195 protein-coding genes, 2 tRNA genes, 2 pseudogenes and 1 riboswitch (2 of these 200 running past the window's edge) are annotated in these 226,917 nt (G+C 62.9%); of the genes and pseudogenes, 104 read left to right on the top strand and 95 right to left on the bottom strand.

Translation table 11 applies throughout. The features are described 5' to 3' along the window. The 3 genes from PQT43_RS15135 to PQT43_RS15125 form a co-directional block, all read right to left on the bottom strand. On the bottom strand, positions 1-659 hold the beginning of the coding sequence (locus tag PQT43_RS15135; RefSeq protein ID WP_123391403.1) for a potassium/proton antiporter. Its footprint begins 1,084 nt before the window's first position; 659 of the gene's 1,743 nt are visible here — the first part of the coding sequence; the start codon lies at positions 657-659; the stop codon falls past the left edge of the window. Positions 660-835: 176 nt separating this feature from the next. Further along, a complete protein-coding gene (locus PQT43_RS15130) occupies positions 836-2,461 on the bottom strand; it encodes a methyl-accepting chemotaxis protein (RefSeq protein ID WP_272754223.1) in 1,626 nt (541 codons plus the stop codon). Positions 2,462-2,653: 192 nt separating this feature from the next. Beyond that, on the bottom strand, positions 2,654-4,279 hold the full coding sequence (locus tag PQT43_RS15125) for a methyl-accepting chemotaxis protein (RefSeq protein ID WP_253084261.1): 1,626 nt from the start codon (positions 4,277-4,279) through the stop codon (positions 2,654-2,656). Positions 4,280-4,590: 311 nt separating this feature from the next. On the opposite strand from PQT43_RS15125, the gene PQT43_RS15120 reads away from it, so the two are divergent. The 4 genes and pseudogenes from PQT43_RS15120 (at position 4,591) to PQT43_RS31440 (ending at position 7,176) form a co-directional block, all read left to right on the top strand. Continuing rightward, positions 4,591-4,821 (top strand): hypothetical protein, encoded by a 231-nt coding sequence (locus PQT43_RS15120; protein ID WP_102862842.1) that lies wholly within the window; start codon positions 4,591-4,593, stop codon positions 4,819-4,821. After that, complete coding sequence (locus PQT43_RS15115) at positions 4,818-5,120, top strand: cell division protein ZapA (protein ID WP_102862843.1); 303 nt, start codon at positions 4,818-4,820, stop codon at positions 5,118-5,120. The genes PQT43_RS15120 and PQT43_RS15115 overlap by 4 nt, the downstream gene beginning before the upstream one ends. Before the next feature lie 25 nt (positions 5,121-5,145). Next, a pseudogene (locus PQT43_RS31445) lies at positions 5,146-6,309 on the top strand (HAMP domain-containing protein); the annotation flags it as partial. A gap of 21 nt (positions 6,310-6,330) precedes the next feature. After that, positions 6,331-7,176 (top strand): methyl-accepting chemotaxis protein, encoded by an 846-nt coding sequence (locus tag PQT43_RS31440; RefSeq protein WP_372852570.1) that lies wholly within the window; start codon positions 6,331-6,333, stop codon positions 7,174-7,176. Positions 7,177-7,335: 159 nt separating this feature from the next. Here PQT43_RS31440 and PQT43_RS15105 read toward each other — a convergent pair whose 3' ends face one another. Together PQT43_RS15105 and putA are read right to left on the bottom strand one after the other, a co-directional pair. Further along, positions 7,336-9,138, bottom strand: a complete 1,803-nt coding sequence (locus PQT43_RS15105) for an acyl-CoA dehydrogenase (RefSeq protein ID WP_102882052.1) — start codon at positions 9,136-9,138, stop codon at positions 7,336-7,338. 170 nt (positions 9,139-9,308) lie between these two features. Further along, positions 9,309-13,262 carry a trifunctional transcriptional regulator/proline dehydrogenase/L-glutamate gamma-semialdehyde dehydrogenase gene (gene putA, locus PQT43_RS15100; protein WP_123391373.1) on the bottom strand — a complete coding sequence of 1,318 codons (3,954 nt, stop codon included), beginning with the start codon at positions 13,260-13,262 and terminating at the stop codon, positions 9,309-9,311. A gap of 466 nt (positions 13,263-13,728) precedes the next feature. Between putA and putP the strand changes: the two genes are divergently transcribed. Beyond that, positions 13,729-15,213 (top strand): sodium/proline symporter PutP, encoded by a 1,485-nt coding sequence (putP, locus tag PQT43_RS15095; RefSeq protein ID WP_253084259.1) that lies wholly within the window; start codon positions 13,729-13,731, stop codon positions 15,211-15,213. 74 nt (positions 15,214-15,287) lie between these two features. On the opposite strand, the gene PQT43_RS15090 is transcribed toward putP, so the two are convergent. The 6 genes from PQT43_RS15090 to PQT43_RS15065 all read right to left on the bottom strand — a co-directional run bounded on the left by PQT43_RS15090 (position 15,288) and on the right by PQT43_RS15065 (position 22,398). Continuing rightward, positions 15,288-15,782 (bottom strand): DUF2165 family protein, encoded by a 495-nt coding sequence (locus PQT43_RS15090; protein ID WP_213664623.1) that lies wholly within the window; start codon positions 15,780-15,782, stop codon positions 15,288-15,290. Positions 15,783-15,904: 122 nt separating this feature from the next. After that, on the bottom strand, positions 15,905-17,176 hold the full coding sequence (locus PQT43_RS15085; protein ID WP_110595417.1) for an O-acetylhomoserine aminocarboxypropyltransferase/cysteine synthase family protein: 1,272 nt from the start codon (positions 17,174-17,176) through the stop codon (positions 15,905-15,907). 221 nt (positions 17,177-17,397) lie between these two features. Next, positions 17,398-18,822, bottom strand: coding sequence for a glycerol kinase (locus PQT43_RS15080; RefSeq protein WP_170004071.1), 1,425 nt, complete (start codon positions 18,820-18,822; stop codon positions 17,398-17,400). A 27-nt stretch (positions 18,823-18,849) separates the two neighbouring features. After that, on the bottom strand, positions 18,850-20,082 hold the full coding sequence (locus PQT43_RS15075; protein ID WP_213664624.1) for an NAD(P)/FAD-dependent oxidoreductase: 1,233 nt from the start codon (positions 20,080-20,082) through the stop codon (positions 18,850-18,852). After that, entirely contained in the window at positions 20,069-21,475 is a 1,407-nt protein-coding gene (locus PQT43_RS15070; protein ID WP_102882048.1) for an NAD(P)/FAD-dependent oxidoreductase, read from the bottom strand. The genes PQT43_RS15075 and PQT43_RS15070 overlap by 14 nt, the downstream gene beginning before the upstream one ends. Before the next feature lie 158 nt (positions 21,476-21,633). Beyond that, complete coding sequence (locus PQT43_RS15065; RefSeq protein ID WP_102862853.1) at positions 21,634-22,398, bottom strand: DeoR/GlpR family DNA-binding transcription regulator; 765 nt, start codon at positions 22,396-22,398, stop codon at positions 21,634-21,636. Positions 22,399-22,778: 380 nt separating this feature from the next. Between PQT43_RS15065 and eutH the strand changes: the two genes are divergently transcribed. The 3 genes from eutH to PQT43_RS15050 all read left to right on the top strand — a co-directional run bounded on the left by eutH (position 22,779) and on the right by PQT43_RS15050 (position 25,347). After that, positions 22,779-24,014: an ethanolamine utilization protein EutH gene (eutH, locus tag PQT43_RS15060; RefSeq protein ID WP_102862854.1), complete on the top strand. Its 1,236-nt coding sequence runs from the start codon at positions 22,779-22,781 to the stop codon at positions 24,012-24,014. A gap of 36 nt (positions 24,015-24,050) precedes the next feature. Further along, on the top strand, positions 24,051-24,407 hold the full coding sequence (locus tag PQT43_RS15055) for a DUF1937 family protein (protein ID WP_207166976.1): 357 nt from the start codon (positions 24,051-24,053) through the stop codon (positions 24,405-24,407). A 103-nt stretch (positions 24,408-24,510) separates the two neighbouring features. After that, the gene (locus PQT43_RS15050; RefSeq protein WP_102862856.1) at positions 24,511-25,347 is read left to right on the top strand and encodes a 23S rRNA (adenine(2030)-N(6))-methyltransferase RlmJ; all 837 of its coding nucleotides are present in this window, start codon (positions 24,511-24,513) and stop codon (positions 25,345-25,347) included. Positions 25,348-25,446: 99 nt separating this feature from the next. Here PQT43_RS15050 and msrA read toward each other — a convergent pair whose 3' ends face one another. The 4 genes from msrA to aceE all read right to left on the bottom strand — a co-directional run bounded on the left by msrA (position 25,447) and on the right by aceE (position 33,772). Further along, positions 25,447-26,094 (bottom strand): peptide-methionine (S)-S-oxide reductase MsrA, encoded by a 648-nt coding sequence (gene msrA / locus PQT43_RS15045; protein ID WP_102882046.1) that lies wholly within the window; start codon positions 26,092-26,094, stop codon positions 25,447-25,449. 74 nt (positions 26,095-26,168) lie between these two features. Then, on the bottom strand, positions 26,169-28,862 hold the full coding sequence (locus tag PQT43_RS15040) for a putative bifunctional diguanylate cyclase/phosphodiesterase (RefSeq protein WP_267269277.1): 2,694 nt from the start codon (positions 28,860-28,862) through the stop codon (positions 26,169-26,171). Positions 28,863-29,174: 312 nt separating this feature from the next. Further along, positions 29,175-31,115: a dihydrolipoyllysine-residue acetyltransferase gene (aceF, locus tag PQT43_RS15035; protein WP_272754221.1), complete on the bottom strand. Its 1,941-nt coding sequence runs from the start codon at positions 31,113-31,115 to the stop codon at positions 29,175-29,177. Between the two features lie 11 nt (positions 31,116-31,126). Beyond that, positions 31,127-33,772, bottom strand: coding sequence for a pyruvate dehydrogenase (acetyl-transferring), homodimeric type (aceE, locus tag PQT43_RS15030; protein ID WP_110595419.1), 2,646 nt, complete (start codon positions 33,770-33,772; stop codon positions 31,127-31,129). Positions 33,773-34,155: 383 nt separating this feature from the next. Between aceE and glnE the strand changes: the two genes are divergently transcribed. The 16 genes from glnE to PQT43_RS14950 all read left to right on the top strand — a co-directional run bounded on the left by glnE (position 34,156) and on the right by PQT43_RS14950 (position 53,187). Continuing rightward, the gene (gene glnE, locus PQT43_RS15025) at positions 34,156-37,095 is read left to right on the top strand and encodes a bifunctional [glutamate--ammonia ligase]-adenylyl-L-tyrosine phosphorylase/[glutamate--ammonia-ligase] adenylyltransferase (protein WP_272754220.1); all 2,940 of its coding nucleotides are present in this window, start codon (positions 34,156-34,158) and stop codon (positions 37,093-37,095) included. A 133-nt stretch (positions 37,096-37,228) separates the two neighbouring features. Then, positions 37,229-38,263, top strand: a complete 1,035-nt coding sequence (waaF, locus tag PQT43_RS15020; protein WP_102882041.1) for a lipopolysaccharide heptosyltransferase II — start codon at positions 37,229-37,231, stop codon at positions 38,261-38,263. Between the two features lies 1 nt (position 38,264). After that, positions 38,265-39,326: a lipopolysaccharide heptosyltransferase I gene (waaC, locus tag PQT43_RS15015; RefSeq protein WP_102862862.1), complete on the top strand. Its 1,062-nt coding sequence runs from the start codon at positions 38,265-38,267 to the stop codon at positions 39,324-39,326. After that, positions 39,326-40,450 (top strand): glycosyltransferase family 4 protein, encoded by a 1,125-nt coding sequence (locus PQT43_RS15010; protein ID WP_102862863.1) that lies wholly within the window; start codon positions 39,326-39,328, stop codon positions 40,448-40,450. The genes waaC and PQT43_RS15010 overlap by 1 nt, the downstream gene beginning before the upstream one ends. Beyond that, positions 40,447-41,253: a lipopolysaccharide core heptose(I) kinase RfaP gene (gene rfaP / locus PQT43_RS15005; protein WP_110595420.1), complete on the top strand. Its 807-nt coding sequence runs from the start codon at positions 40,447-40,449 to the stop codon at positions 41,251-41,253. The genes PQT43_RS15010 and rfaP overlap by 4 nt, the downstream gene beginning before the upstream one ends. Beyond that, positions 41,253-41,987, top strand: a complete 735-nt coding sequence (locus tag PQT43_RS15000; RefSeq protein ID WP_102862865.1) for a lipopolysaccharide kinase InaA family protein — start codon at positions 41,253-41,255, stop codon at positions 41,985-41,987. The genes rfaP and PQT43_RS15000 overlap by 1 nt, the downstream gene beginning before the upstream one ends. After that, positions 41,984-42,736 (top strand): lipopolysaccharide kinase InaA family protein, encoded by a 753-nt coding sequence (locus PQT43_RS14995; RefSeq protein ID WP_213664629.1) that lies wholly within the window; start codon positions 41,984-41,986, stop codon positions 42,734-42,736. The genes PQT43_RS15000 and PQT43_RS14995 overlap by 4 nt, the downstream gene beginning before the upstream one ends. Continuing rightward, positions 42,736-44,190: a lipopolysaccharide kinase InaA family protein gene (locus tag PQT43_RS14990; RefSeq protein WP_267269280.1), complete on the top strand. Its 1,455-nt coding sequence runs from the start codon at positions 42,736-42,738 to the stop codon at positions 44,188-44,190. The genes PQT43_RS14995 and PQT43_RS14990 overlap by 1 nt, the downstream gene beginning before the upstream one ends. A gap of 202 nt (positions 44,191-44,392) precedes the next feature. Beyond that, complete coding sequence (locus PQT43_RS14985; protein ID WP_102862868.1) at positions 44,393-46,150, top strand: carbamoyltransferase family protein; 1,758 nt, start codon at positions 44,393-44,395, stop codon at positions 46,148-46,150. Continuing rightward, positions 46,134-47,264, top strand: coding sequence for a glycosyltransferase (locus tag PQT43_RS14980; protein ID WP_102862869.1), 1,131 nt, complete (start codon positions 46,134-46,136; stop codon positions 47,262-47,264). The genes PQT43_RS14985 and PQT43_RS14980 overlap by 17 nt, the downstream gene beginning before the upstream one ends. Next, positions 47,264-48,160 carry an antimicrobial resistance protein Mig-14 gene (locus PQT43_RS14975; protein WP_250329936.1) on the top strand — a complete coding sequence of 299 codons (897 nt, stop codon included), beginning with the start codon at positions 47,264-47,266 and terminating at the stop codon, positions 48,158-48,160. Before PQT43_RS14980 ends, PQT43_RS14975 begins: the two co-directional genes overlap by 1 nt. An 8-nt stretch (positions 48,161-48,168) precedes the next feature. After that, positions 48,169-49,581 (top strand): PIG-L deacetylase family protein, encoded by a 1,413-nt coding sequence (locus PQT43_RS14970; RefSeq protein ID WP_253084251.1) that lies wholly within the window; start codon positions 48,169-48,171, stop codon positions 49,579-49,581. 54 nt (positions 49,582-49,635) lie between these two features. Beyond that, entirely contained in the window at positions 49,636-50,520 is an 885-nt protein-coding gene (locus tag PQT43_RS14965; protein WP_253084250.1) for a DUF6625 family protein, read from the top strand. Beyond that, positions 50,517-51,671, top strand: a complete 1,155-nt coding sequence (locus PQT43_RS14960) for a glycosyltransferase (protein WP_102882035.1) — start codon at positions 50,517-50,519, stop codon at positions 51,669-51,671. The genes PQT43_RS14965 and PQT43_RS14960 overlap by 4 nt, the downstream gene beginning before the upstream one ends. Continuing rightward, the gene (locus tag PQT43_RS14955) at positions 51,668-52,552 is read left to right on the top strand and encodes a glycosyltransferase (RefSeq protein WP_102882034.1); all 885 of its coding nucleotides are present in this window, start codon (positions 51,668-51,670) and stop codon (positions 52,550-52,552) included. The genes PQT43_RS14960 and PQT43_RS14955 overlap by 4 nt, the downstream gene beginning before the upstream one ends. Before the next feature lie 14 nt (positions 52,553-52,566). Further along, positions 52,567-53,187, top strand: coding sequence for a CatB-related O-acetyltransferase (locus tag PQT43_RS14950; RefSeq protein WP_102862875.1), 621 nt, complete (start codon positions 52,567-52,569; stop codon positions 53,185-53,187). Between the two features lie 81 nt (positions 53,188-53,268). Here the strand turns inward: PQT43_RS14950 and PQT43_RS14945 are convergent, their stop codons facing one another. Continuing rightward, positions 53,269-55,131, bottom strand: coding sequence for an O-antigen ligase family protein (locus tag PQT43_RS14945; protein ID WP_253084246.1), 1,863 nt, complete (start codon positions 55,129-55,131; stop codon positions 53,269-53,271). Positions 55,132-55,287: 156 nt separating this feature from the next. Between PQT43_RS14945 and msbA the strand changes: the two genes are divergently transcribed. The 4 genes from msbA (at position 55,288) to hldE (ending at position 60,128) form a co-directional block, all read left to right on the top strand. After that, on the top strand, positions 55,288-57,093 hold the full coding sequence (gene msbA, locus PQT43_RS14940) for a lipid A export permease/ATP-binding protein MsbA (RefSeq protein ID WP_253084245.1): 1,806 nt from the start codon (positions 55,288-55,290) through the stop codon (positions 57,091-57,093). A gap of 190 nt (positions 57,094-57,283) precedes the next feature. Further along, the gene (locus tag PQT43_RS14935; protein WP_102862878.1) at positions 57,284-57,988 is read left to right on the top strand and encodes a sulfotransferase family 2 domain-containing protein; all 705 of its coding nucleotides are present in this window, start codon (positions 57,284-57,286) and stop codon (positions 57,986-57,988) included. Next, positions 57,981-58,592 carry an adenylyl-sulfate kinase gene (gene cysC, locus PQT43_RS14930; RefSeq protein ID WP_110650965.1) on the top strand — a complete coding sequence of 204 codons (612 nt, stop codon included), beginning with the start codon at positions 57,981-57,983 and terminating at the stop codon, positions 58,590-58,592. Before PQT43_RS14935 ends, cysC begins: the two co-directional genes overlap by 8 nt. A gap of 102 nt (positions 58,593-58,694) precedes the next feature. Continuing rightward, the gene (hldE, locus tag PQT43_RS14925; RefSeq protein WP_102863061.1) at positions 58,695-60,128 is read left to right on the top strand and encodes a bifunctional D-glycero-beta-D-manno-heptose-7-phosphate kinase/D-glycero-beta-D-manno-heptose 1-phosphate adenylyltransferase HldE; all 1,434 of its coding nucleotides are present in this window, start codon (positions 58,695-58,697) and stop codon (positions 60,126-60,128) included. Between the two features lie 51 nt (positions 60,129-60,179). On the opposite strand, the gene PQT43_RS14920 is transcribed toward hldE, so the two are convergent. The 4 genes from PQT43_RS14920 to PQT43_RS14905 all read right to left on the bottom strand — a co-directional run bounded on the left by PQT43_RS14920 (position 60,180) and on the right by PQT43_RS14905 (position 63,647). After that, the gene (locus PQT43_RS14920; RefSeq protein WP_102862880.1) at positions 60,180-61,151 is read right to left on the bottom strand and encodes a metal ABC transporter ATPase; all 972 of its coding nucleotides are present in this window, start codon (positions 61,149-61,151) and stop codon (positions 60,180-60,182) included. A gap of 41 nt (positions 61,152-61,192) precedes the next feature. Beyond that, on the bottom strand, positions 61,193-62,005 hold the full coding sequence (locus tag PQT43_RS14915; protein ID WP_110650959.1) for an aldo/keto reductase: 813 nt from the start codon (positions 62,003-62,005) through the stop codon (positions 61,193-61,195). Beyond that, a complete protein-coding gene (locus PQT43_RS14910; RefSeq protein WP_123391313.1) occupies positions 62,002-63,177 on the bottom strand; it encodes an NAD(P)/FAD-dependent oxidoreductase in 1,176 nt (391 codons plus the stop codon). The genes PQT43_RS14915 and PQT43_RS14910 overlap by 4 nt, the downstream gene beginning before the upstream one ends. A 137-nt stretch (positions 63,178-63,314) precedes the next feature. Continuing rightward, positions 63,315-63,647, bottom strand: coding sequence for a DMT family transporter (locus PQT43_RS14905; RefSeq protein WP_011058907.1), 333 nt, complete (start codon positions 63,645-63,647; stop codon positions 63,315-63,317). Between the two features lie 111 nt (positions 63,648-63,758). Here PQT43_RS14905 and PQT43_RS14900 point away from each other — a divergent pair, with 111 nt between their 5' ends. Both PQT43_RS14900 and waaA read left to right on the top strand, forming a co-directional pair. Then, complete coding sequence (locus PQT43_RS14900) at positions 63,759-64,643, top strand: LysR family transcriptional regulator (protein WP_162884166.1); 885 nt, start codon at positions 63,759-63,761, stop codon at positions 64,641-64,643. Between the two features lie 22 nt (positions 64,644-64,665). Further along, positions 64,666-65,946: a lipid IV(A) 3-deoxy-D-manno-octulosonic acid transferase gene (gene waaA, locus PQT43_RS14895; protein ID WP_272754216.1), complete on the top strand. Its 1,281-nt coding sequence runs from the start codon at positions 64,666-64,668 to the stop codon at positions 65,944-65,946. A 76-nt stretch (positions 65,947-66,022) separates the two neighbouring features. On the opposite strand, the gene PQT43_RS14890 is transcribed toward waaA, so the two are convergent. Continuing rightward, complete coding sequence (locus PQT43_RS14890; protein ID WP_110650955.1) at positions 66,023-67,453, bottom strand: TolC family outer membrane protein; 1,431 nt, start codon at positions 67,451-67,453, stop codon at positions 66,023-66,025. A gap of 196 nt (positions 67,454-67,649) precedes the next feature. Beyond that, positions 67,650-67,754, top strand: a riboswitch (TPP riboswitch). A gap of 163 nt (positions 67,755-67,917) precedes the next feature. Between PQT43_RS14890 and thiC the strand changes: the two genes are divergently transcribed. Together thiC and PQT43_RS14880 are read left to right on the top strand one after the other, a co-directional pair. Then, positions 67,918-69,807 carry a phosphomethylpyrimidine synthase ThiC gene (thiC, locus tag PQT43_RS14885; RefSeq protein WP_102862886.1) on the top strand — a complete coding sequence of 630 codons (1,890 nt, stop codon included), beginning with the start codon at positions 67,918-67,920 and terminating at the stop codon, positions 69,805-69,807. Positions 69,808-69,973: 166 nt separating this feature from the next. Then, a pseudogene (locus PQT43_RS14880) lies at positions 69,974-70,276 on the top strand (putative hydroxymethylpyrimidine transporter CytX); the annotation flags it as partial. Here PQT43_RS14880 and PQT43_RS14875 read toward each other — a convergent pair. Next, positions 70,248-70,991, bottom strand: coding sequence for an RsiV family protein (locus PQT43_RS14875; RefSeq protein WP_102882025.1), 744 nt, complete (start codon positions 70,989-70,991; stop codon positions 70,248-70,250). The pseudogene PQT43_RS14880 and the gene PQT43_RS14875 overlap by 29 nt on opposite strands. Before the next feature lie 225 nt (positions 70,992-71,216). Here PQT43_RS14875 and PQT43_RS14870 point away from each other — a divergent pair, with 225 nt between their 5' ends. The 9 genes from PQT43_RS14870 (at position 71,217) to PQT43_RS14830 (ending at position 80,473) form a co-directional block, all read left to right on the top strand. After that, on the top strand, positions 71,217-71,834 hold the full coding sequence (locus PQT43_RS14870; RefSeq protein WP_102862888.1) for an NUDIX domain-containing protein: 618 nt from the start codon (positions 71,217-71,219) through the stop codon (positions 71,832-71,834). Beyond that, positions 71,825-72,277, top strand: coding sequence for a DUF1249 domain-containing protein (locus tag PQT43_RS14865; RefSeq protein ID WP_011058915.1), 453 nt, complete (start codon positions 71,825-71,827; stop codon positions 72,275-72,277). The genes PQT43_RS14870 and PQT43_RS14865 overlap by 10 nt, the downstream gene beginning before the upstream one ends. 99 nt (positions 72,278-72,376) lie before the next feature. Beyond that, positions 72,377-73,192 carry a 3',5'-cyclic-AMP phosphodiesterase gene (cpdA, locus tag PQT43_RS14860; RefSeq protein WP_272754215.1) on the top strand — a complete coding sequence of 272 codons (816 nt, stop codon included), beginning with the start codon at positions 72,377-72,379 and terminating at the stop codon, positions 73,190-73,192. A gap of 67 nt (positions 73,193-73,259) precedes the next feature. Next, the gene (locus tag PQT43_RS14855) at positions 73,260-73,868 is read left to right on the top strand and encodes a YqiA/YcfP family alpha/beta fold hydrolase (RefSeq protein ID WP_272754214.1); all 609 of its coding nucleotides are present in this window, start codon (positions 73,260-73,262) and stop codon (positions 73,866-73,868) included. Between the two features lie 43 nt (positions 73,869-73,911). After that, positions 73,912-75,816, top strand: coding sequence for a DNA topoisomerase IV subunit B (parE, locus tag PQT43_RS14850; protein WP_102882023.1), 1,905 nt, complete (start codon positions 73,912-73,914; stop codon positions 75,814-75,816). After that, entirely contained in the window at positions 75,816-76,799 is a 984-nt protein-coding gene (locus PQT43_RS14845; protein WP_272754213.1) for an esterase-like activity of phytase family protein, read from the top strand. The genes parE and PQT43_RS14845 overlap by 1 nt, the downstream gene beginning before the upstream one ends. Beyond that, the gene (locus PQT43_RS14840; protein WP_102862893.1) at positions 76,796-77,317 is read left to right on the top strand and encodes a retropepsin-like aspartic protease family protein; all 522 of its coding nucleotides are present in this window, start codon (positions 76,796-76,798) and stop codon (positions 77,315-77,317) included. The genes PQT43_RS14845 and PQT43_RS14840 overlap by 4 nt, the downstream gene beginning before the upstream one ends. Before the next feature lie 7 nt (positions 77,318-77,324). Next, on the top strand, positions 77,325-79,583 hold the full coding sequence (parC, locus tag PQT43_RS14835; RefSeq protein WP_102882021.1) for a DNA topoisomerase IV subunit A: 2,259 nt from the start codon (positions 77,325-77,327) through the stop codon (positions 79,581-79,583). Between the two features lie 179 nt (positions 79,584-79,762). Continuing rightward, positions 79,763-80,473 (top strand): PqiC family protein, encoded by a 711-nt coding sequence (locus PQT43_RS14830; protein ID WP_102882020.1) that lies wholly within the window; start codon positions 79,763-79,765, stop codon positions 80,471-80,473. A 224-nt stretch (positions 80,474-80,697) separates the two neighbouring features. Here PQT43_RS14830 and PQT43_RS14825 read toward each other — a convergent pair whose 3' ends face one another. Then, positions 80,698-82,212, bottom strand: a complete 1,515-nt coding sequence (locus tag PQT43_RS14825; protein ID WP_272754212.1) for an AhpA/YtjB family protein — start codon at positions 82,210-82,212, stop codon at positions 80,698-80,700. Between the two features lie 133 nt (positions 82,213-82,345). Between PQT43_RS14825 and serB the strand changes: the two genes are divergently transcribed. Continuing rightward, positions 82,346-83,560 (top strand): phosphoserine phosphatase SerB, encoded by a 1,215-nt coding sequence (gene serB / locus PQT43_RS14820; RefSeq protein ID WP_102862897.1) that lies wholly within the window; start codon positions 82,346-82,348, stop codon positions 83,558-83,560. Between the two features lie 72 nt (positions 83,561-83,632). Here serB and asd read toward each other — a convergent pair whose 3' ends face one another. The 3 genes from asd to PQT43_RS14805 are packed head-to-tail and all read right to left on the bottom strand — an operon-like array spanning position 83,633 to position 86,909. Further along, on the bottom strand, positions 83,633-84,493 hold the full coding sequence (asd, locus tag PQT43_RS14815; protein ID WP_102862898.1) for an archaetidylserine decarboxylase: 861 nt from the start codon (positions 84,491-84,493) through the stop codon (positions 83,633-83,635). 18 nt (positions 84,494-84,511) lie between these two features. Beyond that, on the bottom strand, positions 84,512-85,327 hold the full coding sequence (rhdA, locus tag PQT43_RS14810) for a thiosulfate sulfurtransferase (RefSeq protein WP_272754211.1): 816 nt from the start codon (positions 85,325-85,327) through the stop codon (positions 84,512-84,514). Positions 85,328-85,370: 43 nt separating this feature from the next. Continuing rightward, positions 85,371-86,909, bottom strand: coding sequence for an HDOD domain-containing protein (locus tag PQT43_RS14805; RefSeq protein ID WP_272754210.1), 1,539 nt, complete (start codon positions 86,907-86,909; stop codon positions 85,371-85,373). Positions 86,910-87,075: 166 nt separating this feature from the next. Between PQT43_RS14805 and motA the strand changes: the two genes are divergently transcribed. After that, positions 87,076-87,927 (top strand): flagellar motor stator protein MotA, encoded by an 852-nt coding sequence (motA, locus tag PQT43_RS14800; protein ID WP_253084240.1) that lies wholly within the window; start codon positions 87,076-87,078, stop codon positions 87,925-87,927. 3 nt (positions 87,928-87,930) lie between these two features. Then, positions 87,931-88,995 (top strand): flagellar motor protein MotB, encoded by a 1,065-nt coding sequence (gene motB / locus PQT43_RS14795; protein WP_267269286.1) that lies wholly within the window; start codon positions 87,931-87,933, stop codon positions 88,993-88,995. Positions 88,996-89,047: 52 nt separating this feature from the next. Here motB and rsgA read toward each other — a convergent pair whose 3' ends face one another. Beyond that, positions 89,048-90,079 (bottom strand): small ribosomal subunit biogenesis GTPase RsgA, encoded by a 1,032-nt coding sequence (gene rsgA / locus PQT43_RS14790; RefSeq protein WP_110595440.1) that lies wholly within the window; start codon positions 90,077-90,079, stop codon positions 89,048-89,050. 111 nt (positions 90,080-90,190) lie between these two features. Between rsgA and orn the strand changes: the two genes are divergently transcribed. Both orn and PQT43_RS14780 read left to right on the top strand, forming a co-directional pair. Beyond that, a complete protein-coding gene (gene orn, locus PQT43_RS14785) occupies positions 90,191-90,733 on the top strand; it encodes an oligoribonuclease (protein ID WP_011058931.1) in 543 nt (180 codons plus the stop codon). 116 nt (positions 90,734-90,849) lie between these two features. Further along, positions 90,850-91,464 (top strand): trimeric intracellular cation channel family protein, encoded by a 615-nt coding sequence (locus tag PQT43_RS14780; RefSeq protein ID WP_169893104.1) that lies wholly within the window; start codon positions 90,850-90,852, stop codon positions 91,462-91,464. Here PQT43_RS14780 and queG read toward each other — a convergent pair. Beyond that, positions 91,446-92,525, bottom strand: a complete 1,080-nt coding sequence (queG, locus tag PQT43_RS14775; RefSeq protein WP_102882014.1) for a tRNA epoxyqueuosine(34) reductase QueG — start codon at positions 92,523-92,525, stop codon at positions 91,446-91,448. The genes PQT43_RS14780 and queG overlap by 19 nt on opposite strands. A 63-nt stretch (positions 92,526-92,588) precedes the next feature. Between queG and PQT43_RS14770 the strand changes: the two genes are divergently transcribed. From PQT43_RS14770 to PQT43_RS14715, 12 genes are all read left to right on the top strand, one after another. After that, complete coding sequence (locus PQT43_RS14770; RefSeq protein WP_272754209.1) at positions 92,589-93,449, top strand: NAD(P)H-hydrate dehydratase; 861 nt, start codon at positions 92,589-92,591, stop codon at positions 93,447-93,449. Then, positions 93,437-93,907: a tRNA (adenosine(37)-N6)-threonylcarbamoyltransferase complex ATPase subunit type 1 TsaE gene (tsaE, locus tag PQT43_RS14765; protein WP_102862906.1), complete on the top strand. Its 471-nt coding sequence runs from the start codon at positions 93,437-93,439 to the stop codon at positions 93,905-93,907. The genes PQT43_RS14770 and tsaE overlap by 13 nt, the downstream gene beginning before the upstream one ends. 3 nt (positions 93,908-93,910) lie before the next feature. Next, positions 93,911-95,338 carry an N-acetylmuramoyl-L-alanine amidase gene (locus tag PQT43_RS14760; RefSeq protein ID WP_268561970.1) on the top strand — a complete coding sequence of 476 codons (1,428 nt, stop codon included), beginning with the start codon at positions 93,911-93,913 and terminating at the stop codon, positions 95,336-95,338. Further along, positions 95,335-97,245: a DNA mismatch repair endonuclease MutL gene (mutL, locus tag PQT43_RS14755; protein WP_102882012.1), complete on the top strand. Its 1,911-nt coding sequence runs from the start codon at positions 95,335-95,337 to the stop codon at positions 97,243-97,245. The genes PQT43_RS14760 and mutL overlap by 4 nt, the downstream gene beginning before the upstream one ends. Next, on the top strand, positions 97,245-98,216 hold the full coding sequence (gene miaA / locus PQT43_RS14750) for a tRNA (adenosine(37)-N6)-dimethylallyltransferase MiaA (protein WP_102862909.1): 972 nt from the start codon (positions 97,245-97,247) through the stop codon (positions 98,214-98,216). Before mutL ends, miaA begins: the two co-directional genes overlap by 1 nt. A gap of 92 nt (positions 98,217-98,308) precedes the next feature. After that, complete coding sequence (hfq, locus tag PQT43_RS14745) at positions 98,309-98,569, top strand: RNA chaperone Hfq (RefSeq protein ID WP_007921378.1); 261 nt, start codon at positions 98,309-98,311, stop codon at positions 98,567-98,569. Between the two features lie 12 nt (positions 98,570-98,581). Then, positions 98,582-99,883 carry a ribosome rescue GTPase HflX gene (gene hflX / locus PQT43_RS14740; protein WP_102862910.1) on the top strand — a complete coding sequence of 434 codons (1,302 nt, stop codon included), beginning with the start codon at positions 98,582-98,584 and terminating at the stop codon, positions 99,881-99,883. A gap of 96 nt (positions 99,884-99,979) precedes the next feature. Further along, positions 99,980-101,158 carry an FtsH protease activity modulator HflK gene (gene hflK / locus PQT43_RS14735; RefSeq protein WP_267269289.1) on the top strand — a complete coding sequence of 393 codons (1,179 nt, stop codon included), beginning with the start codon at positions 99,980-99,982 and terminating at the stop codon, positions 101,156-101,158. Further along, complete coding sequence (gene hflC, locus PQT43_RS14730; protein WP_102862912.1) at positions 101,158-102,027, top strand: protease modulator HflC; 870 nt, start codon at positions 101,158-101,160, stop codon at positions 102,025-102,027. Before hflK ends, hflC begins: the two co-directional genes overlap by 1 nt. Before the next feature lie 292 nt (positions 102,028-102,319). Continuing rightward, positions 102,320-103,507, top strand: a complete 1,188-nt coding sequence (locus PQT43_RS14725) for an ATP phosphoribosyltransferase regulatory subunit (RefSeq protein ID WP_102862913.1) — start codon at positions 102,320-102,322, stop codon at positions 103,505-103,507. Between the two features lie 54 nt (positions 103,508-103,561). Then, on the top strand, positions 103,562-104,854 hold the full coding sequence (locus PQT43_RS14720; protein ID WP_170001580.1) for an adenylosuccinate synthase: 1,293 nt from the start codon (positions 103,562-103,564) through the stop codon (positions 104,852-104,854). 139 nt (positions 104,855-104,993) lie between these two features. Further along, the gene (locus tag PQT43_RS14715) at positions 104,994-106,928 is read left to right on the top strand and encodes a methyl-accepting chemotaxis protein (RefSeq protein WP_102862914.1); all 1,935 of its coding nucleotides are present in this window, start codon (positions 104,994-104,996) and stop codon (positions 106,926-106,928) included. A gap of 64 nt (positions 106,929-106,992) precedes the next feature. Here PQT43_RS14715 and PQT43_RS14710 read toward each other — a convergent pair whose 3' ends face one another. The 4 genes from PQT43_RS14710 to PQT43_RS14695 all read right to left on the bottom strand — a co-directional run bounded on the left by PQT43_RS14710 (position 106,993) and on the right by PQT43_RS14695 (position 110,107). Next, the gene (locus PQT43_RS14710) at positions 106,993-108,558 is read right to left on the bottom strand and encodes an ABC transporter permease (RefSeq protein WP_267269290.1); all 1,566 of its coding nucleotides are present in this window, start codon (positions 108,556-108,558) and stop codon (positions 106,993-106,995) included. Continuing rightward, positions 108,558-109,583 carry an iron ABC transporter substrate-binding protein gene (locus PQT43_RS14705; protein ID WP_267269291.1) on the bottom strand — a complete coding sequence of 342 codons (1,026 nt, stop codon included), beginning with the start codon at positions 109,581-109,583 and terminating at the stop codon, positions 108,558-108,560. The genes PQT43_RS14710 and PQT43_RS14705 overlap by 1 nt, the downstream gene beginning before the upstream one ends. Before the next feature lie 185 nt (positions 109,584-109,768). After that, a tRNA-Leu gene (locus tag PQT43_RS14700) sits at positions 109,769-109,855 on the bottom strand. A 165-nt stretch (positions 109,856-110,020) separates the two neighbouring features. Further along, positions 110,021-110,107 (bottom strand) — tRNA-Leu (locus PQT43_RS14695). 226 nt (positions 110,108-110,333) lie between these two features. On the opposite strand from PQT43_RS14695, the gene rnr reads away from it, so the two are divergent. The 11 genes from rnr to PQT43_RS14640 all read left to right on the top strand — a co-directional run bounded on the left by rnr (position 110,334) and on the right by PQT43_RS14640 (position 127,107). Next, the gene (gene rnr / locus PQT43_RS14690; RefSeq protein ID WP_110595444.1) at positions 110,334-112,961 is read left to right on the top strand and encodes a ribonuclease R; all 2,628 of its coding nucleotides are present in this window, start codon (positions 110,334-110,336) and stop codon (positions 112,959-112,961) included. Continuing rightward, a complete protein-coding gene (rlmB, locus tag PQT43_RS14685) occupies positions 112,958-113,725 on the top strand; it encodes a 23S rRNA (guanosine(2251)-2'-O)-methyltransferase RlmB (protein WP_016964328.1) in 768 nt (255 codons plus the stop codon). Before rnr ends, rlmB begins: the two co-directional genes overlap by 4 nt. Positions 113,726-113,974: 249 nt before the next feature. Next, positions 113,975-114,400 carry a 30S ribosomal protein S6 gene (rpsF, locus tag PQT43_RS14680; RefSeq protein ID WP_011058949.1) on the top strand — a complete coding sequence of 142 codons (426 nt, stop codon included), beginning with the start codon at positions 113,975-113,977 and terminating at the stop codon, positions 114,398-114,400. A 28-nt stretch (positions 114,401-114,428) separates the two neighbouring features. After that, positions 114,429-114,659, top strand: coding sequence for a 30S ribosomal protein S18 (rpsR, locus tag PQT43_RS14675; RefSeq protein WP_002551829.1), 231 nt, complete (start codon positions 114,429-114,431; stop codon positions 114,657-114,659). Positions 114,660-114,695: 36 nt separating this feature from the next. Beyond that, positions 114,696-115,589: a hypothetical protein gene (locus PQT43_RS14670; RefSeq protein WP_267269292.1), complete on the top strand. Its 894-nt coding sequence runs from the start codon at positions 114,696-114,698 to the stop codon at positions 115,587-115,589. Positions 115,590-115,608: 19 nt separating this feature from the next. After that, on the top strand, positions 115,609-116,055 hold the full coding sequence (gene rplI / locus PQT43_RS14665) for a 50S ribosomal protein L9 (protein ID WP_020299422.1): 447 nt from the start codon (positions 115,609-115,611) through the stop codon (positions 116,053-116,055). A gap of 123 nt (positions 116,056-116,178) precedes the next feature. Next, complete coding sequence (gene dnaB / locus PQT43_RS14660) at positions 116,179-117,576, top strand: replicative DNA helicase (RefSeq protein ID WP_007921486.1); 1,398 nt, start codon at positions 116,179-116,181, stop codon at positions 117,574-117,576. 185 nt (positions 117,577-117,761) lie between these two features. Beyond that, positions 117,762-120,059, top strand: a complete 2,298-nt coding sequence (locus PQT43_RS14655) for a YgiQ family radical SAM protein (protein WP_102862919.1) — start codon at positions 117,762-117,764, stop codon at positions 120,057-120,059. Positions 120,060-120,367: 308 nt separating this feature from the next. Continuing rightward, entirely contained in the window at positions 120,368-123,643 is a 3,276-nt protein-coding gene (locus tag PQT43_RS14650) for a transglutaminase family protein (RefSeq protein ID WP_272754205.1), read from the top strand. Positions 123,644-123,730: 87 nt separating this feature from the next. Continuing rightward, complete coding sequence (locus tag PQT43_RS14645; RefSeq protein WP_272754204.1) at positions 123,731-126,217, top strand: circularly permuted type 2 ATP-grasp protein; 2,487 nt, start codon at positions 123,731-123,733, stop codon at positions 126,215-126,217. After that, the gene (locus PQT43_RS14640; protein ID WP_272754203.1) at positions 126,217-127,107 is read left to right on the top strand and encodes a transglutaminase family protein; all 891 of its coding nucleotides are present in this window, start codon (positions 126,217-126,219) and stop codon (positions 127,105-127,107) included. The genes PQT43_RS14645 and PQT43_RS14640 overlap by 1 nt, the downstream gene beginning before the upstream one ends. A gap of 92 nt (positions 127,108-127,199) precedes the next feature. Here the strand turns inward: PQT43_RS14640 and PQT43_RS14635 are convergent, their stop codons facing one another. After that, positions 127,200-127,376: a hypothetical protein gene (locus PQT43_RS14635; protein ID WP_267269294.1), complete on the bottom strand. Its 177-nt coding sequence runs from the start codon at positions 127,374-127,376 to the stop codon at positions 127,200-127,202. Positions 127,377-127,444: 68 nt separating this feature from the next. Further along, the gene (locus PQT43_RS14630; RefSeq protein ID WP_102882002.1) at positions 127,445-128,032 is read right to left on the bottom strand and encodes a TIGR00730 family Rossman fold protein; all 588 of its coding nucleotides are present in this window, start codon (positions 128,030-128,032) and stop codon (positions 127,445-127,447) included. A 352-nt stretch (positions 128,033-128,384) separates the two neighbouring features. Between PQT43_RS14630 and azu the strand changes: the two genes are divergently transcribed. Then, on the top strand, positions 128,385-128,831 hold the full coding sequence (azu, locus tag PQT43_RS14625) for an azurin (RefSeq protein ID WP_102862924.1): 447 nt from the start codon (positions 128,385-128,387) through the stop codon (positions 128,829-128,831). 166 nt (positions 128,832-128,997) lie between these two features. Here the strand turns inward: azu and nadE are convergent, their stop codons facing one another. The 3 genes from nadE to PQT43_RS14610 all read right to left on the bottom strand — a co-directional run bounded on the left by nadE (position 128,998) and on the right by PQT43_RS14610 (position 132,138). Then, positions 128,998-129,825: an ammonia-dependent NAD(+) synthetase gene (gene nadE, locus PQT43_RS14620; protein ID WP_102862925.1), complete on the bottom strand. Its 828-nt coding sequence runs from the start codon at positions 129,823-129,825 to the stop codon at positions 128,998-129,000. Positions 129,826-129,828: 3 nt separating this feature from the next. Then, positions 129,829-131,043: a nicotinate phosphoribosyltransferase gene (gene pncB, locus PQT43_RS14615; protein ID WP_102882000.1), complete on the bottom strand. Its 1,215-nt coding sequence runs from the start codon at positions 131,041-131,043 to the stop codon at positions 129,829-129,831. A gap of 192 nt (positions 131,044-131,235) precedes the next feature. Beyond that, entirely contained in the window at positions 131,236-132,138 is a 903-nt protein-coding gene (locus tag PQT43_RS14610) for a LysR family transcriptional regulator (RefSeq protein WP_102862927.1), read from the bottom strand. A 171-nt stretch (positions 132,139-132,309) separates the two neighbouring features. Here PQT43_RS14610 and amaB point away from each other — a divergent pair, with 171 nt between their 5' ends. The 9 genes from amaB (at position 132,310) to PQT43_RS14565 (ending at position 143,453) form a co-directional block, all read left to right on the top strand. Then, positions 132,310-133,800: an L-piperidine-6-carboxylate dehydrogenase gene (amaB, locus tag PQT43_RS14605; RefSeq protein WP_253084231.1), complete on the top strand. Its 1,491-nt coding sequence runs from the start codon at positions 132,310-132,312 to the stop codon at positions 133,798-133,800. A gap of 113 nt (positions 133,801-133,913) precedes the next feature. Next, positions 133,914-135,197 carry an L-pipecolate oxidase gene (gene amaA, locus PQT43_RS14600; RefSeq protein ID WP_102862929.1) on the top strand — a complete coding sequence of 428 codons (1,284 nt, stop codon included), beginning with the start codon at positions 133,914-133,916 and terminating at the stop codon, positions 135,195-135,197. 364 nt (positions 135,198-135,561) lie between these two features. Next, positions 135,562-136,698 carry a branched-chain amino acid ABC transporter substrate-binding protein gene (locus tag PQT43_RS14595; protein ID WP_102881998.1) on the top strand — a complete coding sequence of 379 codons (1,137 nt, stop codon included), beginning with the start codon at positions 135,562-135,564 and terminating at the stop codon, positions 136,696-136,698. Between the two features lie 161 nt (positions 136,699-136,859). After that, on the top strand, positions 136,860-137,774 hold the full coding sequence (locus PQT43_RS14590; protein ID WP_102862931.1) for an ABC transporter permease subunit: 915 nt from the start codon (positions 136,860-136,862) through the stop codon (positions 137,772-137,774). Between the two features lie 2 nt (positions 137,775-137,776). Further along, positions 137,777-139,072, top strand: a complete 1,296-nt coding sequence (livM, locus tag PQT43_RS14585; RefSeq protein WP_102862932.1) for a high-affinity branched-chain amino acid ABC transporter permease LivM — start codon at positions 137,777-137,779, stop codon at positions 139,070-139,072. Further along, on the top strand, positions 139,069-139,941 hold the full coding sequence (locus PQT43_RS14580; protein ID WP_102881997.1) for an ATP-binding cassette domain-containing protein: 873 nt from the start codon (positions 139,069-139,071) through the stop codon (positions 139,939-139,941). Before livM ends, PQT43_RS14580 begins: the two co-directional genes overlap by 4 nt. Beyond that, positions 139,938-140,654, top strand: a complete 717-nt coding sequence (locus tag PQT43_RS14575) for an ABC transporter ATP-binding protein (RefSeq protein WP_092319125.1) — start codon at positions 139,938-139,940, stop codon at positions 140,652-140,654. Before PQT43_RS14580 ends, PQT43_RS14575 begins: the two co-directional genes overlap by 4 nt. An 895-nt stretch (positions 140,655-141,549) precedes the next feature. Then, on the top strand, positions 141,550-142,311 hold the full coding sequence (locus PQT43_RS14570) for an SDR family oxidoreductase (RefSeq protein ID WP_123391289.1): 762 nt from the start codon (positions 141,550-141,552) through the stop codon (positions 142,309-142,311). 236 nt (positions 142,312-142,547) lie between these two features. After that, on the top strand, positions 142,548-143,453 hold the full coding sequence (locus tag PQT43_RS14565) for a cation diffusion facilitator family transporter (protein ID WP_102862935.1): 906 nt from the start codon (positions 142,548-142,550) through the stop codon (positions 143,451-143,453). A 73-nt stretch (positions 143,454-143,526) separates the two neighbouring features. Here PQT43_RS14565 and PQT43_RS14560 read toward each other — a convergent pair whose 3' ends face one another. The 7 genes from PQT43_RS14560 to PQT43_RS14530 form a co-directional block, all read right to left on the bottom strand. Next, a complete protein-coding gene (locus PQT43_RS14560) occupies positions 143,527-144,666 on the bottom strand; it encodes an AGE family epimerase/isomerase (protein WP_272754199.1) in 1,140 nt (379 codons plus the stop codon). Positions 144,667-144,884: 218 nt separating this feature from the next. Beyond that, positions 144,885-145,457: a HupE/UreJ family protein gene (locus tag PQT43_RS14555; protein WP_108545967.1), complete on the bottom strand. Its 573-nt coding sequence runs from the start codon at positions 145,455-145,457 to the stop codon at positions 144,885-144,887. A 36-nt stretch (positions 145,458-145,493) separates the two neighbouring features. Then, complete coding sequence (gene ureG, locus PQT43_RS14550) at positions 145,494-146,108, bottom strand: urease accessory protein UreG (RefSeq protein WP_047301379.1); 615 nt, start codon at positions 146,106-146,108, stop codon at positions 145,494-145,496. 9 nt (positions 146,109-146,117) lie between these two features. Further along, on the bottom strand, positions 146,118-146,792 hold the full coding sequence (locus PQT43_RS14545) for an urease accessory protein UreF (RefSeq protein WP_272754198.1): 675 nt from the start codon (positions 146,790-146,792) through the stop codon (positions 146,118-146,120). Beyond that, entirely contained in the window at positions 146,789-147,289 is a 501-nt protein-coding gene (gene ureE, locus PQT43_RS14540) for an urease accessory protein UreE (RefSeq protein ID WP_272754197.1), read from the bottom strand. Before ureE ends, PQT43_RS14545 begins: the two co-directional genes overlap by 4 nt. A 282-nt stretch (positions 147,290-147,571) precedes the next feature. Continuing rightward, on the bottom strand, positions 147,572-148,204 hold the full coding sequence (locus PQT43_RS14535; RefSeq protein WP_102862940.1) for a TetR family transcriptional regulator: 633 nt from the start codon (positions 148,202-148,204) through the stop codon (positions 147,572-147,574). A 168-nt stretch (positions 148,205-148,372) separates the two neighbouring features. After that, positions 148,373-148,840 carry a hypothetical protein gene (locus tag PQT43_RS14530; protein ID WP_102881991.1) on the bottom strand — a complete coding sequence of 156 codons (468 nt, stop codon included), beginning with the start codon at positions 148,838-148,840 and terminating at the stop codon, positions 148,373-148,375. A gap of 384 nt (positions 148,841-149,224) precedes the next feature. On the opposite strand from PQT43_RS14530, the gene PQT43_RS14525 reads away from it, so the two are divergent. Next, positions 149,225-151,300: an AsmA family protein gene (locus PQT43_RS14525; RefSeq protein ID WP_272754196.1), complete on the top strand. Its 2,076-nt coding sequence runs from the start codon at positions 149,225-149,227 to the stop codon at positions 151,298-151,300. A gap of 66 nt (positions 151,301-151,366) precedes the next feature. Here the strand turns inward: PQT43_RS14525 and PQT43_RS14520 are convergent, their stop codons facing one another. Together PQT43_RS14520 and PQT43_RS14515 are read right to left on the bottom strand one after the other, a co-directional pair. Further along, positions 151,367-151,897, bottom strand: coding sequence for a ferritin-like domain-containing protein (locus tag PQT43_RS14520; RefSeq protein ID WP_102881989.1), 531 nt, complete (start codon positions 151,895-151,897; stop codon positions 151,367-151,369). A gap of 121 nt (positions 151,898-152,018) precedes the next feature. Continuing rightward, the gene (locus PQT43_RS14515; protein WP_185021119.1) at positions 152,019-152,942 is read right to left on the bottom strand and encodes a LysR substrate-binding domain-containing protein; all 924 of its coding nucleotides are present in this window, start codon (positions 152,940-152,942) and stop codon (positions 152,019-152,021) included. A gap of 125 nt (positions 152,943-153,067) precedes the next feature. Between PQT43_RS14515 and PQT43_RS14510 the strand changes: the two genes are divergently transcribed. The 3 genes from PQT43_RS14510 to PQT43_RS14500 all read left to right on the top strand — a co-directional run bounded on the left by PQT43_RS14510 (position 153,068) and on the right by PQT43_RS14500 (position 155,033). After that, entirely contained in the window at positions 153,068-153,706 is a 639-nt protein-coding gene (locus PQT43_RS14510; RefSeq protein WP_272754195.1) for an FMN-dependent NADH-azoreductase, read from the top strand. A gap of 12 nt (positions 153,707-153,718) precedes the next feature. Then, positions 153,719-154,024, top strand: a complete 306-nt coding sequence (locus tag PQT43_RS14505) for a DMT family transporter (RefSeq protein ID WP_110595455.1) — start codon at positions 153,719-153,721, stop codon at positions 154,022-154,024. 118 nt (positions 154,025-154,142) lie between these two features. After that, the gene (locus PQT43_RS14500; protein ID WP_102881985.1) at positions 154,143-155,033 is read left to right on the top strand and encodes an esterase/lipase family protein; all 891 of its coding nucleotides are present in this window, start codon (positions 154,143-154,145) and stop codon (positions 155,031-155,033) included. 3 nt (positions 155,034-155,036) lie between these two features. Here the strand turns inward: PQT43_RS14500 and PQT43_RS14495 are convergent, their stop codons facing one another. Continuing rightward, positions 155,037-155,942, bottom strand: a complete 906-nt coding sequence (locus PQT43_RS14495; RefSeq protein WP_253084227.1) for a DMT family transporter — start codon at positions 155,940-155,942, stop codon at positions 155,037-155,039. Positions 155,943-156,038: 96 nt separating this feature from the next. Between PQT43_RS14495 and PQT43_RS14490 the strand changes: the two genes are divergently transcribed. The 3 genes from PQT43_RS14490 to PQT43_RS14480 all read left to right on the top strand — a co-directional run bounded on the left by PQT43_RS14490 (position 156,039) and on the right by PQT43_RS14480 (position 158,546). Then, a complete protein-coding gene (locus tag PQT43_RS14490) occupies positions 156,039-156,827 on the top strand; it encodes an AraC family transcriptional regulator (RefSeq protein ID WP_102862949.1) in 789 nt (262 codons plus the stop codon). A gap of 71 nt (positions 156,828-156,898) precedes the next feature. Further along, positions 156,899-157,198 carry a PsiF family protein gene (locus tag PQT43_RS14485; protein WP_047335542.1) on the top strand — a complete coding sequence of 100 codons (300 nt, stop codon included), beginning with the start codon at positions 156,899-156,901 and terminating at the stop codon, positions 157,196-157,198. Between the two features lie 337 nt (positions 157,199-157,535). Further along, positions 157,536-158,546 (top strand): AI-2E family transporter, encoded by a 1,011-nt coding sequence (locus PQT43_RS14480; protein WP_102881980.1) that lies wholly within the window; start codon positions 157,536-157,538, stop codon positions 158,544-158,546. A 66-nt stretch (positions 158,547-158,612) separates the two neighbouring features. Here the strand turns inward: PQT43_RS14480 and PQT43_RS14475 are convergent, their stop codons facing one another. After that, a complete protein-coding gene (locus PQT43_RS14475; protein WP_102862955.1) occupies positions 158,613-159,878 on the bottom strand; it encodes an Hsp70 family protein in 1,266 nt (421 codons plus the stop codon). Positions 159,879-160,175: 297 nt separating this feature from the next. Between PQT43_RS14475 and PQT43_RS14470 the strand changes: the two genes are divergently transcribed. Together PQT43_RS14470 and PQT43_RS14465 are read left to right on the top strand one after the other, a co-directional pair. Beyond that, positions 160,176-161,114: a DnaJ C-terminal domain-containing protein gene (locus tag PQT43_RS14470; RefSeq protein WP_102882200.1), complete on the top strand. Its 939-nt coding sequence runs from the start codon at positions 160,176-160,178 to the stop codon at positions 161,112-161,114. A 23-nt stretch (positions 161,115-161,137) separates the two neighbouring features. After that, positions 161,138-161,440: a chaperone modulator CbpM gene (locus PQT43_RS14465; protein ID WP_102862956.1), complete on the top strand. Its 303-nt coding sequence runs from the start codon at positions 161,138-161,140 to the stop codon at positions 161,438-161,440. A 174-nt stretch (positions 161,441-161,614) separates the two neighbouring features. Here the strand turns inward: PQT43_RS14465 and PQT43_RS14460 are convergent, their stop codons facing one another. The 27 genes from PQT43_RS14460 to cbiE all read right to left on the bottom strand — a co-directional run bounded on the left by PQT43_RS14460 (position 161,615) and on the right by cbiE (position 187,883). Continuing rightward, positions 161,615-162,742, bottom strand: coding sequence for a sensor histidine kinase (locus tag PQT43_RS14460; protein ID WP_102862957.1), 1,128 nt, complete (start codon positions 162,740-162,742; stop codon positions 161,615-161,617). A 99-nt stretch (positions 162,743-162,841) separates the two neighbouring features. Then, positions 162,842-164,542, bottom strand: a complete 1,701-nt coding sequence (ureC, locus tag PQT43_RS14455; protein WP_102881977.1) for an urease subunit alpha — start codon at positions 164,540-164,542, stop codon at positions 162,842-162,844. Positions 164,543-164,650: 108 nt separating this feature from the next. Continuing rightward, entirely contained in the window at positions 164,651-164,956 is a 306-nt protein-coding gene (locus PQT43_RS14450) for an urease subunit beta (RefSeq protein ID WP_102862959.1), read from the bottom strand. Next, positions 164,953-165,486 (bottom strand): GNAT family N-acetyltransferase, encoded by a 534-nt coding sequence (locus PQT43_RS14445; protein WP_272754194.1) that lies wholly within the window; start codon positions 165,484-165,486, stop codon positions 164,953-164,955. Before PQT43_RS14445 ends, PQT43_RS14450 begins: the two co-directional genes overlap by 4 nt. 7 nt (positions 165,487-165,493) lie before the next feature. Then, a complete protein-coding gene (locus PQT43_RS14440; RefSeq protein ID WP_102881975.1) occupies positions 165,494-166,027 on the bottom strand; it encodes a GNAT family N-acetyltransferase in 534 nt (177 codons plus the stop codon). 9 nt (positions 166,028-166,036) lie between these two features. After that, positions 166,037-166,339, bottom strand: coding sequence for an urease subunit gamma (locus PQT43_RS14435; protein ID WP_102881974.1), 303 nt, complete (start codon positions 166,337-166,339; stop codon positions 166,037-166,039). Between the two features lie 42 nt (positions 166,340-166,381). Next, positions 166,382-167,221: an urease accessory protein UreD gene (locus tag PQT43_RS14430; protein WP_102881973.1), complete on the bottom strand. Its 840-nt coding sequence runs from the start codon at positions 167,219-167,221 to the stop codon at positions 166,382-166,384. A 30-nt stretch (positions 167,222-167,251) separates the two neighbouring features. Beyond that, the gene (gene urtE, locus PQT43_RS14425) at positions 167,252-167,950 is read right to left on the bottom strand and encodes an urea ABC transporter ATP-binding subunit UrtE (protein WP_102862963.1); all 699 of its coding nucleotides are present in this window, start codon (positions 167,948-167,950) and stop codon (positions 167,252-167,254) included. A gap of 139 nt (positions 167,951-168,089) precedes the next feature. Then, complete coding sequence (gene urtD / locus PQT43_RS14420; RefSeq protein ID WP_102881972.1) at positions 168,090-168,950, bottom strand: urea ABC transporter ATP-binding protein UrtD; 861 nt, start codon at positions 168,948-168,950, stop codon at positions 168,090-168,092. Further along, on the bottom strand, positions 168,947-170,026 hold the full coding sequence (gene urtC / locus PQT43_RS14415; protein WP_102881971.1) for an urea ABC transporter permease subunit UrtC: 1,080 nt from the start codon (positions 170,024-170,026) through the stop codon (positions 168,947-168,949). The genes urtD and urtC overlap by 4 nt, the downstream gene beginning before the upstream one ends. Continuing rightward, complete coding sequence (urtB, locus tag PQT43_RS14410) at positions 170,026-171,528, bottom strand: urea ABC transporter permease subunit UrtB (protein WP_272754192.1); 1,503 nt, start codon at positions 171,526-171,528, stop codon at positions 170,026-170,028. Before urtB ends, urtC begins: the two co-directional genes overlap by 1 nt. Before the next feature lie 170 nt (positions 171,529-171,698). Further along, a complete protein-coding gene (urtA, locus tag PQT43_RS14405; protein ID WP_102862967.1) occupies positions 171,699-172,964 on the bottom strand; it encodes an urea ABC transporter substrate-binding protein in 1,266 nt (421 codons plus the stop codon). A 268-nt stretch (positions 172,965-173,232) separates the two neighbouring features. Continuing rightward, positions 173,233-173,532 carry a hypothetical protein gene (locus PQT43_RS14400; protein ID WP_102862968.1) on the bottom strand — a complete coding sequence of 100 codons (300 nt, stop codon included), beginning with the start codon at positions 173,530-173,532 and terminating at the stop codon, positions 173,233-173,235. A gap of 148 nt (positions 173,533-173,680) precedes the next feature. After that, positions 173,681-174,691 carry a FecCD family ABC transporter permease gene (locus PQT43_RS14395; RefSeq protein WP_272754191.1) on the bottom strand — a complete coding sequence of 337 codons (1,011 nt, stop codon included), beginning with the start codon at positions 174,689-174,691 and terminating at the stop codon, positions 173,681-173,683. Further along, positions 174,688-175,647 carry an ABC transporter substrate-binding protein gene (locus tag PQT43_RS14390; protein WP_123391274.1) on the bottom strand — a complete coding sequence of 320 codons (960 nt, stop codon included), beginning with the start codon at positions 175,645-175,647 and terminating at the stop codon, positions 174,688-174,690. Before PQT43_RS14390 ends, PQT43_RS14395 begins: the two co-directional genes overlap by 4 nt. After that, a complete protein-coding gene (locus tag PQT43_RS14385) occupies positions 175,644-176,432 on the bottom strand; it encodes an ABC transporter ATP-binding protein (RefSeq protein ID WP_102881966.1) in 789 nt (262 codons plus the stop codon). Before PQT43_RS14385 ends, PQT43_RS14390 begins: the two co-directional genes overlap by 4 nt. A gap of 41 nt (positions 176,433-176,473) precedes the next feature. Then, positions 176,474-178,609, bottom strand: coding sequence for a TonB-dependent receptor (locus PQT43_RS14380; protein ID WP_272754190.1), 2,136 nt, complete (start codon positions 178,607-178,609; stop codon positions 176,474-176,476). Between the two features lie 154 nt (positions 178,610-178,763). Continuing rightward, positions 178,764-180,146, bottom strand: coding sequence for a PepSY-associated TM helix domain-containing protein (locus PQT43_RS14375; RefSeq protein WP_272754189.1), 1,383 nt, complete (start codon positions 180,144-180,146; stop codon positions 178,764-178,766). 99 nt (positions 180,147-180,245) lie between these two features. Beyond that, a complete protein-coding gene (locus PQT43_RS14370; protein ID WP_267269305.1) occupies positions 180,246-182,378 on the bottom strand; it encodes a TonB-dependent copper receptor in 2,133 nt (710 codons plus the stop codon). A gap of 88 nt (positions 182,379-182,466) precedes the next feature. After that, positions 182,467-182,913 (bottom strand): DUF2946 domain-containing protein, encoded by a 447-nt coding sequence (locus tag PQT43_RS14365; protein ID WP_272754188.1) that lies wholly within the window; start codon positions 182,911-182,913, stop codon positions 182,467-182,469. 18 nt (positions 182,914-182,931) lie between these two features. Next, positions 182,932-183,426: a copper chaperone PCu(A)C gene (locus tag PQT43_RS14360; RefSeq protein ID WP_102881961.1), complete on the bottom strand. Its 495-nt coding sequence runs from the start codon at positions 183,424-183,426 to the stop codon at positions 182,932-182,934. Positions 183,427-183,475: 49 nt separating this feature from the next. Then, positions 183,476-183,874, bottom strand: a complete 399-nt coding sequence (locus PQT43_RS14355; protein ID WP_267269307.1) for a DUF2946 domain-containing protein — start codon at positions 183,872-183,874, stop codon at positions 183,476-183,478. A gap of 99 nt (positions 183,875-183,973) precedes the next feature. Then, positions 183,974-184,264 carry an addiction module antidote protein gene (locus PQT43_RS14350; protein ID WP_102881959.1) on the bottom strand — a complete coding sequence of 97 codons (291 nt, stop codon included), beginning with the start codon at positions 184,262-184,264 and terminating at the stop codon, positions 183,974-183,976. Between the two features lie 3 nt (positions 184,265-184,267). After that, positions 184,268-184,570 (bottom strand): type II toxin-antitoxin system RelE/ParE family toxin, encoded by a 303-nt coding sequence (locus tag PQT43_RS14345; protein ID WP_267269308.1) that lies wholly within the window; start codon positions 184,568-184,570, stop codon positions 184,268-184,270. Between the two features lie 182 nt (positions 184,571-184,752). Then, positions 184,753-185,481 (bottom strand): cobalt-precorrin-6A reductase, encoded by a 729-nt coding sequence (locus PQT43_RS14340; protein ID WP_272754186.1) that lies wholly within the window; start codon positions 185,479-185,481, stop codon positions 184,753-184,755. Continuing rightward, positions 185,478-186,575: a cobalt-precorrin-5B (C(1))-methyltransferase gene (locus tag PQT43_RS14335; protein WP_102862980.1), complete on the bottom strand. Its 1,098-nt coding sequence runs from the start codon at positions 186,573-186,575 to the stop codon at positions 185,478-185,480. The genes PQT43_RS14340 and PQT43_RS14335 overlap by 4 nt, the downstream gene beginning before the upstream one ends. A 93-nt stretch (positions 186,576-186,668) precedes the next feature. After that, positions 186,669-187,883 (bottom strand): precorrin-6y C5,15-methyltransferase (decarboxylating) subunit CbiE, encoded by a 1,215-nt coding sequence (gene cbiE / locus PQT43_RS14330; protein ID WP_272754184.1) that lies wholly within the window; start codon positions 187,881-187,883, stop codon positions 186,669-186,671. A 131-nt stretch (positions 187,884-188,014) separates the two neighbouring features. Between cbiE and cobG the strand changes: the two genes are divergently transcribed. The 4 genes from cobG to cobJ are packed head-to-tail and all read left to right on the top strand — an operon-like array spanning position 188,015 to position 192,399. Then, the gene (gene cobG / locus PQT43_RS14325) at positions 188,015-189,328 is read left to right on the top strand and encodes a precorrin-3B synthase (protein WP_110650885.1); all 1,314 of its coding nucleotides are present in this window, start codon (positions 188,015-188,017) and stop codon (positions 189,326-189,328) included. Further along, entirely contained in the window at positions 189,321-189,947 is a 627-nt protein-coding gene (locus tag PQT43_RS14320) for a precorrin-8X methylmutase (protein ID WP_102862983.1), read from the top strand. Before cobG ends, PQT43_RS14320 begins: the two co-directional genes overlap by 8 nt. Continuing rightward, positions 189,947-190,678 (top strand): precorrin-2 C(20)-methyltransferase, encoded by a 732-nt coding sequence (locus tag PQT43_RS14315; protein ID WP_102862984.1) that lies wholly within the window; start codon positions 189,947-189,949, stop codon positions 190,676-190,678. Before PQT43_RS14320 ends, PQT43_RS14315 begins: the two co-directional genes overlap by 1 nt. Then, a complete protein-coding gene (cobJ, locus tag PQT43_RS14310; RefSeq protein ID WP_272754183.1) occupies positions 190,678-192,399 on the top strand; it encodes a precorrin-3B C(17)-methyltransferase in 1,722 nt (573 codons plus the stop codon). Before PQT43_RS14315 ends, cobJ begins: the two co-directional genes overlap by 1 nt. Positions 192,400-192,453: 54 nt before the next feature. On the opposite strand, the gene PQT43_RS14305 is transcribed toward cobJ, so the two are convergent. The 16 genes from PQT43_RS14305 to PQT43_RS14230 all read right to left on the bottom strand — a co-directional run bounded on the left by PQT43_RS14305 (position 192,454) and on the right by PQT43_RS14230 (position 210,947). Next, entirely contained in the window at positions 192,454-192,927 is a 474-nt protein-coding gene (locus PQT43_RS14305; protein ID WP_253084211.1) for an SMI1/KNR4 family protein, read from the bottom strand. Further along, positions 192,924-193,469, bottom strand: a complete 546-nt coding sequence (locus tag PQT43_RS14300; protein WP_170001557.1) for a CPCC family cysteine-rich protein — start codon at positions 193,467-193,469, stop codon at positions 192,924-192,926. The genes PQT43_RS14305 and PQT43_RS14300 overlap by 4 nt, the downstream gene beginning before the upstream one ends. Before the next feature lie 23 nt (positions 193,470-193,492). Further along, positions 193,493-193,945 (bottom strand): hypothetical protein, encoded by a 453-nt coding sequence (locus PQT43_RS14295; protein ID WP_272754182.1) that lies wholly within the window; start codon positions 193,943-193,945, stop codon positions 193,493-193,495. Positions 193,946-194,001: 56 nt separating this feature from the next. After that, positions 194,002-194,598 carry a MarC family protein gene (locus tag PQT43_RS14290; protein ID WP_003171467.1) on the bottom strand — a complete coding sequence of 199 codons (597 nt, stop codon included), beginning with the start codon at positions 194,596-194,598 and terminating at the stop codon, positions 194,002-194,004. A gap of 63 nt (positions 194,599-194,661) precedes the next feature. After that, positions 194,662-197,448 carry a hybrid sensor histidine kinase/response regulator gene (locus PQT43_RS14285; RefSeq protein WP_102881949.1) on the bottom strand — a complete coding sequence of 929 codons (2,787 nt, stop codon included), beginning with the start codon at positions 197,446-197,448 and terminating at the stop codon, positions 194,662-194,664. A gap of 100 nt (positions 197,449-197,548) precedes the next feature. Continuing rightward, positions 197,549-198,838, bottom strand: a complete 1,290-nt coding sequence (purD, locus tag PQT43_RS14280; RefSeq protein ID WP_102862990.1) for a phosphoribosylamine--glycine ligase — start codon at positions 198,836-198,838, stop codon at positions 197,549-197,551. Between the two features lie 189 nt (positions 198,839-199,027). Continuing rightward, the gene (gene purH / locus PQT43_RS14275) at positions 199,028-200,635 is read right to left on the bottom strand and encodes a bifunctional phosphoribosylaminoimidazolecarboxamide formyltransferase/IMP cyclohydrolase (RefSeq protein WP_102862991.1); all 1,608 of its coding nucleotides are present in this window, start codon (positions 200,633-200,635) and stop codon (positions 199,028-199,030) included. A gap of 82 nt (positions 200,636-200,717) precedes the next feature. Next, complete coding sequence (gene fis, locus PQT43_RS14270) at positions 200,718-201,038, bottom strand: DNA-binding transcriptional regulator Fis (protein ID WP_007921650.1); 321 nt, start codon at positions 201,036-201,038, stop codon at positions 200,718-200,720. Then, the gene (gene dusB / locus PQT43_RS14265; RefSeq protein ID WP_016968220.1) at positions 201,035-202,048 is read right to left on the bottom strand and encodes a tRNA dihydrouridine synthase DusB; all 1,014 of its coding nucleotides are present in this window, start codon (positions 202,046-202,048) and stop codon (positions 201,035-201,037) included. Before dusB ends, fis begins: the two co-directional genes overlap by 4 nt. Positions 202,049-202,244: 196 nt before the next feature. Beyond that, the gene (locus PQT43_RS14260) at positions 202,245-203,546 is read right to left on the bottom strand and encodes a DUF3426 domain-containing protein (protein WP_272754179.1); all 1,302 of its coding nucleotides are present in this window, start codon (positions 203,544-203,546) and stop codon (positions 202,245-202,247) included. A gap of 30 nt (positions 203,547-203,576) precedes the next feature. Beyond that, entirely contained in the window at positions 203,577-204,455 is an 879-nt protein-coding gene (gene prmA / locus PQT43_RS14255; RefSeq protein ID WP_102862993.1) for a 50S ribosomal protein L11 methyltransferase, read from the bottom strand. Positions 204,456-204,705: 250 nt separating this feature from the next. Further along, entirely contained in the window at positions 204,706-206,067 is a 1,362-nt protein-coding gene (gene accC, locus PQT43_RS14250) for an acetyl-CoA carboxylase biotin carboxylase subunit (protein WP_015633996.1), read from the bottom strand. A 17-nt stretch (positions 206,068-206,084) separates the two neighbouring features. Then, on the bottom strand, positions 206,085-206,546 hold the full coding sequence (gene accB / locus PQT43_RS14245) for an acetyl-CoA carboxylase biotin carboxyl carrier protein (RefSeq protein WP_015633997.1): 462 nt from the start codon (positions 206,544-206,546) through the stop codon (positions 206,085-206,087). A 24-nt stretch (positions 206,547-206,570) separates the two neighbouring features. Next, the gene (gene aroQ, locus PQT43_RS14240) at positions 206,571-207,026 is read right to left on the bottom strand and encodes a type II 3-dehydroquinate dehydratase (protein WP_025130565.1); all 456 of its coding nucleotides are present in this window, start codon (positions 207,024-207,026) and stop codon (positions 206,571-206,573) included. 235 nt (positions 207,027-207,261) lie between these two features. Then, on the bottom strand, positions 207,262-208,305 hold the full coding sequence (locus tag PQT43_RS31435; RefSeq protein WP_442962470.1) for a methyl-accepting chemotaxis protein: 1,044 nt from the start codon (positions 208,303-208,305) through the stop codon (positions 207,262-207,264). Between the two features lie 971 nt (positions 208,306-209,276). Then, on the bottom strand, positions 209,277-210,947 hold the full coding sequence (locus PQT43_RS14230; RefSeq protein WP_102862995.1) for a response regulator: 1,671 nt from the start codon (positions 210,945-210,947) through the stop codon (positions 209,277-209,279). Between the two features lie 289 nt (positions 210,948-211,236). Here PQT43_RS14230 and PQT43_RS14225 point away from each other — a divergent pair, with 289 nt between their 5' ends. The 5 genes from PQT43_RS14225 (at position 211,237) to PQT43_RS14205 (ending at position 216,603) form a co-directional block, all read left to right on the top strand. Next, complete coding sequence (locus tag PQT43_RS14225; RefSeq protein ID WP_102862996.1) at positions 211,237-212,304, top strand: DUF2333 family protein; 1,068 nt, start codon at positions 211,237-211,239, stop codon at positions 212,302-212,304. A 3-nt stretch (positions 212,305-212,307) separates the two neighbouring features. Next, positions 212,308-212,844, top strand: a complete 537-nt coding sequence (locus PQT43_RS14220) for an NUDIX hydrolase (protein WP_092319250.1) — start codon at positions 212,308-212,310, stop codon at positions 212,842-212,844. A 201-nt stretch (positions 212,845-213,045) separates the two neighbouring features. Further along, positions 213,046-213,417, top strand: a complete 372-nt coding sequence (locus tag PQT43_RS14215; protein WP_015634001.1) for a translation initiation factor Sui1 — start codon at positions 213,046-213,048, stop codon at positions 213,415-213,417. Positions 213,418-213,639: 222 nt separating this feature from the next. Beyond that, the gene (gene speA / locus PQT43_RS14210; protein WP_102862997.1) at positions 213,640-215,553 is read left to right on the top strand and encodes an arginine decarboxylase; all 1,914 of its coding nucleotides are present in this window, start codon (positions 213,640-213,642) and stop codon (positions 215,551-215,553) included. Between the two features lie 174 nt (positions 215,554-215,727). Next, a complete protein-coding gene (locus PQT43_RS14205) occupies positions 215,728-216,603 on the top strand; it encodes an alpha/beta hydrolase (RefSeq protein WP_102881945.1) in 876 nt (291 codons plus the stop codon). Here PQT43_RS14205 and PQT43_RS14200 read toward each other — a convergent pair. Both PQT43_RS14200 and PQT43_RS14195 read right to left on the bottom strand, forming a co-directional pair. Continuing rightward, positions 216,597-217,943, bottom strand: a complete 1,347-nt coding sequence (locus PQT43_RS14200; RefSeq protein WP_110595482.1) for an MATE family efflux transporter — start codon at positions 217,941-217,943, stop codon at positions 216,597-216,599. The two genes, PQT43_RS14205 and PQT43_RS14200, sit on opposite strands and share 7 nt — an antisense overlap. Positions 217,944-218,010: 67 nt before the next feature. Next, on the bottom strand, positions 218,011-218,304 hold the full coding sequence (locus PQT43_RS14195; RefSeq protein ID WP_102863000.1) for a hypothetical protein: 294 nt from the start codon (positions 218,302-218,304) through the stop codon (positions 218,011-218,013). 189 nt (positions 218,305-218,493) lie between these two features. Between PQT43_RS14195 and PQT43_RS14190 the strand changes: the two genes are divergently transcribed. The 5 genes from PQT43_RS14190 to PQT43_RS14170 all read left to right on the top strand — a co-directional run bounded on the left by PQT43_RS14190 (position 218,494) and on the right by PQT43_RS14170 (position 222,960). Further along, a complete protein-coding gene (locus PQT43_RS14190; RefSeq protein ID WP_102863001.1) occupies positions 218,494-218,799 on the top strand; it encodes a MazG-like family protein in 306 nt (101 codons plus the stop codon). After that, positions 218,796-219,545 carry a methyltransferase gene (locus PQT43_RS14185; RefSeq protein ID WP_102863002.1) on the top strand — a complete coding sequence of 250 codons (750 nt, stop codon included), beginning with the start codon at positions 218,796-218,798 and terminating at the stop codon, positions 219,543-219,545. The genes PQT43_RS14190 and PQT43_RS14185 overlap by 4 nt, the downstream gene beginning before the upstream one ends. 11 nt (positions 219,546-219,556) lie before the next feature. Continuing rightward, on the top strand, positions 219,557-220,165 hold the full coding sequence (locus PQT43_RS14180; protein ID WP_102863003.1) for a DUF4136 domain-containing protein: 609 nt from the start codon (positions 219,557-219,559) through the stop codon (positions 220,163-220,165). Positions 220,166-220,206: 41 nt separating this feature from the next. After that, positions 220,207-220,764 (top strand): DUF4136 domain-containing protein, encoded by a 558-nt coding sequence (locus PQT43_RS14175; RefSeq protein ID WP_102881942.1) that lies wholly within the window; start codon positions 220,207-220,209, stop codon positions 220,762-220,764. Positions 220,765-220,941: 177 nt separating this feature from the next. After that, complete coding sequence (locus PQT43_RS14170; RefSeq protein WP_272754176.1) at positions 220,942-222,960, top strand: pilus assembly protein TadG-related protein; 2,019 nt, start codon at positions 220,942-220,944, stop codon at positions 222,958-222,960. Here the strand turns inward: PQT43_RS14170 and PQT43_RS14165 are convergent. Both PQT43_RS14165 and PQT43_RS14160 read right to left on the bottom strand, forming a co-directional pair. Then, on the bottom strand, positions 222,945-225,707 hold the full coding sequence (locus PQT43_RS14165; protein WP_272754175.1) for a PAS domain-containing sensor histidine kinase: 2,763 nt from the start codon (positions 225,705-225,707) through the stop codon (positions 222,945-222,947). The two genes, PQT43_RS14170 and PQT43_RS14165, sit on opposite strands and share 16 nt — an antisense overlap. Next, positions 225,704-226,141 (bottom strand): TadE/TadG family type IV pilus assembly protein, encoded by a 438-nt coding sequence (locus PQT43_RS14160; protein WP_110650860.1) that lies wholly within the window; start codon positions 226,139-226,141, stop codon positions 225,704-225,706. The genes PQT43_RS14165 and PQT43_RS14160 overlap by 4 nt, the downstream gene beginning before the upstream one ends. 74 nt (positions 226,142-226,215) lie before the next feature. Between PQT43_RS14160 and PQT43_RS14155 the strand changes: the two genes are divergently transcribed. Continuing rightward, positions 226,216-226,686, top strand: a complete 471-nt coding sequence (locus PQT43_RS14155; protein WP_267269319.1) for an A24 family peptidase — start codon at positions 226,216-226,218, stop codon at positions 226,684-226,686. A gap of 126 nt (positions 226,687-226,812) precedes the next feature. Continuing rightward, on the top strand, positions 226,813-226,917 hold the start of the coding sequence (locus PQT43_RS14150) for a response regulator transcription factor (protein WP_110595489.1). 684 nt of this gene lie beyond the right edge of the window; the window shows 105 of its 789 coding nt (coding positions 1-105); its start codon is at positions 226,813-226,815; its stop codon lies off the right edge, out of view.

Here is a 226,917-nt window from a genome sequence, read left to right as displayed (position 1 = left end):
CCGTTGGCCAGATGAATGCGATTGACCAGTTGCAGCATCAGCCAGCCGCCCCCCAGGCCGATTAACGCGCCGATACCGAATTCGCGGATCAGGTCCCCCAGCAGGCTCCAGTGCAAGCCGGTGTGGCCCTTGGCGAGCATGTCGATCAGGGTCACGGTGAGAAACACCGCCATCGGGTCGTTACTGCCGGACTCAATCTCCAGGGTGGCGGTGACCCGCTCGTTGAGGCCCTTGCCCCCCAGCAGGGAGAACACCGCCGCGGCGTCGGTGGAGCCGACGATGGCACCGATCAGCAGCCCCTGGATCAGGTTCAGGTCGAACAGCCAGGCGGCAGCCATGCCGGTCAGCCCAGTGGTGATCAACACCCCCACTGTGGCCAGGGACAGCGCCGGCCACAGGGCCACGCGGAAACTCGCGACCCGGGTGCGCAGGCCGCCGTCCAGCAGGATCACGGCCAGGGCCAGGTTGCCCACCAGGTAGGCGGTCGGGTAGTTGTTGAAGATGATGCCGCCGCCGTCGACTCCGGCGCTCATGCCCACGGCGAGGATGATCACCAGGATCGGGATGCCGAGACGGGATGAAAGTGAGCTCACCAGAATGCTCGCACCTACCAGCAACGCGCCGATCAAGAACAGGCTGTTGATGGTCGTCGCATTCAAAGGCAGTACTCCAGAGCGAAAAAGGCGGGCGCAAACTGACCATGCAGTCTGCGTGCCAGCGATTCTAACCTGTTGAAATGCGCCACTGTCAAAAAGCTTTTGATGACAGTGGCGGATTTTTTTGCTGTGAATTCCGGCGCCGATTTACCGGCGTGTTGCGGGGCTGGCGAGCGGCTTCAGAGGCTGAAGCGCGCGACCATGCTGTTGAGGTCCACGGCCAGTCGCGACAGCTCGTTGCTGGCTGCACTGGTCTGGTTGGCGCCGGTGGCCGACTGCACCGACAAGTCGCGGATGTTCACCAGGTTGCGGTCCACTTCCCGGGCCACCTGGGCCTGTTCTTCGGCGGCGCTGGCGATCACCAGGTTGCGTTCGTTGATCTCGATGATCGCGCTGTTGATGGTGTCCAGCGACAGGCCGGCGCCGCGGGCGATGTTCAGGGTCGACTCGGCGCGCTCGGTGCTGTTGCGCATGGAGTCCACCGCGTGCTCGGTGCCGCTCTGGATGCTGCCGATCATGCGTTCGATTTCGCTGGTGGACTGCTGGGTACGGTGCGCCAGGGCCCGCACTTCGTCGGCGACCACGGCAAAGCCACGACCGGCCTCGCCAGCACGGGCGGCTTCGATGGCGGCATTGAGGGCCAGCAGGTTGGTCTGGTCGGCCAGGCCGCGAATCACGTCCAGTACCTTGCCGATGTCCCGCGACTCGTTGGCCAGGTCGCCGATCAGGCTGGCGGTGCCTTGCACGTCGGAACTCATGCGCTCGATGGCGGACACGGTTTCCTGCACCAGATCGCGACCGTCGCCGGCGGAGGCGGTGGCGTTCTTCGAGGCTTCCGAGGTGCTTACGGCGTTGCGTGCCACTTCTTCCACGGCGCTGGTCATTTCATTGACTGCGGTGGCGGCTTGCTCGATTTCGTTGTTCTGCTGGGTCAGGCCACGGGCACTTTCCTCGGTGACGCAATTGAGCTCTTCGGCTGCCGACGCCAGTTGGGTGGCGGAGCCGGAAATGCGCTGCAGGGTGTCCCGCAGTTTTTCCTGCATCTTGGCCATGGCGCGCAGCAGGCGTCCGGCTTCGTCATTGCCGTCGACCTTGATCGGCCGTGTCAGGTTGCCTTCGGCGATTTCTTCGGCGGCGCTCAGGGCGTTGGCGATCGGTACGGTGATGCTGCGGGTCAGCAGCCAGGCAAACAGCAGGGTCAGGCCGGTGGCCAGCACCAGCAGGGCCACCACCAGGTTGAAGGCCGAGGAGTACTGTTCGGCGGCCTGCTGGTTGGTGTCGAGGGTCTGCTGGGTGTTGATCTCCATCAGGCGGTTGAGCGCGGTGTTCATGGCTTCCGAGTTGTTCAGCAGGTCGGTGTTGAGCAGGTTGCGCAGCTCTTCCACCTGATTGCCGCGGGACAGGGACCTCATCCGCTCTTCGATCTGCCGGTACTGTGTCAGCAACTGGACGTACTGCTCGTAGGCAGTCTTTTCCTCGGGGCTGCTGATGAACTTCTCGTAGGTGACCTGGGCGGCGCGGATCTGCTGGTTGCGCATGTCCAGCAGTTCGATGGTCTTTTGCTGGACATCGGGTTCACGGTTGACCAGCAAGCGATAGGACAGCACCCGCAGACGCAGGGTCAGTTGGGTGAACTCGTCGAGGCTCTTGATGCTCGGCACGCTGCTCAGGGTGATGTCCTCGGCGGCGCCGCGGATCTTGCTCATCTGGTTCAGGGCGAACACCCCCAGGATCAGCATCAAGCCGCCGATCATGGCAAAGCCGAGGAAGGCCCGCGGAGCGATATTCATATTGCGTAGGGACATGGTGAGTACCAAAAAGGGCGCATCCGTGCGGGGGCTTGAGACTGATCTACCGTGACTTATCGGTCGTACGACTAAAGTCTTGAGTCGCGCCGTGGATTTAGCCTTTTGGCTACGCACCGGGCCGGGAGTGTCAACGGCCGACTGCATCGGCCCAAGGCCCGTAATAGAGCCCTGGAGCCGGGAGAAGGGGGTTTACAGCTGGAAGCGGGTCACCAGATTGTTCAGGTCAGCGGCCAGGATCGACAGTTCACTGCTGGCGGAGCGGGTCTGGTTGGCACCAGTGGTGGACTGCACCGACAGGTCGCGGATGTTCACCAGATTGCGATCCACTTCCCGAGCCACCTGGGCCTGTTCTTCGGCGGCGCTGGCAATGACCAGGTTGCGCTCGTTGATTTCGTTGATGGCGCTGTTGATGGTGTCCAGGGACTGGCCGGCGCTGCGGGCGATGTTCAGGGTCGAGTCGGCGCGTTCGGTGCTGTTGCGCATCGACTCCACCGCCTGCTCGGTGCCGCTCTGGATGCTGCCGATCATGCGTTCGATTTCACTGGTGGACTGTTGGGTGCGGTGCGCCAGGGCGCGGACTTCGTCGGCAACCACGGCAAAGCCGCGGCCGGCCTCGCCGGCACGGGCGGCTTCGATGGCGGCGTTGAGGGCCAGCAGGTTGGTCTGGTCGGCCAGGCCGCGAATCACGTCCAGTACCTTGCCGATATCCCGGGACTCGTTGGCCAGCTCGCCGATCAGGCTGGCAGTGTCTTGCACGTCACCGGTCATGCGTTCGATGGCCGAGACGGTTTCTTGCACCTTGTCCCGTCCGTCCCCGGCGGATTGGGTGGCGTTTTGCGAAGCTTCGGAAGTGCTCACTGCATTGCGCGCGACTTCTTCCACGGCGCTGGTCATTTCATTGACCGCGGTAGCCGCCTGCTCGATTTCATTGTTCTGTCGAGTCAGGCCACGAGCACTTTCGTCGGTGACGCTGTTGAGCTCCTCGGCGGCCGAGGCCAGTTGGCCGGCGGAACCGGAAATGCGCTGCAGGGTGTCCCGCAGTTTTTCCTGCATGGTCAACATGGCCTGCAGCAGGCGGCCGGCTTCGTCGCGGCCATCCACGGTGATCGGCTGGGTCAGGTTGCCTTCGGCGATCGCTTCGGCCGCATGCAGGGCGTTGTCGATCGGCAGGGTAATGCTGCGAATCAGCCGCCAGGCAAACACCAGGGTCAGGGCGGTGGCCATGACCAGCAGCGTCACCACCAGGTTGAAGGCGGTGGCGTATTGCTCGGCCGCGTCTTGATCGGCGGCGCTGGAGTACTGGGTGTTGATGTCCACCAGTTGATTGAGAAGGGCGTTGATCTTTTCGGCGCTGGTCATCAGCTCGGTGTTCAGCAACTGCTGCATGCTTTCGAGCTGGTTGTTGTGCGACAGCTCGATCAACTGGCCTTCCAGTTGGCGGTGGTGGGTCAGCAGCTCCATGTACTGATCGTAAGCGGCGTGCTCTTCCGGGCTGCTGATGAGCTCCTGGTAGCGGGCCCGGGTTTCATCGATTTTCTGGTTGCGCTGGCTGATGGAGTCCAGGGTCTTTTGCTGTTCCTCGGGGTCGCGGTTGAGCAGCAGTCGGTAGGCCTGGACCCGCAGGCGCAGGCTCAGTTGGGTGAAGTCGTCGACGCTCTTGATGCTGGGAATGGTGTCCTGGGTGATGCGTTCGGTCGCTGCGCGGATCTTGCTCATTTGACTCAGAGCGAAGATCCCGAGAAACAGCATCAAACAACCGATCACGGCAAAGCCGAGGAATGCTCTCGGAGCGATATTCAGGGTGCGCAGGGACATTGAACCTACCTCGGATGTGCGCGGCTTGCGCGTTTGGGTCAGGGAAGTACCTGTGCTATCGCGTTGAAAAAACGCTTCTTGAATCGCCAGGAGTGCTTTCAGAAAAGTCTTACCACCTGTTGGGATAATTCGTAAAAGTCCGAAGCATCCGACCGAACGTCAGGAACCCGAGGCGCGAATGACAGTCTCTAACAGCTCTCGCGTGAGGGTCATCGCCAGTAAAATCAAGGCCTTGCGCCTGGATATCCCTGGTATCCAAGGTGACTTTTCTTTATCGTACGCGCCCTTTGCAAACAGCCCGGAAGATCAAAATGTTGGAAGCATCCCTCAGCCAATTGGAACAGTTGGTCAGTGACCTGGTGGTACAGAACCAGGAGCTGCTCGGCACGAACGAAACCCTCAAGGAACAACTGGCCCAGGCCAAGGATGAAAACGAAAGCCTGCAGTTGAGCCTCATGGAACAGGAAGAAAAACAGGGCGCTACCGCCGCCCGCATCCAGGCTCTGGTTGAGCGCGTCAGTGCGAGCCCGGCCAACCCATGAGACATCACATCGATGGGGTGAAGGTGGTCTCGATCCTGGGTGAGGATTACTCGATCAAGGCGCCGGCCGGTGAGGAACAGACCCTCATGGACGCCGCGCTGATGCTCAAGGCGGCCCTGGCCGACACCAAGAAAAAATACCCGACGCTGATTGGCGAGCGCCTGCTGGTGCTGGCAGCGATGAACCTGTGTTCGCAGCAGATCGAAATGAAAAAGCAGCACGCCCAGGCGCTTGAGCGTTATCAGGAGCAGGTGAGCGCCACCGTCGAGGTAATCGCCAAGACCATTCAACAGAATTGATGGAAGTGCACACAGCTGGCGGGTAATGAGTTGGACAAGCAGAAGCATTGTTTGTATACAACTTCCCGCGGCTGGCGCGGTATCTCAGCCTCTTATAACCATAAGAAAGAGGTGTTCCATGCAATTCTGGCGACGCAGTATTCAATGGCAACTGATCCTCAGCATGGGTTCGGCCCTGCTGGTCAGTCTGCTGGTGGTCGTAGCGATCTACACGGTGCTGATCAATCACCTGACCCAGAGCTACCTGGTGGACAGGGCGCTGCCTTCGAGCATCGAAGCCATGCGCAACGATATCGAACGCATTCTGACCCAGCCTCTGACCGCCGCCCGTGACCTGGCCGGCAACGGCATGCTGCGCGACTGGCTGGCGGCAGGCGAAGACCCGGCCCGGGCGCAGAGCTTCATCAGCTACCTGGAAGACATCCGCGCCGAGAACCAGGCCTTCACCACCATGATGGCCAGCCCGCTCAGCCATCACTATTACAACCAGAAAGGCCTGGACCGGACCCTGAGTCGGGATAATCCGAAGGATGTCTGGTTCTATCGCTTTATCGACAGCGGCAAGCCGCGGGTGCTGAACATCGATGTCGATGTTGCCAGTGGCGAGCTGGCGCTGTTCATCAACTACCGGGTCGAGAAAGACGGTGAGCTGGTGGCGGTCACCGGCCTGGGCTTGCGCATGACCGAGCTGTCGCAGCTGATTCACGACTACAGCTTTGGTGAGCGTGGCCGGGTGTTTCTGGTGCGCAACGATGGTTTGATCCAGGTGCATCCAGACGCTGAATTCAGTGGCAAGCGACAGTTGTCCGAGCAGATCGGCGCGACCGCCGCCGAGGCGCTGATGGGACATGAGGGGCTGACCAGCAGTCATTTCGAGCGTGATGGCGAAGACTACCTGGCCCTGAGCCTGCCACTGCGCGGCTTTGGCTGGAGCCTGGTGGCCGAGGTGCCGCAGGCGCAGATTTACGCCGAGGCGCACCGGGCGATCTGGCTCACCAGTCTGATCGGCCTGGGCATCGCCGGCGTCTGCCTATTGCTGGTTGTACTGCTGGCCCGTGGCCTGGTACGCCCGGTGCGACAGGTGACCGAAGGGCTGGTGGCCATCGGCAGCGGCGGTGGCGACCTGACCCTGCGCCTGGATGCCAGCCGTGCCGACGAACTGGGGGATCTGGCCCGGGGTTTCAACCGTTTTCTCGACAGCCAGCGCGGCATGATCGGTGAGGTGTTGGCCACCACCGAACGCCTGCGTTCCTCGGTGAGCCAGGTGGCGGCGGTGGTGGAGAACACCGCCGAGCGCTCCGGCCGGCAGCAGGAAATGACCGACATGGTGGCCACTGCGGTACATGAGATGGGGCTTACCGTGCAGGACATTGCGCGCAATGCCGGGCAGGCGGCGGATGCTTCCCAGGCGGCCCGGGATGAAGCCCAGCAGGCCCAGGACGTGGTGGGCGGTTCGATTCGGCATATCGAGAGCATGTCCGGTGAAATCGCTCTGGCCGCCGGTGCCGTGGGCGAACTGGCGGAACAGGTGGCCTCCATCGATCAGGTGCTGGCGGTGATCCGCGGGGTTTCCGAACAGACCAACCTGCTGGCCCTCAACGCTGCCATCGAGGCGGCTCGGGCCGGGGAAATGGGCCGTGGCTTTGCGGTGGTGGCCGATGAAGTCCGGACCCTGGCCCAGCGTACCCAGACCTCCACCGATGAGATCCAGCAGATGATCCAGGGCCTCAAGCAGGGGGCGGAGAATGCCGTGTCTTCGATGCATGCGGGGCAATCGGCCACCGGCACCGGAGTTCAGTCCAGCCAGCAGACCGGGGCCTCACTGACGGCGATCACCGGGCAGGTGGAGCGTATCAGCGACATGAATCAGCAGGTCGCCACTGCCACGGAAGAACAGTCGGCGGTGACCGAAGAGATCAACCGCAATGTTCAGGGCATTTCCGAACTGGCCCGGGCCACCGCGGCTGAAGTGCACACCTGTCGTGAGGATTGCCAGACCCTGCAGCGCCTGGCCGAAGACCTGGCGCGCCAGGTGGGCGGTTTCAAGCTGCACTGACCAGCCTGCAGGAGCTGGCGTGCCAGCGAACCTCGGGCCGCGCAGTGCCAGGCCGGACGCTTTCGCCGGCAAGCCGGCTCCTACAGGTGTCGAGTGAGCCTTCTGGTAGGCGCTGGCTTGCCAGCGAACAGCGCTGCGGTGTGACAGGCCGCCTCGGCCTCAGAACCAGGCGTCCTGCATCTCCAGGCAGGTGGCGTCCCGTGCTTCCAGCAGGGTCAATTCATGCTGGCAGCCCGGCACTTCCCAGGTCAGGAAGTAGCGCGCGGCCTGCAGTTTGCCGTGATAGAAATCCCGGTCCCCGGCATGACCTCGCGCCAGTCCTTCCTCGGCCCTGATGGCCTGTTCCAGCCAGCGCCAGCCGATCACCGCGTGGCCGAAGGCCTTCAGATACAGCGCCGAGTTGGCCAGGGTCGCCGTGACCTTGCCGCTGGCCAGGTCGCCCAGCAGACCCAGGGTCACGCTCTGCAGGCGCGTCACCAGTTGCTCCAGAGGCAGGCGCAGGGCATCCAGCGACGCATGGGCGCGGGCCCGCTCGCCCGTTTCGGCGATCAGGCGGATCAGGCGCTTGAGCCCGGCGCCGCCGTTCTGCGCCAGCTTGCGCCCCAGCAGGTCCAGGGACTGGATGCCGTGGGTGCCTTCATGGATCGGATTCAGGCGATTGTCGCGGTAGTACTGCTCCACCGGGTATTCCCGGGTGTAGCCGTGGCCACCGAGGATCTGGATCGCCAGCTCGTTGGCCTTGAGGCAGAACTCCGAAGGCCAGGACTTTACGATGGGCGTCAGCAGGTCCAGCAGTTCATGGGCCTGCTGGCGCTCGGCCTCGCTGGCCAGGGTGGTGGTGTCATCGAACAGCCGCGCCGCATACAGCCCCAGGTCGAAGGCGCCTTCAACGTAGGCCTTCTGGGTCAGCAGCATGCGACGCACATCGGCGTGCTGGATGATCGCAACCGGTGCAGTGGTCGGGTCCTTGCTGTCCGGCAGGCGACCTTGCGGACGCTCGCGAGCGTATTCCAATGAATACAGATAGCCGGCATAACCCAGCATCACCGCGCCCATGCCGACGCCGATCCGTGCTTCGTTCATCATCTGGAACATGTAGCTCAGGCCGTGATGGGGCTTGCCCACCAGATAGCCCACGCAATTACCGTTATCGCCGAAGTTCAGCGCGGTGGAAGTGGTGCCGCGCCAGCCCATCTTGTGGAACAGCCCGGCCAGCAGCACGTCGTTGCGCGGCCCTAGGCTGCCGTCATCGTTGACCAGGAACTTGGGCACGATAAATAGGGAAATGCCCTTCACCCCGGGCGGCGCGTCCGGCAGCTTGGCCAGGACCATGTGCACGATGTTTTCCGACAGCGGGTGGTCGCCGCCGGAGATGAAGATCTTGTTGCCCTTGAGCCGGTAGCTGCCGTCGGCAGCCGGTTCGGCGCGGGTGCGGATATCCGACAGCGACGAACCAGCATGGGGCTCGGTCAGGGCCATGGTGCCGAAGAAGCGGCCATCGATCATGGGCTGCAGGAAGCGCTGTTTCTGTTCGTCGGTGCCGAAGCTCTCGATCAGGTTGGCCGCGCCCATGGTCAGGAACGGGTAGGAAGTCGTGGCCGCGTTGGCGGCCTGGAAGTGGGCGAAGCAGGCCTGGGACAACAGGGTCGGCAACTGCATACCGCCCGCGTCGAAACTGCGTGCGGCATTGAGAAAGCCGGCTTCGAGGAAGGCGTCCACCGCCGGTTTCACTTCAGGGATCAGCACCGCCTGGCCGTCTTCGTAGCGCGGCTCGTGTTCATCGCCCTTGCGGTTGTGCGGGGCGAAGTACTTCTCGGCGATGTTGCGCGCGGTGCCCAGGGCGGCATCGAAGGTTTCGCGATTGTGCTCGGCAAACCGCTCGCGCTGGGTCAGGCCCTCGGCGTCGAGCACCTCATACAGTTCGAAAGCCAGATTGCGGGAACTGAGCAGCGTCTCGGACATGGCGGCATACCTGTTGGCTAGGGAATGGGCTGAGTCTAGGCGCGTGAATAAAGGCTGAATAGCAAGATTGATCTGGGTGATAAAGATGCCAAACAGGCACAGGACATTGCATCGGGCAAAAAAAAGAGCGCCGCTGAGGGCGCTCTTTTCCATGCTGCTGACTATCGGCTTCAGCCGATGGTCATCAGGCTGGCGTTGCCGCCGGCCGCTGCGGTGTTGACGCTCAGGGCGCGCTCGATCACCAGGCGCTCCAGGGCAATCGCGGTCTCGCCCTGGGACAGGCCCTGGACGCCGACGATGGCTCCGGCACGCTGGGCCACTTGCTGGCAAACGCCGCGCAGTTGGTCAGAGTCGCCGTGATGCAGGACCGCGTCGAATACCACGTCGTCCTTGGTCCAATCCGCCACCCGCTGGATGCGTGCTTGCACGTCCTTGGGCAGACGGGCGAACAGCGCCTTGCTGAGGTCGCTTTCCGGCCAGACTGCCGAACCGCCGACGGCCAGTACGGCCGCCAGTTGGGTCAGCAGGTCGCCCTCGACCTCCGCCAGGCACAGGACGTGCTCGCGGGGCAGGATGGCGTAGCTGTTGCGCTCGCCGGTCGGGCCGTTCAGCTGGCGGGTGATACCGCTTTGCGACTGGCTGGCGAACTGTTTGCACAGGGTCGCCAGTTCCACCAGCTTGCTGCTCTCGGCCCAGGCTTGCAGGGCGTTGAGCGGCTTGCCGAGGGCTTCGCGCAGGCGCAGGTCCGGGGCGTTGGCGGCATCGGCGCGAACGAAGGATTGCTCGATGGCATCCACCGGACGGGTCGACAGCAGGCGGTACAGGTACAGCGGACCGCCGGCTTTCGGGCCGGTGCCCGACAGGCCTTCGCCGCCGAACGGCTGCACGCCGACCACGGCACCGACGATGTTGCGGTTGACGTAGACGTTACCGGCGTTGACGTTGTCCACCACCTTGGCAATGGTTTCGTCGATCCGGGTGTGCACACCCAGGGTCAGGCCGTAGCCGGAAGCATTGATCTGGGCGATCAGTTGGTCGATGTCCTTGCGCTTGTAGCGCACCACGTGCAACACCGGACCGAAGATCTCGCGCTGCAGTTCATCGAAGCTTTCCAGTTCGATCAGGGTCGGCATGACAAAGGTGCCACGCTTGCATTCTTCGCTGTCGGCGATGGCCATCTGGTACACGCTGCGACCTTTGTCGCGCATGGCCTGGATGTGCTTCTCGATGCCGGCCTTGGCTTCGGCGTCGATTACCGGGCCGATGTCCACCGACAGGCGCTCCGGGTTGCCCAGGCGGTTTTCAGCCATGGCGCCCTTGAGCATTTCGATCACGCGGTCGGCGGAATCTTCCTGCAGGCACAGCACGCGCAGGGCCGAGCAACGCTGGCCGGCACTGTCGAAGGCCGAGGACACCACATCGATGACCACTTGTTCGGTCAGGGCCGAGGAGTCGACGATCATGGCGTTCTGGCCACCGGTTTCGGCGATCAGCGGGATCGGCCGACCCTGGTTGTCCAGGCGCCCGGCGATGTTGCGTTGCAGCAGGCGCGCGACTTCGGTGGAACCGGTGAACATCACGCCCTTGACGCGTTCGTCACCGACCAGGCGGGCACCGACGCTTTCGCCCTGGCCCGGCAGCAGTTGCAGCACGCCTTCGGGAATCCCGGCTTCGAGCAGCAGGCGCACGGCCTGGGCCGCCACCAGCGGGGTCTGTTCGGCCGGCTTGGCCAGTACCGGGTTGCCGGCGGCGAGGGCGGCGGCGACCTGGCCGCTGAAGATCGCCAGCGGGAAGTTCCACGGGCTGATGCACACCACAGGACCCAGCGGACGGTGGGCGTCGTTGCTGAAGTCATTGCGGGCCTGCACCGCGTAATAACGCAGGAAGTCCACGGCTTCACGCACTTCGGCGATGGCGTTGGCGAAGGTCTTGCCGGCCTCGCGGGCCAACAGGCCCATCAGCGGCTGGATCTCGGCTTCCATCAGGTCGGCGGCGCGTTCCAGGATCGCGGCGCGTTCGGCCGGCGGCGTGGCCTGCCAGATCGGCGCGGCGTTCAGCGCGCACTGGATGGCGTTGTCGACGTCTTCGATCGTGGCTTCCTGGACGTGACCGACCACATCGCGATGATCCGACGGGTTGAGGACCGGCGCCGGGGTTTCGCTGCTGGCGGCGCAACCGAGCATTGGCGCGGCTTTCCAGTTGTTGTGAGCGCTGGCCAGCAGGGCGCAGGACAACGACGCCAGGCGGTGTTCGTTGGCCATGTCGATGCCGGCGGAGTTGGCGCGCTCGCTGCCATACAGGTCACGCGGCAACGGAATGCGTGGGTGCGGCAGGCCGAAACCGCCTTCCAGGGTGGCCATCTGCTCGATCTGCGCCACCGGGTCGGCCACCAGCTCTTGAATCGAGATCGACTGGTCGGCGATGCGGTTGACGAAGGAGGTGTTGGCGCCGTTTTCCAGCAGGCGGCGGACCAGATAGGCCAGCAGGGTTTCGTGGGTGCCGACCGGTGCGTACACGCGGCACGGACGGTTCAGCTTGCCATCGGCGACCTTGCCCACCACTTGCTCGTACAGCGGTTCACCCATGCCGTGCAGGCACTGGAACTCGTACTGGCCGGGGTAATAGTTCTGACCGGCAATGTGGTAGATCGCCGACAGGGTGTGGGCGTTGTGGGTGGCGAACTGCGGGTAGATGACTTCCGGCACCGACAGCAGCTTGCGTGCGCAGGCGATGTAGGAAACGTCGGTGTACACCTTGCGGGTGTAGACCGGATAGCCTTCCAGGCCTTCGACCTGGGCGCGCTTGATCTCGCTGTCCCAGTAGGCGCCTTTCACCAGGCGGATCATCAGGCGGTGACGGCTGCGGCGGGCCAGATCGATGACGTAGTCGATGACGTACGGGCAGCGCTTCTGGTAAGCCTGGATCACGAAGCCGATGCCGTTCCAACCGGTCAGCTGCGGCTCGAAGCACAGGCGCTCCAGCAGGTCCAGGGACAGCTCCAGGCGGTCCGCTTCTTCGGCGTCGATGTTCAGGCCGATGTCGTATTGCTTGGCCAGCAGGGTCAGCGACAGCAGGCGCGGGTACAGCTCTTCCATCACGCGTTCGTACTGGGCGCGGCTGTAACGCGGGTGCAGCGCCGACAGCTTGATGGAGATGCCCGGGCCTTCATAGATGCCGCGACCGTGGGAGGCCTTGCCGATGGAGTGGATGGCCTGCTCGTAGGACGCCAGGTATTTCTGCGCGTCGTGCTCGGTCAGTGCCGCTTCGCCGAGCATGTCGTAGGAGTAGCGGAAGCCCTTGGCTTCGAACTTGCTGGCATTGGCCAGGGCTTCGGCGATGGTTTCGCCGGTGACGAACTGCTCGCCCATCAAACGCATGGCCATGTCCACGCCCTTGCGGATCATCGGCTCGCCGCTCTTGCCGATGATGCGGCTCAGGGAGGAGGTCAGGCCGGCCTCGTTGTGGGTCGACACCAGCTTGCCGGTGAGCAACAGGCCCCAAGTGGCCGCGTTGACGAACAGCGACGGGCTGTTGCCCAGGTGCGGCTGCCAGTTGCCGGTGCTGATCTTGTCGCGGATCAGTGCGTCACGGGTGCCCTTGTCGGGGATGCGCAGCAGGGCCTCGGCCAGGCACATCAGTGCCACGCCTTCCTGGGACGACAGGGAGAACTCCTGCAGCAGGCCCTGGACGATACCGGCACGGCCGCCGGCGCTCTTTTGGTTACGCAGCTTCTCGGCGATCGAGGCGGCCAGCTTGTTGGCGGCTTCGGCGGTGGCGGCCGGCAGACGCGCCTGCTCCAGCAGCATCGGCACCACTTCCGGTTCCGGGCGGCGGTAGGCAGCGGTGATCGAGGCGCGCAGCACCGATTGCGGGAGGATGCTCTCGGCAAATTCGAGGAAGCATTGGTGAGCGTGATCGGTCAGCACGTCGCCGGCGTCGTCGCCGTCCTTGGTGGTGACACTGCTCAGCTCGGTCAGGGTTGCACCACCCTCGAGTTTTTCCAGGTAATTGAAAATCGCCTGCTTGATCAGCCAGTGCGGCGTACGATCGATCGAGGTCGCAGCAGCCTTGAGGCGCTCGCGGGTTGGGTCGTCGAGTTTGACCCCGAGGGTGGTGGTAGCCATATTTTTATCCTCATGTTTGCCACGCACGTGTGGCATCAGCTGGCGGCAAGATTATCCGTGCGCCGAAATAGGTGCAACCGGGTGCAACCCTTTTTTCGCCGGAATAAATAGCAGCTCGTCAGGAAATCAATATTGCCTCCTGGCTCCCGTATTGCCTTGGTGCATTTAATTCTGGCGGGTGGATTTCTTGCTCCAAAAAGGAGCAAAAAAGTTGTCGTCGTCGGTAAATGCGACAAGGTGCAACTTAATTGGATGAAACTGGTTGCACCTTGTTTAATTTGTTGAATAGGATTCGCGCCCAAGGTGCAACCTGTCTTTTGCGACTCGGTTCATCGGCCAATGGCTTTCCTGGGGAAACATTGGTCATAAAACGTGCGCGATAGCCGATCGTCTTCCAAACTGTAAAAGCTGGGTGACGGTACTGCTGACCGCCGCTACATAAAAACAAAGCCAGGGCGTAACTCAAATGAGTGCAAGCAATCCAACCTTGATCACGTTCGTGATCTACATCGCAGCAATGGTGCTGATCGGCTTCATGGCCTATCGCTCCACCAACAACCTTTCCGACTACATTCTTGGCGGCCGCAGCCTGGGCAGCGTGGTGACCGCGCTTTCCGCTGGTGCATCCGACATGAGTGGCTGGCTGCTGATGGGCCTTCCGGGCGCTATCTACATGTCGGGTCTGTCGGAGAGCTGGATCGCCATCGGACTGATCGTCGGTGCCTACCTGAACTGGCTGTTCGTTGCCGGTCGTCTGCGGGTGCAGACCGAGCACAACGGTGATGCTCTGACCTTGCCGGACTACTTCTCCAGCCGTTTCGAAGATAAAAGCGGCCTGCTGCGCATCATCTCCGCGGTGGTGATCCTGGTGTTCTTCACCATCTACTGTGCCTCCGGCATCGTGGCCGGTGCCCGTCTGTTCGAAAGCACCTTCGGCATGCCTTACGAGACGGCGCTGTGGGCTGGCGCGGCGGCGACCATTGCTTACACCTTTGTCGGTGGCTTCCTGGCGGTGAGCTGGACCGATACCGTGCAGGCCACGCTGATGATCTTCGCGTTGATCCTGACCCCGATCATCGTGCTGTTGGCCACCGGTGGCGTCGATACCACCTTCCTGGCGATCGAAGCCAAGGACCCGACCAGCTTCGACATGCTCAAGAACACCACCTTTATTGGCGTGATCTCGCTGATGGGCTGGGGCCTGGGCTACTTCGGTCAGCCGCACATCCTGGCGCGTTTCATGGCGGCGGATTCGGTGAAGTCGATCGCCAACGCCCGTCGCATCTCCATGACCTGGATGATCCTGTGCCTGGGCGGCACCGTGGCCGTGGGCTTCTTCGGTATCGCCTACTTCTCGGCGCATCCTGAAGTGGCCGGTCCCGTGACCGAGAACCCTGAGCGTGTGTTCATCGAACTGGCCAAGCTGCTGTTCAACCCGTGGGTAGCCGGTGTGTTGCTGTCGGCCATTCTGGCGGCGGTGATGAGTACCCTGAGCTGCCAGTTGCTGGTGTGCTCCAGTGCCCTGACCGAAGACTTCTATAAAGCCTTCCTGCGCAAGCACGCCTCCCAAGTTGAGCTGGTATGGGTCGGTCGCGCCATGGTGCTGGTGGTGGCGCTGGTCGCCATCGCCATGGCCGCCAACCCGGAAAACCGCGTGCTGGGCCTGGTGAGCTACGCCTGGGCCGGCTTCGGTGCGGCGTTCGGTCCTGTGGTGCTGATCTCGGTGCTCTGGAAGGGCATGACCCGCGACGGCGCGCTGGCCGGGATCATCGTCGGTGCCGTCACCGTGATCCTGTGGAAACACTTCGCTCTGCTGGGTCTGTACGAAATCATCCCGGGCTTCATCTTCGCCAGCCTGGCAATCGTGCTGGTGAGCAAGATGGGTGCTCCAAGCGCTGGCATGGTTCAGCGTTTTGAAGCGGCCGAGAAGGATTTCAAACTCAATCAGTGAGTGCGCACGTCCTGCCCTGATCGTTCGGGGCAATGAAAACGGCACGCTGCGTCACCGCAGCGGGCCGTTTTTTTTTAGTGCAGTTCAGCGTCGGGCTGGTTGAGGAAGATCAACACGCCAAGGATCGCCATGTAGAACTTGAAGGCCGCGTCCTGGCCATTCCAGGTCTGGGATTGCCACATCATGAACCACTCGCCACCCACCACCATGAAGCCGAAGAACCAGACGCAGAAGCCCAGGCAGAAGCCGGCAATGGCCCAGCCTTTGCGCCGGTTGAAGTAGCTGGCGACACCGTGTCGCGCCAGCCACAGGTGCAAGGCGCCAACGACCAGCAATACCCCGGTCAGGGCCTCGCCGGTAATGATCAGCCAGTAGCCGACATTCCACAGCAGGGGCAGGGTCAGGGCGCGGTCGGTGGCGGTGTTGCCGGGGAAGACGCTGTCCATGCTCAGTACGTGCTGGACAAAGGCGAAGTTGGAGTCGTAGTCGCTGATGTTGTTGTAAGCCACCAGCAAGGCGAACGCCGCCACTGCCAGGGTCATGGTGATTTTTACGTAACGCACAATCATGTTGGGTTCCTTTGCGGGTGAGTAATGATCCTGGGGGCTGGTTGGGGGTGGATGCGTCGGTGCCAACGCGCTGGGGGGATTTGGGGGGGATGGCCCTGGCGTCTGCTGCCAGGGCCGATGAATCAGGCTTGTTTCAGCGCCTGGTCAAGGTCCTCGAGCAGGTCCTCGATAGCCTCGATGCCGACCGAAAGGCGGATCATCTCCGGCTTGACGCCGGCCTTGGCCTGCTCTTGTTCGTTCATCTGCCGGTGAGTGGTGGACGCCGGGTGGCAGGCCAGGGACTTGGCGTCGCCGATGTTGACCAGGCGCTTGAAGATCTGCAGGGCGTCGTAGAAGCGCACGCCTGCGGCATAGCCGCCTTTTAGGCCGAAGGACAGGATCGCCGACGGCTTGCCCTGCATGTACTTGCGCGCTAGTTCATGGTGCGGGTGATCGGCCAGGCCGGCGTAGCTGACCCAGGCCACCAGCGGGTGGTCCTTGAGGAACTGCGCGACCCGGATGGCGTTGTCGGTGTGGCGTTCCATGCGCAGGGCCAGGGTTTCCAGGCCTTGTAGCAGGAGGAAGGCGTTCATCGGTGCCAGCGCCGCGCCGGTGTTGCGCAGTGGCACGGTGCGGGCCCGGGCGATAAAGGCAGCCGGGCCGAACTTCTCGGTGTAGACCACGCCGTGGTAGGCCGGCTCCGGGGTGTTGAGGCTGGCGAACTTCTGCGGATGCTCGGCCCAGGGGAAGTTGCCGCTGTCGACGATCACCCCGCCCAGGGAGTTGCCGTGGCCACCGACGTACTTGGTCACTGAGTGCACCACGATGTCGGCGCCGAACTGGATCGGCTTGCACAGGATCGGCGTGGCCACGGTGTTGTCCACCATCAGCGGTACGTTGCGGGCGTGGGCGACCTGGGCCAGGCCCTCGATGTCGACGATATTGCCCGCCGGGTTGCCGATGCTTTCGCAGTACACCAGCTTGGTCTTGTCGTCGATCAGCTCGGCGATGGCCTCTGGCGAATCGTCCCGGGCGAAGCGCACTTCGACCCCGAAGCTGGGCAGCAGGTGGGCGAACAGGGTGTAGGTACCGCCGTACAGCTGGGGCGTGGAGACAATATTGTCCCCGGCCTGGGTCAGGGTCTGGATCGCGTAGTGGATCGCCGCGCTGCCAGCCGCCACCGCCAGCCCGGCGATCCCGCCTTCCAGGGCGGCCATGCGCTGTTCCAGCACATCGTTGGTGGGGTTCATGATGCGGGTGTAGATGTTGCCGGGCACATCCAGGTTGAACAGGTCCGCCCCGTGCTGGGCGTTGTCGAACTCGAAGGCGACGTTCTGGTAGATGGGCACGGCCACGGCCTTGGTGGTCGGGTCCGACTTGAATCCATGGTGCAGCGCAATCGTTGCGTCTTTCATAAATCCTCGACTCAGTAGCAATCCGTTTTATGAGCACAGCCAGGCAGGTCGTGTGCCCGCGCAGCAGTCAGTGGTCCCGTGTGTCTGAGTCGCCAGCAACCGCTTGATGTGCCCGCCGCATGGCCGCGAGCGGGCGCGTCAGTGTCCAATAGGCGCGGCGGATGGGCAAGGGGGCGCTGGCTTGCCGGGAACGGGGCGGCCGTCCTTGGCCAATGGCGGTTTCAGCGCGGCTGGGACCAGCCCTGGGAGCGGCTGACGGCGGCGCTGAAGGTGCGGCGCCAGACGTCGGCCGTGGTCCGATCGACACGGGGCTGATAGTGGGTGCGGGTGTTGTCCAACTCCGGCAGCTCCAGGCCCAGGCCACGGGCAGCCAGGGCGGCGCAGCCCAGGGCAGTGAGTTCGTCGAAACGCTGTGTGACGATGGTGCGTTGCAGGATATCGGCAAGGAACTGGGCGAAATACGGGCTGCGGGCCAGCCCGCCGTCGATCGACAGCTGGTCGGTGACACGCAGGTGATCGTCCATCGCAGTGATCACTTCGGCGCTGCGCAGGGCCACGCCTTCCAGCACCGCCTGGCACAGGTCCTGGCGGCTGGTGGCGGCGTTCATGCCGATCCACACCGCCCCGGCGCTGCGGTCCCAGTGCGGGCAGGCCAGCCCCGACAACGCCGGGACAAAGGCCAGTTCGCGGGAAATGGCCGGTGGCTGATCGAAGGCTGCCAGCTCCGAGAAGTCGCTGAACAGGCCCAGCCGCCCGGCCCACTCCACCGCGGCGCTGGCGTCGTACACGCCACCGTCCATGGCATACACCGGCTTGCCATCGACTTGCCAGGCAATGGTGGCCAGCAGTCCTTTCTCCGGTGCGCGGATGATCTGATCGCCGGTGACGGTCAGGGCGAAGGCGCCGGTGCCGAAGGTGATCTTGGCGTCCCCCGGCTGCCGGCAGCCGTGGCCGTAGAGCGAGGCTTGCTGGTCCACCACCGAGGCGCTGATGGGCGTCTGGCCGATGCGCCCGAAGTCGCCGACCGTGGCGCGGATCGGTGGCAGGGCCTCTAGCGGGACGCCGAACAGTGCACACAACTGCGGGTCCCACTGGCCGGTGGCGAGGTTCATCAGCGAGGTGCGCGAGGCGGTGGTGATGTCGGTGGCATAGACCCCGGCCAGGCGGTCGAGGAAGTAGGCATCGGTGGTGCCCAGGCGCAGGCGGCCGGCACTCAGGGCTGCTTGTGCCGCCGGCAGGTTCTCCACGATCCAGGCCAGCTTGCTGGCGGAAAAATAGGCGTCCAGAGGCAATCCGGCCCGCTCCAGGGTCAGGGCTTCGGCTCCGTTGGCTCGCAGTTCCTCGATGCGTGCGGCGCTGCGGTTGTCCTGCCAGACGATCACCGGAGACAGCGGTGCGCCACTGATGGCGTCCCAGGCCAGGCAGCTTTCGCCCTGATTGGCCAAGCCAATGGCGTCGACCCGGCCGGTGGCTTCCAGGCAGCGTTGCAGGTTGGCCAGCAGTTCCAGCGGGTCGTGCTCGACCCAGCCCGGACGAGGGTGATGCTGTTGGTGGCGCAGCGCCAGTTGGATGTCGGCACGGCCTTGCATGTCCACAACCAGTACGCGGGTGCTGGTGGTGCCCTGGTCAAGTGCGGCTATTCGCATGGTCTTTTCTCTTGTTGTGGGACGGGCCTAGTCGATGCAGATGTCCAGTTGGTCAAGGTGTTCCGGCAGTTGCAGTTCCTTGAGGGGAATCAGCAGGCGCCGTTCCGGCAGTGCCGAGACCGGGCGGCTCCAGAGGTCCAGGCCCTGGGCGCGAACCCGCAAGGTGCCGCTGACCGCCCGGCTGACCCGCAGTTGGATGTGCTGCAGGCCCGCCAGCTCGCCGCGCACCAGCCGGCCCGGTACGCCGAGCTTGATCGGGGCTGCGTATTTCAGGGTCAGCGCGTCATGGGGAGCGGGTAGCTGGTTGCACAGGGCCAGTGCCATCAGGCTGCCGATACGCCGCCCTTCACGGTAGGACCAGCCGGCGGTCTCGATCGGTCGCAGCAGGTTGCCGGCGGCGAAGTAGGCCGGGTCCGAGCAGCGCCCGTATTGATCGATCTTCGGCCCGTCGCTACCGCTGTCCAGCTGCAGGTGGCTCTGGCGCACCAGGCTCGACTCAGGGGTGAACTGGCCCGTGAGCAGCACGCCGTCGCAGGCAATCTCGCGCACCTGACCGTCGGCCAGGCGCACCTGGGCCGATTCCACCCGGCCGGTGCCGTTGATCGCCAGCAATTGCGCGCCGAAATGCATGGGAATGCCCAGTAAGCGTGGAAACAGCGACAGCGGCCAGCGTGCGGTTGCCCGGTTGTTGGCTTCGAGCACCGCTACCGGGCGGATTCCTGCGCGCCGGCAACTGAGTACGGCGGACAGGCTGACCAGCTCGGTGCCGACGATCAGCGGTCGTTCAAAGGGCTTGAGGTGCTGCATATAGAGGAAGTTCTGTAACGCTCCGGTGTTGATCACGCCCACCGGGCGGTCGCCGGACAGCAGGCGTGCCGAGCGCGGGGTTTCCCGGGCGCCGGTGGCGATCAGGACCTTTTTCGCCTGGATCTGCCGCGGCCCGTCGGTGCTCGCCAGGCGCAGCAGGCCGCCGGGTTCCAGGCTGACTACCGTGTGGCGCAGCAGCAGGATCACGCCGGCTTTCAGCGCGGCTTCGACATTGCGCCGGGCATAGGCCGGGCCGCTGAGAATGCGCTGATACTCGCGCATGCCGAAGGGCGGGTGAGCGCAGTGCCGGGGAATGCCGCCAGCTTCGCTTTCACGCTCGATGACAATCACCGGGCCGATGCCCTGGCGCCGCAGTTCAATGGCGGCCGCGAGGCCCGCCGGGCCACTGCCGATAATGGCCGCTTCGGCCTGAAGGAGTTCAGTGCTGTTCATGGCAACGACCTGTGGCAAGTGGGACGGCCAGTTGGCTGGCACTGAGTTCGGCGACCTGGGCCGAGCAATAGAAACCCTGGCAGCGACCCATGCAGGCACGGGTGCGACGCTTGAGCCCACCCAGATCGCCGGGGGGCAGGGGGCTGTGCAGGGCGGTCTCGATTTCGCGACGGGTCACCAGTTCGCAATGGCAGACGATTTCGCCATAGCCGGGGCGTTGCCAGTCCCGGGGCAAGTGCTCCGCGAGGTTGGGCATCTGCGGCCAGACCGGCTCGCGCACCGGGTGATGCTGGCGACGCTGGCTGTACAGGCTGTAGACGTGCCGGGCAATGCCCAGGGCGGCAGTGAGCCCGGTGGAGCGGATGCCGCCGACGGTGATCCAGTGCCGGGAGTGATCGGCCTGGATCCGGTACTCCTTCTTTTCGCTGGCCGGGCGCAGTCCTGCGTAGGTAGCGGTGACCGGCATTCCGGCGAGGCCGGGAATCCGCTCCACGGCAGCGTCGATCAGGCTTTGCAGGGTCGGGCCGTCGAGCCCGGCATGCACCCGGTCCTCCTGTTCTTCGGCGGTGGGGCCCACCAGCAGGTTGCCGTAGACGGTGCGGGTCAGGACGATGCCTTTGGTGCGTTCGTTGGGCACCGGCAGGACGATGCGCTCCAGCAGTTTGGCCGCGGCCTTATCGAAGACCACGAACTGGCCCTTGCGCGGCATGATGCGAAATTCGCTGTGGCCCAGCAGGTTGTGCTCCAGGGTGTCACCGAACAGCCCCGCGCAGTTGATCACCTGGGCGCTGCGCAAGGTGCCCTGGTTGGTATGCAGGGTCCAGGCATCACCATCGAATTGGCCTTGCTGCACCTCGCACCGCAACTGCACCCGGGCGCCGTGGGCCATGGCCTGCTGCAGGTAGCCCAGGGGCGCTGACCAGGGGTCGATCAGGTGTTCGTCGGGCACCAGCACCGCGCCCACCGCGTGATTGGCCAGATGGGGTTCCAGGGCGAGGATCTCGCTGCGTTCCAGCAGGCGCACGTTATTGACCCCATTGGCCTGGGCCTGGTCGAGAATCCCCGGCAGGCGGGCCTGGTCCTCGGCGTTCCAGGCCACCACCAGGGCGCCACTCTTGAGCAGCGGCAAGTTCATGGCCGAGTGAATCTCCAGGTATTCCTGGTACCCGGCCTGCATGCACTGCAGCTCCAGGCTGCCGCTAGGGGCATCGAAGCCGGTGTGCAGGATGGCGCTGTTGGCCTTGCTGGCGCCGGAAAGAATGTCGCTGCCCTTTTCCAGCAGCACCACCCGTGCACCCTCCAGGGCAAAGCGCCTGGCCATGGCGCAACCGACGACCCCGCCACCGACGATGGCCACATCGAAAGTCACACTGTTCGGATAAAGTTCGGTCATATAAATGCCTGTTTCCTGCGGTAACACCAAGGTCTTGTGCAGGAATAAAAGCATATTGCGGGCCATGATTGTTGTTTTTATTTCTTATTCGGTCATATATCGGTCAGTTATTTGTGGATTTAAGGCGATGGGCGACCGCCTGCCACACCGGGGCGGGTTCAGGCCTGGGCCACCAGATGCACTTCCACACCGGCTTTTTCCAACGCCGCCTGCAGTGCCGGGCCGGGCTGGCGATCAATCACCAGGCGGTCGATGCGCTCCAGTGGAAATACCTTGAACAGGCCACGGCGCTCCAGCTTCGAGGAGTCGGCGATTACGGTCAGCTGGCGGGCCTGGGCAATCATGGCGCGAGCGACTTCGGCCTCTTCGATGGAGAAGTCCATGGCGCCGTCTTCATTCAGCGCACCGATGGTGATCACCGCGTGTTCGGCGTTGAAGCGGGTGATCTGCTCCAGGGCCAGGGTGCCGACGTTCTGCGTCGAGTCGGGGCGGTATTCGCCGCCGATCATGAACACCCGGTTACCGGATTCGCCCAGGCAGCCGGCGATTGGCAGGGAGTTGGTGATGACCGTCAGGCGCGTGAGCTGGGCCAGTTCCCGGGCGAAGAACAGGGTGGTGGTCCCGGTATCGATAAAGATGCTGTCCCCGGCGCAGAACAGGCCGGCGGCGTAGCGGGCAATGGCGCGCTTCTCCTGGGCGTGTTCGTTCATGCGGGTCTGGAAGGTGTTTTCGTGTTCACCGGTAGGCGGTAGGGCCGCGCCGCCATGGAACTTGGTAACCAGGCCGTTTTCCGCCAGTTCGCTGAGGTCGCGGCGAATGGTTTCCTGGGAAGTGGCGGTAATGCGGGCCAGTTCCTCCACGGAAATTCGCTCCCGCTGGCGCAAGAGTTCGAGAATCTGCTGTCGTCGTTCGTTGGGGCGCATGGGGCTTTCCGTTAGTGGTACTTCGCCACACAAATGGGCAGTTTTTGTTACTTACGCACACATTTTGCACATTTGCATGCAGATTCGGTCAGGTTCGATGGCGAAGTTAAGCATTTAACTGCAGGTTTCACAATCGTGACCGGTCACCCGCTTAGCTAGGCCAGATCAGCTCGTGAAGACTCTGGCGACAGATATTGTGACCGATAATTGAGTGTTTGTAGGTAAAAACCACAACTAATACACATTGTGGCATAGGAAATGCCCTGTGTTTGCATACCGGGTCATCGCCCGCCTTGGCGAAGAGATGACCAGCGCTGGCCTCAACAAGAACCTCCCTGGTGGGGGAAACCTATAAATGACGCGCAGAGAGATGAACCCACATGGCTGAATTTGGAAACTACGTCATTTACCTGATCATGCTCGGCGCCGTGGTTGGCGCCCTGTCATCCATCATCAAGCCCGACAGTGGCCTGGGTAAGGAGTTCGTCAACGGTATCCACTCTATTGGTCCGGTCTTTCTGGCCCAGGCCGGGATCATGGTGGCGATTCCCTACCTGTCCCAGGGCATCTCCCATGCGCTGGGGCCGTTCTTCAATGCCCTGGGTTCGGATGTGTCGATCGCGGCGTTGTCGATCATCGCCGTGGACATGGGCGGCTATCAGCTGGCCAATGCCCTGACCGCCAATCGCGACCTGTGGATCACCGCGATGCTGGTGGGCTACACCTCGGGGGCGACCATCGTCTACCTGATCCCGGTGGGCCTGACCATGCTTGAGCGCAAGGACCACAAGTACCTGGCCCTGGGCGCCATGGCCGGGCTGATCAGCATTCCCTTCGCCGTGCTGATGTCGTTGCTGATCATCACCGCTACCCAGTTGCCGGTGCGCGATATCGTCTCCACCAACTCCGAGGCGCTGTACTACCTGTCCCTGGGGTTTGTCGACATGCTCAAGCTGCTGGCGCCGCTGTTCGTGTTCTGCTTCCTGCTGGCGGCGGGACTGCGTTACAGGCCGCGCATGATGGTTGGCGGCTTCCTGGTGTTCGGCAAGATCATGGACGCGGCGATCAAGCTGATCCTGGCCCTGAGCATCGTCGAGCACTTCACCAAGTTCTTCAGCATCAACTTCGGCGGCTGGGGCTTCGACCCGATGTTCGCCGATGAAAAGGAGCTGTTCCGGGCCATCGAGATCGCCGGTTACATCGGCATCATGCTCGCCGGCACCTTCCCCATCTGCTACCTGTTCCAGCGCTACTGCAAAAAGCCCATGGAGCTGCTGGGACGCCAGTTGAACCTGTCCAGCACCGGTGCTGCGGGCTTTGTCATGGTGTTCGCCAACATCATCGCCACCTACCACCTGTTCAAGCACATGACCGCTCGCGACAAAGTGCTGTGCGTGGCCCTTGGGGTCTGTGCCCAGGCGCTGATCGGCGATCACCTGGCGTTTACCGCGAACTTCCAGCCGAGCCTGATCCTGCCTGTGCTCATTGGCAAACTGTTCGGCGGCTTGCTGGCGGTGGCGATTGCCATCCGTATCTCGGTGCCGGCCGCCCAGCGTTATGAGCTGCAAGAGCAGGAACAGGCCGCGGCCTTTGCCCTGCAACCTGCGCGGACCTGAGGGTCCGCTCCACCTATCCCTGAAGTCGAGGTAACGATGCGCAAGATTTTCCTGGCCTGTCCCTACAGCCACTCCGACGCTGAGGTCATCAATGAGCGTTTTCTTCAGTGCAATCGCGTTGCGGCGCAGATACTTGAGGCCGGGCACGCAGTGTTCAGCCAGGTGAGCATGTCCCATCCGATCAACCTGTGCCTGGCCGGCAAGGACAACGCTGCCATCGGCAAGCTCTGGGCACCGGTGGATGCGTTGTATATGGCGATGATGGAAGAGTTGATCGTGCTCGACCTGCCAGGCTGGAAGGACAGCGGCGGGATCAAGCGCGAGATCGAGGTCTTCGAATCGTCCGGGCGGCGGGTCAGCCTGTGGTCCGAGGTCCGTCACGAATTTGCCTGAGTCCTGGGCCGTACCCATCGTCGCCTGCGCCGGGTACGGCCGCCGTTCGAACTGACGACAGCCTGCGCACAAGGTAAACTTGCCCGCCTGCGCAGGAGCAACCATGAACTATCGTCACGCCTTCCACGCCGGCAATCACGCCGACGTCTTCAAACACCTGACTTTGACCCGCCTCATCGCCCTGATGTCGCGCAAGGAGCAGCCGTTCGCCTACCTCGACAGCCACGCCGGCATCGGTCTGTATGACCTCAAGGGCGACCAGGCAAACCGTACCGGCGAGTATTTGGAAGGCATCGCCCGCTTGTGGGGCGAACAGGATCTTCCGGCGCTGACCGCCGACTACATGCAGGTGCTGCACAAGATGAACCCCGATGGCGAGTTGCGTTACTACCCGGGGTCACCGGAATTGGCGCGACGCCTGACCCGCTCCCAGGACCGGGTGCTGCTCAACGAAAAACACCCGGAAGACGGCCTGCTGCTCAAGGACAACATGAAGGGTGATCGTCGGGTGGCGGTGCACCTGGGGGAAGGCTGGCACGTGGCTCGGGCGTTGCTGCCGGTGGCTGAAAAACGTGCGGTGATGCTGATCGACCCGCCTTTCGAGCAGCTCGACGAGATGCAGCGCTGTGCTGCGTCGTTGAAGGAGGCCATTGGCCGCATGCGTCAGACCGTGGCGGCCATCTGGTACCCGGTCAAGGATCAGCGGGCCCTGCGGCGCTTCTACCAGGACCTGGCCGGTACCGGCGCGCCGAAGTTGCTGCGAGTGGAGTTGCTGGTGCATCCGCTGGATACGCCCAACAGCCTCAACGGTTCGGGCCTGGCGATTGCCAATCCGCCTTGGGGGCTGGAGGAGGAGTTGCGCGAGCTGCTGCCGTGGCTGTCGAAGAAACTCGGCCAGACCCAGGGCGGCTGGCAGATGGACTGGTTGATCGCCGAGTAACAGCGCTACATTTCAAGTCTCAAGTCTCAAGTCTCAAGCCTCAAGCCTCAAGCTGAAAACACAGCGTCTGGAGCTTGAGGCTTGTCGCTTGCGGCGGGTTCAGATCGGGCAGGTCACGCCAGTGCCGCCGATCCCGCAATAGCCTTCGGGATTCTTCGCCAGGTATTGCTGGTGGTACGCCTCGGCGAAATAGACGGTCGGGGCTTCTCCAATTTCAGTGGTGATTTCGCCCAGGCCGGCCTTGGTCAGTTCCGCCTGGAACACGTCCCTGCTGTGCAGCGCCTGCTCCAGCTGGGTCGGGTTGGTGGTGTAGATCACCGAGCGGTACTGGGTGCCAACGTCATTGCCCTGGCGCATGCCCTGGGTCGGGTTGTGCAGTTCCCAGAACATCGCCAGCAGCTCTTTGTAGCTGACTTTCTCGGGCTCATACACCACCAGCACCACTTCGGTATGGCCGGTCAGGCCTGAGCAGACTTCTTCGTAGGTCGGGTTCGGGGTGAAACCGCCGGCATAACCCACGCAGGTGCTGAACACGCCTTCGCGCTGCCAGAAGCGCCGCTCGGCGCCCCAGAAACAGCCCAGGCCGAAGATGGCGAAATCCACATTGCCCGGAAACGGGCCCAGCAGTGGGTTGCCGTTGACGTAGTGTTCTTCAGGCACGGTCATGGGTGTTTCGCGGCCGGGCAGAGCTTGTTCTTTGGTTGGAAGCACGTTTTTGTTCACCAGTATTTCCGAGCGCAAGACCATGTGTCGGTCCTCCAGTCAGGTTGGGGAGTCGTTCAGTCGATAGACACGCAGTTTGCCCGAGTGTTACAGCGCTGTCAGGCAATTGGGCCGCGAGGATAGCGCTTGAGCTTGGCAATCAGCTCGGTGCCGGGAATCGGCCGATCGAACAGGTAGCCCTGGCCGACGTCGCAGCGATGACGGCGCAGGAATGCCAGTTGCTCGGCGGTCTCGATGCCTTCGGCGACCACCTTGATCTTCAGGTTGTGAGCCATGGCGATCACGGCCGAGGTGATTTCCATGTCGTCCTGGTTGTCGGGGATCTCGTGGATGAAGCTGCGATCGATCTTGATGATATCGATGGGGAATTTCTTCAGGTAGCTCAGGGACGAATAGCCGGTGCCGAAGTCGTCCATGGCCAGGGTCAGGCCAAGTTTTTTCAGCTGTTCTAGCTGTTGGTGAGTGTCGTCGGTGGCTTCCAGCAGCAAGCCCTCTGTTAATTCAAGCTCCAGCAGCGAGGAGGGCAGTTGCTCTTCCTTGAGGATGCTGGCGATGGACGCAACCAGGTCCGGGTCGGAGAACTGCTTGGGCGACAGGTTGATGGCCACGTGCAGGTTGCCCAGGCCGGCGGCGGTCAGTTGCTTGCTCATGCGGCAGGCCTGGCGGGCGATCCACTTGCCGATGGGGATGATCAGGCCGGTTTCTTCCGCCACGCTGATGAACTGGTCCGGGCGGATCATGCCCTTTTCCGGGTGGTTCCAGCGCAGCAGCGCTTCCATGCCCAGCAGGCGGCCGCTGCGCAGGCACAGCTTGGGCTGATAGAACACGTCCAGCTCGTTCTGGGTCAGGGCTCGACGCAGGTTGTTTTCGACGAACAGCTTGTAGCTGGCTTCGGCGTTGAGGGCTTCGGTGAAGACCTGCACCTGGTGCTTGCCGTTGGCCTTGGCCTTGTGCAGCGCCAGGCCGGCGTTGCGCATCAGGGTCTGCGGGTCGCGGCCATGCAGTGGCGCGCTGGCCAGCCCCACGGAGCCGGTGACGCTGATCAGCTGGTTGTCGACGAACATCGGCTTGTCCAGGGTCATCAGCAGTTGGCTGGCGATCTGTTGCCCGGTTTCCAGGTCGGTGTCGTCCAGCAGTACGGCGAATTCGTTACTGGCAAAGCGCGCCAGGCTGCCGCTGGGGCTCAGGCTGTTGCGCAGGCGTCGGGCCAGGCTGATCAGCAGCTTGTCGCCGGTCTGGTGGCCGAGGCTGTCGTTGATCCGCTTGAAGTTGTCGATGTCTACCAGCAGCAGGCTGATCGGGGTATCGCTGTCTCGGGCGAAGCGTTCATCCAGGTTGCGGATGAACGCGGGGCGGTTGCCCAGGTTGGTCAGGTTGTCGGTGTAGGCCAGGCGCTCGATGCGTTGCTGGGCGAGCTTGGTCTGGGTGATGTCTTCGTAGATGCCGATGTAGTGGGTCAGCTCACGATTGTCGCCGTAGACCTTGGAGATCGACAGCTGGCCCCAGTAGGGCTCGAGGTTCTTGCGTCGGCTCTTGAACTCGCCTTGCCAGCTGTTGCTCTTGGCCAGGCTGGAAGGGGCGTCGAACAACAGTTCGCTGAGGTTTTCCAGGGCCGGCAGTTCGGACAGACGGTGGCCGTGCACCTCTTCGGTGCTGTATTGGGTGATCGCGGTAAAGCTTGGGTTGACGTACTCCACCACGCCGTCGCAGTTGACCAGCAGGAAAGCGTTGGCGCTCTGTTCCACGGCGCGCTGGAACAGGTGCAGGGCGCTGGTGGCGGCGCGTCGGTTGTGATTGTTGATGACTTGGGCGAACTGGTCTGCCAGCTCGCCAGCAAAGGCAATCTCGTCGGACTGCCAGGCCCGGGTCATGCCGGTCTGTTCCAGGCACAGCACGCCGACTACCTGGCCGTCGATGCGGATACTGGCGTCGAGCATGGCATTCACATCCCGTGGCCGCAGGCTTTCGGCCATCTCTCGGGTGCGCGGGTCGCGCATGGCGTTCTGGGCGTCGATGGCGCGGCAGCTGTGCAGGGCTTCCAGGTAATCGGGAAAGCTGCTGGCGTCGATGGACTCCGGCATGCGGTATTCCTGGGGGCCGCGGTGGTAGGCGGCAATCGGCACCAGCAGCTGGTCTTCCAGGTTCCAGATGCTGGCGCAGTCGATCTGGTAGATGTCGCAGGCACTGCGGGTGATCAGCTCGGCAGCTTCCTTCAGGGAGTTGCTGGTGCTGTAGCGCTGGCGGGTCAGGAGCAGGATCAGGTCCTGCTGCGCACGTACCCGTTCCAGATGCTGCAGCTGTTCCTGCTGGGCCCGCTGGTTGAGTTCCAGGGCGATCTGCAGGCGGGTGTTCTGGGTTTCCAGATCCACGGTGGGCATTGGCGAGGCATCGCTGAACAGGCCTTCGACCACCAGCAGGTAGCCGCGCAGCAAGTGCCGGTTGTGTTGTTTGTAGGCTTCCCCCAGCTCCAGGATGCTCAAGGGGCCTTGGCCGGTGTGCAAGGTGTAGCGGATCAGGTAATGGGGGCTGGTACTCAGTTGCTGCTGGATGGCGTCGTGCAACTGATAACGCGCCTCAGGCTCCATCAGGCTGGCATAGGGGGAGCCGACCAGAGCGCAGAGTTCGACGGCGGGCAGGCCGAACTGACGTTCGCAGTTGGGATCGAGAAACAGCAGCGCCCAGCTCGCTTCATTCAGCCGTTCGAAACGCAACATGCCGAGCCGCGAGGGCACAGGCAACTGCGTCACTACCTCGGCCGCCATACGGCTGGCGGCATCGGGTTGGCTTTTCATGGGGAAACTCGCTTCGAAATTGCTGATCGCGCCGGGCTCGCGCCCTCTTTACTGTTGCCTGCGGCAAGGTTGCATCATGCGGCATCGACTGACAAGTAAGATGAAGGCTAAGTGCTATAAACCTGTATCGGCAGGCAGAAGGATTTCTGCAAAGTAACTTTTTTGCTGTTTGGACTCGAGCAATGACGGGCAATTGGCGACGTTTTTCCGGCAAAAAAAAGCCCCGCCAAATTGACGGGGTTGAGGTACGAGCGTGGCGCTCGGAAAACGTGCGGTACCGGCCCACCCATGACGGGAAGGCCGGTTCGCGAGTTACAGCAGGATGGTGCGGATGTCGGCCAGCAGGTCGCTCAGACGCTTGGTGAAGCGTGCGGCGGCCGCGCCGTTGATCACACGGTGATCGTAGGACAGGGACAGTGGCAGCATCAGCTTCGGCTGGAAGGCCTTGCCGTCCCAGACGGGCTGGATGGTGGCCTTGGAAACACCGAGGATCGCCACTTCCGGCGCGTTGACGATCGGCGTGAAGCCGGTGCCGCCAATGTGCCCGAGGCTGGAGATGGTGAAGCAGGCGCCTTGCATCTCGTCCGCAGAGAGCTTCTTGGTCCGGGCTTTTTCCGCCATGGAAGCTGCCTCGGCCGCCAGTTGCAGCAGGCTCTTCTGGTCGACGTTCTTGATCACCGGTACCAGCAGGCCATCCGGGGTGTCCACGGCGAAGCCGATGTTCACGTACTTCTTGCGGATGATCGCCTTGCCGCTGGGTGCCAGGGAACTGTTGAAGTCCGGCAGTTCCTTGAGCAGGTGCGCACAGGACTTGAGCAGCAGCGGCAGGATGGTCAGCTTGACGCCGGCCTTCTCGGCCACGGCTTTCTGTGCAACACGGAACGCTTCCAGCTCGGTGATATCGGCCGAGTCGAACTGCGTCACGTGCGGCACGTTCAGCCAGCTGCGGTGCAGGTTGGCGGCGCCGGCCTGCATCAGGCGGGTCATCGGCACTTCTTCGATTTCACCGAAGCGGCTGAAGTCCACGACCGGAATCGGCGGGATGCCCGCGCCACCGGTTGCGCCGGCAGCCGGTGCTTCCTTGGCCTTCTGCATCATCGCCTTGACGTAGACCTGCACGTCTTCCTTGAGGATGCGGCCGTGCGGGCCGCTGGCGCTCACGGCGTTCAGCTCGACACCGAATTCGCGGGCCAGTTGGCGCACAGCCGGGCCGGCGTGAACTTTCGCGCCTGGTTTGGCCGGTGCGGCAACTGGAGCGGCAGCGGCAGGCGCGGCGGCGACAGGAGCAGCTTCAGCTTTCGCCGGGGCAGGGGCCGCGGCAGGTGCCGGAGCGGCTGCCGGGGCGGCGCCCTTGACCTTGAGCTTGAGGATCAGGTCGCCGGTACCGACTTCGTCGTCCAGCTTGATCGACACGCTTTCCACGATGCCGGCGGCTGGCGATGGGATTTCCATGCTGGCCTTGTCGGATTCGAGGGTGATCAGCGACTGGTCGGCAACCACGCTGTCGCCGGCCTTGACCAGCACTTCGATGATCTTGGCCTTGCCGGCCGAGCCGATGTCCGGAACGTGAATGTCCTGGACGCTGTCGGCCACTGGCGCAGCTGCAGCAGCGGCTGGCGCAGGCGCGGCGGCAGCCGGAGCGGCGGCCTGGGCTGGTGCGGCAGTGGCAGGAGCCGCAGCACCGGCCACTTTCAGGGCCAGGATCAGGTCGCCAGTGCCCACTTCATCGTTGAGCTTGACGCTGATGCTCTCGACCACGCCGGCAGCCGGCGACGGGATTTCCATGCTGGCCTTGTCGGATTCGAGGGTGATCAGCGACTGATCAGCCTCGACGGTGTCGCCGACCTTGACCTGGATCTCGATGATCTGGGCCTTGCCCGACGAGCCGATATCCGGCACGTGCACCTGCTGTACCGAGGCAGCGGCAGGAGCGGCAGTTGGAGCGGCAGCAGCTGGCGCTGCGGCCGGCTGTGCAGGTGCGGGTGCAGCGGCTGCAGGCGCAGGGGCCGCAGCAGCGGCGCCCTCGACTTCCAGTTCCAGCAGTTCGTCGCCTTCTTTCAGGCGGTCGCCCAGCTTCACTTTCAGGCTTTTGACCACGCCGGACTTTGGCGCAGGGATTTCCATGCTGGCCTTGTCCGACTCGAGGGTCAGGATGCTCTGGTCGGCTTCGATGCGATCGCCGACCTTGACCATCAGTTCGATTACTTCACCTTCACCGCTGCCGATGTCAGGTACGCGAATGAGTTCGCTCACAGAAAGTCTCCTCAGCAGTCCAGTGGGTTGCGTTTTTCCGGGTCGATACCGAACTTGGTGATGGCTTCAGCCACGACCTTGGGTTCGATGTCGCCACGGTCAGCCAAGGCTTCCAGGGCTGCCAACACCACGAAGTGACGGTCTACTTCGAAGAAGTGACGCAGTTTCTTGCGGCTGTCGCTGCGGCCGAAACCGTCGGTGCCCAGGACTTTGAATTCCTTGGACGGCACCCACTGGCGGATCTGTTCGGCAAACAGCTTCATGTAGTCGGTAGAGGCGATGACCGGACCCTTACGGCCGCTCAGGCACTCTTCGACGTAGCTCAGCTTCGGCTTCTGGCCAGGGTGCAGACGGTTGCTGCGCTCTACGGCCAGGCCATCGCGACGCAGTTCGTTGAAGCTGGTCACGCTCCACACGTCAGCGGCGACGTTGAACTCGTCACGCAGGATCTTCGCCGCTTCGCGGACTTCGCGCAGGATGGTGCCGGAGCCCATCAGTTGCACGTGGTGCGCGGCTTCGCGGGTGTCTTCTTCCAGCAGGTACATGCCCTTGATGATGCCTTCCTCGACACCTTCAGGCATGGCTGGCTGCTGGTAGGACTCGTTCATCACGGTGATGTAGTAGAAGACGTCCTGTTGCTCTTCGGTCATCTTCTTCATGCCGTCCTGGATGATCACCGCCAGCTCGTAGCCGTAGGTTGGATCAAAGGTGCGGCAGTTCGGGATGGTCCCGGCCAGCATGTGGCTGTGACCGTCTTCGTGCTGCAGGCCTTCACCGTTGAGGGTGGTACGGCCGGCGGTGCCGCCGATCAGGAAGCCGCGGGTACGGCTGTCGCCGGCAGCCCAGGCCAGGTCGCCGATACGCTGGAAGCCGAACATCGAATAGAAGATGTAGAACGGCAGCATTGGCTGGTTGTGGCTGGAGTACGAAGTACCGGCCGCGATGAAGGAGCTCATGGCGCCCGCTTCGTTGATGCCTTCTTCGAGGATCTGGCCCTTCTTGTCTTCGCGGTAGAACATCACCTGGTCTTTATCGACTGGCTCGTAGAGCTGGCCGACGGAGGAGTAGATACCCAACTGACGGAACATGCCTTCCATACCGAAGGTACGGGCTTCGTCCGGAATGATCGGCACGATGCGCTGGCCGATTTCCTTGTCCTTGACCAACTGCGCGAGGATCCGCACGAAGGCCATGGTGGTGGAGATTTCGCGATCGCCGGAACCGTCGAGGATGGCCTTGAGGGTATCCAGTGGCGGAGTCGGGATGCTGAAGCTCTTGGCGCGACGCTGAGGCACGAAACCGCCCAGTGCGGCACGACGCTCGCTCAGGTAACGGGCTTCGGCGCTGCCTTCTTCAGGCTTGAAGAACGGCAGGTTTTCGATGTCGTCGTCTTTCACCGGAATGTCGAAACGATCGCGGAACAGCTTCAGGCTTTCGACGTCGACTTTCTTGGTGTTGTGCGCGGTGTTTTTCGCTTCGCCGGCGCCGGTGCCATAACCCTTGATGGTCTTGGCCAGGATGACGGTCGGCTGCTCTTTGTGGTTGACCGCCTCGTGGTAGGCCGCATAGACCTTGTACGGGTCGTGGCCGCCACGGTTGAGTTTCCAGATCTCGTCGTCAGACAGATCGGCAACCATCGCCTTGAGTTCAGGGGTATTGAAGAAGTGCTCACGGACGAACGCGCCGTCCTTGGCCTTGTAGTTCTGGTACTCGCCGTCGATGACTTCGTCCATGCGGCGTTGCAGGATGCCGTCGACGTCCTTGGCCAGCAGTGGGTCCCAGAAACGGCCCCAGACCACCTTGTTGACGTTCCACTGGGCACCGCGGAACACGCCTTCGAGTTCCTGGATGATCTTGCCGTTGCCGCGAACCGGGCCGTCGAGGCGCTGCAGGTTGCAGTTGATGACGAAGATCAGGTTGTCCAGCTTCTCGCGGCCGGCCAGGGAGATCGCGCCCAGGGATTCCGGCTCGTCGCACTCGCCGTCGCCCATGAAGCACCAGACTTTCTGCTTGCCGGCCGGGATGAAGCCGCGGGCTTCCAGGTACTTCATGAAGCGTGCCTGGTAGATCGCCTGGATCGGGCCCAGACCCATGGAAACGGTGGGGAACTGCCAGAAATCAGGCATCAGCCAAGGGTGTGGATAGGACGACAGACCGTTGCCATCCACTTCCTGGCGGAAGTTGTTCATCTGGTCTTCGGTGATGCGGCCTTCCATGAACGCACGGGCGTAGACGCCTGGCGATGCGTGACCCTGGAAGTAGATCAGGTCGCCGCCGTGTTCGTCGGTCGGGGCCTGGAAGAAGTAGTTGAAGCCGATGTCATACAGGGTGGCGCTGGAGGCGAAGCTGGAGATGTGACCGCCCAGGTCAGAATCTTTCAGGTTCGTACGCATGACCATGGCCAACGCGTTCCAACGTACCAGCGAGCGAATGCGGCGTTCCATGAACAGGTCGCCAGGCATGCGTGCTTCGTGGGTGACGGGAATCGTGTTGCGGTATGGCGTGGTGATGGCGTAGGGCAGTTGCGAGCCGCTGCGGGTCGCGAGTTCGCCCATACGGGTCATCAGATAGTGAGCACGGTCTTCGCCTTCTTTGTCGAGAACCGATTCCAGGGCGTCCAGCCATTCCTGGGTTTCGACGGGATCGAGGTCTTGCATGGCTTGCTCCAGGGCGGAAAGGCTTCCAGAATCGGTTGCCTGAGTTTGCGACTGGCCTTGTGGGCAGACGATTATAAATTCTTGGATTGCCGGAGGTTGATCCGGCGGCGTGTAGTTTTACTACAAATCGTCGGCCATTTCAGCCTTTCGAATGTATATACGAGTAGTAAAACTACAGAAGAGCGGCTTATGGCCTCCTGCTGCGTTGTGAGAATAATCGTTACTGTTGGTCGCTGACTAACGGGAATAGGTAATAAATTAATGCCGGCTGCTAAAAAAAACCTATTTTCAGCTATTTCTAACTTTTGTTCGACAGTCCATCAGGCTGCTCGCCCTCGATATTCCTCTCCGCCCGCCTTTTCCACGCCGATCAAGGATAGCCCATGAGTCTGCCCGCGCTTGCCCCAGTCCCCGCGATTCTCCTGCCATTTGTCAGCGGTGCAGAGCAGTCGTTCCGCGCTGCGGTGGCGGCCCTTGAAGGCGGTCCCGATGTTGCGGATTGGAGCGCCGAGCGCTGGGCCGAGTTTGCCCGGGTCAGTGCCGCCAGTGACTTCGTCATTGAACAGAGTCTGCGTGACCCTTTGATGTTGCTGGAGCTGGTGCGCTCCGGTGAGCTGGACCGGGCTTTTGCGCCGGGTGAGTTGTGCGCGCAGATTGCGGCGGCGGTGCAAGCGGCCGAGACCGATGATCAATTGGGCCGCGTACTGCGCCGCCAGCGCACTCGCCAGCAGGTGCGGATCATCTGGCGCGACCTGACCCGCCAGGCGGATCTGGTGCAAACCTGCCGTGACCTTTCCGACCTGGCCGACGCCTGCATCGACCAGGCCTATCAATGGCTGTATCTGCGTCATACCCAGCAATTTGGCGTGCCCACCGGCGGCCGCAGCGGCGAGCCGCAGCAGATGGTCATCCTCGGCATGGGCAAGCTGGGAGCAGTGGAACTCAACCTGTCGTCGGACATCGACCTGATCTTTGCCTATCCCGAAGGCGGCGAGACGGTGGGGGTCAAGCGTGCCCTGGACAACCAGGAGTTCTTCATCCGTCTGGGGCAGCGTCTGATCAAGGCCCTGGACCCTATGACCGTCGACGGTTTCGTATTCCGGGTCGACATGCGCCTGCGGCCGTACGGCTCAGCCGGTGCCCTGGTGCTGAGTTTCAATGCCCTGGAACAGTACTACCAGGACCAGGGGCGCGACTGGGAGCGCTACGCCATGATCAAGGCCCGGGTGGTGGCCGGGGATCAGGTGGCCGGGGCGCAATTGCTGGAGATGCTGCGGCCCTTCGTCTACCGCCGGTACCTGGACTTCTCCGCCATCGAGGCGCTGCGCACCATGAAGCAACTGATCCAGCAGGAAGTCCGGCGCAAGGGCATGGCCGACAACATCAAGCTGGGCTCGGGGGGCATTCGCGAGGTGGAGTTCATCGCCCAGGCCTTCCAGCTGATTCACGGTGGTCGCGACCTGAGCCTGCAGCAGCGTCCTTTATTAAAGGTGCTAGGCACTCTGGAGGGGCAGGGCTATTTGCCGGCCGCGGTGATCAGCGAGTTGCGTGAGGGCTACGAGTTCCTGCGCTACACCGAGCACGCGATCCAGGCCATTGCCGACCGGCAGACGCAGATGTTGCCGGACAATCCCCAGGACCAGGCGCGGATCGCCTTCATGCTCGGCTTTGCCGACTGGAGCGCCTTCCATGAGCAACTGATGTACTGGCGTGGGCGGGTGGAGTGGCACTTCCGCCAGGTGATTGCCGATCCTGATGAAGACGAAGGCGCTGAAAGCGAAGTGGTGGTGGGGGGCGAGTGGCTGCCGTTATGGGAGGAAGCCCAGGACGAGGAGGCCGCCTGCCGGCAGTTGCAGGAGGGTGGTTTCGTCGATGCGCCCAAGGCCCTGCGGGCACTCGCCAGCCTGCGCGGTAGTCCGCAATTGCGGGCCATGCAGCGTCTGGGGCGTGAGCGTCTGGATGCCTTTATTCCACGCCTGCTGGCTCAGGCCGTCGAACACGCCAATCCGGATCTGGTCCTGGAGCGAGTCTTGCCGCTGGTCGAGGCGGTGGCGCGGCGTTCGGCCTATCTGGTGTTGCTCACCGAAAATCCTGGCGCCTTGCGCCGCTTGCTGACCCTGTGCGCGGCCAGTCCGTGGATTGCCGAACAAATCACCCGCTTCCCTCTGTTGCTGGACGAATTGCTCAACGAAGGACGCCTGTTCAAGCCGCCCCTGGCGCCGGAGCTGGCGGCCGAGCTGCGCGAGCGCCTGACGCGGATTCCCGAGGACGACCTGGAACAGCAGATGGAGGCCCTGCGCCACTTCAAACTGGCCCACCGTTTGCGGGTGGCCGCCTCGGAGATCGCTGGCAGCCTGCCTTTAATGAAGGTCAGCGATTACCTGACCTGGCTCGCCGAGGCGATTCTGGAACAGGTGCTGGCCCTGGCCTGGCGCCAGACCGTGGCCAAGTACGGGGCGCCACAGCGCACTGACGGCACCTTGTGTGACCCGGGATTCATCATCGTCGGCTACGGCAAGGTCGGCGGCATCGAGCTGGGCCACGGTTCCGACCTGGATCTGGTCTTTATCCATGATGGCGATCCGCAAGCGGAAACCGATGGGCCCAAACCCATAGACGGTGCACAGTTCTTCACCCGGCTGGGGCAGCGCATCATCCATCTGCTGACCACCCAGACCAACTCCGGCCAGTTGTATGAAGTGGATATGCGCCTACGGCCGTCCGGTGCTTCGGGGCTGCTTGTGAGTTCCCTGGGGGCTTTTGCCCGCTATCAGGAAAACGAAGCCTGGACCTGGGAGCATCAGGCGCTGGTCCGGGCCCGGGTGCTGGTGGGCAGCCAGGATGTGGGCCAGGCCTTTGAAAAGGTCCGGGCCGCCGTGCTGGGTAAAACCCGCGACCTGCCCAAGTTGCGCCAGGAAGTCAGTGAAATGCGGGCCAAGATGCGTGACAACCTGGGCAGCCGCCTGACCGCCGCCGGAACCGCGGCCAACGCCTTTGAAGCCACGGCGCCGTTCGACCTCAAGCAGGACGCCGGAGGTATCGTCGATATCGAATTTATGGTGCAATACGCGGCCCTGGCGTGGTCCGAAGAGCACCCGTCATTGCTGCGCTACACCGATAACATCCGCATTCTGGAAGGGCTGGAGCAGGTTGGGCTGATGCCGGCGAGCGATGCCAGCCTGCTGCGCGAGGTCTACAAGGCCTACCGTTCCGCCGCTCACCGGCAGGCGTTGCAGAATGAGGCCGGAATCATTAACGGTGATCAATTCGTGACCGAACGACGGGAAGTGTTACGAATTTGGCGCGAGCTGGGGCTAAGCTAGTCGGCATAATGCAGCCGCAATTGTATTCGGCGAGCTGCGAGGCTCGCCCCAACTGAACCGACGGTGAAGGCCGCGGTGCTGGATTCTCGAGGCGGGGAGGCGTATGCCTCCCCGGCTCGTTTATGGAAACCACATGAATATTCTGATCGTTGGGCCCAGTTGGGTCGGTGACATGGTGATGGCGCAGACACTCTTGGAGTGCCTGAAACAGCGTCATCCACAATGCGAGATCGACGTGCTGGCCCCCGAGTGGAGCCGGCCGATCCTGGAGCGCATGCCCCAGGTGCGTCGGGCCTTGAGCTTTCCTCTTGGCCACGGTGTCCTGGAACTGGCGACCCGCCGGCGGATCGGCAAGTCCCTGGCCGGCCAGTACGATCAGGCGATCCTGCTGCCCAATTCGCTGAAGTCGGCCCTGGTGCCGTTCTTCGCAGGTATCCCCAAGCGCACCGGCTGGCGCGGCGAGTTCCGCTACGGCTTGCTCAATGACGTGCGCAAGCTCGACAAAGAGCGTTACCCGCTGATGATCGAGCGCTTCATGGCTCTGGCCTATGAGCCGGGCGCCGAATTGCCCCAGCCTTATCCGCGCCCGAGCCTGCAGATCGATCCGCAAAGCCGCGAGGCGGCCCTGGCCAAGTTTGGCCTGAGCCTGGATCGCCCGGTGCTGGCGCTGTGCCCGGGAGCAGAGTTCGGCGAGGCCAAACGCTGGCCGTCCGAGCATTACGCACAAGTGGCTGAGGCGAAGATCCGCGAGGGTTGGCAGGTCTGGCTGTTCGGTTCGAAGAACGATCATGCTGTGGGTGAAGAGATTCGCGGGCGACTGATTCCCGGCTTGCGCGAGGAATCTACCAATCTCAGTGGCGAAACCTCCCTGGCCGAGGCCATCGACCTGCTGTCCTGCGCCGATTCGGTAGTGTCCAACGACTCCGGGCTGATGCACGTGGCGGCCGCGCTGAATCGTCCGCTGGTGGCGGTGTACGGCTCCACCTCCCCGGGCTTCACCCCGCCCCTGGCGGATCAGGTCGAAGTGGTGCGCCTGGGGATCGAGTGCAGTCCGTGTTTCGATCGCACTTGTCGCTTCGGTCATTACAACTGCCTGCGCCAGTTGTTGCCGCAGCCGGTGAATGAAGCCTTGCAGCGGTTGCAGGGCTCCCCGGTCGAGGTTCAATAAGTTGCGGGTACTGTTGATCAAGACCTCGTCCCTGGGGGATGTGATTCATGCATTGCCGGCGCTGACCGATGCCGCGCGAGCGATCCCGGGGATCACGTTCGACTGGGTGGTGGAAGAAGGCTTCGCCGAGATTCCTTCCTGGCATCCGGCGGTAGGCAAGGTGATTCCGGTGGCGATCCGCCGCTGGCGCAAGAATATCTGGCAGACCATCAAGAGCGGCGAGTGGCGCCGCTTCAAGCAGAGCGTGCGTTCTACCAAGTACGACCTGGTGATCGATGCCCAGGGCCTGCTGAAAAGCGCCTGGCTGACCCGTTACGTGCGCGCCCCGGTGGCGGGGCTGGACAAACACTCGGCCCGTGAGCCCCTGGCTTCGCGTTTCTACTCGCGACGCCTGGCGGTGGCCCGCGGGCAGCACGCCGTGGAGCGGGTGCGCCAGCTGTTCGCCGTGGCCCTGGGCTACGACCTGCCACAGGGCCTGGGCGACTACGGCCTGAATGTCGAAAAACTGGTGGAGCTGCCGCGCAAGAATCCCTTCGTGCTGTTCCTGCACGGCACCACCTGGGACACCAAGCACTGGCCTGAGGCCTATTGGCGCGAGCTGACCGAGCGCATGGGCATGCTCGGGGTCGAGGTCAAGCTGCCCTGGGGCAATGCTGTCGAGAAGGCCCGGGCGGAGCGTATTGCCAGTGGCCTGAAAAACGCCACGGTTCTGCCCAAGCTGAACCTGGCCGGGGTCGCCAAGGTGCTGGCCGATGCCCAGGCCTGTGTGGCCGTGGACACCGGGTTGGGCCACCTGGCCGCGGCCCTGGATGTGCCGACCATCTCCTTGTTTGGCCCGACCAATCCGGGCCTGACCGGCGCCTATGGCAAGGTGCAGATTCACCTGGGGAGCAACTTCCCCTGTGCGCCGTGCCTGCAGAAAAAATGCACCTACCAGCCCACTGCTGTGGATCAGCAACGCTATGACATCAAGCGCGAGTGGCCATTGTGCTTCACGCGCCTTAACCCCGAGCGTGTCGCCAGCCGACTGAGCACCTTGTTACTGGCTGAGGAGCCGCGCTGATGCAATTGGCTTTTGTCCTTTATAAGTATTTTCCCTTTGGCGGCCTGCAGCGCGACTTCATGCGTATTGCCCTGGAGTGTCAGCGCCGCGGGCACCAGATCCGCGTCTACACCCTGATCTGGGAAGGTGACGTGCCTCCTGGCTTTGAAGTGCTGGTAGCGCCGGTCAAGGCGCTGTTCAATCATCGTCGCAACGAAAAGCTCAGCGCCTGGATGGCGGCCGACCTGGCCAAGCGTCCGGTGGATCGGCTGATCGGTTTCAACAAGATGCCGGGGCTGGACGTGTACTACGCCGCCGACGGCTGCTTCGAGGACAAGGCGCAGAATCTGCGGCACTCCCTGTACCGTCGCTGGGGTCGCTACCGGCATTTCGCCGAGTACGAGCGGGCGGTGTTCGCCAAGGATGCCAAGACCGAGATCCTGATGATCTCCGAGGTTCAGCAGCCGCTGTTCATCAAGCATTACGACACCCCACTGGAGCGCTTTCACCTGCTGCCGCCGGGCATTGCCCAGGATCGCCGCGCACCGTCCAACGCTGCCGAGATCCGCGCCGATTTCCGTCGTGAGTTCGCCTTGAAGGACGACGAGCTGCTGCTGGTGCAGATTGGCTCCGGGTTCAAGACCAAGGGCGTGGACCGCAGCCTCAAGGCGCTGGCGGCCCTGCCTTCGGCGCTGAAAAAACGCACCCGACTGTTTGTAATCGGCCAGGACGACCCCAAGGTATTCCAGGTACAAAGTGCCGCATTGGGGCTCAGCGACCAGGTGCAGTTCATGAAGGGGCGCAGTGATATTCCGCGTTTCCTGCTGGGAGCCGACCTGCTGATTCATCCGGCCTACAACGAAAATACCGGCACTGTGCTGCTCGAAGCCCTGGTGGCTGGGCTGCCGGTGCTGGTGAGCGCGGTCTGCGGCTACGCCCATTACATCGCCGAGGCCGAATGCGGCCTGGTGCTGGATGAGCCGTTCGAGCAGGCGCAGCTCAATCAATACCTCACCACCCTGTTGACCGACGACGCTGCACGCGCGACCTGGAGCCGTAATGGCCTGGCGTTCGCCGAGACGGCCGACCTTTACAGCATGCCGCAGCACGCTGCGGATGTGATTCTGGCGGAGCAACACCGATGAAGTTGATGCTTGCCGAACCCTTCAAGAGCCTCTGGGCCGGACGCGATGCGTTCGACGCTGTCGAGGGCCTGAAGGGCCAGGTCTACCGTGAGCTGGAAGCGCGCCGTACCTTGCGTACGGAAGTCGACGGTCGCGGTTATTTCGTGAAGATCCATCGCGGCATTGGCTGGGGCGAGATCGTCAAGAACCTGATCACCGCCAAGCTGCCGGTGCTTGGCGCCGGTCAGGAATGGCGGGCGCTGGAGCGTCTGCATCAGGTGGGCGTGCCGACCATGACTGCCGTGGCCTACGGCGAGCGCGGCAGCAACCCGGCGGACCAGCACTCGTTCATCGTCACCGAGGAGCTGGCGCCCACCGTCAGCCTTGAAGACTTCAGCATCGACTGGGTCAAGCAGCCGCCTGCGCCGGCCCTCAAGCGCGCGCTGATCGCCGAAGTGGCGCGCATGACCGGCATGATGCACCGCGCCGGGGTCAACCACCGCGACTGCTACATCTGCCATTTCCTGTTGCACACCGATCGTCCCATCACGCCTGCGGAGCTGAAACTCTCGGTGATCGACCTGCATCGTGCCCAGACCCGGCCGAGGATCACCCTGCGCTGGCGCAACAAGGACCTGGCCGCCCTGTATTTCTCCGCCCTGGATATCGGCCTGACGCGCCGCGACAAGTTGCGCTTCCTCAAGGGCTATTTCCAGCAGCCGTTGCGGCAGATCCTGGCCGAAGAAGCGGCGCTGCTGTCCTGGCTTGAAGGCAAGGCGGAAAAACTCTACGCACGTAAGCAGCGGTACGGAGACGCACTCTGATGGCGAGTTGGAACCTGGACCCCGCTTATCAGGAGTTGACGCAAGATTTCGGCAGTCTGGACGCGGTATTTGCCCTGCAGGGCGAGCATCTGACCCGGGACCCTCTGTCGGAGGTTATTCGGGTCGAGCGCGGCGGCGTCAATTACTACGTCAAGCGCTATACCGGCGCCGGCAAGAACCTGCGGCGCTACCTGGGCAAGCCCCGGGTCAAGTTCGAATGGCAGAACCTCAAGCGCTTCGCCAAGTGGGGCATTCCCACTGCCGATGTGGTGGCCTGGGGCCTGGAACGTCGCTGCCTGGCCTACTCCCGGGGCGCGATGATCACTCGCGAGCTGCCGCGGACCGAGGACCTGTCGGTGCTGGCCGAGCGCAACGATCCACGGCTCAAGGATCGGCGCTGGGTCGATGGGGTGAGTCGTCAGTTGGCCGCTTATACCCGGGTCATGCATGACCATCGCTTTACCCACAATGATTTGAAGTGGCGCAACCTGCTGATCGACGATCAGGACCGGTTGTACCTGATCGACTGTCCGAACGGCGATTTCTGGCGTGGTTTCTGGCTCAAGTACCGGATCACCAAGGACCTGGCCTGCCTGGACAAGGTGGCCAAATATCATCTGTCGGCCACTCAGCGCCTGCGTTTCTATCTGCAGTATCGCCAGCGCGATCGCTTGAGTGCCGCCGACAAGGCGCGTATTCGCCACGTGGTGAGATTTTTCGAGGGGCGCGAATGACTGATTTCCTGGCGTCCGAGGAACGTGCGCTACTGGAGCGTAACGGTCTCGGCACTTTTGACCAGTTGTGGGCTACGCAATTGGATGCGGTGGATGAGCCCAATACCAGTCGCGGCGGCAGCAGCAGCGTCTTTCGCCTGGATGTGGAAGGGCAGGGGTTCTATCTCAAGCGGCAGACCAACTACCAGACCCGGACCCTGCATCGGCCTTTCGGCGAACCGAGTTTCGCCCGGGAGTTTCGCAACATCCGGCGTTATCAGCAGTTGGGCATTCCCGCGCTGCAGGCGGTGTTCTTTGGCATGCGCAAGGTCAATGGCGAGTCTCGAGCCATACTCCTGACCCGGGCCCTGGATGGTTGGGACGATCTGGATGCGCTGCTGTCGCGTTGGGATGAGCTCAGTGAGCTCCAGCGCCAGGCGGTACTCAAGGCCTGCGGGCAACTGGCCCGGCAACTGCACAGCTTGCGTCAGGTCCATGGCTGCTTCTATCCCAAGCATATTTTCCTGCAAGGCCATGGCGAGGGTTACCGGGCGCAGTTGATCGACCTGGAGAAAACTCGGCCCTTGCTGTTCGGTCAGCGCGACCGGGTCAAAGATCTGGAACCTTTACTGCGCCGGGCTTCGGTGTGGAATGCCGACGAAGTGCGCGGCCTGTTGGCGGCCTATCTGGAGCAGCCCCTGGACAGTTCCCTGGTGGGCGCCTGGGCCGCTCGTCTCAGTGCTCGCAGCAGTCACAAGGAATCTCGCTGATGCGTTTGTCCGAGCTGAAAAACAGCGGGCGCAGCCCGACCCTGCCCCTGAGCCTGGAGCTGGCGGACGCTGCCGGCCCGGCGCAGTTGCAGTTGCTGACCCTGTTACGCGTGCTGCCGGGGCAGCGCTATGTCGGTGCCGGTGTCTGGCGTGGGCGTCCGGTGCTGGCCAAGTTGCTGGTGGGGCCCAAGGCCGCGCGGCATTTTCAGCGGGAATTGCAGGGTGTGCGCCTGCTGGCGGAGCAGGGGCTGACCACGCCGTTGCTGCTGGCGGACGGCTTGCAGGAAGGCGAGGGCGGCTGGTTGCTCTTCGAGTTCCTGGAAGGGGCGCAAAGCCTCGGCGACGCCTGGAAGCAGGTTGAGAAGCTGCCGGTGCTGGCCGATGAGCAGACCGCGGTGTTGGCTGAGGCCCTCAGAGCTATTGCCCAGTTGCACGCCAAGGGCCTGTGGCAGGAAGACCTGCACCTGGACAACCTGTTGCGCCATGACGGCAAGCTGCACCTGATCGATGGCGCGGGGATCTGTGTCGAAGAAGCTGGCAAGCCCCTGTCCCGGCAAAAGGTCCTGGAAAACCTGGGCGTGTTCTTCGCCCAGCTACCCAAGAGCCTGGAACCCTTCACTGAAGAGTTGCTGGTGCATTACCTGCTGAGCAATGCCGAGCACGCCTTGCCCCTGGAGGCCCTGGAGAAGCAGGTGAACAAGGTGCGTGGCTGGCGCCTGCGGGACTTTCTCAACAAGGTTGGCCGTGAGTGCACGCTGTTCAGCGTGCAGCGTGGACCTTTCGCCTTGCGTGCGATTCGCCGTGAGGAAGAGGCCGCGATGCTGCCAGTGTTGGCGCAGGCCGATGCCCTGTTGGATCAGGGACATCTGTACAAGACCGGTGGCGCCGCCAGTGTCGGCCGGGTTGAGGCCGCTGGGCGGACCCTGGTGGTCAAGCGCTACAACATCAAGGGCTTGGCTCATTGGCTCAAGCGTTTCTGGCGCCCGAGCCGGGCCTGGCACTCCTGGCGTGAAGGCAATCGCCTGGAATTCCTGGGGATTGCCACGCCCAGGCCCCTGGCGGTACTGGAGCAGCGTTTTCTCTGGTTGCGCCGTCGGGCCTACCTGGTGACCGAGTACTTGCCGGGGCCTGACATCATTGAGCGTTTTGCACCGTTCGTGGACAGTGGCGAGGCGCCTGAATCGGAGTTGCTGGCGCTGGATCGGCTGTTTGCCCAGTTGATCAGGGAGCGCATCAGTCACGGTGACTTAAAGGGCCACAATCTGTTCTGGCAGGACGATCGCTGGGCCCTGATCGATCTCGATTCCATGTGCCAGCACTCCAGTCTGAGCAGCTTTGCTCCGGCATTTGCCCGAGATCGCGCACGTTTCATGCGCAACTGGCCCGAAAGCAGCAATTTGTATCAAGTGATTGATCGGCGGCTGCCCAAGACCGTCCAGAGCGCCGAGGCCTGACCTGCGACCTATAGCCGCTGCTGCAGGCAGCGGCTTTGGGCCGTGGCGTATGCGGCGCCCGGGCTTGGCGCTTGCCGCTAGAGGCTTGCCCCTGCTTTTACGTTATAATCCCGCCCTTTCGTTGTTTCTCGCCCCTTTGCGAGCACACTTTATTTTCAAGGCGCACTGCGCCCGCATGCAGACTAAACGAGGCTAGACCCCTGTGGCATTGACGATTCTTGGCCTGTCCGGCGCCCTTAGCCATGATCCTTCAGCAGCCCTGTACATCGACGGCAAACTGATTGCCGCCGCTGAAGAAGAGCGTTTCGTGCGCGACAAGCATGCAAAGAACCGCATGCCCTACGAGTCGGCGAAGTTCTGCCTGGAACAGGCCGGGATCAAGCCTTCCGACGTTGACGTGGTAGCGATTCCGTTTGCCCCGATCAGCCTGTTCGGCAAGGCTCGCTGGCATTACGCCAAGCGCTACTGGTACGCCCCGGACCGCGCCCTGGACGCGATCCTGATGGGCAACCGTCGCTACAAGCGCTATCGCAAGAAGATCGTCTGGTGCCTGGAGCAACTGGGTTTTGACCCGAAAAAGGTCAAGATCGAGCCGGTGGAGCACCACCTGGCCCACGCCTCCAGTGCCTACCACTGCTCGGGCTTCAAGGAGAAGACCGCGATCCTCGGGATCGACGGCAAGGGCGAATACGCCACTACCTTCTTCGGCTACGGCGAAAACGGCAAGATCCACAAGATCAAGGAATTCTTCGATCCGGACTCCCTGGGCGGCCTCTATGGCGCGATCACCGAGTTCCTCGGCTTCGAAATGCTCGACGGCGAGTTCAAGGTCATGGGCATGGCGCCTTATGGCGACGCCAGCAAGTACGATTTCTCGCGCCTGGCCAGCTTTGAAAACGGCGAACTGGTGATCAACACCGACTACGCCAACGTCATTGGCCTGCGTCGCTACAAAGAGAAGGGCAAGGGTTTCTACTTCTCGCCAAAACTCATCGAGTGGCTGGGTCCCAAGCGCGAAGGCGACATCGCCGACGAGCCTTACATCCACTACGCCGCGAGCATGCAGGCGCTGTTCGAAAAACTGGCCCTGCAGATGATCGACCACTACCTGGGCGACGTCCTCAAGGAAACCGGCAAGCTGGCTTTCGCCGGCGGCTGCGCGCTGAACGTCAAGCTGAACCAGAAGATCATTGCCCGTCCTGAAGTCAAAGAGCTGTTCGTGCAGCCGGCTTCCGGCGACGCCGGCACCGCCGTGGGCGCTGCTGCGTACGTTTCCCATGCCCGTGGGGTGCCGGTAGAGAAGATGGAACACGTCTATCTCGGCCCGTCCTACAGCAACGAAGACGTGATCGCAGCCTGTGCCCGTCACCCGAACAAACCGGCTTGGCGGCAGATCGACAACACCCCGGAACGCATCGCCAAGATCATGGTCGATGGCAACCCGGTGGCCTGGTTCCAGGGCCGCATGGAGTTTGGTCCACGTGCCCTGGGCGGTCGTTCGATCATTGGTTGCCCGAGCGCCGTGGGCGTTGCCGACCGGATCAACGAGCAGATCAAGTTCCGCGAGCGCTGGAGGCCTTTCTGCCCGTCGATGCTCGACACCGTCGGTCCGCAGATGATCAAGGTCGACCATCCGGCGCCATTCATGACCTTCACCTTCGAAGTGGCTGAAGAGTGGAAGACCCGGGTGCCGGAAGTGGTTCACGAAGACGGTACATCCCGGGCTCAGGTGCTCAAGCGCGAATACAACCCGCGCTACTACGACATGATGAAGGCCCTGGAAGTCCTGACCGGTAACGGCGTGTCGCTGAACACCTCGTTGAACCGCCGTGGCGAACCGATGATCTGCTCGCCGACCGATGCCCTGAACATGTTCTACGGTTCCGATCTGCAGTACCTGATCATGGAAGACATTCTGGTGGTCAAAGACGGCGTGGACCCTTATGACACGCTCGGCTGAACGCCATGTGCTGCAGTTTTGCCACGGCTATGACGGGCCGTTCCTGGACTGCGCCCGGCAATACGCCAACTTGTTCGCGGGCAGCGGCTATCGGGTGACCACGGTGTTTCTCACCGGGGCCGCCGATGCCGAAGTGGCTGCCGGCTGTGCGTCCGATGAAGTGCTGTTCATGGAATACAGCTCCAAGGCCATTCGTGGCCTCAAGCTGGGTGCCATTCGTGACCTGCGCAAGATTGCCGCCTCGCGCAATTTCAGCTTTTGCATCGCTCACCGCTTCAAGCCGATCTACATCGCTTTGTTGGGCACCCGCTTGCCGGTAGTGGGTGTCCATCACGCCTTTTCCGACTACAAGCGCCGTAGCCGGCAGATCTTCGCTGGACTGTTTCGCAAGCGCCTGAGCCTGTTGGGGGTCTCTGATGCGGTGCGTGACGACATGCGTGCCTGCCTGCCCAAATGGCCTGCGGCGCGCATCCAGACCCTGTACAACCGCATCGACCTGGAAGCCTTGCAGGCCAGCCAGCTGGACGCGGCCCAGGCCCGCAGCGAGCTGGGCCTGTCCGCGGATGCCTGGATTGTCGGCAACGTCGGACGCCTGCACCCGGACAAGGATCAGGCCACTTTGCTGCGGGGCTTTGCCGCCGCCGTGCCGCAATTGCCGCAGCAGAGTCAGCTGGCCATCCTGGGGACCGGACGCCTGGAGAAAGATCTGAAATCCCTGGCCCGTGAACTGGGCGTGGCTGATCGTGTGCTGTTCCTCGGGCAGGTGCCGGACGCTCGGCGCTATTTCCGTGCGTTCGACGTATTTGCCTTGAGCTCCGATCACGAACCCTTTGGCATGGTCCTGCTGGAAGCCATGGCGGCCGGTGTGCCCTTGCTGGCCACCGCCTGCGGCGGTGCAAAGGAAGTGGTAGAGGGTGTGGGTATTCTGTTCCCCCTGGGAGACGCCGAGCACATGGCTCAAGGGCTGCAGCACCTGGCCGCGATGGATGATCATCAGCGCCGGGTCTGTGCCGAGCTGATGCTCGATCGCCTGCGCGAGCGTTTCTCCGACCGTGCTGTACGGGACGTATTCTGGCGTTTGCCGCAAGTCACCGATCTGACCGCGAGGGGTTGATGCTCAATCGATTTCAAGGCTGGCGCGAACGTGGCTGGTCAGTCATTGACGCGTCGACCTATGCCGATGCCTGGCAGCGCTTTGGTGGCAGCGTGGCGACCCATCCGTTGGTGGTGGAGCAACTGGCGGACCTGGCGCAGATTCCCGTGCGTTATCTGGCCTGGGAACAGGACGGCCATCTGCAGGCGGCCATTGCCACCTGGGGGCGGGACCTGGCGCTGTCCAAGGACGTGCTCAAGCGAGCCGGCAAGAAGGGCCTGTTCGACATCGGCAATGCCGAGTTGATCCTTCCGGCAGCGGCCAATGCTCAGGTGCCACTGCGTCATCGTGGGCGCTACCTGTCTGCGCTTAACGAAGGGCGCTTCAGCACCCTCAAGCCTCAGGCCGAACAATTGGCCATGGCCCGTACCCCCGAAGAGCTGTCGAAGAAGTTTCGCTACAACCAGCGCCGCGAACTGCGTCTGTTGGAAGAAGCGGGCGGGGTGGTGCGTGCGGTCAGTGATTTCACCAGTGCTGAACTGGCGGCCATCTACTGTGACCTGTTCCAGCGCCGCTGGGGCTTTGCGGCCACTGGCGCCGAGCGCATGGCCGAGGTGTTGGAACGCTTGCGCGAGCTGCTGATCGGCTCGGTGATTTTCCTCAATGATGCGCCGATTGCCGTGCAGTTGATCTACCGGGTCGAAGCGCCGCAGTGGATCAGCGTGGAGTATGTCAACGGTGGTGTTGACCCACAGACGCGTGAGTTCAGTCCAGGGAGCGTGCTGAGCTTCCTCAACACCCAGAGTGCCTGGGAACAGGCTCGGGCCCTGGATAAACCGCTGCGTTTCTCCTTTGGCCGCGCCGACCGTGAGTACAAGGACCGTTGGTGCAATCCGGTGCCGGTTTTTCAGGTGTGAGGCCGTCCATGAGTCGCAAACAGCAACTGCTCAAGCGCCACCGGCGCAATAAACGAATCGCCCTGTTGGTGGGCCTGGTGCTGTTGCTGTTGATTGGCGTGCTGGTGGCCTGGTGGTTGCCGCTGCTGCTGGCCGTTCTTGGCTGGCTGGCCCATGAGGCCTGGTTTGCCGATCACCTGTTCTACTCGCCCAAGGACGACTACTGCTATGACTTTGGCAGCGATGTTCGGCAGCTCGCAGTGCGCCTGGAGGCGGGGCGCCTGCTGCTGGATTCGGTACAGGAACTGGCGGCGGACGAGACACTGATTCTTGGGGTGCAGGTCAAGAGTTCCTGGATCGGACGTTTTCTCGATCCGGCCGTTGAAGTGCTGGGCGGCCCGACGCTCGACCGCCAGGCGTTCGAGCGGGGCGTCGATGGCCTGCGTTATCTCAATCTTAGCGGCCTGGCAGGTCCCCTGGTCGGCGGCGAGCTGCAACTGCGTGGGCGATTCTGTCGGATTCAGGTCCAGCCGCAGTTGATGGCCTGGCGCGACCCCGACTACCGACGCCAGCGAGTGATGGTGATTGCTCCCCATGCCGACGATGCTGAACTGGCAGCCTTTGGCTTGTACAGCCAGGCCGACGAAGCCTGGATCGTGACCCTGACAGCGGGTGAAATCGAGGCCGAGCATTATCAGGCCATGGGTATGAACGCTGCCGAGGCCGCGCGAATCAAGGGCCGGTTGCGAGCCTGGGACAGTATCGCTGTGCCGCGTTGGGCGGGAGTGCCTGAAGCGCACTGCGTACAGCTGGGGTACTTCTGTCTGCAACTGCCTGCCATGCAGGCCGCGCCGCAACAGCCGGTGGCCTCGCGTGAGGCGCAGTTGAGCGATATCCGCCTGTTCCGCCAGTTCAATCCGTTCCCGCTACCAGCCGATCGGGATGGGCTGCCGACCTGGGACAACCTGTTGGCTGATCTGCGCGAGCTGCTGCTCAAGGCGCGGCCCGAAGTGCTGGTACTGCCGCATCCGTCACTGGACCCTCATCCTGACCATATCTGTGCCCAGGCGGCGGTGATGCAGGCGCTGGAGGGGTTGGACTGGCAGCCGACCACCGTGCTTGGCTATGCCAATCACCTGCATGACAACGACCGCTGGCCAATGGGTGATTCGGGTGCGGGCATTGCTTTGCCGCCGGTGTTCGATTCGACGACAGTGTTGCGTCCCTGGTGTTTGCCACTGTCCCAGGTTGAGCAATATGACAAGGCCATGGCCTTGGGCATGATGCATGACCTGCAGCCGAGAATGCCGTTCAAGCGGCGTCTGCGCAGGTCGATACAATGGCTTCTGGCTAGTAGAGTGCCTTCGACCCTGGGAGAGAATGAGTTCTTTCGCAAGGCAGTGCGGCGGCACGAACTGTTCTGGCTGTTGCGGCAGCGATAAAACCGGCATAAACACAGGAATCTGTTGTGCCCCTAACCTGACAGCGAGTTTTTTGTGATCAATCCACGCCCGCGAATCCTGTTTCTCATGCCCTATTTCGGGCGCTGGCCATTCTGGCTGCCGTTTTTTCTCGAAAGCTGCCGACGCAATCCGGATATCGACTGGTTGTTTTTCAGCGATTGTGGGATTCCGGATAATCTGCCGCCGAACGTCCAGTTTGAAAGCATCAGCTTTGCTGATTATTGCGCCTTGGTGTCCCAGCGCCTGAACATCGATTTTGCGCCCAATGCGGCTTACAAGCTCTGTGATATCAGGCCTGCAATGGGTTATATCCATATTGATCGGCTGCAGGGCTACGACTTTTGGGCTTTCGGCGATATCGATCTGGTCTACGGTGACCTGCGGGCCTACTTCACCGCAGATCGTCTGGCGAAGTATGACCTGTTCTCCACCCACGAGCGTCGCGTCGCTGGGCACTTGTGCCTGATACGCAACAGCGCCCGCCAGCTTGAATTGTTCAGGCAGATCAAGGATTGGCAGACGCGCTTTACCGACCAGCAGCATCATGCACTGGATGAAGGGGCGTTCAGTCGGATTTTTCTCTGGCGCAAGAACTTCCCGAAGCCGCTGTTCAAGCTGGTGGGCAAGTTCAACCCATGGCGTCGTCGCAGCGAGTTCACTGAGGCGTTCAGCACGCCGGGCGGAGTGATCGACTGGCATGACGGCAGTCGTGATTTTCCAACGCGCTGGTACTGGAAGGATGGGCATCTGACCAATGACCGTGACGGCGACCGCAGTTTTCCGTATTTCCACTTTGTGTGTTGGAAGCGCAATGAGTGGTCGGATTTGCCTGAGCAGGATGCCAAGGTGGTCCAGGCCCTGGCCAGCGAGTCTTCCTGGGTCATCGATGCCACAGGTTTCCACCGGGGAGAGTTATGAGTCAGCGCTTCAAGGTCCTGCAATTGCAGCCGGACTACAACGTCAAATCCCACGACTTCGCCGACCTGGCGGAGCAGATCGTCAAGGCCTTGCCGGCTGACCGGTACGAGATGACGGCGGCCTTCCTGCGTGGGCGACCCGGGCCGGCTGATCCGGTCAGCCGGGCCGATCATTCGGTGTATTTCGAGTTTTCCGACAAGGCCCTGAAAGGCATGCGTCTGCGGGCCATGTGGCGGTTGTATCAGTTCTGCCGCAAGGAAAAGTTCGATGTGGTGATCTGCAATCGCTTCAAGCCGGTGAACATGATGCTGACCCTCAACCGTTGGTTGAAGGTCCCACTGTGCATTGGCATCTCCCATGGTTTCGGTGAGTACGACCGGCTTTACCGGCGGCGCCAGACCCAGCGCCTGATCGACCGGCACTGGCGTTTTGTCGGTGTATCGCCCGCGGTCAAGCAGTACTTGCTGGATTGCCAGTGCGGTTTCACCGACCAGAACACCTGGGCGATCACCAACGCCATCGATATCGAACAGGCCGAAGCCTTGCAGCACTCCCGCGAGCGCTCTCGTGAGTTGTTGGGGCTGGACCCTTCCGTGCGCCTGATCGGTGCGCTGGGGCGCCTGGTGCCGGTCAAGGGCCACACCTACCTGCTGCAGGCATTTGCTCAGCTCAAGGACAAGTACCCGCAGACTCAGTTGGCGATCATTGGCGCCGGGCGCGAAGAGGCCAATCTGCGCGCCGAGATCGAGCGTCTGGGCCTGCAGGGTCGGGCCCACCTGCTGGGCTTCAAGGAGAACGCACTGCAGTATGTGCGTGCCTTCGATATCTGGACCATGCCGTCATTGGCCGAAGGCTTGGGCCTGGCGTTGCTGGAAGGCATGAGCGGGCAGTTACCGGTGATCGCTTCCAATGTACCGGCGATGCTGCCGCTGATTGAAGGGGCCGGTGGCCTGGCGGTTGAGCCGGCCAATGTGCCGGCGCTGACGGCGGCACTGGACAATTACCTGGGGCTCTCCGATGAGGCGTTGGCCGATAAGGGCCAGCAAGCGTACCGCTATTTGCAGAAAGAACATGATATCGAGGTGTTCCGCGAGGAATACCGGCAATTGATCGACTCGGGATTGAGTCAGGCGGGCAAGAGGCAGCAATGACAGACCAGCAACCTGTGGTGACGGTAATCATCGCCTCCTACAACCACGCACCCTATATCGAGCAGAGCATTCTCAGCGTGCTCAACCAGACCTATTCGAACATCGAACTGCTGGTGGTGGATGACGGTTCCAGCGATGACAGCGTCGAGCGTATCCGGCGGCTGCAGGCGTTGCATGGTTTCGACTTCCGCGTTCAGCAGAATCAGGGGCTGACCAATACCCTCAATGGCGCCATCGCTCGGGCCAAGGGCAGCCTGATCGTGCCCTTCGGCTCCGACGACATTATGCTGCCCGAGCGTATCGCGACTCAGGTGGCATACCTGGACGGCAAGCCGGAGGTCGGGATCTGCGCCGGCAATATTGAGTTGATCGACAGCGATGGCAACCTGTTTCCCGAAAATCGCCAGCGCCGTGATGTACCGTTCCGGCGTCTGGATTTCGATGACATGTTCCTTGAGCGCAAGCCTTACCCGCCTGCGCCGACGTTGATGATTCGCCGTGAGGCACTGGAGAAGGTCGGTGGTTTCGACCCGAATATCCGCCTTGAGGACTTGCTGATCGAGCTGAAGATCACCCATGCGGGCTACTTTATCGACGGCTTGAATGTAGTGATGGCGCGTTATCGCAAGCATGCCACCAACTCCTACAAGAACAACCGCTTCATGATCGACAACATCCTGCGCACCTACGCTCTGTTCAGTGAGCATCCGCTGTACGAGGAGGTTCGCTACAAGTTCCTCAGTTCGATGTTCCTCAAGGTGTCCAATCGCGATCGGAAACTGGCTCGCGAATTGTTGGCGCAGATTCCGTTCAAGGCCTGGAACAAGAAAACCTGGCGTGGACTGGTCCGCCTGTATTTTTCGCCGCTGGAAAAAGACTGAAGGGGCGCCGGAGCATGGGCTGGATTCAACGCTTTCTTGAAAAGCGCGCCAAGCGTGCGATCCGCAAACTGCCGAAAATCGAACGCGGCGTGGTGCGCTTCCAGCAGCGTTATCCGGGTTACAGCATTGGCCGCGGCAGTTATGGCTTGCCTGAGGTGCATGACTGGCAGGAAGGTTCGACCCTGAGCATCGGTGCTTACTGCTCGATCGCCGAAGGCGTGCAGATTTTTCTTGGTGGTCACCACCGTGCGGATTGGGTCAGCACCTACCCCTTTCCCGCAATGCTGCCCCAGGCCGCGCATATCAGCGGTTACGCCGGCACCAATGGCGATGTGCGGGTGGGCAGTGATGTATGGCTGTGCTCCAACAGCACACTGTTGTCCGGTGTGACCATTGGCCATGGCGCGATTGTCGCAGCGGGGGCTCTGGTCACCAAGGATGTGGAGCCCTATGCGGTGGTCGGTGGCAATCCGGCGCGCTTCCTGCGGTGGCGCTTCCCCGAAGAACAGCGCCAGCAGTTGTTGCAGAGTGCCTGGTGGGACTGGCCGGAAGCCGAGTTGCACGGGCTTGCCGACAAGCTGTGCAGTGATGATATCGAAGGCTTCCTGGCCTATGCCCGGCAGCGTCAGGCTTGACGTTCAGCGGCTCAATCCCCTGTGACCTGATTCCCTGACAGCCTTGTGCGACTGTCAGGGTGCAGATGTGGGTGCAGGGGTTCAGTGAGCGCCTTGGCGCTCGTCGCTCGCAGGCAGTTGCTTCAGCAGGCCGGTTGCACGGGACATCGAGGTAGGCAGCGCATACCCCGCCTGTAGTGCATTCAGGTGCTCCTGGAACAGCCAGTTACTGTCTTCGCTATAGCGCTGCATGTGCCGCAGATTGCGCTGGCGCAGTGAAGTTCTCAGCGAGGAGGGGTAAACCCGTAGATCGGCAAGATCGATCAGGCCGAATTCGCCGTTCTCCAGGACCAGCACATTGGCCAGGTGAAGCGAGCGAAAGTACACCCCTTGTTCATGCAGTCGAGCCATGAACGTACCGAAGTCCTTGATCAACTGCGCGCGCTCTTCTGCCGAGCCTGCCAATTGCAGGCGCTGGCGTAGGGTCTGCCCAGGCAGTGGCTGGTAGCGCACGGCGTTGCTGCCGTCCGCAAGTCGGTACAGGCCCAGGATGACCGGGGTGGTAATGCCCAGATCACGCAGTTGCTCGCTGTTTGTGGCAAAGCGCTCGGAGTAGGGGTTGAACCCTCCCGAGGTGTACCAGCGACGAGGGCGGAACAGCTTGAAGAAACTGCCATCCTCCAGACGCAGGACCTTGGGCCCCAGGCCATCGGCTTCGATGACCTGGGCATTGGCGAGCAGTTGTTCGGCTGCGGCCGGGGTCAGTGAGGCTACCTGCACAGGTGGCGAACGTCTGGCGCGCTGGTGAATGCACAGGGCGGCGATCATGGCCAGGGGGATCCACAGCAGGAACCAGTGCTCCTTTGGACGCGAAAGAATCCCGCCGCCTTCTGTCAGGCCGGCGCCAATGCCAAAGACCAACCAGCTGGAAGCCAGGATCAGCAAGGGTGTGGTGCGAAGCTGCCAGCTCTTGAGCAGGGCCCAGGCCTGCATGAACAGCCACGGCAGCAGGCCGAAGATGCCCACATAGTAGAGAACCCCCAGGGCGAAGTTGTGTGGCTCTTCCAGAAGGAAGCCGATACCTGGGTCCAGGGACAGGCTGGCGTTATAGCCATGACCGATCCAGGGATGATTGACGATCTGCACCAGCGCCAGGCGCCAGAGGTCGAAGCGCGAAGAGCTGCCACGCTCCAGAAGCATCTGCGAGAACAGGAGCAGGACCGCCGCGCCGCCTATTGCCATGCCCGCAAGCAGCATCAACGAGCGGCGGTTCCAGCTGATGAAGCTCAGCCAGAGAGCGGCCAGGGTCAGCGCCACCAAGGGCGTCCTGGAGCCGGTGGCAATCAGTGCGGCAAACATGATGGCCATTGCCGGAATGCTCAGCCAGAGCATCTGGTAGCGGCGACAGGTCATGCTCAGGCTCAGCCAGTAGACGCAGAAGAAACCGAAGACGTGGGAGCTCAGCAGCGGATTGTCAAAGGCTCCGGCACCCACCATGCGCAGATCGGGGGTGTGGTAGCGAACGAAGACGTACAGGTTGAAGATCGAGGCGAGCAGGGCAACGATCGCCGCGCAGAAGATCAGTGGCTGCACTATGTCATTGCGATAGCGCACCAGCAGGGTACAGCCGGCGAACAGCATCAGCGTATGCAAAGGGGTCTTGATCTCTCCCAGCACGCTGTCGACCGGCGGGCTCCAGGCCAGGCTGACGATGGCCCAGGTACAGAACAGCAGCATGGCGATGAAGATAGGCTCGCGCAGCAGTCCTTTCAGTTCGCTGGGGCGTGTACACAGGGCAATCAACGTCGGGATGCTGAACAGGCCGTAGTACAGCTTGTGCAACTGACTGCGGCCGGGGAGGAAAAACAGCGCGCAGAGCAGCAATAGATACCCTAGCGGCAGAATCCACAGGCAAATGAAATCGAATACTCGATTCGACGTGTTGCGAAGAGCGTTGGGTTGCATGCTTAGACGTTCATCCCGGAAGTTAAGCCGGCAATCATAGCGATTAATACCAGGTGGTGTCGTTGGTCAGCTGAACAATCTCGGTCCCTTGGGAGTGCCGGTACCTCGAACAAGCTGTGCTAAAGTCAGCCTCCTTTTTGACGACATTCCCGTGATATGACCGACTCCAGTCCCAGCGCAAGCCCTTCGAGCTTGAAAATCTACTTCCGTCTGCTTGGCTATGTGCGGCCCTATATTGGTCTGTTTCTCATCAGCATCGTCGGGTTCCTGATCTTCGCTTCGACCCAGCCCATGCTCGGCTACATCCTCAAGTATTTCGTCGATGGCCTGTCCAATCCCGAGGCTGCGCTGTTTCCCACTGTGCCCTACCTGCGAGACATGCGGCTGCTGCAGGCGGTGCCACTGTTGATCGTGCTGATCGCTGCCTGGCAGGGCCTGGGTTCCTACCTGGGCAACTACTTCCTGGCCAAGGTTTCCCTGGGCTTGGTGCATGACCTGCGGGTGCAGTTGTTCAACAACCTGTTGACCCTGCCCAACCGCTACTTCGACAAGCACAACTCGGGACACCTGATCTCGCGCATCACGTTCAACGTGACCATGGTTACGGGGGCCGCGACCGATGCGATCAAGGTGGTGATCCGCGAAGGCATGACGGTGATCTTCCTGTTTGCCTCGCTGTTGTGGATGAACTGGCGCCTGACCCTGGTGATGATTGCCATCCTGCCGCTGATTGCGATCATGGTGCGTACCGCCAGCAAGAAATTCCGCAAGCAAAGCAAGAAGATCCAGGTGGCCATGGGCGACGTGACTCACGTTGCCTCGGAAACCATCCAGGGCTATCGCGTGGTACGCAGCTTTGGCGGCGAGACCTATGAGCAGCAGCGCTTTCTGGCAGCCAGCCAGGGAAATACCGACAAGCAACTGCGCATGACCCGTACCGGCGCGATCTACACGCCGCTGCTGCAACTGGTGATCTACAGCGCCATGGCGGTGCTGATGTTCCTGGTCCTGTATCTGCGTGGCGATGCGTCGGCGGGGGAAATGGTGGCCTACATCACCATGGCCGGGTTGCTGCCCAAGCCCATTCGTCAGCTGTCGGAAGTCAGTTCCACCATCCAGAAAGGCGTGGCCGGCGCGGAAAGCATCTTCGAACAGTTGGACGTCGAGCCCGAGGTCGATCATGGCACGGTGGAACACGCCAGCATCAGCGGACACCTGGAAGTGCGTAACCTGAGCTTCACCTATCCAGGTACCGAGCGTCAGGTGCTGGACGACATCAGCTTCAGCGTCGAGCCCGGAAAAATGGTCGCCCTGGTGGGGCGTTCCGGCAGCGGCAAGTCGACCCTGGCCAACCTGATCCCGCGCTTCTATCACCATGACAAGGGCCAGATCCTTCTGGACGGCACCGAGGTCGAAGATTACCGCCTGCTGAACCTGCGTCGGCATATCGCCCAGGTTACCCAGCATGTCACCCTGTTCAGCGACACCGTGGCCAATAACATTGCCTATGGCGACCTGGCCGGGGCTCCGCGGGCGGACATCGAAAAGGCCGCGGCCGACGCCTACGCCATGGACTTCATCGCTCAGTTGCCAGAAGGCCTCGACACTCAGGTGGGGGAGAACGGCGTGCTGCTTTCGGGTGGCCAGCGTCAGCGCCTGGCGATTGCCAGGGCCTTGCTGAAGAACGCTCCGCTGCTGATTCTCGACGAGGCCACCTCGGCCCTGGACACCGAGTCCGAGCGGCATATCCAGGCTGCCCTGGACAAGGTCATGAAGGGACGTACTACCCTGGTGATTGCGCACCGTCTGTCCACTATCGAGAAGGCGGACATGATCCTGGTCATGGATCAGGGACGGATTGTCGAGCGAGGCACTCACACCCAGTTGCTGGCCCAGAATGGCTACTACTCGCGGTTGCATGCCATGGGTCTGGAAGAGCCCGCACCCACCGGGATCGCCTGAGTCTTTCCGGGGAGCGAGCCCGCTCGTTCCCCGGAGCCTCCAGGGTGTGCAAGGCACCTTGGCATCATTTGTATGGCCCGTCTTACAGTCTTGACCAAGGCTAAATAATTCTGCGTTTCACGCTTGTTATGGTTCCCGCCTGAATCTTCGAATGGATCGAGAGGGCCATCCTTCTCGCGTGGGTACCGCAATGCTGCAACGTTTTGTGTGGAAGTTATTACCCAAGACCCAGCGTCATTTCCTATTGGGTCGCCTGTCGGTGGTGGATCGTCAGGTGGTGAACAAGTCCATGTCCGCCAATGTGCGGTTCCCCGATGCTTTTGCCCGTCATTCCTGTCTGTTTATCCATGTTCCCAAGTGTGCCGGCAGCAGCGTCTGTTCGGCCCTTTTCGACGGGTGGATGCCGGGGCATCTGCCGTTGTACTGGTATGAGCAACAGTTCCCCCGGGCGTTTTCCAGCAGCTTCAAGTTCGCCTTCGTCCGCGATCCCCTGGAACGCGCCTATTCGGCCTATGCCTTTTTGCGGGGCAACCGCCTGGGGCGACGGGATCAGGCGGCCCAGAGCCTGGTGACGCACTACCGGGACTTCGACGACTTCGTCGGCCGCTGGCTGCACTCGGAGAATATCCACAGGCAGATGCATTTCGCGCCCCAGAGCGACTTCCTCACCGACTCCCTGGGGCGCCTGGCCCTGGACTTCATCGGCTATCAGGAATACTTGCAACGTGACTTCCAGCTGTTGTGCCAGCAGTTGGGGGTCGATGCCCAACTGCCCCATGTCAACGGCACTGCTCAACGCCGCACTACCCCTGTCAGGGAATTCTGCTCGGTACGCACCCGTCGCCTGGTGCGCCGTGTCTATCAACGCGACTACGAGATGCTGGGTTATGAATAAGCTCGCTTGTGCGCCTTTGGAGCAACTGCAGATCCGCCCCTACAGCCTGTCGCTGTCCATCGAGGCCCGGGCCGCCCTCAAGCAGCAGAAGCCCTGTTGTCTATGGCTGACGGGCCTGTCGGGGGCCGGCAAGTCGACCCTGGCCAACCTGCTGGAACTGCGCCTCAACGAGTTGGGCATGCATACCTTCGTCCTCGATGGTGACAATGTGCGCAGTGGGCTGTGCCGTGACCTGGGAATGGGGGCCGAGGCACGCAAGGAAAATATCCGCCGCATGGCCGAGGTGGCGCGGCTGATGGTGGAGGCTGGGCTGTTGGTGATCGTGTCGGCGATTTCACCGTTTCGCGCCGATCGTGATGCTGCCCGGGCGCTGTTCGGGGCTGGACAGTTTATCGAGGTGTACATCAGCACGCCGTTCCAGGCCTGTGCCCGGCGTGACCCCAAGGGCCTGTATCAGGCGGCCCTGGAGGGCCGTATCAAGGATTTCACCGGGCTCGACAGTCCTTACGAAGCGCCGCTGCAAGCCGATTGCGAGATCGATACGTCCTGCGTGGAGTTGCCGGAGGCGATCCGCCAGCTGCTGCAACTGCTGCCGTGCAAATGAATCGTAGAAAATCTTCGCCGGCCTCACTCAAGGCATAGAACTAGGCGGCGCCAACCCTGTGTTAATATCGCGCCCCTGTTCATTTTGTATGTGGGATGCTCCATGAAGTTGTCCATGCCGCGATTCGATCAAGCCCCTGTCTTGGTGGTCGGCGATGTCATGCTCGACCGTTACTGGCATGGTGGTACCTCACGGATTTCCCCTGAGGCGCCGGTGCCGGTGGTCAAGGTCGAGCAGATCGAGGACCGCCCGGGTGGTGCCGCCAACGTTGCCCTGAACATCGCCGCCCTCGGTGCGCCCGCCTCCCTGGTCGGGGTGACCGGTGACGATGAGGCTGCCGACAGCCTGGCCAACAGCCTGCAAGGTGCGGGCGTACGTGCACTGTTCCAGCGCATTGCCCACCAGCCGACCATCGTCAAGCTGCGGGTCATGAGCCGTCACCAACAGCTGCTGCGCATCGATTTTGAAGAACCCTTTGCCACCGACGCCCTGGCCCTGGCCGCCGAGGTCGACGCTTTGCTCGACGGCATCAAGGTGCTGGTGCTGTCCGACTATGGCAAAGGCGCTCTGCGCAACCATCAGGTGCTGATCGCGGCCGCGCGGGCCCGTGGCATTCCGGTGCTGGCGGACCCCAAGGGCAAGGATTTCTCCATCTACCGTGGTGCCAGCCTGATCACGCCGAACCTCAGCGAGTTCGAAACCATAGTCGGCGGCTGCGCCGACGAGCACGAACTGGTGAGCAAGGGCGCCAAGCTCATGCACGATCTGGAGCTGGGGGCGCTGCTGGTGACCCGTGGCGAGCACGGCATGACCCTGTTGCGTCCGGATCATCCGGCCCTGCATCTGCCGGCCCGTGCCCGTGAAGTGTTCGACGTCACTGGGGCCGGTGATACCGTGATTTCGACCCTGGCGGCAGCGATTGCCGCCGGTGAAGAGCTGCCCCACGCGGTGGGCCTGGCCAATCTGGCCGCGGGCATTGTGGTCGGCAAGCTGGGGACGGCGGCCATCAGTGCACCGGAGCTGCGTCGGGCGATCCAGCGCGAGGAAGGTTCCGAGCGCGGTGTTCTGAGTCTCGATCAGCTGTTGCTGGCCATCGATGATGCCCGGGCGCACAACGAGAAGATCGTGTTCACCAATGGCTGCTTCGACATCCTTCACGCTGGGCATGTGACCTACCTTGAACAGGCCCGGGCTCAAGGGGACCGATTGATCGTGGCGATCAACGACGATGCTTCGGTCAGCCGCCTCAAGGGGCCTGGACGTCCGATCAACAGTGTCGACCGGCGCATGGCGGTGCTGGCGGGGCTGGGGGCCGTGGACTGGGTGATCAGCTTTTCTGAAGGCACTCCGGAAAACCTGCTGTCCCAGGTCCGCCCGGACGTGCTGGTCAAGGGTGGCGACTACGGCATCGATCAGGTGGTGGGCGCCGATATCGTAACGGCGTATGGCGGCACGGTGAAGGTGCTGGGATTGGTGGAGAACAGCTCGACCACCGCCATCGTCGAGAAGATCCGCAAGACCGACAAGGCCCAATAACGGTTGCAGTCTGAAAAAACGGCGCCTGCTTCAGGCGCCGTTTTTTTTGCCTCAGCCTTGGCGCCTGGCCTTGGCGGGAACCATCTTGCGCAGGATCTGCCGCGCCTTGCCGGTCAGGCGCGAAAGCTTCGAGTCCTTTTCCGGTTCGCTCAGGCCTCGTTGCCTGAGCCAGTCCTTCCAGCGAATCCGCTCCTCACGCACCACCCAGCCTTCCTGCTGGGCGAAGCTTTCCGCCAGGTACAGGCCGCGGGTGCTGGCCGGGTGCAGTTGATCCTTCTTCAAGGTGTACAGCTCGGCACAGGGCTGGCCATTGTCCAGGGGCATCAGGTACAGATCCGGCCGCTTGCGGTCCAGGCGCGCCACCAACTGGTCGCCTTCCAGGCGCTCGTCGACGTGGAACAGGCTCAGCGACTTGGCTTCCTTGGGGACGTCCAGGCGCAGGTCGTAGATCAGTTGCAACGAGGCGGTGGGCAGGTGCACGTAGGCCCGGGGTCGCTCCAGCAATTGCAGGTTGGCGCAGCGTACCGGTCGTGCGGCTCCGGACAGTGGAGTCAGGCGAAAGGGCAGGGCCTCGCGATAATGCAGGGCCCCGGCGTAAGGGGCAGGTAGCCAAGTGTCGTTGAAGCGTCCGCCGAGCCAGCCTTCCGGGGTTTCCAGCAGGCATTCCTCGGCGATTTCCTGGATGGCCGTGTGCAGCGGCAGGTTCAGTTCATGGGCGGGCACGTAGCCGGAGATCAGCTTGAGCACCACGTCACCGCGGTCCTGGCGTCGCTGGCGCACCAGCACCCAGTAATCACGGTTCTGCCAGTGCAGGGTCAGGCGTACAGAAACCCCGAGGTTGGCCAGTTCCAAGGCAAACCTTTCGTGGTCTGCCACCGTCACCGCGCGCCGGCGCTGCAGGGTCTGAGCGAAGTTCAGCGGCCTCCCGACGCTCTGGTAGCAGAGGCCTTCGGGCGTCGCTTCGACGAACAGCGGCAGGGTCTTGAAGTTGCTGGGATTCTTTCTAATGAGCGGTCGCGACATCTCGGCTCCTTCTTGCGTCGGGGTCGGCCGCGTCGGCGGCATCAGTTTTTGCCTAAAACCTGTGCCACGGTCGCCACGTTATGGGCCAGGTGCAACGGGTTGATGGTCCCGACGATAGCACTGGCAACGCCGGGCCGCTCAAACAGCAGTTCGAAGCTGGCCCGCACCGGGTCGATGCCCGGACTCAGGCAGACATGGCCGCTGGCCAGGGCCTTTTTCACCAGGATGCCCTTGTGGTGGTCGGCGGCATAGTCAATGACCGCCCGCTCGGCCTGTTCGTTCAGATTGTAGGTAACCATGGCGCAATCGCCTTGTTCCAGAGCCTTCAGACCGCCGTCGACGGTCTTGCCGGAGAAGCCGAAGCCACGGATCTTGCCCTCCTGCTTGAGCTGCGCCAGGGTCTGGTAGACCTCGCTCTGGTCGAGAATGGCCAGGTCGTTGCCGTCGGAATGCACCAGCACCAGGTCGATGAAGTCGGTTTCCAGGCGTTGCAGGCTGCGTTCCACGGACAGTCGGGTGTGAGCGGCACTGAAGTCGTGGCGGGACACGCCGTCGGCAAACTCTTCGCCGACCTTGCTGACGATCACCCATTCCTGGCGCTGGCCGCGTAGCAGGGGGCCCAGGCGCTCTTCGCTGCGGCCGTAGGCGGGGGCGGTGTCGATCAGGTTGATGCCCAGGTCGCGGGTCAGCTTGAGCAGCATGCGGGCTTCCTGGTCATCCGGGATCTGGAAGCCGCTGGGGTACTTCACCCCTTGATCACGGCCCAGCTTGACCGTGCCCAGGCCCAGAGGCGAAACCATCAGGCCGGTGCTGCCGATCGGGCGATGCAGGTTATGCAGGGTCGGCTGGCTCATGGCAGCAGTTGCTCCCAGGCCGGTTGTGCCAGGGGCGGCTTGGGCAGGGCGGGAAGTGGATCACTGTGGCCTGGACGAATGCCGTCGCGCTCCAGAGCCGCGAGAACGCGGTCGGCGAAGTCCGGCGCCAGGGCCAGTTTGGTCGGCCAACCCACCAGCAGGCGATCCTGCTCGGCGAGGAAGGCGTTATCCGGCCGGGTCAGGCCCGATTGCGCCGGCTCGGCCCGATCCACTCGCAAGGTGGCCCACTGCGCCTGGCTCAGGTCGACCCAAGGCAGCAGTTGCCCCAGTTCCTTCTGGGCAGCGGCGATCTGCGCCGCCGGTTCCCGGGCCACGCCTTCGGCTTCGGCGAGATCGCCTCCCAGGTACCAGACCCATTGGCCGTCGGCAGCCGGGTGAGTGGTGACGGTGATCCGGGGTTTGGGGCCGCCGCCCAGGCAATGGGCGTACAGGGGTTTAAGGGTTGGCCCCTTGACCAGCACCATGTGCAGCGGACGTTGCTGCATGGCCGGCTGACTCAGGCCGATAGCCTTGAGCAGGTCGGCATTGCCGGCACCGGCGCTGAGGACGATGCGTTGCGCGCGGATCTCGCGTTCATCGATCCGCAGGCCCACCAGATGATCATTCTCCAGTAGGGGCTCGATCTTCTGTCCGGCCAGCAGGCTATCGCCGCCGAGGTCTGCCAGACGCTGGATGACGCTAGGCACATCCACCACCAGCTCGGCCAGGCGATAGACCTTGCCTTTGAAGCGTTTGTCTTGCAGGGCCGGGGGCAGTTGTTCGCCCTTGACCTGATCGACCCGGCCGCGCACGGCCTTACTGGCAAAGAAGCTGGTGAGGTTGCCGGCCAGGGTGCCGGGAGACCAGAGGTAATGGGCGTCGGACAGCAGGCGCACGCCGGACAGGTCCAGCTCGCCGGTGCCGGCCAAGGCTTCGCGCCAGCGCCGCGGCATGTCGGCGATGGCTTCCGAGGCACCGGTGAGGGCGCCGTGCAGGGCGTATTTGGCGCCGCCGTGGATGATCCCCTGGGATTTCACGCTCTGTCCGCCACCGAGGCTGGCGCTTTCCACCAGTACAGTGGAAAAGCCCTGGCGCCGCAGGCGGGCGTTCAGCCAGAGACCGGCGACGCCTGCGCCGACAATCAGCACATCGGTAGAAATAGCGGATGGCATGCAGCGACCTCAGTGTTCAAAACGAGAGGCGCAGTATACAGGCTCGTGAATCTGTAGGAGCGGCCAGGCGAACCCCGTGACAGGTTGTCACGGGGTGGGCTGCTCGCCGGCAAGCCGGCTCCTGCATGAGCAGAGGGTCAGTGCCCGGCGGTTTTCGAGAACAGCTGGATCACAACCACGCCGAGGACGATCAGCGCCATGCCCAGCATGGCCGGGATATCCAACTTCTGGCCGTAGAGAAACAGCGCGGCGATGCTGACCATGACGATGCCCATGCCAGCCCACACTGCATAGGCCACGCCTACCGGGACGGTGCGCACTACCAGGGTCAGCATCCAGAACGCCACGCCATAGCCGACGATGATCAGCGCCAGGGGCAGCGGTGTGCTCAAGCCCTTGACCGCTTTCATTGAAACAGTGGCAATTACTTCCGCGCAGATGGCGATGGCCAGGTAGTAGTAAGCGTTCATGGGAGGGTTCCTCGTGTCTGGGACTGCTTTTCTGAGGTCGGCATTCTAGAGACTGTTCAGATGGGGTAAAGTCATTACCTATCTGTTATGAAGATAGGATGCCCTATGAACATGCAATGGAACCTGGAGCAGTTGCGGCTGTTTGTCAGTGTTGCCGAGCTGCGCTCGTTTTCTGCGGTAGCCCGCCAGCAACGCAAGGCTCAGTCCGCCATCAGCAGTGCCATTGCCCTGCTGGAAGAGGATCTGGGAGTGAGCCTGTTCGAGCGCAGCAGCGGCCGTCAGCCAAAGCTCACCGAAGCCGGCAGTGCCTTGTTGCAGGAGGCCCGGGAAATCCTCCGCCAGTGTGATCGCCTCAATGGCCGGGCGCTGGCCTTGATGCGGGGCCAGGAGGCGCGGTTGCGCCTGGCCCAGGATGAGGCGATGCCCTATCAGCCGGTGCTCGACAGCCTGGAGGCACTGGCCGAGCGCTTTCCCAGCCTGGAAGTGCAACTGGCCAGCGGTGCTCAGGGGGACGTGGCGCGCAAACTGGTGGAGCGTCGGGCCGACTTGGGGCTGCTGTTTCACCATGAGCAGATGCCGGAAACCCTGGAGCGCCAAGCCCTGGGCAGCGTCGAGATGGTCACCGTCTGCGCCGTGGGGCATCCGCTGGCCCATGAGAAACGGGTCAATCGCCAGCTTCTGGCCCGGCACCGGCAGTTGTTGATCGCTCCTCAACTCAGCGGTTATCCCGGTGGCGAGCAGGTCAGCCCCCAGGTCTGGCGGGCTGACAGCTTCTATGTCATGGCTGAATGGCTGATGCGCGGCCTGGGCTGGGCCTGGCTGCCGCGGCATGTGGTGCAGTACCCGGCTTACCAGCATCAGATGGTCGAATTGGTCAGCGAATGGACCCCGCCGGCGCTGGTGGTGGAGTTGGCTTGGCGCCGCGACGAACCTCTGGGGCCGGCGGCGCGTTGGCTGGCGGAACGTTTTGCCGTGCACCTGAAGGCGATCGGCTAAAAAACCGATAAACTCCGCCGCCATGAATAGAACTCTCTATACCGCACTGTTTTACCTGGGGCTGCCATTGGTAGCGATTCGTCTGTGGCTGCGTTCGCGCAAGGCCCCGGCTTATGCCAAGCGCATTGGCGAGCGTTTCTCCCTTGGCTTGCTGGCCATGCAGACTGGCGGCATTTGGGTGCATGCGGTGTCTGTGGGCGAGAGCATCGCCGCCGCGCCAATGATTCGTGCCCTGTTGGCCCGTTATCCCCAGTTGCCGATCACCGTGACCTGCATGACGCCCACCGGCTCCGAGCGTATCCAGGCGTTGTTCGCCAATGAGCCACGAATCCAGCATTGCTACCTGCCTTACGATCTGCCCTGCGCCGCGGCGCGATTTCTGGATCGGGTGCAGCCCAAGCTGGCGGTGATCATGGAGACCGAGCTGTGGCCCAACCACATTGACCAGTGCGCCCGGCGCGGGATTCCGGTGGCCCTGGCCAATGCCCGGCTGTCCGAGCGTTCGGCCAAGGGCTATGGACGTTTTGCCCGCCTGACCGCGCCCATGCTGGGGCAAATGAGCCTGTTCGCGGTGCAGACCGAAGCCGAAGCCGAGCGTTTCCGTCAACTGGGTGCACGTCCCGAGACGGTGGAAGTCACAGGCTCGATCAAGTTCGACCTGAGCATTGACCCGCAACTGCTGGAGCGTGCCCGGGATCTGCGCCAGCAATGGCAGGCCATGGAGCGTCCTGTATGGATCGCCGCCAGTACCCATGAGGGTGAAGACGCCGTGGTGCTCGATGCCCATCGGCAACTGCTGGCCAGTTACCCGAATGCCTTGCTGATCCTGGTGCCACGGCACCCGGAGCGCTTCAACTCGGTGTTCGAGCTGTGCCAGCAACAGGGATTCGCGACGGTTCGCCGCTCCGCCGGGGAACCGGTGGGCGCCACCACCTCGGTGTTGCTGGGGGACACCATGGGCGAGTTGCTGTTCCTCTACGCCCTGGCCGACAGCGCTTTTGTCGGCGGCAGTCTGGTCGCCAATGGCGGGCACAACCTGCTGGAGCCGGCGGCCCTGGCCAAGCCGGTGATCAGCGGGCCGCACCTGTTCAACTTCCTGGAAATCGCCGCGATGCTGCGCGAGGCCGGTGCCTTGCAGGAGGTGGATGACGCTGAGGGACTGGCGGTGGCGGTGCAGCGCCTGTTCGAGTTGCCCCGGGATGCACAGAAGATGGCCGAGGCCGGGCTCAAGGTGCTCAAGGCCAATCAGGGCGCTTTGCAGCGTTTGCTCGATGGGCTCGACCGTTTGCTCAAGGAGCGCTGAGTCGTAGCTCCGAAAGCGCTTTGCCGGCATGCAAAAAGGCCACCCGCTGGGGTGGCCTTTTTTATGGCTGCGGCCTTCAGGGGCGAGCCTTGAGTTGCTCTTGTGCGGCCTTGGCCAGGTCCGGCGGCAGGAAGTCGCGGTCCGGGTTGTAGTCGGCCTTGAGGTAGCGCGACAGGTCTTGCAGATCACCGGGGTTGAGGGTGCCGGCGGCCTGCTTCAGGCGCAGGTTGTCGAGGATGTAGTCGTAGCGGCTGTTGTTGTAGTTGCGCACCGAGGTGTACAGCTGGCGCTGGGCATCGAGCACGTCGACGATATTGCGCGTCCCCACCTGATAGCCGATTTCCGTGGCTTCCACCGCACTCTGGTTGGAGATGATCGACTGGCGTCGGGCCTGGACCTGCTCGACATCGGTGTTCACTGCGCGGTGCAGGTTGCGGGTGTTCTCCACCACCTGGCGGCGCAGGGATTCACGCTGCTGTTCGGTCTGGCTCAGGCGCGAATAGGACTCGCGAACCTGGGAGCTGGTCAGCCCGCCGCTGTAGATCGGGATGTTCAACTGCAGGCCGATGGAGCGCTGTTCGACATCGCTGCCGTAGCGCGTCAACGGATTGGGGTTGCTGAAGCCCAGGGCGTCGTTGTCGCCTTTCTTGTACTGCGCCACGGCGTCCAGGGTCGGGGCGTGCCCGGCCTTGCGCTGCTTGAGGGTTTCCTCGGCGGCGCTGACCGCGTAGTTGCTGGCCAGCAGGTTGAGGTTCTGCTTGGCGGCGGTGTCGACCCAGGCCTTGGCATCGTTGGGGGTCGGCGCCAGCACCGGCAGGGTATGGACGATGCCCTGGATCGCGTTGTACTCGCGGTTGGTCAGGGTGATCAGGGCCTCGAAGGCGTCATCCACCTGGCGCTGGGCAAGGATGCGGTTGGCCCGGGCGGTGTCGTAACTGGCCTGGGACTGCAGTACGTCGGTCTTGTCCGACAGGCCCACATCGAAGCGCTCGTTGGACTGATCCAGCTGGCGTTTGAACGCGGCTTCCTCGGCCTTGGTCGAGGCCAGGTTGTCCTGGGCGCGCAGCACCGCGAAGTAGTTCTCCGCGCTTTGCAGGATCAGGTTCTGCTCGGTGGCTGAGAGTTGCAGGGAGGCTTGCTCGTTGATGTCCTTGGCGGCTTGCAACTGGAACCAGCGATCGGCACGGAACAGCGGCTGGGCCAGGGTCGCCTGGTAGACGTTGCCGCTGCGGGTCGAGGTCATGGAAGGCTCATCGAACTTGGTGCGGGTATTGCTCATGTCCGCGCCGGCCGAGAGGTTGGGCAGAAGCCCGGCGCGAGCCTGGGGCACCACTTCCTTCTGGGCGCCGTACTGGGCGCGTGCAGCGGCCAGATCGGCATTGTTGTCCACCGCTTCCTGATAGACGCTGACCAGGTCGGTCTTGGTGGTCAAAGGCGCTTCTACTGCCCAGGCCATTCCATTGGACGCACAAGACACGGCAACAGCCAGTGAGAGTTTGCGCAGCATTCGGCGATCCCTAGAGTTGATATTACGGAGATAATCCAGGCGCCAAGGCTAAGGCGCGACCCATAGAGCGTCAAGGTTCGACACAGGGCAAGGAGTGTAGAGCCGCTGGCAGGTCGCAACAATCCGCTAATTACGCCATTCATCCTGCTTATTGCACGGGGGTTGGCGTTCTGTCCCGGCTTTGTCTAGACTGGCCCGGTTCTTGTCGGGGTGCCTTGCTATGAGGCTGAGATCGGATAATCCGGATCCCGTTGAACCTGATCAGGTTAGCGCCTGCGTAGGGAACAAGATTTCTCGTCACCCGGCGAGTCCTCTTGTGCTTCGTCCGGGATGTTGTTCGACAATCGAACACCCCTCGAGTACCAAGCACTGCACTCACTAGTTGCTTAGACAGGGTGCGTCCGTCCGTTACAGGTTCGCTCCGACAAAATCCCACTGCCTGGATGCTGTCTGGAGAGCCCGTGATGACGACAAAACTAAAAAACGCTAGCAACCTCAGTGAGTCGGCCCAAGTCGACCAACAATCGGTGCAGCCCTTTACCCGCTCGCAAAAAGTCTATGTCCAGGGTTCCCGCCCGGACATCCGCGTGCCCATGCGCGAAATTACCCTGGACGTGACCCCCACCGATTTCGGCGGCGAGATCAACGCGCCGGTCACTGTGTACGACACCTCCGGTCCCTACACCGATCCGAACGTGGTGATCGATGTGCGCAAGGGCCTGGGCGATGTACGTTCGGCGTGGATCGAAGACCGTGGCGACACCGAGCGCCTGGCGGGCCTGAGCTCCAACTTCGGTCAGCAGCGTCTGGCGGACCCGGAACTGACCAAGCTGCGTTTTGCCCACGTCAACAACCCGCGCCGAGCCAAGGCCGGGGCCAACGTCAGCCAGATGCACTACGCGCGCAAAGGCATCATCACCGCCGAGATGGAATACGTCGCCATCCGCGAAAACATGAAGCTGCAGGAGGCCCGCGCCGCCGGCCTGCTGAAGCAGCAACACGCCGGTCACAGCTTCGGCGCCAGCATCCCGAAAGAAATCACCCCAGAGTTCGTCCGCGAGGAAATCGCCCGAGGCCGCGCCATCATCCCAGCCAACATCAACCACGTTGAGCTGGAGCCGATGATCATCGGCCGCAACTTCCTGGTGAAGATCAACGGCAATATCGGCAACAGCGCCCTGGGTTCTTCCATCGAGGAAGAAGTGGCGAAACTGACCTGGGGCATCCGCTGGGGCTCGGACACGGTGATGGACCTGTCCACCGGCAAGCACATCCATGAAACCCGCGAGTGGATCATCCGCAACTCGCCGGTGCCGATCGGTACCGTGCCGATCTACCAGGCCCTGGAAAAGGTCAACGGCGTGGCCGAGGACCTGACCTGGGAGCTGTTCCGCGACACCCTGATCGAGCAGGCCGAGCAGGGCGTGGACTACTTCACCATCCACGCCGGCGTGTTGCTGCGCTATGTACCGCTGACCGCCAAGCGCGTCACCGGCATCGTCTCCCGGGGCGGTTCGATCATGGCCAAGTGGTGCCTGGCGCACCATAAAGAGAACTTCCTCTACACCCATTTCGACGAAATCTGCGAAATCATGAAGGCCTACGACGTCAGCTTCTCCCTGGGAGATGGCCTGCGTCCGGGGTCGATTGCCGACGCCAACGACGAAGCCCAGTTCGGTGAGCTGGAAACCCTCGGCGAGCTGACCAAGATCGCCTGGAAGCACGATGTGCAGTGCATGATCGAAGGCCCGGGCCACGTGCCGATGCAGTTGATCAAGGAGAACATGGACAAGCAGCTGGAGTGCTGCGACGAGGCGCCGTTCTACACCCTGGGCCCGCTGACCACCGACATCGCTCCGGGCTACGACCACATCACTTCCGGTATCGGCGCGGCGATGATCGGCTGGTTCGGTTGCGCCATGCTTTGCTATGTCACGCCCAAGGAACACCTGGGCCTGCCGAACAAGGATGACGTGAAGACCGGGATCATCACCTACAAGATCGCGGCCCATGCTGCCGACCTGGCCAAAGGTCACCCTGGCGCGCAGATCCGCGACAACGCCCTGTCCAAGGCGCGTTTCGAGTTCCGCTGGGAAGACCAGTTCAACCTGGGCCTGGACCCGGACACCGCACGCTCCTACCACGACGAAACCCTGCCTAAGGATTCGGCCAAGGTGGCGCATTTCTGTTCCATGTGCGGGCCGAAGTTCTGCTCGATGAAGATCACCCAGGAAGTGCGCGAATACGCGGCCAACCAGCGCATCGAAGCGGTGGACGTGGATGTCGCCAAGGGCCTGGCCGAGCAGGCCGCGCGCTTCAAGCAGGAAGGCAGCCAGCTGTACAAGAAGGTCTAAGCCACGAGCCACGAGCCACGAGCTGCAAGCTGCAAGCGGAAAGCAAAGGCCGAAGTGCTTTTTCTTGACGCTTGAGGCTTGCAGCTTGCTCCTGTTCTTTCTGAGATAGATCCCTTGCGCAGGGCAAGTACCTACTTTCCCGATCTCGCGGTGCCGGCCGACCAGCGCGTGTTTGGCGCCATTGGCCCAGTACCAGAACTTCCTGCTGTTGATCGGCTCGGCATTTGCGCTGTTGTTTGGCGTGGTGCTGGTGGATCACTTCATCCTGCGTCGCCGCAGCGGGCAGATCCCGCACTCAGCCCTGCGCTGGACGGCGCTGCCGGCCCGGTTGGGTGGGGTGAGCACCTATCACCTGCTGGCCAATTTGTATCCGGATGTCGGTGCAACCCTGCCGTCACTGGTACTGGCAGGGCTGTTGCAATGGCTGCTGGGGCGGGCGTTCAGTTCCCGGGAAACAGCTCGGGCTTGAGCACGCCCTTGAGGCGGTCGTAGGGAATCTGCAATTCGATATGACCTAGGACCGATGGCGCAATGGTGGTGACGTCGTACTTGAGGGTCACGGCTTTCTGGGTCAGGGCCACGTTCGGGGTTTTCTGGAACGGCCAGGTCTTGACGAATTCGGCTTCGCGATCCAGGTGGGTGCTGATCAGCCAGTTGTTGTGGGCAACCCGCGCAGCCTTCCAGAACATGTCCTCCTGGCCGGGCAGGAGCATGTCTGCCAGGTTCAGGGCCTTGTGTTGCTGGCGCGAGTAGTTGACGAAGCCCCGTCCCGGGGTGCCATTGGCGGCGCCGGTGTCCAGGTAGCTGGCCAGTTCGATGATCACCAGTCCGTCATGCTGCTCGCGTACCTTGGATTGCAGGTACATGCCGTGGCGGTCTGCTGCGCTGCGCAGGAACTGTTCGCGGTAGGCGCTGAGGCTGGCCGGCAGTGGTGCGTCGGGGCTGGTGCGGGTCATTTGCAGCAAGCGTTTTTCGACGATGGCGTCCAGTTGCGGCTCGGCGGGAAAGTGCACGGTGTCAAGGTTGACCAGTGGGCAGTCGGCGCCACTGCAGCCGGGCTTGAGTTGTTCGGATTTCTCGCGCTTGGTTTCCAGCGGGGTGTTGTAGCTTGGCTGAAACAGGCTTTGGCAGGCGCCCAGGGTCAGGGCGATACAGGCCACGGAGGCGATTTTGACAAGCGACATGGGCGTCCTTCATAAACCAGGGGGGAGGCAAAAGTTACCGGCTTCGACTGTCTGCGAGGCAGTCGGTTCGCCACTAAGCTCAATAGAAGCAATTAGAGTAGGTTTAGCCCCTCGCCGTCTATCCCGCTGAGGGTAAAGGGGCTGCATCGGCAGCCGCGGGCGCGTTAGGATGGCGCGAAGTCGAGGGGGATCCTCGGGTCGAATACGCTGTACACGAGGATTGTTATGACTGACTTTGCCAACTCCACGCCAAGTGCCGTTGAGATCATCCGGCGTGAAAACTGCTTCCAGGGGTTCTACCGGCTCGATCGCTTGCAATTGCGCCACGAGCTGTTCGCCGGTGGCATGGGGCGGGAAATCAATCGTGAAGTCTTTGTCCGTCACGATGCGGTCTGCGTACTGCCGTACGATCCGCAACGCGATGAAGTGGTGCTGATCGAACAGTTCCGCGTTGGCGCCATGGGCAAGACCGCTACGCCCTGGCTGGTGGAACTGGTGGCCGGGCTGATCGACAAGGACGAGCAGCCGGAACAGGTTGCTCGGCGTGAGGCACAGGAGGAAGCTGGCCTGGACATCTCTGCGCTGTGGCCGATGACCCAGTATTTTCCGTCGCCGGGGGGCAGCACCGAGTTCGTCCACCTGTTCCTGGGCCGTTGCGACAGCAGCGCTGCCGGCGGGCTGCATGGGCTGGAAGAAGAGGCGGAAGACATCCGGGTTTCGGTGATGGCTTATGAGGATGCGTTGCAGGCCATGCGTGATGGGCGGATCTGCAATGCCGCCAGCATCATTGCCTTGCAGTGGCTGGCGCTCAATCGCGCTGAAGTGAGGGGGTTATGGTCGTAAACAAGGTACGCGACCGCTATCGGGTTGATCTCGCGGGGCTGCAAGCGTCCTGCGAGGCCAACTACGCTCGGCTGATGCGCCTGTTGCCTGACATGCGCAATCAGCCTGTGGCACGGCGCATTGCCGTGACCCAGGGCGACCAGATGCTCGGCGTACTGGCCCTGGAAGTGGTGCTGGCCTGCCCCTACACCACCACCTTGCAGGTGCGTCAGGAGCACAGCTTGCCGTGGCTGCCCGTGCCGCAACTGGAAGTGCAGGTCTATCACGATGCGCGGATGGCGGAGGTCATCAGTGCCGAGCATGCCCGGCGTTTTCGCAGCATCTATCCCTATCCCAATGCCTTCATGCATCAGCCGGATGAAAAGGCTCAGTTGAATGTCTTTCTTGGGGAGTGGCTGAGTCATTGCCTGGCCTGTGGCCACGAGTTCGAAGCCGTGCGCTAGATGTGAACTGGGTCCGTTTCCCAGGTTTCCTCTTTTGCATTTCCCCCAGCATAATTGCCGCCTTCATCATGCTTTGTGCCCTTGCTCCGGGAGAACGCCGTGCCAAGCGTATCCGCACTGACTGCCGACGATTCCGTACTGCTGGTGCAACTGTCTGACAGCCACCTGTTTGCCGACACTGACGGCACTTTGCTGGGCATGAACACCGCCGACAGTCTGCAGCGGGTCATCGAGCAGGTGCTGGAGCAGCAGCCGCGGATCGACCTGATACTGGCCACGGGCGATCTGTCCCAGGACGGCTCCCTGGAGTCCTATCAGCGCTTTCGTCAGTTGACCCGACAGATTCCGGCACCGGGCCGCTGGCTGCCGGGCAACCATGACGAGCCGCAGGTCATGCAACTGGCGACGCGGGACAGTGACTTGCTGGAGCCGGTAATGGATATCGGCAACTGGCGCATCACCCTGCTGGACTCTGCGGTGCCCGGCTCGGTGCCGGGTTATCTGCAGGATGACCAACTGCAATTGCTGGCCCGCTCCCTGAGCGAAGCTCCGGAACGCCATCATCTGGTCTGTCTGCACCATCACCCGGTATCCATCGACTGCGCCTGGATGGAGCCCATTGGCCTGCGCAACGCCGAGGCGCTGTTCGCCGTGCTCGACGCTTTCCCTCAGGTCCGAGCCTTGCTCTGGGGGCATGTGCATCAGGAAATCGACCGCCAGCGCGGCGCCGTGCGGCTATTGGCCTCACCCTCGACCTGCATCCAGTTCGAGCCCGGCAGCGACGACTTCAAGGTCGAGGAGCAGGTGCCTGGCTATCGCTGGCTGCGGTTGTGGCCCGATGGACGGTTGGAAACCGGCGTGGAACGGGTCCTGGGCTACGAATTCACCATCGACTACGGTAGCAACGGCTACTGAAGCGGCTTCGTAACCTGTCGTCATCCCTGTAAACTGCGGCTTTTGCCCAGGTGCACAGGGAGTTCGCATGTCCGGTTCGATCCTTTATATCCACGGCTTCAACAGTGCTCCCGCGTCGACCAAGGCCTCTCAGTTGCGGCGTGTCATGGAGCAGCTGGGGCTGGCTGAACAATTGCGGGTACCGGCCCTGCATCATCATCCGCGACAGGCCATTGGCCAGCTGGAGCAGGCGATTGCCGAGCTCGGTCGACCATTGCTGGTCGGCAGCTCGCTCGGCGGCTACTATGCGACTCACCTTGCCGAGCGCTACGGGCTCAAAGCCCTGCTGATCAACCCTGCTGTCAGCCCGCACCGGATGTTCGACGGTTATCTGGGCACGCAGAAAAACCTGTATACCGATGAAACCTGGGAGCTGACCCATGACCATGTGGCGGCCCTGGCAGCGCTGGAAGTCGCGCCGCCTCAGGACCCACAGCGTTATCAGGTGTGGTTGCAGAGCGGGGACGAGACGCTGGACTATCGCAGCGCCGAGCGCTATTACCGTGCCTGCGCCTTGCGCATTCAGGCTGGCGGCGATCATAGTTTCCAAGGTTTTGCCGGACAATTGCCGGCGATGTTGAATTTTGCCGGCATCACTGCCGATCAGTACCAGGCGATCGACTTCACGGCACTGTGAAGGCCTCGCCCCATATTCATTGAACGACTAACGACGAGAACCCATGGCCACTCCCAGCGCTAGCTCTTATAACGCAGACGCCATCGAAGTCCTCTCGGGACTCGACCCGGTGCGCAAACGCCCGGGCATGTACACCGACACCACGCGGCCCAACCATTTGGCCCAGGAAGTCATCGACAACAGTGTCGACGAAGCCCTGGCCGGCCATGCGAAGTCGATACAGGTCATCCTGCACGCCGACCATTCCCTGGAAGTCTGCGACGACGGCCGCGGCATGCCCGTGGATATCCATCCGGAAGAGGGCGTGTCCGGGATCGAGCTGATCCTCACCAAGCTCCATGCCGGCGGCAAGTTTTCCAACAAGAACTACCAGTTCTCCGGCGGTTTGCACGGGGTGGGTATTTCCGTGGTCAACGCCCTGTCGAACCAGGTGCGGGTGCGGGTCAAGCGCGACGGCAACGAATACCAGATGACCTTCGCCGATGGCTACAAGGCCACCGAGCTGGAAGTGGTCGGCACCGTGGGCAAGCGCAACACTGGTACCAGTGTGTACTTTGCCCCGGACCCGAAATACTTCGATTCGCCGAAATTCTCCGTCAGCCGCCTCAAGCATGTGCTCAAGGCCAAGGCGGTACTGTGCCCGGGGCTGTTGGTGAGCTTCGAGGACAAGTCCAGCGGTGAGAAGGTCGAGTGGCATTACGAAGACGGCTTGCGCTCCTATCTGGTGGATGCGGTCAGCGAATTCGAACGCCTGCCCAGCGAGCCGTTCTGCGGCAGCCTGGCCGGTAACAAGGAAGCGGTGGACTGGGCCCTGCTGTGGCTACCGGAAGGTGGCGACAGTGTTCAGGAAAGCTACGTCAACCTGATCCCCACGGCCCAGGGCGGCACCCACGTCAACGGCCTGCGCCAGGGCCTGCTGGATGCCATGCGCGAGTTCTGCGAATTCCGCAACCTGCTGCCCCGTGGCCTGAAGCTGGCTCCGGAAGACGTCTGGGAACGGATCGCCTTCGTCCTGTCGATGAAGATGCAAGACGCCCAGTTCTCCGGCCAGACCAAAGAGCGTTTGTCGTCCCGTGAGGCGGCGGCTTTCGTTTCCGGTGTGGTCAAGGACGCTTTCAGCCTGTGGCTCAATGCCAATCCCGAGCTGGGCATGCAACTGGCGGAGTTGGCCATCAGCAACGCCGGTCGCCGCTTGAAGGCCAGCAAGAAGGTCGAGCGCAAGCGCATTACCCAAGGCCCGGCGCTGCCCGGCAAGCTGGCGGACTGCGCTGGCCAGGACCCAATGCGCTCCGAACTGTTCCTGGTGGAAGGTGACTCTGCTGGCGGTTCGGCCAAGCAGGCGCGGGACAAGGAATTTCAGGCGATCCTGCCGTTGCGCGGCAAGATCCTCAACACCTGGGAAGTGGACGGGAGCGAAGTCCTGGCCAGCCAGGAAGTGCACAACATCGCTGTGGCCATCGGGGTCGATCCAGGCGCCGAGGACATGAGCCAACTGCGCTACGGCAAGATCTGCATCCTCGCCGATGCCGACTCCGACGGTTTGCACATCGCCACCTTGCTCTGTGCCTTGTTCGTCCAGCATTTCCGCCCGTTGGTGAATGCCGGTCACGTCTATGTGGCCATGCCGCCGCTGTACCGCATCGACCTGGGCAAGGACATCTTCTACGCCCTCGATGATGCCGAGCGCGACGGCATTCTCGATCGCCTGGTGGCCGAGAAGAAGCGCGGCAAGCCCCAGGTCACCCGATTCAAGGGGCTGGGTGAGATGAACCCGCCGCAACTGCGTGAAACCACCATGGACCCGAACACTCGGCGCCTGGTGCAGTTGACCCTGGACGACGTCGAGGCCACCGCAGAAATCATGGACATGCTGCTGGCGAAGAAGCGCGCCGGTGATCGCAAGTCCTGGCTGGAGTCCAAGGGCAACCTGGCCGAGGTGCTGGCCTGATGCACAGAGGTTTTGTCCTGGCCCTAGCGCTATTGGCAAACTCGGTGGTGGCCGCGCCAGTGCCCGAACTGACCTTGTTGTCCGAGCATCCTGTGGAAGGCATGCGCGGTGGCAATCTGTCCGGGCTGGCACTCTGTGGCCAGGATTTGTGGACGGTTTCCGACCGCGATGACGATCAGATCTACAAGCTCGATACCCGCGACAGTGCTTGGCAGGCCGATGCCGTCAAGCTGGAGGTACCTGCAGTACCCGATACCGGCTTGCCCTGGGGCTTGAAGTCACGGACCTGGGCGGCGTCCTTCGTGCGTGGCGGCGACCTGGATTTCGAAGGCATCTCCTGCGACGCCGCCAGCAACAAGTATGTGATCAGCGAGGCTCATGCCGCGGTGCTACAAGTGCCGGCGCAAGGCGCGCCGGCCTGGTTGAAGATCTCCCCGATCATGGTCCGTGAAGCGCGGGCCAGTGGCATGCTCCTGCATTTCAACGCCTTGTTCGAAGGCCTGGCGGTGAACCCTGCCGGCGATCAGATCTGGTTGGCGGCGGAGCGTGAGCGGCGCGGGCTGTTGCTGATCAAGCGCGGGCAGACCACCTGGGACTGTGATGGTGGTTGCGTGCTGCTCAGTGAGGCTGGCTCGGAAATGCAGCCGGAGCAGGTGCCCAATGCCAAGGCGGTGTCCCGGGATTTTGCCGACGTGTCGCTGTTCGACGGCAAGTTGTTCACCCTGGAGCGTAACGCCTATCAGATCTGTCGCCGGGATGCGCAGACCGCCAAGGTCGAGCAGTGCTGGTCCTATGCCGCCGAGGCGCTGGTGGAGCATCGACGTTATCCACAGCCCTATGGGCTGGCGGAAGCCTTGGTGGTGGATGCCAAGGGGGCCTGGATCGGTGTGGACAACAACAATGGAGCCCGCGCCGATGGCGAGGCCCGTCCCATCGTCTGGCGTTTTGCTGCGCCTGAAGGTGGCTGGAGTAGCAAGTCATGAGCCAGCAACCGGGCAAGAGTGCCGGGCGCGTGATGCTGATCATGGCCTGGGCCGCTGCGCTGTTCCTGGCCACGCGGTTCTTCGCCGATTGGGAGGCCCGTCAGGAGAACCCGAACACGGTCGTCAGTTCGCAACAACATGAGGGTTATATCGAAGTGAAACTGGTCGGCAACGGCCAGGGGCATTTCGTCGCCAGCGGCCATATCAACGGGCAGCCGGTGCAATTCATGCTCGATACCGGCGCCACCGAGGTGTCGATTCCTTCCGGGCTGGCCGAGCGCCTGGGCCTGGAGCGTGGGGTGCCGGTCACCCTGAGCACGGCCAACGGGCGCAGCGAGGGTTATCGGACCCGCATCGAGCGTTTGCAATTGGGGGATATCGTTCTCCAGGACGTCAGGGCCCTGGTGGCCCCGGGGCTCGACGGCGACCAGATTTTGCTGGGCATGAGCGCTTTGAAGAAACTTGAATTTACTCAGCGCGGCGGCACTATGCTGCTGCGCCAGACAACGAACCAATGAGGCCCGCATGAGCGACTCCCTTGATCTCAGCCTGGATGGCGTAGAACGCCGGTCACTGGCTGACTTCACCGAAAGTGCCTACCTCAACTACTCCATGTACGTGATCATGGACCGTGCTTTGCCGCATATCGGCGACGGCCTGAAACCGGTACAGCGGCGTATCGTCTACGCCATGAGTGAGCTGGGGCTGGATGCCGATTCCAAGCACAAGAAATCCGCGCGTACCGTGGGTGATGTGCTCGGTAAGTTCCACCCTCACGGGGATTCCGCCTGCTACGAAGCCATGGTGCTGATGGCACAGCCCTTCAGCTATCGCTACACGCTGGTGGACGGCCAGGGCAACTGGGGTGCGCCGGACGATCCCAAGTCCTTCGCGGCCATGCGTTATACCGAGGCGCGTCTGTCGCGCTATTCCGAAGTGCTGCTCAGCGAGCTGGGCCAGGGCACTGCGGACTGGGGGCCGAACTTCGACGGCACCTTGCAGGAACCTCTGGTATTGCCGGCGCGTCTGCCTAATATCCTGCTCAACGGCACCACCGGTATCGCCGTGGGTATGGCCACCGACGTGCCGCCGCACAACCTGCGGGAAGTGGCTTCGGCCTGCGTGCGTCTGCTGGACGAACCCAAGGCCACGGTGGAGCAGCTCTGCGAGCATATCCAGGGGCCGGATTACCCCACCGAAGCGGAAATCATCACCCCGCGCGCCGACCTGCTGAAGATCTATGAAACCGGCCGTGGCTCGGTGCGCATGCGCGCCGTGTATCGGATCGAGGATGGCGACATTATTGTCACCGCGCTGCCGCACCAGGTCTCCGGGGCCAAGGTGCTGGAGCAGATTGCCGCGCAGATGCAGGCCAAGAAACTGCCGATGGTGGCCGACCTGCGGGACGAGTCGGACCACGAGAACCCCTGCCGCATCGTGATCATCCCGCGCTCCAACCGGGTCGATCCCGATGAACTGATGCAGCATCTGTTCGCCACCACCGAGCTGGAGTCGACCTACCGGGTCAACATCAACATCATCGGTCTGGACGGCAAGCCGCAGTTGAAGAACCTGCGGGCGTTGCTGGTGGAATGGCTGGAGTTCCGGGTTAGCACTGTGCGCCGGCGCCTGCAGTTCCGCCTGGACAAGGTCGAGCGTCGCCTGCACCTGTTGGACGGTTTGCTGATCGCTTACCTCAACCTGGATGAGGTGATTCACATCATCCGTACCGAGGAGCATCCGCGGGCCAAGCTGATCGAGCGTTTCGCCCTCAGCGAAATCCAGGCCGACTATATCCTCGATACGCGCCTGCGGCAGTTGGCGCGTCTGGAAGAGATGAAACTGCGGGCCGAGCAGGATGAATTGCTCAAGGAGCAGGCCAAGCTGCAAGCCCTGCTCAACAGCGAGACCAAGCTGAAGAAGCTGGTGCGCACCGAATTGCTGCAAGACGCAGAAACCTACGGCGACGATCGTCGCTCCCCGATCGTTGCCCGTGCGGAAGCCAAGGCACTGTCGGAAAATGAGCTGATGCCCACCGAGCCGGTGACCATCGTTTTGTCGGAAAAAGGCTGGGTTCGCTGCGCCAAGGGGCATGATATTGACGCCACTGGTTTGTCTTACAAGGCCGGTGACGGTTACAAGACTGCTGCTGCGGGGCGTTCCAACCAGTTCGCGGTGTTCATCGACTCCACCGGCCGCAGTTACTCGGTGGCGGCCCACACGCTGCCATCGGCCCGTGGTCAGGGCGAGCCGTTGACCGGTCGTCTGACGCCGCCACCGGGTGCGACGTTCGAGTGCGTACTGTTGCCCGATGACGATGCCTTGTATGTGATCGCTTCCGACGCGGGCTATGGCTTTGTGGTCAAGGGCGAAGATCTGCAGGCCAAGAACAAGGCGGGCAAGGCGCTGTTGAGCCTGCCGAACAACGCCAAGGTCCTGGCGCCGCGGCCGGTGGCCGACCGCGAGCAGAACTGGCTGGCCTCGGTAACCACCGAGGGGCGTCTGCTGGTGTTCAAGATCAGCGACCTGCCGCAGCTGGGCAAAGGCAAGGGCAACAAGATCATCGGCATTCCCGGTGAGCGCGTGGCCAGCCGCGAAGAGTACGTCACCGACATCGCGGTGCTGCCCGATGGCGCGACCCTGGTGTTGCAGGCGGGCAAGCGCACCTTGTCGTTGAAGGCCGATGACCTTGAACACTACAAGGGCGAGCGCGGGCGTCGTGGCAACAAACTGCCTCGCGGTTTCCAGCGGGTCGATGCGTTGTTGGTAGAGCCGCTCAGTTAAGGGCGGGCTAGAGCGTTCGATCTTGGGCTTAAGCGCCAGATCAACGCTAGAACACTGGAGTCATGGCGCATATTCACGGATGATATGCGCGTTTCAAACGCTGGCGTGGCCGGGCGTTATTCAATTTTTTTGAGTATTTACACTGTGGCCAGCCTTGTGGCCGCCACTTGGATGGGATGATGACTGCTCTGCGCCTTCCTCTTGTTTTCTTGCTCGCGGGCGTTTTTGGCCTGGCGGGTTGCAGCGTACACCAGCCGGTGTCGCTGTATCAGCTGGACAGCGGAAGTCCAGCTCAGCCGGCCAGTGCCGGCATGTCGGTATTGTTGGGGCCGGTGTTGATCGCTGACTACCTGCAACGGGAAACCCTCCTGCAACGCCAGGACGATGGCAGCCTGCAAGCTTCCACCGATGGTCGTTGGGCCGGTAGCTTGTCTTCGGACATCGACCAGTTGCTGTTGCGCCAGGTGGCCGGCCATCTGGACAGCCAGCGCGTGGTACTGGCGCCGGCCACCAGCGGCTTCACTCCGGATGTTCAGGTACTGCTGTCGATCACTCGCCTGGATTCCGGCAAGTCGCAACCGGCGGTACTGGATGCTCAGTGGCGCCTGATCGATCGTCGTGGTCAGGTGCGGGACAACCGCATTGTTCACCTGCAGGAGCAGCATGCGGGTACCACGGCGTCTCAGGTTCAGGCCCAGGGCGTGTTGTTGCAGCGTCTGGCCGAGCAATTGTCGGTCGCCCTCAAACCCTTGGCCAATCAGCCGGCGGTGGCAGAGGTGCCACGCAAGGCGCCGCCGGCACCAGCGCCCAAGCCTGCCGAGCATGAGAAGCAGCCGAAGATCCCAATGGCCACGCCAATCCGGACGGATATGGAAGTGTTCAGATTCTGAGTTGAGCCGCTGCAAGACAAGGCCCGCCTAATCCGCGGGCCTTTTCGTTACTGGCTGTGGCAGGTGTTCCATATAGCCAGCACCATCCCTGCAGTCTGCGAGCAGGCCGCAGTCATGCCTCGCGCTAAAGCTCCTTCGGGGCTTGTCGCAAGCTGCGTCAGTGGCTACACGAAGGCCACAAAAAAGCCCGCACTTGGCGGGCTGTTTCTTGCACGGTGCCAGCCTTACAGCTTGGCCCGTGTCTCATGCATGCGCGCCAATTGCCGTTCCAGCATTGACGGATAGGGCTCCATCAGCCGTTCGACACAGCAAGCTCCTTCCGGGCTGGCGATAGGGCGGATACGCGCGCGCTGACGGATCAGCGCGTCGTCATTGATCTGGCGCTCCACCAGCAGCAGATTGCGGCTGTGCTGGGATAGCGCCAGGGCGTCCTGGGCGGTTTCGGTCAGCAGCAGGTCGATCTGGCTCAGGCCGAACAGTCCTTCGCCCAGCGTCAGGCCCAATTGCAGTTGCAGGGTGATGCCGCTGTCCGCCACTTCGATCTGCAGGGCATGGCCCAGAGCACGCAACAGCTCGCCGCAGCAAATGGCGTTGGTGAGGTAGTCGTCGCCGCTGTCTTCGCTATGGAACAGCATCAGCGTGCTGCCATCGTTCAGGGTGTGCAGTTCGCTCTGGTACAGCGAGGCCGCCTGGTCGAGGCAATCGCGATAGCGCTCCAGCAGTTCCATCAGCCGCGCGCGGGGCAGGCGGCGCAGTTGCTCCTGGGCTCCTAACTGCACTGCGAGTACTGCGCTGTGCTGAGGCTGTGCCGGGACCTGGGGTTGCAGCGCAGGTTTGGGGGCGGGAGTCGACGAGTGATCACGCAGGTCGGCGAACGGATCTTCTTCGTCCAGTTCGTCCTCCTCGGCGCTGACCAGATGCCGTGGCGCAGGCTTCAGACCGGCGAGCGGGGTACTTTCATCAAAGCTTGGGTCACGCAGGTTACGCACTTCGAATGCGGCTTCGTGTTCCTCGTCATCCTGCTCTTCGAGCTCTGGCTCGGGCTTTTCCGGTACCAGGCGAGCGTGCAGTTGGCGCGCCAGATCACCAATTTCGTCCTGGCGCTGGGTCGCCGGAGTGTGTTCATCCAGGTCCCGCAGCCAGACCCGCAATTGCAGCAGCGGGGTGGAGATGTGGCGACCCAGACGCAGGCTCAGGGCCAGGGCCAGGGCCAGCAGGATAGCGCTGAGAATGCCCATGCTCTGCAGGCTGATGGTCATCGGCTGCTGGAACTGCGCCATGTCCAGGCTGATCCGCAGGTTGCCGGCGGTCACGTCCTGGAAGGTGATCTTGGTCTGGTAGACGCCTTCGGTTTCACCCAGCAGGCTGTTCTTGGGGCGTTGCCCGGCTTCGGCGAGGATGCGGTTGTCGACGCTGTAGATCGCCGCATGGGCCACCAGCGGGTTCTTGGTCAGGTTGTTGAGCAGGACGTTGAGGCTGAGGATGTCATTGGACACCAGTAGCTCGGTGGCCGAAGTGGCGGTCTGGGTGGTCAGGCTCTGACCCAGGGCGTCGGCTTGTTCGTGCATGGCTTGCTTGAACTGCAGGCCCATCACGCCGGCATAGATCACCAGGGCCAGGGCGACCAGAATCACGTTATGGCTGGCAATGCGCAATGCAATCGGCACACGGCGGTGGCGCAGTGCACGGAAGATCAGCAGGAAGAAGTTATCGGTTTTAACTGGCGTGGGCCGGTTCACTGAGCTCGGCTCTTTTGTCCGTGAAGTTGACGCGCAGTATAGCGACAGGCCCTAGACCGGCAAAGCGCTGGCTGTGCCCGATGGTCACCGAAAGTGGGTAGAATGCGCTTTTTTTCCACCTCGGGGGTGCGCCTTGCGCGAAATTGTCCTGATAAACATCACCGGCGAAGATCGTCCCGGTCTGACTGCGGCCATTACGGGTGTTCTGGCCCAGGGTGGTGTGAACATTCTCGACATCGGTCAGGCGGTGATCCACGACACCTTGTCGTTCGGCATCCTGGTTGAAATTCCCAGCAACGAGCAGAGTTCGTCGGTGCTCAAGGACATTCTGTTCACCGCCTACAAGCTCGATCAGCAGGTGCGTTTCACACCGGTGTCCGAGGAGGACTATCAGCAATGGGTCGACGGGCAGGGCAAGCAACGCCACATCGTCACCCTGCTGACGCGCAAGGTCACCGCCGAGCAGTTGCAGCGAGTGAGTTCGATCACTGCCAAGTATGGTCTGAACATCGATCACATCGATCGCCTGTCCGGGCGCATGCCCCTGGATATGCCAGCCGATCAGGGCAAAGGCTGCATCGAGTTTTCGGTGCGTGGCGAAGCCGCCGATCCGCAAGCCCTGCGAGCCGAATTCCTCAGCGTGGCCCAGGAGCTGAACGTCGACATCGCCTTCCAGGAAGATTCGCTGTTCCGCCGCAACCGCCGCCTGGCGGTGTTTGACATGGACTCGACGCTGATCGAAGCCGAGGTCATCGACGAGCTGGCCAAGGCGGCAGGCGTGGGTGAGCGGGTGGCAGAAATCACCGAGCGGGCCATGGCCGGCGAGCTGGATTTTCGTGCCAGCTTCAAGGAGCGCCTGGCGTTGCTCAAGGGGCTGGACGTCAGCGTGCTGGATTCCATCGGCGCGTCCCTGCGTCTGACCGAGGGCGCCGAAACCCTGTTTGCCGAGCTCAAGCGCCTGGGCTACAAGACCGCGATTCTCTCCGGCGGCTTCACCTACTTTGCCAAGCAGTTGCAGGCCAAGCTGGGTATCGATTACGTGTTCGCCAACGAACTGGAGGTGGTGGACGGCAAGGTCACCGGCGTCGCCATCGAGCCGATTGTCGACGCTCAACGCAAGGCCGATCTGCTGCGCGAGCTGGCCCACAAGGAAGGCCTGCGCCTGGAGCAGACCATCGCGGTGGGTGATGGCGCCAACGATTTGCCGATGCTGGGAATTGCCGGCTTGGGCGTGGCGTTCCGTGCCAAACCGCTGGTCAAGCAATCGGCCAAGCAGGCGATCTCGACCCTGGGTCTGGACGGCGTGCTGTATCTGCTGGGTTTCCGCGATCGCGACGGGCAGCTCTGAGTCTCGGGAAAAATCCCCGCCCATAAAAAACGCCGCTGATCAGCGGCGTTTTTTATGGGCGGCATTCAGGTCTCAAGCCTTGGGCAGACCCATACCCTGGCCCATCCGCACTGGCGAGCCGGCGGCCAGTTCTTCAGCCCACTGCACCTGATCCGGGCCAAACAGCACGATGGCCGTGGAGCCCAGTTTGAAGCGACCCATCTCTGCGCCTTTTTCCAGATGGATGGGCGCGCGGGCTGCTTCGTCGTAGCGCACGGTCTTGAGCTCGCGTTTGGGTGGCGTTACCAGACCGGCCCAGACGGTTTCAATCGAAGCGACGATCATTGCGCCGACCAGTACCAGCGCCATCGGGCCGCGCTCGGTGTCGAAAATGCACACCACGCGTTCGTTGCGAGCGAACAATTCCGGGACATTCTCGGCGGTGGTCTGGTTGACCGAGAAGATCCGCCCGGGCACGTAGACCATTTCCCGTAGGGTGCCGGCCAGGGGCATGTGCACTCGGTGATAGTCCTTGGGCGACAGGTAGACGGTGGCGAAGTCGCCGCCCATGAAAGGCGCGGCCAGGGCCGGATCGCCACCCAGCAGTTCCAGCACGCTGTAGCTGTGGCCCTTGGCCTGGAACACCCGGCCGTGTTCGATCGGCCCCAGTTGGCTGATGGCACCGTCGGCGGGGCTGAGGATTGCGCCTGGGGTTGGGTCCAGCGGGCGTGCGCCCTCTTTCAGGGCGCGGGTGAAGAAGGCATTGAAATGTTCGTAGGCCGTCACGTCCTCCACCTGGGCTTCGGACATGTTCACTTGGTACTGCTTGGCGAACCAGCTGGTGAACGCATTCTTGAACCAGCGCACACGGCACTCGGCAATGCAGCCGGCCAGGCGCGACAGCAGGTGATGAGGCAGCAGGTACTGACTGAGGATGAACAAACGCTTTTTCATTGGGTGTCCTTAAAAACCTTAAATCTCTACGGGCGTATCGGGATGATTGCCCCATTCGCCCCAGGAGCCGGCGTAGCCCTTGACCCGTGGGTAGCCCAGCGCCTTGGCCACCAGATAGGTGAAGCCCGAGCGGTGGTGGGTCTGGCAGTGGGTGATCACTTCTTTGTCTTTGCTGATGCCCAGGTCCGCGAGGATCTGTGGCATGTCGCGGCGGATGCGCAGATGGCGCGCCTGGTCCATGCCGGCGGTCCACTCGAAGTTCACCGCGCCGGGAATGTGTCCGCCCTTGGCGGCCAGGACTTTCTCCCCGGAGTATTCCAGCGGGCCGCGAGCGTCCCAGATGGCCAGGTCGGCTGCACCGAGACGGCTTTGCAGGTATTCGCGGGTGGCGGTGGGTTCGTCATGCAGGATCAGGGGCACTGGGCCGCCTGCCGGGGTTGGGACTTCGGTGGTCACTGGCAGGCTTTGTGCCAGCCAGGCCGTGAGGCCGCCGTCCAGATAGTGGTAGTGAGTGTGGCCGATCACGTCCAGCAGCCAGATGAAGCGGCCGGCCCAGCCTCCGCCTTCGTCGTCATAGACCACGTAGACCGCATCCGGGTTGTGCCCGAGCTCGCCGAAGAGCGCTTCAAGGGCGTTCTGTGGCGGCAGCAGTCCGGGGGCGGGGGGCTGGCCGAGCTGGGTGCGCTTGGGGTCGACGAAGCGCGCCCCGGGAATATGCCCGGTTGCATAGCGGGCAGCGCTGGTCAGGTCGACCAGGATCAGTTCGCGGGCGTCGAGGCGGGCGAGCAAGTCGCTCGGTTCGATGACCAGCGGCAAGCCAGAGAAGTCAGACATGTCAGGTCCCCAGGGCACAAAGGGAAGGATTGTAGCGCAAGCGTCATTGGCTGCGGTTGGTAAAGCTATGCAAGGCTTTTTCGATGCACTGAGCGGTCTTGCCGAACGCCTGGACGCTGATTTCCGAGAACGGAACGCCGCCCTGATCGGCCACGGCCAGCATCAGTACCCGGCCGTTGCACGACAGGGAGCGCATCAGCAGGTGCTCGCCCCGAAACAACTGGCGCAAGGAGGTTGGCAGGTGGGCGGAGAACTGCCCATTGTTGGCCGGCGTCAGGCGCACCTGGGCAGATTTTTCCAGCAGACGTTGCAGGACCGTGCTCTGTTTGGCCTGCAGTGTCAGCCCTGCTGTTTCCTTGGGCAGACCGTAGAGTTGCTGTACCCGCAGGTGGCTCTGGCTGCGGTCAACCATCAGTAACAGCACTCGACGCATGCCGCAGGCCACCAGGGCATCTCGGGCAAAGCTGGTGAGGTGCACGGCATTGGTGAAGGGGCTGGGTTCCAGTAGAAGTTCGCTGCAGAGCTTGCGCCATTTGGCCAACTCCTCGGCTGTCGGAGCCGGTGCCGGTTGTTCACCGTTGTGCAGGCGCCGGACATCCCAGGGCCAGATCAGGGCCTGGGCCGGGTGCCAGAGATTGGGTTGGCTGTCATTGCGAGCGCTGGTTGCGGCCTGCTGGTGTAGCTGTTGCTGGACCTGGGCGACCGGCATTTGTAGATACAGGCCGGTGAGGTTTTGCCAGCGTCGGCCATGAGCGTTGTTCCAGGAGTGCTGCGCCGCCAGGGCCAGGCCGTTGGCCAGCAGGACGCAGTTGGCTGGCTGGTTCAGCCAGCGCTGCAGGTCCGGATCGGCATCCAGGCGCTGTTGCTGGCGCAGCGGATGTTCGCTGTCGCGGGCGATCAGCATGACCTTGGCCAGTTGACGCTGCTCTTGGGTCAGCAGGCGATAACCCTGCCGCACCCAGATTGGCAGGTGCCAGGCATGGACCAGGGCCTGGCACAATTCCATCAGCCGAACGCCGAACAGTTGCATTTCTACCTGACGAGCCGACTCGTGCTTATAGATGACTCGCAGTTCCCACTCTTCCACGAGCTTGGGGTAGACCAGGGCCATGGCCCACAGTGGCGAGAGAAACAGCAGGCTGCCCCAGTGAATGTCCTGCCACAGTCGCGCCAGGCGCCCGGCGAAAAAACCGTTGGCTTGCTGGGTGGCGTGCTGGCTGATCAGTTGCAACTGACGCAGAGCCTGCGGAATCTGTTCCTCTGGCAGGGTGGGCAGTTGTTCGAGCAGTTCTTCGGTGCGCTTGAGTCCCAGGCGGTTGACCGCGACCTCCAGGTTTTCTGCCGGTTCGCTCATGCTGCCGTGGGAGTGCCGGTTGGCTTCGCGGATCACGCTCAGGGCCAGCGCCGGGCTGTTTTGCATCAGTTCGGCAATGTCCCGCAGCGAACTGCGATTGTTGGCGATGGCTTTGCACACTCGATCATGACTGGCTTGCGGCACGGGCAAGCGCACGCCATTGAGGAGCTTTACCCAGGCGTCGAGAGAGGTGGGCGGGGAATGTGGGACGTTGGTTTCATTAGACATTGTCGGGCGCAATCATCGTCTGCTGTGAACACGCCCAGAGCGGGCCAAACTGGCTTTTCGCCTTAACTGGCTATAGTCTGGCGCAGTTTTGCCGATAAGTAGAAGAAGAGTTTTAAGAACTTCCGAATATGACCTTGAACCCGACTCAGTAAGTACTCTCCTACCTATGATTAAAATTATCGGCATCATCGTCGTATTTGCGAGCGTGCTCGGCGGATACGTGCTTTCACACGGCAAAATCGCGGCACTGGTCCAGCCCTTCGAGGTTTTGATCATTGGTGGTGCTGCCTTTGGCGCATTCCTCCAGGCCAACCCAGGCTATATGACGATGCATGTCATCAAAAAGTCGTTGGGCATGTTCGGTTCGCGCTTCACTCACACCTTCTATCTGGAGGTGCTGGGACTGATCTACGAGATCCTCAACAAAAGTCGTCGCGAAGGCATGATGGCCATCGAGGGTGACATCGAGGACGCTGCGGCCAGTCCGATTTTCGCCAAGTATCCTGCGGTGCTCAAAGATGAGCGCATGACTGCTTTTGTCTGTGACTACCTGCGCATCATGTCCTCCGGCAACATGGCTCCTCACGAGCTGGAAGGGTTGTTCGACATGGAACTGTTCAGCCTCAAGGAAGACCTTGAGCATCCCTCCCATGCAGTCACCGGGATCGCCGATGGCATGCCCGGTTTCGGTATCGTGGCGGCGGTATTGGGGATCGTGGTGACCATGGCGTCCCTGGGGGAAGGCGACCAGGCGTCCATTGGCCTGCACGTAGGTGCGGCTTTGGTCGGGACCTTCTTCGGTATCCTCGCGGCCTATGGTTTCTTTGGTCCGCTGGCCACTTCCCTGGCGCTCGATGCGAAGGAAGAGCTGAACGTCTACGAAGCCATCAAGGCGTCCCTGGTCGCTTCGGCTTCCGGCATGCCGCCTTCGCTGGCGGTGGAGTTCGGGCGCAAGGTTCTGTACCCAGCGCACCGTCCTAGCTTCGCCGAGCTGGAACAAGCGGTTCGCGGTCGCTAAGTCATGGAAAATAATCAGCCGATTATCATCAAGCGCGTCAAGCGCTTCGCTGGCGGGCATCACGGGGGCGCTTGGAAAATCGCCTTCGCCGACTTCGCCACGGCGATGATGGCGTTCTTCCTGGTGCTGTGGCTCTTGTCCACCGCAACCCCGGAACAGAAGATCGCCATCGCCGGTTACTTCAAGGACCCGATCGGCTTCTCGGAAAGCGGCACACCCTACATCATTGATCTGGGTGGCTCTCCCGAACTGGCGCCGGATAACACCCTAAACCCCGAGATCAAGTCCCAGCCGCAACCGGACAAGGTCACGGTGGATGCCGATCAGGTGGAGGGCATGGCCGAGCAGGTGGAGCGCGAGCGTCTTGAACTGCTGCTACAAGAGTTGCAGAACAAGGTTGAAGAGAATCCCCAACTGCAGAAGTTCAAGGACCAGATCCTCTTCGAAATCACTCCGGACGGCTTGCGGATCCAGATCATGGATGCCGAGAACCGGCCGATGTTCGACTCTGGCAGCGCACGTCTGAAGCCGTATTTCGAAGACATCCTGCTGGCCATGGCCGACACCATCAAGGCGGTGCCGAACAAGATCAGCATCAGCGGTCATACCGATGCCACGCCCTATGCCGGCAGTGGTGAATTCGGCAACTGGGAACTGTCCGCCAACCGTGCCAACGCTGCGCGTCGGGCTCTGGTGGCTGGCGGTTATCCCGATCCGCAAGTGGCGCGGGTGGTGGGCTTTGCCTCCTCTGCGCTGTTCGACCGCAAGAATCCGGTCAACCCGGTCAACCGGCGGATCGATATTGTGGTGCTGACCAAGAAGGCCCAGCGCGCTATCGAAGGCGAGCAGACGGATCCAGACGCTCCTGCGCCCAACCAGGGTACTGGGGCGCCAGGTGAAGTGCCGGGTGCGGCGGCGGACCCGAATGCCTTGCCGCCGGGTAGCGAGCCGTTGCCCGCTCATGAAGTGCGCCAGCGCATGAACATCTTCGAGGATGGCGTATTGAAGATGGATGAGCAGGGATCGGCCGGCCAGGCGCCGGCTCCCAAGCCGGGAACCGTCAGGTGACAAACAACAAGGCCGCGAAGATCGCGGCCTTGTTGTTTCTACGGTGCTCGGCTCAGTAGCCGCTGTCTGGCAGGCTGGCGAGGATCGAGCGGTAGCTGTTCATCCGTTGCTGCTGGATGCGCCCGTCTTCCAAAGCCTTGAGCAATGCACAACCCGGCTCGCGATCGTGCTTGCAGTCGCGGAAGCGGCAGGTACCCAGCAAGTCGTTGAACTCGATGAAGCCAGCTTCTACATCGGCGCGGCTGACATGCCCCAGGCCGAATTCGCGGATGCCGGGGGAATCGATCAGCTCGCCGCCGCCCGGGAAGTGGAACAGTCGCGCGGTCGTGGTGGTGTGGGTGCCCTGTCCGGAGTATTCCGACAGCGGGCCGACTCGGGTTTCGACTTCCGGCAGCAGGCTGTTCACCAAGGATGACTTGCCCACCCCCGATTGCCCCACGAATACGCTGATGCGTCCGTCCAGCAAGCCTTGCAGTTGCTCCATGCCGTCGCCGTGGTGGGCCGAGACTTCCAGCAGCGGATAGCCCAGTTGGCGATAGACCGCCAGCAAGGCGTTGAGTGCCGGAGCGTTCTGCTCGTCGATCAGGTCGGCCTTGTTCAGCAGCAGCAGCGGCCGAATCCCGGCGTGCTCGGCGGCAACCAGGTAGCGGTCGATAAGATTGGCGTGGGGTTCGGGCATGGGGGCAAACACGATCACGATCATGTCGACGTTGGCGGCCACCGGCTTGAGCTGGCCGCGGCTGTCCGGTCGGCATAGCTCGGTGCTGCGCGGCAATTGCGCGACGATCACCCCGATGCCCTGATTGCCGGCGCGCCAGACCACCTGATCGCCGGTCACCAGCGCTGGCAGGTTGGCTCGCAGGTAGCAGCGGAACACCTGGCCGGCCAGCTCACCTTCCCGGGCTTCGACCTCGACCTGCACACCGAAGTGAGCAATGACCAGGCCGGTCTGTTCCGGGCCGAGGTCGCCACCCTCCAGCGCCTCTACGGCGGAGGACTCGCGTTTGGCGGCGCGGGCAGCGCGCTCACCCTGAATCTTTTCGATGCGCCAGTTTTGGCGACGATTGAGCTGGCGTTTGGCCATTGGTGTTCCGTGTTGATAATTACGGCGGATAGGTAAAACGGCGGCGAGTTTAGCACGCCGGGCAGGCCCTCTAGGCTAAACTGCGCAACTACGCCGAGGAGCCCCCCCCCCATGCAAAACCCACAGAACCTGATTTGGATCGATCTGGAAATGACCGGTCTGAACCCCGACACCGACGTCATCATCGAGATGGCGACCATTGTCACTGACAGCAATCTGAACACCTTGGCTGAAGGGCCGGTCATCGCTATCCACCAGAGCGACGAGATCCTTGCCGGCATGGACGAGTGGAACACTCGTCAGCACGGTGGTTCCGGCCTGACCCAGCGGGTTCGCGAAAGCCGCATCAGCATGGCCGAAGCCGAAGCCCAGACCATTGCCTTTCTGGAGCAGTGGGTACCCAAGGGCAAGTCGCCCATCTGTGGCAACAGCATCTGCCAGGATCGGCGCTTCCTCTATCGCCACATGAAGGCTCTGGAAAGCTACTTCCATTACCGCAACCTGGACGTTTCGACCCTCAAGGAGCTGGCCGCCCGCTGGGCTCCTGACGTGCGCGACAGCTTCAAGAAAGGCAGCACCCATCTGGCCCTGGACGACATCCGCGAGTCCATCGCCGAGCTGCAGCACTACCGCAAGCACTTCATCAAATTCTGACCTGCAGGAGCCGGCTTGCCGGCGAACGGGCGCACGCTGCAAGCGGCGCCCGTACCCGCCCTCTTTTGGTGCTCGCCTCAACTGAGTAGACTGCGCGCCTTCCTGTAAGGACCGCCATCATGCTGTTGATGCTTTATCTGATCGCCATTACCGCCGAAGCCATGACCGGCGCCCTGTCTGCCGGCCGGCGTGGCATGGACTGGTTTGGCGTGGTGCTGATCGCCTGTGTCACTGCGCTCGGCGGTGGTTCGGTGCGTGATGTGCTGTTGGGGCATTACCCGCTGACCTGGGTCAAGCACCCGGAATACCTGGTACTGACCTCGGTGGCGGCGTTGGTGACGATCTTTATCGCGCCCCTGATGCGTCACCTGCGTTCGCTGTTTCTGGTGCTCGACGCCGTGGGACTGGTGGCCTTTACCCTGATCGGCTGCATGACCGCCCTGGAAATGGGCCACGGCATGCTGGTGGCGTCGGTCAGCGGGGTGATCACCGGGGTCTTTGGCGGCATCCTCCGGGATATCTTCTGCAACGACATTCCCCTGATCTTCCGCCGTGAACTGTACGCCAGCGTGTCCTTCGCCGCGGCCTGGTGCTACATGCTGTGCATCTATCTGCAGTTGCCCAGCGAGCAGTCGATCCTGGTCACCCTGTTCGGTGGCTTTCTATTGCGCCTGCTGGCGATCCGCTTTCATTGGGAAATGCCCAAGTTCGTCTACAACGACGAGCATTGACGGTTGGCGTGCTGCGCCAGGGCCCATTGCACGTGTTCGCGGACCAGTTCCGAGGGATAGTCCTGGCGGGCCTTGAGCGCTTCCAGCACCGGAATGCTTGAGGGCGCGTTGCCCAGGCCCACCGCCAGGTTGCGCAGCCAGCGCTCATAGCCGGCACGGCGCAGGGGCGAGCCTTCGGTGCTGCTGAGGAACTTGTCCTCGTCCCACATGAACAGTTCTGCCAGTTCGGCATTGTCCAGGTTGTGCCGGGGTTTGAAGTCGCCTTCGCCCGAGGGGCGGGCGAAGCGGTTCCAGGGGCAGACGATCTGGCAGTCATCGCAGCCGAATACCCGATTGCCGATCAGTGGGCGCAGGTCTTCGGGAATGGCGTTTTTCAGCTCGATGGTCAGGTAGGAAATGCAGCGCCGGGCATCCAGTACATAGGGGCCGACGAAGGCATTGGTCGGGCAGATGTCCAGGCAGGCGGTGCAGCGTCCGCAATGTTCAGTGGCGTGGGGCTCGTCCACGGGCAGCGGCAGGTCGACGAACAGCTCGCTGAGGAAGAAGTAGCTGCCGGCCTTGCGGTTGAGCACCAGGGTGTTCTTGCCGATCCAGCCGAGCCCGGCCTGCTCGGCGATGGCTTTTTCAAGCACCGGTGCGCTGTCGACGAACGCGCGGTAGCCAAAGGGGCCAATGGCTTGCTGGATGCGTTCGGCCAACTGCTGCACACGTTTGCGGATGAGCTTGTGATAGTCGCGGCCCAAGGCGTAGCGCGAGACATAAGCCTTGGACGGTTCGGCCAGGCGCTGGGCCATCTGGGTGTCGCCGGGCAGGTAGTCCATGCGCAGCGATACCACCCGTAGCGTGCCGGGCACCAACTGATCGGGATGGGAGCGTTTGCTGCCATGGGCGCCCATGTATTCCATTTCGCCGTGGTAGCCGGCGGCGAGCCAGCGCTCCAGATGCTGCTCATGCTCGGCCAGGTCCAGGCCGCTGATACCGACTTGTTGAAAGCCCAGTTCGCGGCCCCAGTCCTTGATCGATTGGGCGAGAGCGGGGAGATCCTGGGTAATGGCGGGCATGAGGCGAGAGAAACCGGAGCTGAGGTGCGTATAATTCTGCCAGACATCGGAGCCCGAAGACGCATGCCGCAGACAAAACACCCTTTACTCGACGTTCAGCTGCTGACTGACGCTCATTTGCCGCGATTGGAAGCTCGTCCTCTGGAGGCTCATAAGGGGCAATTCGGTCATTTGTTGCTGATCGGTGGCGACCGCGGCTTTGCTGGCGCCGCGTTATTGAGTGCGGAAAGTGCCTTGCGCAGTGGTGCGGGGCTGGTGTCCCTGGCAACTCGCAATGAGCACGTAGCGGCGGCCGCTGCGCGGCTGCCGGAAGTCATGACCCAGGGCACTCATTCGGCCAACCAACTGATGGGGCTGTTGGCGCGGGCCACGGTACTGGTGGTTGGTCCCGGACTGGGGCAGGGCGCCTGGGGGCGCAGCCTGTTGTCGGCAGCGGCCAACGCGCCTTTGCCTCAGGTATGGGATGCCGATGCCTTGAATCTCCTGGCCTTGGGCGGTCTACAACTGCCGGCGGCCAGCGTGATCACCCCCCATCCTGGGGAGGCGGCTCGTCTGCTGGGGATCTCCATCGCCGAGGTTCAGGGGGATCGTCCGGCGGCGGCCCGAGCCTTGAGCGCAAAATACTCGGCGGTTGCCGTGCTCAAGGGTGCTGGCAGCCTGATCGCCAGCCCCGAGGGGCAAGTGGCCCGCTGTGATGGTGGGCATCCGGCGATGGCCACGGCGGGACTGGGGGACGTGCTCGCAGGATTGATCGGCGCGTTGCTGGCGCAGGGACTGTCGAGATTCGATGCGGCTTGCCTGGCGGTCTGTGTACACGCCCGCGCTGGCGAGCAGCAAGGCAAATTGGGCCGAGGGCTGGCGGCCAGTGATCTGATTCCAGCCATTCGTCAGTTGTTGGAGGAGCAATCACCGTGTCTGAGTTAACCCTTTATCTGGCCGACGAGCAGGCCATGGTGGAATTTGGTGCACGCATTGCTCGCGTCACTCAGGGCGTGGGGGTGATTTTTCTTGAGGGCGATCTGGGGGCGGGCAAAACCACCCTGTCCCGGGGGATCATCCGTGGCCTGGGGCATGACGGGGCGGTAAAAAGTCCGACCTTTACCCTGGTGGAGCCCTACGAGATAGGTCCGGTGCGGGCTTTTCACTTCGACTTGTATCGTCTTGTGGACCCGGAGGAGCTGGAGTTTCTGGGGATTCGCGACTACTTCGAAGGCGATGCACTGTGTCTGTTGGAGTGGCCCCAGCGTGGTGCAGGCTTTTTGCCAAAGCCCGACCTGACCATTACCATTACCCCGCATAACAATGGGCGTTCTGTGCATCTGTTGTCTCAAGGCTCGCGAGGCGAGTCCTGGTGTGCCGCTTTGGCGTTGGAATTCAAATAATTGATGGGGTTAGGTATGCGCATTCGCGCGTTGGTTGCTGTCGTAGGACTGTTGCTTACGGCATTGGCCGTCGATGCTGTGGCCGCTACACAGGTTCGCAGCGTCCGCCTGTGGCGGGCACCGGATAACACGCGACTGGTCTTCGACCTGTCCGGTCCGGTTCAGCACAGCGTCTTTACCCTGACGGCCCCGGATCGTCTGGTGATCGATATCAATGGCGCGACCCTCGGCGGTCCACTGAATGTCGCCACGGCCAATACGCCGATCACCGCCATGCGCTCGGCGCAGCGTACCCCCAGTGACCTGCGAGTGGTTATCGACCTGAAAAAGGCCGTCACCCCCAAGAGTTTTACCCTGGCGCCCAACGCCCAGTATGGCAATCGCCTGGTAGTCGACCTGTTCGACAACCCGGCTGATGCCGCGCCGCCTGCTGCTCCGCCGCCTGCTGTGGCCACCGTTCCCGCCGTGCCAGTCACGCCTGCGGAGCCCGCGATCAAGCTGCCGCCGGCCCCGGCGGGCAAGCGCGACATCATCGTGGTGATCGACGCCGGTCACGGCGGTGAAGACCCGGGTGCCTCCGGCTCCCGTGGCCAGCATGAGAAAGATGTGGTGCTGGCCATTGCCCGTGAACTGCAGCGCCAGATTAATGGCATCAAGGGGTTCCGCGCCGAGCTGACCCGTACTGGCGACTACTTCATTCCGTTGCGCGGTCGTACCGAGATCGCTCGGAAGAAGGGCGCTGACCTGTTCGTTTCGATCCACGCCGATGCCGCGCCTTCGACAGCAGCCTTTGGCGCCTCGGTATTCGCCCTGTCCGAGCGCGGCGCCACATCGGAAACTGCCCGCTGGCTGGCGGACAGTGAAAACCGCTCCGACCTGATCGGTGGTGCCGGCAACGTCAGCCTGGATGACAAGGACCGGATGCTGGCCGGGGTGCTGCTGGATCTGTCGATGACCGCATCCCTGACCTCCAGCCTCAATGTCGGGCAGAAAGTCCTGAACAACATCGGCCGGGTCACACCGCTGCACAAGCAGCGTGTGGAACAGGCTGGGTTCATGGTGCTCAAGTCCCCGGATATTCCATCGATCCTGGTGGAGACCGGCTTTATCTCCAACTCCAATGAAGCCTCGAAGCTGGCCACTGTCAGCCATCAGCAGGCCTTGGCTCGCTCCATCAGCAGCGGCGTGCGGCAGTTCTTCCAGCAGAACCCGCCACCGGGCACCTATATCGCCTGGCTGCGAGATTCCGGGAAAATTGCCCAGGGGCCTCGCGATCACCGGGTCAACCCGGGGGAAACCCTGGCGATGATCGCGGTGCGCTATCAGGTATCGGCGCCCGCCCTGCGCAGTGCCAACAAACTGAAAAGCGATGAATTGAAAGTGGGGCAGGTTCTGACCATCCCCGGCACTGAATTGGCGGCCAAGGAATGAGTGACTCGGTAATCAGCGGCGCGCGCATCGAGCTGCTCAGTCCGCGCCTGGCTAACCAGATTGCCGCGGGTGAGGTGGTTGAGCGCCCGGCTTCGGTGATCAAGGAGCTGCTGGAAAACAGCCTGGACTCTGGCGCCAAGCGCATTGATGTGGATGTCGAGCAGGCTGGAGTCAAGCTGCTGCGGGTCCGTGATGATGGCAGTGGCATTTCCTCCGACGATCTGCCTCTGGCACTGGCGCGGCACGCCACCAGCAAGATCCGCGACCTGGAAGACCTCGAGCGGGTGATGAGCCTGGGGTTTCGCGGTGAAGCCCTGGCCTCCATCAGTTCCGTGGCGCGCTTGACCCTGACGTCCCGTACCCGTGATGCCGATCAGGCCTGGCAGGTCGAAACCGAAGGCCGCGACATGGCGCCGCGAGTGCAGCCGGCGGCCCACCCGGTAGGCACCTCGGTGGAAGTGCGTGACTTGTTCTTCAATACTCCAGCCCGACGCAAGTTTCTCAAGGCGGAGAAAACCGAGTTCGATCACCTGCAGGAGGTGATCAAGCGTTTGGCTCTGGCGCGTTTCGACGTGGCCTTCCATTTGCGCCACAACGGCAAGAGCATCCTCAGTCTGCATGAAGCCAAGGATGATGCAGCTCGCGCCCGTCGCGTGGCGGCGGTCTGTGGCTCGGGCTTTTTGGAGCAGGCGCTGCCCATTGAGGTCGAGCGCAACGGTCTCCATCTTTGGGGCTGGGTGGGCTTGCCAACCTTCTCCCGCAGCCAGGCGGACTTGCAGTATTTCTACGTCAACGGTCGTGCGGTACGGGACAAGCTGGTGGCCCACGCGGTGCGTCAGGCCTATCGCGATGTGCTGTTCAACGGCCGGCATCCGACTTTTGTGCTGTTTTTCGAGGTCGATCCCTCGGTGGTCGACGTCAATGTGCACCCGACCAAGCATGAAGTGCGCTTCCGTGATGGGCGCATGGTGCATGACTTCCTTTATGGCACCTTGCACAGGGCTTTGGGCGACGTGCGCCCCGAGGACCAGTTGGCAGCGCCGGCGGCGGTAGCAGGTATTGTGCGGCCAAGCGGTATCGAAGCCGGTGAGTTCGGACCCCAGGGTGAAATGCGCCTGGCCGCGAACCTGGCCCTGGAGCAGCCGCAGTCCCAGCCGAGCTTCAATGCGCCGGGCTCTGGTGCTGGTAGCGGCTATCAGTATCAGTACACACCACGGCCCCAGCCAGTGCTGCCGGCTGCGGAGTCCCAGGGAGTCTATCGCGAGTTCTTTGCGCCCTTGCCTGGGGCTGCGGCCACAGCCCTGCCGGAGGGGCAGGAGGATATTCCGCCGTTGGGCTATGCCCTGGCACAGCTCAAGGGCATCTATATCCTTGCGGAAAACGCTCTGGGCCTGGTGCTGGTGGATATGCACGCTGCTCATGAGCGGATCATGTACGAGCGTTTGAAGGTGGCCATGGCCAGCGAAGGCTTGAGTGGCCAGCCGTTGCTGGTGCCGGAATCGATTGCCGTCAGCCAGCGTGAAGCCGATTGCGCGGAAGAGCATGTCGCCTGGTTCCAGCGTCTGGGCTTCGAGTTGCAGCGCCTGGGACCTGAGTCTCTGGCGATCCGGCAGATTCCGGCGCTGTTGAAGCAGGCTGAAGCCAATCGCCTGGTGCATGATGTGCTTGCTGATTTGATGGAATACGGCACCAGCGACCGAATTCAGGCTCATCTCAATGAACTGCTCGGCACCATGGCCTGCCACGGCGCCATTCGCGCCAACCGGCGCCTGGCCCTGGCGGAAATGAATGGCCTGTTGCGGGATATGGAAAACACCGAGCGCAGCGGCCAGTGCAACCACGGTCGACCGACCTGGACCCAATTGGGTCTGGACGATCTGGACAAACTCTTTTTGCGCGGCCGTTGATGACTCAGCTTCCTCCAGCGATTTTCCTGATGGGCCCGACCGCTGCGGGCAAGACCGACCTAGCCATCGAACTGACCAAGGTGCTGCCTTGCGAGTTGATCAGTGTCGATTCGGCGCTGGTGTATCGCGGCATGGATATCGGCACCGCCAAGCCCTCCAAGGAGTTGTTGGCGCAGTTTCCCCATCGCCTGATCGATATTCTCGACCCCGCCGAAAGCTACTCGGCGGCAGATTTTCGCACCGATGCCCTCGCGGCCATGGCCGATATCACCGCTAGGGGCAAAATTCCGCTGCTGGTGGGGGGCACCATGCTGTATTACAAGGCGCTGCTTGAAGGCCTGGCGGATATGCCGCCAGCAGACCCGCAGGTCCGCGCCGAACTCGAAGACGAGGCTCAACGCCTTGGTTGGCAGGCGCTGCATGATCAACTGGCGGCTGTGGACCCCGAGTCTGCGGCGAGGATTCATCCCAATGATCCGCAACGCCTGACCCGAGCGCTGGAAGTCTATCGGGTCAGCGGTCTGACAATGACCGCTCATCGTCAGCGTCAATTGGCGCAAAGTGCTGAGGCAGGCGCATCGGGACGCGGTCAATTGCCCTATACTGTCGCCAATCTGGCCATCGCTCCGGCGAATCGTCAGGTGCTGCACCAGCGTATTGCACAAAGATTCACACAAATGTTGGAACAGGGATTCATTGACGAGGTCGTAGCTCTGCGCTCAAGAAGTGACCTGCATGCCGGGTTGCCGTCTATACGTGCAGTGGGTTACCGCCAAGTCTGGGATCATCTGGATGGCAAGCTGACGTCAGCCGAAATGCAGGAGCGGGGCATCATTGCTACGCGCCAATTGGCGAAACGGCAGTTCACCTGGTTACGCAGTTGGGCTGACCTGCAATGGTTGGACAGCCTGGATTGCGACAATCTGCCACGCGCCTTGAAATACCTAGGGACGATCTCCATATTGAGCTGAGTCCTTGCAATTGCCGTCTATCCTTGGGGGTGTGACGGTTTGAGCTATCTGTTTTCCGATTTTTATTATTGATCCTTAAAGGAGTGCGGCACATGTCAAAAGGGCATTCGCTACAAGACCCTTACTTGAATACATTGCGTAAAGAGAAAGTTGGGGTTTCCATCTATCTGGTTAACGGGATCAAACTGCAAGGCACGATCGAGTCCTTCGACCAGTTCGTTATCCTGCTGAAAAACACCGTCAGCCAAATGGTTTACAAGCACGCTATCTCTACAGTGGTTCCAGTTCGCCCAATTCGTCTGCCTAGCGCATCCGAATCCGAACAGGGTGACGCTGAGCCAGGTAACGCCTGATAGGAGTCTCCTTTGTTCTTTGAGCGCCACGGTGGTGGTGAACGGGCCATTCTCGTTCACTTGGATGGTCAGGACCCTGAGGCGCGCGAAGATCCGCAGGAGTTTCAGGAGCTGGCATTATCGGCCGGCGCCGAGACCGTCGCGTTTGTTAGCGTGCCGCGTCATCGGCCAACCGCCAAATACCTGGTTGGCAGCGGCAAGGTCGAGGAATTGCGCGATCTGGTCAAAGCCGAACAGGTAGACCTGGTGATTTTCAATCACATCCTCACGCCCAGTCAGGAACGTAACCTCGAACGTGTATTCGAGTGTCGCGTGATTGATCGCACGGGTCTGATTCTCGATATCTTCGCTCAGCGCGCACGCACTCATGAGGGCAAGCTCCAGGTAGAACTGGCACAGCTTGAGCACATGAGCACGCGATTGGTTCGTGGCTGGACTCACCTTGAACGGCAGAAAGGCGGTATTGGTCTGCGTGGTCCGGGTGAGACTCAGTTGGAAACCGACCGGCGCCTGCTGCGAGTGCGTCTGCGGCAGATCAAGGCGCGTCTGGAAAAGGTTCGCAGCCAGCGTGAGCAGGCTCGTCGAGGCCGTAAGCGTGCCGACATTCCTTCAGTTTCGCTGGTGGGCTACACCAACGCTGGCAAGTCCACGTTGTTCAATGCTGTCACCGCGTCCGATGTTTTCGCCGCCGACCAGCTGTTCGCTACCCTCGATCCGACTTTGCGCCGCTTGGAGCTGGATGATCTGGGGCCGATTGTGCTGGCTGATACCGTCGGTTTCATTCGCCACCTGCCGCACAAGCTGGTGGAGGCGTTTCGGGCTACCCTCGAAGAGTCCAGCAACTCCGACTTGCTGCTTCATGTGATCGATGCTCACGAGCCCGAGCGCATGGCCCAGATCGAGCAGGTGATGGTGGTGCTGGGTGAGATCGGGGCTCAAGACTTGCCGATCCTGGAGGTCTATAACAAACTCGATTTGCTCGAGGGTGTGGAGCCGCAGATTCAGCGCGATCCCGATGGCAAGCCGCAGCGTGTCTGGTTGTCGGCCCGTGATGGCCAGGGACTTGATCTGCTCAAGCAGGCCATTGCGGAGCTGCTGGGTGAAGATTTGTTCGTAGGCACCTTGCGCTTGCCTCAGCGTTTTGCTCGACTGCGAGCACAGTTTTTCCAGTTGAACGCTGTGCAGAAAGAAGATCACGACGACGAAGGGGTCAGTTTGCTGGCCGTTCGCCTGCCGCGGGCCGAGTTGAACCGGCTGGTCAGTCGCGAAGGTCTGCAACCGTCGGAATTCATCGAGCAACACACTTTGCAATAAAAGCCTGGGCATGCGGTTGTGCCGCTGTAGCAGGCATTCTGTAGCATTGGTCGGCGCGCCGTGGGTGCGTCTTTGCTTTATCAGATGGAGAGCGCTATGGCTTGGAATGAGCCGGGTGGCAACTCGAATAATCAGGACCCTTGGGGTGGTAAACGCCGCAATAATGGCGATCGCAAGGGGCCACCAGATCTCGACGAGGCCTTCCGTAAGCTGCAGGAAAGCCTGAATGGGTTGTTCGGTGGTGGTAAGAAACGTGGTGATGACGGCGGTAGCTCCGGCAAGGGCGGTGGTCTCGGCTTGCTGGGTATTGGCCTTGTCGTGCTGGCGGCTGTGTGGCTGTACAGCGCGGTTTATGTAGTCGATGAGCAGGAGCAGGCCGTGGTGCTGCGCTTCGGCAAATATTACGAAACCGTTGGCCCGGGTCTGAACATCTACTTCCCGCCGATCGATCGCAAGTACATGGAAAACGTCACGCGTGAGCGTGCCTACACCAAGCAGGGGCAGATGCTCACCGAGGACGAGAACATCGTCGAAGTGCCGCTGACCGTGCAGTACAAGATCAGCAATCTGCAGGACTTCGTGTTGAACGTTGATCAGCCGGAAATCAGTCTGCAGCATGCAACCGACAGCGCCCTGCGCCATGTGGTGGGTTCCACCGCCATGGATCAGGTGTTGACTGAAGGTCGTGAATTGATGGCCAGTGAAATCAAGGAGCGGTTGCAACGCTTCCTCGACAACTACCGCACCGGTATCAGCGTGACTCAGGTGAACGTACAGAGCGCAGCTGCACCGCGTGAAGTGCAGGAAGCCTTCGATGACGTGATCCGAGCTCGTGAAGACGAACAGCGTTCGCGCAACCAGGCTGAAACCTACGCCAACGGTGTTGTGCCGGAGGCTCGTGGTCAGGCTCAGCGCATCCTCGAAGATGCCAATGGTTATCGCGACGAAGTGGTATCGCGGGCCAAGGGTGAGGCTGATCGCTTTACCAAGCTGGTTGCCGAGTACCGCAAGGCTCCTGAAGTGACTCGTCAGCGCCTGTACCTGGACACCATGCAGGAAGTCTTCAGCAATACCAGCAAAGTTCTGGTAACCGGCAGCAAAGGCGGGCAGAACAACCTGCTCTACCTGCCGCTGGACAAGATGATCGACAGTGGTCGTAGCGGTGGTGTTCCGGCAACGGGATCAGCGTCTGCGACCAGCAACGAAGCGAATGCGCGCGCCGCTGCGGAGCACATGCAGCAACAGCAGCAGACGCGTTCTAGGGAGAGTCGCTGATGAGCAATAAATCGCTGATCGCCCTGATCGTGGGCGTTGTCGTGGCGGTGGTTGCCTGGAACAGCTTCTACATCGTCGCTCAGACCGAGCGCGCGGTGTTGCTGCAGTTCGGTCGCGTGGTCCAGGCTGATGTCCAGCCTGGCCTGCATGTGAAAGTGCCCTACGTGAACCAGGTGCGTAAGTTTGATGCGCGCCTGATGACCCTGGATGCACCGACACAGCGCTTCCTGACCCTGGAAAAGAAAGCCGTCATGGTGGATGCCTACGCCAAGTGGCGAGTGAAGGATGCCGAGCGCTTCTACACCGCGACTTCCGGTCTCAAGCAAATTGCCGACGAGCGTCTTTCCCGTCGTCTGGAATCGGGCCTGCGTGACCAGTTTGGTAAGCGCACCCTGCATGAAGTGGTTTCCGGTGAGCGTGATGCGCTGATGGCGGATATCACGGCTTCGCTGAACAGGATGGCGGAAAAGGAGCTGGGTATCGAAGTGGTCGATGTCCGGGTCAAGGCCATCGATCTGCCGAAGGAAGTGAACCGCAGCGTGTTCGAGCGCATGAGCACCGAGCGTGAGCGTGAGGCTCGCGAGCACCGTGCCAAGGGTAACGAGTTGGCCGAAGGTATTCGTGCTGACGCTGATCGTCAGCGTCGTGTGCTGCTGGCTGAAGCCTATCGCGAGTCTGAAGAGGCGCGCGGTGATGGTGATGCTCAGGCGGCGGCGATCTACGCCAAGGCCTACGGCCAGGATCAGGAGTTCTACGCGTTCTACCGTAGCCTGCGTGCCTACCGTGAAAGCTTTGCAAACAAATCCGACGTCATGGTTCTGGACCCAAGCAGCGACTTCTTCCACTACCTGGAAAAGTCCAAGCCTTGATCAGGCCCTGATCCTTGGGCACCCCGCCGGGCGGCTAAAATGCCTCGCGGGGTGATCCTTTGGGAAAACGGGTGTATGATGCGGCAGCCGGGAAATTCCCGGCTTTTTTGCGTCTGCATCTTTGATTGGCCGTGGCTCGTTCAAGAGCTCGGCAAGATTTTTCGAGGAAAATAGTCTGTACAGCTGATTCCTGGCTGCCTGTCCGGCTGAGCTCGCGTCGGATGCGACTGTTTTCTGCTTCACTCTAAGGCTGGCCCCAGGCTTGCCGCCCGGACCATAGGGGAATGGCGTAATGGCAACGGTAGACCGCTGGCTGCTGCCAGATGGCATCGAAGAAGTATTGCCGCCGGAAGCGGCGCGCATTGAAGTGGCGCGTCGTCAGGTGTTGGATCTGTTTCAGAGTTGGGGTTACGAGTTTGTCGTGACTCCCCATATCGAATACCTGGAATCCCTGCTGACAGGTGCCGGCCAGGACCTGGATCTGCGTACCTTCAAGGTCATCGACCCGCAGTCGGGTCGGCAGATGGGGTTCCGTGCCGACATTACGCCACAAGTGGCGCGAATCGATGCCCACACCCTGCGTCGCGAAGGGCCGAGCCGCCTGTGCTATGCCGGCAGCGTGCTGCATGCTCAGCCGCGGGCCTTGTCGTCCTCGCGCAGCCCGATCCAGTTGGGCGCCGAGTTGTACGGCGACGCCAGCCCGAGCAGCGACGTTGAGGTCATCAGTCTGATGTTGGCCATGCTGCAGTTGGCCGATGTGCCGGATGTGCACATGGATCTGGGGCATGTGGGCATCTACCGCGGCCTGGCCCAGGCTGCCGGCCTGTCCGGTGCCGTGGAGCAACAATTGTTCGATGCCCTGCAGCGCAAGGCGATCGATGAAGTCATCAGCCTGACCCAGGGCCTGCCGGCCGATCTGGCCGACATGCTGCGCTCCCTGGTGGAGTTGTGTGGTGGCCGCGAAGTATTGGGCGATGCTCGCCGTCGCCTGGCGGGTGCGCCGACCTCGGTGCTGCTGGCCCTGGATGAATTGCTGACGATCGCCGAGCGCTTGTCGGTGCGTTTCCCTGACTTACCGTTGTATTTCGATCTGGGCGAGCTGCGGGGCTATCACTACCACACGGGTGTGGTGTTCGCGGTGTTTGTACCGGGCGTGGGTCAATCCATCGCCCAGGGCGGTCGCTACGATGACATCGGAGCCGATTTTGGACGTGCCCGTCCAGCGACCGGTTTTTCTACCGATTTGAAAACCCTGGTGACCCTGGGGCGTGCTGAGGTCGAGCTGCCGTCTGGTGGTATCTGGATGCCTGACAGCACCGACGCGGCACTCTGGCAGACCGTCTGCCAGTTGCGCAGTGAGGGTCAGCGTGTCGTTCAGGCTCTGCCTGGGCAACCTTTGGCCGCCGCCCGTGAAGCGGACTGCGACCGGCAATTGATTCAGCAGAATGGGCTTTGGCAAGTATTGCCGCTGGCTTCTTGAGTTTTCCTGCCGGCGGCTGCCGGCACCAAGTTTGCGCGAATGAGGACAAGTGTTATGGGTAAGAATGTCGTAGTCCTGGGCACCCAGTGGGGTGATGAGGGCAAAGGCAAGATCGTTGATCTGCTGACCGAACATGCCGCCGCCGTAGTGCGCTACCAAGGTGGCCACAACGCTGGCCACACTTTGGTAATCGATGGTGAGAAGACCGTCCTGCACCTGATTCCGTCCGGCGTGCTGCGCGAAGGCGTGCAGTGCCTGATCGGTAACGGCGTGGTGGTAGCACCGGATGCCTTGATGCGTGAAATCGTCAAGCTGGAAGAGAAAGGCGTACCGGTGCGTGAGCGCCTGCGTATCAGCCCTTCCTGCCCGCTGATCCTGTCCTATCACGTAGCCCTGGACCAGGCCCGCGAGAAGGCTCGTGGCGAGCAGAAGATCGGTACTACCGGTCGCGGCATCGGCCCGGCTTACGAAGACAAGGTTGCCCGTCGCGGGCTGCGCATCGGTGATCTGTTCCACCGCGAGCGTTTCGCCGCCAAGCTGGGCGAGTTGCTGGACTACCACAACTTCGTGCTGGTCAATTACTACAAAGAGCCGGCCATCGACTTCCAGAAGACGCTGGACGAGTGCATGGAATACGCCGAGCTGCTCAAGCCGATGATGCTCGACGTCACCGCCGAGCTGCACCAGCTGCGTCGCGCCGGCAAGGACATCATGTTCGAAGGCGCCCAGGGTTCGCTGCTGGACATCGACCACGGCACCTATCCGTATGTCACCAGCTCCAACACCACCGCTGGCGGCATCGCCACCGGTTCGGGCGTAGGCCCGATGTACCTGGACTACATCCTGGGCATCACCAAGGCCTACACCACTCGTGTGGGTTCGGGTCCGTTCCCGACTGAGCTGTTCGATGACGTCGGCGCTTTCCTGGCCAAGCGTGGCCACGAGTTCGGTGCGACTACCGGTCGTGCCCGTCGTTGCGGCTGGTTCGATGCCGTGATCCTGCGTCGCGCCATCGACGTCAACAGCATCTCGGGCCTGTGCCTGACCAAGCTGGACGTACTGGACGGCCTGGAAACCATCAATATCTGTGTTGGCTACAAGAACCAGGATGGTGCAGTCATCGACGCGCCTACCGACGCCGATAGCTACATCGGCCTGGAGCCGGTGTACGAGCAGATGCCGGGATGGAGCGAATCGACCCTGGGTGTCAAGACCCTGGAAGAGCTGCCTGCCGCTGCTCAGGCCTACATCAAGCGCATCGAAGAGTTGGTCGGCGCGCCGATCGACATTATTTCGACGGGCCCGGACCGCAACGAAACCATCGTTCTGCGCCATCCGTTTGCTTGATAAGTCGTTGATGTAAAAACCAAAGGGCCCTTGATCGGGCCCTTTGTCGTTTCTGTCCGCCGTGCGGCACGACCCTTGCTGTGAAACTCGCTTCTAGAGTGCCATCAGAATAATGGCGCCAAAAGTAGAGGGATTTCCTGTGTCGGCCGTTCTCTCACTGTTACAAAGCCGTTTACTGCGGCCTGTGTTCGTTACTCTCGGTATCGCCCTTTTGGTGCAGGTAGTGCTCGCCGTTGCCCTGACTCGGAGCACGGTGACTGCCCTGGAGGCCGATCTGGCTGCGCGTTTGGGTGTTGATAGCCAGAAGTTGTCTGGCGAACTCGAGCAGGCGGGCAAGGAAGTCACTTCCAGTCTGGAAAGCCTGTCCAGCAGTACGCGTCAGCGTCTGACGGCGGGGCTGTCTTCGCGTCTAAAGGAGGAGCAGGTCCAGCTGCGTGCAGCGCTGGAGAAGGACCTTAAGGACTCCGCCAATGATATGGCCCAGTTGCTGGCCTCTGTGGCGCCTCGTGCCATGTGGGACAGTGATGTGCCGACTCTGTCCGAGTTCGCACGGCGTGCCCAGCGTAACCCCAACGTACTGTTCGTGGTCTATGACGATGCAGCAGGTGAGCATCTGACTCGCTATCTGAATCGTGAGAATCCGATCAACAAGGCCCTGTTGGAAAAGGGCAAGGGCGATCGGGCCTTGGACAAGGTTCTGGATGCCGCCAAGAACGATCCTTCTGTCTACTACCTTGAGGCGTCGATCAATCCTAATGGAGTGGAAATCGGCAAGGTGCTGATGGGGGTGTCCACGGCTTCGGTAGAGGCAGATATCGCCGCCTTGGATCAGCGCTTCGGGGCATTGATCGCCAGCAGTGACCAGTTGGTTGGAGACAGTCTCAAGGGAGCCTCCGCCGACAGTTCGGCGGCCATGCGCTCGCGCTTGCAATCGGCTCAGGCCACTGCCGCGCAGATGCAGGCCAATACCGCAAGCACGGTGCAGGAGGCTGCGGCCACCTTGCGCTGGCAGATCGGTGTTGGCCTGGCGCTGGTGGGGTTGGCCCTGCTGCTGTTGCTGGCGGTAGTGTTGGGGCGGCGAGTGGTGAACAAACTGCATCTGTTGATCACGGCTCTCAACGATCTGGCAGCAGGCGAAGGGGATCTGACCAAGCGCGTGCCCCTCAACAGCAATGATGAGATCGGTGATATGGCCTCGGCGGTGAATCGCTTTGTGGATAAGTTGCAGCCCATTGTGCGTGAAGCGGGCGATGTGGCGCAGCGTACCGGTGTGGAGATTGGGGCTATGAGCCTGCGCAATGCTGGGGCGGATGCAGCGGCTGAGGCGCAGCGTGACGAAGTGGCCGAAAGCTTGCGGGCGCTATCGCAGATGGCTGATGAGGCCCAGGCGGAAAGCCAGGCGATGCAGGCGGCGCTGCAGCAGGTGGTGGAGATCCGTCAGGCCACTGACGAGAACACCCGCACTTCGGAGCAGGTCGGCAGCCTGATCGAAGCCCTGGCCGGGCAGGTGGATACCGGGGCCAAGGTGATCGAGCGCCTGGCTCAGCAGAGCGAGCAGATCGAGGTGGTGCTGACGGTGATTCATGGCATTGCCGAACAGACCAACCTGCTGGCGCTGAATGCGGCGATCGAAGCAGCGCGCGCCGGTGAAACCGGACGCGGGTTTGCCGTGGTGGCGGATGAGGTGCGAGCCCTGGCCAGCAAGACCCAGAGTTCCACAGGCGATATCCAGGCCCATATCGGCGCGTTGCAACAGGGCGCGCGAGAGGCGGTGGCGGCTATTGGCCAGGCCGGCCGTCAGGCCAGCGAGGGTTTGCTGGTGCTGCGTGACAGTGTCCGTCTGCAGCAGACGGTGCAGTCTTCGGTCGAACAGGTGCATGCCGCGATTGGCTTGGCCACCCAGGCTGCAGCGCATCAGGCTCAGGGCGCGCAAGCGGTGCGGGGGCGGGTGGAAACCATTCATGCCCAGGCCGAGCGAGCGGCTCAGGCTGTGGTGGAGACCACCGCCAGCGGCAAGGTACTGGACAGCCTGGCGGCGCAGCTCAAGGCCAGTCTGGGGCAGTTCCGCGCTTGATCTTTCGCTGGCCGGCTGGCTCCTGCGTTACTTTGTAGGAGTCGGCGTGCCGGCGAAGCACTTCTCAACGGCTCAGATACATCCGCGTCGTCAGCAGATACACCGGCAGCCCAGACACCAGAATCAGCAGTGCTGCATAAGGTGCCGCGGCCGCAAACTCCACATTCGCGGTATGGGCCCAGACCTCTGTGGCCAGGGTATTGAGCCCGGTCGGGCTGAGCAGCAAGGTTGCAGTCAGCTCTTTCATCGCATCCAGAAACACCAGGGCGAAGGCCGCGCCCAGTGCTGGAAAGATGATCGGCAGCGTCACCCGGCAAAAAGCACTGAATGACGATGCTCCCAGGGTTCTTGCCGCTTCTTCCAGTTGCGGCGCGGCCTTGTTCAGGGCGGTGCGGATGGGGGCCTGTGCCAGGGGCAGGAACAGCAAGGCATAGGCGATCAGTAACAGCGCCGAGGTTTGATACAGCACCGGCACATAGTGCAGGGCGAAGTACACCAGCGTCAGGGCGATCACCAGGCCGGGCAGGGCATGCAACAGATAGGGCAGACGCTCGGCCCAGATGGCCAGTCGTCCCTTGTGACGCACCACTAGCAGTCCCACAGGAACCGCCAGCGCCAGGCACAGGGCGGCACCGCCCAGGGACAGCGCCAGGGAGGAAAGCAGTGCTTCGCCGATGGCTGCCACCGGGAAAGCGGCCGATGACCCCACGGCCAGCCAGTAGGCAAGCATGCCCAGGGGAACACCGCTGCCAATCAAGGCCAGTAGCAGGCAGTAGATTTGTCCGCCTGCGGACCAGCGTCCCAGGCGTACCTGTTCTGCATGTCGCGCTGCACCTTGGCCGGTGCGTACGTGACGCCCCTTGCCACGAACCCGCAGCTCTAGACCCAGCAGTATCAGGCACAGCACCAGCAGTACCGCCGAGAGCATGGCTGCGTTGGCGTTGCTGAACTCCAGCTCGAATTGCTGATAGATCGCCGTGGTGAAGGTTTGCAGGCCGATGATCGACAGGGCGCCGAATTCCACCAGCATGTGCAGGGCAATCAACAGGGCTCCTGCCAGTAACGATGGCCAGAGTAGGGGCAGGGTGATCTTGAAGAACACGCCCCAGCGATTTTGCCCAAGGGTGCGTGCGGACTCTTCGAGGGAGGGGTCAAGATTGCGTAGGGTGGCTGCCACTGGCAGGAACACTAGAGGGTATTTGGACAGGGTCATCACCAGGATCGCACCGCCCAGTCCTTCGAATTCGGCGCTCAGGGACACCCAGGTGAAGCTGCTGATGAAGGCCGGTACGGCGAAGGGCAGGCACAGCACTACGCCCCAGATCCGTCGCCCTGGCAGATCGCTGCGTTCCAGCAGCCAAGCCAGGGATAGGCCGATCATTGCGCAGGCGATGGTGACTCCCAGCATCAGTAGCAAGGTGTTGCTTAGCAGGCGGAATACATAAGGGCGCCACAGCAGGTGCAGCGCTTCGGCCCAGCCGGCTTGCCAGGCCTTGAGCCCGACATACAGCAGGGGCAGCAGGCTCAGGCAAACCAGTAGCAATACCGGCAGCAGCAGCCAGATCGATGGTCGCTTGCGCCTCGGCACGTAAGGCGTGCGCGAGGCGGGGGCGCAGAGTGGTGGACTCATCAGTTCAGGCCGACGTCGCGTTCCAGGTCCAGTGCTTCCTCTGCATTTCCGAGGTCGGCCGGGGTTACTTTCGGAGCCTGCAGTTCACTGAATGGCTTGAGGCCGCGATCCGACTCCATGCCTTTATGCAGTGGGTACTCGGCGGTGGTCTGGGTGATCACCCGCTGACCCTCTTCGCTGGCCATATAGGCAAGGAACTGTTGAGCTTCTTTCGGGTGTTTGCTGGACTTGAGCACTGCGGCGCTGGAGACCGTGATCAGGCCACCAACATCGCCGCCGGTGAAATAGTGCAGCTTCGAGTCAAGTTGACCTTTTTCCCGTTGCAGTGCGAACCAGTAGTAGTTGTTCACTAGGACGGTGGCCACTTCGCCGTTTTCCACGGCCTTGAGGGCTACCATGTTATTGCTATAGACCTTGCCGAATGCCCGCAGGCCGGTCAGCCACTCTTCTGCTGCATCCATGCCGTGCAATTTGATGATGGCCACGGCTTGTTCCTGGAAGGCGCCGCTGGTCGGTACGAAACCGACCTTGCCTTGCCACCGTGGCTGGGAGAACTCCATCACCGACTTGGGCAGGTCTTTCTCATTGATCAGTTTCGGGTTGAAAGCCACCACTCGCACTCGAGCGGTGATGCCGATCCAGGTGCCGTTGCTGGCCACGTATTCCTTGGGCAGGACGGCCAGGGTCGCGGCATCGGTCTGGGCAAGCAGGCCTTGTTCGCCCAGTTTGTTCAGGGGCGGGGACTCTTCGGTGTAGATCACATCAGCGGGGGAGCGATCGCCTTCTTCGACGACCTGGCTGGCCAACTGATTGCTGCTGCCCTTGCGCACGTTGACGTGGATACCGGTCTTGGCTTCGAAGGCCTTGGCAACGGCATCGCCGACTTCCTTGTGCTGGCCGTTATACAGGGTCAGGGAAACTGGATCGGCTGCTTGGGTGAGTGGAGATGCCAGGGTCAGTCCCAGCAAAGTGATGGTCAAGCCACGCAGAAGGGATGTTGGAAGGAGGGTATTTCTGAACATCATTCGCAGGTTTCCTCACTGTAGTGCCGCAAAAACTTGTAACAATCATAAACGATATCGTTTCTCATGTGCGCTTTGCGGGTAGGACGGCGGGGCGATGAGGCGAGGGAATACCTGGATGCAGAAACGCAAAAACCCGCTTTCGCGGGTTTTTGAGAAACTTGAAAGCGATGCTCTCAAGTTTGAATTGGTGCCCAGAAGAAGACTCGAACTTCCACGACCTTGCGGTCACCAGCACCTGAAGCTGGCGTGTCTACCAATTTCACCATCTGGGCAGTATCGACGTCGTCGCCGTGTCGATGGAGCGCACTATACGGACCGTGTTTTGATCTGTAAACCCCTGTTTTGGTTTTATTAAATCAAACACTTAGAATGCAAAAACCCGCTTTCGCGGGTTTTTGTTTGAGTCTTGAAATTGATCTAATCTCAAGCTCTTGAATTGGTGCCCAGAAGAAGACTCGAACTTCCACGACCTTGCGGTCACCAGCACCTGAAGCTGGCGTGTCTACCAATTTCACCATCTGGGCAGTATCGCTGACGTCTCCGTCGTCGATGGCGCGCACTATACGGAGGCTCTTTTAAGCTGTAAACCCCCGATTTCAAAAAAGTTTGAAAAAAGTCTCCGGTGGCAGGCGTGAGGATGTTTCTGAGGCGGCGATGAGGATTTTTCCAGCGTTGTCTGAGCCTGAAATTTCCCGTTTCAATACGCGTATGCCAAACTAACCCGCATATAGACAAGGTGAAATTTATCTAATGGCCGATTGGCAGTCCCTCGATCCCGAGGCCGCTCGTGAAGCGGAAAAATACGAAAACCCTATTCCTAGCCGCGAACTCATCCTCCAGCACCTTGCTGATCGGGGTTCGCCTGCTAGTCGCGAGCAGTTGGTAGAAGAGTTCGGTCTGACCACAGAGGACCAACTTGAAGCTTTGCGCCGCCGCCTACGCGCCATGGAGCGCGACGCTCAACTGATCTACACCCGCCGCGGCACTTATGCGCCTGTGGACAAGCTCGACCTGATCCTCGGTCGTATCAGCGGCCACCGCGACGGCTTCGGCTTTCTGGTGCCGGATGACGGTAGTGACGACCTGTTCATGAGCCCGGCGCAAATGCGCCTGGTATTCGATGGTGACCGCGCCTTGGCCAGAGTTTCCGGCCTGGATCGTCGTGGTCGCCGCGAAGGCGTGATCGTCGAAGTGGTATCTCGTGCCCATGAAAGCATCGTGGGGCGTTACTTTGAAGAGGGCGGCATTGGCTTTGTGGTAGCGGATAACCCGAAGATCCAGCAGGAAGTGCTGGTGACGCCGGGGCGTAATGCCAATGCCAAGGTCGGTCAGTTCGTTGAAGTGAAGATTACTCACTGGCCGACGCCGCGCTTCCAGCCACAAGGCGACGTAGTTGAAGTGGTAGGCAACTACATGGCGCCAGGCATGGAAATCGACGTTGCCCTGCGCACCTACGATATTCCCCATGTCTGGCCCGAGGCTGTGCTCAAAGAGGCCGCCAAGCTCAAGCCGGAAGTGGAGGAGAAGGACAAAGAGAAGCGCATCGATCTGCGCGACCTGCCTTTCGTCACCATCGACGGTGAAGACGCTCGCGACTTCGACGACGCGGTGTACTGCGAAGCCAAGCCCGGCAAGCTGCGCCTGTTCGGCGGCGGCTGGAAACTGTACGTGGCCATTGCCGACGTCTCCAGCTACGTGAAGATTGGTTCGGCTCTGGATGCTGAAGCCCAGGTGCGTGGCAACTCGGTGTATTTCCCCGAGCGGGTTATCCCGATGCTGCCTGAGCAGCTTTCCAATGGCCTGTGCTCGCTGAACCCGAAAGTTGATCGCCTGGCCATGGTTTGTGAGATGACCATCTCCAAGTCCGGCGAAATGACCGATTACCAGTTCTATGAAGCGGTGATCCACTCCAAGGCGCGACTGACCTACAACAAGGTCAGCGCCATGCTCGAGCAGCCGAAAACCACCGAAGCCAAGCAGCTGCGCGGTGAGTACGCGGATGTCGTACCGCACCTTAAGCAATTGTATGCGCTGTACAAGGTCCTGCTCGGTGCTCGCCATACCCGTGGCGCCATCGACTTTGAAACCCAGGAAACCCGGATCATCTTCGGTTCCGAGCGCAAGATCGCCGAAATTCGTCCAACCACGCGCAACGATGCTCACAAACTGATTGAGGAGTGCATGCTGGCGGCCAACGTGGCCACCGCCGAGTTCCTCAAGAAGCACGAGATTCCGGCCCTGTACCGGGTGCACGACGGTCCGCCGCCAGAGCGTCTGGAGAAGCTGCGTGCCTTCCTTGGCGAGCTGGGCCTGTCGCTGCATAAAGGCAAGGATGGTCCTACGCCGAAGGACTACCAAGCGCTGCTGGAAACCATCAAGGATCGTCCGGATTACCACCTGATCCAGACCGTGATGCTGCGCTCGCTGAGCCAGGCGGTGTACAGCGCTGATAATCAGGGCCACTTCGGCCTGAATTACGAAGCCTATACCCACTTCACTTCGCCGATCCGTCGTTACCCGGACCTGCTGACCCACCGGGCCATTCGCAGTGTCATCCACTCCAAGCAAGACACGCCGCACGTGCGTCGAGCCGGAGCGATGAGTATTCCGAAAGCGCGTATCTATCCGTACGACGAGGCCATCCTCGAGCAGCTCGGCGAGCAGTGCTCGATGAGTGAGCGTCGCGCCGACGAAGCCACTCGTGACGTGGTGAACTGGCTCAAGTGCGAGTTCATGAAGGATCGCGTCGGCGAATCCTTCCCTGGCGTGATCACTGCGGTCACCGGTTTTGGTCTGTTCGTCGAGCTCACCGATATCTACGTCGAAGGCCTGGTGCATGTTACTGCGCTGCCAGGTGACTACTACCACTTCGACCCTGTGCATCACCGCTTGGCGGGCGAACGCACCGGTCGCAGCTTCCGCTTGGGCGACACCGTGGAAGTGCGAGTCATGCGCGTCGACCTGGACGAGCGCAAAATCGATTTCGAGATGGCCGAAAAGACCATCGCTGCACCGATTGGTCGCAAAAAGCGGGGGGCTGCGGACGTGCCGGCGAGCAAGGCAGTCGAAGAGCCAGCTCCAGCGAAGGCGGGGCGTCGCAGCTCTGCCAAGGAGAAAGCGGTCGAGGCTTACCGTCCGAGCGATGCGGCGGCAAAAAACGCCGAAGTACGCAAAAGTCGTGAAATGAAACAGGCGCTGCTGGCGGGAGCCAAAGGCGGTGGTAAAGCGGCGTCTGGGGGAAAGTCCGGCAAATCGGCTCCGGCCAGAGACAGCGACCGGCCAGCCAAACCGAGCAAACATCGTAAAGGTCCGCCCAAGGCGGGCTCCGCTTCCGGCGCGAAAAGCGGCGGCGCGCGCAAACCTAAGGCCAAGTCATGAGTCAGTTGGAAAAGATCTACGGCGTGCATGCTGTAGAAGCGTTGCTGCGTCACCATCCCAAGCGGGTCAAGCAGATCTGGTTGGCTGAAGGGCGCAGTGACCCACGGGTTCAGGTGCTGGTGGATCTGGCTGCGCAGAACCGTGTGTCGGTTGGCCAGGCCGAGCGACGCGAGATGGACGCCTGGGTTGAAGGCGTGCACCAGGGGGTGGTGGCGGAAGTCAGCCCAAGCCAGGTGTGGGGCGAAGCCATGCTCGACGAGCTGCTGGATCGCACCGAGGGCGCGCCGCTGTTGCTGGTGTTGGATGGCGTGACCGATCCGCACAACCTTGGCGCCTGCCTGCGTACCGCCGATGCGGCGGGTGCCCTGGCGGTGCTGGTGCCCAAGGACAAGTCGGCCACTCTGACCCCGACCGTACGTAAGGTGGCTTGCGGCGCTGCCGAAGTGATTCCGCTGGTGGCGGTGACCAATCTGGCCCGTACCCTGGAAAAGCTTCAGCAGCGCGGCCTGTGGATCGTCGGTACCGCCGGCGAGGCCGAGCAGGAGTTGTACGATCAGGATCTGACCGGCCCGACCATCATCATCATGGGGGCCGAAGGCAAGGGCATGCGTCGCCTGACTCGCGAGCACTGCGACTATCTGGTGCGCCTGCCAATGGCCGGCAGCGTCAGCAGCCTCAACGTCTCCGTGGCCACGGGCGTCTGCCTGTTCGAAGCCATGCGCCAGCGCGGCGCCAAGGCCAAGGCCGTCGCCAAGAAAGCCTGATCTATCCCGTAGGAGCCGGCTTGCCGGCGAACCACGCCCTGCCGTCCATTGCCGGCTCGTTGGCTCCTGCAGGTGATTGTTCAAATAATCACCAATTGCCTTGCGCCGCTGTTCCCCCTTCTCTACAATTGCGCCCCTTGCCGTGACGGCAGGCGCATATGTGCCTACTAACAGGCAAGACACACCAGTGTCATTCACTCCTTGTCTGACCGCTTATAGGCGGCAGGCTACAACCCGTAAGGAGCATTCATGCGTCATTACGAAATCATCTTTTTGGTCCACCCGGATCAAAGCGAGCAAGTCGGCGGCATGGTTGAGCGTTACACCAAGCTGATCGAAGAAGACGGCGGCAAAATCCACCGTCTGGAAGACTGGGGCCGTCGTCAACTGGCCTACGCAATCAACAATGTTCACAAGGCTCACTACGTGATGCTGAACGTTGAGTGCACCGGTAAAGCCCTGGCTGAGCTGGAAGACAACTTCCGTTACAACGATGCTGTGATCCGTAACCTGGTCATCCGTCGCGAAGAAGCCATCACTGGCCAATCCGAGATGCTCAAGGCTGAAGAAAACCGCAGTGAGCGCCGTGAGCGTCGTGACCGTCCTGAGCATGCTGACAGCGCCGATGGCGATGACAGCGACAACAGCGACGCCAGCGATAACGCTGACGAGTAATCCACGGACCTTTTGAGGAGCCAATTACATGGCACGTTTCTTCCGTCGTCGTAAATTCTGCCGCTTCACCGCTGAAGACGTGAAAGAGATCGATTACAAAGATCTCAACACTCTGAAAGCCTACGTATCCGAGACCGGCAAAATCGTTCCAAGCCGCATCACCGGTACCAAAGCTCGTTATCAGCGTCAGCTGGCCACCGCTATCAAGCGCGCCCGCTTCCTGGCCCTGCTGGCCTACACCGACAGCCACGGCCGCTGAGACCGGGCAGTCGACAAGTAGTAAGGGATTGAATGCATGCGCGCCTTAGCTGAGTTCATCATGCGCGGTCGTATGCAGGCCACTCTGGTAGTGGTTGGCTGTTCGGCATTGCCGTTGTTGTATTGGTTGGGTGCTGCCGCGGGGAGCCTGGTGCTTCTGCGGCGTGGGTTGAAGGATGCCCTTGGTGTCCTCGCTCTGGGAATGCTGCCGGCTTTGTTCTGGTGGCTGGCGTTCGATGACCCGCGAGCATTTCTGGTGCTGGTGGGGTCTTCGAGTCTTGCGTTGGTTTTGCGCGCAGGCGAGTCCTGGAGCCGCGTGCTGCTGGTCAGCATAGCGATGGGGTTGGTGTTTGCTGGAGTCCTGGGTGCGGCTTTCCGCCCTCAGATCGAAGCGTTGTCGCAGGAATTGATAAAGATCCTGCCGATGGCCTTGGGTGAGGTCTACCAGCAGTTATCGGTTGAAGAGCGAGCTCGTCTTGCCACGCTGATTGCACCGATCCTGACCGGCCTGATAGCGGCCTTGTTGCAAGCCATCAGCGTGCTGAGCCTGATTCTTGGGCGTTACTGGCAGGCTGTGTTGTATAACCCGGGTGGTTTTGGTCGCGAGTTTCGCGCCATCAGAATCCCTCTTGGGCCAGCGATGTTGCTGCTGGCGTGCATGTTGGTGGGGCCGAACTTCGGACCTCAACTGGCCATGCTCACGCCGATGTGCAGTGTCCCGCTGGCTTTTGCCGGGCTGGCCCTGATTCACGGGCTGGTGGCGCAAGGGCGACTGGCCAGATTCTGGCTGGTGGGGTTGTACGTCACGCTGTTGCCATTCATGCAGCTGATCTATCCGTTGCTAGTGGTCCTGGCCATTGTCGACAGTCTGGTTGATTTTCGCGGTCGTTTGGCGCCGAAAGACGCCGATAACGCGAACGGTGAAGGTTAAAAGTTAAGAGGATTTTCACATGCAACTGATCCTTCTGGAAAAAGTCGCCAACCTGGGCAACCTGGGCGACAAAGTGAACGTTAAGGCTGGTTACGGCCGTAACTACCTGCTGCCTTACGGCAAAGCCACCGCTGCTACCGCTGCCAACCTGGCTGCGTTCGAAGAGCGTCGTGCTGAGCTGGAAAAACTGGCTGCAGACCGTAAAGCTTCGGCTGAAAGCCGCGCTGCCCAACTGGCCGAGCTGGAAGTGACCATCACTGCCACCGCCGGTGACGAAGGCAAGCTGTTCGGTTCGATCGGCACCCACGACATCGCTGATGCACTGACCGCCTCCGGCGTTGAAGTTGCAAAAAGCGAAGTTCGTCTGCCGAACGGCACCATCCGCAACGTAGGTGAATTCGACGTAGCCGTGCACCTGCACGCTGAAGTTGAAGCAACCGTACGCGTTGTCGTGGTGGCTGCTTAAGCAGTACCAAATCGTCTGGCACCTTGTGTGGCTGACGGTTAACATCGGGCACGATCCTGTTTACAGGTCGTGCCCTTTGTCTTTCTGCTGATCCTGATTTTCACCCCCGAATTCCAAGTGGCCATGAACGATATTTCCGCTCCCGAGCAATACGATCTGCAAACCGCTGCCCTGAAGGTGCCGCCGCATTCCATCGAGGCCGAACAGGCCGTGCTCGGTGGTCTGATGCTGGACAACAACGCCTGGGAACGCGTGTTGGATCAAGTGTCCGACGGCGATTTCTATCGGCATGACCACCGTTTGATCTTCCGCGCCATCGCCAAGCTGGCCGATCAGAACATGCCCATCGACGTGGTCACCCTGTCCGAGCAGTTGGACAAGGAAGGCCAGACCTCCCAGGTCGGCGGCCTGGGCTATCTCGGCGAGCTGGCCAAGAACACCCCGTCGGTGGCCAACATCAAGGCCTATGCGCAGATCGTTCGCCAGCGGGCGACCCTGCGCCAACTGATCGGCATCAGTACCGAGATCGCTGACAGCGCCTTCAACCCTGAAGGTCGCACCGCCGAAGAGATCCTCGACGAGGCCGAACGGCAGATCTTCCAGATTGCCGAGGCGCGGCCCAAGACCGGCGGTCCGGTGGGCGTCAACGAGTTGCTGACCAAGGCCATCGACCGCATCGATACCCTGTTCAACACCGACAACGCCATCACCGGCCTGTCCACCGGCTACACCGACCTCGACGAGAAGACCAGCGGCCTGCAACCGGCCGACTTGATCATCGTCGCCGGCCGTCCGTCCATGGGTAAGACCACCTTCGCCATGAACCTGGTGGAGAACGCGGTGCTGCGCAGCGACAAGGCGGTGCTGGTGTACTCCTTGGAGATGCCAGGCGAATCGCTGATCATGCGTATGCTGTCCTCCCTGGGCCGCATCGACCAGACCAAGGTCCGTTCCGGCCAGCTGGAAGACGACGACTGGCCGCGCCTGACCTCGGCGGTCAACCTGCTCAACGACCGCAAGCTGTTCATCGACGACACCGCGGGTATCAGCCCTTCGGAGATGCGTGCGCGGACCCGTCGCCTGGTGCGTGAGCACGGCGACATCGCGCTGATCATGATCGACTACCTGCAGCTGATGCAGATCCCGGGGTCCAGCGGTGACAACCGGACCAACGAGATTTCCGAGATCTCTCGGTCCCTCAAAGCCCTGGCCAAGGAATTCAACTGCCCGGTGGTGGCCCTGTCCCAGCTCAACCGCTCTCTGGAACAACGTCCCAACAAGCGCCCGGTGAACTCCGACTTGCGGGAATCCGGAGCGATCGAGCAGGACGCCGACGTGATCATGTTCGTGTACCGGGATGAGGTGTATCACCCCGAGACCGAGCACAAGGGCATTGCCGAGATCATCATCGGCAAGCAGCGGAACGGCCCCATCGGCTTTATCCGCCTGGCGTTCATCGGCAAGTACACCCGCTTCGAGAACCTCGCGCCGGGCAGTTACAACTTCGACGACGACGAATAACCCGCCCGTTCGCTGGCAATTTGCTTGCCGGCGCCCAGCTGTAGGTGCCGGCTCGCCGGCGAATCGGGCTGCACCGAATTCCGACCATAATGGTCGGAATTGGTTATTTTTTGTGCTATATTCCGCGCCCGCGAATTTCCCTGTGAATCAACGCGTCCCTATCCAAGCCAACACCGGTCATCGACATGCAAGCAGCCAAGCCGTTATTTGACTATCCAAAGTACTGGGCCGAATGTTTCGGGCCAGCACCATTCCTGCCCATGAGCAGGGAGGAGATGGATCAGCTCGGCTGGGATTCCTGCGACATCATCATCGTCACCGGTGATGCCTACGTCGATCACCCCTCGTTCGGCATGGCGATCATCGGCCGGCTGCTGGAGTCCCAGGGCTTTCGCGTGGGGATCATCGCCCAGCCCAACTGGCAGTCCAAAGACGACTTCATGAAGCTCGGCGAGCCGAACCTGTTCTTCGGTGTCGCCGCCGGCAACATGGACTCGATGATCAACCGCTACACCGCCGACAAGAAAGTCCGCTCCGACGACGCCTACACCCCGGGCGGCCTGGCGGGCAAGCGTCCGGACCGCGCCAGCCTGGTGTACAGCCAGCGCTGCAAGGAAGCCTACAAGCATGTGCCGATCGTCCTGGGCGGCATCGAGGCTTCCCTGCGCCGTATTGCTCACTATGACTACTGGCAGGATCGGGTGCGCAACTCGATCCTGATCGACGCCAGCGCCGACATCCTGCTGTACGGCAACGCCGAGCGGGCCATCGTTGAAGTGGCCCAGCGCCTGTCCTATGGCCACAAGATCGAAGACATCACCGACGTGCGCGGCACCGCCTTCATCCGCCGCGATACGCCCAAAGACTGGTACGAAGTGGACTCCACCCGTATCGACCGCCCGGGCAAGATCGACAAGATCATCAACCCCTACGTCAATACCCAGGACACCCAGGCCTGCGCCATCGAGCAGGAGAAGGGCCCGGTTGAAGATCCGAGCGAAGCCAAGGTGGTGCAGATCCTTGCCAGCCCGCGGATGACCCGGGACAAGACCGTGATCCGCCTGCCGTCCATGGAGAAGGTGCGCAACGACCCGGTCCTGTACGCCCACGCCAACCGCGTGCTGCACTTGGAAACCAACCCCGGTAACGCCCGTGCCCTGGTGCAGAAACATGGCGAAGTGGACGTGTGGTTCAACCCGCCGCCCATTCCCATGACCACCGAGGAAATGGACTACGTGTTCGGCATGCCTTACCAGCGCGTTCCGCACCCGGCCTATGGCAAGGAAAAAATTCCGGCCTACGACATGATCCGCTTCTCGGTGAACATCATGCGCGGCTGCTTCGGTGGCTGTACCTTCTGCTCCATCACCGAGCACGAAGGGCGGATCATCCAGAACCGTTCCGAGGAGTCGATCATTCGCGAGATCGAAGAAATCCGCGACAAGGTTCCCGGTTTTACCGGAGTGATCTCCGACCTTGGCGGCCCGACCGCGAACATGTACCGCATTGCCTGCAAGAGCCCGGAGATCGAATCCGCGTGCCGCAAGCCGTCCTGCGTGTTCCCCGGCATCTGCCCGAACCTGAACACCGACCATTCGTCGTTGATCCAGCTGTATCGCAGCGCCCGCGCCTTGCCCGGGGTGAAGAAGATCCTCATCGCTTCCGGCCTGCGCTATGACCTGGCGGTGGAATCGCCGGAGTACGTCAAGGAGCTGGTGACCCACCACGTGGGTGGCTACCTGAAGATTGCTCCGGAACACACCGAGGAAGGTCCGCTCAATCAGATGATGAAGCCGGGCATCGGTACCTACGACCGCTTCAAGCGGATGTTCGAGAAGTACTCCAAGGAAGCGGGCAAGGAGCAATACCTGATTCCGTACTTCATCGCCGCGCACCCGGGGACCACCGACGAAGACATGATGAACCTGGCCCTGTGGCTCAAGGGCAACGGCTTCCGCGCCGACCAGGTGCAGGCGTTCTATCCGTCGCCGATGGCCACCGCCACCGCCATGTACCACTCGGGCAAGAACCCGCTGCGCAAGGTCACCTACAAGAGCGACGGCGTGACCATCGTCAAGAGCGAGGAGCAGCGTCGCCTGCACAAGGCGTTCCTGCGCTACCACGATCCCAAGGGCTGGCCGATGCTGCGCGAGGCCCTGCTGCGCATGGGGCGTGGCGACCTGATCGGCCCGGGCAAGCACCAGCTGATTCCGACCCATCAGCCGGCCACCGACAGCTACCAGAGCGCCCGCCGCAAGAACTCGACACCGGCCGGCAGCCACAAGGTGGCCAAGGAAACCAAGATCCTGACCCAGCACACCGGCCTGCCGCCGCGTGGCAGTGACGGTGGCAATGCTTGGGACAAGCGTGAGCAGGCCAAGGCCGCCGCCTTCGCCCGCAACAAGCAGGCCGCCAAGGAGCGTGCCGATGCGGCCAAGGGCAAAGGCAAGAAGCCAACCCGCAAGCCGGTGGTACCGCGCTAGGCAACAGAACGCCAGCTCCTCGGAGCTGGCGTTTTTGTTTTGGCTGCCGATCGCGGCGCAAGCCGGTCTTGTTGGCGGTCCGCTGTCAGCGTTGGCGCATTGAGCTGGCGCTGCATTAACAGTGCGAGCGCAGCCGCTTCGGGTCATGCCGTCTGGCACATTTCTGTGCAGTGAGCTGCACAGGGATGCACCGGTTGCGCGGTTTTGGTGCTGTACTGCCCCGAGTCGTTGAACAACCCCCCGGACTTGGGCCCTGGCACAAGTCTTGCGCGGGTTCATCCACCGCTCAGGCTCGCAGGAGGCACGCCGTGTCGATTCATGTCGCATTGCACCATGTCACGCACTATCGCTACGACCGCGCCGTCGAACTTGGCCCGCAGATCGTCCGCCTGCGCCCGGCTGCCCACAGCCGCACGCGAATCCTCTCCTATGCGCTGAAGGTCCAGCCCGAGCAGCATTTCATCAACTGGCAGCAGGACCCCCAGGGCAATTATCTGGCGCGCCTGGTCTTTGCGGAGAAAACCACCGAGCTGCGGATCGAAGTGGATCTGCTGGCGGAGATGGCGGTGTTCAATCCGTTCGACTTCTTCCTTGAGCCCTACGCGCAGCAGATCCCTTTCGCCTACGCCGCCGATGAGCAGCGCGAGCTGGCGCCCTACCTGGAAACCCTGCCCCTGACGCCCAAGTTCCAGGCCTACCTGGACGGTATCTCACGTACGCCGTTGCCTGCGGTAGACTTCCTGGTGGCGTTGAATCAGCGGCTCAGCGCAGACATCGCCTACCTGATTCGCCTGGAACCGGGGGTGCAGAGCCCGGAGCAGACCCTGGTCAATGCCTCCGGCTCCTGTCGCGATTCGGCCTGGCTGCTGGTGCAGCTGTTACGCCACCTGGGACTGGCGGCGCGTTTCGTCTCCGGCTACCTGATCCAGCTCACGGCCGACGTCAAATCCCTGGACGGTCCTTCGGGTACTGAGGTGGACTTCACCGACCTGCACGCCTGGTGCGAGGTCTACCTCCCCGGAGCCGGCTGGATCGGCCTGGACGCCACCTCAGGGCTGTTTGCCGGAGAAGGTCACATTCCCCTGGCCTGCAGCCCCGATCCCTCTTCAGCGGCGCCCATCACGGGTCTTGTGGAACCTTGCGAGTGTCAGTTCAGCCATGAAATGACTGTGGAGCGGATCTGGGAAGCGCCCCGGGTCACCAAGCCTTACACCGACGAGCAGTGGCTGGCCATCCAGGCCCTGGGCCGGCAGATCGATGTGGACCTGCTGCAGAACGATGTGCGCCTGACCATGGGCGGCGAACCGACCTTCGTGGCCATCGACGATCCCGACGGCGCCGAGTGGAACACTGCCGCCCTGGGCGCGAACAAGCGGCGTTTGGCCGCTGAGCTGTTCCAGCGCCTGCGCCAGCGCTACGGGCCTCAGGGGCTGGTGCATTTCGGCCAGGGCAAGTGGTACCCGGGGGAGCAATTGCCGCGCTGGTCGCTGAACTGCTATTGGCGAGTTGACGGTGTGCCGATCTGGCACAACAGCGCCTTGATTGCCGATGAGCACGAGGACTATGGCGCTGACGCATCATTGGCCGGGCGCTTTCTCGCCAGTGTCGCCGAGCGCCTGAAGCTGCCCGGGCGCTTTGTGTTTCCCGCCTACGAAGACCACTTCTATTACCTGTGGCGCGAGGGCCGCCTGCCCCTCAATGTCAGTGCCGAGGACTCGCGGCTGGAGGATGCCCTGGAGCGCGAGCGGTTGCGCAAGGTGTTCAGCCAGGGCCTGGATAAAGTCATTGGCCAGGTGCTGCCCCTGGCCCGTAGCGCCAAGGGTGATCAATGGCAGAGCGGCCGCTGGTACCTGCGAGACAGTCATTGCCGATTGGTGCCTGGGGATTCCCCCCTGGGCTATCGCCTGCCCCTGGCGTCCCAACCCTGGGTGACGGCGGCGGAGTACCCCTTCATTCACCCCAACGATCCGAACCAGGATTTCCCTGAGCTGCCGGACCCGGCGCAGCTCGCAGAAGTCCCTGAGTCGGCGGTTGCGGATGAGCGCGTGCCAGAGATTGATCAGTCCGCGGATTGGCTGACCCGCACCGCGCTCTGCGCCGAGGCGCGAGAAGGGCGGCTGTACCTGTTCATGCCGCCCCTGGAGCGACTCGAGGATTACCTGCAACTGGTCAGCGTAATCGAAGCCACTGCGGCAGAGCTGCATTGCCCGGTGCTGCTGGAAGGCTACGAGCCGCCCGCCGACCCGCGCTTGAGCAACTTCCGGGTGACGCCGGACCCGGGCGTGATCGAGGTCAACGTGCAGCCTTCGGTCAGTTGGGACGAGCTGGTGGAGCGCACCGAGTTCCTGTACGAGCAGGCCCGGCAGACCCGCCTGACCAGTGAGAAATTCATGATCGACGGGCGCCACACCGGTACTGGCGGCGGCAACCATTTCGTCCTCGGTGGCGCGACGCCGGCGGATTCGCCGTTCCTGCGCCGCCCCGACCTGCTGCGTAGCCTGATCAGCTATTGGCACAATCATCCGTCGTTGTCCTACCTGTTTTCCGGATTGTTCATCGGCCCCACCTCCCAGGCACCCAGGGTCGATGAGGCGCGCAACGACTCGCTTTATGAACTGGAAATTGCCTTTGCACAGATGCCCGCGCCGGGCGAGGAGTGCCCGCCGTGGCGGGTGGATCGCCTGCTGCGCAACCTGCTGATCGATGTCACCGGCAATACCCATCGCGCCGAGTTCTGCATCGACAAGCTCTATGCGCCGGACGGCGCCACCGGGCGTCTCGGCCTGCTGGAGCTGCGGGCCTTTGAAATGCCGCCCCATGGGCGCATGAGCCTGGTCCAGCAGTTGCTGCTGCGGGCGCTGGTGGCGCGGTTCTGGCGTGAGCCTTATGCCCCGACCAAGCTGGCGCGTTGGGGCACTGAGCTGCACGATCGTTTCCTGCTGCCGCATTTCATCGAGCAGGATTTTGCCGATGTGCTGGTGGAGCTCAATGCCGCCGGATATCCGCTGCGGGCCGAGTGGTTTGCCCCTCATCTGGAGTTTCGCTTTCCCAAGGTCGGCGATTACGCGGTCAGCGGTATCGAGCTGGAGTTGCGTCAGGCCCTGGAGCCCTGGCATGTGCTGGGGGAAGAGGGCGGGGCCGGGGGCACGGTGCGCTATGTCGACTCTTCTCTGGAGCGTTTGCAGGTCAAGGTCAGTGGGCTGACGCCGCAGCGCCATGTGCTGACCTGCAACGGTGTGGCGGTTCCTTTGCAGCCCACGGGGCGGGTAGGGGAGTTTGTCGCCGGGGTGCGCTATCGCGCCTGGCAGCCGGCCAACTGCCTGCAACCCGGCATCCCGGTCCACGCACCGCTGGTGTTCGATCTGCTGGACAGTTGGATGCAGCGCTCCCTGGGGGGCTGCCAATACCATGTGGCCCATCCTGGGGGACGCAACTACGACAGTCTGCCGGTCAATGCCAATGAAGCGGAAAGCCGACGCATGGCGCGTTTCTTTCGCCTCGGACACAGCCCCGGTAGCCTTGTGGTGCCGCCTCTGATCATCAATGACGAGCTGCCCATGACCCTGGATTTGCGACGCTTCTAATCCACCTGCGACGCCCGCGATATAGCCATATCCGGGCGTCGGGGCTGTGGGTTAATCTGACTTTCCCTGCCGTCTGCCGAGTGTTCCATGCCTGACTTGCTAGACCGTTACCCGCTGACGGCGGGTACCTACCACGAGCTGCTGGATGACCAGGGTGCGGTCCGGGCGCACTGGCAGCGCCTGCTTGAACAACTGCAACGCAGCAGCCCCGCGCAGCTGGCCCAGCGCCAGGCGCTGCTGACCCGGCAGATCCACGAGAACGGTGTCACCTACAACGTCTATGCCGACCCCAAGGGCGCGGATCGGCCCTGGGAGCTGGATTTGCTGCCCCATGTGATTCCGGTGGAGGAGTGGCAACTGTTGTCCGCCGGGATCGCCCAGCGGGCGCGCCTGCTCAATGCCGTACTGGCGGACCTGTACGGCCCGCAGCGACTGATCAGCGAAGGGCTGTTGCCTGCTGAACTGGTGTTCGGGCACAACAATTTTCTCTGGCCATGCCAGGGCATCCAGCCGCCCGAGCAGACCTTTCTGCACCTCTATGCAGTGGACCTGGCGCGCACCCCCGATGGTCGTTGGTGGATCACTGCCGATCGTACCCAGGCGCCGTCCGGGGCCGGCTACGCCCTGGAAAATCGCATGATCGTGTCCCGGGCCTTTCCGGATCTGTACCGTGACCTGCACGTGCAGCATCTGGCCGGCTTCTTCCGTGCCCTGCAGGAAACCCTGGCCCGGCAGGCGCCCCGGGATGCCGAAGCACCGCTGATCGTGCTGCTGACTCCGGGGCGTTTCAACGAGAGTTACTTCGAGCATCTGTACCTGGCACGCCAGCTGGGTTACCCGCTGGTGGAGGGCGGCGACCTGACGGTGCGCGATGCCACGGTCTATCTCAAGACCCTCAGCGGCCTGCGTCGGGTGCACGCCATCATGCGTCGCCTGGATGATGATTTCTGTGATCCTCTGGAGCTGCGTACCGATTCCGCTCTGGGGGTGCCCGGCCTGCTGGATGCGGTGCGTCAGGGCCGGGTGCTGGTGGCCAATGCCCTGGGCAGCGGGGTGCTGGAGTCTCCAGGGCTGCTGGGCTTCTTGCCGAAAATCAGCCTGTTCCTGTTGGGGGAGCCATTGCTCCTGCCTTCCATCGCCACCTGGTGGTGTGGTGAGGCGCCCGTGCTGCAACAAGCTCTGGAGAAACTCCCAGAGCTGCTGATCAAACCGGCGTTTCCATCCCAGAGTTTCACCCCGGTGCTGGGGCGCGACCTGAGTCCCGAACAGCGCGCCAGCCTCGCCGAGCGTATGCGTGCGCGGCCCTACGCTTATGTCGCCCAGGAGTTGCCGCAACTGTCCCAGGCGCCGGTCTGGCAGGCCGAGGACGGTCGCTTGCAGCCACGGGCCATCGGCATGCGGGTGTACGCGGTGGCCAGCGACGACGGCTATCGGGTGCTGCCCGGCGGCCTGACCCGGGTCGCCGCCGACGCCGACGCCGAAGTGGTGTCGATGCAGCGCGGTGGCGCCAGCAAGGACACCTGGGTGCTGGGGGAGCGCGCCCCCAGCGGCGAGCAATGGAAAGCCCAGCGCACCATTGGTGTCTATGACTTGGTCCGTCGTGATCCCTACTTGCCGTCGCGGGTGGTGGAGAACCTGTTCTGGTTCGGTCGTTATTGTGAGCGCTGTGACGACAGCGCACGGCTGTTGCGGATCATGCTGGCCCGTTACGTCGATGGCGACGATCCGCGAGCTTTGCTGGCCGCGGTCGACCTGGGGGAAAGCCTGATGCTGCTGCCGGATGAGGGCGAGTTGCCCGAGCGTCTGCTGGCGGCCCTGTTGGGGGAGGACTGGTCGTTCAGCCTGCGCTCCAACCTGCAGCGCCTGCAGTGGGCCGCCTCCCAGGTGCGCGGCAAGCTGTCCCGGGAAAACTGGCAGGCCCTGGTGGAGTTGCAGCGCGAAGCCCAGGAGCTGGACACCGCAGAGCCGGACTTCGGCGAGCTGCTGGATTTTCTCAACCGTCTGGTGATGTCCCTGGCAGCGCTCTCGGGATTCGCCCTGGACGACATGACCCGCGACGAAGGATGGCGCTTCCTGATGATTGGCCGGCGCATCGAGCGCCTGCAATTTCTCAGCAGCAGCCTGGCCGCCTTCCTGCGGGGCACTGCGGTGTTCGATCAGGCGGGCTTGGAGTGGCTGCTGGAGCTGGGCAACAGCAGCATCACCTATCGCTCCCGCTACCTGGCGGTGGCGCAGTTGATCCCGGTCCTCGACCTGTTGCTGCTGGATGAGCAGAACCCCCACGCGGTGCTGTTCCAGCTCAAGCTGGTGACCCGTACCCTCAAGCGCCTCAACGATGACTTCGGCGTGCCCCGCGAGGTGGCGTTGCCGAGGCTGGTGGAGCGCCTGGCCCATGTCGACCTGGGCTGCCTGGAGAACTCCCTGTTTGGTGAGGCCAGCGTGAGAGCCGCGGTGGCGGGGCTGGCGGACCTGTTGCAAGAGATCGCCGAGGTCAGCGGCCAGGTGTCCGATCGCCTGGCCTTGCGGCATTTCGCCCACGTGGATGATGTTAGCCAGCAAACGGTGTCGGTGTAATGAGCGCGCGCTACCAGATTTTCCATGACACCCATTATCGCTACGACAGCCCGGTGTCCCTGGCCCAGCAGCTGGCGCACCTGTGGCCCCGGGTTTGCGCCTGGCAACAGTGCAGCGAGCGGCAGTTGCTGATCAGTCCCGAGCCCACCTCCCGCCGTGACGAGCAGGATGTGTTTGGTAACCCTTTGACCCGTCTGGCCTTCGAGCGGCCCCATGATGAATTGCAGGTCAACGCCCAGCTTAGCGTCGAGGTGCTGGATCGGCCGCGTTTGGACTTTGCCGCGTCCATGGCGTGGGATGTCGCCCGCGGAGCCCTGACCTACAGCGGTCGGCCGTTGCCGGTGGATTTGCTGGAGGCCAGTCGTTATCGCTTCGAGTCACCTTATGTGCATCTCAAGCAGCGTTTCGTCGAGTTTTCCGCAAGCTGCTTTGCTCCGGGCCGGCCACTGTTGCAGGGCGTCCAGGCCTTGATGGAGAAGATCTTCAGCGAGTTCACCTTCGATGCCGAAGCGACCCAAGTGGCGACACCTTTGGTGGAAGTCCTGGAGCGTCGACGGGGTGTGTGCCAGGACTTTGCCCACCTGATGCTGGCGTGCCTGCGTTCGCGAGGGTTGGCGGCGCGCTACATCAGCGGCTACCTGCTGACCCAGCCACCGCCGGGGCAGCCGCGGCTGATCGGTGCCGACGCTTCCCATGCCTGGGTTTCGGTGTTTTGCCCGGTGCTGGGCTGGGTGGATTTCGATCCGACCAACAACGTGCAGCCGGCACTGGAACACATCACCCTGGCCTGGGGCCGGGATTTTTCCGATGTCTCGCCGTTGCGTGGAGTGATTCTTGGCGGGGGCAGCCATGACCCGGAGGTCCGGGTCACCGTCATGCCTCTGGAATAAAGCTGGAGTCGGCTTGCCGGCGAAGAGGCCGGCGGATGCTGCGTGGGGCTGGAGAGCGCTTTCGCTGGCAAGCCAGCTCCTACAGTTTCAGGTCAGGCCTGGGGGGGCTGAGACTCGGCGTCATCGACGCTCACTTCACCTTCAGTATCCGGGGTCAGTGTGCTGGCTTCTTCTGCAGCAGCTTTCTTGCGTTGCAGCTTTTCCTCTTTCTTCTGTTCCTTGGCCAAGTCTCGTTGACGTTTGGCGAAGGAGTAGTTGGGTTTAGCCATGGGCGATCCTCTGGGGTCGAAGGTGAGGTTGAGCGGCGCGTATTCTGCCTGTTATCGGGTGCTGACGGTTAACTGGGTTTACTCTCGGCCCACTTGTCCGCTACCGAAGGCTTCCAGGCGTCCAGGGCATCCAGCAGGCTGGCTGGCGATTCGCTCATTTGCAGCATGTCACGGTGCGGGGCCCGGACGAAGCCTTCGCCGACGATATGGTCGAGAAATCCACTGAGTTTTTCGTAGAAGCCGTTCACTTCCAGCAGGCCCAGAGGCTTGTGGTGATAGCCCAGTTGGCCCCAGGTCCAGACTTCGAACAACTCTTCCAGGGTGCCCAGGCCCCCAGGCAGGGCAATGAAGGCATCGCTGAGTTCAGCCATGCGCGCCTTGCGTGCGTGCATGCCGTCCACCACTTCCAGGCGGGTCAGGCCGTTGTGGCCGATTTCCTTGTCTTTCAGGCTTTGCGGGATGATCCCGATGACTTCACCGCCGGCTGCCAGGGCCGCGTCGGCCACTATGCCCATCAGGCCCACCGCGCCGCCGCCATAGACCAGGGTCAGCTTGCGCTCGGCCAGGGCCCGGCCCAGGGCCTGGGCTGCTTCACGATAGAGGGGATGGCTGCCGGTACTGGCGCCACAAAATACACAGACAGAAGTTAACGTCATGCCTTACTCCGAGGTCATTGATGGCCTCAGAGTAAAGGCTGAAAGATCTGGCTCCAAGCATTAAACCTCGCGTTGCGGGGTTTCATGGGTGCCGCTGGCGCCACAGGCGTAGGCGGCGAGCAAGCTGCGAAACAGGCTGTTGAGAGGCATGGCCAAGGCTCCTAAAAGATGTTGATGGGCAGATCTTAGAGGGCGGTTTCGCAGGGGGCTGTTTGATTGTCTTGATCGGCCCGATAGCAGAGAGTTGTATACAGTTTTTTGATGCAAATCATAGGAACTTGGCAGAAATTCAGGCAGTCTTCGGTCCCATGGATTCAGATGGATTTTGTTAACCCTGCCTTGGAGATTCACCATGTTTGCCAAACTCGTTGCGGTATCCCTGTTGACACTGGCCAGCAGCCAACTGATGGCTGCCGAATGCAAGGTCGATGTCGACTCTACCGACCAGATGTCCTTCAACACTAAGGAAATCACCATCGACAAGAGCTGCAAGACCTTCACCGTGAACCTGACTCACTCCGGCAGCCTGCCGAAGAACGTCATGGGTCATAACTGGGTCCTGAGCAAAACCGCAGACATGGCTGGCATCGCCGCCGACGGCATGGCCGCTGGCATCGACAAGAGCTACCTGAAAGAAGGCGACACCCGCGTCATCGCCCACACCAAGATCATCGGTGCTGGCGAGAAAGACTCGGTGACCTTCGACGTATCGAAGCTGACTGCTGGCGAAAGCTACCAGTTCTTCTGCTCGTTCCCAGGCCACAACTCGATGATGAAAGGCGCTGTGATCCTGAAGTAAGCATCAGGTCCGGCTGCAACAAGAAAGCGCCCCGCGGGGCGCTTTTTTTGTGCCTGACGTTTCACCCTCTGGTCGGAGCCGGCTTGCCGGCGAACAGGCCCTTGAACCTTGTGCAGCATCAAGCGGCCCTTTCGCCGGCAAGCCGGTTCCTACAGAGCGTGGTGGGTCACGGGGCGAAGGGCATGACGCGTTTGTGATGGGTCTTGCGGTAGGTGTCGCAGATGATCTTGAAGGCTTCCTCGCGCACCGGCTGGCCATGCAGGAATGCGTCGATCTCGGTGTAGGTGACGCCATGTGAGGCTTCATCCGGTTTGCCCGGGGACAGGTCCTCGAGGTCGGCGGTGGGCACCTTCTCTACCAGGGATTCCGGAGCGCCGAAGTAGCGGGCAATCGAACGCACCTGATTCTTCACCAGGCCGCTCAGTGGCGCCAGGTCGCAGGCGCCATCACCGAACTTGGTGAAGAAACCCATCACCGCTTCGGCGGCGTGGTCGGTGCCGATCACCAGGCCCTGGGCGGCGCCGGCGATGGTGTACTGGGCCACCATGCGCATCCGCGCCTTGGTGTTGCCCAGGACAAAGTCCCGGGACACCGCGTGCTGCCCCTCAAAGGCCGCGACTTCATTGGCCAGGGCCTTGACCGCCGGGCCGATGTTCACGGTGTGGCGTTCGTCGGGGTTGATGAAGTCCACCGAAGCCTGGGCGTCGTGTTCGTCGAACTGGGTCTCGTAGGGCAGGCGCACGGCGATGAAGCGGTAGCTGTCGTCACCGCTGCGCTCGCGCAGCTCACGCATGGCGCGTTGGGCCAGCAGGCCGGCGGTCAGTGAGTCGACACCGCCGCTGATACCCAGGACCAGGGACTTGAGACCGGAATTGACCAGGCAATCCTGGATGAAACGGACGCGCCGGGCGATTTCCGCCTCCAGGGCAGCTTGGTCGGGAAAAGGTGCTTGGACCTTCAGCTGCTGCGCAATCTCACGCTGTGCGGCTTGCATGATTCACTCCTTGCCAGGTTGGGCAGGTACTTGGAAAACGTGGCGCAAGTAAGCGACGAAGTTGGGATCCTTGCAATGGGTCTTGCCCGCTTCATCAGAGATCTTGGCGACGGGCTGGCCATTGCAGGCGGCCATTTTAAGCACGATGCTCATCGGCTCGACACCGGGAATATCACAGGTCAGGTTGGTGCCGATGCCAAAGCTGACGTTGATCCGCCCCCGCAGCGCACGGAATATTTCCAGGGAGCGCGGCAGGGTCAGGCTGTCGGAGAACACCAGGGTCTTGCTCATCGGGTCGATGCCCAGCTTGTGGTAATGGGCGATGGCTTTCTCCGCCCAGAGGATCGGGTCCCCGGAGTCGTGGCGCAGGCCGTCGAACAGCTTGGCGAAGAACAGATCGAAGTCACCGAGGAAGGCGTCGGTGGTGATGCAGTCGGTCAGGGCAATGCCCAACAGGCCGCGGTATTCGCGGACCCAGCAGTCGAGGGCGGCGATCTGGCTGTCGATCAGCCGCGGCCCCAACTGCTGGTGGGCCATGATCCATTCGTGGGCCATGGTGCCCAGGGGTTTCATGTTCAGCTCCCGGGACAGGTGCACGTTGCTGGTGCCGACAAAACGCCCGGGGAAATCGTGCTTGAGCACGTTCACCACTTCTTCCTGGACCCGGTAGGAAAAGCGTCGGCGGGTGCCGAAATCCGCCACTTGCAGTTCGGACAACTCTTCGCTGCTGGCGTTGGCGCTGAGCCAGTCGAACTTGCGGTACAGCTGCTCCCGGGCCTGCACCAGCTGGATCTCGCGGTAGCGGTAGCGGTTACGCACTTCGCTGATGATGGCCAGCATCGGCACTTCGAACAGAATCACGTGCAGCCAGGGACCGCGCAGGCGGATGAACAGCTCGCCGTTCTCGATGCCGGTGTGCACGTAGCGCAGGTTGAAGCGAAACAGCCCGAGAAAGCGCAGGAAGTCCGGCTTGAGGAAGCTGATGCGTTCGAGAAAGCCCAGTTGGTCGGCGCTCAGGCTCAGTTCCGCCAGGCGCTCGAACTGATAGCGGATCTCCGCCAGGTACGGCTGCAGATCCTCGCTGTTACGGCAACGAAACTCCCATTCCACTTCCACGTTGGGGTAGTTGTGCAGCACCGCCTGCATCATGGTCAGTTTGTAGAAGTCGGTGTCGAGCAGGTTCTGCACGATGCGATCGGCAAACACACTCTCGCTCATAACGGGAATCTCCATGCTGGCCGCGACGGACAGCGGCGGCTTCAGCTCTTTCAATGAAGGCGCTAGTGGCGCATAGACGTCCTGCGCTTGACCAGCGATTTTTGCGGCGGGCCATTCTCCTGCGATAGGCGCTGGCTGGCCAGCGAATGGGGCTTCGGCCGTGCCTGGGCCCCATCGCCGGCAAGCTGGCTCCTACGCGAGGGGAGCATCGTTGTGTTCGAGCATCCAGCGCACGAAGTCGCGGACCTTGGGCACTTCCGCCGAGTGTTCGGGGTAGGCCAGGTAGTAGGCATCCTGGCTGGGCATGGCGTACTTCCAGGCGATCACCAGCTTGCCCTCGGCCAGTTCCTCTTCCACCAGGAAGCGTGGCAGCAGCGCCACGCCACACCCGACCTGGGCGGCGCGGATGCACATATAGAAGGTTTCGAAGCGCGGGCCGTGATAGCTGTGTTCGGTCTGATAACCCTGCTGTTCGAACCATTCGTGCCAGCCCTGGGGCCGTGAGGCGTTTTGCAGCAATACCAGATCGGTCAGTTGCCGCGGGTCGGTCAAGGGTTCGGCGGGCAGGCTATCCGGGGCGCAGACCGCCACCAGTTCTTCGCTGAACAGTTTCAGGCTCTCGGTGCCGGGGCGCGAACCCTGGCCGAAGTAGAACGCCAGGTCGGCGTGGCCCTGGAGCAGTTCGTCCGGCTCCTGCTCGTTGCACAGGTCCAGGTGGATATGCGGATGGCGCAGGCGCCAGCCCTTGAGGCGCGGCACCAGCCAGCGGGCGCCGAAGGTGTAGGGCGTGGACACCCGCAGCACTTCGGTCTCGCCGCCGTAGGAGCGCAGGTAGTGGGTGGACATCTCCACCTGGGTAAGGATCTTGCGCACTTCCACCAGATACAGGTCGCCGGCCGGGGTCAGTTGCAGGCGGCGGCGGACCCGACGGAACAACAGGTGCTGCAGCAGCTCTTCCAGCTGCGCCACCTGCTTGCTGACCGCGCTCTGGGTCAGATTGAGTTCCTCGGCGGCGCGGGTGAAGCTCAGGTGCCGGGTCACGGCCTCGAAGCACTGCAGGGCGGTGATCGACGGCAGGTAGCGTTTGTTGAGCATGGGTGGTCCTTGTTCTTATCGGTGCTGGATGCCGGCTCAGCATGAATAAACGGAATGATATCTCGCTTAAAGGTCGTTTGTTGGCAAGTCTCAGGCCAGCTACAACTACAGGCCTTGATGGCCGTCGCAGCGGTCGGTTTTTTGGCTATTCATCTGTAAGGAGTGACCCCCATGGTTGCCGCATTGCTTGATCGTCTGGGTGTGAACCCGGCCCTGTACCAGTCGGGCACCCAGCCTGTGCATTCGCCGATCGACGGCAGCCGGATCGCCGCCGTGAACTGGCAGGGCGCCGCCGAAGTGGAGCAGCAGGTCAGTCGCGCAGAGCATGCATTCGCGCTATGGCGCAAAGTCCCGGCCCCCCGTCGTGGCGAGCTGGTACGGCAATTCGGTGAGGTGCTGCGCGAGTACAAGGCCGATCTGGGCGAACTGGTTTCCTGGGAAGCCGGCAAGATCACCCAGGAAGGGTTGGGGGAAGTGCAGGAGATGATCGATATCTGCGACTTCGCCGTCGGTCTGTCGCGCCAGCTCTATGGCTTGACCATCGCCTCCGAGCGTCCCGGTCACCACATGCGTGAAACCTGGCATCCCCTGGGTGTGGTGGGGGTGATCAGTGCCTTCAACTTCCCGGTGGCGGTCTGGGCCTGGAACACCGCCCTGGCGCTGGTCTGCGGCAACCCGGTGATCTGGAAACCCTCGGAGAAGACCCCGCTCACCGCCCTGGCTTGCCAGGCACTGCTGGAGCGGGTGCTGAAGAACTTCCAGGACGCTCCCGAGTACCTGAGCCAGGTGATCATCGGTGGCCGCGACGCTGGCGCCGCCCTGGTGGACGATCCACGAGTGGCCCTGATCAGCGCCACCGGCAGCACCCGCATGGGCCGTGAAGTGGCGCCGAAAGTGGCCGCACGCTTTGCCCGCAGCATTCTCGAACTGGGCGGCAACAACGCCATGATCCTCGGCCCGAGCGCCGACCTGGACATGGCCGTGCGCGCCATCCTGTTCAGCGCTGTCGGCACCGCCGGCCAGCGTTGCACCACCTTGCGCCGGTTGATTGCCCACGAGTCGGTGAAGGAGGAAATCGTCACCCGGCTCAAGGCGGCCTATGCCAAGGTGCGCATCGGCCACCCCCTGCAAGGCAACCTGATCGGCCCGCTGATCGACAAGCACAGCTTCGACGCCATGCAGGATGCACTGGAACAGGCCCTGAGCGAGGGCGGCCGGGTGTTCGGTGGCCAACGCCAGTTGCAGGACCAGTTCCCCAATGCCTATTACGTGTCGCCGGCGATTGTCGAAATGCCGGAGCAGAGTGATGTGGTGTGCAGCGAAACCTTCGCCCCGATCCTCTATGTCATTGGCTACAACGACTTCGAAGAGGCCCTGCGCTTGAACAACGCCGTGCCCCAGGGCCTGTCGTCGTGCATCTTCACCACTGACGTGCGTGAAGCCGAGCAGTTCATGTCGGCGGTGGGCAGCGACTGCGGGATTGCCAACGTCAACATCGGCCCGAGTGGCGCGGAGATTGGCGGGGCCTTTGGTGGCGAGAAGGAAACCGGTGGCGGCCGCGAGTCCGGTTCCGATGCCTGGCGCGGTTACATGCGGCGCCAGACCAACACCGTCAACTACTCTCAGGAACTGCCGCTGGCCCAGGGCATTACCTTCGATTGAGTCTTTTCGCGAGCAGGCTCGCTCCTACGGGGAGGTTTGTAGGAGCCAGCTTGCTGGCGAACAGCGGTCAATGCGTTTCAGCGTCTGTGGTGGGTTGATTTCGGAGTCTGGCAATGGCGCTACAAGAACAATGTCTATGGGAAAAGCTGACCCCACAAAGGCCTGACAATGCGCCGCTCAAGGGCGAGCTGACGGCGGATGTGTGCATCATCGGCGCCGGCTTCACCGGCTTGTCGGCGGCCGTGCATCTGCTGGAGCAAGGCAAACGAGTCTGTGTCGTCGAGGCCCACCGCGCCGGGCAGGGCGGTTCGGGGCGCAACGTCGGGCTGGTCAACGCCGGCCTGTGGATTCCACCGGACGAGATCGAGGCCGGTTTCGGCGAGCAGGTGGGCAGCCAGCTCAACCGCATGCTCGGGGCCGCGCCGTCCCTGGTGTTCAGCCTGGTGGACAAATACCAGATTGATTGCCAGTTACGCCGCGAAGGCACGTTGCACATGGCCCACAACGCGCGTGGTGAAGCTGACTTGCGCAGCCGCGAGGAGCAATGGAAGCGCCGTGGTGCGCCGGTGGAACTGTTGACCGGTGCCGCCTGTGAAACCGCCACCGGCACCCGGAAGATCGCCGCCGCCTTGCTCGACCGGCGCGCTGGTACCCTCAACCCGATGGCCTACACCACTGGGCTGGCCAAGGCCGCGATCAAGCTCGGCGGCCAGTTGTTCGATCATTCCCCCGTCACTCGCCTGGAACGCCAAGGCCAGCGCTGGTCGGTGCAGACCGATCAGGGGTCGGTGCTGGCCGAGCAGGTGGTGATCGCCTCCAACGCCTACACCGAAGGCGACTGGACCGAGCTGCGGCGCAACTTCTTCCCCGGCTACTACTACCAGGTGGCCTCGGCGCCGCTCACCGAAGAGGCCGCCCGGCAGATCCTGCCCGGAGGCCAGGGCTCCTGGGATACCCGCCAGGTGCTGAGCAGCATTCGCCGGGATGCCGATGGCCGCTTGTTGCTGGGCAGCCTGGGCAACGGCAACCAGAAACCCCTGTGGTTCCTCAAGGCCTGGGCCGATCGGGTGCAGCAGCATTACTTCCCCTACCTCAAACCGGTGGAGTGGGAATCCACCTGGACCGGCTGCATTGCCTTTACCCCCGATCACCTGATGCGCCTGTTTGAACCGGCGCCCGGCCTGGTGGCGGTCACCGGTTACAACGGCCGTGGCGTCACCACCGGCACCGTGGTCGGCAAGGCGTTCGCCGACTACCTGTGTAACGGCAATCCCCAGGCCCTGCCGATTCCTTTTGCCCCCATGCAGCCCTTGGTCGGAGTGGGGTTGCGCAGTTGTCTGTACGAGGCCGGATTCTCCCTCTACCACGCGGGCCAGTGCCTGCGGATCGTCATCTGAACAAGGAAATAAACAGTCGGGGACGACGCTTTTCGATGCAGCGACTAGCCTGTAATGGTGCGGCTCGTAGCAGTCTCGCACCAGCAGTGTGCAGTTCGGTGACGCGGGCTGTTACAGCAGGGTTGCACGTTGAATTGTGTCGCGGTTGCAATGATGGCACGCATGGGTTGCGCCCATTAAAAAGCAGGGTTTTACCTTCCGCGGTTTAGACGGTTGCACGCCCAATAAAAATGGGCTCGAAACAGTCGAAATAACAATAAGACAGCGACTTTTTTCAGAATAAAAAACCACTGGCACGGCGCTTGCTCTGAGCAATTCTAGTGAAGTCGCAGTGCCAACTAAAAAAACCTTGGAGCACCACCTCATGTCCCAGACGTTTTACAAGAAAGGCTTTCTGGCCCTCGCAGTGGCAACTGCGCTGGGTGTTTCTGCGTTTGCTCAAGCCGACCTGAAGATCGGCGTAGCGGGTCCCATGACAGGCGCCAATGCGGCATTTGGCGAGCAGTACATGAAGGGTGCACAGGCAGCGGCTGACGAGATCAATGCCAAAGGCGGGGTCAACGGCGAGAAGATCGTCCTGGTCAAGGGCGACGACGCCTGCGAACCGAAGCAGGCCGTGGCCGTGGCCAACCGCCTGGTGGACCAGGACAAGGTGGCGGGCGTCGTGGGGCACTTCTGCTCCTCGTCGACCATTCCGGCTTCCGAGGTGTACAGCGACGCCGGTGTGATTGCCATCACCCCGGGTTCCACCAACCCCCAGGTCACCGAGCGTGGCCTGTCCGCGATGTTCCGTATGTGCGGGCGTGACGATCAGCAGGGCATCGTCGCCGGCGACTACATCGTTGACGTGCTCAAAGGCAAGAAAGTCGTGGTGCTGCACGACAAGGACACCTACGGCCAGGGCCTGGCGGACGCCACCAAGGCACAGCTGACCAAGCGCGGCGTGACCCCGGTGCTGTACGAGGGCCTGACCCGTGGCGAGAAAGACTTCAGCGCCGTGGTGACCAAGATCCGCGCTGCCGGTGCCGATGTGGTGTACTTCGGCGGCCTGCACCCGGAAGCCGGTCCGTTGGTACGCCAGCTGCGTGAGCAGGGCCTGAAGGATGTCAAGTTCATGTCCGACGACGGCATCGTTACCGACGAGCTGGTGACCACCGCCGGCGGCCCGCAATACGTCGACGGTGTGTACATGACCTTCGGCGCCGACCCACGCCTGCTGCCGGACAGCAAGGCCGTGGTGGATGCCTTCCGCAAGGCCGGCACCGAGCCTGAAGGCTACACCCTGTACGCCTACGCGTCGGTCCAGGCCCTGGCCGCCGGCTTCAATGGCGCCAAATCCAACAAAGGCGAAGACGCCGCCAAGTGGCTCAAGGCCAACCCGGTGAAAACCGTGATGGGCGAGAAGTCCTGGGATGGCAAGGGCGACCTGAAGATCTCCGACTACGTGGTCTATCAGTGGGACAAGGACGGCAAGTACCACCAGCTGGAAAAACAGAAGTGACATGAGTCCGAACGAACCGGTACTACCCCCTGGTACCGGTTCGTACTCGTGCAGTACTTGCCTTTTCTCGTAGAGCTGCACAACGGACGTGTTGCGCGGACCTGTGATTCCTGTCCGTCGCTGACGCCCTGTGCCGTCTCTCAAGTCCGTGAGATTGCGTTATGGATGGTATTTTCCTGCAGCAACTGATCAATGGACTGACCCTCGGGTCTGTCTATGGTCTGATCGCCATCGGCTACACAATGGTCTATGGCATCATCGGCATGATCAACTTCGCCCACGGCGAGGTTTACATGATTTCCGCTTACCTCGCGGCAATCAGTCTGGCTCTGCTGGCCTACTTCGGCATCGAATCCTTCCCGCTACTCATTCTCGGCACCCTGGTCTTCACCGTGGTGGTGACGGGGATCTATGGCTGGGTCATCGAGCGCGTGGCCTACAAACCCCTGCGCAACTCCACCCGCCTGGCACCGCTGATCAGCGCCATCGGTATCTCGCTGATCCTGCAGAACTACGCGCAGATCAGCCAGGGCGCCAAGCAGCAAGGGGTTCCGACCCTGTTGGCCGGCGCCTGGAAAGTCGATATCGGCACCGGCTTCGTGCAGCTCACCTACACCAAGATCTTCATCCTGGTGGCGGCGTTCGCCGGCATGGCGCTGCTCACCTACATCATCAAGTACACCAAGCTGGGGCGCATGTGCCGGGCCACCCAGCAAGACCGCAAGATGGCCTCGATCCTTGGCATCAACACTGATCGGGTGATCTCCTACGTGTTCGTCATCGGCGCGGCCATGGCGGCCCTGGCCGGTGTGCTGATCACCATGAACTACGGCACCTTCGACTTCTACGCCGGCTTCGTCATCGGCATCAAGGCGTTCACCGCAGCCGTGCTCGGCGGCATTGGCTCGCTGCCCGGAGCGATGCTCGGCGGGATCATCCTCGGGATCTCCGAGTCGCTGTTCTCCGGTTTGATCAACTCCGACTACAAAGACGTGTTCAGTTTCTCGCTGCTGGTGCTGATCCTGATTTTCCGTCCCCAAGGCCTGCTGGGTCGCCCACTCGTGGCGAAGGTATAAGTATGTCTGCTGCCAATAAACCGATTGATATCAAGAAGAGCGTCATCGACGCCGTACTGGCCGGGCTGATCTCGCTGATCGTGTTCGGCCCCATCGTGGGCGTGGTCCTGGATGGCTACAGCTTCAACCTGGAACCGACCCGGGTCGCCTGGCTGGTGGCGATCGTCATGGCCGGCCGCCTGGCCCTGAGCCTGTTCCTGCAAACCCCCAAGGGCCTGAAGATTCTCCAGGGCTTCGAGACCACAGGCTCCGGGGTACATGTGCTGGCGCCGGACTACAAGTCGCGGTTGCGCTGGATCATTCCGGCGCTGATCGTGATCGCCATCGTGTTCCCGTTCTTCGCCAACAAGTACCTGCTGACCGTGGTCATCCTCGGCCTGATCTATGTGCTGCTGGGCCTGGGGCTGAACATCGTGGTGGGGCTGGCGGGGCTGTTGGACCTGGGCTACGTGGCGTTCTACGCCATCGGTGCCTACGGCCTGGCCCTGGGTTACCAGTACCTGGGCCTGGGCTTCTGGAGCGTGCTGCCCCTGGCGGCGATTGCCGCCGCGCTGGCGGGGTGCATATTGGGCTTCCCGGTGCTGCGAATGCATGGCGACTACCTGGCCATCGTGACCCTGGGCTTCGGCGAGATCATCCGCCTGGTGCTTAACAACTGGCTGTCCTTTACTGGCGGCCCCAACGGTATGCCGGTGCCATCGCCGACGTTCCTGGGCCTGGAGTTCGGTCGCAGGGCCAAGGACGGTGGGGTGCCGTTCCACGAGTTCTTCGGCCTGGAATACAACCCTAACCTGAAGTTCCTGTTCATCTACATCGTGCTGTTCCTGGTGGTGTTGCTGGTGCTCTACATCAAGCACCGGTTGACCCGCATGCCGGTGGGCCGGGCCTGGGAAGCCCTGCGTGAAGACGAGATCGCCTGCCGCGCCATGGGCTTGAACCACGTGCTGGTGAAACTCTCGGCCTTTACCATTGGTGCCTCCACCGCCGGTCTGGCCGGGGTGTTCTTCGCCAGCTATCAGGGCTTCGTCAACCCGTCCTCGTTCACCTTCTTCGAGTCGGCGCTGATCCTCGCCATCGTGGTGCTGGGGGGCATGGGCTCCACGGTGGGCGTGGTGATCGCGGCCTTCGTCCTGACCGTGGCGCCGGAGCTGCTGCGCAGTTTCTCCGAGTACAGGGTGCTGCTGTTCGGCATCCTCATGGTGTTGATGATGATCTGGCGACCGCGGGGGCTGATCCGCATCAGCCGTACCGGGGTGACGCCACGCAAAGGTGCTCTGACTGAGGGGAACGCGCCATGAGCGAATACATTCTTTCGGTCGAGAACCTGATGATGCACTTCGGTGGCATCAAGGCCCTCAGCGACGTCAGCCTCAAGGTCAAGCGCAACTCGATCTTCGCCCTGATCGGCCCCAACGGCGCTGGCAAGACCACGGTGTTCAACTGCCTGACCGGCTTCTACAAGGCCTCCGGCGGGCGCATCGAGCTCAATACCCGGGACCAGCAGACCAACGTCATCAAGCTCTTGGGCGAGCCATTTCGTGCCACCGATTTGGTGTCGCCGAAAAGCTTCGCCAGTCGCCTGTACTACAAGATGTTTGGCGGCACCCACCTGGTGAACCGCGCCGGGTTGGCGCGGACCTTCCAGAACATTCGCCTGTTCAAGGAAATGTCCGTGGTGGAAAACCTGCTGGTGGCCCAGCACATGTGGGTCAACCGCAACCTGCTGGCGGGCATCCTCAACACCAAGGGCTACCGCCAGGCGGAAAGCGCCGCCCTGGACCACGCCTTCTACTGGCTGGAAGTGGTGGACCTGGTGGACTGTGCCAACCGCCTGGCCGGCGAGCTGTCCTACGGCCAGCAGCGGCGCCTGGAGATCGCCCGCGCCATGTGCACCCGGCCGCAGATCATCTGCCTCGACGAACCGGCCGCCGGCCTCAACCCCCAGGAAACCGAAGCGCTGAGCGCGATGATCCGGCTGCTGCGCGACGAGCACGATCTGACCGTGGTGCTGATTGAACACGACATGGGCATGGTGATGAGTATTTCCGACCACATCGTGGTGCTCGACCACGGCAACGTGATCGCCGAGGGCGGGCCGGAGGCGATCCGCAACGATCCGAAGGTGATCGCCGCCTACCTGGGTGCCGACGAAGAGGAGCTGGTATGAGTCAACCCATACTCGAACTCAAGGATCTGGACGTGTACTACGGCCCGATCCAGGCCCTGAAGAAAGTCTCGCTGCACATCAACGAAGGGGAAACCGTGAGCCTGATCGGCTCCAACGGCGCCGGCAAGTCGACCCTGCTGATGTCGATCTTCGGCCAGCCCCGGGCGGAGTCCGGGCAGATCCTCTATCGCGGCGTGGACATCACCCACAAGTCGTCCCACTACATCGCCTCCAACGGCATCGCCCAGTCGCCGGAAGGGCGCCGGGTGTTCCCCGACATGACCGTGGAAGAGAACCTGCTGATGGGCACCATTCCCATTGGCGACCAGTACGCTAGCGAAGACATGCAGCGTATGTTCGAGCTGTTTCCCCGGCTCAAGGAACGGCGTACCCAGCGGGCCATGACCATGTCTGGCGGTGAGCAGCAGATGCTGGCCATCGCTCGGGCGCTGATGAGCCGGCCCAAGCTGCTGTTGCTGGATGAACCGAGCCTGGGGCTGGCGCCGATCGTGGTGAAGCAGATATTCGCCACCCTGCGGGAGCTGGCGGCCACCGGCATGACCATCTTCCTGGTGGAGCAAAACGCCAACCATGCGCTGAAGCTGTCGGACCGCGCCTACGTGATGGTCAACGGCGAGATCCGCCTGAGCGGCACCGGCAAGGAGCTGCTGGTCAACGAGGAAGTGCGCAACGCTTATCTGGGCGGTCACTGACGGCCCGGTCTGTGGATAAACCATGCCCCGTCGGTTCACGCCGCCGGGGCATTTTTTATCCACAGTCCCCACCCGCCCTTTAGGTGCTGGCTTGCCAGCGAAACGCCCCTCCCCGATGGCCGCTGTTCAGATTCCGTTGTGCGTCCGGGATTTGCCGGCAAGCCGGTTCCTGCGGACTGAGTGCGGGCATTGGCAACCGCGGGTGCGCAGAAGGGCAGCCGGCGTCCGACAATTGTGGAAAACATTATTCCCAAGCTGGCAAAGCGCGGCATAAAGACGCTGCAAACAGTTGTTTTTCCACCGTTTTGACTTGTCCCCGTTTGCTGTGGAGCGGGCTGTGGGTAACGTGGGAGTAGCTGGCTGGAAGCCTTTGTTTACGTGGCCTGCAAGCAATTGATTGTTTTTTGATCATGGCTTTTTGAGCAACTCGAAGACGCGCTTGTCAACCTTTTTATTGTCGCAGCCGTACCCGCAAAAGACTCTGGATAAGCCTGTGGATAAGTCTGTGACTAAACTCTGGAAAGACTGCTCTGGGCGGCGTAGTTACTGGCCTCTGGCCTTATACACTTTGACCGCTCGGTCATCTTTTTTGCGGCCACCTGCATGGACAGCCTCTGCGGGTCAAGCAAAAAACTTCCCATGATCCGCTGCAAGCCCTGTGTACAGCGGCTTTGCGCGATTTGCACTTGCCCCCAAAGACTGTGGACCGGCCTGTGGATAAGGTGCGGGCATGTGGCTGCAGGCCTTGCCGGCCATAGCTTTCAGCCATGTGAACGTTTTTTGTACAGTGATAGCGGATATCCAGCGCTTCTGTTGCCGCCCAGAGCCGGGCCGGGCATGCTGCGAAACGCTTTTTTATCGTAACGGCGGCTCGCCACCCAGCAAGGAGAACACCATGACTTCCACACTGTTCATTACGGGCGCGACGTCCGGTTTTGGCGAAGCCTGCGCCCGGCGTTTTGCCGAGGCCGGCTGGTCGCTGGTGCTCACCGGCCGCCGCGAGGAGCGCCTCAACGCGCTGTGCGCAGAGCTCTCCAAGCAGACCGAAGTGCACGGCCTGGTGCTCGATGTGCGGGACCGCAAGGCCATGGAAGCGGCCATCACCAACCTGCCGCCGTCCTTTGGCAAGTTGCGCGGCCTGATCAACAATGCCGGCCTGGCCCTGGGCGTCGACCCGGCGCCCAAGTGCGACCTGGATGACTGGGACACCATGGTCGACACCAACATCAAGGGCTTGATGTACAGCACCCGTCTGCTGCTGCCGCGGCTGATCGCCCATGGCCGGGGCGCCGGGATCGTCAACCTGGGCTCCATTGCCGGCAACTACCCGTACCCGGGCAGTCACGTTTATGGCGCGAGCAAGGCCTTCGTCAAACAGTTCTCCCTGAACCTGCGTTGCGACCTGCAGGGCACTGGCGTGCGGGTCACCAACATTGAGCCGGGCCTGTGCGAAAGCGAGTTCTCCCTGGTGCGTTTCGCCGGCGATCAGGCGCGCTACGACGCCACCTACGCCGGGGCCGAGCCGATCCAGCCCGAGGACATTGCCGATACCATCTTCTGGGTTCTCAACACGCCTGCCCACGTCAACATCAACAGCCTGGAGCTGATGCCGGTGAGCCAGACCTGGGCCGGCTTCGCCATCGAGCGCAAGGTGTAGCCGCTGCCGTAGGCTGCGACAGGGCCGCCAGACCCTCCAGCGGTTGCAAGAGCTGGGCCTGCTGCGCAGTTAGTCGCAACCTCCGCCATGGCTCGGCAGTGACTACAGTTGTACTTGGAAACACATAAGCTGATTCGTTTCAGCTGAAGGTCAGCCTTGGCAGGGTAGAATTCCGCCCCGAAATTTCACTGCCGCCTCACTCAAGGCGGTGTTTTTGAAGTTCGATAGGAGGAGTTGTGAGTAACCGAGGTGAGCAGGTTCTGCTCAAACAATCGACTGTACTGATGTTCGCCGTGGCGATCGCCGGTATCGTCACGGGTTTTGTTTCTGGCGCCCAATCCATTTTGTTCGATGGGTTTTTTTCCCTGATCGCGACCTTCATCAAGGTCCTGATGCTGATCACTGCCAAGCTGATTGCCAAGGAAAGCAACCACCGTTTCCAGTTCGGCTTCTGGCACCTGGAACCCATGGTGCTGCTGATCGAAGGCAGCTTCCTGCTGTTGATCGCCATCTACGCCTTTCTTAACGGTGTGTTCGGCATCATCAATGGCGGCCGGGAGGTCGAGCTGGGGATGGTGATCTTCTACGCCGGGTTCTTTGCGGTAACGGAGTTTGCCTACTTCTTCTATGTGCGCCGGCGTAACCGCAAGCTCAAATCGTCGCTGATCCAGTTCGACAACATCAGCTGGCTGGTGGACGCAATGCTCTCGGTGGGGCTGCTGGTGAGTTTCATCATCGCCTTGCTGCTCAAGCAGTACGGGCATGGACAGTGGGCGGTGTATGTCGACCCGGCGATCCTGATCCTGCTGGCCCTGAGCATGCTGCCGCCGGCCTTGAAGATCCTGCGGCCGGCGTTGCGTGATGTGCTGGGCATCGCTCCGGACCAGCTGGATGAAAAGGTGCGCAGCGTGATGGAAGAGGCCATGGTTGCCTATGGCTTTCAGGAATACATTTCCTACGTGCAGAAGCACGGCCGGGCGCGTTTCATCGAGATCCATATCGTGCTGCCGGCGGACTATCCGCTGCAGGATGTGGCGACTTTGGACCGCTTGCGCGAGGAGATTTCCAGTGAGTTGGGAGAGGCCGACGCAGCGCGCTGGCTGACCATCAGCTTTACCGGGGATCGCAAGTGGATCGTTTGATGGGCGGTGCGCTTTTCGCCGACCAGCCGTCTCCTACAGGAGGCTTGCAGGAGCCGGCTGGCCGGCAGAGGTTTCAGGCAAAATATTCCGCCAGCCCGCGATAACAGGTCGCCAGGTGATAAGGCGTGGTCGATGGCATATCCCGCCGGCTGACCGCGCCACTGGCATCCAGGCATTCATTCCAGCCCCCGGCATGCAGGAAATGCGCGTGCAGCGCCTTGAGCTGACGCAGCAGGGGCGCCTGGCTGTCCGCACGCAAGGTCAGGGCACGCAAGTACTCGGCCTGGGCCCAGATGCGCTGGGTGGCGTCCTTGATGGGGGCACCCGGTTGCAGGTCGAGCATGGCGCACACCGCGCCGCTCTGCGGGTCGACACCAAGCTGCTCGGCAAACGCGAAGGCACGACTCAATGAGGCGTGCAGCGGGTTGCTGCGCAGCAAGGGCGAAGAGTCGAGGAGGAAGAACCACTCGAACTGATGCCCTGGCTCGAACCAGTTATCCACAGCCCCCAGGGGCTTCTCCAGCATCACTCCGTGCTGCGGGTCGATGAACTGCTGCTGCATGGCTTGGCACAGCTCCAGCAGTGCGGTTTGTACCGCGGCGTCTTCGCGCACTGCCAGGATTGCGAGAAAGGCTTCGGCCAGGTGCATCAGCGGATTCTGCAGGGGCCCGGAACCCAGTCCGGACCAGTCCTCGGCGAGGCTGGCTTCGTAGAGTTCATCGCCGCGGGCAAAGCGCAGGGCTACCACTTCCAGGGCGGCATTGAGCACCGACTCCACCAGCGGCTCGCGGACCTTGGCCCAGTAATGAGCGCAGGCGAAGAGGATAAAGGCGTGGGTGTAGAGGTCCTTGCGCCGATCCAGCGGCGCGCCGTCGGCATCGATGCTGTAGAACCAGCCACCGTGCTCGGCATCGTGGAAGTGCCGCTGCAGCGAGCGGAACAGCGCGGCGGCCCGCTCTTGGGCAAAGGGGGCGGCGGCATCACCGATCAATTGGGAGAACAGGTACAGCTGCCGGGCGCAGGCCATGGCTCGATAGCGCTGCGGCGGCAATGGCCGCTGTTCGGCGTCCAGCGCCTCATAGGGCAGTGCCAACTGCGGATTCCAGCCCGGGCCTTGCCACAGCGGCACTATCACCTTGTGGAAATGCTGCTGCATGGCGTTGAACAGAGCGCTCGATTCAGGCGAGGTGGCGGAGCGGGATACATCGGGCATTGGCTGGCGTCGTCACGGCAGGTTTGAGTGCGCGACATGTTACCAGAGAAGCCCCACAAGGCGGCTGGCCCGCCGAGCAGGGCGTACTGATAGGAGCTGGCTTGCCAGCAAAGACGGCCGAAAGATCACGTCAGCCTTGCAGGAGCTGGCTTGCCAGCGAACGAGGCCCGCAAGACCGCCTTCGCCGGCCAGCCGGCTCCTACAGAAGAGGGCAGGGATCAGCCCGCCAGCAACCACACGCCCGTTGCGGCCGAGGCGGCACCGGCCACGCGCACCAGCGGCGCCGCCGCCTGCGGCAGTACCCGCACCACGGCATAACCGGCGGCATGCAGGGCCGCGGTGGCCGCGACAAAACCGGCGGCGTAGGTCCAGGGGCTGGACATGTCCGGCAGCTCCAGGCCGTGGGCCACGCCGTGGAACAGGGCAAACAGCGCGGTGGCGGCGAGCGCCAGGCTCAGTGGCGGGCGCACCGCCAGGGCCACGGCCAGGCCCAGGGCCAGTACCGAAGCGGCAATCCCGCTTTCCAGGGCCGGCAGGTTCAACCCTTCGAAGCCCAGCAGGCCGCCAATCAGCATGGTGCCGACAAAGGTGCAGGGCAGTGCCCAGCGCGCCGCGCCTTGTTGCTGGGCCGCCCACAGGCCGACCGCAAGCATGGCCAGCAAGTGGTCGAGGCCGCCGATGGGGTGGCTGATACCGGCCATCAGGCCGTTGTCGCCGTGGCCGGGGTGAGCGAAGGCCAGGGCCGGGGTCAGCAGCAGCGCCAGGGCGCCGAAGAGTGATTTCAGGGTCATGAGTGGCTTCCTTGTTGAGCTTTTTCAGGTTCGGTTTCAGGCCGCGGTCAGCAGCCCTTGGCGTTCGATGAAGGCGATGATGTCTTCCAGGCCCTGGCCGGTCTTCTGGTTGCTGAAGACGAACGGCTTGCCGCCGCGCATGCGCTGGGTGTCGCTGTTCATCATCTCCAGAGAGGCGCCCACCAGCGGCGCCAGGTCGATCTTGTTGATCACCAGCAAGTCGGATTTGCAGATGCCCGGGCCCCCTTTGCGCGGCAGCTTGTCGCCAGCGGAAACGTCGATCACATAGATCGTCAGGTCCGACAGTTCCGGGCTGAAGGTGGCTGAAAGGTTGTCGCCGCCGGACTCCACCAGGATCAGATCGAGCCCCGGGAAGCGCCGGTTCAGCTGGTCCACCGCTTCCAGGTTGATCGAGGCGTCTTCGCGGATCGCGGTGTGCGGGCAGCCGCCGGTTTCCACGCCGATGATCCGCTCCGGCGCCAGGGCTTCATTGCGTACCAGGAAGTCGGCGTCTTCGCGGGTGTAGATGTCGTTGGTCACCACTGCCAGGTTGTAGCGCTCGCGCAGGGCCAGGCACAGGGCCAGGGTCAGGGCGGTTTTTCCGGAGCCCACCGGGCCGCCGATGCCGACACGCAGAGGTTGTGCGTTCATGAGTTTCTCCTAGGAACGGAACAGGCGGCTGTACTGGCGCTCGTGGGCCATGCTCGCCAGGGACAGGCCGAAAGCGGCGCTGCCCAGGTGGTTGGGGTCAAGGTGGATGGCGTGGCTCTGGGCCTCTTGCAGCAGCGGCAGCAGCTCGCTGGTCAGGCGCTGGGCCGCCTGTTGGCCCAGGGGCAGGGTTTTCATCAGCACCGCCAGCTGGTTTTCCAGCCAGCTCCAGAGCCAGGCCGCCAGGGCGTCTTCGGGGTTGATGTGCCAGGCGCGGGCGGCCAGGGCCCAGCCCAGGGCCAGGTGCGGTTCGTCCTGGTGCGCCAGCAGCTCCCGGGCGCCGCCGTCCAGTTCCGGCAGGCCTTCGAGCAATTGCTTGAGGGAATAGCCCATCTGCCGGCTTTCCTGGTACAGCTCGCGGGTTTCACGGCTGGCCCGATGTTCTTCGCAGAGTTGCTGCAGCCTGGCCCAGTCCTGATCTGCGGCGGCCTGGCAGTGGGCGAGCAGCAGCGGAGCCTCGAAGCGCGCCAGGTTGAACAGCAACTGATCGCTGATCCAGCGCCTGGCACTGTCCGGGTCGTTCACCCGTTGTTGCTCCACTGCCATTTCCAGTCCCTGTGAATAGCTGTAGCCACCGATCGGCAGCTGTGGGCTGGCCAGGCGCAGCAGGGCCCAGGCTGGGTTCATTGACGCACGCCGAACTGGTGCAGGCGCGGCGGGTAGTTGAAGTCTTCATCGCCGTGGCGGGAATGATGGTGGCCGCCACCGTAGGCGCCGTGTTCGGGCTGGAACGGCGCCTCGATGGTTTCAGCGCTGGCGCCCAGCTGTTCGAGCATGGCCTTGAGCACGTAGTCATCGAGCAGACGCAGCCAGCCGTCGCCCACCTGCAGGGCCACGTGGCGGTTGCCCAGGTGATAGGCGGCGCGGGTCAGTTCGAAGGCATTGCGGCAGGTGACATGGAGCAGGGTTTCCGGGCGGGCGCAGACCTTGACGATGCGTCCGTCCTCAGCCGCCAGGAACTCACCGTCGTGCAGGGGCGGCTGGCCGCGCTCCAGAAACAGGCCGACGTCTTCGCCTGTGGCACTGAAACAGCGCAGGCGGCTTTTGCTGCGAGCCTCATAGGTCAGGTGCAGCTCGGCGGACCAGGTGGCTTGGGGTTCGGTTCTGCAGTGGATCACCAGCATCGGAAAGCTTCCAGCTATGAGCGATACACAAGCCAGAGCAAGGGCCTTGCCAATCGCCCGGAGGAGAGGAAAAACCCTTTGTCGACACCGGAACTGCGCCTGAAAAAGGGGCAAAACCTTGTTTTATCTTGTTACAAAATGGCGCGCTGAGCTGATTTATAGCACTGAGTTGGTGCGCTGGAAATATTTTTGCTGCAATCCGGTGCCGGGCCGACGAGCAGGCGCAAACACGCTACCCAGAGCGGGGCACGCCGATTGAAAGGGGGAGAGGGGCAGGCTGTATTACTCGGTGCTGCCCAGGCCTTGCCAGTGCTTCAGGCCGATGAAGATGAAGCGCAGTTGCTGGGTGATCTTCGCCTGCGGCGTCAGGTGTTCAGGCAGGGCCTGGGCCGGGGGATCGATGATGTCCGGCAGAGTGGCGAACACGCTCTTGACGATCAGGTCGGCCATGACGCTCAGGTCGGCGGCATTCAGATGCTGCAGCTTGGGCATCAGGGTCAGGTCGGCAGCGAGGTCCGAGCTGATGTTCTCGCGCAGGGTGGCGATGGCCTGGCGCACCGGCAGCGAGCCGCCGTATTGCTCACGGGCCAGAAACAGGAATTGCGCGCGCTTGGCTTCCACGACATCAAGGAAGATGCGCACCGAGGCGTCGATGATGCCGCCCATGACGAATTCGTTGTGGCGTACCAGGCGGATGGTTTCGCGGAAGGTCTGGCCGACCTCGCTGACCAGTTCCAGGCCCAGTTGGTCCATGTCGCTGAAGTGCCGATAGAAGCCGGTGGGCACGATGCCGGCGGCTTTGGCCACTTCCCGCAGGCTCAGGCTGCCGAACCCACGACCACACTCCATCAGGTGCCGGGCGGCATCCATCAAGGCGTTGCGGGTCTGTTGCTTCTGTTCGGCGCGGGGCAGCATCGGCGGGGCGTTCTTTGCTCAATGGGAGCGGCGCACTCTAGCAAATCAACTTTGCCGGAGTCGAACTGGAGTCAGGCGAGAGCGGGGAAGGTCAGGGCTAAAATGCCGGGGCCATAAAAGCCAAAGCCCGATCCAGGGATCGGGCTTTTTTTAAGGGCCAGCATGGCCTCAGCTCGCTGCTTGATGACGTTCAGCCAGGCGATCAGCGCCGCCTTCGGCAACGGTCTGACCTTGAGGCGTGCGGCTGTAGCCGTCTTCAACCAGGCCTTTCTCTTCCAGGCGATCACGGCCGCCTTCAGCTACGTTCTGGCCTTGTGGGGTGCGGTCGTAGCCATCTTCGGCAACGCTCTGGCCTTGTGGGGTACGGTCGTAGCCATCTTCAGCAACGCTCTGGCCTTGTGGGGTGCGATCATAGCCGTCTTCGGCAACGCTCTGGCCTTGTGGAGTGCGTTCGTAACCGTCGGCAGCGACTTTGTTGCGTTCGATCAGACGGTCCGAACCGCCTTCGGCCAGGGTCTGGGTGAACACGCTGTGGCTGGCCTTGACCTGTGGAGTGGCTTGTTCAGCGGCTGGCAGGGCGAAGGCGTTGGCAGCCAGAACGGATAAGGTCAGGCTCAGTAAGAGGTGGCGTTTCATGATGGGTTGCTCCTTGGTAGGGCGATAAAGTGGGTACGGAGCTAATGTTACCGCCGCAAAATCGATATAAAAGTTCATAAACACAATGGTAATAATCAACGGAATTGATTGTTTGCCTCGAAGGCTCTAGCTCGGGCTTTAGCGCCGATGGCTTTTGCACCAGGGTGGGTATTTTCGACCCACTCCCGCTTCAGGAAGGGGCGGTTCGAGGTAACACAAAGCTGTCCAAGCGATCAGCAATTCAGGTTTTTTCGCCGCATCGAGCCGCCGGATTAAACCTGCGTGGGCTTTGTCAGTCGTAGTTTTCATGGCCGGTGATTTTCCATCGGCATTTCATCGATGCGTCGCAGTTTGGCGCTCAGTTGTCTTCAGGAGCCTCGTGCAATGACGCGCACTCGTAAAATCCTCGCCTGGTCCGTCGCCAGCCTGATCCTGCTACTGGCCGTGCTGGTGCTGGTGATCGCGTTCTTCGACTGGAACCGCATCAAGCCGACCCTCAACGCCAAGGTGTCCGAGGAGTTGCATCGGCCCTTCGCGATCAATGGCGACTTGTCCGTGGCCTGGCAGCGCGAGCCCGACGAGGGTGGTTGGCGGGCCTGGGTGCCCTGGCCTCACGTAGTGGCCCAGGACCTGACCCTGGGCAACCCGGAGTGGTCCAAGGCGCCGCAGATGGTCAGCCTCAAGCGGGTCGAGTTGCGCATCTCGCCCCTGGCCCTGTTGGCCCAGCGGGTCAGCATCCCGCGTATCGATCTGACCGAGCCCGATGCTGCGCTGCAGCGGTTGGCGGACGGTCGCGCCAACTGGACCTTCAAGTTCGACCCGAAGGACCCCGAGGCCGAGCCTTCCAACTGGACGGTGGACATCGGCGCCATCGGTTTCGACAAGGGCCATGTGACCCTGGACGACCAGAGCCTGAAAACCCAGCTTGACCTGCAGGTAGAGCTGCTCGGCAAACCCATTCCCTTCAGCGACATAGTCGGTGAGAGCGAAGCGAAGAAAATCAGTGAAAAAGGCGCCGCGGCCCAAGCCTATGCCTTCGCCCTCAAGGTCAAGGGCCAGTACCACGGGCAGAAGCTCGCCGGCACCGGCAAGATCGGCGGCTTGCTGGCCCTGCAGGACGGGCGCAAGCCGTTTCCACTGCAGGCCCAGGCGCAGATCGGCGACACCAAGGTGGAGCTGCGGGGCAGCCTCACCGACCCGCTGAATCTGGGCGCCCTGGATCTGCGCCTGAAATTGGCGGGCACCAGCCTGGGCAATCTCTACCCGCTGACCGGGGTGACCCTGCCGGACTCGCCGCCCTATGCCACCGACGGCCATCTGACCGCCAAGCTCCGCGACCCGGCGGGTGCGACCTTCAGCTACCAGGATTTCAACGGCAAGATCGGCGACAGCGATATCCACGGCAACCTGACCTACGTGGCCAGCCAGCCGCGACCCAAGCTCAGCGGTGCATTGGTCTCCAAGCAGTTGCTGATGAGCGACCTGGCGCCGCTGATTGGTGCCGACTCCAACGCCAAGCAGAAGGCCCGGGGCGGCGAGAGCAAGCAGCCGGCGGACAAGGTGCTGCCGGTGGAGGAGTTCCGCACCGAGCGCTGGCGTGACATGGACGCCGATGTGGAGTTCACCGGCAAGCGCATTGTCCACAGCGCCGAGTTGCCGTTCACCGATCTCTACACGCACCTGGTGCTCAACGACGGCCAGCTCAGCCTGGAGCCCCTGCGCTTCGGCGTGGCCGGGGGCAAGCTGGATGCCCAGGTGCGCCTCAATGGTCACACCACGCCGCTGGAAGGTCGGGCCAGGCTGACGGCGCGCAACTTCAAGCTCAAGCAGTTGTTTCCGACCTTCGAGCCGATGAAGACCAGCTTCGGCGAACTCAACGGCGATGCCGATATCACCGGACGCGGCAACTCGGTGGCAGCCTTGCTGGGCAGCGCCAACGGCGACCTGAAGATGTTGATCAACGATGGCGCCATCAGCCGCAGCCTCATGGAAATCGCCGGGCTCAACGTCGGCAACTATGTGGTCGGCAAGATGTTTGGCGACAAGGAAGTGAAGATCAATTGCGCCGCCGCCGACTTTGGCATCAAGAGCGGTCTGGCTACGTCACGGCTGTTCGTCTTCGATACCGAGAACGCCATCATCTACATCGATGGCACCGCCAATATGGCCTCCGAGCAACTGGACCTGACCATCACGCCGGAGTCCAAGGGGCTGCGCCTGTTCTCCCTGCGTTCACCGCTTTATGTGCAGGGCAAGTTCATCAAGCCCAGTGCCGGGGTCAAGGCGGTGCCGCTGGTGCTGCGCGGTGCCGGGATGGTGGCGCTGGGGTTGATCGCCGGGCCGGCGGCAGGCTTGCTGGCGCTGGTAGCGCCCAGCGGTGACGAGCCCAATCAGTGCGCGCCGCTGCTGCAGCAGATGCGCTCGGGCAAGGCGCCGGTGACGGTCAAGCCGAGCCAGTAGGAAGAACTGGGGCTTCGCGGACAAGCCCGCTCCTACGTTAGGCAGGAGCGGGCTTGGAGGAGGGGATTACAGGTCGTTGAGGATGTCCGCCATGTCGTCGGCGTGTTCCTCTTCCTGGGCCAGGATCTCTTCGAACAGGCGTCGGGTGGTGGGGTCCTTGTCGCCGATGTACTGGATGATCTCGCGGTAGCTGTCGATGGCGATGCGTTCGGCCACCAGGTCCTCGTAGACCATTTCCTTCAGGGTGTTGCCGGCCACGTACTGGGCGTGGGAGTGCTTGGACAGCAGGTCCGGGTTGAACTCCGGTTCGCCGCCGAGCTGGACGATGCGTTCCGCCAGCTTGTCGGCGTGCTCGGCTTCCTGGGTCGCGTGTTCGAGGAACTCGTCGGCCGCCACGCTGGCCTTGAGGCCGTTGGCCATGAAGTAGTGGCGCTTGTAGCGCAAGACACACACCAGCTCGGTGGCCAGCGATTCGTTGAGCAGCCGCAGCACCTGCTCGCGGTCGGCGTTGTAGCCCTCGGTCACGGCTCCGTTCTCCACGTGTTGGCGGGCCCGTTCGCGCAGGGTGTTCACATCGGATAAATGCTTGTCGCTCATGTCTCTCTCCTGGGGCTAATCCGTTTTGCGCCAGGCTCTCTCGGCCTGATCACTGCCTGGGTTGTGAGTCCCGGGCGCAGCAAAAAGTTTTATCGGATGTGCCCGGTGGTCTGCGCCGGGGTCAACTGCGGGCCAGGGGCGGATGCCCGGCCAGCAGCGCTTCCTGTTGCAGCCACTGGAGGAAGGCCCGCACCGGAGGGTGCCGCTCCCGTCCCGGCACGCAAAGGGCGCTATAGCCCGCGCCGTCCACCTGGACCTCCGGCCGATAGGCTTGCAGCAGGCCGTTGGCCACGCTCTGGGACACCAGGATGTTGCTCGCCAGCACCAGGCCCTGACCGGCAATGGCGGCTTGCAGGGCGTACTGCTCCTCGTCGTAGGAACGGATCGGCAACTGAGCGTCGAGCCAGTTTTCCCCGGCCTGGGCACACCAGGCCTGCCAGCCATCGGCATACAACCTGGAATTGCGCCAATGCACGCTGATCAGGGACGGTGGCTGCTGCCGGGCCAGGGCCACCTGCTGCGGCGCGCCATAGACCGCAAAGCGCTCGTCGAACAGGCACAGGCCATGGAGATTCAGGTAGCCGTCCTGGCTGTAGCGGATCGCGACGTCGATGCTGGCGTCCTGTTGCAGGTCCACCACTTCGCACTGAGTGTCCAGGCGCAGGTTGATGCCAGGGTGCTGGGCGTAAAAGCGCCCCAGGCGCGGCACCAGCCACAGGGCGGCGAAGGCCGCAGTGGTGGAAACGGTCAACTGCGCGGCGCTGGGACTGGGGCGCAGGGTGTCGACGCTCTGGGCCACATCCAGCAGGGCGCCATGCAGGCTGTGGAACAGGCGGCGGCCAGCCTCCGTCAGGCGTACCTGGCGGGGCAGGCGTTCGAACAGTGGCACCCCCAGCCAGTGTTCCAGGCTGCGGATCTGGTGGGACACCGCGGTGGGTGTCACCGACAGGTCCTCGGCAGCGGCCTTGAAGCTCAGCAGGCGCGCGGCGGACTCGAAGGTACGCAGGGCGGTCAGGGGCAGGTGGGCGAACATGACGGGCTCCATGGATGAATTGAGCTCATCCAAGTGAATGTTTACTCATTTGTGGGTGATTCGTGGTAGCTCTAGCTTTAACGCGGAACAGGGCTGGTTTCAAGGCCGTTACAGTCAATTCGTACACGAGAAAACAGATGAGCAAAATTCTTGCGATTCACGGCAGCCCCCGAGGCGAGCGCTCCCACAGTCGGCGTCTGACCGATGACTTTCTACAAGCCTGGCAACAGGCTAATCCCGGGGCCATCCTGACCCGGCGCGAAGTCGGGCGGGGTTCCTTGCCCCATGTCAGCGAAGCCTTTATCGCCGCGGCGTTTTATCCACAGCCCGAAGCGCGGCCGCTGTCGATGCAGGCTGACCTGGCCTTGAGTGACGAGCTGGTCGGTGAGTTGCTCGGCCATCAGCGCCTGGTGATCTCGGCGCCGATGCACAACTTCAGCGTGCCCAGCGGGATCAAGGCCTGGGTCGATCACATCGTGCGCCTGGGGCTGACCTTCAACACCCAGCTGGACAACGGCGTGGCCCAGTACCAGCCCTTGGTGCAGGGCAAGAAGGTGTTGATCGTCACCAGCCGTGGCGGCGGTGGATTTGGGCCCGGGGGTGAGCATGAAGCGATGAATCACGCCGATCCATGGTTGCGCACGGCCCTGGGATTCATCGGGATCGAGGATGTGACGGTGGTTGCGGCGGAAGGCGAGGAGTCGGCGCCCGAGCGTTTCGCGGAGTCCTGTGGCGAAGCCCGGCAGCGCCTGTTGGCCCTGGCGCAGACCTTCTGAGGAGGCGGCGCCATGGCCTGGATGTTCCTGCTGCTGGCAGCGGCCTTCGAGGTCACGTTCGCCATGGGCATGAAGTATGCCCAGGGCTTTACCCGGCCCTGGCCGTCGCTGCTGACGGTGGTCGCGGCGCTGGGCGGGATCTACTTCCTGAGCCTGGCCATGCGCGAGTTGCCGGTGAGCGTGGCCTACCCGATCTGGACCGCCATCGGTTCCCTGGGCACGGTGCTGCTGGGCTTCATGCTGCTGGGAGAAAGCCTGACGCCGGTCAAGCTGGTGTCGGTGGGGCTGATCGTGGCCGGGGTGGCGGGACTGAAGTAGCAACTCGGGGCCGGCTTGTCATCGGTTTGTCGCCAAAGCGTCATAGGGGCTGACGACGGCCTTGGTTATGGTCTAGCTTTCAGCCAGCCCCGCCGCCTTCGCACAAGGATGTCCCCGCATGTCCCAAGAGCTTGCCACGCGTTACCCCCTGGTACTGGTGCCCGGCATGCTCGGTTTTGTCCGCCTGCTGCTGTATCCCTACTGGTACGGCATCATTCCGGCCTTGCGCCAAGGTGGCGCCCAGGTGTTTGCGATACAGGTGTCGCCGCTCAACTCCAGCGAGGTGCGCGGCGAACAACTGTTGGCCCAGGTCCAGCGGATCATGGCCGAGACTGGTGCGCCCCGAGTCAACCTGATCGGCCACAGCCAGGGCGCGCTTACCGCCCGTTACGCGGCGGCCAAACGCCCTGACTGGGTCGCCTCGGTGACTTCGGTAGCAGGTCCCAACCACGGTTCCGAACTGGCGGATTACCTGGCACGGCATTCCCCGGCCCACAGCCTCAAGGGGCGTGTCCTGAGCTGGCTGTTGCGGGGCGTCGCGGCCTTGATGACGCTGCTGGAAACCGGCTATCGCGGGCCGAAACTGCCGGTGGATATCCACGCTTCGCATCAGTCGCTGACCACCGAGGGCGTGGCCCTGTTCAACCGCCAATACCCTCAAGGGTTGCCGTCCACCTGGGGCGGCCAGGGCGCGGAAGAGGTCGGCGGCGTGCGCTACTACTCCTGGTCCGGCACCTTGCAGCCGGGCAAGACCAATCGCGGACGCAACCTGTTCGACGGCACCAACCGCAGTTGCCGCCTGTTCGCCCGCACCTTCGTCCGCGAGGCCGGCCAGTGCGACGGCATGGTCGGGCGCTACAGCTCGCACCTGGGGCAGGTCATCGGCGACGACTACCCCCTGGACCACTTCGATATCGTCAACCAATCCCTGGGGCTGGTGGGCAAGGGCGCCGAACCGATCCGTCTGTTCGTCGAACATGCCCGGCGCCTCAAGGCCGCCAACCTCTGACCCTCACTGTGGCCCTGTAGTCGCCGGCTTGCCGGCGACCGGCCCCAGCACCCTGGTCCAGCGTTCGGAAAGAACCACCCCGCCCAAGGTCAACAAGCCCCCCACCAAATGGAACCAGGCCAGTTGCTCATGCAGCACCACCGCGGCAATCAGCGCCGTGATCAACGGCAGCAGATTGAAAAACAGCGTGGTCCGGCTTGGCCCCAGGCGCACCACTGCCTGCATCCAGGCCAGGGGCGCGAGCATCGACGCCAGCAGGCAGGCATAGAGCACCAGCGGAATGTTCTGCAGGGTCGGGCCGACCTTGGGTGAGGCCAGGAACAACGGCAGCAGCACCAGCACCGCCACCAGCACCTGCAGGTACAGCAGCACCAGCGGCGGCAGGCGCAGTTGCCACTTCTTCAGCAAGGTGCTGTAGATCGCATAGGCCAGGGTGGCGATCAGCATCATCGCGTCACCCAGGTTGACCCCGTGTTGCAGCAGCGCAGCGAGGCTGCCGGAAGACACCACCACCAGCACCCCGGCAAAGGACAGCACGGCGCCTACCAGGGCCCCGGCGGTCAGGCGCTGGCCCAGGGCGGCAATGGCCATGGCCAGGGACATCAGCGGCATCAGGGAAAGAATGATGCCCATGTTGGTGGCCGAGGTCAGGGTCGCGGCGAAGTAGGCCAGGCTCTGATACACGGCCATGCCCAACACCCCGAGGATGAAGATCCGGCCCAGGTTGGGGCGGATCACCGGCCAGTGCCGCAGCACCGGCTTGAGCATGAACGGAGTGAATAGCAGGCCCGCCAGCAGCCAGCGGTAGAAGCCGATCTCTGCCGGGAAGATCGCACCCACTGCGAGTTTGTTGATCACGGTATTGCCGGCCCAGATAAAGATGGCCAGCAGTGGATAAGCGTATTGCATGGAAACAGCCAGACAGTTGATGAGGGCTGATTATCCTCCTGTCCGGATCAATGCCTATACTTCGAACCGGACAACCTGCCCTGACATCTGGACAGCATGAGCAAAAAACACATCGATCTCCTGGATTTCCACGGCCTGCCTGCGCCGGTGTACTTCCGCTATGCCGACTTCGCCGCCGACAGCCACGCCCTGGAGCACCGGCATCCCTGGGGCTGCCTGGAGTATTCGGCCCATGGTGTGATGCGCATGGACATCGCCGGCCGGCGCTTCATGTCGCCGCCACAGTACGCGGTCTGGGTGCCGCCGCAGACGCCCCACAGTTTCTACACTCCGCAACCGATCAACTACCGAGCGGTGCTGCTGGCGCCGGAACTGTGCACGGACCTGCCGAAGCAGGGCAGCACCCTGGCCATCAGCGAGATCCTCAAGGCGATCCTCAAGGACTTCGCCGCCCGGGACGTGCAGATCCCCGAGGGCGAGGCCGACCAGCGTCTGGCCCAGGTGGCGCTGGACCAATTGCGCCAGGCCCCGGTGCAAGACTGTTACCTGCCCTATGCCCGCAACCCCGAGCTGCTGCGGGTACTCCAGGCCCTGCAGGCCGAACCGGGCAACCACCAGCCCCTGGCCCACTGGGCGCAGCAGGCCCATGTCAGTGAACGGACCCTGGCCCGGCAGTTCGTTCGCGAGCTGGGCATGAGTTTCGGCGAATGGCGCCAACGCCAGCGCTTCCTCGCGGCCATCGAGGCCCTGGAAAGCACCCGCAGCGTCCAGGAAATCGCCTTCGACATGGGCTACAGCAGCGCCTCGGCGTTTATCGCGATGTTCCAGCGCCAGGCCGGCTGCACCCCCGAGCAGTACCGCCGGGCCAGCCTGCAGAACAGGTGAAGGTGTAACAGGCTTTGTCTACACTGCGCAGGAGGCCGTGCCCATCGGTGCGGTGACCAGGAGAAAACTCCATGAAGATGTTGCGTATCCCTTTGTTGATGGTGGGCCTGCTGCTTTGCTCCCAAGGTTTTGCCGCCACTGCCCAGCAAAACAAGATGACCACCTGTAATGCCGAGGCCACCGCCAAGGCCCTCAAGGGCGACGAGCGCAAGGCCTTCATGAGCACCTGCCTCAAGGCGGCTCCGGCGGCAGCAGCGACACCTTCCACGCCCCAGGAAAGAATGAAGAGCTGCAACGCCGACGCCACCGCCCAGGCCCTCAAGGGCGATGCGCGTAAGGCGTTCATGAGTGATTGCCTGAAGAAGAAATAAGTCAGCGTAGATACCGTCAGCGCGCCTCTCCAGACCGCCTTGGAGAGGCTCATTGCCTGCGCACCTCTGCCCAGGGCTGTTTCCTGAATCGTCGTTTTGTTGATCATCCCCTGCGTCTTAACGCCTGACGCTCTCCGAGCGGCACTACTGCGGTTACGATGTGCCGCTGCCCGATCTTTGTCTCTCGGTGTCCCGGACCCAAGGCGGCCTGAACCTTCGCCTGTCACAAGACTCCAGTACCCATGTAAGCCCATGCCCTTGGGGCGCCTGCCACTATTCCTCCGGGGTGAAGGCTGGCAGACTGCCGGTCTTTTCCCGCTGTTTGTCTTGAGGCTTTATGCCAGCGTTTTCACAGCGTCATCTGTTGTTCATCAGTTGGATCATCATCTTCGGTGGCCTGTTGCTGGCCTTGCCCATGCGTCTGTTGCCCAGCCTGCTGGCCGGTCTCTTGGTGTTCGAGCTGGTCAACATGCTCACCCCGCAACTGCAGCGGCTGATCGAAGGCCGGCGCGCGCGCTGGCTGGCGGTGGCCCTGCTGGGCACCCTGGTGGTCAGTCTGCTGACCCTGCTGTTCGCCGGGGCCATCAGTTTCCTGTTGCATGAAGCGGAAAACCCCGGGGCTTCGCTGGGCAAGTTCATGGTGGTGGTGGACAAGGCCCGCGGCCAGTTGCCGCCGTTCCTCGATTCCTACCTGCCGGCCAGTGCGGCCGAGTTCCAGACCGCCATCGGCGCCTGGGCCAGCAAGCACCTGAGCGAGTTGCAACTGGTGGGCAAGGACGCGGCGCACATGTTCGTGACCTTGCTGATCGGCATGGTCCTGGGGGCGATCATCGCCTTGCAGCGCATCCCCGACCTGACCAAGCGCAAGCCCCTGGCAGCGGCGCTGTTCGACCGCCTGCACCTGCTGGTCCAGGCGTTTCGCAACATCGTCTTCGCCCAGATCAAGATCTCCCTGCTCAACACTTTCTTCACCGGGATCTTCCTGGCGCTGATCCTGCCGCTGTTCGGGGTCAAGCTGCCGCTGACCAAGACCCTGATCGTGCTGACCTTCCTGCTGGGCCTGCTGCCGGTGATCGGCAACCTGATCTCCAACACCCTGATCACCATCGTCGGCCTGTCGCTGTCGATCTGGGTGGCGGTGGCGGCGCTGGGCTACCTGATCTTTATCCACAAGCTGGAATACTTCCTCAACGCGCGGATCGTTGGCGGGCAGATCAGTGCCAAGTCCTGGGAGCTGCTGCTGGCGATGCTGGTGTTCGAGGCCGCCTTCGGCCTGCCCGGAGTGGTGGCGGGGCCGATCTATTACGCGTACTTGAAGAGCGAGTTGAAGCTGGCGGGATTGGTTTGAATCTAGGTCGCCGGCCAGCCGGCTCCTACAACGGTCTGTAGGAGCCGGCTGGCCGGCGAGGCGGTTTCAGCCGTAACGCTTCTTGGCTTCGATGGCCAGACCGCTGCCGATGCTGCCGAAGATATTGCCTTCCACATGCCGGGCGTTGGGCAGCATGGCCGCCACGCTCTGGCGCAGCGCCGGAATACCGCTGGAACCGCCGGTGAAGAACACCGTGTCGACCTGGGCCACACCCACATTGGCATCGCTTAACAGTTGGGTGACGCTGGTGCGGATGCGCTCCAGCAAACCGTCGATGGAGGATTCGAACAGGGCCCGGCTCAGGTCGACGCTGAGGTCGCGCTCGATGCGGTCCAGGGCCACCAGGCGGTTCTCGGCGTGGGTCAGCTGGATCTTGGTTTCTTCCACTTCCATGGCCAGCCAGTGCCCGGCGCGCTGTTCGATCAGCTTGAACAGACGGTCGATGCCGCCGGTGTCCTCGATGTCGTAGCGCATGCTGCCCAGGGCCAGCTGGGACTTTTGCGAGTACACCGAGTTGATGGTGTGCCAGGTCGCCAGGTTCATGTGGTGGCTGGTGGGCATGTAGGCGCCGCTCTTCATCCGGCTGCCGTAGCCGAACAGCGGCATCACGCCCTGCAAGCTCAGTTGCTTGTCGAAGTCGGTACCGCCGACGTGCACGCCGCCAGTGGCGAGGATGTCGTCGTGACGGTTGTCGACGCCACGGCGCTCGGGGGACAGGCGCACCAGGGAAAAGTCCGAAGTACCACCGCCGATGTCGACGATCAGTACCAGCTCTTCGCGTTCGATGGTGGATTCGTAGTCGAAGGCCGCGGCGATGGGTTCGTACTGGAAGGACACTTCCTTGAAGCCGATCTTGCGCGCCACTTCCACCAGGGTGTCTTCGGCTTCCTGGTCGGCGGCGGCATCGTCATCGACGAAGAACACTGGGCGGCCCAGTACCACTTGCTCGAATTCCCGACCGGCGGTGGCTTCGGCGCGGCTTTTCAGCTGGCCGATGAACAGCCCCAAGAGGTCCTTGAACGGCATCGCGGTGCCCAGCACGCTGGTGTCGTGCTTGATCAGCTTGGAGCCCAGCAGGCTCTTCAGCGAGCGCATCAGCCGGCCTTCGTAGCCTTCCAGGTATTCGTGCAACGCCAGGCGGCCGTACACCGGACGGCGCTCCTCGATATTGAAGAACACCACCGAAGGCAGGGTGATCTTGTCGTCCTCCAGGGCGATCAGCGTCTCCTCGCCGGGGCGCAGCCAGCCGACGGTGGAGTTGGAGGTACCGAAGTCAATGCCGCAGGCACGGGCCGGGGTGGCGTTGTTCATGTCTTTGGATCCGGTGAAAAAAACGGCCGCGAAGCGTACGCCAGTCCTCGCGCGTTGCAAAGGCCGACTATCTGCTAAATCACCCCCTGTCGTGCCTTGAAAGACTATCCTTGACCCCCAAACTTGCAGGCATGGGCCGAGCAGCCACCAGGGATCACAAGATCCGCCCGCGGCTGCCGATAAACTTCTGATGCGCCGTTCAGTCAGAGGATTGAGATTGATCAATTCTCATGCTGCCAGACCGAGCATGCTGTGCTGCACGCCGCGCGACTTTGATAACGGATGGTGATTCCCTCGATGGACTTCAAAGACTATTACAAGATTCTCGGCGTGGAGCCGACAGCGGACGACAAGGCGATCAAGGCCGCCTATCGCAAGCTGGCGCGCAAATACCACCCCGACGTCAGTAAGGAAAAGGATGCCGAGGCCAAGTTCAAGGATGCCTCGGAAGCCTATGAAGCGCTGAAAAGCGCCGACAAGCGCGCCGAGTACGACGACCTGCGCAAGTACGGCCAGCACGGCCAGCCGTTCCAGGGGCCACCGGGCTGGCAGAGCCGTGGCGGCTTTGGCGGCGGCGACGGTGGGGACTTCTCGGACTTCTTCAGTTCGATCTTTGGTAACCGGGGGCCAGGATTCGGCGGCCCGGAGCAGCGCCGCAGCAGCGGTCGTCGTGGACAGGATGTGGAAATGGAACTGCCGATCTTTCTTGAAGAAACCCTGTCGAACGAGTCGAAGAAGATCAGCTTCCAGGTGCCGCAATACAACGCCAACGGGCAGCACGTCAGCAACACCAGCAAAAGCCTGAACGTGAAGATTCCGGCCGGGGTCACCGACGGCGAGCGCATCCGCCTCAAGGGCCAGGGCGCGCCGGGCGTGGGCGGCGGGGCCAATGGCGACCTGTACCTGACCATTCGTTTTGCGCCCCATCCGAAATTCGATGTCGAAGGCGAAAACCTGATCATCACCCTGCCGCTGGCCCCTTGGGAGCTGGCGTTGGGCACCGAGGTGGCGGTGCCGACCCTGACCGGCAAGATCAATCTCAAGGTCCCGGCCGGCAGCCAGAACGGCCAGCGCATGCGCGCCAAGGGGCATGGCCTGCTGAACAAGGCCGGCCAGCGTGGCTACCTGTTCGTCCAGCTCAAGGCGGTGATGCCCAAGCAGACCGGCGACGACGTCAAGGCGTTGTGGCAGGAACTGGCGAAGAAGGCCGCGTTCGACCCTCGGGAAAATTTCTGATTCGACACTAGGAGGCGCTGATCATGAGCACCCTGATCGTTCAGCTGGACATGGAAGAGTTCTGTGAAGTGGCCGACCTGTCGGCGGCCTACGTGATCGAAATCGTCGAACACGGCATCCTCGAACCTCAGGGGACGGCGCCCAAGGACTGGCGCTTCAATGATGTCGAACTGGCCCTGGCCAAGCGCGCGGCGAAGTTGCGCCGCGACCTGGACCTGGAGTGGGAAGGCGTCGCCCTGGCGTTGGACCTGCTGGACGAGGTGCGGCAACTGCGGGCGGAGAACCAGATGCTCAAGCAGCGCCTGGGCCGCCTGCTGCTGGACTGATGACCTGTAGCCGCTGCCGAGCGCCAGCGAGGCTGCGACCGGGCGTGCAGCGGCCGTAAAAACAGGCCGCTGCGGCGTGTCAGAAAAAAGCAGGTTGCGAGTACTGCGTCCTCGTTCGCAGCTTCGCTGGCGCTCAGCAGCGGCTACAGAGGGCAGCAGCAGTTATAGCGAGCCTCAGGCGCGGGAGACCCGCGGCAGGGTGACGGTGAAGGTGGTGCCGTCGCTCTCGTTGGAGCTGACCTCGATGCTGCCTTGGTGCGCGGTCACCACTTCCTTGACGATGAACAACCCCAGGCCAAGGCTGGTGCTGGTGCTGCCCAGTTCCTCATCGGCACTGCGTACCAAAGGATCGAACAGGGTGCCCAGGGCTTCCTTGGGAATCGGCGTGCCGTAATTGTGCACGGTCAACAGCACCTGTTCCGCACCGCCGGTAATGGTCACGGTCACGGTACGGCGGTTGCTGCCGTGTTGCAGGGCGTTGCCGATCAGGTTCTGCAGCATCTGTTCGATACGTCCCCGGTCCCAGATGCCATGGCTGTCACCTTCGAAGCTCAGTAACGGCGTGCAATCGGGCTGTCCTGCGCAGGCTTCGTCCATGGCCGCCTTGGCGGCGCTGGCCAGGTCCATGGGCGCGGGGTCGATGGGCAGGCCGTTGCCCAGGCGACTGCGGACGAACTCCAGCAAATCGCTGACCATGGCGCCCATGTGTCGGGTGCCGGTCTTGATGCGTGAGACAAAGGCCTGGGCGTCGCCATCCAGCGGCACTTTGCGCGCCAGCATCTCGGTGGACATGCTCACCGCCTGCAACGGTGCCCGCAGGTCGTGGCCGAGAATCGCCAGGAAGATGTCCCGTGAGCGGCTGACCTGCTCGGCATAGGCGCAGGTGGACTCGGCCAGGGCTTCGTCGATGGCTTCGTTGAAACGGATCATGTCCTGCAGGTGTTCCAGGTCCGGGGTTACCAGGCTGGCGACCCACAGACGGATCACACAGGCCCGCAGGTGGCGGAACTCGGACGTCATCTGCACCAGATCGAAACCCACGTGATGGCGCAGTTCGCCATGGCTGGCGGCGGCTGCATCCAGGCTCGGGGATTTCTCCGGGCCTTCGCCCCTGGCCTTGGCCAGCTGTTCACCCGGGCTCTGGGTGATGCGCATGTCCCGGGCGGCCGCCAGCAGGATCGAGGTGGCGTGATCCCGCAGGTCGCTGCGGGTCAGAGTGTCCGCGGCCAGGGTCCTGGCAAATTGTTCCCATTCATCAACGATTCGATCAACGTGCTGCACGATGAAATCGGACAGGCGCATAGCCGGGCACCTTATTGGGCAGAGAGTGGAAAACCGACACGCATCTTAGCGCCTTATCCACGGCTTCAACATCGCGCCTGCCCAGTGGCCGGGCACGCCTCAGAACAGGAAGTAACGCTGGGCCATGGGCAATACATCCGCCGGCTCGCACCACAGCAGTACCCCATCGGCCTTGACCTGATAGGTCTGCGGGTCGACCTCGATGTTCGGCAGGTAGTCATTGTGGATCAGGTCGCTTTTTTGCACGGTGCGACAGCCCTTGACCACGGCGATGCGCTTCTTCAGCCCCAATTGCTCCGGTACGCCGGCGTCCAGTGCGGCCTGGCTGATAAAGGTCAGGCTGGTGGCGTGGCGACTGCCGCCGAAGCTTGCGAACATCGGTCGGTAGTGCACCGGTTGCGGGGTCGGGATCGAGGCATTGGCGTCGCCCATCAGGCTAGCGGCAATGGCCCCGCCCTTGAGGATCAGGGTCGGCTTGACCCCAAAGAACGCTGGACGCCATAGCACCAGATCGGCCCATTTGCCCACTTCGATGGAGCCCACCTCATGGCTGATGCCGTGGGTGATGGCCGGGTTGATGGTGTACTTGGCGATGTAGCGCTTGACCCGGAAGTTGCTGTTGCCCGGGCCGTCGCCCGGCAGCGGGCCGCGCTGGCGGTGCATCTTGTCGGCGGTTTGCCAGGTGCGGGTCACCACCTCGCCGACCCGGCCCATGGCCTGGCTGTCGGAGCTGATCATCGAGAACGCGCCCAGGTCATGGAGGATGTCTTCGGCGGCGATGGTCTCGCGGCGGATGCGGCTCTCGGCGAAGGCCACGTCCTCGGCGATGCTCGGGTCCAGGTGGTGGCAGACCATGAGCATGTCCAGGTGCTCGTCGATGGTGTTGCGGGTGAAGGGCCGGGTCGGGTTGGTCGAGCTGGGCAGCACATTGGCGAAGCCGCAGGCCTTGATGATGTCCGGGGCATGGCCGCCGCCGGCACCTTCGGTGTGGTAGGTGTGGATGGTCCGGCCCTTGAAGGCGCCGAGGGTGGTTTCGACGAAGCCGGATTCGTTCAGCGTGTCGGTGTGGATTGCCACCTGCACGTCGTACTCATCGGCCACGCTCAGGCAGTTGTCGATACTGGCCGGGGTGCTGCCCCAGTCCTCGTGCAGCTTGAGGCCGATGGCCCCCGCCTTGACCTGTTCGATCAAGGGCTCCGGCAGGCTGGCGTTGCCCTTGCCGGTAAAACCGATGTTCATCGGGAAGGCGTCCGCGGCCTGGAGCATGCGCGCCATGTGCCAAGGTCCGGAGGTGCAGGTGGTGGCGTTGGTCCCGGTGGCCGGCCCCGTGCCGCCGCCGATCATGGTGGTGACCCCGCTCATCAGCGCCTCTTCGATCTGCTGCGGGCAGATGAAGTGGATATGGGTGTCGACGCCGCCGGCGGTGAGGATCATGCCTTCACCGGCGATGACCTCGGTGCTGGCGCCGATGGCGATGGTCACATCGGGCTGGATATCCGGGTTGCCGGCCTTGCCGATGGCGGCGATGCGCCCGTCCTTCAAGCCGACGTCAGCCTTGACGATGCCCCAGTGATCGATGATCAGCGCGTTGGTGATCAGGGTGTCCACCACATCGCACGCCAGCAGCTGGCTCTGGCCCATGCCGTCGCGGATCACCTTGCCGCCGCCGAACTTCACTTCTTCGCCGTAGGTGGTGAAGTCCTGCTCCACTTCGATCCACAGCTCGGTATCGGCCAGCCGCACCTTGTCGCCCACGGTAGGGCCGAACATATCGGCGTAGGCCTCACGGGAAATCTTCATCGCAGCTCCTTACAGAAACAGGTCTTGTAGGAGCCGGCTTGCCGGCGAAGGGGCCCGAAAGACCGCATTCGCCAGCAAGCTGGCTCCTATGTGCGTGGGGGCGAGGGATCAGAGGTCGCCCATGATGCGTCCGGCAAAACCGAACACCCGGCGCTTGCCGGCCAGATCCACCAGTTCCACTTCCCGGGTCTGTCCCGGTTCGAAGCGCACCGCGGTGCCGGCGGCGATGTTCAGGCGCATGCCGCGGCTGGCGGCGCGGTCGAAGGTCAGGGCGTCGTTGGTTTCGAAAAAGTGATAGTGGGAGCCGACCTGGATCGGCCGGTCGCCACTGTTGGCCACGCTGAGGGTCAAGGTGCGGCGCCCGGCATTGAGTTCGATCTCGCCGGGCTGGATCTGGTATTGGCCAGGAATCATAGGGGGGGTCCCAGGGTCTTGAAGTAGATGGCGGTGGCGGTGTAGGTGCCGTCCGGGCTCTGGCAGTAGTTGGGCAGCTCGCCAACCCGGGTGTAGCCCAGGGAGCGGTAGAAGTCCTCGGCCGCCGACCCTGCCTCAGTGTCCAGGTACAGCAGCCCGCGCTTGTGCTGGCGGGCGGCCTGCTCCAGGGCGTTCATCAGTTGCTGGCCCAGGCCGCGGCGCCGGGCGCTGTGCAGCACCTGGAGCTTTTGCACCTCGGCGCGGTTGCGCCCATTGGCCTTCATGCACAGCGCCAGTTGCACGCTGGCCAGGACCTTCTCATCGTGAACCACCACCCACAGCATCAGGCTGCCGTCCTCGACGCCTGCCTGCACGCTGCCGAGGTAATCCCGGGCCTGGCTGTCGTCCAGATCGGCCATGAAGCCGATGGACGCGCCGTGGTGCACCGAATCCAGCAGCAGGTCGATCAATCCTTGACGGTAATGGGCAAAGCTTTCTCCATGGACTCGGCGCAGTTGGGCGGCGTTCATCGAGAGGTCACTCCTTGTGAGGGGCGGGCGGTTGTGCCCCAGGGTTGAGAATCAGCTGCATGAAGGTCAGGTCCAGCCAGCGGCCGAACTTGGTGCCCACCTGGGGCATCTGCCCGGTACTGATGAAACCGAAGCGCTCATGCAGACGGATCGAGGCGGCGTTGGCGCTCTCGATGGCGGCCACCATCACGTGCTTGTCACAGCCACGGGCACGTTCCAGCAGCACCGCCATCAGCTGTGGACCCAGGCCGTTGCCGCGCTGGTCGCGGCGGACATAGACCGAATGTTCCACGGTGTGGCGAAAGCCGTCGAAGGGTCGCCAGTCGCCGAAGGAAGCGTAGCCGAGCACCTGCTCCTCGGCGTTGACGATCACCAGGATCGGGTAGCCCTGGGCCTGGCGTGCGCTGAACCAGGCTTGGCGGTTGCCCAGGTCCACCGGCGAGTCGTTCCAGATCGCCGTGGTATTGAGCACGGCGTCGTTGTAGATGTCGCGGATCGCCGGCAGGTCGGCGTGCAATGCGTCGCGGATGCGATAGGTCATGGCGCGGCCTCAGGCGATGGGTTGGTGGACGGTGACCAGCTTGGTGCCGTCGGGGAAGGTGGCCTCGACCTGGATCTCCGGGATCATCTCCGGGATGCCTTCCATCACCTGTTCACGGCTCAGCAGCGTGGTGCCGTAGTGCATCAGTTCAGCCACGGTCTGGCCATCCCGGGCGCCTTCGAGCAGCGCCGCGGAAATAAAGGCCATGGCTTCCGGGTAATTGAGCTTGAGGCCGCGAGCCAGTCGCCGCTCGGCCACCAGGCCGGCGGTGAAGATCAGCAGCTTGTCTTTTTCGCGTGGGGTCAGGTCCATCGTGATCAATCCGTTGTTGGGCAGTTGAAAAAAGAGTCGGCGTCAGGTGTTCCAGATCCTCGGCGGCACGGCCTCGCGGCCCAGCAACGCCGGGCGCAGCAGGCGCCACAGGTCGATCAGCCAGGCCCGGGCCTGCAGGGCTTCACTGGCCAGGCAGCGGGCCACCAGCAGGCCCGGCAGTTGGCTCAGATCGCCACGTACCGGGTGTTCCAGGGCGCGGCAGCGCTCCAGCAGTTGGCTGTCGATTTCACCGGTCACCAGCAAGGTGGCGAACACTGGCTGGCCGTCCAGGCCGATGGGGGAATCCAGCAGGCCGTCGCCGCCTTTGATGCGCTGGCGCTCATGCCAGAGCGGTCGGCCGTCGCGCTGGATATCCAGGTGAGCCTGGAAGTGCCCTTGCTCGAAGCGCTCGCCACTGGCCGGGCGTCCCAGGGCCACGACATCCCAGTAGAACAGCCGGGCATCGCCTTGCAGTTCGATCAGGGTGGTCAGTTCGGCCTGGGCGGCGCTGAAGACAATGGTTTCCTGGGGCAGCCATTCCAGGGTCGCCCCCGGCGCCACTTGCAGCCTCAGGGTCTGGCTGGCAGGACCGGTGGCGCGGTACCACTTGGCGGCACCGGGGCTGGTCAGCTGTGCCCAGGCGCCGCGCTCGACCCGGGCACTGATGGCCAGCCGGTCGCCGCCGGCGATGCCGCCGGGTGGGTGGACGATGATGTGCTGGCACACCTCGGGGCCTTCGGCATACAGGTGCTTCTGCACCCGCAGCGGGCCCAGGTGGCGACGCAGCACCGGGCGCGTGGTGGCGCCGAAACGGGCATAGGCCAGTTCCAGCTCGGCGTGCCAGCTGGGGGTGAACAGGGCGGTGGCGGCAGGTGAGTTCATGCTGGGTCGTTATCGTTAGGAAGCTACAGATTAGATCGTAACCAGGCCGCGTACACCTTCTGCCTGCATATTTTCCCCGCGGCCCTGCTGGACGATTTCGCCCCGGGACATCACCAGGTACTGGTCCGCCAGTTCGGCGGCAAAGTCGTAGAACTGTTCCACCAGCACAATGGCCATATCGCCCCGGGCGGCGAGTTGCTTGATCACCGCGCCGATCTCCTTGATCACCGAGGGTTGGATGCCTTCGGTGGGCTCATCGAGGATCAGCAGCCGGGGGCGGCTGGCCAGGGCGCGACCGATGGCCAGCTGTTGCTGCTGGCCGCCGGAGAGGTCGCCGCCACGGCGCTGCTTCATCTGCAACAGCACCGGGAACAGTTCGTAGATGAAGGCCGGCACTTCCCTGGCCTGGGAGCCGGGGAAGCGGGACAGGCCCATCAGCAGGTTTTCCTCCACGCTCAGGCGGCCGAAGATTTCCCGGCCCTGGGGCACGTAGGCGATCCCGGCGTTGACCCTCTGGTGGGGCTTGTAGCCGGTGATGGTCCGGCCCTCCCAGTTGACCGCGCCTTCCTTGACCGGCAGCAGGCCCATCAGGCATTTGAGCAGGGTGGTCTTGCCCACGCCGTTACGTCCCAGCAGGCAGGTGACTTCGCCGATCCGGGCTTCGAAACTCAGGCCGCGCAGGATGTGGCTACCGCCGTAGTATTGGTGCAGCTGGTCGACTTGCAGCATGTTCGGATTCCTTCAAAAACCTGTAGCCGCTGCCGCAGGCTGCGACAAGGTCCACAGGACCTTCATGGGCCTTGCAGAGCACGTCCTCTTCAAGGCTGATCGCAGCCTGCGGCAGCGGCTACAAAGGTGGTTGGTTGGGTCAGCGGCCGAGGTACACCTCGATCACCCGCTCGTTTTCCTGCACCTGCTCCAGCGACCCTTCGGCCAGCACGCTGCCCTGGTGCAGCACGGTGACGTGGTCGGCAATCGAGCCGACAAAGCCCATGTCGTGCTCCACCACCATCAGCGAATGCTTGCCCGCCAGGGTCTTGAACAGCTCGGCGGTGAACTCGGTCTCGGCGTCGGTCATGCCCGCCACTGGCTCGTCCAGCAACAGCAGTTGCGGGTCTTGCATCAGCAGCATGCCGATCTCCAGGAACTGCTTCTGACCGTGGGACAGCAAGCCGGCCTGACGCTGGGCCGAAGGGCTCAGGCGAATGGTCTCCAGCACCTGGGCGATGCGGTCTTTCTGTTCGCCGCTCAGGCGCGCCCCGAGGCTGGCCCACACCGACTTGTCGGTCTTCTGCGCCAGCTCCAGGTTCTCGAACACGCTCAGGGCCTCGAACACCGTGGGCTTCTGGAACTTGCGGCCGATCCCGGCCTGGGCGATCTGCACTTCGCTCATCCGGGTCAGGTCCAGGGTTTCGCCGAACCAGGCCTTGCCCTGGGTGGGGCGGGTCTTGCCGGTGATCACGTCCATCAGGGTGGTCTTGCCGGCGCCGTTGGGGCCGATGATGCAGCGTAGCTCGCCGACGCCGATGTACAGGTTGAGGTCGTTGAGGGCCTTGAAACCGTCGAAGCTGACGCTGATGTCTTCCAGGGTCAGGAGGGTGCCGTGGCGGGTGTTGAGGCCCTTGCCGGCGGCGTGTCCGAGGCCGATGGCGTCGCGGCTGGCGCCGGCGTCCTTGTTGGCGTCGAGAATGGGTTCGAGCATGAAGTCCGCGGTGGCTGTGACTCTCATTGTTCACCTCGTTTCTTCAGCAGGCCGATCACGCCCTTGGGCAGGTACAGGGTCACCACGATGAACAGGGCGCCGAGGCAGAACAGCCAATATTCGGGGAAGGCCACGGTGAACCAGCTCTTCATGCCGTTCACCAGCCCGGCGCCCAGCAGCGGCCCGATCAGCGTGCCGCGTCCGCCCAGGGCCACCCACACGGCGGCTTCGATGGAGTTGGTGGGGGACATCTCGCTGGGGTTGATGATGCCCACCTGGGGCACATACAGGGCCCCGGCCAAGCCACAGAGCACCGCGCTCAAGACCCAGACGAACAGCTTGAAGCCACGCGGGTCGTAGCCGCAGAACATCAGGCGGTTCTCGGCATCGCGCAGGGCGGTCAGCACCCGGCCGAACTTGCTCCGGGCCAGGCGCCAGCCCAGGTACAGGCTGGCCACCAGCAGCAGCACCGTGGCCAGGAACAGCACCGCGCGAGTCCCGGGTTCGGTGATGCCAAAACCCAGGATGCTGCGGAAATTGGTGAAGCCGTTGTTGCCGCCAAAACCGGTCTCGTTACGGAAGAACAGCAGCATTCCGGCAAACGTCAGGGCCTGGGTCATGATCGAGAAGTACACGCCCTTGATCCGCGAGCGGAAGGCGAAGAAACCGAACACCAGGGCCAAGAGACCCGGCGCCAGCACCACCAGGCACAGGGCCCAGAGGAAGTGGTTGGTGCCGGTCCAGTACCAGGGCAGTTCGCTCCACGAAAGGAAGGTCATGAACGCTGGCAGGCCGTCGCCTGCTGCCTGGCGCATCAGGTACATGCCCATGGCGTAGCCGCCCAGGGCGAAGAACAGGCCGTGGCCCAGGGACAGCAGCCCGGCGTAGCCCCAGACCAGGTCCAGGGCCAGGGCGACAATGGCGTAGCAGAGGATCTTGCCCACCAGGGTCAGGGTGTAGGCCGAGACCTGCAGCGGGTTGTCCGCCGGCAGCAGTGACAACAGCGGCAAGGCCAGCAGCACCAGGAGCAGCAGCGCGCCGACGGCGATCGTGACCTTGGGCCCGGCTTTCTGGGTGGCGGTAATGAGCAGTGGTTGATTCATCAGTCGATCACCCGTCCTTTGAGTGCGAAGAGTCCTTGCGGGCGTTTCTGGATGAACAGAATGATCAGCGCCAGGATGAGGATCTTGCCCAGTACGGCGCCGATCTGCGGTTCGAGGATCTTGTTCGCCACCCCCAGGCCAAAGGCCGCCAGCACGCTGCCGGCCAGTTGCCCGACGCCGCCGAGCACCACCACCAGGAACGAGTCGATGATGTAGCTCTGGCCCAGGTCCGGGCCAACGTTGCCGACCTGGCTCAGGGCCACGCCACCAAGGCCGGCGATGCCCGAGCCGAGGCCGAAGGCGAGCATGTCCACGTGGCCGGTGGGCACGCCGCAGCACGCGGCCATGTTGCGGTTCTGGGTCACTGCTCGCACGTTCAGGCCCAGGCGGGTCCTGTTCAGCAGCAGCCAGGTGAGCACGACAACGAACAGCGCGAAGGCGATGATCACGATGCGGTTGTAGGGCAGTACCAGATTGGGCAATACCTGGATGCCGCCGGAGAGCCAGGCCGGGTTCGCCACCTCGACGTTCTGCGCGCCGAACAGCAGGCGCACCAGTTGGATCAGCATCAGGCTGATGCCCCAGGTGGCCAGCAGGGTTTCCAGGGGCCGGCCATACAGATGACGGATCACCATGCGTTCCAGGGCCATGCCGATCCCGGCGGTGACGAAGAACGCCACCGGCAGTGCCAGCAGCGGGTAGTACTCGATGGCTTGTGGGGCGTAGCGCTGGAACAGCAGCTGCACCACGTAGGTGGCGTAGGCGCCGAGCATCAGCATCTCGCCGTGGGCCATGTTGATCACCCCCAGCAGGCCGAAGGTGATGGCCAGGCCCAGGGCCGCCAGCAGCAGGATCGAACCCAGGGACAAGCCGCTGAAGGCCTGGCCGAGGACTTCACCCACCAGCAGCTTGCGCTTGACCTGGGCCAGGCTGGTTTCGGCGGCGGTGCGCACATTGGCATCGGCCTCGACCCCGGGTTGCAGCAGGCCTTCGAGGCGGGTGCGGGCCAGTGGGTCGCCGGTTTCCCCCAAAAGGCGCACGGCGGCCAGACGCACCGCCGGGTCGCTGTCCACCAGTTGCAGGTTGGCCAGGGCCAGGCTCAGGGCGGCGTGCACGCCGGGGTCTTGCTCGGCGGCGAGCTGGGCATCGAGGAATTTCAATTGCGCCGGCTTGGCGCTTTTCTGCAATTGGCGGGCGGCGGCCAGCCGGCTCTGGGCGTCGGCGGCGAGCAGTTGGTGGCTGGCCAGGGCGCTGTCGATCAGGCCCCGCAAGCGGTTGTTCAGGCGCAGGGGCTTGGTTTCGCCGGCCATGCTCAGTTGGCCTTGTTGCAGGGCCATGAGCAGTTCCAGGCGCGCCGGGTCGGGCTGCGCGGCCCAGCTTTCCAGAAGCCGGGCCTGTTCGCTGGAGTTGCCGGCGACGAAGTCTTCGGCGTCGCCGGCCTGGGCGGCCATGGGCAGCAGCAACAGGCAGGCGAGGATCAAACGGTAGAGGGCAGTGGGCATATCAGTGGCCTTGCGCGTAGCGTGGTTCTGTAGCCGCTGCCGCAGGCTGCGATGAGGTCCGCAGAACCTTCAAAGGCCTCAAGAGCACGTGCTCTTCGAGGCCGATCGCAGCCAGCGGCAGCGGGTACAGGGGGTGTGCCGGGCCTGAAGGCTTGGCGTCCATCCGGCGATCAGTTGCTCTTGACCGCGTAGTCCGGCTTTTTGTCGTTGCCCGGTATGTACGGGCTCCAGGGCTGGGCGCGGATCGGGCCTTCGGTCTGCCACACCACGTTGAACTGACCGTCCGGCTGGATCTCGCCGATCATCACCGGCTTGTGCAGGTGGTGGTTGGTCTTGTCCATGGTCAGGGTGTAGCCCGAGGGCGCGGCGAAGGTCTGCCCGGCCAGGGCTTCGCGGACCTTGTCGACATCGGTGGACTTGGCTTTCTCCACCGCCTGGGCCCACATGTGAATGCCGACGTAAGTGGCTTCCATCGGGTCGTTGGTCACGGCCTTGTCTGCCCCCGGCAGGTTCTTGGCCTTGGCGTAGGCCTTCCAGGCGGCGACGAACTTCTGGTTCACCGGGTTATCCACCGATTCGAAGTAGTTCCACGCCGCGAGGTTGCCCACCAGCGGCTTGGTGTCGATGCCGCGCAGTTCTTCTTCGCCCACCGAGAACGCCACCACCGGCACGTCGGTGGCCTTCAGGCCCTGGTTGGCCAGTTCCTTGTAGAAGGGCACGTTGGAATCGCCGTTGACCGTGGAGATCACCGCGGTCTTGCCGCCGGCGGAGAACTTCTTGATGTTGGCGACGATGGTTTGATAGTCGCTGTGGCCGAAGGGGGTGTAGACCTCTTCGATGTCCTTGTCGGCCACGCCCTTGGCGTGCAGGAACGAACGCAGAATCTTGTTGGTGGTGCGCGGGTAGACGTAGTCGGTGCCCAGCAGGAAGAAGCGCTTGGCGCTGCCACCGTCTTCGCTCATCAGGTACTCCACCGCCGGGATCGCCTGCTGGTTAGGTGCGGCGCCGGTGTAGAAGACGTTGGGCGACATTTCTTCGCCTTCGTACTGCACCGGGTAGAACAGCAGGCCGTTGAGCTCTTCGAACACCGGCAGCACCGATTTGCGCGACACCGAAGTCCAGCAGCCGAACACCACCGCCACCTTGTCCTGGGTCAGCAACTGCCGGCCCTTTTCGGCGAACAGCGGCCAGTTGGACGCCGGGTCTACCACCACCGGTTCCAGCAGCTTGCCGTTGACCCCGCCCTTGGCGTTGATCTCGTCAATGGTCATCAGCGCCATGTCTTTGAGCGAGGTTTCAGAGATCGCCATGGTCCCCGACAGGGAATGCAGGATACCGACCTTGATGGTCTCGGCGGCCTGGACGGTCCAGGTCATGCCCATCGCGGCAATGCTTGCCGAGAGAGTGAAAGCCTTGAGCAAACTACGACGCTTCATTGTGCGATCTCCATGAACTCTTGATTTTTTCAGGTGGTAGATGCGACTTCTCAGGCGCAGCGAAAACGCAGTAGTTTTCACTCCGCCTGTGCTGAAGGGCTGTTTTGCAAGGGATGTGCCGAGTCGCCGCAGGGCATGAAAACGTCGGTCTTAGCGGCAGTGAGCGGCTAGGTGATGCCCCAAGAGGAGGCTTTGCGCAGAGGATGGTGCGCAGGGATGCGTCATTGTGGTGCTGCCGCAGAGCGGCAGCCTGGGTCAGCCAGGGGCTTCAGTTAACCCCAGGGAAGGAGTCGACGTATTTGATGGTGAAATCGGGAAAGGAGTCGACGATCTGGATCTTGTAATCGGGAAAGCTGTTGACGATCTTCCACTTGCCCGGCGCGTCGGCAAAGGAGTTGACCTGCTTGACCTTCAGATCGGGAAAGGAGTTCACCACCTTGACCTTGTAGTCGGGGAAGCTGTTGACGATCTGGATGTTGCCGTAGATTTTCGAGACGTCGACCGAGGTGCCGGCCTGGGCGCCAAGGGTGGTGCCGAGCAGCAAGGCCAAGAATGCGGTTCTGAACATGAGACTCATCCTGAGAGATCCAAGCGCGCGATCTTAAAGCAAGGGCGACGATTGTAGGAGCTGGCTTGCCAGCAAAGAGGCCCTCGAACCTGGCACAAGGCTCACGGGCGCCTTCGCCGGCAAGCCGGCTCCTACAGCGGCGGGTGGATCAGCGGCGGCGCATCAGGCCGATGAAGAACAGCCCGCCAATGGCCGCGGTGGCCACGCCGATGGGCAGGTCCTCAGGGGCGATCAGGGTACGCGCGGCGACGTCGACCCAGACCAGGAACAGGCTGCCCAGCAGCACGCACGCTGGCAGCAAGCGGCGATGTTCGGCGCCCACCAGGCGCCGGGCGATGTGCGGCACCATCAGCCCGACAAAGCCGATGGAGCCGCTGATGGACACCAGCACCCCGGTCATCAGCGAGGCGATCAGGAACACCTTCAGGCGGACGTTGCGTGCGTTCAGGCCCAGGGTCACGGCGGTCTGTTCCCCGGCCATCAAGGCATTCAGCGGCCGTGCCATGCCCAGCAGCAACCCCAGCCCCAGCAGCACGCTGGCGGCAGGAATCGTCAGCAGTTCCCAACGCGCCAGGCCCAGGCCGCCGAGCATCCAGAACATCACCGCCGAGCTGGCCCGGTGATCACCCATGAACAGCAGCAGATTGGCCACCGCCATCATCACGAAGGACACCGCCACCCCGCACAGCAGCAGGCGGTCGCTGTCCAGGCGCCCGTTGCGCGCGGCGATGCCCAGCACCAGGAGCATGCTCGCCAGGGCGCCGATAAAGGCCGCCAGGGGCAGGGTCAAGAGGCCGATGACCTGCCCCAGGTGCAGCACCACGATCACCGCGCCGAGGGTGGCGCCGGAGGTCACCCCCAGCAGGTGCGGGTCGGCCAGGGGATTGCGGGTCACGGCCTGCAGCACCGCGCCGATCAGCGCCAGCCCGGCGCCGACCAAAGCGCCGAGGAGCATGCGCGGGACGCGGATCAGCCAGACGATATGCTCCTGGCCCGGGCTCCAGTCCACCGTACCCAGGCCCAGGGCCTTGTGCAGGAGAATCCGCCAGACCACCTCCGCCGGCACCCGCGCCGGGCCAAACCCCAGGGACAGCACGCAGGACACCAGCAGCAGGGCGCCGAGGGTCAGTAACAGACAGGCATAACGACCCTTGATCATTCGCCGTGGAAACCCTTGGCCAGGGTTTCCACGGCCAGCACGTTGTCGATGCCCGGGGTGGCTTGCACATAAGGAATGACGATGAAGCGTTGGTTCTTGATCGCGTCGACTCCTTGCAGGGCCTGGTTGTTCAGCAGGAACTGCTGCTTCTGCTCGGCCGTGACTTCGCTGTAATCGACGATGACGATCACCTGCGGGTTGCGCTCGACCACCGTCTCCCAGTTGATCCGGGTCCAACTGGCCTCGACGTCATCGAGAATGTTGCGCCCGCCAGCGGCATCGATCAGGGCCTGGGGCATGCCCAGGCGGCCCGAGGTCATGGCGCGGTCTTCGCCGCTGTCGTAGAGGAACACCCGGGGCGGGTCCTTGGGCAGGTCCTTCTGTACCTCGGCGACCTGCTCCTGCATCTGCGCGATCAGCGCGTTGGCCCGGTCCTGCACGTCGAAGATCCGCCCCAGGTTGCGCAGGTCGTTGTAGGTGTCCTCGAGGCTGGCCGCCGGACGTTTCATCACGAAGGCACAGGACTCGGTCAGCTCATAGACGTTGATCCCCAGCGGCGCCAGGGTCTGCGGCGTGAGGTCGCCGCCGACGCGCATGCCGTAGTCCCAGCCGGCGAACAGGAAGTCGACGTTGGCGTTGAGCAGGGTTTCCACCGACGGGTACTTGGCCGCCAGCTCCGGCAGACCGTCGAGCAAGGTGCTCATTTGCGGGGTCACGGCCTTCCAGCCACTGACGCCGCTGTAGCCCACCATCCGCGACTTGAGCCCCAGGGCGAGCATCATCTGAGTCATGTTGATGTCATGGCTGAGGGCGTGTTGCGGCGCTTGCTTGAAGGTCACTTCACGGTTGCAGCTGGTGATGGTCAGCGGGTAGTGGGTCGCTTCGGCGAAGGCTTGGGCGGTGCCCAGGAACAGGGTCAGGGCGAGGCCGGAGCGGAGCAGGGAGCGCAAGGTCATGGTTGAGTGATCCAGGTGATTCGTGGGTAGCCGGACAGGGGGTGGGCGTCGATCAGCGCCTCGACGCCGAAGACGTTGCGCAGCAGATCGACCGTGAGCACTTCGGTGGGAGTGCCGCTGGCGACGATGCGTCCGTGATCGAGGACATACAGCCGGTCGCAGAAGGCCGCGGCCAGGTTCAGGTCATGGATGCTCGCCAGGGTGCCGATGCCCAGGCGCTTGACCCGTTGCAACAACTCCAGCTGGTAGCGCGGGTCGAGGTGGTTGGTCGGTTCATCGAGGATCAGCAGTTGCGGGCGCTGGGCCAGGGCCCGGGCCAGGATCACCCGTTGTTTCTCGCCCCCGGACAAGGTGGCGAAAGCATGGTCTTCGAAGCCCAGCAGGCCCACCGACTCCAGGGCCTCGCGGGCGATGCGCCGGTCTTGTTCGGTGTCGCCGTCGAACAGGCCTTTGTGCGGCGTGCGGCCCATGGCGACCACTTCCTCCACCGTCAGGCCGAAGGCGTCGGGGAACTCCTGGAGCACCACGGCGATGCGTTGCGCGCACCAGCGTGGCGATTGCTTCCACACATTCTGATGCTCAAGCTGCACCTCGCCCTGCTGCGGCTTGCTGAAGCGATAGGCGCAGCGCAGCAGGCTGGTCTTGCCGCTGCCGTTGGGCCCGATCAGGCCGACGAACTCGCCGGCCGCCACGTGCAGGCTGGCCTCACGCAGTTGGAACTGGTGATGGCAGTGGCCCTGGCCCAGGGGTGTCCAGGCCAGGTTGGTGAGGTTCAGCGAGGTCATGCGGTGTCCGTGTGATCCCCGTGCCGTAGCGCCAGGTGGGGTTAAAAGGTGTAGTCAGCGGTGACGAAGAACGAGCGTGGCTCGCCGAGTATCCATTGCTGGCCGTCATTGTATTGGCTTTGTGCGTACTGGCGGTCAAACAGGTTGTTCAATTGCAGGCCCAGGGTGGTATTGGGCAGGGCTTTCCACGACAGGTTGGCATCGACCACCGTGTAGCTGGGCAACTCATTGCGGTTGGCCATATCGGCGTAGCGCGCATCCACGTAGCGCACTCCGGCGCCGGCCCGCAGGTCATCGTTGAGGGCTTTGCTCAGCCATAGGTTGGCGGTGCGCCGGGGCACGTCCACAGGGCGATTGCCGTCGCGGGAGACTTGCACACCGTTGACGTCCTGCTTGAAGTCGTCGTACTGGGCGCGAACGAGGGCGGCGTTGGCTTGCAGTTGCCAGGCGTGGGGCAGTTGCAGGTCCAGGCTGGCCTCCAGGCCGTTGGAGGATTGCTGGCCCACCTGCTGTTTCTGGCCCGGGTCGCCGGGAACATCGGTCAGCAGCTTCTTCTTGACGATGTGGTAGGCGGCCAGGGTCCATTCGCCACGCTGGTCCCAGAACGCCTGCTTGAGGCCGATCTCGCTCTGCCTGGCGCTGGACAGGTCGAATTGCTGCTGGCTCTTGCTCAGGGAAATCAGGCCGCCGACGCCGTCGGTGCTGGTGGAGTACTGACCGTACACGGACGTATCCGGAGTGACGGCAAACACCAGCCCGGCCTTCCAGTTATTGCCGGTCAGGGTCTTGTCGCTGCGGCTGTCGTCCTTCAAGTCATCCCGATCAATGTGCGCATAGTCGCGGCGCACACCGGTCACCAGGGACCAGCGCTCGCTGAGCTGCAGGCGGTTTTCGGCGAACACCGACATCTGTTTGGTGGTGGTCTTGAATTGATCGCGGTAGGGGCTGTTGCTGGTGAAGTCGCCCGGGGCCGGGTGATACAGGTCCAGCGGTTGACCGTTGGTAAAGCTGTCGGTGAAGGGCGAATTGCTTTTCAGGTGAAAGCGAATGCGGTTGTAGTCGACGCCGGTCAGGGTCTGGCTGTCGAGGCCCAGCAGCGAGTGCTTGAAGGTGAAGGTCTGGCGGTCGCCGACCTGTTCCTGCTGGTGGCCGATAGCGTAGTAACCGCTGCGGCTCAGTTGGCCGGTGGTCGGGTTGAAGTTGTAGTTCTCGGCGTTCTGCCAACGACGCTGGGCTTTGAGGTAATACAGCTCGTTGCTGGCACTGACCTGGTCGGTAATCTGCCATTCGCTGGTCAGGCGGGTCCACTGGTCGTTGTAGTGCTGCTGGTCATTGCGCACGTTGTAGTGCTTGTCCCGCAGGCTCTTGTGGAAGCGCCCGTTGATCAGCGGCGTGCCGAAGTTGTTCATCGGGTTCTGGTCGCCGTAGTCGTGGGCCAGGGTAAAGGTCAGGTCGTCGCGAGCCTGCCAGCGCAGGGCGGCACTGACGAAATCGCCGGAGGAGTCGCCACGGTCGATCCAGCCGTTGCTGCGCTCGCGGTTGAGGTTGAGCCGGTAGCTCAAGGTGTCACTCAGGGAGCCACCGCTGTCCAGGGCCTGCTGCTGGCGATCGAAGGAGCCGTAGCCCAGGCGCAGGTGGTTTTCGATTGCGCCGCTGAAGGGCTTTTTCGGGAGGGTGTTGATCACCGCGCCAGTGGCGCCTTCGCCATACAGCACCGAGGCCGGGCCGCGCAGCACGTCGACCCGTTCCACCGCCCAGCTGTCCACCGGGAAGGTCACGGTGCCCATGCCGGTGTACATGCGGTTGCCGTCATACAGCTGCATCACCGAACTCTGCCCGGTGAAACCCCGTGCCGACAACGAAGTGCCACCGTCGCCTGGGGTGCCGGTGCGGCTGATGCCGGCGCTGCGGGAGACCGCGTCCTGAATGCTGCGGTCACCCCGGGCGCGAATCCGTTCGCCGCTCAGGCTGTCAGTGCTGGCCGGGGTTTCCAGGGCGCTGAGGCCCAAGCGCGAGCCAGCGCTGGTGGGGGTCTTCAGGCTGACGCTGTCGTCGGCCGCGCTGGCCGGAGCCGAAATGGTGCCGGTGGGCAGGGTCAGGGGGGCGGCGGAATCATCCGCCTGAGCCAGGGGAGGCAAGGCCATCAGGCAAAGGCTGGGCAGCAAGTACTTGTTCATCGGGACGGTGAATCACTTCTTCGAGGGGGTTGCCCGCAGTGGGGGACTGCGGGCAGGGATCTTACACTTTAGTGTTATAAAGTAACATTATAACTGTGCATGGCTAAGGCGCCGAGATTCTACAGAGCCCTCTGGAACGCGCATCTCGGCTGATTCATGTTGAAGATGAAGCAGATTCAGGCCCGCGGTTGAAGCGTGAAAGCAGCAGGCGATCGAGCAGCCACACCCCAATCAGCGAGGCTCCAACCAAAGGAAATGCCAAGGCCAGCAGTGCCATGATCAGCATTGCGGTTTTCCATTTCGGCAGGTCGTGGCGCAGCGGGGGCACGCCGAGTCGGCCCTGGGGACGACGCTGCCACCACATGACCATGCCGCTCACGGCGCTGAGCAGGATCATCAGGCACACCACCAGCACCAGGATCTGGTTGACGCGGCCGAACATCTTGCCTTCATGCAGCATCACCCCAACCTCCGTGGCCCGGGCCACGTTGCTGTACTGCTGCCAGCGCACGTCGGCCAGGACCTTGCCGCTGTATTGGTCGACATGCAGGGTGGCATCGTTGCGCGGATCGTCGGCGAACACGGCGATGGTGAACACGCCGGTGGCGGTCTTCGGCAAGGTGATGCTGTAGCCCGATTCGACCTGGCGCTCGCGGGCGATGTCCTGCACCGCTTGCAGGCTGATGGACGGGGCTGCCGGCGCCGTGTCCGCGGCGTTGTGGGCCATGTGCTCGGCGTGGTCGCCGGACATCGGCATCGGGGTGTTTTCCACCGCCCAGGGCACGGTCTGGCGCGTGGCGCTGTTGAGCTCCCGGGCCTGCTGGTCGGAGGTCGGGACGTCGTTCCACATGGCCGCCGGGAAGCGGTTCCACAGGTCGGCGTACTGCTTGCCCCAGAAGCCGGTCCAGGTCATGCCGCTGAGCAGCATCAGCAGCAGGAATGCCGCGCCCCAGAAGCCCAGCACACTGTGCAGGTCGCGCCAGAACGGCCTGCCGCGGACGCTGAAACGCGGCCACAGCACGCCCGCCGACGACTTGCCCCGTGGCCACCACAGGTACAGGCCGGACACCACCAGGACAATGCCCCAGCCAGCGGCCAGTTCCACCAGTCGGTCACCGACGGTGCCGATCATCAGCTCACCGTGAATGGCCCGGGCCACGGCCTGCAGGTTGGCCTTGGCATCCTGCTCGCCGAGCACATCGCCGTGGTAGGGGTCGATGAAGACATTCAGCTCCTGACCCTTGTCCTGCACCACGAACTGCGCGCTGCGCTCGGCATCAATCGGTGGCAGGTACTGCTTGATATGGCCCTGGGGGTAGGCCGATTGCACCCTTTGCAGCAAGTCGTCGGCACTCAGCAGGTGATGACCGGCGGACACCTTGAGCAGGCTGGGGTACATCAACGGGTCCAGTTGTGGCTTGAACAGGTAGATGATGCCGGTCAGGGCCAGCATCACCATGAAAGGGGCCACGAACAGCCCGGCGTAGAAATGCCAGCGCCAGGCCAGGTTGTAGAAAGACACTTTGGGTCGGTTCATCGGGGCACGCTCCGCAGGGCAGTGAATCTTTTCTTATAGGGGCTGTTCGCTGGCACCCCAGCTCCTGCGGTGAGGAGCCGGCGTGCCGGCGAAGGCGGATCAGAAGCTCAGGTCGACCTTGGTCCAGAGGGTGCGCCCCGGCTCCTTGATTGCCTGGGGATCACTGGCCGGGTAGCCGAAGCCGGCGTTGCCCGCCAGGTTCAGGTGTTCGGCGTAGGCCTTGCCGAACAGGTTGTCGACCCCGGTGCTGAGCTTGAGGTTCTTGGTGACCCGGTAGGCGCCGTTGAGGGAGAACACGCCGAAGCCACCGCTCTTGCCGAAGTCCTTGCCGACAACGTTGCCCTTGTTCAGGTCGACGCGGTTTTGCGCCGCCACCACTCGCCACAAGGCCCCGGCGCTCCAGTCGTCCTCGCTGTAGGTCAGGCCGAAGCGCGCGTCCAGCGGCGGCATCTGCGGCAGGGCCTTGCCGTCGCTGCTGTTCTTGCCCCAGGCGTAGGCCAGGGTCGCATCGGCTTTCCAGTTGGAGGTCAGCTTGTAGGCCGCACCCACTTCGCCGCCCATGATCCGTGCGTCGATGTTCTCGGCCCGAGAGGTGCTCATGCCGCCCATGGCAGGACTGTAGTCGAAGAGGATGTAGTCGCGCACCTGGCCGATATAGCCCGAGGCCCAGGCTTCCAGATCCTCGCTCTGGTATTGCAGGCCGAAGTCCAGTTGGGTGGTCTTTTCCGGCTTGATCGAATCGAAGGCGTTCACTGAGCCCGCCGGGCCCATTTTCGGCGAGAACAGCTCCCAGTAGTCGGGGAAGCGCTGAGTGTGGCCAAGGCCGACGTAGAGCGTGGTCGGGCTGTCGGCCAGGTCATGCTCGTAGCGCACGAAGCCGCTGGGCAGGGTATCGGCCCGGGTATCGCCGGCAGTGGGGTTGGGCCGGCTCATCATTCCCGAGCCGATGCTCTGCCGGTAGTCCTTGGCCGAAGCACGGTCGAGGCGGGCCCCGGTGATCAGGCGGTCGCGCTCGGCGGCGTACCAGGTCAGTTCGCCGAAGGCGCCATAGTTGTGGAAGTCGGCGTCCTTGGTACGGGGCAGTTGCTTGTAGGTATCCACGCCGTTGCTGGCCCGAGTGCGGTGTTCGTTGGTCTGGGCATCCAGGCCGCCGATCAACTGCAGGTCGGCCCAGCGCCAGGTGGCCTTGATCCGCGCACCGAGGGTGCGACGGTCGACATTGGAGGCCATGGGGCCGGCCATCATGCCGGTGCCGGACGGGGTACGCAGACTGTAGTTGTCCATCACGTGGTCGGCGTAGTTGTAGTAGACCTGGGCCTCGACCTTGTCCAGGACCTCGCCGATGTTGGATTTTTCGAAACGCAGGCCCAGGCTTTCGCGCTTGAACTGCGAGCCGTCCATGCCGCGGCCGGCGTAGCGGGCTTCGCCGTCGCCCTTGCCGGCGGTGAGCTCCAGCAGGGTGTCGGCGTCCGGGGTCCAGCCCAGGGCCACGTCACCGTTCCACTTGTCGTAGCGCGAGGCCACGGTGTCGTTGTTGCCGTCCTTGTAGTCGTCGGCGTGGGCGGTGTTGCCGATCACCCGCACATACCCCAGGGGGCCGCCGGCGGCAGCATCCAGGGTCTTGTCGAAGCGGCCATTGGAGCCCGCCAGCAGGCTGGCGTTGACCCGCGTGCCGAGCTCGCCGAAGTGTTCCGGCTCACGCTCGAACAGCACGGTGCCGGCCGAGGCGCCGGGGCCCCAGAGCACGGTTTGCGGGCCCTTGATCACGGTCAGGCGATCATAGGTTTCCGGGGAGATGTAGGAGGTCGGTGCATCCATGCGGCCGGGGCAGGCGCCGAGCATCATGCCGCCGTTGGTGAGGATGTTCAGGCGCGAGCCGAACATGCCCCGCAGTACCGGGTCGCCGTTGGTGCCGCCATTGCGTACCAGGGCGAAGCCGGGAATGGTCTTCAGGTAGTCGCCGCCGTCACTGGCCGGGACCGGTTGGCGCGGGTCCTTGGGATTGGTGACCACGGTCAGCGGCGAGCTGGGGGCGATGGCGGTGATCACCGTCGGACTCAATTGCGTGCCGTGTCGGGAGTGGTCCGTCGGGGCCTCGTCGGCCAGGGCCAGGGGGGTCAGCAGCACGCCGCAAAGCACCGCCAGGGCATGGTTGAAACGCAGGCGCGACGGGTTCAGGGCAAAGGGCTTGGATGGCTGGGCAGCGCCCAGGCGAGTGTCAGCAGAAAACATAGATGTTCCATCGATCGGTCTTGAATGACACGGCCGCAACTACGCGGCTGTCGCAATGACAGTCGGCCGTGTGAGGTGAGCAGGGGACTCAGGCGAGGATCGGCGGGGCGCGGGTCAGGGCGCCGGGGAACACGGTCTGCCGGGCGTGGCCCAGGCGCGTGGCGGGGATCAGGAAATACTGTGTGGGCGGCGCGGACAGGGCGGCGAACGACAGCCCCGAAGGCAGTGCCGGGCAATTGAACAGCAGGCTGCAATAGCCGCATTTTTCCCAGAGTACGTGTTGTTCGCCCTGGGACTTGCCCTGTTGGGCGTGATGCGGGCTTTCACCGTGACAGCCGGGCGCGCCGTCACCCATGTCCATGGAGACGGACATGTTCATCGGCATCGCGTGATCCATCGGCATCGACTGAGAAATCAGCGGGCCGATAAAGATCATCAGCATGGCGAACAGGCTGATCCAGCTGCCGCGGCGCACTCCCGGGGAGTTGCGACGCGGCGCGGACCGCCTGCGGCCAGGCGCGTGCGGGGTGTTCACGGTAACGAGCCGGTCAGCTTAGTGAGCGTGCTTGGACTCGTGCATGGCGGCCGGTGGCTGCTTCTGTACGGCCACTTCGACGGTGACGTCGCCGGCCTTTTCAAAGTGCAGGGTCAGCGGGAAGCGCTTGCCGTCGCTGAGCAGGCTGCGGTCTTTGAGCTCCATCAGCATCACGTGGTAGCCCATGGGGGCGAAGGTCACCTCACCGCCGGCGGGCACCGCAACCTTGGCCACTTGCTGCATCTTCATCATGTCGCCTTGCATGACGTGTTCATGCAGTTCGGCCCGGCCAGAGATCGGCGAGTCGACACTGAGCAGGGTGTCGGCGTTCTTGCCTGGGTTGTGCACCACGAAGTAAGCCGCGACGGTCGGCGCGTTCGGCGGCAGCTCCTGCGACCAGGGATGGGCGATCTGCAACTCACCGGCCTTGTAGTCGTGAGCGGTGGCGAAACAGGCGGGCAGCAGCAGTGCGGCAATAAGCAGGGATTGCTTGATCAGGGACGGTTTGGACATGACGGTTCTCCAGAACGATTCAAAAACGCAGATCACTTGCGAAAGGGAATCATGCCAGAGGCGGTGCACCGGGGTTCAGGCTGGGCCATTGCTGGCGCAGGGTGAGCATTGCGATCTTCGGTTGCGGCGCGCCCGGCTGGACGGCGAAACGAATGAAATTCAGCTGGGGCACATGACCGGGCAGGGCCACCAGCGGCGCCGAGCCTGAGCAGCACCAGCAGTGCTGCATGTTCGAGTGCTCGTCGTTCTGCGGGACTTTCTGTTCAAGCTTGCCCAGGGAAATGGCCACCATTTTGGTGCCGCTGGAAGAGCAGAAGCTGCCCCACAGCAGTTGTTCGTCCAGCCCCGAATCGTTGCGTTGCATGGCCCCGGAAAGCGGCATGGCAAGCATGTTGAACAGCACTGCGAAGCAGGCGATCCAGGCAAATGCGAGCCGTTGTCGGGACATGGGGACGATCCGTCGGTTGAGCGATCAGGCGGGTATTTAGCCTGATCGCTGTGGATAAGTAAAAAAGCAGCGTATGCGGTGTGGTGTCGCAGTGCCAGTTCAGGCCGGGCTGACGTGGAGCTTGAGTCCCAGTGCCTTCATGACCTTGATGATAGTCGCGAACTCGGGATTGCCCTGGCTGCCCAGGGCCTTGTACAGGCTCTCGCGACCCAGGCCGGTGTCGCGGGCCACCTGGGTCATGCCCCGGGCGCGGGCGATGTCGTTGAGGGCGGCGCGGATCAGCTTGCCGTCGCCGGCATCTTCCTCGAAGCAGGCGTCGAGGTAGGCCACCATGTCTTCCGGGGTCTTGAGGTACTCTGCCGCGTCGAAGCGGGTCACTGGGGTACGCATGTTTCAGCCCTCGCTCTTGAGGTCATGGGCCAGTTGCCTGGCGCGTTGGATATCGCGTCTCTGGGTGCCCTTGTCACCGCCGATCAGCAACAGGTAGATCACGGTGTCCCGGCGCGAGAAGTACCCCCGGTAGCCGGGGCCGCGATGGATGCGCATTTCATAGACACCTTCGCCCACCGGTTCGCAGTCGCCGAATCGGCCCAGTTGCGCCGCCCTGATCCGGGCCAGCACGCGGGTTTTTCCCTGGGGATCCTTTAGGCTTAGCAGCCAGTGGGTGAACGCCTGAGTCTGCTCAAAGACGAACATGGCGACTGTATTCCTTGGGATACGGGCTGGCAAGTCATTTGCCAGACTGAAGTCGATTGGCGCGACGACTGGCCATTGATGAGCCGGTCGCCACTGAATCGTTCCAAGGAGGCTAAAGCACTGTCTTATCGATCGCTGCCAGGGGAATCCCAAGAGTCTGTGGGGCTTGGCGACTTTGTCTGTCAGGCGTGAGACAGCTGCCCCAGGGCACTCAACACCTCGGCCACGCTGGCAAAGTGGCGGTCGACCTCGGGCAGCTCGGGACGCTTGAGCACCAGCACCGGTATGCCCCGCTCGCGGGCCACTTCCAGCTTGGGTTCGGTGGCGCTGCTGCCACTGTTCTTGCTGATCAGCACATCGATCTGCCGACGCTCGAACAGCGCTTGTTCGTCCTCGATCAGGAACGGCCCGCGGGCCCCGATCACTTCACAGCGCGGATTGCCCGGGCAGGTATCCAGGGCGCGCAGGGTCCAGAACTGGCCGGCAGGAATCTCATCCAGATGCTGCAAGGGTTCGCGGCCCAGGGTGAACAGGGGCCGCTTGAAGGGTTTCAAGGCCTGCACCAAGTGCGGCCAGTCGGTTATTTCGCGCCAGTCATCCCCGGGCTGCGGCTGCCAGGCCGGCCGCCGCAAGGCCCAGCAGGCAACTCCGGCCAGTTGCGCGGCGGCCTGTGCATTGGCGCTGATCTGTGCCGCGTAAGGGTGGGTGGCATCCAGCAGCAGGCCGATGCGCTCTTGGCGGATAAAGCGGGCCAGGCCCTCGGCACCGCCATAGCCGCCGACCCGTACCTGGCAGTTCAGGTCGGTGGGCACCCGTCCGACTCCGGCCAGGCTGTAGATATGTGTTGGGCCCAGGGTGCGGGCGATGGCCAGGGCTTCGGTGACCCCGCCCAGCAGCAGAATACGGGTCATGACAAGACTCCGGCATGGCCAACGATGCCGCCCTGGCGATCGATGGCGAAGACTTCCACCTGAACCTGGGCCGGCACCACGCTGCGGGCGAAGTCCAGGGCGTGCTGGCACACCGCGTCGCCCAGGGCGATCCCGGCGGCGCTGGCCATGGCCAGGGCCTGCTGGCTGGTATTGGCCTCGCGGATGGCCTGTTGCAGCGCCGGGTCGGCACCCACCGCGGCGGCCCAGCGCGCCAGTTGTGGCAGGTCGATGCTGGAATGGCGGCTGTGCAGGTCCATGTGCCCGGCGGCCAGTTTGCTGATCTTGCCGAAGCCGCCGCACAGGCTGAGTTTATCCACAGGCACTTTGCGCAGGTGCTTGAGCACTGCGCCGACGAAGTCGCCCATTTCGATCAGGGCGATTTCCGGCAGTTCGTAGACCCGGCGCATGGTGTCTTCGCTGGCGTTGCCGGTGCAGGCGGCGATGTGCAGGTAGCCATTGGTCTTGGCCACGTCGATGCCCTGGTGGATCGAGGCGATATAGGCCGCGCAGGAGAAGGGCCGGACAATGCCGCTGGTGCCCAGGATCGACAGCCCGCCGAGAATCCCCAGGCGCGGGTTCATGGTTTTCAGGGCCAGTTCCGCTCCGCCCTCGACGTTCACCGTGACTTCGAACCCGCCGGGGTAGGCCTGTTCCTCGGCGAGCCGTTGCAGGTGTTCGCTGATCATCCGGCGCGGCACGGGATTGATCGCCGGCTCACCCACTGCCAGCACCAGACCGGGGCGGGTCACGGTGCCCACACCTTGGCCGGCGATAAAGCGGATTCCCGGCTCGGGAGTCAGGCGCACCTGGGAGTAGAGCAGGGCGCCGTGGGTCACGTCCGGGTCGTCGCCGGCATCCTTGAGGGTTCCGGCCTCGGCGCCGTCGTGGGTGCGGCGACAGAACTCCAGGCGCATCTGTACCTGTTTACCCTTGGGCAGGACGATATCCACCGCGTCCGCATTGACACCCCCCAAGAGCAGGCGAGCGGCGGCCAGGCTGGTGGCCGTGGCGCAGCTGCCGGTGGTCAGGCCGCTGCGCAGGGGCGCGGGTTGTTCCGCTGTTTCCTCACGCATGCCCTTGCTCCCGTAGGAGCGAGCTTGCTCGCGAAGGGCGCGCTGCGGTCTCTTTGCTGGATGCTTTTGCGGGCAAGCCCGCTCCTGCAAGGTTCATGGCAGGTCCTGGGGCTTGTGCAGCTCCAGCAGGGTGATCGGCAGGGCCTGGCGCCAGGTGTCGAACTCCCCCAGGGGCTGGGCCTGGGCGATATGGATGCGGGTCAGTTCACCGCCGTACTGGTCGCGCCAGTGCATCAGGGTCATTTCACTTTGCAGGGTCACCGCGTTGGCCACCAGGCGCCCACCGGGCTTGAGCTGCTCCCAGCAAGTCTGCAACACGCCTTCGCGGGTCACCCCACCACCGATGAACACCGCATCCGGACGCTCCAGTCCGGCCAGGGCCTGGGGCGCGCTGCCGCGAATCAGTTGCAGCCCGGGCACCCCGAGTACGTCGCGGTTGTGTTCGATCAACTGCTGGCGGCCGTCATCGGCTTCGATGGCCAGGGCCCGGCAACTGGGGTGGGCCCGCATCCATTCAATACCGATGGAACCGCTGCCGGCCCCCACATCCCAGAGCAGTTCACCGGGCACCGGGGCCAGGCGGGCCAGGGTGATGGCGCGCACGTCCCGCTTGGTCAACTGGCCGTCATGGCGGAAGGCCGAGTCCGGCAGGCCAGCCAGACGGGACAGTTGCGGCGTATCGGCCGCCGCCCGGCATTCGATGGCCAGCAGGTTGAGGTCGGCGATCGATGGATCGCTCCATTGATTGGCAGTGCTGTCCAGGCGTCGCTCCAAGGGCCCGCCCAAGTGCTCCAGTACCGTGATCCGGCTCGGGCCGAAGCCGCGCTCGCGCAGCAGTCCGGCGATGGCCGCCGGGCTGTGGCGGTCATTGCTCAGCACCAGCAGGCGCACGCCGCTGAACAGTTGGGCGTTGAGCGCGGCAATCGGGCGTGCCACCACCGACAGCGTGACCACCTCTTGCAGGGCCCAGCCCAGGCGGGCGGCGGCCAGGGAATAGGAGGAAGGAAAGGGCAGTACCTGCAGCTCCTCGGCCGGCAGTTGCCGGGCCAGGCTGGCCCCTACGCCGAACAGCATCGGATCGCCGCTGGCCAGCACGCAGACGGGCGTGCCGCGTTGGCTCAGCACCGGCTCCAGCGAGAACGGACTGGGCCACAACTGGCGTTCGCCACGGATGCACGCCGGCAGCAGATCCAGCTGGCGCTGGCCGCCGACGATCCGCGAAGCGCCCAGCAGGGCATGGCGGGCGTTCCTGCCCAGGCCCTTGAAGCCGTCTTCACCGATTCCCACTACTGTCAGCCAGGGCGACATCTATATTCCTCAAACCTAAGGTTCCGACCGGCAGGCTTTTCATGCCTTCGGACAAAGCAGGCATAATACCGCGCCTTCGTTGACGAAGCGCTTTTCCCACACTGCCGGTCGCCCCTTTGAACGAACGTCCTATGTCCACCGCCATCCGCCCCTCGGCCTGCCCGGGGTTGCTGCGCATTGTCCCGGCGCTGGACGGCGGCATCTGCCGGATCAAGCTGGCGGGCGGCGTCATCAGTGCAGCTCAGGCAGCGGCGGTGGCCGAGGCGGCGCAGGCTTATGCCGGCGGTGTGATCGAGGCCACCAACCGCGCCAACCTGCAGATTCGCGGGATCGGCGCCGAGCACCAGGCACTGATCGACAAACTGCTGGCGGCCGGCCTGGGACCGACCACCGCCGCCGGCGACGATGTGCGCAACCTGATGCTCAGCCCCAGCGCCGGCATCGACCGGCAATTGCTGATGGACACCCGGCCCCTGGCCGGGCAGATCCTCGAGACCTTGCAGAGCCACTCGCGCTTCCATGAACTGTCGGCCAAGTTCGCCGTGCAGCTCGATGGCGGCGAAGCCCTGGCCATGCTCGAACATCATCACGATCTGTGGCTGGCCGCCTTGGTGCGGGAGGGGCAGTTGCTGTTGGCCTTTGGCTTGGCGGGCAGCCCTGTGGATAAACCTTTGGCGGCAGTGCCCCAGGAACTGGGCCATGAACTGCTGGTGGCGGTGCTGGAGCTGTTTCTCGAGCTGGCCACGCCCGAGCAGACGCGGATGCGCCACCTGTTGGCGCAGGTGCCGGTGGCGGACTTTCTTGCCCAACTGAACCTGCGCCTGAGCCGGCCCTTGTTGAGTATCGACGGCTGGCAGCGTCCGGCCTCGGTCGCTGGGCTGCACCTGGGAACTTATCCACAGCGTGAACGCGGACAGGTCTATGTCGGCGCGGTTGCGCCCCTGGGGCGCCTTGATCCCGTCATGCTCAAGGGCGCTGCGCAACTGGCCGAACAGTACGGCGATGCCAGCCTGCGCTTCACACCCTGGCAGAGCCTGCTGCTGCCCGGCATTGCCCCTGCGGATGCTCCCGGGGTCACGGCACGTCTGGGCCAACTGGGCCTGTTGTGCAGCCCTGAACAATCCCTGGCCCACCTGATTGCCTGTACTGGCTCCAGTGGCTGCGGCAAAGCCCTGGCCGACACCAAGGGCGATGCGCTGAAGTTGGCAGCCCTGCTCCAGGGCCATGGCCGTCAGCAGGCGGTGCATTTGTCGGCCTGCTCCCGTTCCTGCGCCGCCGCCCATGTGGCGCCGGCCACCCTGCTGGCGACGGCCCCAGGGCGTTACGACTTGTATCTACGCGATGCAGCGCAGCCGGGTTTCGGCGCGCTGCACGCACGCAACCTTTCTATTGAAGCGGCAGAGGCACTGCTTGATGCCCGCCCACGGAGCCACCTAGATGATTGATTACATCCGCGACGGTCAGGAGATCTATCGCAACTCCTTCGCGATCATCCGCGAAGAAGCCAAGCTGGATCGCATTCCCGCCGACCTGGAAAAACTCGCGGTACGGGTGATCCACGCCTGCGGCATGGTCGAGGCCATCGATGGCCTGCAATTCTCCGCGGGCGCCGGCAAGGCCGGGCGTGATGCCCTGGCCGCCGGGGCACCGATCCTCTGCGATGCGCGGATGGTCTCTGAAGGCATTACCCGGGCACGCTTGCCGGCCAACAACAAAGTGATCTGCACCCTGCGCGATGACAGCGTCCCGGAGTTGGCCCGAGAGCTGGGCAACACCCGCTCGGCGGCGGCTCTGGAGCTCTGGCGTCCGCACCTGGAAGGCAGCGTGGTGGTGATCGGCAATGCGCCCACCGCCCTGTTCTACCTCCTGGAAATGCTCGACGCCGGCGCGCCGAAACCGGCGCTGATCCTCGGCTTCCCGGTGGGCTTCGTCGGCGCCGCCGAATCCAAGGCGATGCTCGCCGCCGACAGCCGCGGCGTGCCCTTTGTGATCATGCAGGGTCGCCTGGGCGGTAGCGCCATGGCCGCCGCCGCCGTCAACGCCCTGGCCACGGAGATCGAATGATGCAGCAACCTGGACGTTTGATCGGCCTTGGCGTGGGTCCTGGTGATCCGGAGCTGATTACCCTGAAGGCCCTGCGCCTGCTGCGCGAGTCGCCGGTGGTGGCCTACTTCGTGGCCAAGGGCAAGAAAGGCAACGCCTTCGGCATCATCGAAGGGCACCTGCAGCAGGCCCAGACCCTGCTGCCGCTGGTGTACCCGGTGACCACCGAAGTGCTGCCGGCGCCGCTGTCCTACGAGCAAGTGATCAGCGATTTCTACGACAGCGCCAGCCAGGAGCTGGCGCTGCATCTGGATGCCGGTCGGGATGTGGCGGTGATCTGCGAAGGCGACCCGTTCTTCTACGGCTCCTACATGTACCTGCACGATCGTCTGGCCGAGCGTTACCAGGCCGAAGTGGTGCCCGGGGTGTGCTCGATGCTGGGCGGCGCGTCGGTACTGGGCGCGCCCCTGGTGTATCGCAACCAGAGCCTGTCGGTGCTTTCGGGCGTGCTGCCACATGACGAACTCAAGCGGCGTCTGGCGGACGCCGACGCGGCGGTGGTGATGAAGCTGGGGCGCAATTTCCCCAAGGTGCGCCAGGTCCTGGAAGAGCTGGGGCTGGCGCAGCGTGCGCTGTACGTCGAGCGCGCCACCATGGCCAACCAGAAGATCGTGCCGCTGGATGACGTGGAGCCGATGTCCTCGCCGTACTTCTCGCTGATCATCGTGCCCGGCGAAAGGTGGCAAGGCTGATGGCCCTTTCAATTCCGGCCATCGTCATCCTTGGCCAAGGCAGTCTCGACACCGCACGGCAGATCCAGCGGCTGTATCCCGATTCGTTGATCCACGGTCTGGCGGAACGGGTCGAAGGCGCTGATCGGATCTATCACGAGTTCGGCGTCACCCTGCGCCAGATGTATCAACAGGACACGCCCATCATCGCCCTGTGCGCGGCCGGGATCGTCATCCGCACCCTGGCCCCGCTGCTGCTGGAAAAAGGCGCCGAACCGCCGGTGCTGGCCGTTGCCGAAGACGGCAGCGCCGTGGTGCCGCTGCTGGGCGGCCTGGGCGGCGTCAACGTCATGGCCCGGGAAATCGCCGCGGGCCTTGGCGTGGCTGCGGCCATTACCACCAGTGGCGAACTGCGCTTCGGCACCTGCCTGCTCAACCCGCCCAGCGGTTATGCCCTGGGCGACCTGGAGCTGGGCAAGCGTTTCGTTTCCGACCTGCTGGGTGGCGAAAGCGTGCGCATCGAAGGCGCCGCGCCCTGGCTGGCCGCGGCCAAGCTGCCCGAGAACGATCAGGCCCGCCTGACCATCCGGGTCGGCTCTGCCGAGCGCGAGCCTGCGGCCAATGAGCTGCTGATCTACCCCCGCAGCGTCCTGGTCGCTTGCCGTAGCGGCCAGCTTGCTGGCGAAAGCGATACCGGCCTCGCCACCCACATCCGTCAGGCCCTGCATCAGGCGCGAATTGCCGTGCAGTCCGTCGCCTGCCTGCTGGCGGCCGACAGTGACATGGCTGACCGCGCCCTGCATCAGGCGGCTGCGCAACTGGGTGTGCCGCTGCGTTTCCTGCCGGCCGCCGGCAGTGTCGTCGAACTGGCACAGCAAGCCGTGCCGCAATTGCTGCCGCCGCTGAAGGTGGGGGACGACATCGCCATCGCCGTGGCCAGCCAGCCCCTGGACCCTGAGCGGATCGGTCGTCCCCGCGGACGCCTGGCAGTCATCGGCCTCGGTCCTGGTGCTGCCGAACTCATGGTGCCGGCGGTGAAAGCCGAACTGGCCCGTGCCAACGACATCCTCGGTTATGAAACCTACGTGCGCATGGCCGGCCCGTTCCGCGCCGATCAGGTGATGCACTGCACTGACAACCGCGAAGAAATGCAGCGCGCCCGGCACGCCTTCGAACTGGCGGCCCAGGGTCGTTCGGTGGTGGTGGTGTCGTCCGGCGATCCGGGGGTGTTTGCCATGGCCGCGGCGGTCCTGGAAGCCCTGCACGAATCCAGCGATCCGGCCTGGCATCGTGTCGACCTGGAGATCCTCCCGGGCGTCTCCGCCTCACTGGCCACCGCCGCCCAGGCCGGCGCGCCGCTGGGTCATGACTTCTGCGTGCTGTCGCTGTCCGACAACCTCAAGCCCTGGGACATCATCGAGAAGCGCCTCGATCTCGCCTCCCAGGCCGATCTGGCCCTGGCCTTCTACAACCCGATCTCCCGTTCCCGACCCTGGCAACTGGGCCGCGCCCTGGAGATCGTGCGCCAGCACCGCACGCCGCAAACCCCGGTGGTGCTGGGGCGCGACATTGGCCGTCCGGGCCAGACCTTGCGGGTCATCACCCTGGGCGAGCTGACCCCGGAGCAGGTGGACATGCGCACCATGGTGCTGGTGGGCTCTTCCACCACCTGCGTCTTCCCCCGGGCCGAGGGTGGCGAGTGGGTCTACACCCCGCGCTGGTACGGCAATAAACCCTTGTAGGAGCCGGCTTGCCGGCGAAGGCGCTCGCAAGATCGCCATCGCCGGCAGCGGCTTCTAGCGCGCAGGGTCCTCATCCTCATCCTCATCCTCATCCTTGTCCGTGGCGGTCAGCAGCCAGGTGATGAATTCGAAGAAGCTGGCCCATCTGGCGGGAACGCGGCCGGCGATAAAAGCTTCCCGGTCGCCCAGGTCGAAATCCCAGACGCCACCGCTGTCCTTGTCCAGCAAGTAGCCGCCTTGACCTTGCAGTGAGGTGAAGGCGATGAAGTTCTTGGGCAACTCCCAGACTTCATGAATGAACTCGGTGCTCATCAGGATTTCATCACTGGGCCCGTCGATGTTCATCAGCGCTCCGTAGCTCACTCGGTCTAAGAAGTCGGCGGGGTGGCAGGTCAGGTAGATCTGCGCGAACTCGCTGTCCAGGGCAATCCCCAATGTTGCCAGCGCTCGGGTGACCTCGGCGGTGTCGGGGCGCGGGCGGAAGCGGGGCTGGGCTTCGATCAGGGCGATCAACTGCGGGGGAATCATGGGTGCTCCTTGCTGATGTGTGGCCACTTATCCAAGGGCAGGCGGCCCTGCTGCTGGGCAAAGTGTTCCCGGGCCTGGCCCAGGGTTTTGTGGTTGGGTCCGCTCAGCACATCCAGCGCCTGGCTGCCGTCGTCCTCCCAATGGCAGAGGTCGCAGATCTGGTAGTCGCCCCGCGCCGTGAGGGTTCGATAACCGCAGCAGGGACAGGCCTCAAGGTACTCGATGTCCGCGCTGACGGCGTAGTCGCCCAGCCCGGCTTCACGCAGGCAGCGCCTCAGGTACAGCTGGGTCACGCCACGATACTCGGCGCGCAGGGCGACCAGCAGCAGGGCGTCGTAGCGCGGGTCTTGCGCATCGTCCGGGGGCTCCGGTTGCGAGATGAGCTGTTGCTGCAGGTCGGGTGGCAGTGTCGCGAATTCAAGGTTGTCGCTGTCGATCCCCCACCAGTCCAGGAGCAGGGAAGCCCGAGCGGCGAGGTCGAGGCCGGGCAGCCTGTGTGTGCTCAGGAGGTCGATGGCGGCGGTGGCGCTCAGTTTTTTCATTGGGCTCGGTGTGGGCGGGCGGTTCATGGCCAGACCAGGGTCAACTGATCGGGGCGCTCGACAGGGACCCGCACGGTGACGCCGGAGGTCGACTCGGCATGGATCTTCTGGTCGTGGATCTCGACTCGGCAGAAGGGATTGGTTTCGCTGAGGACAAGCAGCCAGATCAGTGCATCCGTGTCCTTTTCCAGCAAGGCCAGGAAGCCGTCGCCGCCGTGCCCGGCGGTCTCACCGCACTGGGCATGAAAGGACTGCGGGCCTTCGGCGGCAAACCCCAGGGTGGTGACGAAATCAGGTTCATCCCTGCCTGGGAAGTCCAGGGCCAGCATCCAGACTTTGTTGCTCAGCCGGGGATGTTCGTAGGGCAGGTCGAACAGGCAGTAGAACCCGCTGTTGAGGACCAGGGTGTTTTCCCGGGGGAAGTACCCGGCCTGCCATTGTTCCTGGATAAAGGCCGTGTCGACGCTGTAGGGCATGGTGCGGTTCCTGCTCCTGCTGGGAAGGTTTCCTACAGTTTCGAGACCTGGCGGACCTAAGGGACCAGGTAACCCCTTACCCCGGTAAAGATGATCTGTGCTGCCAGGGCACAGACGAACAGTCCCATCAGCCGGCTGACGATCTGCAAGCCTTGGTCGCCAAGGATGCGCTCGATGCGGTTGGACAGGTACAGCACCACGCCCACGGTGAGGCTGGCCAGGGCGATGCTGAGAATGGCGGTGAGCTTGTCGTCCCAGTGGGGCTGGCTGACCCCCATCACCAGCAGGGCGCCGATGGTGCCCGGGCCCACGGTCAGGGGAATGGTCAGCGGCACGATGGTCACGTCCTGTTGCACGTTGTCGGTCTGTACAGCCGACTTGCCCTGGGCCATGCCCAGGGCCGAGATGAACAGCACGCTGCCGGCACCGATGCGGAAGGCGTCCACGGTGATGCCGAACACGCTGAAGATCACCCGCCCGAACAGGTACAGCAAGACGCTGGAAACCAGGGTGGCCAGGGCGACTTTCCAGGCCAGGCGTCGGCGCTCCTTGGAGGAGTAGCCGCGGGTCAGGCTGATGAAGCATGAGAGGACGAAGAACGGGCTATAGAGCACCAGCATCTTCAGGTAAACGCTGAACAGCACGTGGAGCATGGCGGGAGCTCACGACTAGGGAGGGCGAGCCAGAGTTTAACAGGCGCCGCGCAGGCTGTCGGCTCAACTGGTGTGCGCGGTGCTGCGCTCGCGCAGGTCGCGCTGGGTGACCCAGTGTTCCACCAGCTCGCGCAGTTGCGACAACTCCACCGGCTTGGCCATGTGCCCGTCCATGCCGGCCTGGCGCGCGCGCTCCTTGTGCTCGGCGAGGATGTGCGCGGTCAGCGCCACCACCGGGGTGCGCACCCGCTGGTTGCCCACTTCCCAGGCCCGCAACTGCTGGGTGGCGGAGAAACCGTCGAGCACCGGCATTTCGCAGTCCATGAGCACCAGGTCGTAGCGCTTGGCCTTCATTGCCTGCAAGGCCTCTTCGCCGTTGCTGGCGGTGTCGGGCTGCAGATTGAGCTTGCCCAGCATGCCGCGGATGACCTTGGTGGAGATGCTGTTGTCTTCGGCCACCAGGATGCTGAAGTCGCTGGGAACGGTGATCGGCGCCGGACCCGGTGCCGGGTTCAGGGGCATGTTGTAGGGCGCGGTGGGGGCCTTGTCGCGTTGGCTGAGCTCGTCGGCCAGAGTGGTCTTGAGGGTGTAGCCGGCCACCGGCTTGGCGAGGATGCGCTTGATCCCGGCATTGCGCGCAATCACCTTGCTCGGCGCGTTGCTGATGCCGGTGAGCATGATCAGCAGGATGTCGTGGTTCAGGCTCGGGTCTTCCTTGATCTTCGCCGCCAGCTGCATGCCGGTCATGCCGGGCATGTTCTGGTCCAGCAGCACCACGTCGAAGTAGTCCCGCAGGTGCGCCTTGGTCCGCAGCAGGGCCAGGGCTTCCTTGCCCGAAGGCACGGCGCTGACGTTCAGGCCCCAGGCGCTGCATTGCTGCACCAGCACCTTGCGGCAGGTGTCGTTATCGTCCACCACCAGCACCCGCGCGCCCTGCAAGGGGCCGTCGAGGTCGGCGGTGGGATGTTCCAGGCGCTCGGCGTCCAGGGGCAGGGTCAGCCACAGGGTGCTGCCCTGGTTGGTGCCGCTCTTGATGCCGAACTCACCGTGCATCAGCAGGATCAACTGGCGGGCGATCACCAGCCCCAGGTTGCCCCCCAGGCGGGTGGTGGCGAGGAAGTTCTTGCTGTGCAGTTCGGTGTGCAGCAGCGCTTCGCGCTCCTCGGTATCCATGGGCTGGCCGCTGTCTTGTACGGCAATGCGCAGGCGCGGTTTGCTGCTGCGCTCGTCGAGGGCGACGACGATCAGCACTTCGCCTTCGTCGGTCTTCTTCAGGGCGTTTTCCAACAGGCTCAGCAGGGCCTGGCGCAGGCGCGTCGGATCGCCGCTGATGACCCGCGGCACCTGGGGCTGGATGAAACTGATCAGCTCGACGTTCTGCTGTTCGGCCTTGGCCCGGAAGATACTCAGGCAATCCTCGATCAGGGCGTTGAGGTCGAACTGCACGTCGTCCAGTTCGATCTGCCCGGACTCCAGCTTGGAGATGTCGAGGATCTCGTTGATCAGGGTCAGCAGCTCGTTGCCGGCACTGTGAATGGTCTGCACATAATCACGCTGCTTGACCGACAGCGGGGTGCCCAGCAGTAACTCGGTCATGCCCAGCACACCGTTCATCGGCGTACGGATCTCGTGGCTGATCTTGGCCAGGAACTCGGCCTTGGCATTGATCTCGGCGGTGCTGGCGGCCAGGTCGCGGCTGACACTGAAGCGGTTCTCGGTGATGTTGCGCTGGCGTTCGCCCAAGGCAATGCTCATCAGCAACCCGGCGATGCACACCACGCTCAGCAGGGTGACGATCAAGCCTTGCGGCGCTACCAGGGTCAGGCCCAGCAGCGCAGGGAGAATCACCAGGGTGCCGAGGTTGAAAATCACCATGGCGGTGACGAACAGCCGGGCCGGACGATAGCCCTGGTGCCAGTGGTAGGCGCCAACGAACAGCATGCTCAGGCCGGCCAGGGCCACCAGGCCGTAGGTGATGATGTTCAGCGGCAGGGTGTTGACGAACAGCAGCAACAGACCGAACAGGCCGATCAGCAGAATATTGCCCAGCAGCAAGCGGTTCAGCGGGTGCGGGCCCAGTGGAGCGAAGAAGCGGTAGGCGAACATCATCCCGCAGGGCGCGGTCAGCAGCAGGGCCACGTAGGCGCCCGGTGTCTGCAACGCTTGCCAGTCCGGTAGCCAGGGACCGAGCAGGTTCAGCAGCATCAACAGGCTGAGGGTCAGCAGGCCTTCACAGGCTGCCAGCCACAGGCTGCTGCGTGAACGGGTGTAGGCGAAGCGGGTGAGGTTGTGCAGGATCAGCATCGCCAGGCAGCCGAACAACAGGCCGTAGATCAGCGTCTGGCTCTGGTCTGCGGCGCCCATCACAGCCGATTGCAGGGTGATGTAGGGACGCAGTTCATGTTCGGACACCAGGCGCAGATAGACGTCCAGCGGCTTGGCACTTTGCGGCAGTGGCAGCATGAAGTCGCTGCTGGGCAAAGGCTTTTGGGCTTGCGACTGGCTGGCGCCGGTGTTCACTTGTTCGATCAGCTTGTCGCCGTCGAGCACGTAGAGATTCAGGTGGGACAGGTCGGGGGCGAAGATCCGCAGGATCTGCTCGTGGGTTCCCGGTTGGAGCTTGAAGCGCAACCACAGGGCGCCGTCGGGTTCGGCTGCGGTCAGCTTGTCCAGTTCGATGGGGCTGAATTGGTTGGTGTAGCGCGGGGAGCGGATATCACTGAGCTGCAGGTCGGCCTGTTCGTCGAGCAAAACCGCCCAGCCACTGCCTTGAGCGGCCAGGGCCGGATTCAAGCAGAGCAAGGTCAGCAATGTGACGGTGAAGCCTAGGGCGGTCCTGAGCCAGCGCACGGCGAAATCCCTTCATTGGTTGATGCCTGATTATAACTATGCGCGGCGTGATCACCGCACGGCAAGGGCGCAAGGCCCTTGCCGGGGGGCGCTGGCAGCTTTACTCCTGGCCGCGCTCACGAGCAATGGCACGGTAGCCGATGTCGTTGCGGTAGAAGCAGCCCTGCCAGTCGATCTTGGCCGCCAGGCGGTAGGCTTGTTGCTGGGCGGCATCGACGCTGTCACCCATGGCGGTGGCGCAGAGCACCCGGCCGCCGGAGGTCACGACCTGACCGTCCTTGAGTGCGGTGCCGGCGTGGAACACTTTGCCTTCCAGTGCAGCGGCGGCGTCCAGGCCAGTGATGGCCGCGCCCTTGGCATAGTCGCCAGGATAGCCGCCGGCGGCGAGGACGATGCCCAGGCTCGGGCGTGGGTCCCACTGGGCTTCGACCTTGTCCAGGGCCTGGGCCAGGGCGGCTTCCACCAGCAGCACCAGGCTCGATTGCAGGCGCAGCATCACCGGTTGGGTTTCCGGGTCGCCGAAGCGGCAGTTGAACTCGATGACTTTCGGGTTGCCGGCTTTGTCGATCATCAGACCGGCATAGAGGAAGCCGGTGTAGACGTTGCCTTCCTCGGCCATGCCGCGAACGGTGGGCCAGATCACCAGATCCATCACCCGCTGGTGCACTTCTGAAGTGACCACCGGTGCTGGCGAGTAAGCGCCCATGCCACCGGTATTGGGGCCAGTGTCGCCGTCGCCGACGCGTTTGTGGTCCTGGCTGGTGGCCATGGGCAGCACGTTCTTGCCGTCGACCATGACGATGAAGCTGGCTTCCTCGCCGTCGAGGAACTCCTCGATGACCACGCGGGAACCGGCATCACCGAAGGCATTGCCGGCCAGCATGTCACGCACGGCTTCTTCGGCTTCGGCCAGGGTCATGGCGACGATCACGCCTTTACCGGCGGCCAGGCCGTCGGCCTTGATCACGATCGGCGCGCCTTTTTCCCGCAGGTAGGCCAGGGCCGGCTCGATCTCGGTGAAGTTCTGGTAGTCGGCCGTCGGGATCTTGTGGCGTGCCAGGAAGTCCTTGGTGAAGGCTTTCGAACCTTCCAGCTGCGCGGCGCCGGCGGTCGGACCGAAGCAGTCCAGGCCACGGGAGCGGAACAGATCCACCACGCCGGCCACCAGCGGTACTTCCGGACCGACGATGGTCAGGGAGACGTTCTTCTCAGCGAAATCCGCCAACTGCTCCAGGGCCAGGACGTCGATGGCGACGTTCTCGCACTTGGCTTCGATGGCGGTACCGGCGTTGCCGGGGGCGACGAATACTTTTTCGACCCGTGGGTCCTGAGCGACTTTCCAGGCCAGGGCGTGTTCGCGACCGCCGCTACCAATGATCAGTACATTCATTTCAAAAACCTCGGATGACGCTAATTCTGTTTTGGAACCTGAAGCGTTGCACGCCTCAGGAGGTTGCAATGACAGAGGTAGATGCAAGGCGGAGCCCACCTCGATGAGCGCAGTTGCCTGTTGGCAATGAGCATCATCGGGGTGGGCTCCAACGCAGCAGATGCCGGTGTCAGTGCGACCGTTGTCGTATCAGTGACGGAAGTGGCGCATGCCGGTGAACACCATCGCAATGCCAGCCTCGTCAGCTGCGGCAATCACTTCGTTGTCACGCATCGAGCCGCCTGGCTGGATCACCGCCGTGATGCCGACCTTGGCCGCGTTGTCGATGCCGTCACGGAACGGGAAGAAGGCGTCGGAAGCCATGACTGCGCCCTGGACTTGCAGGCCGGCGTGTTCGGCTTTGATCGCAGCGATCCGCGCCGAGTTCACGCGGCTCATCTGGCCAGCGCCGACACCGATGGTCTGGCGGTTCTTGGCGTAGACGATGGCGTTGGATTTGACGTATTTGGCGACTTTCCAAGCGAAGATCAGGTCGTGGATCTCTTGCTCGGTCGGGGCGCGTTTGGTCACCACTTTCAGGTCATCGGCGCTGATCATGCCGATATCGCGGCTCTGCACCAGCAGGCCACCGTTGACGCGCTTGTAGTCCCAGGCCGGTACGCGGTCTGCCGACCACTGGCCACAGGCCAGCAGGCGCACGTTGGCTTTGGCGGCGACAATGGCGCGGGCTTCTTCGCTGACGCTTGGGGCGATGATCACTTCGACGAACTGACGCTCGACGATGGCCTTGGCGGTTTCGGCGTCCAGTTCGCGGTTGAAGGCGATGATGCCGCCAAAGGCCGATTCGGTGTCGGTGGCGTAGGCCAGTTCGTAGGCCTGGCGGATGCCGCCTTCAGCGTCCGGGCTTACCGCCACGCCGCACGGGTTGGCGTGCTTGACGATGACGCAGGCCGGCTTGACGAAGCTCTTCACGCATTCCAGGGCGGCGTCGGTGTCGGCTACGTTGTTGTAGGACAGCTCCTTGCCTTGCAGCTGGGTGGCGGTGGCGATGCCGACTTCGGCAGGCTTGGCTTCCACGTAGAACGCCGCGCTCTGGTGCGGGTTCTCGCCGTAGCGCATTTCCTGGGCCTTGATGAACTGGCTGTTGAAGGTCCGCGGGAATTCGCTGCGGCCGGATGTCGAGAGGGTCTCGGCGGCCTGGTTCACGGTGCCCATGTAGTTGGCGATCATGCCGTCGTAGGCGGCGGTGTGTTCGAAGGCCTTGAGCATCAGGTCGAAACGCTGAGCGTAGGTCAGGCCGCCGGCCTTGAGGCTTTCCAGGACGCCGGCGTAGTCGCTGGCATTGACCACGATGGCCACGTCCTTATGGTTCTTGGCCGCCGAGCGGACCATGGTCGGGCCGCCGATGTCGATGTTCTCGATGGCGGTCGGCAGGTCGCAGCCGGGCTTGGAAATGGTGGCTTCGAAGGGGTAGAGGTTGACCGCCACCAGATCGATGGGCTTGATCCCGTGCTCGTTCATGATGGCGTCGTCGATACCGCGACGACCGAGGATACCGCCGTGGATTTTCGGGTGCAGGGTCTTGACCCGGCCGTCCATCATTTCCGCGAAACCGGTGTAATCCGCGACTTCCACTGCGGCCACGCCGTTGTCCTGCAGCAGTTTGAAGGTCCCGCCGGTGGAGAGGATCTCCACACCGAGGGCTTCCAGCTCCTTGGCGAATTCGAGGATCCCGGTCTTGTCGGAAACACTGATCAAGGCGCGGCGGATCGGCAGGCGGGTAGTCTGGTCGGTCATCTCAATTTCCATCAAAAGCAAAGGAGTCAGCAAAAAAGGCGACCGTTTTTTACGCGGGCGCCTTTCTGGTTTGATTGAATGCTTACAACAAATCGTACTGCTTGAGTTTCTTGCGCAGGGTGCCGCGGTTCAGACCCAGGAGTTCGCTGGCCTTGGTCTGGTTGCCCTTGACGTAGTTCATCACGCTTTCGAGCAACGGAGCCTCGACTTCGGAGAGCACCAGGTTGTACACGTCCGTGACGGCAGCGCCCTCAAGGTGGGCGAAATAATTGTGCAGCGCCTTCTCGACACTCCCGCGAAGGGTCTGGCCTTCTTCGCTGGGGGTATTGAGGTGCTGTTTCAAATTCACGTTGTCGCTCACGGGTGCAGTTCCACTCACTAAAGTCTCGGTCATCATCGTCATGCGGCCACCCCCTCTCCGTCCCCTGTTTCCAGGCTCTTGTAACGTCCGGCAAAGAACTCACGAACGTTGGCGCATTGTGCTTCCGTATCTTCCAAACGATTGAAGTGGGCGCGAAACTCCCTGGCGCCCGGCAGGGTTGCGAGATACCAGCCCACATGCTTGCGCGCAATGCGGACGCCCATGACCTCCCCATAGAAGGCATGCAGCGCGGCCAGGTGCTCTAGCAGAATACGTTCCACCTCGAACAGCTCCGGTGCCGGGAGGGTTTCACCGGTACGCAGGAAGTGCTCGATTTCACGAAAAATCCATGGCCGCCCCTGGGCGGCCCGGCCGATCAACAACCCGTCGGCCCCGGTGGCGTGCAATACCTGCCGGGCCTTCTCGGGCGAGTCGATATCGCCGTTGGCAAAGACCGGAATCGACACCGCCTGCTTGATCGCGGCAATGGTGTCGTACTCGGCTTCACCGGTGTACAGGTCGGCCCGGGTCCGACCGTGGACCGCCAGTGCCGTGATGCCCGCCTGCTCGGCGATCTTCGCCACCGTCAGGCCGTTCTTGTTCTGCCGGTCCCAGCCGGTGCGGATCTTCAGGGTGACCGGTACATCCACTGCGGCCACCACCGCTTGGAGAATCTCGTTGACCAGGGCTTCGTCTTTCAGCAACGCGGAACCGGCAGCCTTGTTGCAGACCTTCTTCGCCGGACAACCCATGTTGATATCAATAATCTGTGCGCCCAACTCGACGTTGGCGCGGGCGGCGTCTGCCAGCATCTGTGCATCGCCACCGGCAATCTGTACCGAGCGTGGCTCGGGATCGCCTTCGTGGATCATGCGCAACCGCGATTTGCGGCTGTTCCACAAGCTCATGTCGCTGGTGACCATTTCCGAGACTACAAGGCCCGCGCCCAACTGCTTGCAAAGCTGACGAAAGGGCTGGTCGGTGACCCCCGCCATCGGGGCGAGAATCAAGCCGTTGTGCAATGTATATGGGCCGATGCGTACCGCCGACATAGGACTTCCCTGTTGTGGGGCCGGATCATGAGAGTTCGAAAAAGGGTTGGCATGATACCCGCTCTCGATGACCGGATAAAGGCTGAATTGGATAAAATCTGAACAGTTCTTCCGTTATCGCCCGGTGATCAATCTGAGCGATACAGTCATAAATCTGTCGTCAATCCAGAGTTGTCCGTTAGTCTGATCAGCCGATTCACTCGGGCGAGTGGAAACTCAGACTGTAGTTCACCGCTTTCGGTCCTGGGTCGAGAATATCCAGGGCGATGTGAATCGGCGTCTGCGGTGGCATTTCCGCCACATCCTGCATCTCGCCGCCCAGGTACTCCCCAGGTTTGAAACTGCGGCTGGCAATCAGGTGGCCGTTGAGGTCGGCGAAGCGCAGCTCCAGCAGAGGGAAGGGTTGGGAGAAGGGCGCGCGGTTATAGATGATGGCGTCCACCACCAGCGCCCCGCTGAATTCCGGGTGGCTGCGCACCACCAGGTTGCTGCTCTTGATTCGGGCGATATCCACCCGGGATGGCACCGTACAGCCGAGCTCCGGGCACAACTCCTGGAACCACGGCCGGTACTGGTCCTGGCGTGCGAGCTCGTCGAAGTGATAAGCGACGTATTGTCCGACCAGGCCGCCGGCGGCCAGCAGGATCAGCAGCAGCCAGAGCAGGCGCCGGCCCCAGGGGGAGCGGCGTTTCTGCCAATCGAGGTGGATCGGATCGTCCACCAGGTCCAGCAGTACATCCTCCTTGACTCCGGGCTCGCTGCGTTCGCGGCGTTTCTTGCCGGGGGAGGCTGCTGGCGATGGTTCGTCGTGTTCGTCAGCGTCTGTGGACACCTGGGCCTCGAAGGGTTCCAGGTCGTCGTCATGGCGCAGTTTCGGCGTCTTTGGCTCGTCATCCAGATCCGCCAGGTTGAAGGACAGCGAAGGCTCGGTGCGACTGGGACGGACCGGCTCGGGGGCGATGTCGTCCTGATGCGCCTGGGTCTTGAGGGGGGCGGGCTCGGACTCATCGTGTTCACTGGCGCTGCCGAACAGGCCGTCGGGCCAGTGGGCTTCATCGGCGCCCTGAGGGTCGCGACGGGCACTGAGGCTGTCTTCCTGGTGTTCGCGTTCCTGGCCAAAGGCCTTGGCCGGCTGGATCTCCCGTTGCTCGAGCTTGGCCAATTCCTCGTCGAGGTCCAGGTGATCCAGGTCCATCTCGGCGGCCGACCATTGTTTCTGGCTGATGGCGCGCTGGGGAGGCGCTGCCGCCGGCGTTGGTGCGGGGGCGGGCGGCTGCTCGGGTTTAGGCGTCGCAGCTGGCGCGGTTGCCGGTTTCGCCGCCGGCCTGGACGTTGCGTTTTCCTTGGCGGCGCGCTGCTCAAGCAACTGCCGCGCGGCGTTGAACACCTGCAGGCAGGAGCCACAGCGAACCACCCCGCGGGCCACGCTCAACTGAGCATGGCTGACACGGAACCTGGTTTGGCAATGCGGGCACTGGGTGACGAAACTGTCGGTCATGCGGCCATCCGGATTATGCAGGCGGCCATTCTAGCGCCGACGGCCGGTGATGCGCACCCAGCCATCGAGGGTGGCGATCGGATCCAGATCGAAGTCCTGGGCATAGGCCGCAGCCACTTCTTCGCCTTGTTCGGCGAGGATGCCGGAGAGTGCCAGGCGTCCTCCGGACTTCACCAGACCGGACAGTTGCGGGGCCAGGGAGACCAGCGGGCCGGCCAGGATATTGGCCACCAGCACATCGGCCTGTACTTGTGGAAGTTGCTCGGGCAGGTACAGCGGGAACAGTTCGTCGGCAATACCGTTGCGCCCGGCGTTGTCGCGGGAGGCTTCCAGTGCCTGGACATCGATATCGGTGCCGACCGCTTGCTTGGCGCCCAGCAGCAGGGCAGCGATGGCGAGGATTCCCGAGCCGCAACCAAAGTCCAGCACGTTGCAGTCCTTGAGGTCCTGGCCGTCCAGCCACTCCAGGCACAGCGCGGTGGTCGGGTGGGTGCCGGTGCCGAAGGCCAGGCCCGGGTCCAGCAGCAGGTTGACCGCGTCAGGCTCCGGTGCGGCGTGCCAGCTTGGAACGATCCACAGGCGCTGGCCGAAACGCATCGGCTGGAAGTTGTCCATCCAGCTGCGTTCCCAGTCCTGGTCCTCGATGACTTCGCTGTGGTGCTCGGGCAACGGGCTGCCGGTCAGCAGTTCCAGGTGAGCGAGCACGCTGGCGGCTTCAGTGCCGCCTTCGAACAGAGCCAGCAAGTGAGTGTGGGACCACAGTGGCGTGGTATTGAGTTCGGGTTCGAAGATCGGCTGATCCTCGGCGTCCATGAAGGTGACCGAGACGGCACCGACTTCAAGAAAAGCGTCTTCATAGGTTTCGGCTTGTTCTGGGCTGATGGCGAGACGGACTTGCAGCCAAGGCATGGCGGGCACCTTTGAAAATATGTGATGTGCAGCCTAGCGGGCCGCGAGAAGCGCGCAAGTTTACGCGAGACGACCCGCAGGAGCGAGGGGGACGCCTAGTTCTTGCCGGCGTTGGCCGTTGATCGGGGAGTGCACGCAATGGCCGTTGTGCGGTTGGCGGGCAAGCTCGCTTGTACAGGGGCGCGCAGGGGCAAATGACAGATACGACAAGGCCGCTCGAAAGCGGCCTTGTCGGTGTGGCGAGTGCCGATCAGTGTTGCTCGGCCAGCTTGTGCTCGAGGTAGTGAATGTTCACGCCCCCTTTGCAGAAGCCTTCGTCACGGGTCAGATCGCGGTGCAGCGGGATGTTGGTCTTGATTCCGTCGACGACGATTTCGTCCAGCGCATTGCGCATGCGCGCCATGGCTTCGTCACGGGTCGCCCCGTAGGTGATCAGCTTGCCGATCAACGAATCGTAGTTCGGTGGAACCGCGTAACCGCTGTACAGGTGCGAGTCGACGCGCACGCCGTTACCGCCCGGAGCATGGAAGTGCTTGACCGTGCCTGGGCTTGGCATGAAGGTTTTCGGGTCTTCGGCGTTGATCCGGCATTCCAGGGCGTGACCGCGAATGACCACGTCATCCTGGGTGAACGACAGCTTGTTGCCGGCGGCGATGCTGAGCATCTCCTTGACGATGTCGATGCCAGTGACCATTTCCGAAACCGGGTGCTCTACCTGCACGCGAGTGTTCATCTCGATGAAGTAGAAGCGGCCGTTCTCGTAAAGGAACTCGAACGTACCGGCACCGCGGTAGCCGATGTCGATGCACGCCTTGACGCAGCGGGCGAAGACTTCCTGGCGCGCAGTCTCGTCGATGCCCGGTGCCGGCGCTTCTTCGAGGACTTTCTGGTGACGACGCTGCAGCGAGCAGTCGCGGTCGCCCAGGTGGATGGCATTGCCCTGGCCGTCGGACAGCACCTGAACTTCCACGTGACGTGGGTTGGTCAGGAACTTCTCCAGGTAGACCATCGGGTTGCCAAACGCCGCGCCGGCTTCGGAACGGGTCAGCTTCGCCGAGGCGATCAGGTCTTCTTCCTTGTGCACCACGCGCATGCCGCGACCACCGCCGCCGCCAGCGGCCTTGATGATCACCGGGTAGCCGACTTCACGGCCAATGCGCAGGGCGGTTTCTTCGTCTTCCGGCAGTGGGCCGTCGGAACCTGGAACCGTAGGAACACCAGCGGCGATCATGGCGTGCTTGGCGGAAACCTTGTCGCCCATCAGGCGGATGGTTTCAGCTTTCGGGCCGATGAAGGCGAAGCCGGAGTTTTCCACCTGTTCGGCGAAGTCGGCGTTTTCCGCCAGGAAGCCGTAGCCAGGGTGGATTGCCGTAGCGCCAGTGACTTCAGCGGCCGCGATGATGGCCGGAATGTGCAGGTAGGACTGCGCGGCTTGCGCAGGCCCGATGCAGACGGATTCGTCCGCCAGGCCCAGGTGCATCAGCTCCTTGTCGGCCTTGGAGTAGACGGCGACGGTCTTGATCCCCATTTCCTTGCAGGCACGCAGGATCCGCAGGGCGATTTCGCCGCGGTTGGCGATCAGGACTTTTTCCAACTTCGCAGGCTTCAACATCAAAGACTCTCCGCGGTTCAAACGATGGTGAACAGCGGTTGGTCGTACTCAACCGGCTGGCCGTCTTCGACAAGAATGGATTCGATCACACCGCTGGTTTCAGCTTCGATGTGGTTCATCATCTTCATCGCTTCGACGATGCACAGGGTGTCGCCCTTCTTCACGCTCTGGCCGACTTCAACGAAGGCTGGCGAGGTAGGCGAAGACTTGCGGTAGAAAGTACCGACCATTGGCGAGCGGGCCACGGTGCCGTTCAGCGCAGGTGCGGCGGGGGCGGCAGGAGCAGCGGCGGCGGCCGGGGCGGCAGCGGCTGGTGCAGCTACGGGGGCGGCAACCGGAGCCGGTGCGTAGTACTGCTGGGCTGGAGTCTTGCTGTGGCGGCTGATGCGCACGGACTCTTCGCCTTCCTTGATCTCCAACTCGTCGATGCCGGACTCTTCCAGCAGTTCGATCAGTTTCTTAACTTTACGGATATCCATGAATCATCAACTCCCAAGGGTCGGTCAGGGGCGTTTAGCTTGTTGTTCAAGCTGCTCTAGTGCGGCCTCCAGGGCCAGTCGGTAACCGCTGGCGCCAAGGCCGCAGATCACTCCCACCGCAACGTCGGAGAAGTAGGAGTGATGGCGGAAAGGTTCGCGTTTGTGCACGTTGGACAAATGCACTTCGATGAATGGGATGCTCACTGCCAGCAGCGCGTCACGTAATGCGACGCTTGTATGTGTAAAAGCTGCTGGATTGATCAAAATGAAGTCCACGCCTTCATCGCGGGCGGCATGGATACGTTCGATCAATTCGTACTCGGCATTGCTCTGCAGATACTGCAGATGGTGCCCGGCATCACGGGCCCGCTGCTCCAGGTCCTGGTTGATCTGGGCCAGGGTGGTTGCACCGTAGACCCCCGGTTCACGGGTGCCGAGCAGGTTCAGGTTGGGGCCGTGAAGCACCAGTAGGGTGGCCATCGGTTGTTCCTTGTTATCGGGGTGCTGTTGTCAGAACCCGGCGACTATGCCGGAAAGACTTTATGACTGTCCAGTTCTCTGCAATAGCCAACACGATGAGCGATGTTTGCGCAAAATATGTGACCAAGCACTTAAATCCGGTCATTTGCCTGCAGGGTGAGAGCGCTGCACTCCCGGCCAGCCGTTTCGCCGATGATGGGGCGTTTGTCAGGCAAAACCGGGGCACAGGCAGAGCTTAGACGCGGAAGGCTTGCACCGCCGTATGCAATTGTCCCCCGAGGTCCAGCAAGTTCTCGCCCTGGGCCCGGCCTTCGCCAATGCGCAGCAGATTGTCGCCGCCCAACTGATGGATGCGCTCGCTGTGGTCGCGGATCTCGCTGACTGCGCCGCTTTGCTGGGCGGTGACATCGGCGATGCGCACGGCGGTGTCGGCGATGGTCTGGATCGCCCCGACGATTTCGTCCAGGGCACCGTCGGCGGCCTGGGCCTGGCTGGCGGTGGCTTCGGCGTGTTCCGCCTGGGCACGCATGCCTTGCACCGATTGTTGCGCGGCGGCCTGCAGGCCGGCGATCAGGGTCTGGATCTCTGCTGTAGCGCCGGCGGTACGCTGGGCCAGGGAGCGCACTTCTTCGGCGACCACGGCAAAGCCGCGGCCCATTTCCCCGGCGCGAGCGGCTTCGATGGCGGCGTTGAGCGCCAGCAGGTTGGTCTGTTCGGCAATGGAGCGGATCACGGTCAGCACGCCGCCGATGGTGGCGGACTCCTGGGCCAGGTGCTCGATCATCTGCGCGTTGCCCTGTACCTCGCCCACCAGGGCGTGCAGCCCGGTCAGGCTCAGGCCTATGACTTTCTGCCCCTGTTGCACCGCCAGGCCAGCGCTGCGGCTGGCATCGGCGGCCTGGCTGGCGTCACCGGCAACCTGCTGGATGGTGGCTTCCAGCTCCCCCAGGGCATCGCGGATCTGCGCGGTATCGCCGGCCTGGCGCTCGGCCCCGCTGTGCAGGCCGCTGCTGAGGTCAGCCAGGGCGCGGCTGCTGCCGGCCACTTGCTCGGCGTTCTGGCGAATGGTGCCCACCAGATCCACCAGGTAGGCCCGCAGGCGATTGAGGGATTCTTCGATGGCGTGCAGTTCGCGGTTGGTCTTGCCCAGCTGGATCGGTCGGCTGAAGTCGCCTTCGGCCCAGGTCGACAGCGCCGGGGCCAGGTTGGTCAGGACCCGGGCCAGCTTGCGCTGCAAGGTGTCGATGACCAGGGCGATCAGCAGGATCAGGCCGATCATCAGCCCCTGGATCAGCCGTACCTCGCCCTGGATCTGACCGTGCTGGGCCCGCACCGCCGGTTCCAGCTCGGCGATGGCCTGGCGCACGGCGGTGATCTTCAGCAGGGTCGCGGCACTCAGGTCGGCGCGTTTCTGGATCTGCTCGCGGGTGCGCTGCAGTTCCGCCGGGTAGCGGTTGAGCAGGCTGTGGAGTTCGCGCTTGAGGCCGATGCCGGCGTCTTCGGCAGTGGCTTTCTGGGTGTTTTCCAGGCCCATCAGGGCGGCAAAGTCATCGGTGCCCGATTCGCTGCTGGCGGCCACCCCTAATAAAGGCAGGGCTTCGAGCCGGTCGGCCTGGGCCTTGATGTTGTTGACTTCGCGTTCGACATCGGCGGCCAGTTCGCTGCGGCCGCTGCTCACCAACTTGTCCCGGGCCAGGGACAGTTTGCCCAGGTGCTGCGCCGCGGTGAGCAGCAAGGGCAGGTAAGTGGCGCCTTCTGCGGTCTTGGTCCCGCTGGCGTACTGGCTGAGCTGTTCCAGGTTGGCCCCCAGCTCCCGCTCGGCCTGCAACAGCAGGGCCTGGGGATCGCCGGCCAGCTTGCCCGCGGCCAGCAGGTCGGTCTTGCTGAAGTCATCGAGGCTGGCCAGGCTCGGGCGCAAGCTTTGCGCGAGTTGCGGCGGCAGCTCGGTCAGTTCGCCTTGCAGGGCCTCGATGGCCTGGGCTGCGCTGCTCAGGCGCAGGGCGTCGCCGCTGGCCAGGTAGTCTTCGATATTGCGCGCTACCTGGTTTTGAAACTGCTGGGACAGTCCCAGGTAGCGCTCCATCAGCAGATAGGGGCGCTCCAGGGCTCGTTGCGACCACCAGAGCGTGGCCCCCAGGGCCAGGCAGACGGCAACTAACAACAGGGTATTGAGATTGGTCAGCAGCTTCAGGCGCATCAGGGCTCTACCAACGGCAAAAATGGTAAGCGCCTGAATTTATTGCGTTTGTATTACAAGGTTATGACCGAATCTGTGGATTCGGATGAAAAGATGGCACTTTGACTTGATTGCCGTGCGGCCTGCACTCGGTTGCGTCCGCCGTGCTTGGCGCGGTACAGCGCCTCGTCCGCCTGGCTGGCCATCATCAGGCTGTCGGAGTCTTCCTGCATCTCCACCACGCCGGCGCTGAAGGTGCACCACAGGTCTTGAGGCTGGGCCGGGTAATGGATCTCGGCAAAGCGCTGGCGGATTTCGTCCAGGACCTTGCAGGCGGCGTCCTGATCGGTGTCGGGCATGACGATGGCAAACTCTTCGCCGCCGTAGCGGCCGATGAAGTCGGTCTTGCGCAGGCGCTGCTTGAGAAACAGCGCCAGGCTCTTGATCACCCGGTCGCCCATGGGGTGGCCGTGGCTGTCGTTGACCCGCTTGAAGTGGTCGATGTCGAGCATGGCGAAGCTCAGCGGCTTGCCCTCGCGACGGGCGCGGAAGCTGCAGTCTTCCAGCAGTTGCAGAATGTGGGTGTGGTTGTACAGGCCGGTGAGGCTGTCGCGGACCATCCGTGCCTTGAGGTTGCGGGCCCGGGCGGCGCGGTTGCGCACGGTGGTGATCAGGTGCCGCGGCTTGATGGGCTTGGTGAGGAAGTCATCGCCGCCTTCGCTCATGGCGTCCAGTTGCTTGTCCAGGTCGTCCTCGGCGGACAGGTAGATGATCGGCACGCTGACATAACGGTCGTTGTGGCGGATCACCTTGGCCAGCTCGGTGCCGGTGCAGGCCGGCATGTACATGTCGAGGATGATCAGGTCCGGCTGGAAGTCCGCCAGCTCGGCCATGGCCTGGATCGGCTCGATCAGGGTGCGGGTGACGATCCCGGCGCTGTTGAGCAGGCGCTCGGTATGCAGCGCCTGGGCCCGGGAGTCGTCGATGATCAGCACTTTATAAGGCTCGTACTGGGCGACGCAGGTCAGCACTTCGATCTTTTCCAGCAGGCTGGAGGCTTCCAGGGTGCCAGTCAGGAACTCCTGGCCGCCGGCGCGTACTGCCGCCAGGCGAGTCGGGGTGTCGGTTTCATGCAGGCTGAAGAACAGCAGCGGCAGTTTCTGCTCCAGGCCGACCTGGGCTTCGGCTGCCAGGGTCAGGCCCATGCCGGGGCCGCAGAAGTCCACATCAATGACGATGGCCGCCGGCAAGCGCTCGACCATGGACGAACGAAAGGCGGCGATGCTGTCCAGGGACTGGGCCGTGAGACCAAAGAATTCCAGTTGCTTGGCCAGGCGCTCGGCCCGGTCGTGATCCTGCAACATCACGTAGATAGGTTTGCGCAACGGCGGCAGGAAGGTCTGTTCCAACTGGTCGCCGTGGCGCAGGCCGGTGCGCGACAAACGCTGCATCAAGCGATTGAGGTCGGTGATCAGGTTGCTGCTCAGGCGACCGCGATTGGCATCCACAGCCTCCAGCGATTGGCTGATGCTGCGGGCCAGTTGGGTATGTTCGGGTTGCTCGAAGCGTTCAGCGAAACGCAGCAGGCGCAGGTTGGCTTCGCACAGTTCCGACATGTCGGTGGTGGACCATTCGCTGCGTTGCAGACGCTGCCATATCTCAAGAATCTGACGTGCCTGATGAATTACCCGCTGGGCAAAGTGGTGCTTGAGGCGCTCACGGCTGGGGTCTTCTGGCTCGGTCATATCCCTGACTACTAGTTAGGCTGCATGCTGAGGTCGACTGGTGGCTCTATGCTAGCACCACTTTTGTGTCCCATGAGTGTCGTACGTCAATAATGTGCAAGGCGGGGTTATTCAGTTCCTGACCCACTGGTCGCATAGGCTCTGGAGTGTGCTTCATTTATAGTGACCGCCTGATTCGCAATCATTGCGCGGCGCGCATTTGCCGGAAGATATATCCCGTCAAGGCAAGGCACGATGGAGTAGGGTTGTGGTCGAACCGATGAACCCAAGTGATTGAAAGGACATAGCCATGCTGGATTGGAAGAATCGCGCAGGTAGCGCGCCGGATCGTGCTGCCGAACCCAAGTCGGCGACACGCAGCTATTTCGGTGGCCTGCTGTTCAGTCGTGCCCTGGCCACCTTGCTGGGCCTGTACCTGTTGGTCACGGGCGGCCTGGGCTGGTACTGGAGTCAGGAACCTGCGCTGTTCCCGGTCCAGCAGAACGCCCAGATCGCTGCCGAGAAGGAAGGCCGGCAGATGGTGGTGGGCTACACCACCGTGGAAACCCTGAAGACCGTGGTCGGTACCTTGCTGGACAAGCCGGGTGGCTATATCTCCAACGACCGTTTTCCACCGGGCCTGTGGATGGACAACATGCCAAGCTGGGAATATGGCGTGCTGGTCCAGGTCCGCGACCTGACCCGCGCCTTGCGCAAGGACTTCGCCCGCTCCCAGTCGCAGTCCGCTGAAGACTCCGACCTGGCCAAGGCCGAACCGCGCTTCAACTTCGACAACAAGAGCTGGGTGCTGCCGTCCAGCGAGTCCGAGTATCAGGACGGCATCAATTCCCTTAGCCGCTACCAGGCTCGCCTTTCCGATCCAAACCAGAAGACCGCGCAGTTCTATGCCCGTGCCGACAACCTCAACAACTGGCTGGGTGATGTAGGGACGCGCCTGGGCTCGCTGTCGCAACGGCTGTCGGCCAGTGTGGGCCGGGTCAAGCTCAACACCGCACTGAAAACCGAAGTGCCGGCCCCGGGCCAGGGCCCGCAGGTGGATGAGGAAGTGGTGGAAACCCCATGGATGCAGATCGACAACGTCTTCTACGAGGCCCGTGGCCAGGCCTGGGCGCTGTCGCACCTGCTGCGTGCGATTGAAGTGGACTTCGCCGACGTGCTGGCGAAAAAGAACGCCACGGTCAGCGTGCGTCAGATCATCCGCGAACTGGAGGCCTCCCAGGAGCCGGTCTGGAGCCCGATGATTCTCAATGGCAGCGGCTTTGGCGTCCTGGCCAACCACTCGCTGGTCATGGCCAACTATATTTCCCGAGCCAACGCGGCAGTCATCGACTTGCGCCAACTGCTCAATCAAGGCTGATCCATGGTTGCGACCACCAATGAGGCGGCCCATCGCGCCGCCTCCGACGCTGAAGAAATAGCCTGGGTCGATGGCGAAGACCAACTGCTGGGGGCCATGGTCCGCTCGGAGCTGCGCGAGCGCGGCCTGATCGGGCGTGGCACCTACATCATGCTGTTCAATTCTGCCGGTGAGCTGTGCGTGCACCGGCGTACCCTGAGCAAGGCCATCTACCCGGGCTATTGGGATGTTGCCGCCGGTGGCATGGTCCTGGCGACTGAAAGCTATGCCGAATCCGCGGCCCGGGAACTGGAAGAGGAACTGGGGGTGAGCGGCGTCGAACTGACTGCCCATGATCACTTCTTTTTCGAGGACACCGGCAACCGTCTCTGGTGTTCGGCGTTCTCTGCCGTGTGGGACGGTCCGCTGCGTTTGCAGCCGGAAGAAGTCCTGGAAGCGCACTTCATTCCCCTGGATCAGGTGCTGCGGGAAATCCACGAAAAGCCCTATTGCCCGGACTCCTTGGCCGCCTTGCAACGTTATCTGGCCCGACGTCGTTAAAGTTGCATAAATTGACGCTGATTGGCTCTTAGCAACCGGGCTTTTTGCCGTTACACTGCGCGACTTTTCAAGCTGAACCGATGCTGCTTCTTAAACAAGGGCGCCCGGCTCAGTAGCGCTGCCCCTGCCTGAGTGGGGCTTCGCGGTCGATGGCACCGCCATGTGCTTCGACCAGTCTTTGTCCTCCCAAGAGGATTGCCGGTGGCCAAAAAAGCCGCATCCTTCGCCGCCCTTGGTGGCCTGGTGTTTTCCACCGACGCAGGTCGACATTGCCCGGACTGTAGCCAGCCGGTGGCCGCCTGTATCTGCAAACAAACCGTGATTCCGGCCGGCGACGGCATTGCCCGCGTGCGTCGCGAGAGCAAGGGCCGTGGCGGCAAGACGGTGACCACCATCACCGGCGTGCCTCTGGCCGAAGACGCCCTCAAGGAGCTTGCCACCACGTTGAAGAAACGCTGTGGCACCGGTGGCGCCTTGAAGGACGGCGTCATTGAAATCCAGGGTGACCATGTCGAGCTACTCTTGGCGGAACTGGTCAAGCACGGTTTCAAGGCGAAGAAGTCCGGCGGCTAGCAGCCTCTGTGAAAACCACCTCTGACTGGACGCTGTCTTGATTGGCTCAGGACGCAGGTGTCGTCTCCATGGTTTTCACAGAGCCTGTTCATGAACGGTTTCTAAACTCAGCACGGCAGGTGCGGTCTATTGCGCTTGCAGGCTAATCGTCATTTTCATTCTTTAGACTGCGCCGACCCCGGATTGGGGCGGCGCTCTATGACTTCTTTATAGGGGACTTCGATGTCCGTACGACGCACACGTAAAGACGATGGCAGCCAATGGACCGTTGCGGACAGCCGCAGTGTCTACGGGATTCGCCATTGGGGGGCCGGGTATTTCGCGATCAATGACGCCGGTCGCGTCGAAGTTCGCCCGAATGGCCCGAGCAGTTTGCCCATCGATCTGTTCGAACAAGTCGAGGAGCTGCGCAAGAGCGGCTTGTCCCTGCCTTTGCTGGTGCGCTTCCCGGACATCCTCCAGGACCGTGTACGCCAGCTGACCGGCGCTTTCGACGCCAACATCGCGCGCCTGGAATACCAGAGCAAGTACACCGCCCTGTACCCGATCAAGGTCAACCAGCAAGAAGCGGTGATCGAGAACATCATCGCCACTCAGAACGTCTCCATCGGCCTGGAAGCCGGCTCCAAGCCGGAGCTGCTGGCGGTTCTGGCCCTGGCGCCCAAGGGCGGCACCATCGTCTGCAACGGGTACAAGGACCGTGAGTTCATTCGCCTGGCGCTGATGGGCCAGAAGCTTGGCCACAACGTGTTCATCGTCATCGAGAAAGAGTCCGAAGTGGGCCTGGTGATCGAGGAAGCGGCCTCCCTCAAGGTCAAGCCACAGGTGGGCCTGCGGGTGCGTCTGTCGTCCCTGGCCTCGAGCAAGTGGGCCGACACCGGCGGCGAGAAATCCAAGTTCGGCCTGTCGGCGGCGCAACTGCTGTCGGTGGTGGAGCGCTTCCGCGCCGCCGGCCTGGACCAGGGCATCCGCCTGCTGCACTTCCACATGGGCTCGCAGATCGCCAACCTGGCGGACTACCAGCACGGTTTCAAGGAAGCCATCCGCTACTATGGCGAACTGCGCAACCTCGGCTTGCCGGTGGATCACATCGACGTCGGTGGTGGCCTGGGCGTGGACTACGACGGTACCCACTCGCGCAACGCCAGCTCGATCAACTACGACATGGACGACTACGCCGGCGTGGTGGTGGGCATGCTCAAGGAATTCTGCGATGCGCAGAACCTGCCGCACCCGCACATCTTCTCCGAGAGCGGCCGTTCCCTGACCGCCCACCACGCCATGCTGGTGGTGCAGGTGACCGACGTCGAGAAACACAACGACGACGTGCCGAAGATCGAAAACAAGGAAGAGCTGCCGGAAACCGTGCAATGGCTGGTGGACCTGCTGGGGCCGACCGACATCGAGATGGTCACCGAAACCTACTGGCGCGCCACGCACTACATGAGCGACGTCGCCGCCCAATACGCCGATGGCAAGCTGACCCTGGCCGAAAAAGCCCTGGCCGAGCAGTGCTACTTCGCCGTGTGCCGTCGCCTGCACAACTCGCTCAAGGCACGTCAGCGTTCCCACCGCCAGGTGCTGGACGAACTCAACGACAAGCTGGCGGACAAGTACATCTGCAACTTCTCGGTGTTCCAGAGCCTGCCGGACACCTGGGCCATCGGCCAGGTGCTGCCGATCCTGCCGTTGCACCGTCTCGACGAAGAGCCGCTGCGTCGCGCGGTGCTGCAAGACCTGACCTGCGACTCCGACGGCAAGATCAAGCAGTACGTCGATGAGCAGAGCATCGAGACCAGCCTGCCGGTTCATGGCCTCAACGAGGGCGAGGACTACCTGCTGGGGATCTTCCTGGTGGGCGCCTACCAGGAAATCCTCGGCGACATGCACAACCTGTTCGGTGACACCGACTCGGTGAACATCTACCAGCGGCCCAATGGCAGCGTGTACCACGCCGGGATCGAGACCCACGACACCATCGAAGACATGCTGCGTTACGTGCACTTGTCGCCGGAGGAGTTGATGACTCATTACCGCGATAAAGTGGCCAGCGCCAAGATCAGCGCCGCCGAGCGCACCCAGTTCCTCGACGCCTTGCGCCTGGGCCTGACCCGCTCGTCCTACCTGTCGTCCTGAAGGCCCGGGCATCCCCAGTGATGCCTGTTCCGTCCCGGCACAAAGCCGCGCCCTGCGATGGAGGGCGCGGCTTTTTTTTGAACTGTTTCCAGGTTCGCCACGCAAGAGGGGGCCCCGTTCCATTTCAGCTAGCCTGCAAAGAGGCGTCCATGGTGGGCGCAACGAGGCTTGCTGATGCTCAATACATCGAAAGGCGCCTGGCGTCTGCTGTTCGGCACCCTGGTGCTCAGCCTGCTGGCGGCCTGTTCACCGCTCAAGGCGCTTAATTCCCTGACCCCCGACAGCACCTTTATCAAGACCCGGGACATTGCCTATGGCAGCGATCCACGGCAGAAGCTGGATGTCTATCAGCCCCGGCAGGCGGTTCCCGGTGCACCGGTGGTGGTGTTCTTTTACGGTGGCAGTTGGAACAGCGGCTCGCGCAACGACTACGACTTTGTCGGCGAGGCCCTGGCCTCTCGGGGCATGGTGGCGGTCCTGGCGGACTACCGGCTGTATCCACAGGTGCGCTATCCGGCCTTTCTTGAAGACGCGGCCCGCGCCGTGGCCTGGACCCATGAACATATCGGTGAGTTTGGCGCCGACCCGCGGCGGTTGTATCTGATGGGGCACAGTTCTGGCGCCTACAACGCGGCCATGCTCGCCCTGGACTCGCGCTTGCTGGGGCAAGTCGGGCTGACGCCGCAGATCATCAAGGGCTGGATCGGCCTGGCCGGGCCCTATGACTTTCTGCCGATCCGCAACCCTGAGGTGCGCCCGGTGTTTTTCTACCCTGATTCGCCGCCGGACTCGCAGCCGATCAACCACGTCAGCCGCGGCGCGCCGCCGGCGCTGCTGATAGCGTCCGATGATGATTCGCTGGTCAACCCACAGCGTAATACCGGTGGCCTGGCCAGCAAGCTGCGAGCGGCAGGAGTACCGGTGCAGGAGTTCTATTTCTCCCGCACTGGCCACGCCACGCTGGTGGCCGCCTTGTCTCGCCCCTTGCGTGGGCTGGCGCCGGTACTGGATCGGGTCAGTGGTTTTGTCGAGTCGACGCCGACTCAGTGAGCCCCGGCAAACCAGCCGTCGCGCCGCTCCAGGTGCCAGGCGAAGGCTGCCAGGGTCAGGCTGCGCAGGAGCATGAACAGCAGAAAGGTCAGCCACAGGCCGTGGTTGCCGAAGCCTTGCAGGCCCCAGGCGAAGGGCAGTAGCAGGAGCACGGTGAGGAGCATGCCGTTGCGCATTTCCCGGGCTCGGGTGGCACCGATGAACAGGCCGTCCAGCAGGTAGCTCCAGACGGCGATCAGGGGCAGTACGGCAAGGTAGGGCAAATAGCTGAAGGCGGTCTGGCGGACCTCGGGAATGTTGGTCTGCATTTCGATGAACAGGTGGCCCCCCAGCAAGAACATCAGCGCGAATCCCAGGCTGGCCAGCAATGACCAGCCACCGGCCACCACCAGCGAACGGCGCAGGGCCTGGCGATCGTGGGCGCCGATGGCGTGGCCGCACAGGGCTTCCACCGCGTGGGCCAGTCCGTCCAGGGCATGGGCGGTGAGCAACAGGCCGTTGAGCAGCAGAGCGTTGGCTGCCACCGTGGCATCCCCGAGGCGGGCGCCTTGTACGGTGATCAGGAAAAACACCGATTGCAGGGCCAGGCTGCGGATGAAGATGTCACGGTTCACTGCCAGCAGCGGGCGCCAGCTCTGCCAGCGGCGCAGCGCGGCCCAGACGATCCGTCCCGGATAGGCGCGCAGGGCCGGCCGGGTCATGGCCAGGCCGATCAATGCCCCGGTCCATTCGGCGATCACCGAGGCCCGGGCCGAGCCCACCACGCCCCAGTCCAGGCCCAGGACGAACCACAGGTTGAGCGCGATGTTCACCAGGTTGGTACTGAGCAGGATGGCCAGCGGTGCCCGGGCATTCTGGGTGCCGAGGAACCAGCCCACCAGGGCGAAGCTGGCCAGGGCCGCTGGTAGGCCCAGCAATCGAGTGTGGAAAAATGCCCGGGTCATCTGGTCCAGGCCCGCCGAGGGTTGCATCAGGTGCAAGGCCGCGCCGCTCAGCGGCACGCCGATGGCCCCCAGCAACAGTGCCAGGCCCAACGCCAGCAACAGGCCCTGGAGGAGGATCTGGCGCAGGGCGGCACCGTCGCCGCGGCCGGCGGCCTGGGCGGCAAACCCGGTGGCCCCCATGCGCAGAAAACCCATGGCCCAGGCCAGGAAGGTATAGAGGCTGGCGCCTACTGCCACGGCCCCCAACTGATGGGCGTGGGGCAAGTGACCGATCACGGTGCTGTCCACCAGGGCCACCAGGGGCACGGAAATATTCGACAGGATCATCGGCGCGGCCAGGGCCCAGACGCGGCGATGGGTGGGGCGATGATGCCAATCGGTGATCAGGGGGGACATGCGGGCTCCTTGCGAGAGCCGGCATTGTAGCCTCGGCGACGAGAGGCGCCGAGGTTTCAGAAGGGGATCAGTGAATGATCCAGCTCAGCAGCCAGAGACCGAGCACCAGCCAGATGATGCCGAGGATGATCGAGGCGCGCATGAAGGCGCGGATCGCCGAGTAGAGGAACATCAGGCCGATGATCAGGCCAATGATGCTGACAATGGAGGTGTCCATCCCCAGGGCCCGGGACAGTCCGTCGACGAAGTTGCCACCGGCGTGGGTCAGGGTATTGAACAACCCGCTGAGCAGGTCGACGATAAACCGGATGACCGAACCTATGGCCTGGCCAAGCCACTCGAAGAAACTTTCTACCTGCATGTGTGCGTCCTGATGAAAGAGGGGGCGGGTGCCCGAGCTCAACCTTGGGCCATGAATGCCCGCAGCGAGTTCCCTGTTAAGCATAGAAGCTGCCGGGGCCGCTCATTCTGTAGGAGCCGACCGGTCGGCGAAAGCACTCTTGCGTCCCACGGCTATCCCCCGGAAGCTATACGCCTTCAGGAGACCCCGATGAATCTAGAGCAACTGACCCAACGCCTGCACGCCATTCGTGACCACAACGATTGGCGGCAATTTCACAGCCCGAAGAACCTGGCCATGGCCGCCAGCGTCGAGATGGCGGAGCTGGTGGAAATCTTCCAGTGGCTGACCGAGGAGCAGTCGCGGCAACTGCCCGCGGACAAGCTGGCTCACGCCGGACAGGAGGTAGGCGATATCGTCCTCTACCTGCTCTTGCTATGCAGTGAACTGGGACTGGACATGGACCAGGTGGTGCGCAGCAAGCTGGCGGACAGCGAACGGCGGTTCTGCTCATGAGCGATCGGCATTTCGACCAACTGGCCACTCGTTTCGCTGAGAAGATCTATGGCGGCGCCAAGGGCGCGATCCGCCTTGCGGTGCTCCAGGCCGACCTCAAGGAAAGCCTGCCCGAGCGGCCGCTGCGGGTGCTGGATATCGGTGCCGGCCTTGGGCACATGTCTCTGTGGCTGGCCCAGCACGGGCATCAGGTGACCCTGGCCGAGCCCGCCGCGCCGATGCTCGAAGGCGCCCGCCAGCGCTTTGCCGAGGCCGGGCAGCAGGCGACCTTCATCCAGGCTCCCTGGCAGGAACTGCTGGGGCAACTGACCGAGCCCTACGACCTGGTGCTCTGCCATGCGGTGCTGGAATGGCTGGCCGAGCCCCACGCGATCCTGCCGGTACTGCACCAACTGACCAGCGCCGATGGCTGGCTGTCCCTGGCGTTCTATAACCGCGATGCCCTGGTTTATCGCAATCTGCTCAAGGGCCACTTTCGCAAGCTGCGCAAGAACGATATGGCCGGCGAGAAGCAGAGCCTGACCCCGCAACAACCGCTTGATCCGCGCGAGCTGGCGGCGCAACTTGAGGGCTTGTGGCGAGTCGAAACCCAGAGCGGAGTGCGGGTTTTCCACGATTACATGCCGGTGGAATTCCAGGCTCGCGCCGAGCTGACGGATTTGCTGGAGATGGAATTGGCTCACCGCCGACACCCAGGTTTTGCCGGGCTTGGGCGTTATCTGCATTGGCTGTGCCGGCCGGTCTAACGGAGTGCGCAATGAAACGCCGCCTGGGTCTGATCTTCCTGTGTTCCGGGCTTGCCGCCTGTCAGGGCAGCAATCCCTACGTCGCCAGTAGCAAGCCCCTGCCACCGGCGCCGCCGCAAGCGGCCAACACCTTCGACCGCAGCGCCTATCCGGCGCCGCAACGGGACTATGGGCGCTACCGCAACTGGGCCTGGCTCAATGGGCGCCTGCCCAACGGCTCGGCCTGGGCCGACTCGGCGCAGATCGCCGAGGCGGTCAGCAATGCCCTGGATCAGCAGGGTTTGCGACCGGTGCAAGACCTGCGTCCGGCGGACCTGTGGGTCAGCGCCGACCTGCACCTGGAGAAGCGTCTGCGCCAGGTCCGGGACGATTATGGTTATGGCGGGTACGGGGGGTACAACCGCTACGGGCCGGGTTACGGCATGTACGGCAGCGTGCCGGTGGTGCGCACCTACGAGGTGGAGGTGGTGGTGGTCCGGGTCAATCTGTTTGACGGCGCCAGCGGCCAGCCGGTGTGGAGCGCCAGCGCCGAGACCAGCAGCAGGGGCAGCCTGAGTGAACGTGCCGATTCGCTGCGTGAGGCAGTGCAAAAGGCCATGGCCGCCTATCCTCCCAGTTAGTTGAACGATGCCCGTTTTTGCTCTTCACGCGGAGAAACAGCATGTTCCATCGAATCGCGTTACTGGTGTGCGCCGCCTTGCTCAGTGCCTGCGCTGCCGACCAGATCAATCATGACTTTGACGCCAGCCGGGACTTTGGCGCCTACCGCAGTTGGAGCTGGAAAGAACCCGCCCTGCAATATCGCCCCGACGATCCGCGCATCAAGAGTGACCTGACCGAGCAGCGCATCCGTCAGGCGGTGGCCGAGCAATTGGACCAGCGGGGTCTGCGCCCGGCCCAGGGCGGGAGCCGGGCAGACCTGAATGTCCAGGCGTATCTGATTGTCGAGGACCGTCAGCAACAGGTCACCACCCACTATGGTGGAGGCTGGGGTGGCCCATGGAATGGCTACTGGGGCGGCCCGATGTACAACGAGACCCGTAACATCACCTACAAGGTGGCGACCCTTCAGATCGACTTGCTGGACGGTAAGGACGGCAGGCTGGTGTGGCGTGGCAGTGATGAACAAATGCTCAGCAGCTCGCCCAATCCCGCCGACCGCACGACTGCGGTGCGTACTACGGTGATGCGAATCCTGCAGAACTACCCGCCGCACTGAGGCCTTTACCAGGCAGGAGCACCGGCTTTGGCAAGCGCCACAGGCAGCCTGTGGCGCGCCTTTGCGCCGACAGTCAGGCGAGCTGGCAGCCTGCCAGCACAGGCCCGGGCCTTTGACTACACTGCTGTGCATCGATGGAGAGTGCGCTCGGCTGCGAGCCGGTAAAGGAGTGCCCCGATGTCTCCTCTGAAGCGGTTTACCGGCCCGGCCCGTCAACGTGGCGCCATTGGCCTGATGGCGGCAACGACCCTGGGCCTGGCGCTGTTGCTGATGCTGCTGGTGGTAGACAGCGGCCGGCTCTACATGGAGCAGCGCAAGTTGCAGCGGGTAGCGGACAACGCGGCGCTGGAAGCCGTCAGCCGTGGCGGCAATTGCCTGGCCGGCCTGACGGCCGCCACCTATGTCGGGCAGAGTGCAGTGCGCAATGGCTTTGTCGTCGCCGCCGGCAATACCCTGACCACCAACTGCGGCTTCTTGAGCACCGGAGCCGACGGTTTGCGTACCTTCAATGCCAACCCGGCGCAGTCGGCGGCTGTGCAGGTAATCGCCACTAATACCGTCCCCATCAGTGTGGCCTCGGGTGTTGCTGCGCTGTTCTCGCCAGACCCGATCAACCTCACCACGCAGCTCACGGCCACAGCCGTTGCGGCTGCACCAACGCCGCCGCTGGCGCAACTGAGCATTCGCAGCACCATCGCTACCGTCAACAGCGCCAACTCAGCGTTGCTCAATGCCCTGGTGGGCAACATGCTCGGCGGCAGCGTGAACATCAGTGCCGTGGGCTGGGATGGCCTGCTCAACAGCGATATCAATTTGCTGAGCTACCTCGACCAACTGGCCATCGACCTGGGCGTCGCCGCCGGCAACTACACCCAGTTGCTCAACACCCAGGCGAGCCTGACCCAACTGATCCAGACTGCCGCCACCGTGGTCCAGGCCAATGGTGCTACCGCCGACATACTGGCGGCCCTGGGGAGCCTGCAGGCGGCGGTGAGTGCTCAGATACCGGAGCTGGAACTGGGGGACATCCTGAAACTGCAGACCGGTGCCGTGTCCACCGCGCTGGATGCCAACGTGCAGCTGTTCCAACTGCTGCAAGCGATGGTTCAACTGGCCAACAGCAAGAGCGCGGTGGCGGCGGTAATACCGGCCAACCTGCTGGGCCTGGCCAATGTGACGGTCAGGGTCAAGGTCATCGAGCCACCGCAGTTCTCGGCGGTCGGTGACCCTCGGCTGGCCATCCTCGATCCGTTGGGGCCCAATCGCATCTATGTGAGCACAGCCCAGGTACGGACGCTGGTTTCAGTCGACCTCACGGGCCTGTCCGGGGTGACCGGCCTGGCCAACGCCTTGCTGGGGCTGGTGGGTTCGCTGACGCCGACCCTCAACAGTGTCCTGAGCCTGGACCTGGCGGCCACCATCAACTCCTTGGGCTGCCTGCTGGGCGCCGGGTGCCAGCAAATCGACCCACAAGTGCTGCCTTCTCCGCGAATCGACATCAACCTGGAGTTGGGGGGCGCCAAGGCCTACGTCACCAACTACAGCTGTCCGACGGGCAACACCGGAACCAAAAGCCTCACGGCGTACAGCGAATCGTCCCTGGCCGACATCAAGGTCGGGCAGATTGATCCCAACACGACGTTCTCTTCCTCGACGCAACCTGTGGTGACGCCGCTGCCGATCATCGACTTGGGCATCTGGACCTGTCGCAAGATTCTCGGGATCGGCAGTTGCGGGCCAGCACGCACAGCCTTCGCCGCCGGGGGCATCGGCATCATGGTCGACGCTTCGCTGGGGCTCAGCCAGACCGGGCCGAACGTGGGGCGGGACCTGACTTACTCAAGCGGTGCGCCGGATTTTGCTATCCCCGCGAACGTCAATCAGGCGCCGAGCTACCAGAACGCTGCCCCGACCAACAACCTCGTCAACAGCCTGTCGGGCACTATCTCCGGGATCAGCCTGGAGGTTTACCAGCCGGTCAGCGCCAACCTCCTCGGCTCGGTGGTGGCGGGAGCGGGGGGGCTGATCAATGGTGTCACCAGCCTGATCATGCCGCTGATCAGCAATCTGCTGAGCCCCTTGCTCGATCCGCTGTTGAACAACCTGCTGGCGGCATTGGGGGTCAGCCTGATGGACGTCGATGTCGGCGCCAACCTCACCTGCGGGCAGACGGGCAGGGCCTATCTGGTGATCTGATCCGCCTGGACAATTGGCAGCTCGATGCAAAAGCGCGCGCCGTCCTGGCCGTTGCTGACACTCAGGCGACCGCCCATGTTCTGGACTATGCCGTAGCTCACCGACAGACCGAGCCCGGTGCCGACGCCCACCGGCTTGGTGGTGAAGAAGGGTTCGAAAATCCGTTCCAGCAGCCGCGGGTCGATGCCACCGGCGTTGTCCTCGACCCACAGGCGCACCCACTGTTCGTCGCGCTGGCCATGTACGGCAATCCAGGGTTTGAAATCCTTCTGCTGCCCTTGCTTGCCCAGCAGGGCGTCCCGGGCATTCACCAAAAGGTTGATCAGCACCTGTTCCAACTGGTCGACAAAGCCCAGCACCTGAACCTCGAAACCCAACTCGCTGATACGCAGTTCCAGCCCCTTGCCACGCATGCCCTCGGCCAGCAGCGACAGGGTCCCCTCGATGGCCTGGGCCGGATTGAAGGGCTGTTGCTCCACCTCCGAGCGCCGGCCGAATACCCGCATGTGGTCCACCACGCGAGCGGCCCGCTGGACCTGAGCGTCGATGCGATGGAGTTTTTCGGTCAGGTAGTCGATCTGGATATCGCCACTGTTCAGGCGCTTGAGCACATTGACGATGGCCATGCGCATCACGTTGAGCGGCTGGTTGATTTCATGGGCCAGGCCGGTGGCCATTTCCCCCAGGGTGGCCATTTTCGCGCTTTGCGTCAGTTGCTGCTGGGAACGCCGCACTTCGGTGTTGTCGCGGCCCACGGCCTGGATTTCCAGCAACTGTCCCTGTTCATCGAATACCCCACGATCCGACCAGACCCACCAGGCGTGTTCACGCCCTGGCAGTTGCAGGTTGATCTCGGCGGTGCTGACCGGAAACTCCGGGCTCAGCAACGTGAGCCGCCGTTCAAAACCCTCGCGCTGCTCGGCGGACAGCCACTGTCCGAGATTGCTCCCCGGCAGATCTTCGGCGGCGCACTCCAGGTAGGCCGCCAGCGGCCGGTTGCCGAAGGTCAGGGTCAGGTCCGGGCGGTAGCGGCAGATCATCGCCGGTGAGTCTTCCACCAGAATCCGGTAGCGCTCTTCGCTCTGGCGCACGTGCTCGGCGGCCAGGGTGGCTTCGGTGACGTCCAGCCACAGGCCAACCGCTTCCATCGGCAGGCCCAGGTCATTGCGCAGCAGCCGGGCTTCGTCCAGTACCCAGTGAAAGTTCCCCTGGCGATCCCGGAGTCGGTAGCGGGCATGGACATTGCCCTCACGCAGCAGTTGGCGACAGCGCTGGAAGTACAGGTCGCGGTCCTCGGGATGGACCCAGTCCGCCACGGCGCCTTCGTTGCAGTCTTCCAGGCTCCAGCCCAGCAGCGGTTGCAGGCTGGCGCTGAAAAAACTCGGTTGCAGGGCGCCTTCCAGGTAGCGCTGGACATAGATCACCGCCGGCGAGCTGGCGATCAGGTTATCCAGGCGGGCATGGGCGGCAGCGGCTTGTTGCTGTTGGTTCTTGATATCGCTGATATCCAGCATGAACCCCACCAGCCGTTGCTGTTCCCCTCGTCCCAGGGCCTGGCCCTGCAAACGGTACCAGCGCGTCGCTGCGCTCGGGTCAGCTTCGTGCAGGCGTACGCAGAGCAGCAGCGGCTTGCCCAGCTTCAGGGCCTGCAGGCGGCTGTTGAGTTCGGCGCGGTCGGCGGGGTGAATCAGTTCCAGCCAATCCTGGACGCTGAGTCTGTTGCTGTCGGCGGGCAGTTGCAGGCTGGCGGCCAGTGGCTTGGCCAGCAACACTTCGGCCGTGTCGGCGCGCAGTTCCCACCAACCGGTGCCCAGCAGCCCTTGCAGGGCTTCCAGGCGCTCCAGGTGCAGGTGATGACGCTGTTCCCGCAGGCGGCTGAGCAGTGGCCCGGCCAGGGCCGCAGTGAGCGCCAGCCAGTCGCGGTCCAGCAGGTTGGGCGCGTGTTGCTGTACGGCGTAACAGCCGCACAGCAGCCAGGCCGCGACGCCATGGTCGTCCCGGTAGGGCACCAGAAAACCTTCGCGATGACCGAAGATGCCCTGCAATCGCGGGTGCTCATTCAGGCCCTGGATTTGATTCAGATGCAGCGGTGTTTTGCCGCTCAGGCTATCCAGGCCAGTCCCCAGGTCCTGGTCGTCATGCCACAACCGGGGCGAGTCATGGGCACTGTAGCAACTGTGGATGACCCAGCTTTGTTCCTGTTCGTCGAGCAAGGCCAGGCCTAGGCAGGGGATGTGCCAGTAGCGGGCCAGGTCGGCGAGCTGGTCGTGCAGCACATCCGGCAGGCGGGTCAGGTTGCACAGGCGGATCTGTTCGCTGATCCGCGCGGCGAAGATCTGGCATTGCTCACGGCTCAGGGCCTGTTGGCGTTGCTGGATCAGGTCGCCGATGTCCAGCAGATGCAGCAACCATTGCGAGCCCCAGGGTTGGAGCCAGCCGCGCAGGTGCAAGGTCTTGCCACCCAGCCCGCGCAGGTCCAGGTCCAGCACTTGTCCGCTCCAGTCGGCGGGACGGCCTTCGAGGGCCAGGGTGCTGCCGGGCAGGATGTAGTCCAGCAAGTGTGGTGGTTCGGTGCTGGGGGGCAACTGGGCCAGCCCATGACGCAATGGCCCGCTGCTGGTGAGGACCCGGCCCTGGGGGTCGAGTACCAGTTGCAGGCCAACAGCCTGGGGCGGGACCCGGGACTCGTCGGCGGGGAGTGGCTGACGCCCCAGCAAGCGTCCAAGCAGCTTGTCACCAGAGGTCAAAATTGCACACTCGAGATGGCGCTCAGGTTGGTGGGCAGGTTGGGCACCGGGCCGACCACCGGTAATACCAGGCGCGGCAGTACCTGGGTGAGTTTCTGGGTGGGGTAGTCGATCCGTACTGTGAGTACGCCGTTGGCGTACACCGCGCTGTGGTCGGTGTCAACGAAGTCGAAGGCTGGTGGAATCCAGCTGGTCTGATTCTGCACCACGGTGTTGGCCAGGTCCTGCACCGTGGTGGCGTAGTCGTCGATATTGGGGTCGACCGCCACGGCCCGGCGCACCGCTTCAGCGGTCGCCTGGTTGAAGGATTGCATCAGCAGCAGCGGCAGGCTGTAGCTGACCAGGCCGTAAAACACTGCGAAGAAGATCACGAACACGGCGGCGAATTCGATCGCCACAGCACCTTTCTGCTTTCTAGGGAGGCCCGGTTTCATGAGTGCGTCTACCCTGACAACCACTATGTCCATTGAGCATAGGATCAATCCGGCAAAAGGAACCCTCTTCGGCGATGCATTTCTGGGTTTTGTGGATCTGGTTGGCAATCTGCGCGCTGCAGGATCTGCGTCAGCGGCAGATCGCCAACAGCTTGACTCTGGGCGTCGCGCTGCTGGCCGGCCTATACCTGTTGTGGACCGGCAGTACCTGGCTGGGGGCCAGTGCCGCACAGGGTGGTTGGGCATTGTTGCTGGCCCTGCTGTTCACTTTGCCCGGGTATGCCATGGGGCGGATGGGGGCGGGGGACGTCAAGTTGATGGCGGCCCTGGGGCTGCTCTGCGACCCAGAGCACTTACTGGGGACCTTTATCGGCGCTGGGCTCTGCAGCCTGGTGTGGTTGCTGATCGCGCCCAGGCTCTGGTTTCAGCAGAAACAAGGGCTTGACCCCCAAGCGGGAGGGGCCGGCAGGCGCTTGTCAAAAAAATACCCATTTGCCCCCTTTGTACTGGCTGGAATGGTCTTAACTGTGAGCGTGATCCATTAGTCGCCGGACTGATTAATGCGATGTACATAGTCGGAAAGTGGGTCTAGGTTTTTATGTGTAGCTGCCTGGATCATGCGAGGCAGGACAGGAGTGGCCAGTCGACGAATGGCCCGCACGGAGTAGCACGTGAACAAGCTCACCTCACAGATGAAAGTGCTCGTGGTCGATGATCAGCCACTGATTGTCGAAGAACTTTGCGAGTTTCTTGAAAGCAGTGGTTACCGTTGTGTT

This window comes from Pseudomonas sp. BLCC-B112 (assembly GCF_028550695.1).
Taxonomy (GTDB): Bacteria; Pseudomonadota; Gammaproteobacteria; order Pseudomonadales; family Pseudomonadaceae; genus Aquipseudomonas; species Aquipseudomonas danubii.
This window is presented reverse-complemented; position numbering and strand designations above follow the sequence as displayed.

What these genes read in the sequence shown, in the direction of transcription:
- PQT43_RS15130 (WP_272754223.1), bottom strand. Translation starts at nt 2,461, where the DNA reads ATGTCCCTACGCAATATGAATATCGCTCCGCGGGCCTTCCTCGGCTTT.
- PQT43_RS15125 (WP_253084261.1), bottom strand. Translation starts at nt 4,279, where the DNA reads ATGTCCCTGCGCACCCTGAATATCGCTCCGAGAGCATTCCTCGGCTTT.
- PQT43_RS15120 (WP_102862842.1), top strand. Translation starts at nt 4,591, where the DNA reads ATGTTGGAAGCATCCCTCAGCCAATTGGAACAGTTGGTCAGTGACCTG.
- PQT43_RS15115 (WP_102862843.1), top strand. Translation starts at nt 4,818, where the DNA reads ATGAGACATCACATCGATGGGGTGAAGGTGGTCTCGATCCTGGGTGAG.
- PQT43_RS31440 (WP_372852570.1), top strand. Translation starts at nt 6,331, where the DNA reads ATGATCGGTGAGGTGTTGGCCACCACCGAACGCCTGCGTTCCTCGGTG.
- PQT43_RS15105 (WP_102882052.1), bottom strand. Translation starts at nt 9,138, where the DNA reads ATGTCCGAGACGCTGCTCAGTTCCCGCAATCTGGCTTTCGAACTGTAT.
- putA (WP_123391373.1), bottom strand. Translation starts at nt 13,262, where the DNA reads ATGGCTACCACCACCCTCGGGGTCAAACTCGACGACCCAACCCGCGAG.
- putP (WP_253084259.1), top strand. Translation starts at nt 13,729, where the DNA reads ATGAGTGCAAGCAATCCAACCTTGATCACGTTCGTGATCTACATCGCA.
- PQT43_RS15090 (WP_213664623.1), bottom strand. Translation starts at nt 15,782, where the DNA reads ATGATTGTGCGTTACGTAAAAATCACCATGACCCTGGCAGTGGCGGCG.
- PQT43_RS15085 (WP_110595417.1), bottom strand. Translation starts at nt 17,176, where the DNA reads ATGAAAGACGCAACGATTGCGCTGCACCATGGATTCAAGTCGGACCCG.
- PQT43_RS15080 (WP_170004071.1), bottom strand. Translation starts at nt 18,822, where the DNA reads ATGCGAATAGCCGCACTTGACCAGGGCACCACCAGCACCCGCGTACTG.
- PQT43_RS15075 (WP_213664624.1), bottom strand. Translation starts at nt 20,082, where the DNA reads ATGAACAGCACTGAACTCCTTCAGGCCGAAGCGGCCATTATCGGCAGT.
- PQT43_RS15070 (WP_102882048.1), bottom strand. Translation starts at nt 21,475, where the DNA reads ATGACCGAACTTTATCCGAACAGTGTGACTTTCGATGTGGCCATCGTC.
- PQT43_RS15065 (WP_102862853.1), bottom strand. Translation starts at nt 22,398, where the DNA reads ATGCGCCCCAACGAACGACGACAGCAGATTCTCGAACTCTTGCGCCAG.
- eutH (WP_102862854.1), top strand. Translation starts at nt 22,779, where the DNA reads ATGGCTGAATTTGGAAACTACGTCATTTACCTGATCATGCTCGGCGCC.
- PQT43_RS15055 (WP_207166976.1), top strand. Translation starts at nt 24,051, where the DNA reads ATGCGCAAGATTTTCCTGGCCTGTCCCTACAGCCACTCCGACGCTGAG.
- PQT43_RS15050 (WP_102862856.1), top strand. Translation starts at nt 24,511, where the DNA reads ATGAACTATCGTCACGCCTTCCACGCCGGCAATCACGCCGACGTCTTC.
- msrA (WP_102882046.1), bottom strand. Translation starts at nt 26,094, where the DNA reads ATGGTCTTGCGCTCGGAAATACTGGTGAACAAAAACGTGCTTCCAACC.
- PQT43_RS15040 (WP_267269277.1), bottom strand. Translation starts at nt 28,862, where the DNA reads ATGAAAAGCCAACCCGATGCCGCCAGCCGTATGGCGGCCGAGGTAGTG.
- aceE (WP_110595419.1), bottom strand. Translation starts at nt 33,772, where the DNA reads ATGCAAGACCTCGATCCCGTCGAAACCCAGGAATGGCTGGACGCCCTG.
- glnE (WP_272754220.1), top strand. Translation starts at nt 34,156, where the DNA reads ATGAGTCTGCCCGCGCTTGCCCCAGTCCCCGCGATTCTCCTGCCATTT.
- waaF (WP_102882041.1), top strand. Translation starts at nt 37,229, where the DNA reads ATGAATATTCTGATCGTTGGGCCCAGTTGGGTCGGTGACATGGTGATG.
- PQT43_RS15010 (WP_102862863.1), top strand. Translation starts at nt 39,326, where the DNA reads ATGCAATTGGCTTTTGTCCTTTATAAGTATTTTCCCTTTGGCGGCCTG.
- rfaP (WP_110595420.1), top strand. Translation starts at nt 40,447, where the DNA reads ATGAAGTTGATGCTTGCCGAACCCTTCAAGAGCCTCTGGGCCGGACGC.
- PQT43_RS15000 (WP_102862865.1), top strand. Translation starts at nt 41,253, where the DNA reads ATGGCGAGTTGGAACCTGGACCCCGCTTATCAGGAGTTGACGCAAGAT.
- PQT43_RS14995 (WP_213664629.1), top strand. Translation starts at nt 41,984, where the DNA reads ATGACTGATTTCCTGGCGTCCGAGGAACGTGCGCTACTGGAGCGTAAC.
- PQT43_RS14990 (WP_267269280.1), top strand. Translation starts at nt 42,736, where the DNA reads ATGCGTTTGTCCGAGCTGAAAAACAGCGGGCGCAGCCCGACCCTGCCC.
- PQT43_RS14980 (WP_102862869.1), top strand. Translation starts at nt 46,134, where the DNA reads ATGACACGCTCGGCTGAACGCCATGTGCTGCAGTTTTGCCACGGCTAT.
- PQT43_RS14975 (WP_250329936.1), top strand. Translation starts at nt 47,264, where the DNA reads ATGCTCAATCGATTTCAAGGCTGGCGCGAACGTGGCTGGTCAGTCATT.
- PQT43_RS14970 (WP_253084251.1), top strand. Translation starts at nt 48,169, where the DNA reads ATGAGTCGCAAACAGCAACTGCTCAAGCGCCACCGGCGCAATAAACGA.
- PQT43_RS14960 (WP_102882035.1), top strand. Translation starts at nt 50,517, where the DNA reads ATGAGTCAGCGCTTCAAGGTCCTGCAATTGCAGCCGGACTACAACGTC.
- PQT43_RS14955 (WP_102882034.1), top strand. Translation starts at nt 51,668, where the DNA reads ATGACAGACCAGCAACCTGTGGTGACGGTAATCATCGCCTCCTACAAC.
- PQT43_RS14950 (WP_102862875.1), top strand. Translation starts at nt 52,567, where the DNA reads ATGGGCTGGATTCAACGCTTTCTTGAAAAGCGCGCCAAGCGTGCGATC.
- PQT43_RS14945 (WP_253084246.1), bottom strand. Translation starts at nt 55,131, where the DNA reads ATGCAACCCAACGCTCTTCGCAACACGTCGAATCGAGTATTCGATTTC.
- msbA (WP_253084245.1), top strand. Translation starts at nt 55,288, where the DNA reads ATGACCGACTCCAGTCCCAGCGCAAGCCCTTCGAGCTTGAAAATCTAC.
- PQT43_RS14935 (WP_102862878.1), top strand. Translation starts at nt 57,284, where the DNA reads ATGCTGCAACGTTTTGTGTGGAAGTTATTACCCAAGACCCAGCGTCAT.
- cysC (WP_110650965.1), top strand. Translation starts at nt 57,981, where the DNA reads ATGAATAAGCTCGCTTGTGCGCCTTTGGAGCAACTGCAGATCCGCCCC.
- hldE (WP_102863061.1), top strand. Translation starts at nt 58,695, where the DNA reads ATGAAGTTGTCCATGCCGCGATTCGATCAAGCCCCTGTCTTGGTGGTC.
- PQT43_RS14920 (WP_102862880.1), bottom strand. Translation starts at nt 61,151, where the DNA reads ATGTCGCGACCGCTCATTAGAAAGAATCCCAGCAACTTCAAGACCCTG.
- PQT43_RS14915 (WP_110650959.1), bottom strand. Translation starts at nt 62,005, where the DNA reads ATGAGCCAGCCGACCCTGCATAACCTGCATCGCCCGATCGGCAGCACC.
- PQT43_RS14910 (WP_123391313.1), bottom strand. Translation starts at nt 63,177, where the DNA reads ATGCCATCCGCTATTTCTACCGATGTGCTGATTGTCGGCGCAGGCGTC.
- PQT43_RS14905 (WP_011058907.1), bottom strand. Translation starts at nt 63,647, where the DNA reads ATGAACGCTTACTACTACCTGGCCATCGCCATCTGCGCGGAAGTAATT.
- PQT43_RS14900 (WP_162884166.1), top strand. Translation starts at nt 63,759, where the DNA reads ATGCAATGGAACCTGGAGCAGTTGCGGCTGTTTGTCAGTGTTGCCGAG.
- waaA (WP_272754216.1), top strand. Translation starts at nt 64,666, where the DNA reads ATGAATAGAACTCTCTATACCGCACTGTTTTACCTGGGGCTGCCATTG.
- PQT43_RS14890 (WP_110650955.1), bottom strand. Translation starts at nt 67,453, where the DNA reads ATGCTGCGCAAACTCTCACTGGCTGTTGCCGTGTCTTGTGCGTCCAAT.
- thiC (WP_102862886.1), top strand. Translation starts at nt 67,918, where the DNA reads ATGACGACAAAACTAAAAAACGCTAGCAACCTCAGTGAGTCGGCCCAA.
- PQT43_RS14875 (WP_102882025.1), bottom strand. Translation starts at nt 70,991, where the DNA reads ATGTCGCTTGTCAAAATCGCCTCCGTGGCCTGTATCGCCCTGACCCTG.
- PQT43_RS14870 (WP_102862888.1), top strand. Translation starts at nt 71,217, where the DNA reads ATGACTGACTTTGCCAACTCCACGCCAAGTGCCGTTGAGATCATCCGG.
- PQT43_RS14865 (WP_011058915.1), top strand. Translation starts at nt 71,825, where the DNA reads ATGGTCGTAAACAAGGTACGCGACCGCTATCGGGTTGATCTCGCGGGG.
- PQT43_RS14855 (WP_272754214.1), top strand. Translation starts at nt 73,260, where the DNA reads ATGTCCGGTTCGATCCTTTATATCCACGGCTTCAACAGTGCTCCCGCG.
- parE (WP_102882023.1), top strand. Translation starts at nt 73,912, where the DNA reads ATGGCCACTCCCAGCGCTAGCTCTTATAACGCAGACGCCATCGAAGTC.
- PQT43_RS14845 (WP_272754213.1), top strand. Translation starts at nt 75,816, where the DNA reads ATGCACAGAGGTTTTGTCCTGGCCCTAGCGCTATTGGCAAACTCGGTG.
- PQT43_RS14840 (WP_102862893.1), top strand. Translation starts at nt 76,796, where the DNA reads ATGAGCCAGCAACCGGGCAAGAGTGCCGGGCGCGTGATGCTGATCATG.
- parC (WP_102882021.1), top strand. Translation starts at nt 77,325, where the DNA reads ATGAGCGACTCCCTTGATCTCAGCCTGGATGGCGTAGAACGCCGGTCA.
- PQT43_RS14830 (WP_102882020.1), top strand. Translation starts at nt 79,763, where the DNA reads ATGACTGCTCTGCGCCTTCCTCTTGTTTTCTTGCTCGCGGGCGTTTTT.
- asd (WP_102862898.1), bottom strand. Translation starts at nt 84,493, where the DNA reads ATGAAAAAGCGTTTGTTCATCCTCAGTCAGTACCTGCTGCCTCATCAC.
- rhdA (WP_272754211.1), bottom strand. Translation starts at nt 85,327, where the DNA reads ATGTCTGACTTCTCTGGCTTGCCGCTGGTCATCGAACCGAGCGACTTG.
- PQT43_RS14805 (WP_272754210.1), bottom strand. Translation starts at nt 86,909, where the DNA reads ATGTCTAATGAAACCAACGTCCCACATTCCCCGCCCACCTCTCTCGAC.
- motA (WP_253084240.1), top strand. Translation starts at nt 87,076, where the DNA reads ATGATTAAAATTATCGGCATCATCGTCGTATTTGCGAGCGTGCTCGGC.
- motB (WP_267269286.1), top strand. Translation starts at nt 87,931, where the DNA reads ATGGAAAATAATCAGCCGATTATCATCAAGCGCGTCAAGCGCTTCGCT.
- rsgA (WP_110595440.1), bottom strand. Translation starts at nt 90,079, where the DNA reads ATGGCCAAACGCCAGCTCAATCGTCGCCAAAACTGGCGCATCGAAAAG.
- orn (WP_011058931.1), top strand. Translation starts at nt 90,191, where the DNA reads ATGCAAAACCCACAGAACCTGATTTGGATCGATCTGGAAATGACCGGT.
- queG (WP_102882014.1), bottom strand. Translation starts at nt 92,525, where the DNA reads ATGCCCGCCATTACCCAGGATCTCCCCGCTCTCGCCCAATCGATCAAG.
- PQT43_RS14770 (WP_272754209.1), top strand. Translation starts at nt 92,589, where the DNA reads ATGCCGCAGACAAAACACCCTTTACTCGACGTTCAGCTGCTGACTGAC.
- PQT43_RS14760 (WP_268561970.1), top strand. Translation starts at nt 93,911, where the DNA reads ATGGGGTTAGGTATGCGCATTCGCGCGTTGGTTGCTGTCGTAGGACTG.
- mutL (WP_102882012.1), top strand. Translation starts at nt 95,335, where the DNA reads ATGAGTGACTCGGTAATCAGCGGCGCGCGCATCGAGCTGCTCAGTCCG.
- miaA (WP_102862909.1), top strand. Translation starts at nt 97,245, where the DNA reads ATGACTCAGCTTCCTCCAGCGATTTTCCTGATGGGCCCGACCGCTGCG.
- hfq (WP_007921378.1), top strand. Translation starts at nt 98,309, where the DNA reads ATGTCAAAAGGGCATTCGCTACAAGACCCTTACTTGAATACATTGCGT.
- hflK (WP_267269289.1), top strand. Translation starts at nt 99,980, where the DNA reads ATGGCTTGGAATGAGCCGGGTGGCAACTCGAATAATCAGGACCCTTGG.
- hflC (WP_102862912.1), top strand. Translation starts at nt 101,158, where the DNA reads ATGAGCAATAAATCGCTGATCGCCCTGATCGTGGGCGTTGTCGTGGCG.
- PQT43_RS14725 (WP_102862913.1), top strand. Translation starts at nt 102,320, where the DNA reads ATGGCAACGGTAGACCGCTGGCTGCTGCCAGATGGCATCGAAGAAGTA.
- PQT43_RS14720 (WP_170001580.1), top strand. Translation starts at nt 103,562, where the DNA reads ATGGGTAAGAATGTCGTAGTCCTGGGCACCCAGTGGGGTGATGAGGGC.
- PQT43_RS14710 (WP_267269290.1), bottom strand. Translation starts at nt 108,558, where the DNA reads ATGAGTCCACCACTCTGCGCCCCCGCCTCGCGCACGCCTTACGTGCCG.
- PQT43_RS14705 (WP_267269291.1), bottom strand. Translation starts at nt 109,583, where the DNA reads ATGATGTTCAGAAATACCCTCCTTCCAACATCCCTTCTGCGTGGCTTG.
- rnr (WP_110595444.1), top strand. Translation starts at nt 110,334, where the DNA reads ATGGCCGATTGGCAGTCCCTCGATCCCGAGGCCGCTCGTGAAGCGGAA.
- rlmB (WP_016964328.1), top strand. Translation starts at nt 112,958, where the DNA reads ATGAGTCAGTTGGAAAAGATCTACGGCGTGCATGCTGTAGAAGCGTTG.
- rpsF (WP_011058949.1), top strand. Translation starts at nt 113,975, where the DNA reads ATGCGTCATTACGAAATCATCTTTTTGGTCCACCCGGATCAAAGCGAG.
- rpsR (WP_002551829.1), top strand. Translation starts at nt 114,429, where the DNA reads ATGGCACGTTTCTTCCGTCGTCGTAAATTCTGCCGCTTCACCGCTGAA.
- PQT43_RS14670 (WP_267269292.1), top strand. Translation starts at nt 114,696, where the DNA reads ATGCGCGCCTTAGCTGAGTTCATCATGCGCGGTCGTATGCAGGCCACT.
- rplI (WP_020299422.1), top strand. Translation starts at nt 115,609, where the DNA reads ATGCAACTGATCCTTCTGGAAAAAGTCGCCAACCTGGGCAACCTGGGC.
- dnaB (WP_007921486.1), top strand. Translation starts at nt 116,179, where the DNA reads ATGAACGATATTTCCGCTCCCGAGCAATACGATCTGCAAACCGCTGCC.
- PQT43_RS14655 (WP_102862919.1), top strand. Translation starts at nt 117,762, where the DNA reads ATGCAAGCAGCCAAGCCGTTATTTGACTATCCAAAGTACTGGGCCGAA.
- PQT43_RS14645 (WP_272754204.1), top strand. Translation starts at nt 123,731, where the DNA reads ATGCCTGACTTGCTAGACCGTTACCCGCTGACGGCGGGTACCTACCAC.
- PQT43_RS14640 (WP_272754203.1), top strand. Translation starts at nt 126,217, where the DNA reads ATGAGCGCGCGCTACCAGATTTTCCATGACACCCATTATCGCTACGAC.
- PQT43_RS14635 (WP_267269294.1), bottom strand. Translation starts at nt 127,376, where the DNA reads ATGGCTAAACCCAACTACTCCTTCGCCAAACGTCAACGAGACTTGGCC.
- PQT43_RS14630 (WP_102882002.1), bottom strand. Translation starts at nt 128,032, where the DNA reads ATGACGTTAACTTCTGTCTGTGTATTTTGTGGCGCCAGTACCGGCAGC.
- azu (WP_102862924.1), top strand. Translation starts at nt 128,385, where the DNA reads ATGTTTGCCAAACTCGTTGCGGTATCCCTGTTGACACTGGCCAGCAGC.
- nadE (WP_102862925.1), bottom strand. Translation starts at nt 129,825, where the DNA reads ATGCAAGCCGCACAGCGTGAGATTGCGCAGCAGCTGAAGGTCCAAGCA.
- pncB (WP_102882000.1), bottom strand. Translation starts at nt 131,043, where the DNA reads ATGAGCGAGAGTGTGTTTGCCGATCGCATCGTGCAGAACCTGCTCGAC.
- PQT43_RS14610 (WP_102862927.1), bottom strand. Translation starts at nt 132,138, where the DNA reads ATGCTCAACAAACGCTACCTGCCGTCGATCACCGCCCTGCAGTGCTTC.
- amaB (WP_253084231.1), top strand. Translation starts at nt 132,310, where the DNA reads ATGGTTGCCGCATTGCTTGATCGTCTGGGTGTGAACCCGGCCCTGTAC.
- amaA (WP_102862929.1), top strand. Translation starts at nt 133,914, where the DNA reads ATGGCGCTACAAGAACAATGTCTATGGGAAAAGCTGACCCCACAAAGG.
- PQT43_RS14595 (WP_102881998.1), top strand. Translation starts at nt 135,562, where the DNA reads ATGTCCCAGACGTTTTACAAGAAAGGCTTTCTGGCCCTCGCAGTGGCA.
- PQT43_RS14590 (WP_102862931.1), top strand. Translation starts at nt 136,860, where the DNA reads ATGGATGGTATTTTCCTGCAGCAACTGATCAATGGACTGACCCTCGGG.
- livM (WP_102862932.1), top strand. Translation starts at nt 137,777, where the DNA reads ATGTCTGCTGCCAATAAACCGATTGATATCAAGAAGAGCGTCATCGAC.
- PQT43_RS14580 (WP_102881997.1), top strand. Translation starts at nt 139,069, where the DNA reads ATGAGCGAATACATTCTTTCGGTCGAGAACCTGATGATGCACTTCGGT.
- PQT43_RS14575 (WP_092319125.1), top strand. Translation starts at nt 139,938, where the DNA reads ATGAGTCAACCCATACTCGAACTCAAGGATCTGGACGTGTACTACGGC.
- PQT43_RS14570 (WP_123391289.1), top strand. Translation starts at nt 141,550, where the DNA reads ATGACTTCCACACTGTTCATTACGGGCGCGACGTCCGGTTTTGGCGAA.
- PQT43_RS14560 (WP_272754199.1), bottom strand. Translation starts at nt 144,666, where the DNA reads ATGCCCGATGTATCCCGCTCCGCCACCTCGCCTGAATCGAGCGCTCTG.
- PQT43_RS14555 (WP_108545967.1), bottom strand. Translation starts at nt 145,457, where the DNA reads ATGACCCTGAAATCACTCTTCGGCGCCCTGGCGCTGCTGCTGACCCCG.
- ureG (WP_047301379.1), bottom strand. Translation starts at nt 146,108, where the DNA reads ATGAACGCACAACCTCTGCGTGTCGGCATCGGCGGCCCGGTGGGCTCC.
- PQT43_RS14545 (WP_272754198.1), bottom strand. Translation starts at nt 146,792, where the DNA reads ATGAACCCAGCCTGGGCCCTGCTGCGCCTGGCCAGCCCACAGCTGCCG.
- ureE (WP_272754197.1), bottom strand. Translation starts at nt 147,289, where the DNA reads ATGCTGGTGATCCACTGCAGAACCGAACCCCAAGCCACCTGGTCCGCC.
- PQT43_RS14535 (WP_102862940.1), bottom strand. Translation starts at nt 148,204, where the DNA reads ATGCTGCCCCGCGCCGAACAGAAGCAACAGACCCGCAACGCCTTGATG.
- PQT43_RS14530 (WP_102881991.1), bottom strand. Translation starts at nt 148,840, where the DNA reads ATGAAACGCCACCTCTTACTGAGCCTGACCTTATCCGTTCTGGCTGCC.
- PQT43_RS14525 (WP_272754196.1), top strand. Translation starts at nt 149,225, where the DNA reads ATGACGCGCACTCGTAAAATCCTCGCCTGGTCCGTCGCCAGCCTGATC.
- PQT43_RS14520 (WP_102881989.1), bottom strand. Translation starts at nt 151,897, where the DNA reads ATGAGCGACAAGCATTTATCCGATGTGAACACCCTGCGCGAACGGGCC.
- PQT43_RS14515 (WP_185021119.1), bottom strand. Translation starts at nt 152,942, where the DNA reads ATGGAGCCCGTCATGTTCGCCCACCTGCCCCTGACCGCCCTGCGTACC.
- PQT43_RS14510 (WP_272754195.1), top strand. Translation starts at nt 153,068, where the DNA reads ATGAGCAAAATTCTTGCGATTCACGGCAGCCCCCGAGGCGAGCGCTCC.
- PQT43_RS14505 (WP_110595455.1), top strand. Translation starts at nt 153,719, where the DNA reads ATGGCCTGGATGTTCCTGCTGCTGGCAGCGGCCTTCGAGGTCACGTTC.
- PQT43_RS14500 (WP_102881985.1), top strand. Translation starts at nt 154,143, where the DNA reads ATGTCCCAAGAGCTTGCCACGCGTTACCCCCTGGTACTGGTGCCCGGC.
- PQT43_RS14495 (WP_253084227.1), bottom strand. Translation starts at nt 155,942, where the DNA reads ATGCAATACGCTTATCCACTGCTGGCCATCTTTATCTGGGCCGGCAAT.
- PQT43_RS14490 (WP_102862949.1), top strand. Translation starts at nt 156,039, where the DNA reads ATGAGCAAAAAACACATCGATCTCCTGGATTTCCACGGCCTGCCTGCG.
- PQT43_RS14485 (WP_047335542.1), top strand. Translation starts at nt 156,899, where the DNA reads ATGAAGATGTTGCGTATCCCTTTGTTGATGGTGGGCCTGCTGCTTTGC.
- PQT43_RS14480 (WP_102881980.1), top strand. Translation starts at nt 157,536, where the DNA reads ATGCCAGCGTTTTCACAGCGTCATCTGTTGTTCATCAGTTGGATCATC.
- PQT43_RS14475 (WP_102862955.1), bottom strand. Translation starts at nt 159,878, where the DNA reads ATGAACAACGCCACCCCGGCCCGTGCCTGCGGCATTGACTTCGGTACC.
- PQT43_RS14470 (WP_102882200.1), top strand. Translation starts at nt 160,176, where the DNA reads ATGGACTTCAAAGACTATTACAAGATTCTCGGCGTGGAGCCGACAGCG.
- PQT43_RS14465 (WP_102862956.1), top strand. Translation starts at nt 161,138, where the DNA reads ATGAGCACCCTGATCGTTCAGCTGGACATGGAAGAGTTCTGTGAAGTG.
- PQT43_RS14460 (WP_102862957.1), bottom strand. Translation starts at nt 162,742, where the DNA reads ATGCGCCTGTCCGATTTCATCGTGCAGCACGTTGATCGAATCGTTGAT.
- ureC (WP_102881977.1), bottom strand. Translation starts at nt 164,542, where the DNA reads ATGAAGATTTCCCGTGAGGCCTACGCCGATATGTTCGGCCCTACCGTG.
- PQT43_RS14450 (WP_102862959.1), bottom strand. Translation starts at nt 164,956, where the DNA reads ATGATTCCTGGCCAATACCAGATCCAGCCCGGCGAGATCGAACTCAAT.
- PQT43_RS14445 (WP_272754194.1), bottom strand. Translation starts at nt 165,486, where the DNA reads ATGAACGCCGCCCAACTGCGCCGAGTCCATGGAGAAAGCTTTGCCCAT.
- PQT43_RS14440 (WP_102881975.1), bottom strand. Translation starts at nt 166,027, where the DNA reads ATGACCTATCGCATCCGCGACGCATTGCACGCCGACCTGCCGGCGATC.
- PQT43_RS14435 (WP_102881974.1), bottom strand. Translation starts at nt 166,339, where the DNA reads ATGGACCTGACCCCACGCGAAAAAGACAAGCTGCTGATCTTCACCGCC.
- PQT43_RS14430 (WP_102881973.1), bottom strand. Translation starts at nt 167,221, where the DNA reads ATGAACTCACCTGCCGCCACCGCCCTGTTCACCCCCAGCTGGCACGCC.
- urtE (WP_102862963.1), bottom strand. Translation starts at nt 167,950, where the DNA reads ATGCTGCAAGTCGACCAGCTGCACCAATACTACGGCGGTAGCCACATC.
- urtD (WP_102881972.1), bottom strand. Translation starts at nt 168,950, where the DNA reads ATGAGAGTCACAGCCACCGCGGACTTCATGCTCGAACCCATTCTCGAC.
- urtC (WP_102881971.1), bottom strand. Translation starts at nt 170,026, where the DNA reads ATGAATCAACCACTGCTCATTACCGCCACCCAGAAAGCCGGGCCCAAG.
- urtB (WP_272754192.1), bottom strand. Translation starts at nt 171,528, where the DNA reads ATGCCCACTGCCCTCTACCGTTTGATCCTCGCCTGCCTGTTGCTGCTG.
- urtA (WP_102862967.1), bottom strand. Translation starts at nt 172,964, where the DNA reads ATGAAGCGTCGTAGTTTGCTCAAGGCTTTCACTCTCTCGGCAAGCATT.
- PQT43_RS14400 (WP_102862968.1), bottom strand. Translation starts at nt 173,532, where the DNA reads ATGTTCAGAACCGCATTCTTGGCCTTGCTGCTCGGCACCACCCTTGGC.
- PQT43_RS14395 (WP_272754191.1), bottom strand. Translation starts at nt 174,691, where the DNA reads ATGATCAAGGGTCGTTATGCCTGTCTGTTACTGACCCTCGGCGCCCTG.
- PQT43_RS14390 (WP_123391274.1), bottom strand. Translation starts at nt 175,647, where the DNA reads ATGACCTTGCGCTCCCTGCTCCGCTCCGGCCTCGCCCTGACCCTGTTC.
- PQT43_RS14385 (WP_102881966.1), bottom strand. Translation starts at nt 176,432, where the DNA reads ATGACCTCGCTGAACCTCACCAACCTGGCCTGGACACCCCTGGGCCAG.
- PQT43_RS14380 (WP_272754190.1), bottom strand. Translation starts at nt 178,609, where the DNA reads ATGAACAAGTACTTGCTGCCCAGCCTTTGCCTGATGGCCTTGCCTCCC.
- PQT43_RS14375 (WP_272754189.1), bottom strand. Translation starts at nt 180,146, where the DNA reads ATGAACCGACCCAAAGTGTCTTTCTACAACCTGGCCTGGCGCTGGCAT.
- PQT43_RS14370 (WP_267269305.1), bottom strand. Translation starts at nt 182,378, where the DNA reads ATGTTTTCTGCTGACACTCGCCTGGGCGCTGCCCAGCCATCCAAGCCC.
- PQT43_RS14360 (WP_102881961.1), bottom strand. Translation starts at nt 183,426, where the DNA reads ATGTCCAAACCGTCCCTGATCAAGCAATCCCTGCTTATTGCCGCACTG.
- PQT43_RS14355 (WP_267269307.1), bottom strand. Translation starts at nt 183,874, where the DNA reads ATGTCCCGACAACGGCTCGCATTTGCCTGGATCGCCTGCTTCGCAGTG.
- PQT43_RS14350 (WP_102881959.1), bottom strand. Translation starts at nt 184,264, where the DNA reads ATGCGTACCCCAGTGACCCGCTTCGACGCGGCAGAGTACCTCAAGACC.
- PQT43_RS14345 (WP_267269308.1), bottom strand. Translation starts at nt 184,570, where the DNA reads ATGTTCGTCTTTGAGCAGACTCAGGCGTTCACCCACTGGCTGCTAAGC.
- PQT43_RS14340 (WP_272754186.1), bottom strand. Translation starts at nt 185,481, where the DNA reads ATGACCCGTATTCTGCTGCTGGGCGGGGTCACCGAAGCCCTGGCCATC.
- PQT43_RS14335 (WP_102862980.1), bottom strand. Translation starts at nt 186,575, where the DNA reads ATGCGTGAGGAAACAGCGGAACAACCCGCGCCCCTGCGCAGCGGCCTG.
- cbiE (WP_272754184.1), bottom strand. Translation starts at nt 187,883, where the DNA reads ATGTCGCCCTGGCTGACAGTAGTGGGAATCGGTGAAGACGGCTTCAAG.
- cobG (WP_110650885.1), top strand. Translation starts at nt 188,015, where the DNA reads ATGTCCACCGCCATCCGCCCCTCGGCCTGCCCGGGGTTGCTGCGCATT.
- PQT43_RS14320 (WP_102862983.1), top strand. Translation starts at nt 189,321, where the DNA reads ATGATTGATTACATCCGCGACGGTCAGGAGATCTATCGCAACTCCTTC.
- PQT43_RS14315 (WP_102862984.1), top strand. Translation starts at nt 189,947, where the DNA reads ATGCAGCAACCTGGACGTTTGATCGGCCTTGGCGTGGGTCCTGGTGAT.
- cobJ (WP_272754183.1), top strand. Translation starts at nt 190,678, where the DNA reads ATGGCCCTTTCAATTCCGGCCATCGTCATCCTTGGCCAAGGCAGTCTC.
- PQT43_RS14305 (WP_253084211.1), bottom strand. Translation starts at nt 192,927, where the DNA reads ATGATTCCCCCGCAGTTGATCGCCCTGATCGAAGCCCAGCCCCGCTTC.
- PQT43_RS14300 (WP_170001557.1), bottom strand. Translation starts at nt 193,469, where the DNA reads ATGAAAAAACTGAGCGCCACCGCCGCCATCGACCTCCTGAGCACACAC.
- PQT43_RS14295 (WP_272754182.1), bottom strand. Translation starts at nt 193,945, where the DNA reads ATGCCCTACAGCGTCGACACGGCCTTTATCCAGGAACAATGGCAGGCC.
- PQT43_RS14290 (WP_003171467.1), bottom strand. Translation starts at nt 194,598, where the DNA reads ATGCTCCACGTGCTGTTCAGCGTTTACCTGAAGATGCTGGTGCTCTAT.
- purD (WP_102862990.1), bottom strand. Translation starts at nt 198,838, where the DNA reads ATGAATGTACTGATCATTGGTAGCGGCGGTCGCGAACACGCCCTGGCC.
- purH (WP_102862991.1), bottom strand. Translation starts at nt 200,635, where the DNA reads ATGACCGACCAGACTACCCGCCTGCCGATCCGCCGCGCCTTGATCAGT.
- fis (WP_007921650.1), bottom strand. Translation starts at nt 201,038, where the DNA reads ATGACGATGATGACCGAGACTTTAGTGAGTGGAACTGCACCCGTGAGC.
- dusB (WP_016968220.1), bottom strand. Translation starts at nt 202,048, where the DNA reads ATGTCGGCGGTACGCATCGGCCCATATACATTGCACAACGGCTTGATT.
- PQT43_RS14260 (WP_272754179.1), bottom strand. Translation starts at nt 203,546, where the DNA reads ATGACCGACAGTTTCGTCACCCAGTGCCCGCATTGCCAAACCAGGTTC.
- prmA (WP_102862993.1), bottom strand. Translation starts at nt 204,455, where the DNA reads ATGCCTTGGCTGCAAGTCCGTCTCGCCATCAGCCCAGAACAAGCCGAA.
- accC (WP_015633996.1), bottom strand. Translation starts at nt 206,067, where the DNA reads ATGTTGAAGCCTGCGAAGTTGGAAAAAGTCCTGATCGCCAACCGCGGC.
- accB (WP_015633997.1), bottom strand. Translation starts at nt 206,546, where the DNA reads ATGGATATCCGTAAAGTTAAGAAACTGATCGAACTGCTGGAAGAGTCC.
- aroQ (WP_025130565.1), bottom strand. Translation starts at nt 207,026, where the DNA reads ATGGCCACCCTACTGGTGCTTCACGGCCCCAACCTGAACCTGCTCGGC.
- PQT43_RS31435 (WP_442962470.1), bottom strand. Translation starts at nt 208,305, where the DNA reads ATGATCGGCCTGATCCTGCTGATCGCCCTGGTCATCGACACCTTGCAG.
- PQT43_RS14230 (WP_102862995.1), bottom strand. Translation starts at nt 210,947, where the DNA reads ATGACCGAGCCAGAAGACCCCAGCCGTGAGCGCCTCAAGCACCACTTT.
- PQT43_RS14225 (WP_102862996.1), top strand. Translation starts at nt 211,237, where the DNA reads ATGCTGGATTGGAAGAATCGCGCAGGTAGCGCGCCGGATCGTGCTGCC.
- PQT43_RS14220 (WP_092319250.1), top strand. Translation starts at nt 212,308, where the DNA reads ATGGTTGCGACCACCAATGAGGCGGCCCATCGCGCCGCCTCCGACGCT.
- speA (WP_102862997.1), top strand. Translation starts at nt 213,640, where the DNA reads ATGTCCGTACGACGCACACGTAAAGACGATGGCAGCCAATGGACCGTT.
- PQT43_RS14205 (WP_102881945.1), top strand. Translation starts at nt 215,728, where the DNA reads ATGCTCAATACATCGAAAGGCGCCTGGCGTCTGCTGTTCGGCACCCTG.
- PQT43_RS14200 (WP_110595482.1), bottom strand. Translation starts at nt 217,943, where the DNA reads ATGTCCCCCCTGATCACCGATTGGCATCATCGCCCCACCCATCGCCGC.
- PQT43_RS14195 (WP_102863000.1), bottom strand. Translation starts at nt 218,304, where the DNA reads ATGCAGGTAGAAAGTTTCTTCGAGTGGCTTGGCCAGGCCATAGGTTCG.
- PQT43_RS14190 (WP_102863001.1), top strand. Translation starts at nt 218,494, where the DNA reads ATGAATCTAGAGCAACTGACCCAACGCCTGCACGCCATTCGTGACCAC.
- PQT43_RS14185 (WP_102863002.1), top strand. Translation starts at nt 218,796, where the DNA reads ATGAGCGATCGGCATTTCGACCAACTGGCCACTCGTTTCGCTGAGAAG.
- PQT43_RS14180 (WP_102863003.1), top strand. Translation starts at nt 219,557, where the DNA reads ATGAAACGCCGCCTGGGTCTGATCTTCCTGTGTTCCGGGCTTGCCGCC.
- PQT43_RS14175 (WP_102881942.1), top strand. Translation starts at nt 220,207, where the DNA reads ATGTTCCATCGAATCGCGTTACTGGTGTGCGCCGCCTTGCTCAGTGCC.
- PQT43_RS14170 (WP_272754176.1), top strand. Translation starts at nt 220,942, where the DNA reads ATGTCTCCTCTGAAGCGGTTTACCGGCCCGGCCCGTCAACGTGGCGCC.
- PQT43_RS14160 (WP_110650860.1), bottom strand. Translation starts at nt 226,141, where the DNA reads ATGAAACCGGGCCTCCCTAGAAAGCAGAAAGGTGCTGTGGCGATCGAA.
- PQT43_RS14155 (WP_267269319.1), top strand. Translation starts at nt 226,216, where the DNA reads ATGCATTTCTGGGTTTTGTGGATCTGGTTGGCAATCTGCGCGCTGCAG.